The sequence below is a fragment of the Streptomyces sp. NPDC048671 genome, assembly GCF_055587045.1.
Window position 1 is genome coordinate 1 of record NZ_JBVJHB010000014.1, and the last position, 230,686, is coordinate 230,686.

General features: G+C 70.4%; 192 protein-coding genes, 5 tRNA genes and 4 pseudogenes (1 of these 201 cut by a window edge). 67 read left to right on the forward strand and 134 right to left on the reverse strand.

Translation table 11 applies throughout. The annotated features are described in order from the left end of the window. Positions 1-404: 404 nt before the first annotated feature. The 3 genes from ACZ6S6_RS26920 to thyX form a co-directional block, all read right to left on the reverse strand. Positions 405-2,090, reverse strand: a complete 1,686-nt coding sequence (locus ACZ6S6_RS26920) for a ribonuclease J (protein WP_362966277.1) — start codon at positions 2,088-2,090, stop codon at positions 405-407. 132 nt (positions 2,091-2,222) lie between these two features. Next, complete coding sequence (gene dapA / locus ACZ6S6_RS26925) at positions 2,223-3,122, reverse strand: 4-hydroxy-tetrahydrodipicolinate synthase (RefSeq protein ID WP_362966280.1); 900 nt, start codon at positions 3,120-3,122, stop codon at positions 2,223-2,225. Positions 3,123-3,274: 152 nt separating this feature from the next. Next, complete coding sequence (thyX, locus tag ACZ6S6_RS26930) at positions 3,275-4,012, reverse strand: FAD-dependent thymidylate synthase (protein WP_363077864.1); 738 nt, start codon at positions 4,010-4,012, stop codon at positions 3,275-3,277. A 186-nt stretch (positions 4,013-4,198) separates the two neighbouring features. Here thyX and ACZ6S6_RS26935 point away from each other — a divergent pair, with 186 nt between their 5' ends. Continuing rightward, positions 4,199-4,438 carry a hypothetical protein gene (locus ACZ6S6_RS26935; protein WP_469707153.1) on the forward strand — a complete coding sequence of 80 codons (240 nt, stop codon included), beginning with the start codon at positions 4,199-4,201 and terminating at the stop codon, positions 4,436-4,438. 94 nt (positions 4,439-4,532) lie between these two features. Then, a complete protein-coding gene (locus ACZ6S6_RS26940) occupies positions 4,533-5,084 on the forward strand; it encodes a hypothetical protein (protein WP_362966286.1) in 552 nt (183 codons plus the stop codon). Between the two features lie 96 nt (positions 5,085-5,180). On the opposite strand, the gene ACZ6S6_RS26945 is transcribed toward ACZ6S6_RS26940, so the two are convergent. The 6 genes from ACZ6S6_RS26945 to eccD form a co-directional block, all read right to left on the reverse strand. Continuing rightward, the gene (locus tag ACZ6S6_RS26945) at positions 5,181-5,657 is read right to left on the reverse strand and encodes a hypothetical protein (protein WP_362966288.1); all 477 of its coding nucleotides are present in this window, start codon (positions 5,655-5,657) and stop codon (positions 5,181-5,183) included. A gap of 14 nt (positions 5,658-5,671) precedes the next feature. Next, positions 5,672-6,424, reverse strand: a complete 753-nt coding sequence (gene dapB / locus ACZ6S6_RS26950; protein WP_469707154.1) for a 4-hydroxy-tetrahydrodipicolinate reductase — start codon at positions 6,422-6,424, stop codon at positions 5,672-5,674. A gap of 19 nt (positions 6,425-6,443) precedes the next feature. Then, on the reverse strand, positions 6,444-7,823 hold the full coding sequence (locus ACZ6S6_RS26955) for a M16 family metallopeptidase (protein ID WP_362966292.1): 1,380 nt from the start codon (positions 7,821-7,823) through the stop codon (positions 6,444-6,446). After that, positions 7,820-10,036, reverse strand: a complete 2,217-nt coding sequence (locus ACZ6S6_RS26960; protein WP_362966320.1) for a polyribonucleotide nucleotidyltransferase — start codon at positions 10,034-10,036, stop codon at positions 7,820-7,822. Before ACZ6S6_RS26960 ends, ACZ6S6_RS26955 begins: the two co-directional genes overlap by 4 nt. A 271-nt stretch (positions 10,037-10,307) precedes the next feature. Further along, positions 10,308-10,598 carry a 30S ribosomal protein S15 gene (rpsO, locus tag ACZ6S6_RS26965; RefSeq protein ID WP_018551846.1) on the reverse strand — a complete coding sequence of 97 codons (291 nt, stop codon included), beginning with the start codon at positions 10,596-10,598 and terminating at the stop codon, positions 10,308-10,310. Between the two features lie 176 nt (positions 10,599-10,774). Beyond that, on the reverse strand, positions 10,775-12,247 hold the full coding sequence (eccD, locus tag ACZ6S6_RS26970) for a type VII secretion integral membrane protein EccD (RefSeq protein WP_469707155.1): 1,473 nt from the start codon (positions 12,245-12,247) through the stop codon (positions 10,775-10,777). Between the two features lie 186 nt (positions 12,248-12,433). Between eccD and eccCa the strand changes: the two genes are divergently transcribed. Both eccCa and ACZ6S6_RS26980 read left to right on the forward strand, forming a co-directional pair. Beyond that, positions 12,434-16,384, forward strand: coding sequence for a type VII secretion protein EccCa (eccCa, locus tag ACZ6S6_RS26975; protein WP_469707156.1), 3,951 nt, complete (start codon positions 12,434-12,436; stop codon positions 16,382-16,384). A 140-nt stretch (positions 16,385-16,524) separates the two neighbouring features. Next, entirely contained in the window at positions 16,525-16,758 is a 234-nt protein-coding gene (locus ACZ6S6_RS26980; protein ID WP_123462661.1) for a DUF397 domain-containing protein, read from the forward strand. Between the two features lie 167 nt (positions 16,759-16,925). Here the strand turns inward: ACZ6S6_RS26980 and ACZ6S6_RS26985 are convergent, their stop codons facing one another. From ACZ6S6_RS26985 to eccB, 4 genes are all read right to left on the reverse strand, one after another. After that, positions 16,926-17,231, reverse strand: a complete 306-nt coding sequence (locus ACZ6S6_RS26985; RefSeq protein WP_362966298.1) for a WXG100 family type VII secretion target — start codon at positions 17,229-17,231, stop codon at positions 16,926-16,928. A gap of 47 nt (positions 17,232-17,278) precedes the next feature. Then, positions 17,279-17,629: a hypothetical protein gene (locus ACZ6S6_RS26990; RefSeq protein ID WP_362966300.1), complete on the reverse strand. Its 351-nt coding sequence runs from the start codon at positions 17,627-17,629 to the stop codon at positions 17,279-17,281. 171 nt (positions 17,630-17,800) lie between these two features. Continuing rightward, the gene (gene mycP, locus ACZ6S6_RS26995; protein ID WP_469707157.1) at positions 17,801-19,015 is read right to left on the reverse strand and encodes a type VII secretion-associated serine protease mycosin; all 1,215 of its coding nucleotides are present in this window, start codon (positions 19,013-19,015) and stop codon (positions 17,801-17,803) included. Between the two features lie 40 nt (positions 19,016-19,055). Then, entirely contained in the window at positions 19,056-20,606 is a 1,551-nt protein-coding gene (eccB, locus tag ACZ6S6_RS27000) for a type VII secretion protein EccB (protein WP_469707158.1), read from the reverse strand. Positions 20,607-20,823: 217 nt separating this feature from the next. Between eccB and eccE the strand changes: the two genes are divergently transcribed. From eccE to ACZ6S6_RS27040, 8 genes are all read left to right on the forward strand, one after another. Then, positions 20,824-22,155: a type VII secretion protein EccE gene (gene eccE / locus ACZ6S6_RS27005; protein WP_469707159.1), complete on the forward strand. Its 1,332-nt coding sequence runs from the start codon at positions 20,824-20,826 to the stop codon at positions 22,153-22,155. Continuing rightward, entirely contained in the window at positions 22,155-22,877 is a 723-nt protein-coding gene (locus ACZ6S6_RS27010) for a hypothetical protein (protein ID WP_469707160.1), read from the forward strand. The genes eccE and ACZ6S6_RS27010 overlap by 1 nt, the downstream gene beginning before the upstream one ends. Positions 22,878-23,194: 317 nt before the next feature. After that, complete coding sequence (locus ACZ6S6_RS27015) at positions 23,195-26,068, forward strand: SCO5717 family growth-regulating ATPase (RefSeq protein ID WP_469707161.1); 2,874 nt, start codon at positions 23,195-23,197, stop codon at positions 26,066-26,068. A 197-nt stretch (positions 26,069-26,265) separates the two neighbouring features. After that, the gene (locus ACZ6S6_RS27020; RefSeq protein WP_469707162.1) at positions 26,266-28,146 is read left to right on the forward strand and encodes an ABC transporter substrate-binding protein; all 1,881 of its coding nucleotides are present in this window, start codon (positions 26,266-26,268) and stop codon (positions 28,144-28,146) included. Between the two features lie 117 nt (positions 28,147-28,263). Continuing rightward, a complete protein-coding gene (locus ACZ6S6_RS27025; protein ID WP_469707163.1) occupies positions 28,264-29,346 on the forward strand; it encodes an ABC transporter permease in 1,083 nt (360 codons plus the stop codon). Then, complete coding sequence (locus tag ACZ6S6_RS27030; RefSeq protein WP_469707164.1) at positions 29,343-30,311, forward strand: ABC transporter permease; 969 nt, start codon at positions 29,343-29,345, stop codon at positions 30,309-30,311. Before ACZ6S6_RS27025 ends, ACZ6S6_RS27030 begins: the two co-directional genes overlap by 4 nt. Continuing rightward, positions 30,308-31,336, forward strand: coding sequence for an ABC transporter ATP-binding protein (locus ACZ6S6_RS27035; protein ID WP_362966316.1), 1,029 nt, complete (start codon positions 30,308-30,310; stop codon positions 31,334-31,336). Before ACZ6S6_RS27030 ends, ACZ6S6_RS27035 begins: the two co-directional genes overlap by 4 nt. Continuing rightward, positions 31,333-32,328, forward strand: a complete 996-nt coding sequence (locus tag ACZ6S6_RS27040; RefSeq protein ID WP_362966318.1) for an ABC transporter ATP-binding protein — start codon at positions 31,333-31,335, stop codon at positions 32,326-32,328. The genes ACZ6S6_RS27035 and ACZ6S6_RS27040 overlap by 4 nt, the downstream gene beginning before the upstream one ends. A 53-nt stretch (positions 32,329-32,381) precedes the next feature. Here ACZ6S6_RS27040 and ACZ6S6_RS27045 read toward each other — a convergent pair whose 3' ends face one another. Then, complete coding sequence (locus tag ACZ6S6_RS27045; RefSeq protein ID WP_469707165.1) at positions 32,382-33,491, reverse strand: XdhC family protein; 1,110 nt, start codon at positions 33,489-33,491, stop codon at positions 32,382-32,384. A 61-nt stretch (positions 33,492-33,552) separates the two neighbouring features. Then, positions 33,553-34,152: a MarR family winged helix-turn-helix transcriptional regulator gene (locus ACZ6S6_RS27050; protein ID WP_469707166.1), complete on the reverse strand. Its 600-nt coding sequence runs from the start codon at positions 34,150-34,152 to the stop codon at positions 33,553-33,555. Positions 34,153-34,366: 214 nt separating this feature from the next. Between ACZ6S6_RS27050 and ACZ6S6_RS27055 the strand changes: the two genes are divergently transcribed. From ACZ6S6_RS27055 to ACZ6S6_RS27065, 3 genes are read left to right on the forward strand one after another with little or no spacing between them, the layout of a single operon-like run. Further along, positions 34,367-35,188, forward strand: coding sequence for an FAD binding domain-containing protein (locus tag ACZ6S6_RS27055; protein WP_469707167.1), 822 nt, complete (start codon positions 34,367-34,369; stop codon positions 35,186-35,188). Beyond that, the gene (locus tag ACZ6S6_RS27060; RefSeq protein ID WP_469707168.1) at positions 35,185-35,718 is read left to right on the forward strand and encodes a (2Fe-2S)-binding protein; all 534 of its coding nucleotides are present in this window, start codon (positions 35,185-35,187) and stop codon (positions 35,716-35,718) included. The genes ACZ6S6_RS27055 and ACZ6S6_RS27060 overlap by 4 nt, the downstream gene beginning before the upstream one ends. After that, complete coding sequence (locus ACZ6S6_RS27065) at positions 35,715-38,000, forward strand: xanthine dehydrogenase family protein molybdopterin-binding subunit (RefSeq protein WP_469707169.1); 2,286 nt, start codon at positions 35,715-35,717, stop codon at positions 37,998-38,000. The genes ACZ6S6_RS27060 and ACZ6S6_RS27065 overlap by 4 nt, the downstream gene beginning before the upstream one ends. A 56-nt stretch (positions 38,001-38,056) precedes the next feature. Here ACZ6S6_RS27065 and ACZ6S6_RS27070 read toward each other — a convergent pair whose 3' ends face one another. The 9 genes from ACZ6S6_RS27070 to rimP form a co-directional block, all read right to left on the reverse strand. Next, positions 38,057-39,010, reverse strand: a complete 954-nt coding sequence (locus ACZ6S6_RS27070) for a bifunctional riboflavin kinase/FAD synthetase (protein WP_469707170.1) — start codon at positions 39,008-39,010, stop codon at positions 38,057-38,059. 43 nt (positions 39,011-39,053) lie between these two features. After that, positions 39,054-43,055, reverse strand: coding sequence for a trypsin-like peptidase domain-containing protein (locus tag ACZ6S6_RS27075; RefSeq protein ID WP_469707171.1), 4,002 nt, complete (start codon positions 43,053-43,055; stop codon positions 39,054-39,056). A gap of 207 nt (positions 43,056-43,262) precedes the next feature. Beyond that, the gene (gene truB, locus ACZ6S6_RS27080) at positions 43,263-44,162 is read right to left on the reverse strand and encodes a tRNA pseudouridine(55) synthase TruB (protein ID WP_469707172.1); all 900 of its coding nucleotides are present in this window, start codon (positions 44,160-44,162) and stop codon (positions 43,263-43,265) included. Further along, positions 44,159-44,611, reverse strand: coding sequence for a 30S ribosome-binding factor RbfA (gene rbfA / locus ACZ6S6_RS27085; protein WP_362966495.1), 453 nt, complete (start codon positions 44,609-44,611; stop codon positions 44,159-44,161). Before rbfA ends, truB begins: the two co-directional genes overlap by 4 nt. Positions 44,612-44,635: 24 nt before the next feature. Further along, positions 44,636-44,932, reverse strand: a complete 297-nt coding sequence (locus ACZ6S6_RS27090; RefSeq protein ID WP_362966493.1) for a DUF503 domain-containing protein — start codon at positions 44,930-44,932, stop codon at positions 44,636-44,638. A gap of 137 nt (positions 44,933-45,069) precedes the next feature. Further along, positions 45,070-48,222 carry a translation initiation factor IF-2 gene (infB, locus tag ACZ6S6_RS27095; protein WP_469707173.1) on the reverse strand — a complete coding sequence of 1,051 codons (3,153 nt, stop codon included), beginning with the start codon at positions 48,220-48,222 and terminating at the stop codon, positions 45,070-45,072. A gap of 160 nt (positions 48,223-48,382) precedes the next feature. Next, on the reverse strand, positions 48,383-48,661 hold the full coding sequence (locus ACZ6S6_RS27100) for a YlxR family protein (protein WP_362966489.1): 279 nt from the start codon (positions 48,659-48,661) through the stop codon (positions 48,383-48,385). 161 nt (positions 48,662-48,822) lie between these two features. Continuing rightward, positions 48,823-49,863, reverse strand: a complete 1,041-nt coding sequence (nusA, locus tag ACZ6S6_RS27105) for a transcription termination factor NusA (protein WP_123462619.1) — start codon at positions 49,861-49,863, stop codon at positions 48,823-48,825. 2 nt (positions 49,864-49,865) lie between these two features. Next, positions 49,866-50,363 (reverse strand): ribosome maturation factor RimP, encoded by a 498-nt coding sequence (gene rimP / locus ACZ6S6_RS27110; RefSeq protein WP_362966487.1) that lies wholly within the window; start codon positions 50,361-50,363, stop codon positions 49,866-49,868. Between the two features lie 177 nt (positions 50,364-50,540). On the opposite strand from rimP, the gene ACZ6S6_RS27115 reads away from it, so the two are divergent. The 3 genes from ACZ6S6_RS27115 to ACZ6S6_RS27125 are packed head-to-tail and all read left to right on the forward strand — an operon-like array spanning position 50,541 to position 52,581. Beyond that, a complete protein-coding gene (locus tag ACZ6S6_RS27115) occupies positions 50,541-51,083 on the forward strand; it encodes a hypothetical protein (protein ID WP_469707174.1) in 543 nt (180 codons plus the stop codon). Continuing rightward, the gene (locus tag ACZ6S6_RS27120) at positions 51,080-51,619 is read left to right on the forward strand and encodes a ferritin-like domain-containing protein (RefSeq protein WP_362966483.1); all 540 of its coding nucleotides are present in this window, start codon (positions 51,080-51,082) and stop codon (positions 51,617-51,619) included. The genes ACZ6S6_RS27115 and ACZ6S6_RS27120 overlap by 4 nt, the downstream gene beginning before the upstream one ends. Before the next feature lie 29 nt (positions 51,620-51,648). Continuing rightward, positions 51,649-52,581: an aminoglycoside phosphotransferase family protein gene (locus ACZ6S6_RS27125; protein ID WP_469707175.1), complete on the forward strand. Its 933-nt coding sequence runs from the start codon at positions 51,649-51,651 to the stop codon at positions 52,579-52,581. A 79-nt stretch (positions 52,582-52,660) separates the two neighbouring features. On the opposite strand, the gene ACZ6S6_RS27130 is transcribed toward ACZ6S6_RS27125, so the two are convergent. The 13 genes from ACZ6S6_RS27130 to ACZ6S6_RS27190 all read right to left on the reverse strand — a co-directional run bounded on the left by ACZ6S6_RS27130 (position 52,661) and on the right by ACZ6S6_RS27190 (position 70,294). After that, positions 52,661-54,361, reverse strand: a complete 1,701-nt coding sequence (locus tag ACZ6S6_RS27130) for a proline--tRNA ligase (protein ID WP_469707176.1) — start codon at positions 54,359-54,361, stop codon at positions 52,661-52,663. Positions 54,362-54,434: 73 nt separating this feature from the next. After that, positions 54,435-55,010, reverse strand: coding sequence for a GNAT family N-acetyltransferase (locus tag ACZ6S6_RS27135; protein ID WP_362966477.1), 576 nt, complete (start codon positions 55,008-55,010; stop codon positions 54,435-54,437). 74 nt (positions 55,011-55,084) lie between these two features. After that, positions 55,085-55,927 (reverse strand): GNAT family N-acetyltransferase, encoded by an 843-nt coding sequence (locus ACZ6S6_RS27140; RefSeq protein ID WP_469707297.1) that lies wholly within the window; start codon positions 55,925-55,927, stop codon positions 55,085-55,087. A 168-nt stretch (positions 55,928-56,095) separates the two neighbouring features. After that, positions 56,096-57,250, reverse strand: a complete 1,155-nt coding sequence (gene ispG / locus ACZ6S6_RS27145; RefSeq protein WP_362966474.1) for a flavodoxin-dependent (E)-4-hydroxy-3-methylbut-2-enyl-diphosphate synthase — start codon at positions 57,248-57,250, stop codon at positions 56,096-56,098. A 184-nt stretch (positions 57,251-57,434) separates the two neighbouring features. Then, positions 57,435-58,745, reverse strand: a complete 1,311-nt coding sequence (locus tag ACZ6S6_RS27150; RefSeq protein ID WP_469707177.1) for a M50 family metallopeptidase — start codon at positions 58,743-58,745, stop codon at positions 57,435-57,437. Continuing rightward, the gene (gene dxr / locus ACZ6S6_RS27155) at positions 58,742-59,995 is read right to left on the reverse strand and encodes a 1-deoxy-D-xylulose-5-phosphate reductoisomerase (RefSeq protein WP_362966470.1); all 1,254 of its coding nucleotides are present in this window, start codon (positions 59,993-59,995) and stop codon (positions 58,742-58,744) included. Before dxr ends, ACZ6S6_RS27150 begins: the two co-directional genes overlap by 4 nt. 82 nt (positions 59,996-60,077) lie before the next feature. Continuing rightward, a complete protein-coding gene (locus ACZ6S6_RS27160) occupies positions 60,078-60,362 on the reverse strand; it encodes a hypothetical protein (RefSeq protein ID WP_469707178.1) in 285 nt (94 codons plus the stop codon). 103 nt (positions 60,363-60,465) lie between these two features. Continuing rightward, positions 60,466-60,960: a nucleotidyltransferase domain-containing protein gene (locus ACZ6S6_RS27165; RefSeq protein WP_469707179.1), complete on the reverse strand. Its 495-nt coding sequence runs from the start codon at positions 60,958-60,960 to the stop codon at positions 60,466-60,468. A gap of 10 nt (positions 60,961-60,970) precedes the next feature. Continuing rightward, entirely contained in the window at positions 60,971-62,266 is a 1,296-nt protein-coding gene (gene aroA, locus ACZ6S6_RS27170) for a 3-phosphoshikimate 1-carboxyvinyltransferase (RefSeq protein WP_469707180.1), read from the reverse strand. 85 nt (positions 62,267-62,351) lie between these two features. Beyond that, complete coding sequence (locus tag ACZ6S6_RS27175; RefSeq protein ID WP_469707181.1) at positions 62,352-64,313, reverse strand: acyl-CoA dehydrogenase family protein; 1,962 nt, start codon at positions 64,311-64,313, stop codon at positions 62,352-62,354. A gap of 202 nt (positions 64,314-64,515) precedes the next feature. Further along, positions 64,516-65,961 (reverse strand): aldehyde dehydrogenase family protein, encoded by a 1,446-nt coding sequence (locus tag ACZ6S6_RS27180; RefSeq protein WP_469707182.1) that lies wholly within the window; start codon positions 65,959-65,961, stop codon positions 64,516-64,518. 136 nt (positions 65,962-66,097) lie between these two features. Beyond that, positions 66,098-67,660, reverse strand: a complete 1,563-nt coding sequence (locus tag ACZ6S6_RS27185) for a PucR family transcriptional regulator (RefSeq protein ID WP_469707183.1) — start codon at positions 67,658-67,660, stop codon at positions 66,098-66,100. Between the two features lie 132 nt (positions 67,661-67,792). Beyond that, on the reverse strand, positions 67,793-70,294 hold the full coding sequence (locus tag ACZ6S6_RS27190) for a type IV secretory system conjugative DNA transfer family protein (RefSeq protein WP_362966812.1): 2,502 nt from the start codon (positions 70,292-70,294) through the stop codon (positions 67,793-67,795). A 244-nt stretch (positions 70,295-70,538) separates the two neighbouring features. Here ACZ6S6_RS27190 and gabT point away from each other — a divergent pair, with 244 nt between their 5' ends. Beyond that, positions 70,539-71,879 (forward strand): 4-aminobutyrate--2-oxoglutarate transaminase, encoded by a 1,341-nt coding sequence (gabT, locus tag ACZ6S6_RS27195; protein WP_362966814.1) that lies wholly within the window; start codon positions 70,539-70,541, stop codon positions 71,877-71,879. A 148-nt stretch (positions 71,880-72,027) separates the two neighbouring features. Next, positions 72,028-72,843: a phosphatase PAP2 family protein gene (locus ACZ6S6_RS27200; protein WP_469707184.1), complete on the forward strand. Its 816-nt coding sequence runs from the start codon at positions 72,028-72,030 to the stop codon at positions 72,841-72,843. Here ACZ6S6_RS27200 and ACZ6S6_RS27205 read toward each other — a convergent pair. The 8 genes from ACZ6S6_RS27205 to ACZ6S6_RS27240 form a co-directional block, all read right to left on the reverse strand. Further along, complete coding sequence (locus ACZ6S6_RS27205) at positions 72,794-74,623, reverse strand: chitinase (RefSeq protein ID WP_469707185.1); 1,830 nt, start codon at positions 74,621-74,623, stop codon at positions 72,794-72,796. The genes ACZ6S6_RS27200 and ACZ6S6_RS27205 overlap by 50 nt on opposite strands. An 89-nt stretch (positions 74,624-74,712) precedes the next feature. After that, positions 74,713-75,171, reverse strand: a complete 459-nt coding sequence (locus ACZ6S6_RS27210) for a hypothetical protein (RefSeq protein ID WP_362966820.1) — start codon at positions 75,169-75,171, stop codon at positions 74,713-74,715. Between the two features lie 159 nt (positions 75,172-75,330). Beyond that, positions 75,331-76,746 (reverse strand): NAD(P)/FAD-dependent oxidoreductase, encoded by a 1,416-nt coding sequence (locus ACZ6S6_RS27215; RefSeq protein ID WP_469707186.1) that lies wholly within the window; start codon positions 76,744-76,746, stop codon positions 75,331-75,333. 23 nt (positions 76,747-76,769) lie between these two features. Then, the gene (locus ACZ6S6_RS27220) at positions 76,770-77,573 is read right to left on the reverse strand and encodes an ABC transporter permease (protein ID WP_362966824.1); all 804 of its coding nucleotides are present in this window, start codon (positions 77,571-77,573) and stop codon (positions 76,770-76,772) included. Beyond that, on the reverse strand, positions 77,573-78,499 hold the full coding sequence (locus ACZ6S6_RS27225) for an ABC transporter permease (RefSeq protein ID WP_362966826.1): 927 nt from the start codon (positions 78,497-78,499) through the stop codon (positions 77,573-77,575). The genes ACZ6S6_RS27220 and ACZ6S6_RS27225 overlap by 1 nt, the downstream gene beginning before the upstream one ends. Next, on the reverse strand, positions 78,496-79,644 hold the full coding sequence (locus tag ACZ6S6_RS27230) for an ABC transporter ATP-binding protein (RefSeq protein ID WP_362966828.1): 1,149 nt from the start codon (positions 79,642-79,644) through the stop codon (positions 78,496-78,498). The genes ACZ6S6_RS27225 and ACZ6S6_RS27230 overlap by 4 nt, the downstream gene beginning before the upstream one ends. Positions 79,645-79,697: 53 nt before the next feature. Continuing rightward, a complete protein-coding gene (locus ACZ6S6_RS27235; RefSeq protein ID WP_469707187.1) occupies positions 79,698-80,948 on the reverse strand; it encodes a polyamine ABC transporter substrate-binding protein in 1,251 nt (416 codons plus the stop codon). A gap of 72 nt (positions 80,949-81,020) precedes the next feature. After that, positions 81,021-82,535 (reverse strand): gamma-aminobutyraldehyde dehydrogenase, encoded by a 1,515-nt coding sequence (locus ACZ6S6_RS27240; RefSeq protein WP_469707188.1) that lies wholly within the window; start codon positions 82,533-82,535, stop codon positions 81,021-81,023. Positions 82,536-82,742: 207 nt separating this feature from the next. Here ACZ6S6_RS27240 and ACZ6S6_RS27245 point away from each other — a divergent pair, with 207 nt between their 5' ends. Beyond that, the gene (locus ACZ6S6_RS27245) at positions 82,743-83,336 is read left to right on the forward strand and encodes an NADAR family protein (protein ID WP_469707189.1); all 594 of its coding nucleotides are present in this window, start codon (positions 82,743-82,745) and stop codon (positions 83,334-83,336) included. A gap of 101 nt (positions 83,337-83,437) precedes the next feature. On the opposite strand, the gene ACZ6S6_RS27250 is transcribed toward ACZ6S6_RS27245, so the two are convergent. Continuing rightward, positions 83,438-84,271: a DUF4190 domain-containing protein gene (locus ACZ6S6_RS27250; protein ID WP_469707190.1), complete on the reverse strand. Its 834-nt coding sequence runs from the start codon at positions 84,269-84,271 to the stop codon at positions 83,438-83,440. Between the two features lie 126 nt (positions 84,272-84,397). On the opposite strand from ACZ6S6_RS27250, the gene ACZ6S6_RS27255 reads away from it, so the two are divergent. Genes ACZ6S6_RS27255 through ACZ6S6_RS27265 form a run of 3 tightly spaced genes read left to right on the forward strand, consistent with a single transcriptional unit; the run spans position 84,398 to position 87,029 of the window. Then, positions 84,398-85,432: an adenosine deaminase gene (locus ACZ6S6_RS27255; protein WP_362966838.1), complete on the forward strand. Its 1,035-nt coding sequence runs from the start codon at positions 84,398-84,400 to the stop codon at positions 85,430-85,432. Positions 85,433-85,456: 24 nt separating this feature from the next. Then, positions 85,457-86,161, forward strand: coding sequence for a glycerophosphodiester phosphodiesterase (locus ACZ6S6_RS27260; protein WP_362966840.1), 705 nt, complete (start codon positions 85,457-85,459; stop codon positions 86,159-86,161). 13 nt (positions 86,162-86,174) lie between these two features. Continuing rightward, positions 86,175-87,029 carry an SAM-dependent methyltransferase gene (locus tag ACZ6S6_RS27265; RefSeq protein WP_469707191.1) on the forward strand — a complete coding sequence of 285 codons (855 nt, stop codon included), beginning with the start codon at positions 86,175-86,177 and terminating at the stop codon, positions 87,027-87,029. Between the two features lie 84 nt (positions 87,030-87,113). On the opposite strand, the gene ACZ6S6_RS27270 is transcribed toward ACZ6S6_RS27265, so the two are convergent. From ACZ6S6_RS27270 to ACZ6S6_RS27285, 4 genes are all read right to left on the reverse strand, one after another. After that, complete coding sequence (locus tag ACZ6S6_RS27270; RefSeq protein ID WP_469707192.1) at positions 87,114-89,030, reverse strand: glycosyl hydrolase family 28-related protein; 1,917 nt, start codon at positions 89,028-89,030, stop codon at positions 87,114-87,116. 56 nt (positions 89,031-89,086) lie between these two features. After that, positions 89,087-90,853, reverse strand: a complete 1,767-nt coding sequence (locus ACZ6S6_RS27275) for a glycosyl hydrolase family 28-related protein (protein WP_362966876.1) — start codon at positions 90,851-90,853, stop codon at positions 89,087-89,089. A 292-nt stretch (positions 90,854-91,145) separates the two neighbouring features. Continuing rightward, positions 91,146-92,309 (reverse strand): polyamine ABC transporter substrate-binding protein, encoded by a 1,164-nt coding sequence (locus ACZ6S6_RS27280; protein ID WP_362966883.1) that lies wholly within the window; start codon positions 92,307-92,309, stop codon positions 91,146-91,148. A gap of 184 nt (positions 92,310-92,493) precedes the next feature. Next, entirely contained in the window at positions 92,494-93,933 is a 1,440-nt protein-coding gene (locus ACZ6S6_RS27285) for a gamma-aminobutyraldehyde dehydrogenase (protein WP_362966874.1), read from the reverse strand. A gap of 163 nt (positions 93,934-94,096) precedes the next feature. Between ACZ6S6_RS27285 and ACZ6S6_RS27290 the strand changes: the two genes are divergently transcribed. From ACZ6S6_RS27290 to ACZ6S6_RS27305, 4 genes are all read left to right on the forward strand, one after another. After that, positions 94,097-94,603: an Lrp/AsnC family transcriptional regulator gene (locus tag ACZ6S6_RS27290; RefSeq protein WP_362966872.1), complete on the forward strand. Its 507-nt coding sequence runs from the start codon at positions 94,097-94,099 to the stop codon at positions 94,601-94,603. Continuing rightward, entirely contained in the window at positions 94,588-95,967 is a 1,380-nt protein-coding gene (locus tag ACZ6S6_RS27295; protein ID WP_362966870.1) for an aspartate aminotransferase family protein, read from the forward strand. Before ACZ6S6_RS27290 ends, ACZ6S6_RS27295 begins: the two co-directional genes overlap by 16 nt. A gap of 255 nt (positions 95,968-96,222) precedes the next feature. Further along, positions 96,223-96,960 (forward strand): ABC transporter ATP-binding protein, encoded by a 738-nt coding sequence (locus ACZ6S6_RS27300; protein WP_362966868.1) that lies wholly within the window; start codon positions 96,223-96,225, stop codon positions 96,958-96,960. Next, positions 96,942-98,126: a hypothetical protein gene (locus tag ACZ6S6_RS27305; protein WP_362966866.1), complete on the forward strand. Its 1,185-nt coding sequence runs from the start codon at positions 96,942-96,944 to the stop codon at positions 98,124-98,126. Before ACZ6S6_RS27300 ends, ACZ6S6_RS27305 begins: the two co-directional genes overlap by 19 nt. Before the next feature lie 258 nt (positions 98,127-98,384). On the opposite strand, the gene ACZ6S6_RS27310 is transcribed toward ACZ6S6_RS27305, so the two are convergent. The 4 genes from ACZ6S6_RS27310 to rlmN all read right to left on the reverse strand — a co-directional run bounded on the left by ACZ6S6_RS27310 (position 98,385) and on the right by rlmN (position 103,612). After that, complete coding sequence (locus tag ACZ6S6_RS27310) at positions 98,385-99,410, reverse strand: ABC transporter ATP-binding protein (protein WP_469707193.1); 1,026 nt, start codon at positions 99,408-99,410, stop codon at positions 98,385-98,387. Between the two features lie 2 nt (positions 99,411-99,412). Then, positions 99,413-101,026 carry an ABC transporter permease gene (locus tag ACZ6S6_RS27315; protein ID WP_469707299.1) on the reverse strand — a complete coding sequence of 538 codons (1,614 nt, stop codon included), beginning with the start codon at positions 101,024-101,026 and terminating at the stop codon, positions 99,413-99,415. Positions 101,027-101,112: 86 nt separating this feature from the next. Then, on the reverse strand, positions 101,113-102,216 hold the full coding sequence (locus ACZ6S6_RS27320) for a thiamine ABC transporter substrate-binding protein (protein WP_469707194.1): 1,104 nt from the start codon (positions 102,214-102,216) through the stop codon (positions 101,113-101,115). Positions 102,217-102,505: 289 nt separating this feature from the next. Beyond that, a complete protein-coding gene (gene rlmN / locus ACZ6S6_RS27325; RefSeq protein WP_362966860.1) occupies positions 102,506-103,612 on the reverse strand; it encodes a dual-specificity RNA methyltransferase RlmN in 1,107 nt (368 codons plus the stop codon). A gap of 219 nt (positions 103,613-103,831) precedes the next feature. Between rlmN and ACZ6S6_RS27330 the strand changes: the two genes are divergently transcribed. The 5 genes and pseudogenes from ACZ6S6_RS27330 to ACZ6S6_RS27350 all read left to right on the forward strand — a co-directional run bounded on the left by ACZ6S6_RS27330 (position 103,832) and on the right by ACZ6S6_RS27350 (position 109,283). Beyond that, positions 103,832-104,173, forward strand: a complete 342-nt coding sequence (locus ACZ6S6_RS27330; protein WP_469707195.1) for a DUF6233 domain-containing protein — start codon at positions 103,832-103,834, stop codon at positions 104,171-104,173. A gap of 671 nt (positions 104,174-104,844) precedes the next feature. After that, entirely contained in the window at positions 104,845-106,623 is a 1,779-nt protein-coding gene (locus tag ACZ6S6_RS27335) for a hypothetical protein (protein WP_469707196.1), read from the forward strand. Next, the gene (locus tag ACZ6S6_RS27340) at positions 106,620-107,996 is read left to right on the forward strand and encodes a hypothetical protein (RefSeq protein WP_469707197.1); all 1,377 of its coding nucleotides are present in this window, start codon (positions 106,620-106,622) and stop codon (positions 107,994-107,996) included. The genes ACZ6S6_RS27335 and ACZ6S6_RS27340 overlap by 4 nt, the downstream gene beginning before the upstream one ends. A 260-nt stretch (positions 107,997-108,256) precedes the next feature. Continuing rightward, positions 108,257-108,702: pseudogene (locus tag ACZ6S6_RS27345) on the forward strand (GntR family transcriptional regulator). Positions 108,703-108,713: 11 nt separating this feature from the next. Next, positions 108,714-109,283 (forward strand): HD domain-containing protein, encoded by a 570-nt coding sequence (locus ACZ6S6_RS27350; protein WP_469707198.1) that lies wholly within the window; start codon positions 108,714-108,716, stop codon positions 109,281-109,283. Positions 109,284-109,491: 208 nt separating this feature from the next. On the opposite strand, the gene ACZ6S6_RS27355 is transcribed toward ACZ6S6_RS27350, so the two are convergent. The 5 genes from ACZ6S6_RS27355 to rpsB all read right to left on the reverse strand — a co-directional run bounded on the left by ACZ6S6_RS27355 (position 109,492) and on the right by rpsB (position 114,157). Further along, the gene (locus ACZ6S6_RS27355) at positions 109,492-110,577 is read right to left on the reverse strand and encodes a phosphatidate cytidylyltransferase (protein WP_362966858.1); all 1,086 of its coding nucleotides are present in this window, start codon (positions 110,575-110,577) and stop codon (positions 109,492-109,494) included. Beyond that, entirely contained in the window at positions 110,577-111,134 is a 558-nt protein-coding gene (gene frr / locus ACZ6S6_RS27360; RefSeq protein ID WP_362966856.1) for a ribosome recycling factor, read from the reverse strand. The genes ACZ6S6_RS27355 and frr overlap by 1 nt, the downstream gene beginning before the upstream one ends. Before the next feature lie 168 nt (positions 111,135-111,302). Beyond that, the gene (gene pyrH / locus ACZ6S6_RS27365) at positions 111,303-112,079 is read right to left on the reverse strand and encodes a UMP kinase (RefSeq protein WP_362966854.1); all 777 of its coding nucleotides are present in this window, start codon (positions 112,077-112,079) and stop codon (positions 111,303-111,305) included. Positions 112,080-112,237: 158 nt separating this feature from the next. After that, positions 112,238-113,092 carry a translation elongation factor Ts gene (gene tsf, locus ACZ6S6_RS27370; RefSeq protein ID WP_362966851.1) on the reverse strand — a complete coding sequence of 285 codons (855 nt, stop codon included), beginning with the start codon at positions 113,090-113,092 and terminating at the stop codon, positions 112,238-112,240. A gap of 99 nt (positions 113,093-113,191) precedes the next feature. Then, entirely contained in the window at positions 113,192-114,157 is a 966-nt protein-coding gene (rpsB, locus tag ACZ6S6_RS27375) for a 30S ribosomal protein S2 (protein WP_362966848.1), read from the reverse strand. A 396-nt stretch (positions 114,158-114,553) separates the two neighbouring features. On the opposite strand from rpsB, the pseudogene ACZ6S6_RS27380 reads away from it, so the two are divergent. Then, positions 114,554-114,949: pseudogene (locus ACZ6S6_RS27380) on the forward strand (peptidoglycan DD-metalloendopeptidase family protein); the annotation flags it as partial. A gap of 227 nt (positions 114,950-115,176) precedes the next feature. On the opposite strand, the gene ACZ6S6_RS27385 reads toward ACZ6S6_RS27380, so the two are convergent. The 18 genes from ACZ6S6_RS27385 to ACZ6S6_RS27470 form a co-directional block, all read right to left on the reverse strand. Beyond that, positions 115,177-115,752 carry a TetR/AcrR family transcriptional regulator gene (locus ACZ6S6_RS27385; protein WP_362966880.1) on the reverse strand — a complete coding sequence of 192 codons (576 nt, stop codon included), beginning with the start codon at positions 115,750-115,752 and terminating at the stop codon, positions 115,177-115,179. A 142-nt stretch (positions 115,753-115,894) separates the two neighbouring features. Continuing rightward, on the reverse strand, positions 115,895-116,731 hold the full coding sequence (gene whiG, locus ACZ6S6_RS27390) for an RNA polymerase sigma factor WhiG (RefSeq protein ID WP_362966846.1): 837 nt from the start codon (positions 116,729-116,731) through the stop codon (positions 115,895-115,897). A 290-nt stretch (positions 116,732-117,021) separates the two neighbouring features. Continuing rightward, on the reverse strand, positions 117,022-118,410 hold the full coding sequence (gene dprA, locus ACZ6S6_RS27395; RefSeq protein WP_469707199.1) for a DNA-processing protein DprA: 1,389 nt from the start codon (positions 118,408-118,410) through the stop codon (positions 117,022-117,024). After that, complete coding sequence (locus ACZ6S6_RS27400) at positions 118,407-120,032, reverse strand: YifB family Mg chelatase-like AAA ATPase (RefSeq protein ID WP_469707200.1); 1,626 nt, start codon at positions 120,030-120,032, stop codon at positions 118,407-118,409. The genes dprA and ACZ6S6_RS27400 overlap by 4 nt, the downstream gene beginning before the upstream one ends. Beyond that, positions 120,032-120,391 (reverse strand): YraN family protein, encoded by a 360-nt coding sequence (locus ACZ6S6_RS27405; RefSeq protein ID WP_362967553.1) that lies wholly within the window; start codon positions 120,389-120,391, stop codon positions 120,032-120,034. The genes ACZ6S6_RS27400 and ACZ6S6_RS27405 overlap by 1 nt, the downstream gene beginning before the upstream one ends. Before the next feature lie 84 nt (positions 120,392-120,475). Continuing rightward, positions 120,476-120,784 (reverse strand): DUF2469 domain-containing protein, encoded by a 309-nt coding sequence (locus ACZ6S6_RS27410; RefSeq protein ID WP_003965949.1) that lies wholly within the window; start codon positions 120,782-120,784, stop codon positions 120,476-120,478. A gap of 63 nt (positions 120,785-120,847) precedes the next feature. Then, positions 120,848-121,336, reverse strand: coding sequence for an NUDIX hydrolase (locus tag ACZ6S6_RS27415; protein ID WP_362963505.1), 489 nt, complete (start codon positions 121,334-121,336; stop codon positions 120,848-120,850). Beyond that, positions 121,326-122,066, reverse strand: coding sequence for a signal peptidase I (gene lepB / locus ACZ6S6_RS27420; RefSeq protein ID WP_469707201.1), 741 nt, complete (start codon positions 122,064-122,066; stop codon positions 121,326-121,328). Before lepB (ACZ6S6_RS27420) ends, ACZ6S6_RS27415 begins: the two co-directional genes overlap by 11 nt. Before the next feature lie 49 nt (positions 122,067-122,115). After that, positions 122,116-123,030, reverse strand: coding sequence for a signal peptidase I (lepB, locus tag ACZ6S6_RS27425; RefSeq protein ID WP_469707203.1), 915 nt, complete (start codon positions 123,028-123,030; stop codon positions 122,116-122,118). Positions 123,031-123,184: 154 nt separating this feature from the next. Then, positions 123,185-124,084 carry a signal peptidase I gene (lepB, locus tag ACZ6S6_RS27430; RefSeq protein WP_469707302.1) on the reverse strand — a complete coding sequence of 300 codons (900 nt, stop codon included), beginning with the start codon at positions 124,082-124,084 and terminating at the stop codon, positions 123,185-123,187. After that, positions 123,981-125,057 (reverse strand): signal peptidase I, encoded by a 1,077-nt coding sequence (gene lepB / locus ACZ6S6_RS27435; RefSeq protein WP_469707205.1) that lies wholly within the window; start codon positions 125,055-125,057, stop codon positions 123,981-123,983. The genes lepB (ACZ6S6_RS27430) and lepB (ACZ6S6_RS27435) overlap by 104 nt, the downstream gene beginning before the upstream one ends. Next, on the reverse strand, positions 125,050-125,820 hold the full coding sequence (gene lepB / locus ACZ6S6_RS27440; protein WP_469707207.1) for a signal peptidase I: 771 nt from the start codon (positions 125,818-125,820) through the stop codon (positions 125,050-125,052). Before lepB (ACZ6S6_RS27440) ends, lepB (ACZ6S6_RS27435) begins: the two co-directional genes overlap by 8 nt. 45 nt (positions 125,821-125,865) lie before the next feature. After that, positions 125,866-126,216, reverse strand: a complete 351-nt coding sequence (gene rplS, locus ACZ6S6_RS27445) for a 50S ribosomal protein L19 (protein WP_362963515.1) — start codon at positions 126,214-126,216, stop codon at positions 125,866-125,868. Between the two features lie 166 nt (positions 126,217-126,382). Continuing rightward, entirely contained in the window at positions 126,383-127,204 is an 822-nt protein-coding gene (gene trmD, locus ACZ6S6_RS27450; RefSeq protein ID WP_469707209.1) for a tRNA (guanosine(37)-N1)-methyltransferase TrmD, read from the reverse strand. Then, positions 127,204-127,857: a ribosome maturation factor RimM gene (gene rimM / locus ACZ6S6_RS27455; RefSeq protein WP_469707211.1), complete on the reverse strand. Its 654-nt coding sequence runs from the start codon at positions 127,855-127,857 to the stop codon at positions 127,204-127,206. Before rimM ends, trmD begins: the two co-directional genes overlap by 1 nt. Positions 127,858-127,936: 79 nt before the next feature. After that, positions 127,937-128,176 (reverse strand): RNA-binding protein, encoded by a 240-nt coding sequence (locus ACZ6S6_RS27460; RefSeq protein ID WP_145765829.1) that lies wholly within the window; start codon positions 128,174-128,176, stop codon positions 127,937-127,939. A gap of 2 nt (positions 128,177-128,178) precedes the next feature. After that, positions 128,179-128,622: a 30S ribosomal protein S16 gene (gene rpsP / locus ACZ6S6_RS27465; protein ID WP_362963521.1), complete on the reverse strand. Its 444-nt coding sequence runs from the start codon at positions 128,620-128,622 to the stop codon at positions 128,179-128,181. 157 nt (positions 128,623-128,779) lie between these two features. Beyond that, on the reverse strand, positions 128,780-129,373 hold the full coding sequence (locus ACZ6S6_RS27470) for a hypothetical protein (RefSeq protein ID WP_148021155.1): 594 nt from the start codon (positions 129,371-129,373) through the stop codon (positions 128,780-128,782). Between the two features lie 524 nt (positions 129,374-129,897). Here ACZ6S6_RS27470 and ACZ6S6_RS27475 point away from each other — a divergent pair. Continuing rightward, positions 129,898-130,752 carry a methyltransferase domain-containing protein gene (locus ACZ6S6_RS27475; protein WP_469707213.1) on the forward strand — a complete coding sequence of 285 codons (855 nt, stop codon included), beginning with the start codon at positions 129,898-129,900 and terminating at the stop codon, positions 130,750-130,752. A 28-nt stretch (positions 130,753-130,780) separates the two neighbouring features. On the opposite strand, the gene ftsH is transcribed toward ACZ6S6_RS27475, so the two are convergent. The 6 genes from ftsH to nsdA form a co-directional block, all read right to left on the reverse strand. After that, positions 130,781-132,700: an ATP-dependent zinc metalloprotease FtsH gene (ftsH, locus tag ACZ6S6_RS27480; RefSeq protein ID WP_362963525.1), complete on the reverse strand. Its 1,920-nt coding sequence runs from the start codon at positions 132,698-132,700 to the stop codon at positions 130,781-130,783. A gap of 170 nt (positions 132,701-132,870) precedes the next feature. Continuing rightward, entirely contained in the window at positions 132,871-134,421 is a 1,551-nt protein-coding gene (ffh, locus tag ACZ6S6_RS27485) for a signal recognition particle protein (protein WP_362963527.1), read from the reverse strand. A gap of 132 nt (positions 134,422-134,553) precedes the next feature. Then, a complete protein-coding gene (locus ACZ6S6_RS27490) occupies positions 134,554-137,007 on the reverse strand; it encodes a [protein-PII] uridylyltransferase (RefSeq protein ID WP_469707216.1) in 2,454 nt (817 codons plus the stop codon). 31 nt (positions 137,008-137,038) lie between these two features. Then, positions 137,039-137,377 (reverse strand): P-II family nitrogen regulator, encoded by a 339-nt coding sequence (locus tag ACZ6S6_RS27495; RefSeq protein WP_336322745.1) that lies wholly within the window; start codon positions 137,375-137,377, stop codon positions 137,039-137,041. Continuing rightward, positions 137,374-138,726 (reverse strand): ammonium transporter, encoded by a 1,353-nt coding sequence (locus ACZ6S6_RS27500; RefSeq protein ID WP_469707218.1) that lies wholly within the window; start codon positions 138,724-138,726, stop codon positions 137,374-137,376. The genes ACZ6S6_RS27495 and ACZ6S6_RS27500 overlap by 4 nt, the downstream gene beginning before the upstream one ends. A gap of 371 nt (positions 138,727-139,097) precedes the next feature. Next, a complete protein-coding gene (nsdA, locus tag ACZ6S6_RS27505) occupies positions 139,098-140,573 on the reverse strand; it encodes a transcriptional repressor NsdA (RefSeq protein WP_362963533.1) in 1,476 nt (491 codons plus the stop codon). A gap of 436 nt (positions 140,574-141,009) precedes the next feature. Here nsdA and ACZ6S6_RS27510 point away from each other — a divergent pair, with 436 nt between their 5' ends. Beyond that, positions 141,010-141,669, forward strand: coding sequence for a bifunctional DNA primase/polymerase (locus tag ACZ6S6_RS27510; protein WP_469707219.1), 660 nt, complete (start codon positions 141,010-141,012; stop codon positions 141,667-141,669). Between the two features lie 103 nt (positions 141,670-141,772). Here ACZ6S6_RS27510 and ftsY read toward each other — a convergent pair whose 3' ends face one another. After that, positions 141,773-142,969, reverse strand: a complete 1,197-nt coding sequence (ftsY, locus tag ACZ6S6_RS27515) for a signal recognition particle-docking protein FtsY (protein ID WP_469707221.1) — start codon at positions 142,967-142,969, stop codon at positions 141,773-141,775. Positions 142,970-143,246: 277 nt separating this feature from the next. Between ftsY and ACZ6S6_RS27520 the strand changes: the two genes are divergently transcribed. From ACZ6S6_RS27520 to ACZ6S6_RS27530, 3 genes are read left to right on the forward strand one after another with little or no spacing between them, the layout of a single operon-like run. Continuing rightward, positions 143,247-144,362: a tyrosine-type recombinase/integrase gene (locus ACZ6S6_RS27520; protein WP_469707223.1), complete on the forward strand. Its 1,116-nt coding sequence runs from the start codon at positions 143,247-143,249 to the stop codon at positions 144,360-144,362. Next, on the forward strand, positions 144,359-144,694 hold the full coding sequence (locus ACZ6S6_RS27525; RefSeq protein WP_469707225.1) for a helix-turn-helix domain-containing protein: 336 nt from the start codon (positions 144,359-144,361) through the stop codon (positions 144,692-144,694). Before ACZ6S6_RS27520 ends, ACZ6S6_RS27525 begins: the two co-directional genes overlap by 4 nt. A gap of 1 nt (position 144,695) precedes the next feature. Continuing rightward, positions 144,696-146,171 (forward strand): hypothetical protein, encoded by a 1,476-nt coding sequence (locus ACZ6S6_RS27530; protein WP_469707226.1) that lies wholly within the window; start codon positions 144,696-144,698, stop codon positions 146,169-146,171. Between the two features lie 22 nt (positions 146,172-146,193). Here the strand turns inward: ACZ6S6_RS27530 and ACZ6S6_RS27535 are convergent. Both ACZ6S6_RS27535 and ACZ6S6_RS27540 read right to left on the reverse strand, forming a co-directional pair. Then, positions 146,194-146,636: pseudogene (locus ACZ6S6_RS27535) on the reverse strand (transposase family protein); the annotation flags it as partial. A gap of 172 nt (positions 146,637-146,808) precedes the next feature. Then, positions 146,809-149,235 (reverse strand): hypothetical protein, encoded by a 2,427-nt coding sequence (locus ACZ6S6_RS27540; protein ID WP_469707228.1) that lies wholly within the window; start codon positions 149,233-149,235, stop codon positions 146,809-146,811. Positions 149,236-149,922: 687 nt separating this feature from the next. Here ACZ6S6_RS27540 and ACZ6S6_RS27545 point away from each other — a divergent pair. The 3 genes and pseudogenes from ACZ6S6_RS27545 to ACZ6S6_RS27555 all read left to right on the forward strand — a co-directional run bounded on the left by ACZ6S6_RS27545 (position 149,923) and on the right by ACZ6S6_RS27555 (position 154,394). Further along, complete coding sequence (locus ACZ6S6_RS27545; RefSeq protein ID WP_469707230.1) at positions 149,923-151,740, forward strand: pentapeptide repeat-containing protein; 1,818 nt, start codon at positions 149,923-149,925, stop codon at positions 151,738-151,740. Between the two features lie 274 nt (positions 151,741-152,014). Continuing rightward, a pseudogene (locus tag ACZ6S6_RS27550) lies at positions 152,015-153,371 on the forward strand (purine-cytosine permease family protein). Between the two features lie 57 nt (positions 153,372-153,428). Further along, on the forward strand, positions 153,429-154,394 hold the full coding sequence (locus tag ACZ6S6_RS27555) for an LLM class flavin-dependent oxidoreductase (RefSeq protein WP_469707232.1): 966 nt from the start codon (positions 153,429-153,431) through the stop codon (positions 154,392-154,394). 25 nt (positions 154,395-154,419) lie between these two features. On the opposite strand, the gene ACZ6S6_RS27560 is transcribed toward ACZ6S6_RS27555, so the two are convergent. From ACZ6S6_RS27560 to ACZ6S6_RS27575, 4 genes are all read right to left on the reverse strand, one after another. Further along, positions 154,420-155,838, reverse strand: a complete 1,419-nt coding sequence (locus ACZ6S6_RS27560) for a sugar porter family MFS transporter (protein ID WP_469707234.1) — start codon at positions 155,836-155,838, stop codon at positions 154,420-154,422. A 220-nt stretch (positions 155,839-156,058) separates the two neighbouring features. Next, a complete protein-coding gene (locus tag ACZ6S6_RS27565) occupies positions 156,059-159,784 on the reverse strand; it encodes an AAA family ATPase (protein ID WP_469707236.1) in 3,726 nt (1,241 codons plus the stop codon). Positions 159,785-160,143: 359 nt separating this feature from the next. Continuing rightward, the gene (locus ACZ6S6_RS27570; protein WP_024494492.1) at positions 160,144-160,356 is read right to left on the reverse strand and encodes a hypothetical protein; all 213 of its coding nucleotides are present in this window, start codon (positions 160,354-160,356) and stop codon (positions 160,144-160,146) included. Between the two features lie 438 nt (positions 160,357-160,794). Further along, positions 160,795-161,076: an acylphosphatase gene (locus ACZ6S6_RS27575; protein ID WP_026242487.1), complete on the reverse strand. Its 282-nt coding sequence runs from the start codon at positions 161,074-161,076 to the stop codon at positions 160,795-160,797. Between the two features lie 145 nt (positions 161,077-161,221). Here ACZ6S6_RS27575 and ACZ6S6_RS27580 point away from each other — a divergent pair, with 145 nt between their 5' ends. Next, positions 161,222-162,169 carry a CAP domain-containing protein gene (locus ACZ6S6_RS27580; protein ID WP_469707238.1) on the forward strand — a complete coding sequence of 316 codons (948 nt, stop codon included), beginning with the start codon at positions 161,222-161,224 and terminating at the stop codon, positions 162,167-162,169. A gap of 109 nt (positions 162,170-162,278) precedes the next feature. After that, on the forward strand, positions 162,279-162,710 hold the full coding sequence (locus ACZ6S6_RS27585) for a winged helix-turn-helix transcriptional regulator (RefSeq protein WP_362963547.1): 432 nt from the start codon (positions 162,279-162,281) through the stop codon (positions 162,708-162,710). A 6-nt stretch (positions 162,711-162,716) separates the two neighbouring features. Here the strand turns inward: ACZ6S6_RS27585 and mutM are convergent, their stop codons facing one another. The 8 genes from mutM to recG all read right to left on the reverse strand — a co-directional run bounded on the left by mutM (position 162,717) and on the right by recG (position 170,141). Next, positions 162,717-163,577: a bifunctional DNA-formamidopyrimidine glycosylase/DNA-(apurinic or apyrimidinic site) lyase gene (gene mutM, locus ACZ6S6_RS27590; protein ID WP_362963549.1), complete on the reverse strand. Its 861-nt coding sequence runs from the start codon at positions 163,575-163,577 to the stop codon at positions 162,717-162,719. 101 nt (positions 163,578-163,678) lie between these two features. Further along, positions 163,679-164,506 carry a ribonuclease III gene (rnc, locus tag ACZ6S6_RS27595; protein ID WP_362963551.1) on the reverse strand — a complete coding sequence of 276 codons (828 nt, stop codon included), beginning with the start codon at positions 164,504-164,506 and terminating at the stop codon, positions 163,679-163,681. 19 nt (positions 164,507-164,525) lie between these two features. Beyond that, positions 164,526-164,699, reverse strand: a complete 174-nt coding sequence (gene rpmF / locus ACZ6S6_RS27600) for a 50S ribosomal protein L32 (RefSeq protein WP_003965982.1) — start codon at positions 164,697-164,699, stop codon at positions 164,526-164,528. Positions 164,700-164,701: 2 nt separating this feature from the next. Beyond that, a complete protein-coding gene (locus tag ACZ6S6_RS27605) occupies positions 164,702-165,310 on the reverse strand; it encodes a YceD family protein (RefSeq protein WP_024494487.1) in 609 nt (202 codons plus the stop codon). Positions 165,311-165,530: 220 nt separating this feature from the next. Next, positions 165,531-166,616: an ATP synthase subunit B family protein gene (locus ACZ6S6_RS27610; RefSeq protein ID WP_362963553.1), complete on the reverse strand. Its 1,086-nt coding sequence runs from the start codon at positions 166,614-166,616 to the stop codon at positions 165,531-165,533. A gap of 98 nt (positions 166,617-166,714) precedes the next feature. Further along, the gene (coaD, locus tag ACZ6S6_RS27615; protein WP_362963604.1) at positions 166,715-167,194 is read right to left on the reverse strand and encodes a pantetheine-phosphate adenylyltransferase; all 480 of its coding nucleotides are present in this window, start codon (positions 167,192-167,194) and stop codon (positions 166,715-166,717) included. A gap of 26 nt (positions 167,195-167,220) precedes the next feature. Then, the gene (gene rsmD, locus ACZ6S6_RS27620; protein ID WP_362963555.1) at positions 167,221-167,805 is read right to left on the reverse strand and encodes a 16S rRNA (guanine(966)-N(2))-methyltransferase RsmD; all 585 of its coding nucleotides are present in this window, start codon (positions 167,803-167,805) and stop codon (positions 167,221-167,223) included. Between the two features lie 110 nt (positions 167,806-167,915). Next, positions 167,916-170,141: an ATP-dependent DNA helicase RecG gene (gene recG, locus ACZ6S6_RS27625; RefSeq protein WP_469707242.1), complete on the reverse strand. Its 2,226-nt coding sequence runs from the start codon at positions 170,139-170,141 to the stop codon at positions 167,916-167,918. Positions 170,142-170,361: 220 nt separating this feature from the next. Here recG and ACZ6S6_RS27630 point away from each other — a divergent pair, with 220 nt between their 5' ends. Both ACZ6S6_RS27630 and ACZ6S6_RS27635 read left to right on the forward strand, forming a co-directional pair. Then, positions 170,362-172,239 carry an HSP90 family protein gene (locus ACZ6S6_RS27630; RefSeq protein ID WP_469707244.1) on the forward strand — a complete coding sequence of 626 codons (1,878 nt, stop codon included), beginning with the start codon at positions 170,362-170,364 and terminating at the stop codon, positions 172,237-172,239. Next, entirely contained in the window at positions 172,236-175,163 is a 2,928-nt protein-coding gene (locus tag ACZ6S6_RS27635; RefSeq protein ID WP_469707246.1) for a tetratricopeptide repeat protein, read from the forward strand. The genes ACZ6S6_RS27630 and ACZ6S6_RS27635 overlap by 4 nt, the downstream gene beginning before the upstream one ends. Before the next feature lie 183 nt (positions 175,164-175,346). Here ACZ6S6_RS27635 and ACZ6S6_RS27640 read toward each other — a convergent pair whose 3' ends face one another. After that, positions 175,347-176,990, reverse strand: coding sequence for a DAK2 domain-containing protein (locus tag ACZ6S6_RS27640; protein WP_469707304.1), 1,644 nt, complete (start codon positions 176,988-176,990; stop codon positions 175,347-175,349). A gap of 258 nt (positions 176,991-177,248) precedes the next feature. Here ACZ6S6_RS27640 and rpmB point away from each other — a divergent pair, with 258 nt between their 5' ends. Beyond that, positions 177,249-177,434 (forward strand): 50S ribosomal protein L28, encoded by a 186-nt coding sequence (rpmB, locus tag ACZ6S6_RS27645; RefSeq protein ID WP_003965989.1) that lies wholly within the window; start codon positions 177,249-177,251, stop codon positions 177,432-177,434. 84 nt (positions 177,435-177,518) lie between these two features. Here the strand turns inward: rpmB and thiD are convergent, their stop codons facing one another. After that, complete coding sequence (thiD, locus tag ACZ6S6_RS27650; RefSeq protein WP_469707248.1) at positions 177,519-178,328, reverse strand: bifunctional hydroxymethylpyrimidine kinase/phosphomethylpyrimidine kinase; 810 nt, start codon at positions 178,326-178,328, stop codon at positions 177,519-177,521. A gap of 10 nt (positions 178,329-178,338) precedes the next feature. Beyond that, complete coding sequence (locus ACZ6S6_RS27655) at positions 178,339-179,310, reverse strand: thiamine-phosphate kinase (protein WP_362963566.1); 972 nt, start codon at positions 179,308-179,310, stop codon at positions 178,339-178,341. A 320-nt stretch (positions 179,311-179,630) separates the two neighbouring features. Here ACZ6S6_RS27655 and ACZ6S6_RS27660 point away from each other — a divergent pair, with 320 nt between their 5' ends. Together ACZ6S6_RS27660 and ACZ6S6_RS27665 are read left to right on the forward strand one after the other, a co-directional pair. Then, positions 179,631-179,864 (forward strand): Lrp/AsnC family transcriptional regulator, encoded by a 234-nt coding sequence (locus ACZ6S6_RS27660; protein ID WP_362963568.1) that lies wholly within the window; start codon positions 179,631-179,633, stop codon positions 179,862-179,864. A 20-nt stretch (positions 179,865-179,884) separates the two neighbouring features. After that, positions 179,885-180,370, forward strand: coding sequence for a DUF3515 domain-containing protein (locus ACZ6S6_RS27665; protein WP_362963570.1), 486 nt, complete (start codon positions 179,885-179,887; stop codon positions 180,368-180,370). Positions 180,371-180,409: 39 nt separating this feature from the next. Here ACZ6S6_RS27665 and ACZ6S6_RS27670 read toward each other — a convergent pair whose 3' ends face one another. The 3 genes from ACZ6S6_RS27670 to ACZ6S6_RS27680 form a co-directional block, all read right to left on the reverse strand. Further along, entirely contained in the window at positions 180,410-181,567 is a 1,158-nt protein-coding gene (locus ACZ6S6_RS27670) for a D-alanine--D-alanine ligase family protein (protein ID WP_362963572.1), read from the reverse strand. Between the two features lie 86 nt (positions 181,568-181,653). Then, complete coding sequence (locus ACZ6S6_RS27675) at positions 181,654-182,664, reverse strand: NAD(P)H-dependent glycerol-3-phosphate dehydrogenase (protein WP_362963574.1); 1,011 nt, start codon at positions 182,662-182,664, stop codon at positions 181,654-181,656. After that, positions 182,661-183,413 carry a lysophospholipid acyltransferase family protein gene (locus ACZ6S6_RS27680; RefSeq protein WP_362963576.1) on the reverse strand — a complete coding sequence of 251 codons (753 nt, stop codon included), beginning with the start codon at positions 183,411-183,413 and terminating at the stop codon, positions 182,661-182,663. Before ACZ6S6_RS27680 ends, ACZ6S6_RS27675 begins: the two co-directional genes overlap by 4 nt. A 159-nt stretch (positions 183,414-183,572) precedes the next feature. On the opposite strand from ACZ6S6_RS27680, the gene cofC reads away from it, so the two are divergent. Continuing rightward, positions 183,573-184,256 carry a 2-phospho-L-lactate guanylyltransferase gene (gene cofC / locus ACZ6S6_RS27685; RefSeq protein ID WP_469707251.1) on the forward strand — a complete coding sequence of 228 codons (684 nt, stop codon included), beginning with the start codon at positions 183,573-183,575 and terminating at the stop codon, positions 184,254-184,256. A gap of 10 nt (positions 184,257-184,266) precedes the next feature. After that, the gene (locus ACZ6S6_RS27690) at positions 184,267-184,470 is read left to right on the forward strand and encodes a hypothetical protein (RefSeq protein ID WP_362963580.1); all 204 of its coding nucleotides are present in this window, start codon (positions 184,267-184,269) and stop codon (positions 184,468-184,470) included. Between the two features lie 117 nt (positions 184,471-184,587). On the opposite strand, the gene ACZ6S6_RS27695 is transcribed toward ACZ6S6_RS27690, so the two are convergent. The 4 genes from ACZ6S6_RS27695 to leuC all read right to left on the reverse strand — a co-directional run bounded on the left by ACZ6S6_RS27695 (position 184,588) and on the right by leuC (position 187,800). Further along, a complete protein-coding gene (locus tag ACZ6S6_RS27695) occupies positions 184,588-185,262 on the reverse strand; it encodes an HU family DNA-binding protein (RefSeq protein WP_362963582.1) in 675 nt (224 codons plus the stop codon). A 143-nt stretch (positions 185,263-185,405) separates the two neighbouring features. Next, positions 185,406-185,633, reverse strand: a complete 228-nt coding sequence (locus tag ACZ6S6_RS27700) for an SCO5555 family protein (RefSeq protein ID WP_123461880.1) — start codon at positions 185,631-185,633, stop codon at positions 185,406-185,408. 104 nt (positions 185,634-185,737) lie between these two features. Beyond that, positions 185,738-186,331, reverse strand: coding sequence for a 3-isopropylmalate dehydratase small subunit (gene leuD, locus ACZ6S6_RS27705; RefSeq protein WP_362963585.1), 594 nt, complete (start codon positions 186,329-186,331; stop codon positions 185,738-185,740). Positions 186,332-186,336: 5 nt separating this feature from the next. Further along, complete coding sequence (gene leuC / locus ACZ6S6_RS27710) at positions 186,337-187,800, reverse strand: 3-isopropylmalate dehydratase large subunit (RefSeq protein WP_362963587.1); 1,464 nt, start codon at positions 187,798-187,800, stop codon at positions 186,337-186,339. Positions 187,801-187,974: 174 nt separating this feature from the next. Between leuC and ndgR the strand changes: the two genes are divergently transcribed. Then, the gene (gene ndgR / locus ACZ6S6_RS27715) at positions 187,975-188,691 is read left to right on the forward strand and encodes an IclR family transcriptional regulator NdgR (RefSeq protein WP_024490257.1); all 717 of its coding nucleotides are present in this window, start codon (positions 187,975-187,977) and stop codon (positions 188,689-188,691) included. Positions 188,692-188,896: 205 nt separating this feature from the next. On the opposite strand, the gene ACZ6S6_RS27720 is transcribed toward ndgR, so the two are convergent. The 10 genes from ACZ6S6_RS27720 to ACZ6S6_RS27765 all read right to left on the reverse strand — a co-directional run bounded on the left by ACZ6S6_RS27720 (position 188,897) and on the right by ACZ6S6_RS27765 (position 194,659). Next, positions 188,897-188,969: transfer RNA gene (locus tag ACZ6S6_RS27720), tRNA-Glu, on the reverse strand. 34 nt (positions 188,970-189,003) lie between these two features. Then, positions 189,004-189,075, reverse strand: a tRNA-Gln gene (locus tag ACZ6S6_RS27725). A 12-nt stretch (positions 189,076-189,087) separates the two neighbouring features. Continuing rightward, positions 189,088-189,160 (reverse strand) — tRNA-Glu (locus tag ACZ6S6_RS27730). 60 nt (positions 189,161-189,220) lie between these two features. Further along, positions 189,221-189,293 (reverse strand) — tRNA-Glu (locus ACZ6S6_RS27735). Between the two features lie 33 nt (positions 189,294-189,326). Beyond that, a tRNA-Gln gene (locus ACZ6S6_RS27740) sits at positions 189,327-189,398 on the reverse strand. 85 nt (positions 189,399-189,483) lie between these two features. After that, complete coding sequence (locus tag ACZ6S6_RS27745) at positions 189,484-190,203, reverse strand: HAD family hydrolase (protein WP_362963589.1); 720 nt, start codon at positions 190,201-190,203, stop codon at positions 189,484-189,486. A gap of 117 nt (positions 190,204-190,320) precedes the next feature. After that, positions 190,321-191,688, reverse strand: coding sequence for a magnesium transporter (gene mgtE / locus ACZ6S6_RS27750; protein ID WP_362963591.1), 1,368 nt, complete (start codon positions 191,686-191,688; stop codon positions 190,321-190,323). Positions 191,689-192,104: 416 nt separating this feature from the next. Continuing rightward, positions 192,105-193,616, reverse strand: a complete 1,512-nt coding sequence (gene gltX / locus ACZ6S6_RS27755) for a glutamate--tRNA ligase (protein WP_362963593.1) — start codon at positions 193,614-193,616, stop codon at positions 192,105-192,107. Further along, the gene (locus tag ACZ6S6_RS27760; RefSeq protein WP_362963595.1) at positions 193,609-194,385 is read right to left on the reverse strand and encodes a fumarylacetoacetate hydrolase family protein; all 777 of its coding nucleotides are present in this window, start codon (positions 194,383-194,385) and stop codon (positions 193,609-193,611) included. The genes gltX and ACZ6S6_RS27760 overlap by 8 nt, the downstream gene beginning before the upstream one ends. Before the next feature lie 82 nt (positions 194,386-194,467). After that, positions 194,468-194,659, reverse strand: coding sequence for a hypothetical protein (locus tag ACZ6S6_RS27765; protein WP_362963597.1), 192 nt, complete (start codon positions 194,657-194,659; stop codon positions 194,468-194,470). A gap of 585 nt (positions 194,660-195,244) precedes the next feature. Between ACZ6S6_RS27765 and ACZ6S6_RS27770 the strand changes: the two genes are divergently transcribed. The 8 genes from ACZ6S6_RS27770 (at position 195,245) to ACZ6S6_RS27805 (ending at position 205,929) form a co-directional block, all read left to right on the forward strand. Further along, positions 195,245-199,087 carry a nitrate- and nitrite sensing domain-containing protein gene (locus tag ACZ6S6_RS27770; protein WP_469707257.1) on the forward strand — a complete coding sequence of 1,281 codons (3,843 nt, stop codon included), beginning with the start codon at positions 195,245-195,247 and terminating at the stop codon, positions 199,085-199,087. A gap of 9 nt (positions 199,088-199,096) precedes the next feature. Then, on the forward strand, positions 199,097-199,510 hold the full coding sequence (locus ACZ6S6_RS27775) for a roadblock/LC7 domain-containing protein (protein WP_024495006.1): 414 nt from the start codon (positions 199,097-199,099) through the stop codon (positions 199,508-199,510). A gap of 133 nt (positions 199,511-199,643) precedes the next feature. Then, entirely contained in the window at positions 199,644-200,051 is a 408-nt protein-coding gene (locus ACZ6S6_RS27780; protein ID WP_073738726.1) for a DUF742 domain-containing protein, read from the forward strand. After that, entirely contained in the window at positions 200,032-200,613 is a 582-nt protein-coding gene (locus ACZ6S6_RS27785) for a GTP-binding protein (protein WP_073738725.1), read from the forward strand. Before ACZ6S6_RS27780 ends, ACZ6S6_RS27785 begins: the two co-directional genes overlap by 20 nt. A gap of 347 nt (positions 200,614-200,960) precedes the next feature. Then, a complete protein-coding gene (locus tag ACZ6S6_RS27790; RefSeq protein WP_469707260.1) occupies positions 200,961-204,164 on the forward strand; it encodes a sensor histidine kinase in 3,204 nt (1,067 codons plus the stop codon). A gap of 10 nt (positions 204,165-204,174) precedes the next feature. After that, a complete protein-coding gene (locus ACZ6S6_RS27795) occupies positions 204,175-204,588 on the forward strand; it encodes a roadblock/LC7 domain-containing protein (protein WP_037779127.1) in 414 nt (137 codons plus the stop codon). An 89-nt stretch (positions 204,589-204,677) separates the two neighbouring features. Continuing rightward, complete coding sequence (locus ACZ6S6_RS27800; RefSeq protein ID WP_362967471.1) at positions 204,678-205,367, forward strand: DUF742 domain-containing protein; 690 nt, start codon at positions 204,678-204,680, stop codon at positions 205,365-205,367. Next, on the forward strand, positions 205,348-205,929 hold the full coding sequence (locus ACZ6S6_RS27805; RefSeq protein WP_123461870.1) for a GTP-binding protein: 582 nt from the start codon (positions 205,348-205,350) through the stop codon (positions 205,927-205,929). Before ACZ6S6_RS27800 ends, ACZ6S6_RS27805 begins: the two co-directional genes overlap by 20 nt. Positions 205,930-206,014: 85 nt before the next feature. Here ACZ6S6_RS27805 and ACZ6S6_RS27810 read toward each other — a convergent pair whose 3' ends face one another. The 7 genes from ACZ6S6_RS27810 to ACZ6S6_RS27840 all read right to left on the reverse strand — a co-directional run bounded on the left by ACZ6S6_RS27810 (position 206,015) and on the right by ACZ6S6_RS27840 (position 218,388). Next, positions 206,015-206,218, reverse strand: coding sequence for an acyl-CoA carboxylase subunit epsilon (locus ACZ6S6_RS27810; protein WP_362965348.1), 204 nt, complete (start codon positions 206,216-206,218; stop codon positions 206,015-206,017). A gap of 65 nt (positions 206,219-206,283) precedes the next feature. Beyond that, complete coding sequence (locus ACZ6S6_RS27815; protein ID WP_362965350.1) at positions 206,284-207,867, reverse strand: acyl-CoA carboxylase subunit beta; 1,584 nt, start codon at positions 207,865-207,867, stop codon at positions 206,284-206,286. 153 nt (positions 207,868-208,020) lie between these two features. Further along, complete coding sequence (locus ACZ6S6_RS27820; protein ID WP_469707263.1) at positions 208,021-209,247, reverse strand: carbohydrate ABC transporter substrate-binding protein; 1,227 nt, start codon at positions 209,245-209,247, stop codon at positions 208,021-208,023. Continuing rightward, positions 209,244-210,266, reverse strand: a complete 1,023-nt coding sequence (locus ACZ6S6_RS27825) for a hypothetical protein (RefSeq protein ID WP_362965354.1) — start codon at positions 210,264-210,266, stop codon at positions 209,244-209,246. Before ACZ6S6_RS27825 ends, ACZ6S6_RS27820 begins: the two co-directional genes overlap by 4 nt. After that, entirely contained in the window at positions 210,266-211,696 is a 1,431-nt protein-coding gene (locus ACZ6S6_RS27830) for a vWA domain-containing protein (protein ID WP_362965356.1), read from the reverse strand. The genes ACZ6S6_RS27825 and ACZ6S6_RS27830 overlap by 1 nt, the downstream gene beginning before the upstream one ends. 41 nt (positions 211,697-211,737) lie before the next feature. Next, positions 211,738-214,038, reverse strand: coding sequence for a tetratricopeptide repeat protein (locus ACZ6S6_RS27835; RefSeq protein ID WP_469707265.1), 2,301 nt, complete (start codon positions 214,036-214,038; stop codon positions 211,738-211,740). Positions 214,039-214,518: 480 nt separating this feature from the next. Continuing rightward, positions 214,519-218,388 carry an endo-alpha-N-acetylgalactosaminidase family protein gene (locus ACZ6S6_RS27840; RefSeq protein ID WP_362965360.1) on the reverse strand — a complete coding sequence of 1,290 codons (3,870 nt, stop codon included), beginning with the start codon at positions 218,386-218,388 and terminating at the stop codon, positions 214,519-214,521. Positions 218,389-218,794: 406 nt separating this feature from the next. Here ACZ6S6_RS27840 and ACZ6S6_RS27845 point away from each other — a divergent pair, with 406 nt between their 5' ends. Next, complete coding sequence (locus ACZ6S6_RS27845; RefSeq protein ID WP_362965362.1) at positions 218,795-220,024, forward strand: glycoside hydrolase family 64 protein; 1,230 nt, start codon at positions 218,795-218,797, stop codon at positions 220,022-220,024. A gap of 425 nt (positions 220,025-220,449) precedes the next feature. Continuing rightward, positions 220,450-221,094: a peptidoglycan-binding domain-containing protein gene (locus tag ACZ6S6_RS27850; RefSeq protein ID WP_362965364.1), complete on the forward strand. Its 645-nt coding sequence runs from the start codon at positions 220,450-220,452 to the stop codon at positions 221,092-221,094. Positions 221,095-221,179: 85 nt separating this feature from the next. Here ACZ6S6_RS27850 and ACZ6S6_RS27855 read toward each other — a convergent pair whose 3' ends face one another. Beyond that, positions 221,180-221,701: a hypothetical protein gene (locus ACZ6S6_RS27855; protein WP_362965366.1), complete on the reverse strand. Its 522-nt coding sequence runs from the start codon at positions 221,699-221,701 to the stop codon at positions 221,180-221,182. 225 nt (positions 221,702-221,926) lie between these two features. Here ACZ6S6_RS27855 and ACZ6S6_RS27860 point away from each other — a divergent pair, with 225 nt between their 5' ends. From ACZ6S6_RS27860 to ACZ6S6_RS27870, 3 genes are all read left to right on the forward strand, one after another. Continuing rightward, complete coding sequence (locus tag ACZ6S6_RS27860) at positions 221,927-222,547, forward strand: YceI family protein (protein WP_362965368.1); 621 nt, start codon at positions 221,927-221,929, stop codon at positions 222,545-222,547. A 151-nt stretch (positions 222,548-222,698) separates the two neighbouring features. After that, a complete protein-coding gene (locus tag ACZ6S6_RS27865; protein WP_250967425.1) occupies positions 222,699-222,944 on the forward strand; it encodes a helix-turn-helix transcriptional regulator in 246 nt (81 codons plus the stop codon). Next, the gene (locus ACZ6S6_RS27870; protein ID WP_362965370.1) at positions 222,941-223,486 is read left to right on the forward strand and encodes a hypothetical protein; all 546 of its coding nucleotides are present in this window, start codon (positions 222,941-222,943) and stop codon (positions 223,484-223,486) included. The genes ACZ6S6_RS27865 and ACZ6S6_RS27870 overlap by 4 nt, the downstream gene beginning before the upstream one ends. Before the next feature lie 7 nt (positions 223,487-223,493). Here ACZ6S6_RS27870 and ACZ6S6_RS27875 read toward each other — a convergent pair whose 3' ends face one another. The 5 genes from ACZ6S6_RS27875 to ACZ6S6_RS27895 all read right to left on the reverse strand — a co-directional run bounded on the left by ACZ6S6_RS27875 (position 223,494) and on the right by ACZ6S6_RS27895 (position 226,687). After that, positions 223,494-223,670, reverse strand: coding sequence for a hypothetical protein (locus tag ACZ6S6_RS27875; protein WP_469707269.1), 177 nt, complete (start codon positions 223,668-223,670; stop codon positions 223,494-223,496). A 161-nt stretch (positions 223,671-223,831) separates the two neighbouring features. Next, positions 223,832-224,191, reverse strand: coding sequence for a hypothetical protein (locus ACZ6S6_RS27880; RefSeq protein ID WP_469707271.1), 360 nt, complete (start codon positions 224,189-224,191; stop codon positions 223,832-223,834). Positions 224,192-224,277: 86 nt separating this feature from the next. Continuing rightward, entirely contained in the window at positions 224,278-224,841 is a 564-nt protein-coding gene (locus ACZ6S6_RS27885; protein WP_362965376.1) for a DinB family protein, read from the reverse strand. Positions 224,842-225,023: 182 nt separating this feature from the next. Further along, a complete protein-coding gene (locus tag ACZ6S6_RS27890; protein WP_469707273.1) occupies positions 225,024-225,653 on the reverse strand; it encodes an SAM-dependent methyltransferase in 630 nt (209 codons plus the stop codon). Beyond that, entirely contained in the window at positions 225,650-226,687 is a 1,038-nt protein-coding gene (locus ACZ6S6_RS27895) for an NAD(P)/FAD-dependent oxidoreductase (protein ID WP_469707306.1), read from the reverse strand. Before ACZ6S6_RS27895 ends, ACZ6S6_RS27890 begins: the two co-directional genes overlap by 4 nt. 380 nt (positions 226,688-227,067) lie before the next feature. Between ACZ6S6_RS27895 and ACZ6S6_RS27900 the strand changes: the two genes are divergently transcribed. Beyond that, positions 227,068-227,799 carry an alpha/beta fold hydrolase gene (locus tag ACZ6S6_RS27900; protein ID WP_362965382.1) on the forward strand — a complete coding sequence of 244 codons (732 nt, stop codon included), beginning with the start codon at positions 227,068-227,070 and terminating at the stop codon, positions 227,797-227,799. 33 nt (positions 227,800-227,832) lie between these two features. Here ACZ6S6_RS27900 and ACZ6S6_RS27905 read toward each other — a convergent pair whose 3' ends face one another. Together ACZ6S6_RS27905 and eno are read right to left on the reverse strand one after the other, a co-directional pair. Next, positions 227,833-228,429 (reverse strand): dihydrofolate reductase family protein, encoded by a 597-nt coding sequence (locus ACZ6S6_RS27905; RefSeq protein ID WP_362965384.1) that lies wholly within the window; start codon positions 228,427-228,429, stop codon positions 227,833-227,835. Positions 228,430-228,612: 183 nt separating this feature from the next. Further along, a complete protein-coding gene (gene eno / locus ACZ6S6_RS27910) occupies positions 228,613-229,911 on the reverse strand; it encodes a phosphopyruvate hydratase (protein WP_469707276.1) in 1,299 nt (432 codons plus the stop codon). A gap of 158 nt (positions 229,912-230,069) precedes the next feature. Here eno and ACZ6S6_RS27915 point away from each other — a divergent pair, with 158 nt between their 5' ends. Continuing rightward, a complete protein-coding gene (locus tag ACZ6S6_RS27915; protein ID WP_469707278.1) occupies positions 230,070-230,516 on the forward strand; it encodes a MarR family winged helix-turn-helix transcriptional regulator in 447 nt (148 codons plus the stop codon). 52 nt (positions 230,517-230,568) lie between these two features. Here ACZ6S6_RS27915 and ACZ6S6_RS27920 read toward each other — a convergent pair whose 3' ends face one another. Beyond that, positions 230,569-230,686, reverse strand: partial view of a hypothetical protein gene (locus ACZ6S6_RS27920; RefSeq protein WP_469707280.1) — the end only. Its footprint extends 1,292 nt past the window's final position; the window shows 118 of its 1,410 coding nt (coding positions 1,293-1,410); its start codon lies off the right edge, out of view; its stop codon occupies positions 230,569-230,571.

Genomic DNA, 230,686 nt, shown 5'->3' on the forward strand with positions numbered 1-230,686 from the left:
AACATTTTCTGGGGCTTTCCTCCGGGCACTTCCCTTCGGTCTTGCGTTTCCGACTCTATCAGACTCTTTCGTGTCCGATTCCCGGTCGAAGCGGGCCTCGCAGTTTTCGCTTTCCAGTTCTTCGCTTTCGCGCTTTCCCTTTCCAGCGATTCCAACCCTACCAGACTCAATTTCGTTCCGTTTCCGGTTCGAATTTGATTTCCGGTGGCCGTTGAAGTGGCCTTGCCTTTCGGCGGATTCCGACTTTATCAGAACTTCTGAGTCGGAATTTCCATCCTCTGCCGGACGCTCGCTGCGCACGAGTGTGCGCGGCGCTTCCCGGTGAGGCGGAGACGTAAACGTACTGGAGCGGGGCTCCCCGATGCAAATCGGGGGCCCCGCTCCGGAGTTCGCGTCTGTCGGGGTCAGACCTCGACGACGACGGGAAGGATCATCGGACGCCGGCGGTAGGTGTCGGAGACCCACTTGCCCACCGTGCGGCGGACCAGCTGCTGGAGCTGGTGGGGCTCCATCACACCGTCCTGGGCCGACTTGTTGAGTGCGTCCTGGACCTTCGGTACGACCGCGCTGAACGCCGAGTCGTCGATACCGGAGCCCCGGGCCTGGATGTGGGGGCCGCCCACGATCTTGCCGGAGTTGCTGTCGACCACGATGAAGACGGAGATGATCCCCTCGTCGCCGAGGATCCGGCGGTCCTTGAGAGAGGTCTCGGTGACGTCGCCGACCGAGAGGCCGTCCACGTACACATAGCCCGCCTGGACCTTGCCGACGATCTTGGCCTTGCCGTCGATCAGGTCGACGACCACGCCGTCCTCGGCGATGACGATGTGGTCCTTCGGCACGCCGGTGAGGGCGCCCAGTTCGGCGTTGGCCCTGAGGTGGCGCCATTCACCGTGGACCGGCATCAGGTTCTTCGGCTTGCAGATGTTGTAGAAGTACAGCAGCTCGCCGGCCGAGGCATGGCCCGAGACGTGGACCTTGGCGTTGCCCTTGTGGATGACGTTGGCGCCCCAGCGGGTCAGACCGTTGATCACGCGGTAGACCGCGTTCTCGTTGCCGGGGATCAGCGACGACGCCAGGATGACCGTGTCGCCCTGGACGATACGGATCTGGTGGTCACGGTTGGCCATCCGGGACAGCGCCGCCATCGGCTCGCCCTGCGAACCCGTGCAGACCAGCACGACCTCGTCGTCCGGCAGGTCGTCGAGGGTCTTGACGTCGACGACCAGACCCGCGGGAACCTTCAGATATCCCAGGTCACGGGCGATGCCCATGTTCCGGACCATCGACCGTCCGACGAAGGCGACCCTGCGGCCGTACTCGTGGGCCGCGTCGAGGATCTGCTGGATGCGGTGCACGTGGCTGGCGAAGCTCGCCACGATGATCCGCTTCTGGGCATTGGCGAAGACCGTGCGCAGGACGTTCGAGATGTCCCGCTCGGGCGGTACGAAGCCGGGGACCTCCGCGTTGGTCGAGTCGGAGAGCAGCAGGTCGATGCCCTCCTCGCTCAGCCGCGCGAAGGCGTGCAGGTCGGTGAGGCGGCCGTCCAGCGGAAGCTGGTCCATCTTGAAGTCACCGGTGGCGACGGCCATGCCCGCAGGAGTGCGGATGGCGACCGCGAGGGCGTCCGGGATGGAGTGGTTGACCGCGATGAACTCGCAGTCGAAGACGCCGATGCGCTCGCGCTGGCCCTCCGTGACCTCAAGGGTGTACGGACGGATGCGGTGCTCCTGGAGCTTCGCCTCGATGAGCGCGAGGGTCAGCTTGGAGCCGATCAGCGGGATGTCCGGCTTCAGGCGCAGCAGATACGGGACACCACCGATGTGGTCCTCGTGGCCGTGCGTGAGGACGATGCCCTCGATGTCGTCGAGGCGGTCCCGGATCGTCGTGAAGTCCGGAAGGATCAGGTCGATTCCGGGCTGCTCCTCCTCGGGGAAGAGGACGCCGCAGTCGACGATGAGCAGGCGGCCGCCGTACTCGAAGACCGTCATGTTGCGGCCGATTTCGCCGAGGCCGCCGAGCGGGGTGACCCGCAGGCCGCCCTTCGGGAGCTTCGGCGGGGTGCCGAGTTCAGGATGCGGATGACTCAAAAGACTCTCCTTACCACACGCGCCACGTACCGCTTGGGCACGTGGCGCGCATGTCATTCGTGCACTTGCTGTTGTCTTGGGGTGTTGCCCTCTTGCGAGTGTTCTTCGCGTATTCAGTTGTGAAGTCTGTGGTTACAGCTCTACCCCACCGGCGGCGAGATCGATCTTGAGCTGCGCCGTTTCGTGTGCGGAGAGTTCCACCAGGGGAAGCCGCAGCGGGCCGGCGGGGAGACCCTGGAGGGTCAGCGCGGCCTTGGTGGTGATGACGCCCTGGGTGCGGAACATGCCGGTGAAGACGGGCAGCAGCTTCTGGTGGATCTCCGTGGCCTTCTGGACGTCTCCGCCGAGGAAGGCCTCCAGGAGGGCCCGCAGATCGGGGGTGACGACATGGCCGACGACGGAGACGAGGCCGACCGCGCCGACCGAGAGGAGCGGGAGGTTGAGCATGTCGTCGCCGGAGTACCAGGCCAGGCCCGACTGGGCGATGGCCCAGCTGGCTCGGCCGAGGTCGCCCTTGGCGTCCTTGTTGGCCACGATGCGCGGGTGCTCCGCGAGCCTCACGAGCGTCTCTGTGTCGATCGGCACACCGCTGCGGCCGGGAATGTCGTAGAGCATCACCGGCAGGCCGGTGGTGTCCGCGATCGCCGTGAAGTGCCGCAGCAGGCCCTCCTGCGGCGGCTTGTTGTAGTACGGCGTCACCGCGAGGAGGCCGTGGGCACCGCTTCGCTCGGCCGTGCGGGCGAGCTCGACGCTGTGGCGGGTGTCGTTGGTCCCGATGCCGGCGACGACGTGCGCCCGGTCTCCCACCGCTTCCAGCACAGCCCTTACGAGCTGGTCTTTCTCCGCGTCGCTGGTGGTCGGGGACTCGCCGGTGGTGCCGTTGATGATCAGGCCGTCGTTGCCTGCGTCCACCAGATGGGTGGCGAGCCGCTGGGCGCCGTCGAGGTCGAGTGCGCCGTCCGCCGTGAAGGGCGTGACCATAGCGGTGAGGACCCGCCCGAAGGGGGTCTGCGGAGTGGAGATCGGAGCCATGGGTAACACGCTACTCGTTGCTCGGCGCCGGGTGTCCCCTCGGGGGGACAAGCGATAGGAGCCCGGCACTGCCTGCTCGGGGGTTCAAGCAGTGCCGGGTCCGTTTGATCAGCCTAGATGAACTTCACGAAACGCCGCAATACGGACACCGCCTATGGGGCTACTCGTCCATTTTTGTTGAAGGCTGCATGGGTGAGCGGCATGAGCCCCGCCCAGTGCGCCTCCATCTGCTCGCCGACCATTTCGATCTCGCGCTGCGGGAAGGACGGAACCTTCGCCAGCTCGTGCTGGGTGCGCAGGCCGAGGAAGTGCATCAGCGAGCGGGCGTTGCACGTGGCGTACATCGAGGAGAACAGGCCGACGGGGAGGACCGCGCGGGCCACCTCACGGGCCACGCCCGCGGCGAGCATCTCCTGGTAGGCGTCGTACGCCTGGCGGTACGAGTCCTCCATGACGCGGCCGGTGAGCTCCTGCTGCGCCTCGGTGCCCTCGACGAACTCGTACTTGCCGGGGCGGCCCTGCTGGACGAGCTTGCGGGACTCCCCCGGTACGTAGAAGACCGGTTCCAGCTCCCTGTAGCGGCCCGATTCCTCGTTGTACGACCAGCCGACGCGGTGCCGCATGAACTCGCGGAAGACGAAGATCGGGGCGCTGATGAAGAAGGTCATCGAGTTGTGCTCGAACGGGCTTCCGTGCCGGTCCCGCATCAAGTAGTTGATGAGTCCCTTGGAGCGCTCAGGATCCTTGGTGACTTCCTCCAGGGACTGCTCACCGGCCGTGGAGACACGGGCGGCAAAGAGCACATCGGAGTCGCCTGCGGCATGTTTCACCAGGTCAACGGTGACATCGCTGCGGAAGCTGGGCTTTGCGGGCTCGGGGGTCTCGGTCACCGGCGGGGTCCTTCCAATGGCGTCGCTCGGGCGGCGCCCACTCTACGGGCCGCCACTGACAACGCGGTCGGCACCGGCCTTTCGAGGATTCTTTCGATCAATTCGGCGATTCGGGGCACCGATCGGGCTCGCCATACGTCTGACTTAATAGCACCACTCAAAACAGAGTTCAAGGAGAGTTACCTCATGTTCCGCCGGCGTGAAGCCGTCCCGTTCTCGTTCGTGGCCGAGGCCGACCGATTCCGCAGCAACGTCACACCGCCGCCCCGGGAGCGCACCAGCGTCTCCGAGCTGGCGGCCCGCAGCCTCGTCGGGTTCGCCGTGATCGCCGGACTCGCCGGATCACTGCTGCTGGGCCTTCCCGCCCTGGCACCCGATCAGTCGCCTTCGCACAGCCAGCAGGCTGAGGCAGCACCGGGGCACTGACTCGTACGGGCCCCCTGGGGTGGTAGCGGCGGTCACCCCCTCGGTAGCCTCACCGGGCACAGCAATCGAGCGTGCTTGTGAGTGAGGATCAGTCGTGCCCCTGCCCTTCCTGACGGCCGACCGCGCGTTTGACGCGAGCGCTGAGGATGTCGCGCTGCCGTTCGACGACCACGACAGCTGGCGGCGTCCCTACCGCCCCGGACCGTGGCGGGTCGCGGCCGCGGCCACCCTGCTGCTGCTCGCCTCGTTCATCCTGTTCGCGGGGATGATCATCGCGTTCGCCGGGGCCATGCCCGGGGCGGGGGCGTGTCTCGCGCTCGCCCTCGCGGTGATCCTCTGCGCCCTGCGGATGCTGAGGATCGGCGCGTGGGTGAGCCGGCACGGCGTACGCCGCGTCGGGTTCTTCCGGACGACGACCGTGCCGTGGAACCGCGCCACCGCGGTGCGTACGGTGCAGCAGCCGGTGAAGTGGCTCGGATTCCCCCGGACGGTTCAGGGTCAGGCCCTGATCGTCGTACGCAGGGGTGGCGACGCGGTGCCGCCGCTGCTCACGGACTCCAACGCGGACTTCCTGACGCGGAGCGAGGCGTTTGACCGGGCTGCCGACACGATTGAGGCGTGGGGGGACGAGTACCGGCAGCAGTAGGGCCTTGAGGCCTTGCCGTCCGGCGATTGGGGGTGCCCCTCAGTCGCCGGGCGGCTTTTTTGTGTCCTCAATCGCCGGACGGCTCAAAGACTGTCCTCAATCGCCGGACGGGCTTGAGATGCTTGAGGCGCCTGCTGGGCGGCTGTGCAGGGCGATGGCTCGTTGCATGGCCTTGCGGGCCCGTGGGGTGTCCCTGGCGTCCTGGTAGGCGACAGCCAGCCGGAACCAGCAGCGCCAGTCGTCCGGCGTGTCCTCCGTCTCCGCCTGCCGGCGGACGAACGCCGCGTCGGCGGAGTCGCGGTCGATGCGGCCGCTCGGGGTACGGGCCAGGTCGTCGACCGGCAGCCCGCCCTCCGCGTCGAGTTCGGCGGCCAGGGCGTTGGCCCGCCGGACGAACTGGGTGTTCTTCCAGAGGAACCAGATGCCGATCAGCGGCAGGATCAGCACCGCGATCCCGAAGGTCACCGTGAGCAGCGTGCCGTGCCGGATGAGCAGGACGCCACGGCTGCCGGCCAGGGCGAAGTAGAAGACCAGGACGGCGGCGGTGACGGTGTACGTGATCTTTGCGCGCATGGCGGTGGGCTCAGTCAGTTCAGGTCGAGGAAGTTTTCCAGGCCGAACGTGAGGCCCGGAGCTGTCGGCACGCGGCGTGCGCCGAGCAGGATGCCCGGCATGAAGCTGCTGTGGTGCAGCGAGTCGTGCCGGATGGTGAGGGTCTCGCCCTCGCTCCCGAGCAGCACCTCCTGGTGGGCCAGCAGGCCGCGCAGCCGGACCGAGTGGACCGGGATCCCGTCGACGTCCGCGCCGCGCGCCCCGTCCAGGGCCGTCGTGGTGGCGTCCGGCTGGGGTGCGCTGCCCGCCTCGCGGCGGGCAGCGGCGATGAGCTGGGCGGTGCGGGCGGCGGTGCCGGAGGGCGCGTCGGCCTTGTTCGGGTGGTGGAGCTCGATGACCTCGACCGACTCGAAGTAGCGTGCGGCCTGCTGGGCGAACCTCATGGTGAGGACCGCGCCGATGGAGAAGTTCGGTGCGATGAGCACACCGGTCTCCGGCGAGCCGGAGAGCCAGGTGTTCAGCTGCGCGAGCCGTTCGTCGGTCCAGCCGGTGGTGCCCACCACCGCGTGGATGCCGTGCCGGACGGAGAATTCGAGGTTCTCCAACACCGACGCCGGGGTGGTGAGCTCGACGATGACCTGGGCGCCGGTGTCCACGAGGGTCTCCAGCTTGTCGCCGCGGCCGAGTGCGGCCACCAGCTCCAGGTCGTCGGCGGCCTCGACGGCTCGTACCGCCTCGGAGCCGATACGGCCCCCGGCACCGAGAACGGCTACGCGCAGCTTGCTCATGCTTACTTCTTTCGGGTGACTAGGCCACTGATTCGTGGAGGCGGTCGGCCTGCTTGTCCTTGAGCGGGCCGATGACCGACAGCGAGGGGCGGTGTCCGAGGACCTCGCCCGCCACCGACCGGACGTCGTCCGGCGTGACCTGCGCGATACGGGCCAGCATGTCGTCGACCGACATCTGCTCGCCCCAGCACAGTTCGCTCTTGCCGATGCGGTTCATCAGCGCGCCGGTGTCCTCCAGCCCGAGGACCGTGGACCCGGCGAGCTGGCCGATGGCGCGGCTGATCTCCTCGTCGTCCAGTCCGTCCGACGCGACACGGTCGAGCTCGTCGCGGCAGATCTTGAGGACGTCGTGGACCTGGCTGGGCCGGCAGCCCGCGTACACGCCGAAGAGTCCGCAGTCCGCGAAGCCCGAGGTGTACGAGTAGACGCTGTAGGCGAGGCCGCGCTTCTCCCGTACCTCCTGGAAGAGGCGGGAGCTCATGCCGCCTCCGAGGGCGGTGTTGAGTACGCCGAGCGCCCAGCGGCGCTCGTCCGTGCGGGCCAGTCCCGGCATGCCGAGGACGACGTGGGCCTGCTCGGTCTTGCGGTTCAGGAGCTCGACCCGGCCCGCGGTGCGCAGTGTGCGGGAGCCCGCGCGGGGCGCCACCGGGGTGGCGTCGGTGCGGGAGAGCGCTCCGGCCTGCTCGAAGGCCTTGCGGACCTGGCGTACGACCGTGGCGTGGTCGACGTTGCCGGCGGCGGCGACGACGAGGTGCGTGGGGTCGTAGTGCTTCTTGTAGAAGCGGGCGATCTGGCCGCGGCTCAGTGCGTTGACCGTGTCGACCGTGCCGAGGACCGGGCGGCCCAGGGGGGTGTCGCCGAGCATCGTGTGCGCGAACAGGTCGTGCACGCAGTCGCCCGGGTCGTCCTCCGTCATCGCGATCTCCTCAAGGATGACGCCGCGTTCGGCGTCGATGTCCTCGGAGGCGATCAGTGAGCCGGTCAGCATGTCGCAGACGACATCGATGGCCAGCGGCAGGTCCGTGTCGAGGACCCGCGCGTAGTAGCAGGTGTACTCCTTCGCCGTGAAGGCGTTCATCTCGCCGCCGACCGCGTCGATGGCGGAGGAGATGTCCAGGGCGCTGCGCTTGTCGGTGCCCTTGAAGAGGAGGTGTTCGAGGTAGTGCGTCGCGCCGTTCAGGGCCGGGGTCTCGTCGCGTGATCCGACGTTGGCCCAGATACCGAAGGTGGCGGAGCGTACGGAGGGCAGGGTCTCGGTGACGATGCGCAGGCCGCCGGGGAGGACCGTGCGGCGGACCGTGCCGATGCCGTTGCTGCCCTTGAGAAGCGTTTGGGTACGGGCGACGGCCCGCGCCTCCGAGGAGGTGCGGGCCGTCGTCACGGAACTACGGGACGTCACTTGGCGGCGTCGTCCTTCTGCTCGTCGGCCTCTTCACCCTCGACGACCGGGATCAGCGAGAGCTTGCCGCGGGAGTCGATCTCGGCGATCTCGACCTGGACCTTGGCACCGACGCCGAGCACGTCCTCGACGTTCTCCACGCGCTTGCCACCGGCGAGCTTGCGGATCTGCGAGATGTGCAGCAGGCCGTCCTTGCCGGGCATCAGGGAGACGAACGCACCGAAGGTGGTGGTCTTGACGACCGTACCCAGGTAGCGCTCGCCGACCTCCGGCATGGTCGGGTTGGCGATCGCGTTGATCGTGGCGCGCGCGGCCTCGGCCTGCGAGCCCTGCTGGGCACCGATGTAGATGGTGCCGTCGTCCTCGATCGTGATGTCGGCGCCGGTGTCCTCCTGGATCTGGTTGATCATCTTGCCCTTGGGGCCGATGACCTCACCGATCTTGTCCACCGGGATCTTGACGGTGATGATCCGCGGGGCGTTGGGGGACATCTCGTCCGGGACGTCGATGGCCTCGTTCATCACATCGAGGATGTGGAGGCGGGCGTCACGGGCCTGCTTCAGCGCGGCGGCCAGGACCGAGGCGGGGATGCCGTCGAGCTTGGTGTCGAGCTGGAGCGCGGTCACGAACTGCTTCGTGCCGGCGACCTTGAAGTCCATGTCACCGAACGCGTCCTCGGCACCGAGGATGTCGGTGAGGGCGACGTAGTGGGTCTTGCCGTCGATCTCCTGCGAGATCAGACCCATGGCGATACCGGCGACGGCGGCCTTGAGGGGCACACCGGCGTTCAGCAGCGACATGGTGGAGGCGCAGACCGAGCCCATGGACGTCGAGCCGTTGGAGCCCAGCGCCTCGGAGACCTGGCGGATCGCGTAGGGGAACTCCTCGCGCGACGGCAGCACCGGCACGATGGCGCGCTCGGCGAGCGCACCGTGGCCGATCTCGCGGCGCTTGGGCGAGCCCACGCGGCCGGTCTCACCGACGGAGTACGGCGGGAAGTTGTAGTTGTGCATGTAGCGCTTGCGGGTCACCGGGGAGAGGGTGTCCAGCTGCTGCTCCATGCGGAGCATGTTGAGGGTGGTGACGCCCAGGATCTGGGTCTCGCCACGCTCGAAGAGCGCCGAGCCGTGCACGCGCGGGATGGCCTCGACCTCGGCGGCGAGCGTACGGATGTCCGTGACGCCGCGGCCGTCGATGCGGACCTTGTCCTTGATGACGCGCTCGCGGACCAGCTTCTTGGTCAGCGCGCGGTAGGCACCGGAGATCTCCTTCTCGCGGCCCTCGAAGGCCGGGAGGAGCTTCTCGCCCGCGATCTCCTTGATGCGGTCGAGCTCCGCCTCGCGCTCCTGCTTGCCGGCGATGGTGAGCGCCTTGGCGAGCTCGGTGCTGACGGCCTTGCTGAGCGCCTCCAGGACGTCGTCCTGGTAGTCGAGGAAGACCGGGAACTCGCCGGTGGGCTTGGCAGCCTTGGCGGCGAGGTCGGCCTGGGCCTTGCAGAGCGCCTTGATGAAGGGCTTCGCGGCTTCGAGACCGGCGGCGACGACCTCTTCGGTCGGGGCCTCCGCGCCGTCCTGGACGAGCTGGATGGTCTTCTCGGTGGCCTCGGCCTCGACCATCATGATCGCGACGTCGCCGTCCTCCAGGACGCGACCCGCGACGACCATGTCGAAGACGGCGTCCTCGAGCTCGGTGTGCGTCGGGAAGGCGACCCACTGGCCCTTGATCAGGGCGACGCGGGTGGCGCCGATCGGGCCGGAGAAGGGCAGGCCCGCCAGGATCGTGGAAGCGGAGGCGGCGTTGATCGCGACCACGTCGTACAGGTGGTCGGGGTTGAGCGCCATGATCGTCTCGACGATCTGGATCTCGTTGCGCAGGCCCTTCTTGAAGGAGGGGCGCAGCGGGCGGTCGATCAGGCGGCAGGTGAGGATCGCGTCCTCGGAGGGGCGGCCCTCCCGGCGGAAGAAGGAGCCGGGGATCTTGCCGGCGGCGTACTGCCGCTCCTCGACGTCCACCGTGAGGGGGAAGAAGTCGAGCTGGTCCTTGGGCCGCTTGGAAGCGGTGGTGGCCGACAGCACCATGGTGTCGTCGTCCAGGTACGCGACGGCGGAGCCGGCGGCCTGCTTGGCCAGGCGGCCCGTCTCGAAGCGGATGGTGCGGGTACCGAAGGTTCCGTTGTCGATAACGGCCTCGGCGTAGTGGGTCTCGTTCTCCACTAGTGTCTTCTCCATACTCGTCGTCTTTTTCGTCCTGTCGCCCGTGTGGCGCAGGACGGTGCGGAGAGGCGCACCGTGTGTGCGGGGCCGGTCTTCGATCGAAGCTCCCGGGCGTTGTCCCGGGGGCCACTACCGAGGACCGGCGGCGGCCGTGTGGCGCCTCTCCTCGTCTGGTGTTGTACGTCCAGGTTACTGAGCTTGACCCCAGTCCCGCACGTACGGCAAAGGGAGCGGCCCCTGGATGTGGGCACCGCTCCCTTTCACAGCGTCTTTACTTGGCGCCGCCGGCCGCGCCACGGCGGATGCCGAGGCGGTCGACGAGCGCACGGAAGCGCTGGATGTCCTTCTTGGCCAGGTACTGCAGAAGGCGGCGACGCTGGCCGACCAGGATCAGCAGACCACGACGGGAGTGGTGGTCGTGCTTGTGCGTCTTGAGGTGCTCGGTCAGGTCCGAGATGCGGCGGGAGAGCATGGCCACCTGAACCTCGGGGGAACCGGTGTCGCCCTCCTTCTGCGCGAACTCGGTCATGATCTGCTTCTTCGTAGCGGCGTCGAGCGGCACGCGGTACTCCTCTAGGTGTTCGATGCGCCCACGAGTGCCCCTGGTCTTGATCTCAGGGGAGCTTGAGTGACTCGGGAGCGAAGGTCCGATGAGCGCAGCTCCCAGAACGAACCGGGAACGCGTACACAAACGGCCACAGCCAGACTACCAGCCGTTCGGAGCGCTTCCGACGGGCCTCACCCGGTGAGGGCCCTGGCCCTGGCGAAGACGTCGAGAACCGCCAGGCAGAGCGGGACCAGGGAGAGCAGCAGCGCGCTCTCGGCCAGGTCCAGGAGCCGGCCCCAGAACGGGGAGAGGCCCTTGCGCGGTACGGCCAGGGCGACCGTCGTGAGCAGGGCGGCGCCTGCCGCGACGGCGGCGGAGAGCCACATCGTACGGAGGTCGAGGGAGCCGCGGTCGCCGTACCGGGTCAGCTCGTCCAGCAGATCGGCGGGCGGGTTCAGCGCGAGGCCGATGACCAGCAGGGCGACGGCGCCGATGCCCGCCGCGAGCAGGCAGACGACCTGCGAGGTGTAGCGGAAGAGCCGGGCGCGCAGCAGCAGCGCGAGTCCTGCCGCCAGGGCGAGCAGCCGGCCCCAGGCGCTGTCGGAGAAGCCGAGTACGGCGGCGGCCGCGACGACGACGGCCGCGCACCCGCCGACCAGGCCGAGCAGCAGCTCGTGGCCGCGGCGGGCCCGGTCCGCGATGCCCTCGGCGTCGACGGGCGGGCCCGGGGTGACCGGCCCGGCGTCCGGCGAGCAGGAGTGGCCGCCCGGGGCGGAGCGCGGCGCGGCGTATCCGATGGGCAGCCGGGCGAAGCGGGCGGAGAGGCCGGGCAGGAAGGCGACGAGTCCGAGGCCGGCCGGGGCGCAGACGGCGGCGGCCCTGGTGGCGGAGGTCTCGGTGAGTATCGCGACGAAGGCCGCCAGGGTGCCGGCGGTGGCGAGGAGGGTCGTCGCGACGAACGGGGCGTCGCCGCTCGGGATCAGGGCGACCAGGACGACGGAGGCGATCAGCACGGCGACACAGCCGAGCAGGAACTGCAGCCTGCCGGCGCCCTGGCCGGCGTCCGGCCCGATGATGCCGGAGCCCGCGACGAGGACGAGGGGCAGTGCGCCGAGGCCGGCGGCGACGGCGGCGCCGCGGTCCGCGTAGACCCGGGCGCGTGCCCCCGCGAAGGCGGTGAGCAGCACGCCCGCGGCGCCGGCGACGACGGCGGGCAGCCCGTGCGTGTCGTGGCGGACCGGGTCGGCGGACCAGAGGAGGAAGCCGAGCAGGACGGACAGTGTGACGGCGCCCGCCAGTCCGGCGCCGCGCAGCAGGTCGTCGCTCCAGAGGTGGCGGTCGCGGCCGACGGCCGAGGCGACGGCGTCGGAGACGTCGTCGAAGACGGCGGGCGGCAGGGAGTGCGCGAAGGGGCGCAGCAGCAGGAGTTCGCCGTCCAGGACGTGCTGCGCGGCGAGGGTCCGGGCGCCGTCGAGGACCGTGCCGTCACGGCGTACGAGGTGGTGTCCGGTGGGGGTGCCGGCCGCCTGGTTCCGGCCGGTGAGGCGGAGGATCTCCGGGTAGATGTCGGCGACGGCGATGTCCTGGGGCAGTGCGACGTCGATCCGGCTGTCGGGCGCCACGACAGTGACACGGCAGAAGCCGGTCGCCGCAGTCGTACTCACGTGTCTGGTCCCCCTGATTCGCGGTTGCGCACCGTGCGCGCGCCACCCTACCGGGAGGGGGAAAAGGCCCTCGGCACGTAGGATCGCCGTCGCGCGGAGGCCAGTCCGCGAGCAGAGGCAGCCACGGGGCGCCGGTGCGGATCCACCCGGCCCTTCGCCCGTCCGCACTGAGGGATTGATGTTCCGGTGAGCCAGATCGTCGTGAAGCGACCGCCGCGGTCCCTGCCGCCGGAAGTCCCCACGGACGAGTTGATGTTGACGGCCCCTCCCGAACTGCCGCGCGGTCGGCAGGAGGGTCTGTTGACGCAGCTTCTGCCAGTGCTGGGCATGGGCTCATCGGTGGTCTTCTTCTTCTCGCCGCAGGCTCCCCCGTTCATGCGGGTCATGGGTGTGCTGATGCTGGTGTCGACGGTCGGCCTGGCCGCCGCGCAGCTGGTGCGTCACCGGCGGGGCTCGCGGGGGCAGTCGGCGGATGTCCGGCGTGACTACTTCAAGTACCTGGCGCGGACGCGGCTCGTGGTGCGCGGGACGGCGCGGGCCCAGCGGGACGCGCGGTTGTATCTGCATCCCGCTCCCGAGCAGCTGTGGTCGGTGGTCGCCGGGGGCGGCCGGGTGTGGGAACGGCGGATCGGCGACGAGGACTTCGGCGAGGTGCGGCTCGGGCTCGGGAGGCAGCGGCTGGCGACGCCGCTGTCGGCGCCGGAGACCGCTGCGCCGGACGAGCTGGAGCCGCTGTGCGCGGACGCGATGCGGCGGTTCCTGGCGGTGCACGGCTGGCTGGACGGGCTGCCGGTGGCCGTCTCGTTGCGGGCGTACTTCCGTGTGACGGTCTGCGGCCCGCCGGAGTCGGCGCGGTCCGTGGCGCGGGCGGTGGTGGCGCAGCTGGTGACGCTGCACTCCCCCGAGGACCTGGTGGTCGCGGTGGTGGCGGGACCGGGTGCGGTGGCGCGCTGGGAGTGGACGAAGTGGCTGCCGCACGTGCAGGTGCCCGGTCAGGTCGACGGGGCCGGCTCGAAGCGGCTGTTCGGGACCGGCCCCGGTGAGGTCGAGCCGTTGCTGGCGCCCTGGCTGGAGGGGCGGCCGCGGTTCGGCCGGGAGGCCCGGCCGCTGCTGGACCGGCCGCACGTCGTGGTGGTCCTGGACGGCGTCACGGTGCCGCCGGACTCGCTGCTGGCCGCGGCCGGGGGTCTGCAGGGCGTGACGGTCCTCGATGTGGTGCCGGGCGGGCCCGGCGGGCCGCGCGACGGTCTGTCCGTGGTGGCGCGGCCCGGTCTGCTGCGGCTGGAGTCCGGTGCGGGGCCCGCGTACGAAGGAGTGCCGGACGGCATCTCGCTGCCGGCGGCCGAGGCGCTGGCCCGGCAGCTCGCGCCGCTCAGGATGGGCGGGGGCGACGACGACGAACCGCTGCTGGACGATCTGGACTTCACCGATCTGCTGGATCTGGGTGACGCGGGTTCGGTCGACGGGGCGCACGGCCGGCGGCCGCGCCCGGCCTCCGAGCGGCTGCGGGTGCCGATCGGGGTCGGCGAGGACGGTCTGCCGGTGGTGCTGGACCTCAAGGAGTCGGCGCAGGACGGCATGGGCCCGCACGGGCTCTGTGTCGGCGCGACGGGTTCCGGGAAGTCGGAGCTGCTGCGGACGCTGGTGCTGGGGCTCGCGGTCACGCACTCCTCCGAGACGCTGAACTTCGTGCTCGCGGACTTCAAGGGCGGTGCGACGTTCGCCGGTATGTCGCGCCTGCCGCATGTGGCCGCGGTCATCACCAACCTGGCCGACGACCTGACGCTGGTCGACCGGATGGGCGACGCGATCCGCGGTGAGCTGCGGCGGCGCCAGGAGCTGCTGCGCTCGGCGGGCAACTACGCGGGCGTCCACGCGTACGAGCGGGCGCGGGCGGCGGGTGCGGCGCTGGAGCCGCTGGCCTCGCTGGTCCTGGTCATCGACGAGTTCTCCGAACTGCTCACCGCGAAGCCCGACTTCATCGACATGTTCATCCAGATCGGCCGGATCGGGCGTTCGCTGGGGGTGCATCTGCTGCTGGCCTCGCAGCGGCTGGAGGAGGGAAGGCTGCGGGGTCTGGAGACGTACCTCTCGTACCGGATCGGGCTGCGGACGTTCTCGGCCGAGGAGTCGCGCACGGCGCTGGGTGTACCGGACGCCTGCCATCTGCCGTCCGTGCCCGGCTCCGGCTACCTCAGGACGGGTACGGAGGGGATGACGCGGTTCAAGGCGGCGTACGTGTCGGGGGCGTACCGCCCCGGTGGTCCCGCTCTGCCCTCGGGGCCGCTTCCGGCCGAGCGGCGGGCCGCGGTGTTCAGTGCGCTGCCGGTGCCGGTGGAGTACGCGGCGCCGGACCCGGCGCCCGCGCCGGCCGCCGCCGGGAGCGACGCGCTCGCCGACACCGTCCTCGATGTGATCGTGCGGCGGCTGGAGGGGCAGGGGCCGCCCGCCCACCAGGTGTGGCTGCCGCCCCTGGACCGGGCGCCGACGCTGGATCAGCTGCTGCCGGGTCTCGCGGCGGGCGGCGGGCGCGGGTTCACCGCCACGGAGTCCGGCCGGCCCGGCGCGCTGACCGTCCCCCTCGGCCTGGTCGACAAGCCGTTCGAGCAGCGGCGCGAGGTGCTGCGCCTGGACTTCTCCGGCGCCGCGGGGCACCTGATGGTGGTCGGCGGTCCGCGCTCCGGCAAGTCGACGCTGCTGCGTACGCTGATCGCGTCGTTCGCGCTCACCCACACCCCGGACGAAGTGCAGTTCTACGGAATCGACTTCGGTGGCGGCGGGCTCGCCTCGCTGGCGGATCTGCCGCATGTCGGGGCAATGGCCGCACGGCTGGACCCGGAGCGGGTACGGCGTACGGTCGCCGAGGTGGCGGGGGTGCTGGCCGGGCGCGAGGAGTTCTTCCGCACCCACTCGATCGACTCCGTCGCCACCTACCGGCGCAGGCGCGCACTCGGTGAGCTGCCCGGCGAGGCGTGGGGCGACGTCTTCCTGGTCATCGACGGCTGGAGCGGACTGCGCACCGAGCACGAGGAGCTGGAGCAGGTCGTCACCGACATCGCGGCGCGCGGCCTCGGCTACGGCGTCCATGTCGTCCTCTCCGCCGCCCGTTACCTGGAGGTGCGCGCCGCGCTCAAGGACCAGGTCCTCGGGCGGCTCGAACTGCGGCTCGGCGATGTCATGGACTCCGAGTTCGACCGCGGGGTCGCCGCCCGGGTTCCGGCCGGGGTGCCCGGCCGTGGTCAGGTGGCGGAGAAGCTGCACTTCATGGGTGCGCTGCCGCGTATCGACTCCGTGTCCGGCACGGCGGATCTGGCCGACGGCACGGCCGCGCTGACCGCGGCGGTGCGGGCGGGCTGGACGGGTGCGCCGGCCCCGGCCGTACGGCTGCTGCCGCGCAGGCTGCCGGCGGAGCAGCTGCCGAAGGGGTTCGAGTTCCCGGACCTGGGCATCGCGATCGGTGTCGGCGAGACGGATCTGGAGCCGGTGTTCGTCGACTTCGACACCGACCCCTTCTTCCTGGTGTTCGGCGAGAGCGAGTCGGGCAAGTCCAATCTGCTGCGCCTGATCGCGAAGCAGATCACGGAGCGCTACTCCCCCGACGAGGCCAGGTTCGTCGTCGGTGACTACCGGCGGTCGCTGCTGGGCGCGCTGCCGGAGAGCCATCTGCTGGAGTACGCGCCGACGGCGAGCGCGCTGCGGACGCACATGGAGGCGCTGGCCGGGGTGTTCGCGCGCAGGCAGCCCCCGGCGGATGTCGGTCCGCGGGAGTTGCGCGACCGCAGCTGGTGGACCGGTCCGCGGATCTTCGTCCTCGTCGACGACTACGACCTGGTGGCGACGGGCGCGGGCGGTCCGCTGGCGCCGCTGGCGGAGTATCTGCCCTTCGCCCGGGACACCGGGGTGCGTTTCGTCATCGCGCGCGGTTCGGCGGGGGCCTCGCGCTCCATGTACGAACCGTTCATGCAGCGGATCAAGGAGCTGGGCGCACAGGGGGTGGTGCTGTCCGGCGATCCGGCCGAGGGCGACCTGATCGGGGCGGTGCGCGGACGTCCGATGCCGCCGGGACGTGGGTACTTCGCCACCCGGCGCCGGGGGAACCCGCTGGTGCAGACCGGACGGCTGCCGGAGCGGAGCTGACGCGGTGCGGTGCGGTGCGGTGCGGTGCATGAGAGCACAGAAGCGTGTCGCGCGCTGCGGAATGGCTGACGGGATCCCTCGTCGGCACGGGCCCTGTACCGTTCCGTGCAGAGCCACCGTACGGAGAGGAACCCTTGACGATGGGCACGCAGGCGGAGAAGGACGAGCTGTACGCACTCGACATCTCGGGGGTGGAATGGCTGAGTGCGCCCGGCACGGAGGAGGCCGAGGAGCGCGTCGAGATCGCGCATCTGCCGGGCGGGGCAGTGGCGATGAGGTCCTCGCTGGATCCGGAGACCGTGCTGCGGTACACCGAGGCCGAATGGCGCGCCTTCGTACTGGGCGCACGGGACGGCGAGTTCGACCTCACGTAGCGGAGCGGAACGGAGCGAAACGGAGCGGAACGGTGGGCGCGGCGGTCGTGCGACGGCGCACTGAGGTCCCCGTCGCCGTCGCCGTACGCACAATGGGCACGTTCGGGTGAACGTGCCCATTGCTGTGTGTGCCTGTCGCGTCCGCGCGACCGGTGGTCGGTACGTGGTCAGTACGCCTCGGTGAACAGCCGGGAGGACTTGAGGTCCGTGAACCGGTAGTGGTCCTTGCCGGACTCGACGATCCTGGCCACCCGCTCCAGGCGGTTCTTCATGTCGTCGGCCCTGCCCCGGTACTTGTTCTGGAGCGTCACGTACTCGCTGTGCGCCTCACCGTCCCAGGTGTCGGTGACGACCTTGAGCGCGGCGTCCATCTCTTCGAGGTCGCGGCAGATGTTCCGGGACACCGCGCGGATGCGGTTGGCCATCTCCTGGACGCTCTCGTACCTGACCTTGGTGTGCGGGTCGTGGCCCATCCGACTTCTCCTCCGTGCTCGCTGTGGATGGTGTGGGGTGGCGCGGTTCAGACGCCGTTCAGGGCCGAGGTGCCGGCCGGAGCGGCCCGTTCCCTCACCGAGTCGAAGGCCGCGCGGACCTCCTCGTCGTTGGCGTTGCTGAGGTTCTTCGTGGTGCCCACGGCGTGGTGCAGCACGTTGAGGAGGCGGCGGATGCCGTCGTGGTCCTCGTTGATCACGAGCTGCGCGGAGGTGAACCCCGAGGCGCCGGCGCCGGTCCATCCCGCACCGGCCGTCGCGAGGATGTCGGCCAGTTCCCTGGACTGTCTGGACACCGCGTCGGCCGTGTTGATGATCTTGTTCTTGGCCTGGACGATCGGATCGTCGGCAAGTCCGAAACCGCCTGCGGGGCTGGTCATCCGGAGGTCCTGTCTCTCGGTTCGCAGACCTGTCCGCCGAGCGCGGCCAGGTGGCCGGTACGTGAAGTGCCGTATCGGCCCGGTCATTTCACCATCTCCGCCCGACCGCGGCTTCTGCGCGGAAACCCGTCTTGACGCGCCTTGACGTGCTCCGGCGCTTCTTGAGGTTCCTTACCGGGCGCGCGGACCCCGGCGCCGCCGGACCTCGCGCAGAACCGTCGCCGTGCCGGCCACCACGCCGACGAGTACGGCCGCGGCCGCCAGCGCGTAGGACGCGTACCGCCTGCTCCGCTCCTGCGGGGTCTGCGACATCGACAGGTGCGCGGGTTCGGGGGCCTGGGCCCTGGCGGGCGGCGGGTCCGGGTGGGGCGCGTCCTGCGGGGCGTCGTCGCCGGACAGCGCGCGCACCGGGTCGACGACACCCCAGCCGACGAAGTCGTCGTGCCCGTTGCCGGAGCGCTCGGCGGTCTGCTCGATCCGGGCGACGATCTGCGCCGCCGTCCAGGACGGGTACTTGGCGCGCATCAGGGCGGCGACCCCGGTGACGTAGGGCGCGGAGAAGCTGGTGCCGTTGTCGGTGCACTGGCCGTTGCCGGGGACGGTGGAGACGATGTCGACGCCGGGCGCGGCGACCCCGACGAACTCCCCGGCCTGGGAGAAGGGGGCGCGCTCGTTGTTGCGGTCGGACGCGGCGACGGCGAGGACACCGTCGAACGCGGCGGGGTAGGTGCGCTTCGGCCGGCCGTCCATGCCGTCGTTGCCCGCGGAGGCGACCACCACGATGTCCTTGCCGATCGCCCTGGCCACGGCCCGGCCCAGCACCGAGTCCTCCGTCAGCGGCCGGGTGGTGTCCTGGGAGATGTTGATGACCCCGGCCCCCTTCGCGATCGCGTGGTCGATCGCGGCGGCCATCGTGGTGTCCTCGCCGCTGTTCCTCTCGTCGTTCTGGCGGATCGGGATGATGGTGGCCTCGGGGGCCAGGCCGACGAATCCGGTGCCGGCGCGGGGGCGGGCGGCGATGATGCCGGCCACCTTGGTGCCGTGGCCGACCTGGTCGACGGTGCCGTCGGTGCCGCCGCCCCGCAGGAGGTCGGCGCCCGCGGCGGCGTCCACGGCCGAGGTGAGCTGCGGGTTGGTGTCGTCCACCCCGGTGTCGATGACGGCGACGCGCACGCCCTTGCCCCTGGTGTCCTGCCACAGCTCGTCCAGGAGTACGCGCTGGAGCGGCCAGGGGCGGCCCTCGAACTGCTTCCTCATCGGGAAGGCGCACACGCCGCCGCCGTCTATGCGCAACTCGCCGGCGCCCGGATCGGCGTACGCGGCCGGCGTCCCCGCGAGTGCTGCCGCGGCGACTGCCAGCAGGACCGTCTTCCGGTACGGCGTCATCTTCTCCCCGTGCACTTCCGTCGCCGCTCGCCCCGGACCGTCAGGAACCCTGCGGCCGGCGGGCGCTGTCGGTGTCGAGCCGGGGGCCCCTGGACAGGAAGTCCGACCACTCGACCGGGACGAGGGCGGGTGTCACCTTCCCGTATCCGAGCCGGATCTGCGCCTCACTCGGTTCGGGGCGGCCGTCCGGCCCGTCCGCCGCGCCGCCGGCGCCGATGCCGGAGCGCTCGGCGTCGCTGCCGCCGTTCGCCTGAACCGCGTACCGCAGTCCGGTGTCGGTCACCAGGAAGAGTGATCCGTCCGGGCCGGTCTGCCGGCCCCTGACCTGGGTGTAGAGCAGTCCGCTGCCCGGAGTGACGTACGTGCTCGTGCCGCCCGCTCCGACCGGGGCGGGGTACGAGGTGCCCGCCCAGGTGCTCAGCGTCGTCACGCCACTGCCGTCCGTCTTGCGCAGCACATTGCAGACGGTGTCGCGGCCGGAGCTTCCGGCGTCGGTGGCGTTGACCCGGTCGGCCCGGTGCGCCGGCCAGTGCGCGGCCTGACCGGTGAAGGGGGCGGGGTCGGGCACGAAGTCCTGGAGGCCGACGGCGCGCGCCTCGCCGGCCAGGTCGAGGGCGGCGGTCTGCGGGGAGTTGATCAGCAGCCAGGCGGTGAACTCGGAGACCGGCCGGACCTTCCCGCCGAGGACGACGTAGTACGCGGTGCCCTCTCCGTTCCGGGTCCGCAGCACCGTGCCGATCCGGTTCTCCCGCGCGGAGAGCCTTCCTTCGACGTGTGCCGGATCCCCGGCGGTGCCGGGGATCCGGGGGAAGGCGATCGGGCTGCCGTCGTGCAGGGTGGCCAGCCAGTCGTCGGTGACGGGCTGCGGCTGGGCGCTGCCGACGAGGGCGCTCGTCAGATGGCCGAGGTCGGCGGCGGTCTCGTCGACGCGGTACTTGGTGCCGCGGGCGTCGACGAGGTAGCGGGTCCGGTCCTGGCCCCTGACGTAGAGCATCTGACCGCCGGTGAGCCGGTTCGCGCCCTCCATCAGATCGTTGTCCCGTCCGGCGAGGACGAAGGCGGCCTTCTGCACGGTGTTGCCCTTGCCGCCCGGCTGCACGCACACGGCCCAGCGCTTCGCGGTACCCGCGTCCTCGGCCTCGGGCAGCCGGTCGGGGGCGTACGGAATGCCGAGGACCGGTCCGCGCGGGGGCTTTCCCGCGTCCAGGATGTCGTCGGCGACCTGTACGACGTCATAGCTCTGGGGGGTGAGCAGCAGCCTGGCCGACGCGAGGTTCAGCACGGGGTGCAGCAGGGTCTTGCCGGCCTCGCCCCGGCCGGTGGTGAGGACCACGTATCGGGTGGTCGACTTCTTGCCGACGATCACGTTGGTGCCGGGCCGGTCCCAGTCCGTGGGGGCGGTCGGCCTGAACATGCCGACGGCGCCGAAGCCCGCGAGGATCAGTGCCCCGGCGACCATGCTCGGCAGGACGGCGCGCAGCGGGCGCGGGGCGCCCTCGTCGGAGCCGGTCGGTGAGGGCCGCAGGAAGGCCGCCACCATGCGCCGCTTCGCGAATGTGTACGCGTTGAGCTCGTCCCGCCGCGATGTCATGAGTCCGTCCGTCCCCCGTGCTCTCCCCGCGTGGCGCCGTGAGCGGCCGCGTCCGACGCCCCGCACCGGGCCTCCGCCCCGCCTGACCGGCCCCCTACTATGCCTGTCGCCGGTGGGGGTCCGCGGGCCGGGTAGGGTGATCCAGCCGCCGGAGCGGTCGGCGGAAGAGGCGTGGCACGGGCCGAGTTGGGCCCGGACGGACGGGGGACTTGCCGCGATGACGGCTTCCGCGACGCGGACACCACGGGCCGGGAACGCACCGCCTCCCGAAGCCCCGCGGCCAGGCGTTCCCCGCGACGGTTCTGCCGGTGCTCCGGGTCGGCGCGGGCCGGGCGGCGCACGGCCGGGCGGACGAGCCGGACAGTTCGGGCCGTTCCGATTGCAACAGCTCGTGCTGATCGAGATCGCCGCCGCGCTGCTGCTGTGTGCCTGGGTCACCGGCCCCCTGCTGCTGGCCCCCGCCGTGGTGGTGGCCGCGGCGCTGGTGCTGCTGGCCGTCGTGCGCAGGCGCCGCCGTTCGCTTCCCGAGTGGCTGCGTACGGTTCTCGCGCTGCGCGCCCGTACCCGCAGGGCCGCGTCGACCCCGCTGCCCACGGGCACCGGGCCGGGGATCGCGCCGGCCGTCGAGTGCGAACCGGCGCTGCGCACCTGCTCCTTCAGCGACCGTGAGCGGCGGCCGGTCGGCATGGTCGGCGACGGTACGTATCTGACGGCCGTACTCCGGATCGAGCCGGACGCCACCGCGCTGCGCCCTGACCGCTCCGCACGTCCGCTGCCGCTGCTGCTCGTCAAGGACGCGCTCGACGTCGACGGCATCCGGCTGGAGTCGGCGCAGATCGTGCAGCACACCCAGCCGGCGCCCGCCCCGCATCTGCCGGAGCAGTCGGTCGCGGCACGCAACTACGCACCTCTCCAGGCGCTGACGGGTTCCCCGGCGGTCCGCATCACCTGGATCGCGCTGAAGCTGGACCCGGAGCTCTGCCCGGAGGCCGTACGGGCAAGGGGCGGCGGGCTCGTCGGTGCGCAGAAATGCCTGGTCCGCGCGGTCGACCAGTTGTCCAGCAGGCTGACGGGGGCGGGGTTCGGCGCGACGGTGCTCACCGAGCAGGAGCTCCACTCGGCGATCGCCACCTCCGCCTGCGCCGGCCCGTCGGCCGGGGCGCGGGCCGACCGGCCGGGAACGCCCGCCCGCCGCACCCTGGAGACCGCGCGCACCTGGCGTTGCGACGACCGGCAGCACACCACGTACTGGGTGCGCCGCTGGCCGCGGTTCGGCGCGGGCGGTGCGCCGATGCCGCAGCTCGTCGCGCTGCTCACCTCGGTCCCGGCGCTGGCCACGACCTTCAGCCTCACGCTGGGACGCGGCGACCGCCAGGAGGTCCCGATCGCCGGGCACATCCGGGTCACCGGCCGCAGCGAGAAGGAACTGCGCTCCGCCCGCCATGAGTTGGAGCGCATCGCACGCGGGGTGAAGACCTCGCTGGTGCGGCTCGACCGCGAACAGGTGCCCGGTGTCCTCGCCACACTTCCGCTCGGGGGTACCCGCTGATGTCCGTGATCGCACGCCGTCGCGGCCGGTTCGGCTTCGGGCCGGCCGGTCCGCGCCGGGTCCGGCACACCGTCCGCCTCGACCAACTGGCGTCACTGGCCCTGCCGGTCGGTGACGACGGCGTGGTGATCGGTGTGGATGGCGATGGGCGCCCCGCCGTGATCGGCATCAACCGGCCCACCCCGTACGACATCACGCTGATCGGCGGGCTGTGGACGGCGCAGGTGCTCGCGCTGCGGGCGGCGGCGACGGGTGCCCGGATCGTGGTCGAGACCGGGCGGGCCCAGGCCTGGACGAAGCTGGCGCGGGCCGCGGGCGGCGGTCCGCCGTGCATCTCGCCGCACGAGGTGGGGCGGGTGCCCGCACAGGAGGCCTCGGCCGGCTCGCCGGTCGTCCTGGTGCGGGACTGCGGCATGAGACCACCGCGGGGGCGGGTGGTGTCCGGTCCGTGGCAGTCGACGGTGACGCTGCTGCCGTACCTGAGCCCGGTGGCGCCCGGTTTGATGGAGAAGGCGTCACTGGTCGGCGTTCAGCGGGTGTCCCCCGACGAAGCCGAGCGGATCGGGCGCCTCATGTGTCTGCCTCCCGGCGAGACCCGGACCCTGTCCACGCTCAAGGACGGGGTCACCCTCTGGTGCACGCGCCGGGACCGGCGGTTCGTGATGACCGAAGCGACCGATGCCGAATCGGGACTGCTGGGCAGCGCACGCCGGGTGGACTGAGGACGCGGCGAGACGTGTGCGAAATGTTCAGGTTTCCCCGCGCGGATGTGCGTGTTTGACCGCTTTCCGCTTCATTCCCTGCCGTACTCAGCCCACTTGGGGGCAGTACGTGACGTACGGGACGGTGGCCGCGGTGCCGTACGGCCTGCCGTACCCGGCCCGATGGCGATTAGGGTGGGTCGGGACGCGGCAGAAGAACCGGCGGACAGGCAATGCGCGTCCCAGGGGGAGAGCCGGGCGGTTCGCACCAGGTTCTGTCCGGACGGTCGCCCCCACCCACCACGGCACAAGGGTGCTCGACCACACCAGGAGGCAAAGTGAACGGCGATCGGGACGAGATGCGCGGGAGCTGGGACAAGCCCGTCGACGAGTCGACCGACGCGGAGCCCGCCGAGATGACGGGTGAGTTCACGATCGACTACACCCCGCCCGCCTGGTACACGCAGAATACGCCGGGCGACTCCTCGGGCGGCGCCGGAACACACCTGGCCCCGCCCCCGCCGCCCAGCGGCGCTCCGGTGTCCGCCCCCGGCCTGCCGGCCGGCGGCGGTTTCGAACCCAGCTGGACTCCGGCCCCGCCCGCCCCTGCCCCGCCCGCTCCTCCCGTGCCGCCGGTCCAGCCGGCTGCCGCCGATCCGTTCGGGAGCGGCGATGTGGAGAGCGGCGCGACCATGCGGTTCTCGTCCGCCGCGCTGAAGCGGGAGATCGCCGATCGCGAGGCAGCCGCGGAGAGCGAGGCCGGGAGCGGAAGCGGGAGCAGTGGTGCCGACGACGACGCGTCGGCTGCCGGTACCGATGCCGATACCGTTGCCAATACGATCGATGCGGACGTTGACGCGGACGTGGACGCGGACGCGGCTGACGCCGGTACGGGCGCGGATGCCGGGCAGGATCTGACCACCGGGGAGAGCGACGGGGCCGACTCGACTCCGTCCCATTCGGTACAGTCCGATTCGGTTCCGTCCGATTCGGTCCAGTCGTCCGACGCCGCGTCGGCGGAGTCCGACGAGGTCGCCGGCGACGCCACGGCCGACGCGACGAGTGCTGCCGGCTCCGGCAGCACCCCGGAGGCCGAGGAGCCCGCCGACTCCGTGCCCTCGGACGCCATGACGGACGCGGCACCCCACGCGCCGTCCGCCCCCGCACCCTGGACACCGGCGCCGCCGCAGGGCGGACTGCCGCCGCTGCCGCCCGCCTTCCAGCCCGCCGCGCCCCAGCCGGCCACGCCCCAGCCGGCGTCGCAGTGGCCGGGACAGCCGCCGGCGAACGAGGCACCGGGCGGCGGCTACGGGTTCCCGCAGACCCCGGCAGCCGCGCCGGCCCCGGCGCCCCAGACTCCCCAGACCCCGCAGCCTCCCGCGTTCCCGCAGCAGCCCCAGCCGCCCGCGCCCGCGCCGCAGGCGGGCTACGGCTTCCCCCAGCAGCCCCCGGCGCCGCAGCAGGCCCTGCCCGGAGCCCCGCTCCCAGCGCAGCACCCGCAGCAGCCCGCCCCTCATACGCCTCAGCAGCCTCAGGCACCGCAGTGGCCCGCGCAGCAGCAGGGCGCGGCGCTGCCTCCGCCCGGAGCTCAGCCGCAGCAGCAGGGCGGTTACGGCTTCCCCCAGGGGGACCAGCCTTCGGCCGGGAGCACCCCGAACCTGCCCGCGCAGATCCCCCCGCACCAGCCGCAGCAGCAGTACCAGCCCCAGCAGCCGCAGCAGCAACTCCCGCCGCAGGGGCCGCCCGTCGACCCGCGCGCCGGAGCCGCCTGGCCCAACCCCGTCGCCCACGACCAGCGCGAGCGTTCGGTGCAGGGTGCCCCGCTGGGTTACACGGCCGCCGTGGAGCTCTCGTCCGACCGGCTGGTCCGGGGCAAGCAGAAGGCGAAGAGCAGCCGCGGGCCGTCCGCCGCCTCCCGCTTCAAGCTCGGCGGCAAGAAGGACGAGATCGAGCGACAGCGCAAGCTCGAACTGATCCGCACCCCGGTCCTCTCCTGCTACCGGATCGCGGTGATCAGCCTGAAGGGCGGCGTGGGCAAGACCACGACGACCACCGCGCTCGGCTCCACCCTGGCCACCGAGCGGCAGGACAAGATCCTCGCCATCGACGCCAACCCGGACGCCGGCACGCTGGGCCGCCGGGTCCGGCGCGAGACCGGGGCGACCATCCGCGACCTGGTCCACGCGATCCCGCACCTCAACTCGTACATGGACATCCGGCGGTTCACCTCGCAGGCGCCCTCCGGCCTGGAGATCATCGCCAACGACGTGGACCCGGCCGTCTCGACGACGTTCAACGACGAGGACTACCGGCGCGCGATCGAGGTGCTGGGCAAGCAGTACCCGATCATCCTCACCGACTCCGGCACCGGTCTCCTCTACAGCGCGATGCGCGGTGTGCTGGACCTCGCCGACCAGCTGATCATCATCTCCACACCCTCGGTCGACGGTGCGTCAAGCGCCTCCACCACGCTGGACTGGCTGTCGGCGCACGGCTACGCCGATCTGGTGCAGCGGTCCCTCACCGTGATCTCCGGGGTCCGCGAGACCGGAAAGATGATCAAGGTCGACGACATCGTGCAGCACTTCGAGACGCGCTGCCGGGGCGTGGTCGTCGTACCGTTCGACGAGCATCTGTCGGCCGGTGCCGAGGTCGACCTCGACATGATGCGTCCGAAGACGCGGGACGCGTACTTCCACCTCTCCGCCCTCGTCGCCGAGGACTTCGCACGCGCCCAGCAGCAGCAAGGGCTGTGGACGGCGGACGGCAGCAACCAGCCGCCGCAGTACGCCCCGCCGATGCCCGGACAGCAGCAGGCGCCGGGCCAGCCGATGCCCGGCCACCAGGTCCCGGGGCAGCAGCCCTACGCACCCCAGCAGCCGGGCCGGCCGTACCCGCCGCAGCAGCCGTACGGTGGCCAGCAGCCGTATGGTGGCCAGCCGCCGTACGGTGGTCAGCCGCAGCAGCCCTATCCCCCGCAGCCGGGCCCCGGCGCCGGGCAGGGCTGGCAGCAGTCGCCGCCCTCGCAGGCCCGGTCGGCCGCCGACCCGGCCGGCCCGCCGCCTCAGCAACAGCAGCCGCAACAGCAGCCGCAGTACGGCGGACAGCCTGGTCAGCCGGGGCAGCCCGCCCACCCCGAACTACAGGGCCCCATCCCGCCGGCCGGGTGGCAGCAGCAGCCTCCGCAGCCGCCGCCAGCGCCTCAGCAGTAAGGCGTCAGAGGTCTGAACCAATGAGGGTCCGCATCGCCTCCGCGATGCGGACCCTCTGCGCATTCCCGCAGCCCACACGCCGTTTCGATGACCGTTGACGCGACTCGACCACCGCTGATAAACCTTCGCTTCACCAGCTGGCGATCCACAGAGCAACCCGCCTTCTCCGTGCGAGTCCTGACGCGAGGTCCCTGACCATGGTCGAAAGAGTTCCACCACACTCCGCCCAGCCACGCTCACGTCTGCGTATCCTCCTGGCCTCCGGCGCCGCCGCCCTCGGGCTCGCGGCCGCGTCCGTCGTTCCGGGGGTGCCCCTCGGGGCCGCCGCGCCCCAGCAGGCGCAGGCCGCCGGCAGCGGCAAGTCGACCCTGACCGTCGCGGTCGCGCAGAGCGTCGACTCACTGAGCCCGTTCCTCGCCCAGAAGCTGATGAGTACGAGCCTGTCCCGGCTCATGTACGACTTCCTGACGAACTACGACGCCAAGGACAACCACGCGATCCCGGGGCTCGCCACCGAGTGGAAGCCCTCCTCGGACAAGCTGACGTGGACGTACACCATTCGGTCCGACTCCAAGTGGTCCGACGGTCAGCAGGCCACCGCCGAGGACGCGGCCTGGACGTTCAACAAGATCATGACCGACGAGGGCGCGGCCCAGGCCAACGGCAGCTTCGTCACCAACTTCAAGAAGGTGACGGCTCCCAGCCCCACGAAGCTGGTCATCGAGCTGAAGGAACCGCAGGCCACCATGGCCGCGCTCGATGTCCCGATCGTCCCCAAGCACGTCTGGGACAAGGTCGGGGACTTCTCGAAGTTCAACAACGACACGAAGTTCCCGGTCGTGGGCAACGGGCCCTTCGTCCTGACCGACTACAAGGTCGACCAGTATGTGAAGTTCAAGGCCAACAAGGACTTCTGGCGCGGTGCGCCCAAGTTCGACGAGGTGGTCTTCAAGACCTACAAGGACCAGGACGCAGCCGTCGCCGCGCTCCGCAAGGGTGAGGTCTCCTTCGTCGCCGGCTCGCCCGCGCTGACCCCCGCCCAGGCCGACTCGCTCAAGGGCGAGAAGAACGTCAAGGTCAACGAGGGTCCGGGCCGCCGGTTCTTCGCCCTGGCCACCAACCCCGGCGCGCAGACCAAGGACGGCAAGAAGTTCGGCAACGGCAACAAGGCCCTGCTCGATCTGAAGGTCCGCCAGGCGCTCTTCCTGTCCATCGACCGCGAGACGCTCATCGACAAGGTCTTCCAGGGCCATGCCGTCAACGGCGCGGGCTACATACCGCCGCGCTTCCCGGCGTACAAGTGGGAGCCGTCCGCGAGTCAGAGCCTGAGCTACGACCCGGCGAAGGCGGCCGAGCTGCTGGACCAGGCGGGCTACGAGCTCAAGGGCGACCAGCGAGTCGGCAAGGACGGCAAGCCGCTCGACCTGCGCATCCTCTGCCACGCCACGGACCCGAACGACAAGGCGATCGGCAAGTACCTCAAGGAGTGGTGGGGCAAGCTCGGCATCGGCCTCAAGGTCGACTGCCTCGACGACGTCTCCGTGCCCTGGTACGCCGGTGAGTACGACCTCGCCTTCGACGGCTGGTCCGTCAACCCCGACCCGGACTTCGTCCTCGGCATCCACACCTGCGCCGCCCTGCCGACCAAGGCCAAGGAAAGCGCGTCCACGGACAACTTCATCTGCGACAAGACGTACGACGAGCTGTACAAGAAGCAGCTCGCCGAGTACGACCCGGCCAAGCGGGCGGACATCGTCAACCAGATGCAGTCCTGGCTCTACGACTCCGGGTACATGAACGTCATCGCGTACCCGAACGCGGTCGAGGCCTACCGCACCGACCAGATCAAGTCGATCACGACCATGCCCGAGGCGGCCGGCAACATCTACGGCCAGGACGGGTACTGGAGCTGGTGGTCGGCCGAACCGGCGGGCAGCGGCGACGGCACGGACAGCGGCAGCGACTCCGGTTCCACCGTGGTCGGGGTGGTCGTCGGCATCATCGTCGTCGTGGTCCTTGCGGGTGGCGGTCTCCTCCTCATGAGGCGCCGTCGCACCACCGCGGACGACCGGGAGTAGTTCCATGGACCGCGGGTGATTTCCGCGGACGGGACGAGAGGGAGCGGCGGCGGGGCCCGAGCAGTCCGGCCCCGCCCCCGGTCCCTCTACGGGCAGCACGAGTAACGAGAGTTCCCCATGACAGCAGACAGCACTCCGGCGCTCGTGAAACAGGCGGATGCGGATGCGGACGGCCCGGCTCCGGCCGGTCCGCCGGCCGCCCGCGGCCCACGGGCGCGCAACACCAAGGCCTACCTCACGTACGTGGCAGCCAAGATCGGCGGCGCGGTCGTCTCGCTGTTCGCCGTTCTGGTCACCAGCTTCTTCCTCTTCCGGCTCATCCCCAGCGACCCGGTGAAGCAGATGACGGGCGGCCGCCGCGTCTCGGCCGAGCAGCTCCAGTCGCTGCGTCATCAGTTCGGCCTCGACCAGCCGATGTGGCAGCAGTTCACCAGCTACGTGGGCGACGCGCTCACCGGCGACTTCGGCACCTCGTACCAGTTCCACGCCCCGGTGATGGACAAGATCGTCGAGGCGCTTCCGGCGACGCTGCTGCTCACCGGCACGGCGTACGTCCTCTACAGCGCGCTCGGCATCTGGCTGGGCACCCGTACCGCCTGGCGCAACGGCTCAAAGAGCGACCGGTTCAACACCGCGCTCGCGCTCACGCTCTACTCGGTGCCGGCGTTCTGGCTCGGGCTGCTCCTGATCATCGTCTTCTCGGTGGGCGTCGGACCGATTCCCGGCATGTTCCCGACCGGCGGTCTGGAGTCGGGCAACGAGACCGGCTTCGCGTACGTCCTCGATGTCGCGCACCACATGGTGCTCCCGGTGATCACGCTGGTCGCGGTCGGCTACGCGCAGACGCTCCTGGTGATGCGCTCCTCGCTGCTCGACGAGATGGGCAGCGACTACCTGACGACGGCCCGTGCGAAGGGGCTGCGCGACGACGCGGTACGCCGCAAGCACGCCGTGCCCAACGCGATGCTGCCGACCTTCACGCTGATGTTCGTCAACCTGGGGCATGTGGTCGCCGGACAGATCCTGGTCGAGACCGTGTTCTCCTGGCCGGGTCTGGGCGGCCTCTTCTACCAGGGGCTCAGCGTCCCCGACCTGCCACTCGTCCAAGGGCTGTTCTTCGTCTTCGCCACCGCGGTGATCCTGGCGAACACCCTCGCCGATGTGCTGTATCCGCTGCTCGATCCCCGGGTGGGCCGATGACGACCGAATCCATGCCGGCCTCCACCCCCGAGGCCGAGAAGCCCACGCCCGAGGAGCCCTCGGCCGCGGCGGCCAAGAGCCCGCGCGCGCTGGCACGGGCCCGCAAGCGCCGTTCCATGGCCCGCTTCTGGCGCGAGTACCGCAGGCATCCGGGCGGCCTGTGGGGGCTGGCCGGGCTGATCCTGATCGGGCTGATCGCCCTGTTCGCGCCGGTCCTGGTCGGCGCCGACTCGCAGAGCGTCACCTCCGCCCCCGGTGGAGCGCTGGAGGCGCCGAGCGGTGATTTCCCGCTCGGCACGGACCAGTTCGGACGCAGCGTGCTCGCGCTGCTGGTGTGGGGCGCGCGCGTCTCGCTGACGGTGGGGCTGCTCGCCGCCTTCCTGTGCGTCGCCATCGGTACGGTCGTCGGCATCCTCGCGGGCCACTTCCGCGGCTGGTACTCGACGGTCCTGATGCGGGTCACCGACTGGTTCCTGGTGATGCCGACCCTGGTCCTGGCCATCGCGCTGGCCACCGTGATGGACCGCTCCCTGTGGACGGTCATCATCGCGATCGGCGTCACCACCTGGCCGACGACGGCCCGGCTGGTGCGGGCGCAGACGCTCGCCGTGGAGTCCCGCCCCTACATCGAACGGGCCCGTGCGCTGGGCGGCGGACACGGCCACATCATGACCCGGCACGTCCTGCCGAACGTGATGCCGCTGGTGCTCGCCCAGACCACGCTGGTGATCTCCAGCGCGATCCTGACCGAAGCCACCCTGGCCTTCCTCGGCCTCGGCGACCCGACCATCACCTCCTGGGGCGGCATGCTCCAGGACGCGCGCGAGGCCGGCGCCGTGAGCGCGGGCGACTGGTGGTACCTGGCGCCGCCCGGTATCGCCATCGCCCTGGTGGCGCTGGCGTTCACACTGTGCGGCCGCGCCATCGAGTCCGTCCTCAATCCCAAGCTGGGGGTGGCCCGTTGAACACGAGAGACGTCCACAAGACGCCGCTGCTCCAGGTACGCGATCTGACGGTGACGTACGCCGGCGGGGCCCAGGCGGTCCGCGGGGTGAATCTGGAGGTCGACGCGGGCCAGAAGCTCGGCATCGCCGGGGAGTCGGGCTGCGGGAAGTCGACGCTGGCGCTCGCCCTGCTGCGTCTGCTGCCGGCCGGCACGAAGGTCTCCGGCGAGATCCTGCTGAACGGTGAGGACGTCCTCACCATGAAGTGGGGCCAGGTCCGGGCGGTGCGCTGGGCCGGTGCCTCGATCGTCTTCCAGGGCGCGATGCACTCGCTCAACGCGGTGCACCGCGTCGGGGACCAGATCGCCGAGCCGATCGTGCTGCACCGCAGAACGTCCCAGGCCGCCGCGCGGAAGCGGGCCGGCGAGCTGCTGGAACAGGTGGGGCTGCCCGCCGCCCGTGCGGACGCCTATCCGCACGAGCTCTCCGGCGGACAGCGCCAGCGCGTGATGATCGCGATGGCGCTCGCCTGCGATCCGGGGCTGATCATCGCCGACGAGCCGACGACGGCCCTCGATGTGATGATCCAGGCCCAGATCCTGCGTCTGATCGAGCAGTTGGTCTCTGAGCAGGACCTCGGGCTGATCATGATCAGCCATGACCTGGCGGTGCTCTCGGACACCTGCGACCGGCTCGCGGTGATGTACGCGGGACGGGTCGTCGAGCAGGGCCCCGCGTCCGAGGTCTACGAGAGCGCGACCCACCCGTACAGCAAGGCCCTGTCGGGCGCCTTCCCGCGCATCGGGGACCCGGCCTCCCGGTTCGCCCCCCGCGGGCTGCCGGGCGATCCGCCCGACCCGTCGGCGCTGCCGGCCGGCTGCACGTTCCACCCGCGCTGTCCGGTGGCCCTGGACTCCTGCGCCACGCAGGACCAGGAGCTGCGGGACTCCGGGCCCGGACGGCAGGCCGCCTGTGTGCTGGTGGGCCCGGAAGGGGCGGCCGCCCCGGCCCTGCCGGGCGCCGAGGAAGCAAGGAGCACCACATGACCACCACCACGGATCTGCTCAGCGCGCAGGCGCTGCAAGTCACCTTTCCCGGCCGGCACGGCGCGGAGCCCGCGCGGGCCGTCGACGGGGTCGACCTGGACATCAGGCCGGGCGAGATCGTCGCCCTGGTCGGCGAGTCCGGGTGCGGCAAGACGACGCTGGCCCGTTCGCTGCTGGGCCTGGTCCCGCCGACCTCCGGCCGGATCACCTTCGGCGGCAAGCCGCTCGACTACGGCAGCCGTGCGCTGAAGGCGTACCGCAAGCGGGTCCAACTGGTGCTCCAGGACCCCAGCGGCTCGCTGAACCCACGCCACACGGTGTACGACGCGGTGGCCGAGGGCCTGCGGATCCACCGCTACGGCGGCGACGAGCGGGAGGCGGTGACCGACGCCCTGTCGCGGGCGGGGCTCCGGCCCCCGGAGCGGTTCTTCCTGCGCTACCCGCACGAGCTGTCGGGCGGCCAGCGCCAGCGCGTCGTGATCGCGGGCGCCCTGGTGCTGGAGCCGGAACTCATCGTGGCCGACGAGCCGGTGGCCTCGCTCGACGCCTCGGTGCGCGGCGAGATCCTGGCGCTGCTGCTGCGGCTGCGGGACGAGCTGGGCCTGTCCGCGCTGGTCGTCACGCACGATCTCGGTCTGGCGTGGAACATCGCGGACCGGGTGGCGGTGATGTACCTCGGCCGGATCGTGGAGACCGGTGACGTCGAGCAGATCCTCACGGCTCCGCGGCATCCGTACACCCGGGCGCTGTTGTCGGTGCTGCCGGACGCGGAGGGCGATCCGGTGGTGCTGACCGGTGAGCCGCCGGACCCGTCGAAGGTGCCGTCCGGCTGCCGCTTCCATGTGCGCTGCCAGGTTCTGGCCTCCGGCGAGGCGGAGCGCGCGGGCGTCGCGGACGCGTGCCGTACGAAGGATCTGCCGGTGCTGGCGGGGGGCGGCGAGACGCAGGTGGCGTGCCACTGGGCCAATGCCGTGGCGGAGACTCCGGCCTAGTTTTACGCCGAGCGGCGGCGGGCGGGGCCGGGCTCCGGACCCGCCCGCCGCCGCTACTCCTGCTGCTGGTGGTGGATCGCGCCTGTCAGTTCGCCGAGCGGCCGCCCCGTGCCGCCCCAGCGGTGCTGGATGATCTCGGCGGCGATCGAGACGGCCGTCTCCTCCGGGGTGCGGGCGCCGAGGTCGAGCCCGACGGGTGAGGCGAGCCGCGCGAGGGCCGCCTCGTCGACGCCTTCGGCCCGCAGCCGTGCGATGCGGTCGAGATGGGTGCGCCGGCTCCCCATCACACCGATGTACGCGGCCGGTGTGCGCAACGCGGCGACCAGCAGCGGGACATCGAACTTCGGATCGTGCGTCAGGACGCAGACGACCGTGCGCCCGTCGATCTCCGTGTCCGACAGATAGGTGTGCGGCCAGGCACAGACGACCTCGTCGGCGGTGGGAAAGCGCTCGCGGGTCGCGAAGGCCGGACGGGCGTCGCAGACGGTGACCCGGTACCCGAGGAACGAACCGATGCGCGCGGTCGCGGCGGCGTGGTCGATGGCGCCGAAGACGAGCATGCGGGGCGGTGGCGCGTACGTCTGGACGAAGACGGACACGTCCTGCATCCGGCGCTCCCCGCGCGCCCCGTACCACTGCCGGCCGGTCACCCCCTGGGCGAGCAGGCCCAGGGCGTCATCGGTGACGGCCGCGTCCAGCCCCTCGTTGCCGAGTGAGCCCTGTGCGCCGCCGGCCCGGACCACCAGCCGGGCACCGGCCACCGAGGCGCCCGGCAGGACGGTGGCCACGGCGACGGGTTCGCCGGCCGCGATCGAGTCCGTGACGCCCCGGAGCCATGCGCGGTCGGCCGCCGCGGCGAACGGCGCGACCAGGACGTCGATCGTGCCGCCGCAGGTCAGCCCGACGCCGAACGCCTCGTCGTCGCTGATCCCGTACGACTGGAGCTGCGGGCTGCCCGTGGCGAGCACCTCGCCGGCCACCTCGTACACCGCGCCCTCGACACAGCCGCCGGACACGCTTCCCGCCACCGTTCCGTCGGCGGTCACCGCCATCACCGCACCGGGGGCCCGCGGCGCGCTGCCCCGGACGGAGACGACCGTCGCCAGCGCGAAGGGGGTGCCGGCGTGGTCCCAGGCACGCAATTCCGTCAGCAGCTCTCGCATGGCAGCGATCTCCTCCGGCCCGGTCCGCCCTGCCCTGATGGGGCACACCTTAGACGAAGTCTCAGTGCTGAGATTCTGAGTGCTCAGTCTGGGGCGCCCGTGCGCGCGGCACGGACGCGCCGAGCGCGACCCGGTCCGGAGGTGTCTGTCCAGCCGTCTCCAGCGAGCGTTCCAGCTTGCCGAGCAGCCGGCCGAGCCGGCGCCGCTCCTCCTCGCTCAGTTCGGCGAGCATCCGTTCCTCGTTGGCGAAATGGGCGGCGGCGACCACCTCGGCGATCTCGACGCCTCGTGCGGTGAGCCGGGCGTACACGATTCTGCGGTCCCCGGCATCGCGCTCCCGGGTCAGCAGCCCGGCCTTCTCCAGCCGGTCGAGCCGCAGCGTGATGCCGCCCGTGGTGACCAGGGCGGTGTCCGCGAGCTGACCGGCGGTCTGCCGGTAGGGCGGTCCTGACCTGCGCAGAGCCGCCAGGACATCGAAGGAGGCCATGTTCAGGTCGAAGCATTCGAAGAGGTCGGACAGCAGCGCCTGGTAACGCAGGAAGCTGCGGTGGAGGCGGCCGAGCACCTCCATCGGTGAGGCGTCGAGCGTGGGCAGCTCCCGCTTCCACTGCTCCAGGACGAGGTCGACCGCGTCGGGGCGGCCGGAAGTTCTACGAGTCATGTGCGATGGGAGGACGGCGTGGCGCCGCGGCCCCGCGCCTCCTTCCGGGAACACCGCTCACGGCGCGGCGGTGAGGCAGTCACGATACAACCGATGCCTCTCCCGCGGCCCTTGTGGCGGCAATCCCTTAGCTGCTAGAAATCTGGGCATTAGCTATTTCAGCAATTAGATAACTCTCGGTGTTCGCACGGAGAGGCCGGGAGGCGCGGTCCGTATGCTCCTGCTCCCCACCGGGATGGTGGCGCCCACCCAGCGCACCCTGCCCGAGTTCACCCTGGAACGTCCGGTGTCGGCCGCCGACGCCGTGGCGGCCGGCGCCTCCCCGGGCGCGGTCTACGCACAGGGCTGCAGCGATCTCTTCGCCCAGTTCCGCGAGGGGCTGAGCTGCCGGACCCTGGTCTCCCTGGAGCGGGTGCCCGAGCTCCGCGCCGTCGAGTGGGACGGGACGACGCTGGAGATCGGCTCCGGGATCGACCATCACACCGGTGCCCGCGACCCCCGGGTGCGCGAGGCGCTGCCGGGACTGGCCGCCGGCTGGGGAAGCATCGCCACCGAGCGGATCAGGCGCCGGGCGACCCTCGGCGGGAACCTGATGGCCAGGCGGACCCGTTACGAGATGTCGGTGATGCTCTGCGCGCTCGGGGCGGAACTCGAATTCATGACGCCCGACGGCACGGCCCTGGTGTCCCCCGCGTCGCTGTGGGACCGCTCGGAGCCACCGGGCGGCCTGCTCCGGACGGTCAGGATCCGTGACGTCGCGCGGCTGTGGTTCGGCTACGAACGGTCCATGCGCCCCCTGCTGACCGTCGCCGCCGCCGTCCGGGAGGGCACGGTCACGATGGCCGTGGGCTCCGAGTACACCCGTCCGTACACGGTCGCCGGCCCCCTGGGCACCGACCCCGCCGAGCTCGCCGCGCGGCTTCCCGACGCCGTGGGGGACGCGGCCGGCACCGCCCGCTACCGGCGCCATGTCGCCGGCGTGCTGCTCGGGCGCCTGCTGGAGCGCCGTACCGCCGAGGAGGAGACATCCCGATGAGTACCGAGATACCGACCGGTCCCGCGGACGGCACGGTCACGGTCGGCTTCGCCGTCGACGGCCGGCCGCGCACCGAGCGGATCGCACCGAACACGGTCCTGCTCGATCTGCTGCGGGAGCGCTACGGCATGAGCGGCGTCAAGGCCTCGTGCGAGCGCGGTGTGTGCGGCGCCTGCACGACGCTGATCGACGGCACGCCCGCCGCCTCGTGCAGCGTCTTCGCCTTCAGCGTCGACGGCCGTGCCGTCGAGACCGTCGCCGGGCAAGCAGCGGACGGCGAACTGGGACCGGTCCAGCGCGCGTTCGCCGAGTGCGGCGGGTTCCAGTGCGGCTACTGCACACCGGGCATGATCATGCTCACCACGGCACTGCTCCGGGAGGACCCCGATCCCGGCGAGGAGACGATCCGCTCCTGGATCTCCTCCAACGTGTGCCGCTGCACCGGCTACCGGATGATCATCGAGTCGGTCCAGCGGGCCGCTCAGCTCATCCGTGAGACCGGCGCGACCGGCGAGGGGGCCGGGCGATGACCGTCTCCCGTATCGGCACCGGCGATCAGCGCACCGACGCCGTCCTCAAGCTCACCGGCGCCGCCCGGTACACCTGCGACATACGCCTCCCCGGCATGCTGCACGCCAAGGTGCTGCGGAGCCCGCACGCCCACGCCCGGCTGGTGTCGGTGAATGCCGCGAAGGCGCGTTCACTTCCGGGGGTGCACGCGGTGCTGACCCGGGACGAGCTCGGCGGGCTGGACCCGCACTACGGCTTCTTCATCAAGGACCAGCCGGTCGTCGCCCAGGACCTGGTGAGGTACGCGGGCGACGTGGTGGCGGCCGTCGCCGCCGACGACGAGGCGGTCGCGCTGCACGCCCTGGAGCTGATCGAGGTGGTGTACGAGCCGCTGCCCGCCGTCCCGGACATCGAGGCGGCACTCGCACCGGACGCCCCCGAGCTCTTCGAGGAGGCCCCGCGCGGGGTTCTTCCGCCGTACGGCACGGGCGCGTCCGCCTCGCTGCGGCCCCGGAAGAACGTCTGCTACGAATTCCGCTACGAGACCGGTCCGGACTCCGTCTGGGCGGACTGCGACCACGTCTTCGAGGACACGTTCGCCTTCTCCCGGATGAACCACTTCCATCTGGAGCCGTTCGTCACGGTCGCCGATGTGCGCGGCGAGGAGATCGAGATCTGGACCTCGACCCAGAATCCGTTCCCGCTGCGCAAGGAGCTGTCCCGGGTGCTGCGGACCCCGGAGAGCCGCATCCATGTCCATGTGCCGTTCGTCGGCGGCGGTTTCGGTGCGAAGCACAACTGCAAGACCGAGCCGGTCGCGATCCTGCTGTCACGGGCCGCGGGCCGCCCGGTGCGCTACTGCCTGACCACCGAGGAGGGCTTCCTCACCCTGAGCCAGCACGCCGCCGTCCTGAAACTGCGTACGGGGGTAATGGCCGACGGATCGTTCGTCGCGCGGGAGAGCGAGGTGCTGCTCGACGCGGGCGCGTACTCGGACGGAAGCCCACTGGTCGCCGAGAAGGCCGGCTACCGGATGCCGGGCCCCTACCGCTGGCAGCACATCCGTTCCTCCAGCTCATGCGTGATGACGACGACCACACCGGCCGGGCCGTTCCGGGGCTTCGGGGCGACACAGGCGACCTGGGCGAGCGAGAGCCAGGTGGACATGATCGCCGAGCGGCTCGGGCTGGATCCGTACGAGCTGCGGGTGAAGAACCTCAAGGGGCTCGGTGAGCCGTTCGTGCCCGGCGAGAGCGGGATCGACAGCGATCTCGTCGAGGGGCTGGACGCGGTCGTGGACTCGCTCGGCTACCGCGACCGTGAGCGCACCCCCAACCGGGGCATGGGGCTGGCCATCGGATTCAAGGACGGCGGCGGGGTGAACAAGCCCGCGCAGGCCCGGGTGAAGATCACCGCGACCGGTTCGGTGTTCGTGAGCGCGGGCACGGTCGAGATCGGACAGGGCGCCTCCACCGCGCTCTGCCAGGTCGCCGCCGAAGTACTCGGAGTACCGCTGGACCGGGTCCGCTACGCCCCGATCGACACCGATGTCACCCCCTACGACCAGGGCACCAACGCATCGTCCGGCATGACGGTGATGGGCAGCGCGGTACTCCGGGCGGCCGAGGAGGCGCGCGGCAAGGTCCTCGCGTTCGCGGCCGGGGAGCTCGGCTGCGAGCCCGGCGAACTGACGCTGGCCGACTGGACGGTACGCCGCGGCCAGGACCCCTCGGTCGCGCTGCCCGGCCTGGTGGCCGGGGTCTTCGGCGGCACGGGCTACGAGTTCCACGGCGAGGGGTTCTTCAAGGCCCTGCTGTCGCACGATGCCCCGCTGGAGTCACCCTGCCTGTTCTGGGAAGTCGGCTGGGCGGGCGCCGAGGTCGAGGTGGACCCGGAGACCGGGAAGGTGACGGTACTTCAGCTGGTCGCCAGCGGTGACGTCGGCCGCGCGGTCAACAAGCTGCTCTGCCGGGGCCAGGACGAGGGCGCCGCACTGATGGGTCTGGCACAGGCGCTGTTCGAGGAGATGAGGTACGAGGACGGGGTGCTGCTGAACGGCGAGGCCCTGGACTACCGGGTACCGATGGCCGAGGATCTGCCCGCCCGTTTCGTCTCGATCACACAGGAACAGGGGCACGGGCCGGGACCGTTCGGGGCGAAGGGGGCCGGCGAGGGCGCCATGGTCCCCGTGGCGGCGGCCGTCGCCAACGCGGTGCACGACGCGACGGGCGCCCGGGTGACCACCCTGCCGCTGACCCCGGAGCGGGTGTTCGACGCCTTGCGGGCGCGGCGATCGCGCTGATCCCCCGGAGAAACAGCGGCTGATCCCCGTGCCCCGGCACAGCCGGGGCGCGGGGATCAGCTCTGGTCGTACGCGGAGATCAGCTCGCTGCACCGCTTCACATCGGCGGCCATCGCCACGAGGAGCTCGTCGATCGAGTCGAACTTCAGCATCCCGCGTACGTAGGCGAGGAAGTCCACGGAGACGTGCAGCCCGTACAGATCGAGGCCGACCCGGTCGATCGCGTACGCCTCCACCGTCCGCTCGGTGGCGTCGAACTGCGGGTTCGTGCCGACCGAGATCGCGGCGGGCATCGCCTCGCCGTTCACGTTCAGCCAGCCCGCGTACACCCCGTCGGCGGGGATCGCGGTGTGCGGCAGGGTCTCCACGTTCGCGGTGGGGAAGCCGAGCTCGCGTCCGCGCTGCGCACCGCGGACGACGACGCCCTCGACGCGGTGCGGGCGGCCCAGGATCTCGGCGGCGCCGGCCATGTCGCCCTCGGCGACCAGGCGCCGGGTGAGGGTGGAGGAGAACGGCTCGCCGCCGCCCGCCTCGCCGCGCACCCGCAGATCGATGACCTCGACCCGGTAGTCGTACGTACCGCCGAACTCGGTGAGCAGGTCCACGTTCCCCGCGGCCTTGTGGCCGAAGCGGAAGTTGGGGCCCTCGATGACCAGCCGCGCGTGGAGCTTGTCGACGAGCACCTTGACGATGAAGTCGGCCGGGGCGAGCTTCGAGAACTCGGTGGTGAACGGCAGGATCAGCAGCGCGTCCACACCGAGGTCGGCCATCAGTTCGGCGCGGCGGTGGTGCGGGGCGAGCAGCGGCGGATGGCTGCCGGGCCGGACGACCTCGCTGGGGTGCGGGTCGAAGGTCACGACGACCGACGGCACTCCCAGCTCGCGGGCCCGCTCGACGGTCCGGCCGATGATCAGCTGGTGTCCGCGGTGCACCCCGTCGTAGGACCCGATGGTGACGACGCTGCGTCCCCAGTCCTGGGGGATGTCCTCCAAGCCACGCCAGCGCTGCACTCTCACCGCTCCTCGCCCGAACCTGTGTACGTGGGTCTGTCTCTTACGCAGGTCTAAGACTGCCATGCTCACGCCCCGCGGCCTGCATCGGCATGGGGATCGGGGCTCCCGGGACACCCCCGAGGGCCTCCACCGTCCGCCGCGCGCTGGGGCCGACCACCGCCGCCCACTCCTGTGGGGCGTCCGCCAGCCACCCGGTGACCAGGGCGGCGAATCCGGGCACGTCACGGGCCAGTTCGACCAGCCGGCGGTCGAACCGGGCGGCCCCTTCGGGGGTCCGGACGAGCAGCATCCCGGTGCGGTGGACCAGGGCCCTGGTGCGGGCGCCGCCGCGGCCCGCGCTGCCGTCCGCCGCGGCCCGCAGCAGCGCGTCGAGCACGATCGGGTCCCGGTGCGCGCCGCCCTGCTCGAAGTCCAGCAGCACCTCCAGCAGCTCGTCCCGCAGCGGCTGCGAGGCCGGGCTGCCGGGTGAGGCCAGCACCCCGGCGAGCGCACCGCGGACCGGCGCGGTCGCGGGCCGGTCCCGGAGCAGCCCGGTCAGCAGGGGAAGCAGCAGGGCACGGGCGGCCGGCCCGTGCTCCAGCCTGCGGTCGAGGTAGGCCGCCGCGTGCACCGTGTCCTCGGGGTGGCTGTCGACGTACGCCCGGACGAGCCCGGCGGCGTGCAGGGCGAGCGCGGGGGCGTCGATCCCGGCGAGGGCGCGCAGCACGTCGCCCGCGCCGTCCCCGGACCGCACCAGCCGGTCGCGGTAGGCGGTCAGCACCGGCTCGGGGTGCGTGGGCAGGGCGACGGCGAGCGCGGCCGGGGACAGCCGGGGGCCGCCCGCGGCGAAGGCGCGGAGCGCCTGCGGCAGATAGCGGTCCCTGGTCCGCGGATCGGCCACGAGCCGGGTCAGCGCCGGCCCGTGCAGATCGGTGTCCCCGGGGCGGGCCAGCAGGGCGAGGGCGGAGCGGCGCAGCAGGTCCCGGTCGGCGTCGCGGGTGAGGTTCGGTGCGACGACCGCTCCGTACGAGGCGGCCGCGATCCGCCGGGCTCGGCGGTCGTCGTCACGGGACCACCGCTCGACGGCCCGGCACAGCGCCGAGGGCTCGTCCTCAGCCAGCGCGGCGAGCAGTTCCCCGGCGCGGGGGTGGTCGGTCGACACGAGCGTGTCGGTCAGATCGTCCACGGCGAGATCGCGGCGGGCGTACAGGAGGGCCTGCGCGGCCGCCGCGACGGTCGGGCGCATCGCCACCGCCTCCTCGCCGGCGAGCGGCCGCTCATCGGTGAACCAGGCGCACAGGAGCGGCTGGAGGGTACGCGGATGGGCGGCGAGCCGCCGTGCCACCGCGTCCAGGAAGCGCCCGCCGTCGGCGTCGCCCTCGCCGCGCGGCGGTCCGTCTGCGGGCACGAGCCGCCGGAACAGGTCCATCCGGTCCGCCTCGGGCAGCCGCAGCCGCCGCCAGAACCACGGCCCGAACTCGGCGTACACCCCCTGCGCACCGGTCCCGCCCGCCTCGGCCGAGCTGCGGACGACGCGCCCGGCGAGCAGCCGGAGCACCCCGAGATGCGGTCGGGCGTCGGGCACCCGCAGCAGTGTCCCGGCGAGCAGATGCGCGGCCCACCAGCGGGCGTCGGGGGGCGGGCAGCCACTGGCGGCGGAGAGCGGCTCGACGGAGGCGGAGGCGGAGGCGGAGGCGGAGGCGGAGGCCGTACGCGAATCGGTGACGGCGACGGCGCCGGCGCCGGGGTCCGCACCCGGACCGGTGGTGCCGGTTCCGGAGGCGTCGCGCGGACCGGTGACAGTACCGGCGACAGTGCCGGAGGCCGTACCCGGACCGGTGGTGCCGGTTCCCGAGGCGTCGCGCGGACCGGTGACAGTACCGGCGACAGTGCCGGAGGCCGTACCCGGACCGGCAGCGGCTGCCCGCCCCGCCGGCAGCCGGTCCAGCGCCTCGATCAGGTCGGCCAGCCGGTGGGCCAGCGCGGCGGGGCCCTGGCGGCGGCCCAGGAGCAGCAGCGCCTGGATCACGGGGCCGATCCGGTGGCGCGGCACCGGGAGGGTGCGCGGCTCCACGCCCCCGGCTCCCCCGACGGCAGCGGAAGCGGGATCGGGCACGGAAGCGGGATCGGGCGCGGAAGCGGGCACGGGCGCGGGCACGGCAGCGGGCACCGGCACGGGCGCGCTGTCGGGCCCGTCGGCGGCAGCCGGGCGGCGGGGGTGCGGAACCCGCGCGCCGCTCTCCCCCGTGGCGGCACCCGGAGCATGCCAGCGGTGCACCAGGGCCCGCAGCGCGGCGTCCACGTCCAGATGCGCGCCCTGGATCCAGTCCCCCAGCTCCTCGTGCGCGAAGCGGTAGCCCGCTCCCGCCGGGACGAGCAGCCCCTCGGTGAGCACGGCCGACGCCCAGCCCGTGCGCCACGGGAAGACGTGCTCGAACGCGGCCCGGTCCAGCTCCCCCTGGCCCGGCCCCAGACAGCGCCGGGCCGCCTCGTGGACCTGCCCCGCCACCTGCGCCGCCAGCCGCCGTACCGCCGTACCCCTCGGTGCCGGGCGGCACTCGGCGGCGATCCGGACCGCGATGCGCAGGCACATCAGGTCCAGGTGCGCGCCGAAGACCTCCTCCGTACCGGGCCGCCCCGGCGTGTCCGGGGGCAGGGCCGCGCGTACCTCCGCCAGCAGCCGCAGGGTGAGCGGGTGCCGGTCGTGGCCGGCGGCGAGCGCGTCGGGCGGGAGCGCGTACCGCTGCCGGGCCAGCTCGGTCTGGCCCACCGTGAGGTCGTCGATGCGCAGGGCGGACGGCAGCCGCCTGGCGGGCGTGGCCGGGCGGTGCAGCGCGCCGGGCGGACAGAGCGCGCCGGCGGTCTCCCAGTGCTCGGGGCGGCAGGCGACGACGAGCCGCGCCCCGCTCGAACGCAGCCAGCCGACCGTGCCCGCGCTCCACCGGGCCAGCCGGTGCGCCAGGACGGGCGGCATCTCCTCCGGACCGTCCAGCAGGACGAGCAGTGGGCTGCCGGAGTCCGCTGCCAGCCGGGCCACCCGCTCCGGGGTGGCGGCCCCCATGTCGCCGAGGGCCCCGGCGGCGGTGACGATGCGTCCGGCCTGCCGGAGCGTGCGGGCGATCGCGTCGGCCACGGAGGTGTCGTCGGCCAGCAGATCGGCGCCGCGCAGCCACAGGGTGAGCGCGGGTACCGGGCCGCGGGCCCGGCGGGCGGCGAGCGCGGCGAGTTCGGTGGTGCGTCCGGTGCCCGGCTCGCCGACCAGGCCCAGGACCACCGCGCTCTCCCCGGCGGCCGTCGCCGGACCGGCAGCGGCGAAGGCGTTGAACTCCGCGGTGGCTTCGGGCCGCTCCACCGGATCGGGGCAGGTGCCAGGTCCGCCCGCCGAGCCGACGGACATGGCGGTCAGCTGGAGGGCCCCGGCGAGGTTCAGGTCCCGGCCGTAGCCGGGGACGCTCATGGCGTTGCGCAGCAGCAGGGCGCCCAGCGGTCCCCCGTCGCCCGCCCCGGCCAGCGGCACCGCGCATCCGGCGGCGGCGTGTCCGGCGCGCAGGGCGGTGCCGAGAACCGCGATGACCGCGCCGGTGTCCGGGTCCAGGACCGGTCCGCCCACCGCGGCGCCGCCGAGCAGGAGCGCGTCGCGGCCGTCCGTACCGAGGGCCAGTTCCAGCGCCCGGCCGATCCGGTGGGTGGCGCCGCCCGCGGTGTACGTCACCGGGGCCGGGCCCAGGACACGTGCCTCGCGCCAGCCGTGCGCCGCGATCGTCACATACGTACCGGCCTCGATCCGCTCCCGCTCCACGATCGGCAGCGGCTGCGCGCCCAGCGCGTCCGGTCCGCCGGTGGGCAGGAGCGCGAGATCCAGCTCGGGCAGTGCGGTGATGTCATCGGCCTCGACGCGGCAACTGCGTCCGTCCGCGCCGCGCAGCACGAGGTGGGTGACCCCGTCGACCGCCTCGTGACTGGTCACGACCGTGCCCCGGTCGTCCGCGACGAACCCGGTCCCCCTCGGCCGGCCGGCCGGATCGCACAGTTGTACCAGCGTCGCCCGGTCCCCGCATCCCATGATCCGACGTTAGGTCCGCCGTGATCGACACGGAGCGATCAGAGCGAAAGCGCCCCCGTTCGCACCCCTGATTCACTCCGAGCGCCTGCCCGTTGGGGTGAATCGGGGGCGTTCGCTGGACAGGAAGCGGCACACGAAGCGATGGGGATCGTGGAGTGGGCACCGGGCCCGGCCCGCTCCACGGTGCGATGCGGGCGTCCGAGGCGCTCAGCCGAAGACGGCGAGGCTCTTGGCCTTGCCCTTCTGCTCCTCGACGAGGACCAGGAACCGCTCGTCGGGTCCGAAGACCGCGACCGGCCCCGGCGGGTACGCGGGCATGTCCAGCCGCATCCCGTTGAGCAGCAGCCTGGCCCGCCTCTCGTCGACGTCCCAGCGCGGGAAGGCCGAGGCGGCGGCCTCGGCCACCGGCATCACGACCAGCTCTTCCTGGTGCTGGTCCAGGGTCCTGGCCCCGTCGAGGCCGTACGGGCCGACGCGGGTGCGCCGCAGCGCGGTGAGGTGCCCGCCCACGCCGAGTCCGGCGCCGAGGTCGCGGGCGATGGCCCGGATGTACGTACCGGAGGAGCAGACCACCGAGACGACCAGGTCGACCACCGGGGTGCCGTCCTCGGCGACGGCCTCGCGGACGTCGTAGACGTTGAAGGACGAGATGGTCACCGGCCGGGCCGGGATCTCGAACTCCTCGCCGCCGCGCACCCGCGCGTAGGACCGCTTGCCGTCGATCTTGATGGCGCTGACCTTGGACGGCACCTGCATGATGGCGCCGGTCAGTTCGGCGACCCCCGCGTCGATGCCCGCGCGTGACACTCCGGAGGCGTCGGTGGACGAGGTGATCTCGCCCTCGGCGTCGTCCGTGACGGTGTCCTGGCCGAGCCGGATCGTGCCGAGGTACTCCTTCTCGGTCAGCGCGAGATGGCCCAGGAGTTTGGTGGCCCGCTCCACGCCGAGCACGAGAACGCCCGTCGCCATCGGGTCCAGCGTGCCGGCATGACCGACGCGGCGGGTCCGGGCGATGCCGCGCATCTTGGCGACGACGTCGTGCGAAGTGAAGCCGGACGGCTTGTCGACAATGACAAGGCCGTCCGGCGTCTTGTTCTGCGCTGTCATTCGGAGGCGGTGTCCTCGTCGGTCTCGTCCTCCGGCTTGCGGTACGGGTCGGCGTCGCCGGCGTACGTGGCGCCCGAGGACGCCTCGCGCACCTTGGCGTCCGAGGCCCGTGCCCGGTCGAGGAGGGTCTCGATCGCCTTGGCGTTCTCGGGCAGCGCGTCCGCCATGAAGGCGAGCGTGGGGGTGAACTTCGTCCCCGCCGCCGCACCGACCGCCGAGCGCAGGATGCCCTTGGCGCTCTCCAGTCCGGCTGCCGCGCTCGCCCGGTCCTCGTCGTCGCCGTAGACCGTGTAGAAGACCGTGGCCTCCCGCAGGTCGCCGGTGACGCGGGTGTCCGTGATGGTCACGTGCGTACCCAGGCGCGGGTCCTTGATTCCGCGCTGCAGTTTCTCGGCGACCACCTCCTGGATGAGGTCCGCCAGCTTCTTAGCCCGCGCGTTGTCGGCCACTGGTCCGTCTCCTTCTCGCCTTGCTCAATCGTCTTCGTCGCTGTGCAGCCGCCGCCGTACGGACAGCAGCTCCACTTCCGGCCGGCCGGCGATCAGCCGCTCGCACCGGTCCAGCACGTCCGTGAGGTGCCCGGTGTCCCCGGAGACCACGGCGAGGCCGATCTCGGCCCTGCGATGGAGGTCCTGGCCGCCCGTCTCCGCCACGCTCACCCCGTACTTGCGCTGGAGCTCGGCGACGATCGGACGGACCACGGAACGCTTCTCCTTCAGCGACCGTACGTCGCCGAGAAGCAGATCGAAGGACAGTGTCCCCACATACATGTATGTCCGGATGTCCCGCCGGTTCGGGTTCGTGCCCTGCCAATGATTGGCAGGGACACAAGAACCGTACACGGAACGGCCGGGGCCGATCGACGGAAATACGACCCGTCGACCGGCCCCGACTGTTGAGGTACGGGTCAGCCTCGCGGCTTCTCGCGCATCTCGTACGTCGCGATGACGTCGTCGATCTTGATGTCGTTGAAGTTTCCGAGGTTGATACCGCCCTCGAAGCCTTCGCGGATCTCGGTGACGTCGTCCTTGAAGCGGCGCAGCCCGGAGATGTTGAGGTTCTCCGCGATGACCTTGCCGTCGCGGAGCAGGCGCGCCTTGGTGTTGCGCTTGACCTCGCCGGACCTGACCAGCACACCGGCGATGTTGCCCAGCTTGGACGAGCGGAAGATCTCGCGGATCTCCGCCGTACCGAGCTCGACCTCTTCGTACTCCGGCTTGAGCATGCCCTTGAGGGCCGCTTCGATCTCTTCGATCGCCTGGTAGATGACCGAGTAGTACCGGACGTCCACACCTTCGCGGTCGGCCATCTGCGCGGCACGCCCTGCGGCGCGCACGTTGAAGCCGATCACGATGGCGTCGGAGCCGGTCGCCAGGTTGATGTCCGACTCGGTGACCGCACCCACACCGCGGTGCAGGACCCGGATGTCGACCTCTTCACCGACGTCGAGCTGGAGCAGCGAGGACTCGAGAGCCTCCACCGAACCGGACGCGTCGCCCTTGATGATGAGGTTGAGCTCCTGGACCAGACCGGCCTTGAGCGCCTCGTCCAGGTTCTCCAGGGAGAACCGGACACCCTTGCGGGCGAAGTTGGCGTTGCGCTCACGAGCGGCACGCTTCTCGGCGATCTGACGGGCCGTACGGTCCTCGTCGACCACCAGGAAGTTGTCGCCGGCACCCGGGACGTTGGTGAGACCCAGCACGAGGACGGGGGTCGAGGGACCCGCTTCCTCGACGTTCTCGCCCTTGTCGTCGAGCATCGCGCGGACTCGGCCGTACGCGTCGCCGACAACCACCGTGTCGCCGATGCGCAGCGTGCCGCGCTGGACGAGGACGGTCGAGACGGCACCGCGGCCGCGGTCGAGGTGGGACTCGATCGCAATACCCTGAGCGTCCTGCTCCGGGTTGGCCCGCAGGTCGAGCGAGGCGTCGGCGGTGAGGACGACGGCCTCCAGAAGAGCCTCGATGTTGAGGCCCTGCTTGGCGGAGATGTCGACGAACATCGTGTCGCCGCCGTACTCCTCGGCCACCAGCCCGAACTCGGTGAGCTGGCCGCGCACCTTGACCGGGTCCGCGCCCTCGACGTCGATCTTGTTGACCGCGACCACGATCGGCACGTCGGCCGCCTTGGCGTGGTTCAACGCTTCGATCGTCTGGGGCATCACACCGTCGTTCGCCGCCACCACGAGGATCGCGATGTCGGTGGACTTCGCACCACGTGCACGCATGGCGGTGAACGCCTCGTGACCCGGGGTGTCGATGAAGGTGATCCTGCGGTCCTCGCCATTGACCTCGGCGCCGACCTGGTACGCACCGATGTGCTGCGTGATACCGCCGGCCTCGCCCGCGACGACGTTCGTCTTGCGGATCGCGTCCAGCAGCCGGGTCTTACCGTGGTCGACGTGACCCATGACGGTCACGACCGGCGGACGGGAGACCAGGGCCTCTTCGCCGCCCTCGTCCTCGCCGAACTCGATGTCGAAGGACTCGAGCAGCTCGCGGTCCTCCTCCTCGGGGCTGACGATCTCCAGGACGAAGTTCATCTCGTCCGCGAGCATCTTCAGCGTCTCGTCCGGGACGGACTGCGTGGCAGTGACCATCTCGCCGAGGTTCATCATCACGCCGACGAGCGACGCCGGGTTCGCGTTGATCTTCTCCGCGAAGTCCGTGAGCGAAGCACCGCGAGACAGCCGGACAGCCTGCCCGTTGCCGCGGGGCAGCATGACGCCGCCCACCGACGGGGCCTGCATCGACTCGTACTCCTGGCGCCTCTGCCGCTTCGACTTGCGGCCACGACGCGCGGGACCGCCGGGACGGCCGAAGGCACCCTGTGTGCCACCACGGGCACCGGGGCCACCGGGACGTCCGCCGAAGCCGGGACGACCGCCGAAGCCGCCGCCACCCGGACGACCGGGAGCGCCACCGCCGCCACCGGGACGACCGGCGAAACCGCCGCCACCGCCACCGGGACCGGCCGGACGGCCTGCGAAGCCGCCGCCACCGGGACGGCCTGCGCCGCCACCGCCGCCGGGACGACCGCCGCCGCCGGCACCGGGACCACGGCCACCGCCGGGGCCACCACCGGGACGCGGGCCGGCAGCGGGACGCTGCGGCATCATGCCCGGGTTGGGACGGTTACCACCTGCGGCGCCGGGGGCGCCGCCGGGGCGAGGAGCCTGCGGGCGCGGCATGCCGCCCGGAGACGGACGTGCGCCGCCCTGACCCTGCGGGCGCGGGGCGCCGCCGGGGCCGCCCTGCGGACGCGGGGCGCCGGGGCGCTCCGAGCCGCCACCGGGACGCGGGGCGCCACCGGGACGGGGCGACTGCGGACGGGCCATGCCCGTCGAGCCGCCGGAGGTGAACGGGTTGTTGCCCGGACGGGGACCCGCCGGACGTGCGCCGGGACGCGGGGCGCCCTGGCCTGCGGGACGCGCCGGACGGTCGCCGCCACGGGCGCCGTCGCGCTCGCCGCCACGGCCGCCTTCACGCTGACCGCCCTCGCGGCCACCGTCACGCTGACCGCCGGCCGGAGCCGGACGGGCAGGGTTACTGGCGGGACGCGGTCCCGGGGTGGCACCCGCGGGACGCGGGGCCTGCTGCTGCGGTGCGGCCGGCTGTGCCGGGGCCGGAGCCGAGAACTCGGCTGCGGGCACCGGGGTCACCGGGGCGGGCTTCACGGGTGCGGGCTTGGGGCCCGGACGCGGGCCCGCCGACGGCGCGGAGGCCGCAGCGGGGGCGCTGCTCTCCGGAGCCTCGGCAGCGGCCGGCTTGGCAGCCGGTACGCCGGGCTTCGGGGCAGCGGGACGTGCCGCAGCGGCCGGGGAGGGCGCTGCGGGCTTCACGGGGGCGGCCTTGCGGGGCGCGCCAGGCTTTGCAGCGGACTTGCCGGCGGCGTTGCCACCGGGACCCTGCAGTGCGTCAGTCAACTTGCGTACAACCGGCGCCTCGATCGTCGAGGACGCCGAACGTACGAATTCACCGAGTTCTTGGAGCTTGGCCATGACGACCTTGCTCTCAACCCCGAACTCCTTGGCGAGTTCGTATACCCGGACCTTAGCCACTTCGCTCCTTTTAGGTCCGGGTTACCGCCGGACCGTCGCTACTTCATGGGCGTACTCATCGCGTACTCATCGAGTGCTCATCGCAATCTCGACCTACTTCCAACTCGCGAGGTACCTGACCGCACGGGGACCCGTGCCGTTCAATTTCCTGTTCCTGTTCCTACGGTGTCACCCGTCCGACGAACCGCTGAACCGCAGCGGGGTCGAACGGCCCCTTGGCCTTGAAGGCCCGGGGGAATGCCCGGCGGCGAACCGCCAGGTCGAGACAGACAGATTCGGGGTGTACGTACGCACCCCGGCCGGGCAGCGTACCGCGAGGGTCGGGGACGCATGCGTCCCCATCCGCCACGATGCGCAGCAGCTCGCTCTTGGCCGCTCGCTCCCGGCATCCCACACAGGTTCGCTCAGGGCAAGCGCGGGCGTGCGTCCGGCCAGACACGTTTAAGTCTACCTCCCCGTATCGACCTCACCTGTTTGGGGCAACGATCGAACGGATGTTGTCGTGATCTCAGCGGCATACCGACGAGATCTATTCCTTGTGGGCCCGGTCCGGGCCGGGCCGCGGCGCGCTGTCGGATCCGCGCCCGGCCCGTCTCCGGATCAGCTCCGCTCGGCACGCTCCCGGGCCCGCTCGGCCCGCTCGCGGTCGGCCACATCGCGCTCGGCGTCGGTCTCGGTGTCCGGGCGGATGTCGATGCGCCAGCCCGTCAGACGGGCGGCGAGACGGGCGTTCTGCCCCTCCTTGCCGATCGCCAGCGACAGCTGGTAGTCCGGCACGGTGACCCGGGCGGAGCGCGCGCCGAGGTCCACGACCTCGACCTCGCTGACCCGGGCGGGCGACAGCGCGTTGGCGACCATCTCGGCCGGGTCGTCCGACCAGTCCACGATGTCGATCTTCTCACCGAGCAGCTCGGCCATGACATTGCGCACACGGCCGCCCATCGGGCCGATGCAGGCGCCCTTGGCGTTGAGACCGGAGCGGGTGGAGCGGACCGCGATCTTGGTGCGGTGGCCGGCCTCGCGGGCGATCGCGCAGATCTCGACGGAACCGTCGGCGATCTCCGGGACCTCCAGCGCGAAGAGCTTCTTCACCAGGTTGGGGTGGGTCCGCGACAGCGTCACCGACGGACCGCGCACGCCCTTGGCCACCCGTACGACGTAGGTACGCAGCCGCAGGCCGTGGGTGTACTCCTCGCCGGGCACCTGCTCCTGCACCGGCAGGATGGCCTCCAGCTTGCCGATGTCGACCAGGACGTTCTTGGGGTCCTTGCCCTGCTGGACGACGCCGGTGACGACATCGCCCTCGTGGCCCGCGTACTCGCCGAACGTCCGGTCGTCCTCGGCGTCGCGCAGCCGCTGGAGGATGACCTGCTTGGCGGTGGTCGCGGCGATCCGGCCGAAGCCCGACGGGGTGTCGTCGAACTCCTTGGGCTCCTGGCCCTCCTCCAGATCGGCCGGGTCCTCCTTGGCCCACACCGTCACGTGGCCACGCTCGTCCAGCTCCACGCGCGCCCGGCGGTGGCTGCCGTCCGTGCGGTGGTACGCGATGAGGAGGGCCGACTCGATCGCCTCGACGAGCACGTCGAACGGAATCTCCTTGTCCTGCGCCAAGCCCTTCAGAAGCTTCACATCGATGTCCACGGCTACGCCTCCTCTTCCTTCTTGTCCTTGCGGTTGAATTCCAGCTCCACGCGCGCCCTGTCGATCGCGTCGAAGGCGATCCGGCGGGACGTGGGCTTGCGGCCCTTGACGCCCGGCACCTCGAGATCGAGGCCCTCGTCGTCGACCGCGAGGATGCGGGCCACCAGCTCGCCGCCCTCGCGCAGCTGGAGCCTGGCCAGCCGGCCCGTGGCACGTACGTAGTGGCGGTGCTCCGTCAGCGGGCGGTCGGCACCGGGAGAGCTGACCTCCAGGACGTACTCGTCCTCGCCCATCACATCGGTCTCGTCGAGCTGCGCGGAGATCGCCCGGCTCAGTTCCGCGCAGGTGTCCAGCTCCACGCCCTCTTCGGAGTCCACGATGATCCGCAGCACCCGGCGGCGGCCGGCCCGGGACACTTCGATCTCTTCCAGATCCAGCTGCTCGGCGCTGACGAGCGGTTCTACCAGCCCGCGCAGCCTCTCGCTCTGGGTGGTGCTCATCCGGGTGACTCCTCGGCCGCGTGTGCTGTTGTGGGGATCGTCGCGTGTCTGGTCAAAGGGTATCCGGTCCCGAGGGGTGTTGCCGTCCGCCGGCCCCCCGAGCGCGGGTACGCTCGCCTGCGGTGATCACTTCCGGACACATCCGGTCAAGACAGGTCCAGGCCCGAAGGAGAACACGTGCGGCGCACGGGGACGACGCGCAGGGGCGCGCTCACCGCGACGGGAGCGATCGCCATGGGGGCGATACTGGCCGGCTGCGGAAGCGACGGCGATGACGAGGGCGGCGGCCGGAAGGGTTCCGCGCACACCGACGCCCGGACCGCGTCCGACAGTTCGTCGGCGGTGCGGTCGGAGACCTCGCTGCGGAAGAAGGCCGTCGGCGTGACGGCGTCCCTCCTCGGGCAGTACGAGCACGTGCTCGCCACCCATCCGGCGACCGCGGCCGGGCTCACCCCGCTGCGCGACGCCGTCCGCGCCCACGCCAAGGCCCTCGCCCCGGCCGGGGCGGCCTCGCTCGAACTCGTCCGGACGCGGCCCGCCGGCGGCCCCCTGGAGGCCGTCAAGGCACTGGCCGCCGCCGAGCGCCGCGCCGCGGCCTCGCACACGGCGGCCCTGCTGGAGGCGCCCCCGGAGCTGGCCCGGCTGCTCGCCTCGGTCGCGGCGGCCGCTTCGGCGCACTCCTACCTGCTGACCGAACTGGCCAAGGAGACGAAGGCGTGAGCGACCAGGACGGGCGCGACGGGGCGCTGAAGGCCGCACAGGCGGCGCTGGCCGCCGAACACGCCGCGGTGTACGGGTACGGGGTGGCGGGCGGCCGGGTCGCCGCGGGCCGCCGGGCCGAGGCCACCGCCGCCCACCACGCCCACCGGGCCCGCCGCGACGCGCTGGTGCGGACGGTGCGCGGGCTTGGCGGTGAGCCGGTGGCGTCGGACCCCGCGTACGCTCTGCCGTTCGCGGTGCCAGGACCGGCCGCGGCGGTGCGGCTCGCCGCCGTGCTGGAGGACCGGGTCGCGGACGTCTACTCCGACCTCGTACGGGCCGCCGAGGGCCCGCTGCGGCGGGAGGCCGCGGACGCGTTGCGGGAGGCCGCGGTGCGCGCGGTGCGCTGGCGGGGCAGCGGCGTACCCTTTCCCGGGCTCGCCGAGCGGGCCGCCGACGGGTCCCGCAAGGACGGTACCGGTGAGAAGGACGAGACGACGGGTGCCGGCGCGAGGATCGGTTCCGATGCGAAGGGCCGGACCGGCACGACGCACTGAAGCAGGCTCTGAAAGGGAACACGGCACGTATGGGTTTTGAACCGCCGCAGCGTCTGGTGCGAGCGCTCGGCGAGTCGTACGGGGATACGGCCGCCGGCGAATGGCTCGCGGGGCTTCCCGCACTGACCGGGCGAGCGCTGGCCGGGGCCGGACAGGAACTGTCCGTGGACCGGGTCGCGGCTCCGGGCGGGCGCAGCAGCCTGGTCCTCCTGGTGCGAGGCGGTGACGGCGCCCCGGCGGCGCTGAAGATCTCTCCGTCCGGGGCCGCGCCCGAGCTCGAAAGGGCGGCGCTGGCGCACTGGAACGGCTGGGGCGCGGTGCGGCTGATCGAGCCGGGCGAGGATCTGCTCCCCGGGCACCCCGCCGCCGGCGCCCTGCTGCTGGAGCGGCTGCACCCCGAGGTGTCGCTGCGTTCGCTGCCGGAGGCGAAGGCCCTGCTGGAGGCGGCTGGCACGGTACGGCGGCTGTGGGTCGAGCCGCCGGCCGGTCACGCCTTCGAGACGGTCGCCGAACGGACCGCGCGTCGGACCGGTCCCATGCGGGCCGCCGCCGAGGCCGATCCGGACCTCGAACCCCTGGTCTCGGCGGCCCTGGCCGCGCGCGAGGAACTGGTCGCCCACTCCCCCGAAACCCTGCTGCTGCACGGCAACTTCCGGCAGAGCAAGGTGCTCGCGGGCGAGCGCGCGCCCTGGCTGACGGTCGGGCCCGAGCCGCTGGTCGGCGAGCGGGCCTACGATCTGGCGCGGCTGGTGCGGGACCGGGTCGAGGATCTGATCGCCTCGCCGGGTGGCGCGGTGACGGCCCGGCGCAGGGTCAAGAAGCTCGCGGACGCGCTGGATGTGGACCGTGAGCGGCTGCACGGCTGGACGCTGTTCCGTGCGGTGGAGTCCGGTACCCGGGCGCTGGCCGCCGGCCGCGGCCAGGAGGGCGAAGTGACGCTGGAGTTCGCGGGCTGGCTGTAGGGCCTGTATTGGGTTGTCCCGCAGGCAGGAGGGCGCCGCACGGATGTCCGTGCGGCGCCCTCCTGCGTGTGGTGAGTGCTCAGCCCTGCTCGGTGAGGCGGGCGATCGCCTCGTCGACGGTGAGCTCCTCGCGCTCGCCGGTGCGGCGGTCCTTCAGCTCCAGGACGCCTTCGGCGGAGCGGCGGCCGGCGACCAGGATCTGCGGGACGCCGATGAGCTCGGAGTCGGTGAACTTGACGCCGGGCGAGACACCCGGGCGGTCGTCGACCAGGACGCGCAGCCCGGCCGCGCCCAGCTTCGCGGAGACGTCGAGGGCCAGTTCGGTCTGGAGCGCCTTGCCTGCGGCGACCACGTGCACATCGGCCGGGGCGATCTCGCGGGGCCAGCACAGGCCCTTGTCGTCGGCGGTCTGCTCGGCGAGGGCGGCCACCGCGCGGGAGACGCCGATGCCGTACGAGCCCATCGTGACGCGGACGGGCTTGCCCTGCTGGCCGAGGACGTCGAGGGAGAAGATGTCGGCGTACTTGCGGCCGAGCTGGAAGATGTGGCCGATCTCGATGGCACGGTCCACCTGGAGGCCGGTGCCGCAGTTGGGGCAGGGGTCGCCCGCCTCGACGACGACGACGTCGAGGTGGTCGTCGACCTCGAAGTCACGGCCCGCGACGACGTTCTTCGCGTGCGTGCCCTCCTTGTTGGCGCCCGTGATCCAGGCGGTGCCGGACGCGATGCGCGGGTCGGCGATGTAGCGGACCTTCTCCAGGCCCTGCGGGCCGACGTAGCCGCGTACCAGGTCGGGGCGGCCCACGAAGTCCTCGGCGGTGACGAGCTCGACGACGGCGGGGGCGAGGTGCTCCCCGAGCTTGCCGAGGTCGACCTCGCGGTCACCGGGCACGCCCACGGCCACGATCTCGCCGTCGACCTTGACCAGGAGGTTCTTCAGGGTGGCGGAGGCCGGGACGCCGAGGTGGGCGGCGAGGGTCTCGATGGTCGGGGTGTCGGGGGTGTCCAGCTCCTCGACGGCACCGGTGCCCGAGGCGTCGGCCGGGGTGGACTTGTAGGTCACGGCCTCGGTGTTGGCCGCGTAGTCGCAGCCGGGGCAGTCGACGAAGGTGTCCTCGCCGGCCGGGGCGGGCGCGAGGAACTCCTCGGACGCCGAGCCGCCCATGGCGCCGGAGACGGCGGAGACGATGCGGTGGTCGAGGCCGAGCCGCTCGAAGATCCGGATGTAGGCGCCGCGGTGCAGTTGGTACGCCTCGGCGAGACCCTCGTCGGTGGTGTCGAAGGAGTACGAGTCCTTCATCTGGAACTCGCGGCCGCGCAGCACTCCGGCGCGGGGGCGGGCCTCGTCGCGGTACTTGGTCTGGATCTGGTAGAGGATCACGGGCAGGTCCTTGTAGGACGAGCACATGTCCTTGACGACCTGGGTGAAGATCTCCTCGTGGGTGGGGCCCAGGAGGTAGTCGGCGCCCTTGCGGTCCTTGAGCCGGAACAGCAGGTCGCCGTACTCCTCGTACCGGCCGCTCGCCTCGTACGCCTCCTTGGGCAGCAGCGCGGGGAGCAGCACCTCCTGGCCGCCGATGGCGTCCATCTCCTCGCGGACGACGCGGCTGACGTTGTCCAGGACCTTCTTGCCGAGCGGCAGCCAGGACCAGATGCCGGCGGCGGTGCGACGTACGTATCCGGCCCGGACGAGCAGCTTGTGGTTGAGCGTCTCGGCGTCCGCCGGGTCGTCACGCAGTGTCTTGATCATCAATCGGGACATGCGCTGGACCTGGGCCATGGTGAACTCCTGCTCGGAAGGGTGATGTGCAGGAGGTTAGCCGGGCGGCGGGGGCGGGCGGAAATCGATTGGGTCACTCACGCGTCCGGCGGAGCAGCGGAAGCGGTGCTCCCATGACCGCGTACGGCTTGGGAGCGCTGGGGAAGAGCACCTGCCGGGCCAGGTCCTGATAGCCGAGGGAGCGGTACAGGCCGCGTGCCGGGCTCTCCGTGTCGATCGCGGAGAGGATGGAGCGTGGCTGGTCGACGGCGTCGGTGACAGTGGTGATCAGGGCGCGGCCGATCCCGCGGTTCTGGAACTCCGGGTGGACGTGCAGTTCGGTGATCACGAAGGAGTCGTCGAGCCAGCGCGTGGCGTCGGTGGCGCGCAGATAGGGCTCGACGACGGTGGACCACCAGTGACCCCGGTCGTTCGGCATTCCGTAGACGAAGCCGACGAGCCGGTCCTCCGGGGTCAGGGCGCCCAGCGCGCGGGCGCGGGGGTGGTCGAGGTGTCTGAGGACGATATGGCGGCGCACTTCGATCTCGCCGGGGCCGAGGCCGAACGCGACGGCCTGCACGGCGAGCGCCTCGTCCACGCGTGCGGCGAGATCGATCGGTCCGATCCGGACGCTGGGAGTGTGGGGGCCGCCCCCGGAAGCTGCTGCCATGGACAGACCCTACTGTCCGTGGCGGGGTACGGGGTACGGGTCGGCGCCGGGCGGGGGCGGCGCGAGCGGCCGGGTCAGAACAGGACGCTCATGAACGCGCCGACCTCGCGGAAGCCGATCCGGCTGTACGACCTGCGCGCGGGGGTGTTGTAGTCGTTGACGTACAGGCTGACGATCGGTGCGACCTCGGTCAGCGCGTGGCGCAGGACGGCCGCCATGCCGGTCTCGGAGTATCCGCGGCCGCGGAATTCCGGGGCGACCCAGACCCCCTGGATCTGGCAGGCCTGAGAGGTGGTGGCGCCGATCTCGGCCTTGAAGACGACCTTGCCGTCCTGGATCCGGGCGAAGGAGCGGCCGGCGGCGACGAGTTCGGCGACGCGGGCCTGGTAGAGGAGTCCGCCGTCGCCCGCGAGCGGGGAGATGCCGACCTCCTCGGTGAACATGGCCACGCAGGCCGGCATCAGGACGTCCATCTCGTCCCTGCGGACGCGGCGGACCTGCGGATCGGGCGCCACATCGGCGGCGGGGCTCTCGGCGACCATGAGCGGCTGGTTGGCCCGGACATCGCGGGCGGGGCCCCAGCCCGGTTCGAGCAGCCGCCACAGCTGTGCGGTCCGCTCGGCGGGGCCGACGATCGAGGAGCAGCGGCGGCCGGCCCTGCGGGCGCGGTCGGCGAAGGCCCTGACGGCTTCGGGGGTGGCGCAGATGGGGACGAGATTGGCCCCGGAGTAGCAGAGGGAGCGCAGCTGCCCGTCGGCGTACCAGCCCCACATCTCGCCGCCGAGGCGCCATGGGTCGAGGCCTGCGATCTGGACCCGGGAGGTCACGAAGGCGTTGGCTACGGGTTCGCTCTCCAGCACCGCGAGCGCGGCACCGAGGTCGCTGGGTTCGAGGACCCGGGTGGTGGTCTGCGTCAACACGAGGGGGCCTCACCATGCGGTCTGCTGATTTCCGCACTGTACCGAAAGAGGCCGGGGGCTGCCGCTCGTGGCCGTGAACAGCTTCTGCGCAAGACGGTGAGCCTGCTCACGGGCAACGCCCCGCGGGAGTTCTCCGGCGGGGCGCTGTCCTGGGATTCACGGGGTTCAGCTGATGGAGACCTCGGGCTCGCCGGAGGCGATGCCGTCCTTCTCCATCTGTTCGGCGATCTTCAGGGCTTCCTCGATGAGGGTCTCGACGATCTTCGACTCGGGCACCGTCTTGATGATCTCGCCCTTGACGAAGATCTGGCCCTTGCCGTTGCCGGACGCGACGCCGAGGTCGGCCTCGCGGGCCTCGCCGGGGCCGTTGACGACGCAGCCCATCACGGCGACGCGCAGCGGCACCTCCATGCCCTCCAGGCCGGCGGTGACCTGGTCCGCGAGCTTGTACACGTCCACCTGGGCGCGGCCGCACGAGGGGCAGGACACGATCTCCAGGCGGCGCTGCTTCAGGTTCAGCGACTCCAGGATCTGGAGCCCGACCTTGACCTCCTCGGCGGGCGGCGCGGACAGCGAGACGCGGATCGTGTCGCCGATGCCCTCGCTGAGCAGGGCGCCGAAGGCGACGGCCGACTTGATGGTCCCCTGGAACGCCGGTCCGGCCTCGGTCACGCCGAGGTGGAGCGGGTAGTCGCTCTGCGCGGCGAGCTGCCGGTAGGCGTTGACCATCACGACCGGGTCGTTGTGCTTGACCGAGATCTTGATGTCCCGGAAGCCGTGCTCCTCGAAGAGCGACGCCTCCCACAGGGCCGACTCCACCAGTGCCTCGGGGGTCGCCTTGCCGTACTTCTTCAGCAGTCGCGCGTCCAGCGAACCGGCGTTGACACCGATCCGGATCGGGGTCCCCGCGTCATTGGCGGCCCGCGCGATCTCCTTCACCTTGTCGTCGAACTGCTTGATGTTCCCGGGGTTCACCCGCACCGCCGCACAGCCCGCGTCGATCGCCGCGAAGACGTACTTCGGCTGGAAGTGAATATCCGCGATGACCGGGATCTGCGACTTCCGCGCGATCGTCGCGAGTGCGTCGGCGTCGTCCTGTGTCGGGCACGCCACCCGGACGATCTGGCACCCCGACGCCGTCAGCTCCGCGATCTGCTGCAGAGTCGCACCGATGTCGGACGTACGTGTCGTCGTCATCGACTGCACCGAAACCGGCGCGTCCCCGCCGACCGCCACCGACCCGACCTGGATCTTGCGGCTGACCCGCCGTACGGCGAGCTGGGTCGGAACGGTAGGCATTCCGAGAGAAATCGCAGTCATGCGCTGAGCATCCCCAAGGTGTGGATCAACGTCCCGAGATCGGCGGGCTCCGACCTTCGAGGTTACGGCACCGAGGACAACAAGAGGCACACGGCGTCCGGCTTCCGCACAAAATGTGGGCTACCGGACGCATCGTGCGCATCCGCGGTCTCTCGGGTTACATCAGGTGTGACCGGCTCACCGGTCAGGTGATCTTGACCGGATTGACGACGTCGGCCACCAGCACGAGCAGGGTGAAGCAGATGAAAGCTCCGGCGACCACATAGGCGACGGGCATCAGCTTGGCGACGTCGAAGGGGCCGGGGTCGGGGCGCTTGAAGACGCGCGCCGCGTTCCGCCGGATCGCCTCCCACAGCGCTCCCGCGATGTGACCGCCGTCGAGCGGCAGCAGCGGCAGCATGTTGAAGAGGAACAGCGAGAGGTTGAAGCCGGCCAGCAGGAACAGCATCATCGCGATCTGGTTCTGCGCCGGAACGTCCAGCGTCATCACCTCGCCGCCGATCCTGGCCGCACCGACGACACCCACCGGGGAGTCGGCCGCGCGCTCGCCGTCCGAGAAGGCCGCGTTCCAGAGGTCGGGGATCTTGGACGGCAGGGCGATGATCGAGTCGACGCCGTTCTCGAGCATGTCGCCCATGCGGACGACCGAGTCACCGAAGGAGAGCGGGATGATCTTCGTCTGCGCCGCGAATCCGAGGTAGCCGGCGGAGACGAACTTGCCGGGGACCACCTCGCCGTCGGAGTCCTTCTTCGCGACCGCGTTCTTCTTGAGCACGGCGTGCAGGGTCTGCTCCTGGCCGTCGCGCTGGACCGTGATGGTGGCGGGGCCGATGGTGTCGCGGATCCGGTCGGAGAGCGTGGACCACTCGTCGATCTTCTGGCCGTTGAAGGCGACGATCTTGTCGCCCTCCAGGAGTCCGGCCGCCTGGGCGGGCGAGACCGGGTCGGACGTCTTGCAGGTCTCCCGCTTCTCGCTCTGGGAGATCACGCACTTCTGGACGCCGGCGACCTCGGTCGTCTGGGTCTGGAACCCGAAGGTCATGGCCACGCCGAGGAAGATCGCGACGGCCAGGATCAGGTTCATGAACGGTCCGGCGAACATGACGATCATGCGCTTCCACGGCTTGCGCGTGTAGAAGAGGCGCTTCTCGTCGCCCGGTTCCAGCTCCTCGAAGGCGGCCGACCTGGCGTCCTCGATCATGCCGCGCCACGGGGAGGTGGAACGTGCCTCGATCCGGCCGTCGGGCCCCGGCGGGAACATCCCGATCATCCGGATGTAGCCGCCCGCCGGGATGGCCTTGAACCCGTACTCCGTGTCGCCCTTCTTGCGCGACCAGATCGTCGGGCCGAAGCCGACCATGTACTGGGGTACGCGGATGCCGAAGAGCTTCGCGGTCGAGAGGTGTCCCAGCTCGTGCCAGGCGATGGAGAAAAGCAGTCCGATGACGAAGACGGCGATACCCAGAACGGTCAACAGGACCGACGTCATACTCATGCGCGCGCCTCCGCTGCGGCCTTGGCCGAGAGTTCACGGGCCCGGGTCCGTGCCCAGGCCTCCGCTTCAAGGACGTCCGCGACGGTCAGTGAAGTTCCCGTCGGCGGCGTTCCGTGTTCGGCCACCACCGCCGTGACGGTGTCCATGATGGCGTTGAACGCCAGCCGTCCGGCGAGGAACGCCTCCACGCACTCCTCGTTGGCCGCGTTGAACACCGCCGGTGCGGTGCCGCCCAGCGTGCCCACGTGCCGGGCGAGTCCGACGGACGGGAACGCCTCGGTGTCCAGCGGGAAGAACTCCCAGGCCGAGGCCTTCGACCAGTCGAAGGCGGGGGCTGCGTCGGGGACGCGCTGCGGCCAGCCGAGGCCGATGGCGATCGGTCCGCTCATATCGGGCGGGGTGGCCTGGGCGAGGGTGGAGCCGTCGGTGAACTCCACCATGGAGTGGACGTACGACTGGGGGTGGACCACGACCTCGATGCGGTCGAAGGGGATGTCGTAGAGGAGGTGCGCCTCGATCACCTCGAGCCCCTTGTTGACCAGGGTCGCCGAGTTGATCGTGATGACCGGGCCCATGGCCCAGGTCGGGTGCGCGAGCGCCTGTTCCCTGGTGACGTCCGCGAGCTCGCTCCTGGTGCGTCCGCGGAACGGGCCGCCGGACGCGGTGACGACGAGCTTGCGCACGTCGGCGCGCTTGCCGGCCGCCAGTGCCTGGAAGAGGGCGGCGTGCTCGGAGTCGACCGGGATGATCTGGCCCGGCGCGGCCAGCGCCTTGACCAGCGGACCGCCGACGATCAGCGACTCCTTGTTGGCGAGTGCCAGGGTGCGGCCCGCCTTGAGCGCGGCCAGCGTGGGCGCGAGGCCGATCGAGCCGGTGATCCCGTTGAGCACGGTGTGGCAGTCGCCGGCGGCCAGTTCCGTGGCGGCGTCCGGCCCGGCGAGGATCTCGGGGAGCGGTTCCCCGGTTCCGTACTCCTGCCGCAGCGCCTCGCGCAGGGCGGGCACCGCTTCGGCAGCGGCGACCGCCACCGTGCGTACCCGCAGTCGGCGTGCCTGTTCGGCGAGGAGGGCGACCCGGCCGCCCGCCGCGCAGAGCGCGGTGACACGGAAGCGGTCGGGGTTACGCAGCACCAGGTCGATGGCCTGGGTGCCGATGGACCCGGTGGAGCCGAGGATGACGAGATCCCGGCGGCCTTCCACGGCGTCGAAGACGAGGTGCGGGTCTGCTAGGGGGGCAGGGCTGTCGCTCATGGCCCCCATTGTTGCCGCATCCGCCGTGTCCGTGGACAGGGCGCCCCCGGCACCGGCCCGTGACCGCTCGTTCATCGCGGCCTCAGCCCCTGGCCGCGCGGAACTTCGCCCACTGGGCGGCCATGATCTCGGACGGGACTCCGCCGATGTCCTCGGCGGAGGTGATCTCCGCGCGGAAGGCGAGGGTGGTGGAGCCGGAGCGGGCGACGGAGCGCTTGGCCGGGGCCTTGGCGCCCTTGTCCGCACCGGCGGAGCCGCCCTTGCCGTCGTCGTCGCTGCCGCAGGCGGATACGCCCAGGGCCGTCGCGGCCACGATCCCGGCGGCCACCCGGTGCCGCCGTCCCCGCGGATTCCTCGCCCCGTGCATACCTGTCCCCTGTTCGCTGGTTTCCTGGTGCCCGTCGCGCTCCCGGCCGACGCTCGATTGTGCTGCATCACGCCGGTCCGGGACACCGGCGGGCCGGTCGCCCTCAGAAATGCGTGGCGACGCCGAACTCCCCGCGGAGCAGGGCCATGTCGTGCAGGTCGGCCGGGCCGGGGTCGTAGCCCTGGTGGAACTCGACCTGCTGCCGCACCGAGATGCAGCGCACCGGCGTCCCGCCGATGGTGCCGGTGACGAAGCACTCCGTCGGGTAGCGGAACGGCTCCAGCGGGTCGAACGACGACTGGGTCGCCGACCCGTCGGGGGCGAACTCCAGTGGATGCAGGTCGATTTCGGACCCGGACGGATGGCTGAGGACGAACCGTACGGGCCGCCAGTCGACCGTCCGCGCGTAGCCGGCCGCCACCAGGGCGGCGACGAGGGCGGGTTCCTGTTCGCGGCGGTGCAGCAGGTCGAGGTCCTGGTGGGGGCGGGTCTCCTCGCCGAGCAGCGCGTCGATCCCCCAGCCACCGGCGATCACCACGTCCGTACCGGCCTCGCGCAGCAGGGAGAGCACGGAAAGGACATCGGAGGCGGACATCATGCCGCGGAGACTATCCCTGCCCCTCGGGCACCCGCCCAGGATTTCCCGGACCGGGCTCCGGCCGGGCCGGCAGCTGCGCGAACGCGGCGAAGGCCTCGTGGAACCGGGGGAAGGTCTTGCGTACGCAGCCGGGGTCGTCGTAGGTGAGGCCGGGGGTCCGCAGGCCTGCGACGGCGAACGACATGACGATGCGGTGGTCGCCGTGGGTGGTGATCTCCGCGGCCCGCGGGGTGCCCGGCTGGATCTCGATCCAGTCCGGGCCCGTCGCGACCGTGACGCCCATCCGCCGCAGGTTCCCGGCGCACGCCTCCAGCCGGTCGCACTCCTTCACGCGCGTGTTGCCGACGTCCTCGATGCGCACCGGCCCCGAGGCGTAGGGGGCGATCGCCGCCAGCGTCGGCATGGTGTCGGAGATGTCGCGCATGTTGACGGTGAGGCCGCGGAGCGTCCCGGTGGAGCGGACGGTGGTGGATTCGGCGGTCGTGCGCACCTCGGCGCCCATCCGGCGCAGTACGCCGACGAACCCCAGATCTCCCTGGAGGGCGTCCCTGCCGAGTCCGGGGACGGTGACCTCCCGGCCGGTGAGGGCCGCCGCCGCGAAGAAGTAGCTCGCGGTGGAGGCGTCCGGCTCGACGGCGTACGTGGTGGCCCGGTAGCCGCCGGGCGGCACCGTGAAGACGTTGTCGCCGGGGCCGCCTCGGGTGACCTCGACGCCGAAGCCACGCATCATCGCCAGGGTGATGTCGATGTAGGGCGCCGACACCAGTTCCGTGACGGTGATCCGGAGCCCCTGGGCCGTCAGCGGTCCGAGCATCAGGAGCGCGGTGAGGTACTGGCTGGACTGCCCGGCGTCCAGGGTGAGTTCGCCGCCCCTGATGCCCGCGGCGGTGATCCGCAGCGGGTGGTGGCCCTCGGCCGCCTCGTGGCGGAGGTCGACGCCGAGGGTCCGCAGCGCCTCGGTGAGCGGGGCGAGGGGGCGGCGGCGCATCTGCGCGGAGGCGTCGAAGCGGTAGGTGCCGTGCGCCCCGGCCGCGGCGAGCGTCGGCAGGAAGCGGGCCGTGGTCGCGCCGTCGCGGCAGTAGATGTCGGCTTCGGTGACGGCGGGCCCGGAGGGGCGGCCGGTGATCCGCCAGCGCTCCGCCTCCCGCACCACCTGGTAGCCGAGGCCGGTGAGCCCTTCGGCGAAGCCCTCGGTGTCGTCGGAGCTCAGCGGACGTACGAGCGTACTGGTGCCGTTCGCGGCGGCGGCCAGGAAGAGGGCGCGCGCGGTGACGGACTTGGAACCGGGGACGTGGATGACGGTCACGGGTCCCCATCCTGCCGTGCCACGCGCGCGGCGGCGGGGCGCGTCCAGCGAGTGGACGTGCCCCGCCCGGTCCGGCGTCGGGCGCTCAGCGGATGGGCCGGTGCACGTTGTCGCGGGTGGAGGGGCCGGGGGTGGCGTCGGCGATCCACGGGCCTTCGCCGCTCGGGTCGACGATGCCCTCCTCCAGCCAGGTGTACGTGCCCGACAGGACGCCGTCGACCACGCGCCGGTCCAGGTCGTCGGTGTTGGACCACAGCCGGGTGAAGAGTTCCTCGATCCGGACGCGGGACTGGTGACAGAAGGCGTCGGCCAGCTGGTACGCCTCGCGACCGTGGTCGTCGCCGGTGCGCAGGAGTTCGGCCCGGACGCAGGCCGCGCTCATCGCGAAGAGTTCCGCGCCGATGTCGACGATCCGGCCGAGGAAGCCCTGCTTGGTCTCCATCCGGCCCTGCCAGCGCGACATCGCGTAGAAGGTGGAGCGCGCCAGCTTGCGGGAGGAGCGCTCGACGTAGCGCAGATGGCCGGACAGATCGGCATGGCCCGCGGGGTGGAACTCCCCGTAGGTGCCCGGAAGCTGTCCGGGTCCGGCGACGAGCTTGGGCAGCCACCGGGCGTAGAAGCCGGCGGCGTTGGCGCCCGCCTTCGCCTTGGCGGAGAGCGGCTTGTCGGGGTCGATGATGTCCCCGGCGACCTTCAGGTGGGCGTCGACCGCCTCCCGGGCGATCAGCAGGTGCATGATCTCCGTCGAGCCCTCGAAGATCCGGTTGATGCGCATGTCCCGGAGCATCTGCTCGGCGGGGACGGCCCGTTCACCGCGGGCGGCGAGGGACTCCGCCGTCTCGAAGCCCCGGCCGCCGCGGATCTGGACGAGCTCGTCGGCCATCAGGCAGCCCATCTCGGAGCCCAGCAGCTTGGCGAGCGCGGCCTCGATCCGGATGTCGTTGCGGTTCTCGTCGGCCATCTGGGAGGCGAGGTCGACGACCGCTTCGAGGGCGAAGGTGGTCGCGGCGATGAAGGAGATCTTCGAGCCGACCGCCTCGTGCCGGGCGACCGGCCTGCCCCACTGCTCGCGGACCGCCGACCACTCGCGGGCGATCTTGAGACACCATTTCCCGGAGCCGACGCACATGGCGGGCAGCGAGAGCCGGCCGGTGTTGAGGGTGGTGAGCGCGATCTTGAGCCCGGCGCCTTCCGGTCCGATCCGGTTGGCCGCGGGGACGCGGACCTGGTGGAAGCGGGTGACGCCGTTCTCCAGGCCGCGCAGCCCCATGAAGGCGTTGCGGTGCTCCACGGTGATGCCGGGGGCGTCGGCCTCGACCACGAAGGCCGTGATGCCGCCCTTGTGGCCCTCCGACTTCGGGACCCGGGCCATGACGACGAGCAGATCGGCGACGACCCCGTTGGTCGTCCACAGCTTCACCCCGTCGAGCACGTAGTCGGAGCCGTCCGGGACGGCGGAGGTGGCCAGGCGTGCCGGGTCGGAGCCGACGTCCGGTTCGGTGAGGAGGAACGCCGAGATGTCGGTACGGGCGAGCCGGGGCAGGAAGGTGTCCTTCTGCTCCTGGCTGCCGAAGATCTTCAGCGGCTGGGGCACGCCGATGGACTGGTGGGCGGAGAGCAGGGCGCCGATCGCCGGGCTGGCGGAACCGACCAGGGCGAGGGCCTTGTTGTAGTACACCTGGGTCAGGCCCAGACCGCCGTACTTCACGTCGATCTTCATGCCCAGCGCGCCGAGTTCCTTGAGGCCGTTGACCACCTCGTCGGGGATCCTGGCCTCGCGCTCGATCAGGGCCCCGTCGATCGTGCTGTCGCAGAACTCGCGCAGCCGGGCGAGGAACTCCTCGCCGCGCCGGACGTCCTCGCCGGCCGGCAGCGGATGCGGATGGATCAGGTCCAGGCGGAAGCGGCCCAGGAAGAGTTCCTTGGCGAAACTGGGTTTGTGCCAGTCGCGCTCACGCGCGTCCTCGGCCACTTGGCGCGCTTCACGCTCGGAGACCTTGGGCGTGTGCTGGTGTGCGGACGGCCGTTGTGCGGATGGTGCGGACATGAGGAGCTCACCTCGCCGCTTCGTCGGGGGACTTCTACTTGTCCGTATGTACCCGATTCCTGCCGGTGCCACCATCCTCGGGGCGCCGATCGGGTCGGCCGCCACTCCACTGACCGGCCCGGCTCGCGGAATACGGAAACGGCCGGAGCCCCCGCACAGTGGGCTCCGGCCGCTCGACTGAGGCCCCTGCGGGCCGCGGGCGCTACAGGGCGAGGCCGGTGAGGACCAGGACCCGCTCGTAGGTGTAGTCGTCCATCGCGTACCGGACGCCCTCCCGGCCGGTGCCGGACTGCTTGGTGCCGCCGTACGGCATCTGGTCCGCGCGGTACGAGGGGACGTCGCCGATGATCACGCCGCCGACCTCCAGCGCGCGGTGGGCGCGGAAGGCGGTCTGCAGGTCGTGGGTGAACACGCCTGCCTGGAGCCCGTACTTGGAGGAGTTGACGGAGGCGAACGCCTCGGCCTCGCCGTCCACCCTCTGCACCGAGAGCACCGGTCCGAAGACCTCCTCGCAGGAGAGGCTGACGCCGTCGGGGAGGTCGGTGAGGACGGTCGGGGCGTAGGTCGCCCCGTCGCGCTTGCCGCCCGTGAGCAGCGTGCCGCCGGCCTGTACGGCCTCCTCGACCCAGGATTCGACGCGCTTGGCGGCGTCCTCGTTGACCAGTGGGCCGACGTCGGTGGCGGCGTCGGACGGGTCGCCGGTGACCTGGGCCTCGACGGCCGCGACGATCTTCGGGAGCAGCCGGTCGTAGACCGTGGCGTCCGCGATGACGCGCTGCACCGAGATGCAGGACTGGCCGCCCTGGTAGTTGGAGAAGATCGCGATACGGGTCGCGGCCCAGTCCAGGTCCGCCTCGGAGGCGTAGTCGCCGAGGACGACCGCCGCGCCGTTGCCGCCGAGCTCCAGGGTGCAGTGCTTGCGCGGCACCGAGTCCATGATCGAGTAGCCGACCGGGGCGGAGCCGGTGAACGAGATCACGGGCAGCCGCTCGTCCTGGACGAGGGCGGGCATCCGGTCGTTGGGGACCGTCAGCACGGACCAGGAGCCGGCCGGCAGGTCGGTCTCGGCCAGCAGCTCGCCCAGGATCAGCGACGAGATCGGGGTGGCCGGGGCGGGCTTCAGGATGATCGGGGCGCCGACGGCGATGGCCGGGGCGACCTTGTGGGCGCTGAGGTTCAGCGGGAAGTTGAACGGGGCGATGCCCAGGACCGTGCCGCGCGGGAAGCGCCGGGTCAGGCCGAGGCGGCCGGTGCCGCCGGGGTCGGTGTCCAGGCGCTGGGCGTCGCCGCCGTTGAAGCGGCGGGCCTCCTCGGAGGCGAACCGGAACACCGAGACGGCACGGCCGACCTCGCCGCGCGCCCACTTGACGGGCTTGCCGTTCTCGGCGGAGATCAGCCGGGCGATCTCCTCGGTGCGCTCCGTCAGGCGCCGGGCGACGTGGTCGAGCGCGGCGGCGCGGACGTGGGCCGGGGTCGCGGCGAACTCGTCGCGCACGGCGTGGGCGGCGGCGACCGCCTCCTCGACCTGGGCCTCGGTGGGCACGGCGACGGTGCCGACGAGCCGGCCGTCCCAGGGGTTGGTGACGTCGAAGCTTTCCTCGCCGGTGGCCTCGCGGCCGGCCAGCCAGAAGGCGTGGGTGGAGGTCATGGAGGTTCCGGCCCTTCGATGTCGTGGGGTGTTCCGCCCCCACCGTAGGGCCGTGCCGTCCGCGTGGCGTTTGTCCGGCATGGAGCAGAGGCGCTCCGGGGCACGCCGGTTTGTCGCAGGTGGGTCCCTGTTTCTTCTACGCAGCCGGGGGGCTGGTGACCTTGAGGGCGAGCCAGAGTTCCATCCGGCTGTCCGGATCGTCCAGCGAGCGGCCGAGGATCTCCTCCACCCTGCGCATCCGGTAGCGCAGGGTGTGCCGGTGCACTCCCAGGTCCGCGGCGGCGGCGTCCCACTGGCCGTGGTGGGAGAGCCAGGCCCGCAGGGAGGCGACCAGGTCGCCGCGGCCCTTGGTGTCGTGTTCGTACAGGGCGCGGAGCATGGCGTCCGCGAAGGCGCGCACCGCGTCGTCGGCGAGCAGCGGGAGCACCGAGCCGGTCGCCAGCTCCTCGTGCTCGACCAGCGCCCTGCCCCGCCTGCGGGCCACCGACAGGGCCTGTTCGGCCTGCTTGTACGCGGCCGAGACGGCGATCGGCCCCGCGGGGGCGGAGAGGCCGACGACCACTTCGGTGTCCTCCGCCGGTTCGTGCGCGGGCCGTTTCTCCTGGGCCTCCGCGTAGGCCGTGCAGGCGGCGACCGCGGCGCCCCCGTCGGCGGCCAGGACGACGAGGCGTTCGCCCTCGGGCACCATGAGCACGGTCTCGCCGGACCGGGAGGCCGCGTTCTCCATCGCCTCGGCCAGCTGCCCCGTGGTCGAGGGTTCGGTGGCCTCGGCGATGAGCAGCCGGAAGGGCGCGTCGAGCAGTCCGCCGTAGAGATCTCCGGCGACGGCGCGCGCGTGGTCGGGCTGGCCGGCGAGCAGCATCCGCAGCACCGCGGCGCCGAGCCGCTGTTCGGCGCCCTGGAGCGAGCTGGAGCGGGCGGTGATGAGGGTGAGCAGGGCGACCGCCGAGTGCACCGCGTACCGTTCCGCGGTGCCGAGCGCCGCCCCGGTGCCGACGGCGAGTGCGCCGCGGGCCCGGCGGCCGGTGCCCAGGGACTGGAGCTCGATCCGGTCGTCGGTGCCGCCGACGACCACGCTGGCGGGGGCCGGGCGGTCCCGCAGGCGTTCCACGTCGGGGGTGAGCCGGGCGGCGCGGCGGGCGGCCCAGTCCGGGGCGGCGGCCACGACCGCCCCGGAGGCGTCGTACAGCGCGGCCCAGCCGTCGACGTGCGCGGCGAGCCGGGTGAGGAGTTCGATGGGTCCGTCCCCGGTGAGCGCCGCCCTGGTGAGTTCGCGCTGCGCGTCGAAGCCGGCGGTGACGGCCCGGTACTGGTCGGCGGCGATCTCCGAGGAGACCGCCTTGGCGATGGCGATGAACGGGGTCCGGCGGGGCACTTCGAGGAGCGGCAGGCCCGCTTCCTCGGCGGCGTCGATCAGTGCCCTCGGTACGTCGTCGTAGTTCACGCCGACGGCGAAGCCCACCCCGACGACTCCGGACCCGGCCAGCCGTCGCACGTACCGCTGCATACCCTCCGGGCTCTCGGCGTCGAGATTGGTCGCGGTGACCAGCAGCAGCTCGCCGCCCTCCATGTAGCGGACGGGGTCGGTCAGCTCGCTGGCGTGCGCCCAGCGCACGGGCGTGTCGAGCCGGTCGGCCCCCGCCCGGACCGTGAGCTTGAGCGCCGAGTGCTGGACGAGCGAGGCGAGCGTGGGCGGCATGGGACGGGCGACCTTTGGGAGGGGGCGTCGATTGTGCCGTCCCGTATGAACGGCTGCCATCGATTCTGCCAGGGCGGCAGGGTTCCCGTAACCGCTCGCAGCCCTCCCGTACCGCTACTCCCGCGTAACCCGTCAGTCCCCCAGCCGCACCAGGAGCGGGGGTGCGTGCTCGCCGTCGACGGTGGTGAGGGAGAGGACCGCGTGACCGGCCGGCAGTTCATAGGCAAGACCCGAGGCGGACCAGCGTTCCCGCTCGACCCGGCGCACGGTCACGGCGTCCGTGGTCACGGCCTTGCCGGTGGCCAGCTTCCGCAGGGCGTGCAGGGCCCGGGTGAGCGGCTGGTCGGCGAAGACGCCGTGCTGGGCGACCTCCCGGACCTCCACCCATTCCTTGCCCCACGCCTCGGCGAAGCGTTTGCCGTCCCAGGTGGAGACGCCGGAGAAGGCCATGTTGCAGCCGACCGACCCGAGCAGGGCGGTGTGCAGCGCCTCGGGCACGTCGTCCAGGGTCCGGAGCGCGAGGACCGCCCCGGCGTTGACGGACCGCAGCCGCCGGATGCCCCGGACGGTTTCGGCGGTGACGCTGTGGGTGGCGTCGTCCAGGACCAGGCAGGCGAACAGCGAGCGGTCGGAGCGGGCCGCGGTGACCGCGTTGAACTGGGCCAGGACGAGGCGGGCCAGGACGTGGGACGCCTCGGCGTGGGCCCGTTCCGGCAGATCGATGCGGACCCGCAGCGGGTGCTGTTCCAGGGACCGCAGCGAGAACGGCCGGGCGTCGTCACCGGTGGAGAAGAATCCGGCGAACGCCGGCCGGTCGAGCACGGCGATCCGGTCGGCGAGCACGGCGGCCGGGTCTCCCGAGCCGCCCGCCTGCCGGGCTCGCGCGTCCAGCTCGCGCAGCATCGTGTGCCGGCCGTCCGCCTCCAGGGCCTGGCGCAGGGCGGTCAGCGCGGTAACGGAGCCCTCCAGGAGTTCGCGGAGTTCGGGGACGCCGGGGAATCTGCCGTGGACGGTGCGGTAGGGGCCCAGGAGCTGGCCGAGCACGGTGCCCGCACGCCTGCTGTCCAGGCCGGGGACGTCACCGACCAGCCCCTCCGCGAGGGTTGCCGCGGCCTCGTCGGGGTCGGTGGTGCCGCCGTAGAGGTCGAAGTCGTGCACGGACGCGGGGTCACCGATCCTGACGACGACGTCGTAGGCGTCGTCCGGTCCCAGCTGTGCGCCCGCCCCGCCGACGGCGAGGACCGCCGCCTGGCCGGTGAGCGCCCTGAGGGCGAGGGCTTCGATGACCGGCCGGACCACCCCGGCGGTCTTGCCCGAGCCGGGTGGCCCGACCGCCAGGAGCGAGGTTCCCAGCGACGCGGGCTCCAGGGCCATGCCCGAACCGCGGCGCGGATAGGGGTTGCGCGGGTCGTCCGCGCAGCCGCCGATCCGGACCTGGCCCGTGAGCGGGTCGTGCGGGGCGGTGCGCAGCGGCAGATCGCGGTGGCCCGAGGGGTGCAGATAGGCGGTCGCGCCCTTGCGCAGCACGGTTTCGGTGAAGGATTCGAGGCGGTCGGGGCGGGTCCGGGCGACGGCCCAGGCGTGGCGCAGCCGTACGCAGTCCACATCGTTCATCCGGCCGGTGTGCACGGCCGCCGTGAGCGCCTCCGCGGCGTCCACCCGGCCCGCGGCCCGCAGCTCGGGCCAGTCCGCCGGGGCCGGCCCTGTCCGTGCGGGAGGGGTTCCGGGCAGGCCGGGAGCGGTCCGGGGCCGCTGCGGCGGCTGCTTCCGCAGGCGGGCCAGGAGGGGGCCGAGCTCCACCGCCCACTGGCCGATCCTGGCGAAGGGCCACACGATCGCGGTGCCGATCAGCGCGTAGAGCACGATCGAGACGAAGAGCGCCGCGTACTGGTTGCCGCCCCCCTGCATCAGGCCGGTGGGCACCGCGGGCAGGATGACGTCCGCGAGCGGCACCCGCCGGGTCCATACGAGCCACAGGGTGAGCAGGGCGCCGGCCGCCGAGACGATGAACCTGGCGCGGTCCAGACGGGAGCCCGCGAAGTAGCGGAAGAGGTGGGCCCAGCCGCCGATCCGGGCGGCCCAGAAGCCCAGGGCGAGCACGAGGACCTGGTAGTAGAGCGTGGTGGAGTTGACCACCAGCGCGGGCGCGTCGTCCCGGAGGCCGCCGAACGTCCACCACTGGGGCCCGGTGATGATCTCGATCGGCTTGAACACGTAGGGGACGGCGCGCTCGGTGAGCAGCAGCCACAGCAGGAGCCACAGGGCCAGCGTCGCGGCCGGTCCCACCAGGGAGGGGCGCGGGGCCCGCTCGGCGGGCCGCGGCACGTAGGCGTAGCGCCACACGCCCGGATCGCCGGCGGGGCGCGGCGCGTTCAGCCAGTCGGCCGTCGGCGGTCCCGCACCGGCTGTCCGGTAGCGGCCGGGCGGCGTCGCGGGCCGGGCCGGCGCGGTCGCGGGCGGTGTCATGGCCCAGGACTCCACCGCAGGCGGCGGCACCGTCGGAGGGAACGCGGGCGGGGCGGCGGGCGGCGGGCCGGCCGGGTGCGGCACGGAGCTCCCGGGCCCGCCGGGGCGGCCGTCGGGCGGCTGCGCACCCCGCGTGCCCCAGGTGCCGTGCGTGCCTTCGTTGTCCATGAACCGTTGCCCCCTGACCAGCCAGGTCCGACCGCTGCACGGTCAATCTAGTGCGCGGACACGGGGAGTTCAGCAAGGCGCCCGGATAGTGACGGGGAAGCGGCCGGCCCGTCCCCGTACCGCCTTCTGTCCGTCGCGGACAAGGACACGCCCCTCATCACTCCCGATCGGAGCATGCCCGCGCCCCGTCCCCGCCCCTAGCCTGCAGAAACAGAAGCGTCCGAAACACCCCCAGGAGCCCCGCATGACCGCTATTCCGCAGGAGCGCCGCCTCGTCACCGCCATTCCCGGCCCGAAGTCGGTGGAGCTGCAGGCCCGCCGTCTCGCGACGGTCGCCGCCGGTGTGGGCTCCACGCTGCCGGTGTTCACCGCCCGTGCCGGTGGCGGGATCATCGAGGACGTGGACGGCAACCGGCTGATCGACTTCGGCTCCGGTATCGCCGTGACGTCGGTCGGCGCCTCCGCCGAGGCCGTGGTGCGGCGCGCGTCGGCGCAGCTCGCCGACTTCACCCACACCTGTTTCATGGTCACTCCGTACGAGGGGTACGTCGAGGTCTGCGAGCAGCTCGCCGAGCTGACGCCGGGCGACCACGCGAAGAAGTCCGCGCTGTTCAACTCGGGCGCCGAGGCCGTCGAGAACGCGGTGAAGATCGCCCGTGCGTACACCAAACGCACCGCAGTCGTCGTCTTCGACCACGGCTACCACGGCCGGACCAACCTCACGATGGCGCTGACGTCGAAGAACATGCCGTACAAGCAGGGCTTCGGCCCGTTCGCGCCCGAGGTCTACCGGGTGCCGGTGGCGTACGGCTACCGCTGGCCGACCGGTGCCGAGAACGCCGGTGCGGAGGCGTCCGCCCAGGCCATCGACCAGATCACCAAGCAGATCGGCGCGGACAACGTCGCCGCGATCATCATCGAGCCGGTGCTCGGTGAGGGCGGGTTCATCGAGCCGGCCAAGGGCTTCCTCCCGGCGATCGCGCGGTTCGCCCGGGACAACGGCATCGTCTTCGTCGCCGACGAGATCCAGTCCGGCTTCTGCCGCACCGGCCAGTGGTTCGCCTGCGAGGACGAGGGCATCGTCCCCGACCTGATCACCACCGCCAAGGGCATCGCGGGCGGCCTCCCGCTCTCCGCGGTCACCGGCCGCGCCGAGATCATGGACGCGGCGCACGCCGGCGGCCTCGGCGGTACGTACGGCGGGAACCCGGTCGCCTGCGCCGGGGCCCTCGGCGCCATCGAGACGATGCGCGAGCTGGACCTGAACGGGAAGGCGAAGCGCATCGAGGAGGTCATGAAGGGCCGGCTCACGCGGATGCGGGCGAAGCTGCCGAACGGCGACCTGATCGGTGACATCCGCGGCCGCGGCGCGATGATCGCGATCGAGCTGGTGAAGTCCGGCACCAAGGACCCGAACCCGGAGGCGGCCGCGCAGCTCGCCAAGGCCTGCCACGCCGAGGGTGTGCTGGTGCTCACCTGCGGCACGTACGGCAACGTCCTGCGCTTCCTGCCGCCGCTGGTGATCGGCGAGGACCTGCTGGACGAGGGCCTCGACGTCATCGAGCAGGCGTTCGCCACGATCTGAGGCCGCGGGTTCCGGAGGCGGCGCGCGGCGTTTCCTCCGGGGATGCCCGGCGCCCGGGTGAGGGCCTGTGAAGAAGGTGTGCGGGGGCGATGGCGGGATACCGTTCCCGCTGTCGGTCCCCCCATCGCCTGACGTACGGTTTCCGCAGATGAGAGAAACACCCCGCCCGCAGGGAACTGCGGGCGATACCGGGTCGGAGCTCCCCCAGCGCCGTCCTGGTTGTGCCTTCGCGCACACCACTGGAGCCTCGGGCTCCGGAACTCCTCACCGATCGGATGGCCGCCCGCCCCACACCCCCCGGGGCGCGCGGCACACCGGTCCGACCGTCCGCCCCGGAACAACCCCCCCTGTTCCGGGGCGGACGGCTCTTCTCGTTTCCGTGGTGTCGGGCCTGCTGGCCCTGTTCGCGCTCACCACCTGGCAGATCGCGGCCGGCGGCCCGCTGCGCGGCCTCGACGAGCGCACCGGCCGGGCCCTGGTCGGTCACGGTCCGGCCCGGCTCGCCGAATTCCTCGCCGATCTCGGCAACACCCAGGTCGCGCTGCCGGTGCTGGGCTGCGCGATCGTCTGGTCGCTGGTGCGCGGGGCGCGCCGTGAACCGTTCACCGCGGCGCTCACCATGGCCGCGGTGCCGCTGCTCGTCGTCCCGCTCAAGGACTGGATCGCCCGCCCGGGGCCGCTGACCGACGCCACCGGCTACTACCCGTCGGGCCATGCGGCGACCGCCGCGGTGGCGTACGGGGCGGCCGCGCTGCTGCTCGCCCCGTATGTGAGGCGCTCATGGATGATGCCCGTCGCCGCTGTCCTGCTGACGGCGGCGACGGGCATCGGTCTGGTGCTGCGCGGCTATCACTGGCCGCTGGACGTGCTGGGCAGCTGGTTCCTGTGCGGGCTGCTGCTCGTCCCGCTGGTGCTCAGCCGCCGAAGTAGGCGTCGAAGTTCTTCGAGAATTCCCAGTTGTTGAAGCGGTCCCAGTTGATCGACCAGGTCATCAGTCCGCGGAGTCCGGACCAGGTGCCGTGGGTGGCGTACGAGCCGCAGTCGGTCTTCTTCGTCAGGCAGTTCAGCGCCTTGGTGACCTCGGCGGGCGAGGTGTGGCCGTTGCCCGCCTGGGTGGAGGCCGGCAGGCCGATCGAGACCTGGTCGGGGCGGAGACCGGGGAAGATCTTGGTCTGGTCGCCCGCCACCGGGAAGCCGGTCAGCAGCATGTCGGTCATCGCGATGTGGAAGTCGGCGCCGCCCATCGAGTGGTACTGGTTGTCCAGACCCATGATGGAGCCCGAGTTGTAGTCCTGGACGTGCAGCAGGGTGAGGTCGTCGCGCAGGGCGTGGATCACCGGGAGGTAGGCGCCGGCGCGCGGGTCCTGGCCGCCCCAGGGGCCCGAGCCGTAGTACTGGTAGCCGAGCTGCACGAAGAAGGTCTCGGGGGCCATGGTGAGGACGAACTTGTCGCCGTACTTGGCCTTGAGGGTCTTCACCGCGGAGATCAGGTTGACGACGACCGGCGTGGTGGGGCTGCGGAAGTCGGTGTCGCCGGTGTTCAGCGAGAGCGAGTGGCCCTCGAAGTCGATGTCCAGTCCGTCCAGACCGTACTCGTCGATGATCTTGCTGACCGAGGAGACGAAGGTGTCACGGGCGGCGGTGGTGGCGAGCTGCACCTGTCCGTTCTGGCCGCCGATGGAGATCAGCACCTTCTTGCCCGCGGCCTGCTTGGCCTTGATGGCCGCCTTGAACTCGGCCGCGGACTCGACGTTCGGGCACTCGGCGACCGGGCAGAGCGAGAAGCGGATGTCGCCCGATGTGACGGAGGTCGGCTCGCCGAAGGCCAGGTCGATCACGTCCCAGGAGTCGGGCACGTCCGCCATCCGGGTGTAGCCGGAGCCGTTGGCGAAGCTGGAGTGCAGATAGCCGACGAGGGCGTGGGCCGGCAGGTCCGTGCTGCCGCCGCCCCCACTGCTGCCGGTCTTGGTGGTGGCGGGCACCGCGGCGGACTTGGCGGACTCGCCCGCCGCGTTGGTGGCGGTGACCTGGAAGCTGTACGCGGTCGAGGCCGCGAGGCCCGTCACGGTCGCCGAGGTGCCGGTGGCGGAGAGGACCTTCGTACCGCCCTGGTAGACGTTGTAGCCGGTGGCGCCCGCGGACGCCGTCCAGGACAGCGGGACCGAGGACGCGGTGGCCGTGCCGGCCTTGAGGCCCGCGGGCACCGCCGGGAGCGCGACCGGGTCGCCGCCGGGGCCGACGAGGGTGAGGTCGTCGGCGTAGTAGGCGGGGGTGCCGTACCAGCCGTGCGTGTAGACGCTCACCGAGGTGGTGGAGGCGCCCGTCTTGAACGTGGTGGTGAGCTGCTTCCAGCCGTCGGCGGACTGCGTCCAGGTGGACACGTCGGTCGTGCCGGTGCCGTCCGCGCCCAGGTAGACGTAGCTGCCCTGCACCCAGGCGCTCAGCGTGTACGTGGAGTCGGGCTTGACCCTCACGGTCTGGGAGCACTTGGCGTTGTCGCTGCCGGCCGGGGTCGCCTTCAGCGCCGAGGTGCCGCCGTGCACGGGGGTGCTGACGGCGGCTCCGCTGCCGCCCGTACAGCTCCAGCCGTCCAGGCCGGCCTCGAAGGTTCCGTTGCGCGCCAGATCGGCGTCGGCCGCAGCGGCGCTCGGCGCCGAGGCGGCCAGGCCGCCGGCGGCCAGCAGGGCCGCCGTGAAGGCGGCCAGAAGTCCGGTAATGCGGGCGGGGGGTCCCGTGCGTTCCACAACGGCCTCCGTGCAGGGGGGAATTGAGTGTGGCGCGCACAACATGGTCCAGACCAATCCGGTTGTCAAGACCTCTGGCATCCGGCCGCCTAATCGATGTCCCCCGCCGCGGCCCCTCCCGCGGCCTCGTGCATCGCGAGTTCCAGCAGTGTGGCGTCGGTGAGCGTGCCCGATCCGTCGGGCGGAATCAGCCAGCGCACCCCGCCGACGGCCCGCCCCGGATAGGGCACCACGATCCAGGTGCCCTGGCCCGCGCCGCGGATCCCCGTGCCGATCCAGCGGTCGGCGGTGCCCGGCGGCACGAAGAACCCGATGCGGGCGTCGCCGAAGTCGGCGAGGACCGGCCCCGGCCGGTCGATGAGCCGGGTGAGCACGTCGAGCGTCGGATAGCCCAGCTCCCCCGGCAGAATCAGCACATCCCAGCGCCGGCCGGCGGGAAGGAGCGCGATCCCCTGCGGATTACGCTCCCACTCCCACCGGCAGGCGCCGGGATCCGGTGCCACCGACACGAGCCACTCGACCGCTGCCTTGACCCCCGAGCCAGTCATGGCCCGCCTCCGTTCCGTTCCGCACCGGCAGGGATTTGCGGGTGCGTTCACGGGAGAGAGCGGGGCGGGACCGATCCATTACGCGGGTTCGGCTACCAACCAGTAGTGAACTGGGTCACGGTGCGCCCGGCCGGGCGGCGCCGCAGGTCGGACGGGGGTTCAGCTGTCGAAGCCGAGTCCCATCCGGTCCATCGTCCGCAGCCACAGATTGCGGTGGCCGCCGTTGTCGTCGGCCCTGGCCAGGGAGCGCTTCGTCAGCTCGATTCCGGCCCAGGCCAGCGGCTCCGGCGGAAACGGCATCGGCTTGCTGCGCACCATCTCCAGCGCGGTCCGCTCCGTCCGCTCGCCGGCGAGGAGGTCGAGCATCACATCGGCGCCGAACCGGGTGGCTCCGACGCCGAGTCCGGTGTATCCGGCGGCATAGGCGACCCGGCCCTGATGGGCCGTACCGAAGAACGCGGAGAATCGGGAACAGGTGTCGATCGCACCGCCCCAGGCATGAGTGAAACGCACTCCCGCCAATTGCGGGAAGCATTCGAAGAACTGCCCGGCGAGTTTCAGGAACGTTTCCGGCCGCTGGTCGAGACCGGCGCTGAGCCGGCCCCCGTACGGATAGATCGCGTCGTATCCGCCCCACAGGATCCGGTTGTCCGCGGAGAGCCGGAAGTAATGGAACTGGTTGGCGCTGTCTCCCAGCCCCTGCCGGTTCCGCCAACCGATGGCGGCGAGCTGTCCGGCGGTCAGCGGCTCCGTCATGAGCGCGTAGTCGTAGACCGGGACGGTGTACGGGCGCACCCGCTTCACGAGCGACGGGAAGATGTTCGTACCGAGGGCGACGCGGCGGGCGAAGACCCTTCCGTACGGGGTGCGGACCGCCATTCCGGTTCCGGTTCTGGCCAGCTCCAGGCCGCGGGTGTGCTCGTGGATCCGCACACCCAGGTCGAGACAGGCCTGCTTGAGGCCCCAGGCCAGCTTGGCGGGGTGCAGCATCGCGACCCCGCGGCGGTCCCAGAGGCCGCCCAGGAATGTCGGTGAGTCGACATGGGCGCGCAGCGCGTCGCGGTCGAGGAACTCGACGCCGCCGAAGCCGCGCCGCTCCATCTCCTGGTGCCATTCCCGCAGCTCTTCGAGCTGGTGGGGCTGGGTGGCGACATCGATTTCACCGGTGCGCTCGAACTCGCAGTCGATGCCGTAGCGGGCGACCGCCTCCTCGATGGCGTCGAGGTTGCGCGCGCCCAGCTCCTCCAGCTTCTCGATCTCCCCGGGCCAGCGCTCCAGCCCGTTGGGCAGGCCATGAGTGAGGGAGGCGGCGCAGAATCCGCCGTTGCGGCCCGAGGCGGCCCAGCCCGTCTCGTGCCCCTCGATGAGTACGACATCACGTTCCGGTTCGCGCTCCTTGGCGAGCAGCGCGGTCCACAGTCCGCTGTAGCCGGCGCCGATGACGAGGAGATCGCAGTGCTCGTCGCCGATGAGCGCGGGGAGCGCTTCGGGCCTGCCGGGGTCGTCCAGCCAGAACGAGACCGGCTTCGCGTCGGCGAGTGACTGGGCGGCGGTGCGCATGGCGACTGGGGCCATGGTTTCCAACTCCTTCGGGACTTTCAGGGTCGTGCGCTGTTCTTGCGCCGGTTCGCGATGAGCTGGCCGGCGAGAACCACCAGTACCGCAATGATGAACATCGCCGTACCGATGACGTTGATCTGCACGGGCGTGCCGCGCTGTGCCGAGCCCCAGACGAACATGGGGAAGGTCACGGTGGAGCCCGCGTTGAAATTGGTGATGATGAAATCGTCGAAGGAGAGCGCGAATGCGAGCAGCGCTCCCGCGGCGATTCCGGGGGCGGCGATCGGCAGGGTGACCCGTACGAAGGTCTGCACGGGCCCGGCGTACAGATCGCGCGCCGCCTCCTCAAGCCTGGGGTCCATCGACATGACCCGCGCCTTGACCGCCGTCGTGACGAAGCTGAGGCAGAACATGATGTGCGCGATGAGGATCGTCCAGAAGCCCAGCTGTGCGCCCATGTTGAGGAACAGGGTGAGCAGCGAGGCGGCCATGACGACCTCGGGCATCGCCATCGGCAGGAAGATCAGCGAGTTGATCGCGCCGCGCGCCCGGAAGCGGTAGCGGACCAGGGCGAACGCGATCATCGTGCCGAGCACGGTCGCGCCGACCGTGGCCCAGACGGCGATCTGGAGGGAGAGCGAGAGCGAGCCGCACATGTCGGCCACCCCGCAGGGGTCCTTCCAGGCGTCCAGCGAGAAGCGCTGCCAGGAGTAGTTGAACCTCCCGTTGGGCTTGTTGAAGGAGAACACCATCACGACGATGTTCGGCAGGATCATGTAGGCGAGGGTCAGCAGACCCGCGATGACGATGATGTGGCGTCGCAGCCAGCGCAGTACGGGCATCAGACCAGGTCCTCCGTCCCGGAGCGGCGGATGTAGAGGGTGACCGCGATCAGCACGACGGCCATGAGGATGAAGGAGAGCGCGGCCGCCGTCGGATAGTCGAGGACGCGCAGGAACTGGGTCTGGATGACGCTGCCGACCATCTTGGTGTCGGTGGAGCCCAGCAGTTCCGCGTTCACGTAGTCACCGCTGGCCGGGATGAAGGTCAGCAGGGTGCCGGAGACCACGCCCGGCATGGAGAGCGGGAACGTCACCTTGCGGAAGGTGGTGGCGGGGGTGGCGTACAGGTCCCCGGCGGCCTCGTGCAGCCGGCCGTCGATCCGTTCCAGCGAGGTGTAGAGCGGAAGGATCATGAACGGCAGGAAGTTGTACGTGAGACCGCAGACCACCGCCATCGGCGTGGCCAGCACCCGGTTGGACTCGGTCCAGCCGAGCCAGCTGGTGACGTCCAGGACGTGCAGGGTGTTCAGTACGTCGACGACCGCGCCGCCGTCCGCGAGGATCGTCTTCCAGGCGAGCGTGCGGATCAGGAAGCTGGTGAAGAACGGGGCGATGACCAGCACCAGCACCAGGTTGCGCCAGCGGCCGGCCTTGAACGCGATGAGGTAGGCGAGCGGGTAGCCGAGCAGCAGGCACAGGATCGTCGCGGTGCCCGCGTACAGCAGGGAGCGGATGAACTGCGGGTAGTAGTCGGTCAGCGCGTCCCAGTACGTCTGGAAGTGCCAGGTGACCTCGAAGCCCTTCTCCAGGGATCCGGTCTGTACGGAGGTCGACCCCTGGTAGATCAGCGGCAGCGCGAAGAAGACGACGAGCCACAGGATGCCGGGGAGCAGCAGCCAGTAGGGGACGAGGCGCTTGCGGGTGGAGGGCTTGCGCACCTTGAGCTCCTCGACGGGAGCGGGTGGCGCCTCCTGGGTGACGCTCACGCCGCGTCCTCCACCGTCTCCACACCTGCGTCGATGTCCTGGGTGGCGTCCAGGCCGAAGGTGTGGGCCGGGTTCCAGTGCAGGACGACCTCGCTGCCCGGGGTGAGTCCCGCGCGCCTCTCGACGTTCTGCTCGTACACATGGAGGGCCTTGCCGGCCGGGCTCTCCACCACGTACTGCGTGGAGACGCCGATGAAGCTGGAGTCGACGATCCGTCCGGTGACCCGGTTGCGGCCCTCCGATATCTCGTCCGCGTCGTCGCGGTGCGCGAGGGATATCTTCTCGGGGCGGATGCCCAGGAGCAGCTTGCCGCCCTTCGCGGTCGGCGCCGGACAGCGGCCGGCGGGCAGCCGGAGCTTCCCGCCGCCGGCCGATACGACGATCTCGGTGCCGGTGGAGAGGACTTCGCCCTCGATCAGGTTCGAGGTGCCGAGGAAGTTGGCGACGAACGTCGTCCCCGGATTCTCGTAGAGATCGGCGGGGTCGCCGAGCTGCTCGACCCGGCCCGCGTTCATCACCGCGACGGTGTCGGCCATGGTCATGGCCTCCTCCTGGTCGTGGGTGACATGGACGAACGTGATGCCGACCTCGGTCTGGATGCGCTTGAGTTCCAGCTGCATCTGGCGGCGCAGCTTGAGGTCGAGGGCGCCGAGCGGCTCGTCGAGGAGCAGCACCTGCGGGTGGTTGATCAGGGCGCGGGCGACGGCGACGCGCTGTTGCTGGCCGCCGGAGAGCTGGTGGGGTTTACGCCGGGCGAAGTCGCCGAGCTGGACGAGCTCCAGCATGTCGTCGACCTGCTTCTTGACCGACTTGATGCCGCGCCGGCGCAGTCCGAAGGCGACGTTCTCCGTGATGTCGAGGTGCGGGAAGAGCGCGTAGCTCTGGAAGACCGTGTTGACAGGCCGCTTGTACGGGGGGAGGTCGGTGATGTCCCGGCCGCCGAGCGAGACGGTGCCGGTGGTGGCCTCCTCCAGGCCCGCGATCATGCGCAGGGTGGTGGTCTTGCCGCAGCCGGACGCGCCGAGCAGCGCGAAGAAGGAGCCCTGCGGGACGGTCAGATCGAGCGGTTGGACGGCGGCGAAGGAGCCGTACGTCTTGCTGATCCCGGTGAGGCGGACATCGCCGCCTGTCTGCTGCTGTGTCATGGATCGCAGTCCCAGTGGTGTCAGGGGGAGATCGGGGGAGGAAGGGCGTGGCGTCAGGCGCCGATGAGCTTGGCGAACTTCTCCTCGTACGCCGTCTCTTCCTCGGCGGTCAGGGACCGGAAGGCGTGCGAGGCGGACGCCATCTTCTTGTCCGGGAGAATCAGCGGGTTGTCGGCCATCGAACGGTCGATCTTCGCGAGTTCCTCGCGGACCCCGTCGACCGGGCAGACGAAGTTGATGTACGCGGCGAGCTCGGCGGCGACCGGTGGCCGGTAGTAGTGGTCGATGAGCTTCTCGGCGTTGGTCTTGTGCCGTGCCTTCACCGGAACCAGCATGTTGTCGCTGGATATGACGTAGCCCGCGGCGGGTATCGCGTACTTGACGTCCGGGTTGCCGGCCTGGAGCTGGATGATGTCGCCGGCCCAGGCGACGCAGGCGGCGATGTCGCCCTTGTCGAGATCCGCGGTGTAGTCGTTGCCGGTGAAACGGCGGATCTGGTTGCGGTCGACGCCCTTCTGGAGCCGGCCGATCGCGGCGTCGTAGTCGGCGTCGGTGAAGGCGCCGGGGTCCTTGCCCATGTCGAGCAGGGTCATGCCGATGGAGTCGCGCATCTCCGAGAGGAAGCTGACCCGGCCCTTGAGCCGGGGGTCGTCGAGCAGCTGGCTGACGGAGTCGATCCGGCGGCCGCCGGTCGCCTTGGAGTTGTAGGCGATGACGGTGGGGATCCCGGCCCAGGGGTAGGAGTAGGCGCGGCCGGGGTCCCAGTCCGGGGAGCGGAACTGGGCCGAGAGGTTGGCGTAGGCGTGCGGCAGGTTCGAGGGGTCGAGCTTCTGCGCCCAGCCGAGGCGGACGATGCGGGCGGCCAGCCAGTCCGTGACACAGATGATGTCGCGGCCGGTGTCCTGGCCGGCCGCGAGCTGCGGCTTGATCTTGCCGAAGAACTCGACGTTGTCGTTGATGTCCTCGGTGTACTTGACCTTGATTCCGGTCCGCTCGGTGAACTGCTCCGCGGTGGGCCGGTGCTTGCCGTCGTCGGTGACGTCCATGTACTCGGTCCAGTTGGAGAAGTTGACCTGCTTCTCCTTGGCCGAGTGGTCGTCGGAGGCCGCCGCGGCGTCCCCCTCCCGCTTCGCGGGAGGGATCCCGCACGCGCTCAGCGCGCCCAGTCCGCCGAGTGTGAGCGCGCCGGTACCGGAGGCGCGCAGCAGCGATCGGCGGGTGAGTGCTCCCCTGCCACTGGTCAGAGTGCGACGCACCGCGGCCAGCTGGGCCGCGGAGAGACGCTCGGGCTCGTACTGCTCCATGGACGTTGCCCTTTCGGGAGGGTGTGCGGCCGGACCGGCCGGGGTGGACCGTCCGTCACATGGGGGGCGGTCCTATCGGTCCCCGAAGATCGTGCGGTGCCAGTCCTTGCGGGCGACCGCGGTGTTGTCGTACATGACGTGCTTGACCTGCGTGTACTCCTCGAAGGAGTACGACGACATGTCCTTGCCGAAGCCGCTGGCCTTGTACCCGCCGTGCGGCATCTCGCTGATGATCGGAATGTGGTCGTTCACCCAGACGCAGCCCGCCTTGATCTCGCGGGTGGCGCGATTGGCCCGGTACAGGTCGCGGGTCCAGGCGGAGGCGGCGAGCCCGTAGGGGGTGTCGTTGGCCAGCGAGATGCCTTCGTCGTCGGTGTCGAAGGGCAGCACGACCAGGACCGGGCCGAAGATCTCGGACTGGACGATCTCGCTGTCCTGGGCCGCTCCGGCGATCAGGGTCGGCCGGTAGTAGGCGCCGTCGGCCAGTTCACCGCCGGGGGCCTCGCCACCGGTGACGACGGTGGCGTACGCGCGGGCGCGCTCGACGAATCCGGCGACCCGGTCGCGCTGGGCGTGGCTGATCAGCGGGCCGAGGTCGGTCCCCGGGGCGAACGGGTCACCGACCCGGACGGTCGCCATCAGCTCGGCGACGCCCCGCACGAAGGCGTCGTACAGCGGGCGCTGGACGTAGGCGCGGGTGGCCGCCGTGCAGTCCTGGCCGGTGTTGATGAGGGAGCCGGCGACCGCCCCGTTGACCGCGGCCTCCAGGTCGGCGTCGTCGAAGACCAGGAAGGGGGCCTTGCCGCCGAGTTCGAGGTGGAGGCGCTTGACGGTCGAGGTGGCGATCTCCGCGACCCGCTTGCCGACTGCGGTGGAGCCGGTGAAGGAGGTCATCACGACGTCGGGGTGGCCGACGAGGTGTTCACCGGCCTCCTTTCCGGCGCCGCTGACGATGTTGATCACGCCGTCCGGGATGCCGGCCTCGGTGGCCGCCCGCGCGAACATCAACGAGGTCAGCGGGGTGATCTCGGCGGGCTTCAGCACGATGGTGTTGCCCGCGGCGATGGCAGGGAGGACCTTCCAGGCAGCCATCTGGAGCGGGTAGTTCCAGGGGGCGATGGAGCCGATGACACCGATCGCCTCCCGCCGTACGTACGAGGTGTGGTCGCCGTCGTACTCGGCGGCGGACTTGCCCTCCAGATGGCGGGCGGCGCCCGCGAAGAACGAGGTGTTGTCCACCGTTCCGGGCACGTCGAACTCGGTGGACAGCTTGACCGGCTTGCCGCACTGGAGGGACTCGGCGTACGCGAAGTCGTCCGCCTGCTCGGCGAGGACGGCGGCGAAGCGGTGCATCGCCTCGGACCGCTCGGCCGGGGTGGCCCCCGACCAGCCGGGGAAGGCGGCGCGTGCGGCGGCGACCGCCGCGTCGACATCGGCGGTGCCCGCCAGCTCGTACGTGTAGACGGTCTTGCCCGTGGCCGGGTTCACCACGTCGTGGCTGCGTCCCGATGTGCCGGGTCGCAGTCTTCCCCCGATGTACTGCGCGCCGTCCGCGAAGCGGTCCTGTACCTGGAAGCTGTTACCCATCACGCTCTCCTCCGCCGCTGTCCCCGCAGAGCGGGGGCGGCGTAGCTTCTGCTCGATTTGAGTGCCGATCCTGGCAGAGGGGACCCCGCCCAACAAGTGATTCCGTTGTTGCCTTTTGGTTACGCAACGGAATCTGTCGACCATGTGTCGCGTCAGTGCGGAATTCCCCGTACGTAGTGTCAGTGGCGGATGCCAGACTCCCGTGTCATGGAACACATCGATGGCCTCGTGGCGCGGACCGGCCGGGGCGAGAGGGTGAAATACCTGAGGTTCTGGGGGCACCGGCCGCGCCCTGACGGCACGATCGGCGCGAGTTGCCTCAGTCAGTGGTGGCCGTCACCGTTCACGGTCGACGGGGTGACGTACGCGTCGGCCGAGCACTGGATGATGGCCGGCAAGGCGCGGCTGTTCGGTGACGCCGGGGCGGCGGAAGCGGCGGTGGCCGCGAAGAGCCCGGCCCAGGCGAAGAAGGTGGGACGGCTGGTCCGCGGTTTCGACGAGGCCGTCTGGGAGCGCGAGCGGTACGGGCTCGTGGTGGAGGGCAGCCGCCACAAGTTCGGCCAGGACCCGGCGCTGCGGGAGTTCCTGCTGGGCACGGGCGACCGGGTGCTGGTCGAGGCGAGCCCGATAGACCGGGTTTGGGGTATCGGGCTGGCGGCGGATGATCCGCGTGCGGAGGACCCGGCGGCCTGGCGGGGGCTGAATCTGCTCGGGTTCGCGCTGATGGACGCGCGGACCGGGCTGCGTGCCGCGGCGGGGGCGGAGGCGGGAACCGCATCGGGGACCCGGACGCCCCTATGAGACGGCCCGTGGGGCGGCGGGACGAATTCCCACCGCCCCACGGGCCACGCGCGCGACCGGGTCCGACGGCCGCAGCACGGCCGTCACACCGGCGACCGGCGTTACCGCGTCACACCGACGGCCGGGGAATCGACGACCAGCGAGGCCGACATCGGCTCGTAACTCGAGCCGCTGTCCTCGTCGAAGCGGTCGCTGGTGGCGGCCCAGATGAACAGCCCCAGGAACACGGCACTGACGGCGATGCCGATCGAGCCGAGGATGATGCCGGCGAGGGCCACTCCGCCGTTGTCGGCCTCGCCCCGGCTGACCCGGCCCCGGCCTATCAGACCGAATATCAGCGCGAGGACGCCGAGGATGACGCCGAGGCCGTACATGCAGAAGACGGCCACCGAGATGATGCCGAGCACCATGGAGGCGATCCCGAGCCCGTTCGCGGGCTGGGGCCCGCCCCAGACGGTCTGGCCGTAGCCGGGGTATCCCGGATAGCCGCCGTACTGCGGGGCCTGCGGGGCCGGGTAGCCGTACTGGCCGGCGGGCTGCTGGGGCGGCGCCGCCGGGTATCCGTACTGGCCGGCGTACGGCGGGGCCTGCTGACCCGGACCGTTCGGGCCGACCGGCGGTGGCGGCACGGCCTCCGGGCCGTACCAGCCGCCGGGTCCGGACGGCTGCCCCTGCTCAGGTGGGGCGCCGAAGCCTGCCGCGGGTACGGGTCCGTGTCCGGCGCCCGGCTGACCGCCGGCACCCTGCTGCCCGCCCGCGTCCGGCGCGGGGCCCGGTGCGGTGGCCGGCGTCGAGTTGACGGTCTGCTGGTCGTGGACGGCCGGCGGGCGGGCGTCCTCGGGGTTCTTCTTGTCCAGCGGCACCCTGTTGTCCGGCGGAGCCCACGGATCGCGCGGCACGGCCCCGTCCGCGGGCTGCTCTGTGTTGTCTGACATGGGCCTCCCCCATCGTGATGCCCGTCATGCTACGGCCAGCCCCGTCCTACGATGACTTCCGTCCCCTGCCCGGTTCCCACTGGTGTCCGGGCCCCGCACCACCCCCTGCCCCCCCCGGAGGATCCGATGACCGATCTGCACCCCTTCATCGCGGGGCTGCCCAAGGCCGAGCTCCATGTGCACCACGTCGGTTCGGCCTCGCCCCGCATCGTCGCCGAACTGGCCGCGCACCACCCCGACTCCAAGGTCCCCACCGCCCCCGAGGCGCTGGCCGACTACTTCACCTTCACGGACTTCGGCCACTTCATCGACGTCTACCTCTCGGTCGTGGACCTGGTCCGCACCCCGCAGGACGTCCGGCTGCTGACCTTCGAGGTCGCCCGCGACATGGCGCGGCAGAACATCCGTTACGCGGAACTGACCGTCACCCCCTTCTCCTCGACCCGCCGCGGCATTCCGGAGCAGGGCTTCATGGAGGCCATAGAGGACGCCCGCAAGGCGGCCGAGGCCGAGCTCGGGGTGGTGCTGCGCTGGTGCTTCGACATCCCCGGCGAGGCCGGACTCGAAGCCGCCGAGGAGACCACCCGGCTCGCCGTGGACCTGCGGCCGGAGGGGCTCGTCTCGTTCGGCCTCGGCGGCCCGGAGATCGGGGTGGACCGCCCGCAGTTCAAGCCCTACTTCGACCGTGCCATCGCCGCGGGCCTGCACTCCGTACCGCACGCCGGCGAGACCACCGGACCGCAGACGGTCTGGGACGCGCTGACCGCGCTGCGCGCCGAGCGCATCGGCCACGGCACCAGCTCCGTCCGTGACCCGAAGCTGCTGGCGCACCTCGCCGAGCACCGCATCGCCCTGGAGGTCTGCCCCACGTCGAACATCGCGACCCGCGCGGTGGCGGACATCGAGCGGCACCCGCTCCGGGAGATGGTGGAGGCCGGTGTGCTGGTCACGATCAACAGCGACGACCCGCCCATGTTCGGCACCGACCTCAACAGCGAGTACGGGGTGGCGGCCCGCCTCCTCGGCCTCGACGAGCGGGGGCTCGCCGCGCTCGCGAAGAACGCCGTCGAGGCGTCCTTCCTCGACCCGGCCGGCAAGCGCACGCTGTCCGACGAGATCGACACGTACACGACGAACTGGCTGGAGCGCGCCGGCCGGTGATCCCACGGTGGTGACAATGGCCCCATGGCCACCCCTGTCACCGCTGTCGCCCATCGCGGCGATCCGTACCGTGTCCGCGAGAACACCCTGCCCTCGATCCGCTCCGCCCTCGAACGGGGGGCGGACGCGGTCGAGATCGACGTCCGGGTCACCCGCGACGGCGTGCCGGTCCTGCTGCACGACGCCACTCTGAAGCGGCTGTGGGGCCATGACCTGCGGCTGGACCGGCTCACCCGGCAGGAGCTGACCGAGCTGACGGCAGGTGGCGTGCCGACCCTGCGCGAGGCGCTGCTCGCCGTCGGGGCGCACCGCGTCATGGTCGATCTGCCGGGCTCCACGCAGGACTCGGTGCGCAGGACCGTCGAGACGGTCCGGGAGTGCGGGGCCGGTGAGCGGGCCTACTACTGCGCGGGCCCGGAGACGATGCTGCGGGTACGGGCCGCCGATCCGTCCGCCGAGATCGCGATGACGTGGACGACCCTCGCACCGCCGCGGGCGGCCCTGCTGGAGGCGGTGCGGCCGCGCTGGCTGAACTACCGGTTCGGCCTGGTGAGCCGGGAGCTGACGGACCGCAACCACCGGGACGGGCTGCTGGTCTCGGCCTGGACGGCGGACACCGGGCGCACCATGCGCCGGCTGCTCCGCCACGGCGTGGACTCCATCACCACCAACCGGATCGATGTGCTGCACACCTTGATCGCCGGCTCCGCGGGAGACGCCGCCCCTTGATCGGTCCGGCATCATGGACGCACCTCATCGTCCCGATGCCAGGCCCGGTGCCAGAGGAGCAGACGTGTCCGACCCCCGCAGCAACTCCTTGTCCGCCCGTGTACGTTCCGATGTCGCCCACAACGCCCGGGTCTGGAACTACTGGCTCGGCGGCCGGGACCACTTCCCGGTGGACCGGGCCGTCGGCGACCGGGTCACCGCCATGTATCCGAGCATCGGCGAAGTGGCGCGGGCCGACCGGGCGTTCCTGGGCCGGGCGGTGCGGTATCTCGCCGGTGACGCGGGCATCGGCCAGTTCCTGGACATCGGTACCGGCCTGCCGACCGCGGAGAACACCCATGAGGTCGCCCAGCACACCGCGCCCGACGCCCGTGTCGTGTACGTCGACAACGACCCGATCGTCCTGGCGCACGCCCGCTCGCTGCTCACCAGCTCGCCGGAGGGCGCGACCGAGTACATCGACGCGGACGCCCGCCACCCCGAGCAGATCCTGCGGGCGGCCCGGCCGACGCTCGACCTGGAGCGGCCGGTCGCGGTGATGCTCCTGGGCATCCTCAACTTCGTCCTGGACCCGGACGAGGCGCTGCGCATCGTGCGGCAGCTGATGGACGCGGTGCCGTCGGGCAGCTATCTGGTCCTCACCCATCCCACCCTGGAGCTGGGCGGCGAGGGCAACGAGGCGGCGATGCGGTTCTGGAACGAGAACGCCACGCCCCCGATCACCGCCCGCGGCCGCTTCGAGTTCGCCGCGTTCCTGAGCGGTATGGACCTGGTGGAGCCGGGGATCGTCTCGTGCGCGCGCTGGCGGCCCGCGCCCGGCGGCGGCGGCGAGGTGGCCCAGTTCGGCGCGGTGGCGCGGAAGCGCTGACGTCCCGGCCGGGGCGCACGCGATGCCGTCAGGCCGCCCGGATCCGTGTCCCGGATCCGGGCGGCCCGGCGAAGCGGCGGAGCGTTACCGCCCGTGCCCGCTGCCCCGCTCCTCAGTGGCGGCCTGCGCCGCACCTGTGTCGATCACGAACTGCGATCCGGGTTCGACCAGGACGTCTCCGTCGCGCGAGCCGCTGATCGTCACATCGGTGAGCGTCGCGCTGCCCCGTGCGCCGCCCATGGCGAGGATGCCGGAGCCGTTGGGCGACCCGGAGATCGTCACATTGCTGATCCTGGCGTCCTGGACCGCGCCGCCGCCGGTCTTGAACTGGATACCGTCGTACGTCGAGTCCTGGATGTCGGTGTCACGGATCGTGACGCCCGGGATGTCGGAGCCCTGCGCGAACAGGGTGATCGCCCCGAACTCCTGGTCCTCGTTCCAGAACGCTCCGCCGGTGCGGTAGAGCCCGTTGTTCGCGATCAGTGTCTGCCCGGAGAAGGGCACCGGGTCGTGGTCGGTGGCCAGCATGATGCCGGGGTAGTTCATGGTGTCGTACACCAGGTTGTTCTCGATCTTGTTGCCGTAGCCGCCGTACACCGCGATGCCATTGGCCCGCCAGGGCAGCTGCACGGTGTTGTTGCCGAAGACGTTGTCGTGGCCGACGTCCACCGCGGGATCCTTGACGTACTTGCTCGCCCACACCGCCAGCGCGTCGTCCCCGGTGTTGCGGAAGGACGAGTCGGTGACGGAGGAGTCGTGGGTGCCGTTGGTGAAGTTGATGCCGTCCGCGTAGGTGTTGCGGATTCGCATCCCGCTGAATTCGAGTCCGTCACCGGGCCCCCACAGCTCCGGGATGTTGCTGTAGTCGCGGCCGACCCAGGTGGCGACGTTGGCGTGCTCGATCCACACATTGGTGATCTTGGTGTTCTTGCCGAAGCGGCCGTTGAGACCGACGCCGCCCTCGGCGTTGCCGTCGCCGCCCCGGATGGTGCCGGAGCCGAAGATCGCGATGTCCGAGATCTGGGTGTTGTCGTCGATGTCGAAGCCGAAGTTCCCCTCGTGCGGGTGGTTGATGCCGCCCGCGTCCTGCGGCGGGGTCAGGGTGTACAGCTGGGAGTGCCACATGCCGGCGCCGCGGATCGTGACGTCTCGGATACCGACCTGGTTGTACTGTCCGCGGTCCTGCGGGTCGTCGGTGAGGATCTTCTGTTCCTGACGCCACTGCCCGGCCGGGATCCACACGCAGTCGATCTCACCGTTCTGGTTGGCGGTGACGGCCGCCTGGATCGCGTCCGTGTCGTCGGTCCCGTCGTCGGGGGCCGCGCCGTACTCGGTGATCGAGGTGCACTCGGCGGGCTTGCTCGCGGGCGGCGCCACCTGCTCCAGGTCGACCAGGTCGACGACGTAGTACGCGGCGTCGTCACCGGCGTCCCGCTGGAGCCGGAAGGTGGTTCCCTCGGGGTAGGTCGTGTCGAGCAGGGCGTGCGACTCGTCGAACAGGCGCCGCGCGTCACCGCCGGGGGTGTTCGTCAGGCCTTCCGGCTCGTCCGTGCTGCCGTACAGCCAGCTGTGCTTGGACGACAGGTCCAGCTTCTGTACGAACGTGCCGTCGGCGTAGAGGCTCAGCGTCTTCTCCTGGCCGCCTCCGCCCGGCGCGTCGGGTATGGAGTTGCGGACGACGATGGAATTGGTGGAGCCGGTCGAAGTGAACTCCACGTACTGGCCGGTGGAGTCGAGGCGTACCGACTCGCGCCCCGAGGACTCGGTGGCGAAGTTGGTGTGCCCGAAGGTGCGCGTGGCGTCGGTCTCCAGCAGGGTGCCGTCGTAGGTGCCGTCCTCCGCCTCGTACTCGTCGTACGGGGACGCCGCGCCCCGGGCGGCGGCGGACGGCTCGGGTGCCACCGGCGCCGCCTGCGCGGCGGTCGGCAGCAGCCAGGCGGCGGTCAGTGCGGCGCCGAGCGTGACGGCGATGCTCCGCCGGGTCCAGTCTCTCCTTGTCACAGCGTGCGTTCCTCTCGATGTGGGGGGATTGCCGAGAACGTCCGTACGGGCTGGCGCTAGTTGCCGCTGTCCGGTTCGGGCCAGGCCGAGCAGTCGTCCCAGGTGGTGTCCCAGCCGGAGTTGCCGCCGCCGTCGGTGAGCGTGAAGGTGCCCGAGCCCTCGGGGTAGGCGCAGTTGTAGACACCGGCCGCACCGACCCCGGTGGCCGTGACGTCCGACAGCGTCACCGCGCCGGGCGTCTCGGCCTGGACGACGACCGTGCCGACCCCGTCGACGGCCGACCCGTCGACGGTGACGTTCTCGACGGCCTGGCCGGTGCCGCCGCCCGAGACGAACTCGTAGGCGCTGTAGGGGCTGTCCTTGATGGTGGTGTCGGTGATGTTCACGTTCGCCCCGATGGCGCTGTCGTACGCGTCCACGCGCAGCGCACCCATCGGGTGACCCCAGTTGGGGTTGACGGCCCCGGTGCGTACGAGGGTGTTCCCGGAGACCGTGATGGTGCCGCCGAGGGGGAAGAACGGGTCGGCGAACTTCTGGTTGGAGATGGCGATACCGCTGCCGAGGGCATTGGTGTCGCTGATCAGGTTGTCCTTGACGCTGATGTCGCTGCCGCCGTAGATGGCGATGCCGTTCGCCAGGTTGGGCTGGGAGATGGTGTTGTTCGCGAAGGCGGAGTCGGTGTCGGCGGCGTTCAGCGACCACATCGCGAGCGAGTCGTCGCCCTGGTTGCGCAGGAAGTTGTTGCGCACCTGCACGCCGTGGGCGCTGCCGTTGAGGTTCAGGCCGTCCGCGGTGGTGTCGAGGATCCGGTTGTTCTCGACGACCAGGTTGTCGTTGTCGCCGGTCAGCCAGAGGCCGACCTTGAGGTGCTGCAGCCACATGCCGCTGACCCGGGAGTCCGGGCCGAGGGATCCGTTGACGAAGTTGTCCGGATTGCTGTCGACCCGCTCGGTGACCTCACCGATGACCGCGAAGTCCTTGATGGTGACCTTGCCGGCGGAGCCGCTCTGGTTGATGAACCGTGAGGCGTGCACGACCGAGTGCCAGCTCCCGGCGCCCTGGATCGTCACGTTCTCGACACCGCTCAGCTCGGAGTCCAGCTTGAAGTCGCCCGCCGGGATCCACACGGTGCCGCCGGCGGCCCTGGCCTCGGTGATCGCGTCGCGGAAGGCCTGCGTGGAGTCCTGCTGTCCGGTGGCGTCGGCGCCCTTGTCGACGACGGAGACCGCGCCCGACGGCTCGGTGGCGGGCTCGCCGACCTGCTCGAAGTCGGCGACGTCGACGGTGACCTCGGTGGAGGCGGCCTCCAGCTTCACCTTGTCGCCCGCCTGCACGTCGCGGCCGAGGAGGAGGCGGGCGTTGTCGAAGAGGTGATGGGTCTTGGCGCCGGCGATCCAGGGGGTGTCGACGTAGCTGTACTTGGAGGTGACGGCCAGGGACGCGTCGAGCTTGGTGCCATTGACGTAGACGGCGAGTGAACCGCTCTGCCCGTCGGGCACGTTGTAGGCGACGTTCACCGCGTTGGCCGCCCTGTCGAGGGTGAACTCCACGCTCTGCCCGCTGTCCAGGCGCACCGCCTGCCGGCCCGAGGCCTCGGAGGCAAGAGTGCCCTGGGTGTAATCGGGGCCGATCTTCTGACCGGTGGTGGAGGCGGACTCCGCCTCGGCGGAGCTGAAGGGAAGGGTGGCGCCTGCCGCGGCCGCCGCCCTGGGCACCGGGGCCTGCTGCGCGGAGGCCTGACCGGTGACGCCGATGACGGTGCCCACGAGGGCGACCGCGACGGCAAGGACGTACGAACTACGTGTGGGGGATGACGTGCTCATGACACTCCAGTTCTTCTGTGACTGCGCTTCCTGATGGGTGAGCTGGGGGGAGAGGGAAGCGCCTGACACTCAAGCATCACGGACACATGAACACAAGATGTCGCTCAGATATTGAAAATTTTTGACAGCACAGTGAAACAACCAACTGGTACGGAGGCGCAGGGTGGGGCGGGCCGGCGGAAAGAGCCGTGCCGGCCCACAACGAAACGGCACCACGCGCATTCCGCGTGGTGCCGTTAAACCTCGGCTGCGCCCAGAGAAAGCCCTCGTCACAGGCGACCGGGGCAGGACCTCACAGGCCGACTATGGAGTTCCACTTCTTGGCGAACTCGGTGCGCTCCTCGGACGTGATGTCGCGGGCGATGGCGAGCCGTTTGCGCATGGCGTCGTCGGGGAAGATCAGCGGGTCCTCGGCGAGCGCGGCGGTCTCCTCGTCCTTGGAGGAGGCCAGTACGTCGCGGGCGGCCGGGACCGGGCAGACGTAGTTGACCCAGGTCGCCAGTTCGGCGGCCACCTCGGGCTCGTAGTAGTAGTCGATGATCCTCTCGGCGTTGCGCTTGTGGTGGGCGAGGTTGGGGATCATGAGCGATTCCGCCCAGAGCTCGGCCCCCTCCTCGGGCACCACGAACTCGATCTCCGGGTTGTCCGCCTGGAGCTGGATGACATCGCCCGAGTAGGCCTGGCAGGCGAGCACATCGCCGGTGGAGAGGTCCTTGATGTAGTCGTTGCCGGTGAAGCGTCGGATGTGCTTCGTCTTCACCAGCTTCTCCACCTGGTCGCAGATGTCGTAGAAGTCGTCGCGCTTCCAGCGGGTGATGTCGACGCCGTTGCCCTGCATCAGCAGGGCGAAGGACTCATCGAGCCCGGAGAGCAGCGTCACCTTCCCGCGCAGGTCGTGCGCCCACAGGTCGCTCAGGTGCCGGATCTCGCGGCCGAGCCTCTTGCGGTTGTACGCGATACCGGTGATCCCGGACTGCCAGGGCACGCTGTGGGTGCGGCCCTTGTCGAAGGCGGGCGAGCGCAGCTGCGGATCGAGGTACTTCGCCACATTGGGCTGCTTGGCCCGGTCCATCTCCTGGACCCAGCCGAGCCGGACGAACCGGGCGGCCATCCAGTCGCTGATGACGATGAGGTCGCGCCCGGTCTGCTGGTGGTTCATCAGCGCGGGGCTGATCTTCCCGAAGAACTCGTCGTTGTCGTTGATCTCCTCGGTGTACGTGACGGAGATCCCGGTGCGTTTGCTGAAGGCGTCCAGGGTGGGCCGCTTCGACTGTTTCCTGTCATCGGTGTCGATGTAGAGCGGCCAGTTGGCGAAGTGCAGGGTGTGGTCGTCGGCGGAGGAGTCGCGTCCGGCACGGTCACCGGGCTTCACATAGGCGGCGGGCACTCCGCAGCCGGCCAGCGTGGCACCGGCTGCCCCCGCCCCGAGGGCGCGGAGCACGGACCGGCGGGACATGGGGTTCTTCGGGATTGCTCGCACCTGCGCAGGATGCCGGTCGGCGGGTGCCGCGGGCAATGGACCAACCGTCCAGCGGTGGCCGCCCACCGCGCACACCCTGTCGATGCCGGGAGGGTCCGGGAGCACGGATGCGGCCCCGGGCGGGAGCCCGGGGCCGCATCCGTACGGGTCGCCGCGGCGGTCAGCCGTCGAGCGAGGTCATCACGTGCTTGATCCGGGTGTAGTCCTCGAAGCCGTAGGCGGAGAGGTCCTTGCCGTAGCCGGACTTCTTGAATCCGCCGTGCGGCATCTCGGCGACGAGCGGGATGTGGGTGTTGATCCACACACAGCCGAAGTCGAGGTTCTTGGACATCCGCATGGCGCGGCCGTGGTCCTTGGTCCACACCGAAGAGGCCAGGGCGTACTCGACGCCGTTCGCCCACTCCAGCGCCTGTGCCTCGTCCCTGAACGACTGAACGGTGATGACCGGGCCGAAGACCTCGTGCTGGATGATCTCGTCGTCCTGCTTGAGGCCGGAGACGACGGTGGGGGCGTAGAAGTAGCCCTTCTCGCCGACCCGGTGGCCGCCCGCCTCGACCTTGGCGTGGGCGGGGAGCCGCTCGATGAAGCCGCTGACCTGGGCGAGCTGGTTGGCGTTGTTGAGCGGGCCGTAGAGCACGTCCTCGTCGTCCGGCTGCCCGGTCTTCGTGTCGGCCGCCGCCTTGGCCAGCGCGGTGACGAACTCGTCGTGAATGGACTCGTGGACCAGGACGCGGGTCGCAGCCGTGCAGTCCTGCCCGGCGTTGAAGTAGCCGGCGACCGAGATGTCCTCGACGGCCTTGGCGATGTCGGTGTCCTCGAACACGACGACCGGCGCCTTGCCGCCGAGCTCCAGGTGGACCCGCTTGACGTCCTTGGCGGCGGACTCGGCGACCTGCATGCCGGCCCGTACCGAACCGGTGATGGAGGCCATCGCCGGGGTCTTGTGCTCCACCATCGCGCGGCCGGTGTCCCGGTCGCCGCAGATGACGTTGAAGACACCCTTGGGCACGATCTGCCCGATGATCTCGGCGATCAGCACGGTGGACGCCGGGGTGGTGTCGGACGGCTTGATGACGACGGTGTTGCCCGCGGCGAGCGCCGGGGCGAACTTCCAGACGGCCATCATCATCGGGTAGTTCCACGGCGCGACCTGGGCGCAGACACCGACCGGCTCGCGGCGGACGATGGAGGTGAGCCCCTCCATGTACTCCCCGGCCGAGCGGCCCTCCAGCAGCCGGGCGGCACCCGCGAAGAAGCGGATCTGGTCGACCATCGGCGGGATTTCCTCGGTACGGGTGAGCCCGACCGGCTTGCCGGTGTTCTCGGACTCGGCCGCGATGAGGTCCTCGGCGCGCTCCTCGAAGGCGTCCGCGATCTTCAGCAGGGCGCGCTGGCGTTCGGCGGGGGTGGCGTCCCGCCAGGCGGGGAAGGCCGCGGCGGCGGCTTCCATGGCGGCATCGACGTCGGCACCGCCGGAGAGCGGCGAGGTCGCGTAGACCTCTTCCGTCACCGGGTTGACCACGTCGATGGTCCGCCCGTCGGCGGCGTCACGGAACTCTCCGTTGATGTAGTTGCGCAGACGGCGCACCTCGGTGGTCACAGCCGGCCCTCCTGCTCTGAAGTCCAATGGGTGAGACGCCCAGCGTAGTCGCTCGGGTAACGCTTTCGACATACCCAACCGCCGCGAACTTCGGATTCAGTGATATTCAAGCCCCTCAACAACGAATTTCATCGATTGAGGGTTGCGAGACAGACGAGTCCCGGTGCACAGTGACTCCGTGGCCAGTCGCAGCGCAGACTCCAGGACCGGGAACGGATCGTCCTCAACGGTCGATGCCGTGTCCCTCGCGATCATCGAGCAGCTCCAGGAGGACGGGCGTCGTCCGTACGCCGCGATCGGCAAGGCCGTCGGCCTCTCCGAGGCGGCCGTGCGCCAGCGCGTCCAGAAGCTGCTCGACCAGGGCGTGATGCAGATCGTCGCCGTCACCGACCCGCTCACCGTGGGATTCAGACGGCAGGCGATGGTCGGGATCAACGTCGAGGGCGACCTCGATCCCGTCGCGGAGGCCCTGTCGGCCATGACCGAGTGCGAGTACGTGGTGATGACCGCGGGCTCCTTCGACCTGATGGTGGAGATCGTCTGCGAGGACGACGACCACCTGCTGGAGACGATCAGCAAACGCATCCGGGCCATTCCCGGTGTGCGCTCCACCGAGAGCTTCGTCTACCTCAAGCTCAAGAAGCAGACCTATATGTGGGGAACCCGATAGCCGTGAGCAAGGACCTCAGCCGGACCGCGTACGACCACCTGTGGATGCACTTCACCCGCATGTCGGACTACGAGAACGCGCCCGTTCCCACCATCGTGCGTGGCGAGGGCACCTACATCTTCGACGACCAGGGCAAGCGCTACCTCGACGGCCTGTCCGGCCTGTTCGTGGTGAACGCCGGTCACGGACGTCACGAGCTCGCCGAGGCCGCGTACAAGCAGGCGCAGGAGCTGGCCTTCTTCCCGGTGTGGTCCTACGCCCACCCGAAGGCCGTCGAGCTGGCCGAGCGCCTCGCCGACTACGCCCCGGGTGACCTCAACAAGGTCTTCTTCACCACCGGTGGCGGCGAGGCCGTCGAGACCGCGTGGAAGCTGGCGAAGCAGTACTTCAAGCTCACGGGCAAGCCGACCAAGTACAAGGTCATCTCGCGTGCGGTCGCCTACCACGGCACCCCGCAGGGCGCCCTGTCCATCACCGGTCTGCCGGCCCTCAAGGCCCCCTTCGAACCGCTGGTCCCCGGCGCGCACAAGGTGCCGAACACCAACATCTACCGCGCCCCGCTCTTCGGCGACGACCCGGTGGCCTTCGGCCGCTGGGCCGCCGACCAGATCGAGCAGGAGATCCTCTTCGAGGGCGCGGACACCGTCGCCGCCGTCTTCCTGGAGCCCGTGCAGAACGCGGGCGGCTGCTTCCCGCCCCCGCCCGGCTACTTCCAGCGCGTCCGCGAGATCTGCGACAAGTACGACGTGCTGCTCGTCTCCGACGAGGTCATCTGCGCCTTCGGCCGGCTCGGCACGATGTTCGCCTGCGACAAGTTCGACTACGTGCCGGACATGATCACCTGCGCCAAGGGCATGACCTCGGGCTACTCGCCGATCGGTGCCTGCATCATCTCGGACAGGCTCGCCCAGCCGTTCTACGAGGGTGACAACACCTTCCTGCACGGCTACACCTTCGGCGGCCACCCGGTCTCCGCGGCGGTCGGCCTCGCCAACCTCGACATCTTCGAGCGCGAGGGCCTCAACCAGCACGTCCTCGACAACGAGAACGCGTTCTTCACCACCCTGCAGAAGCTGCACGACCTGCCGATCGTCGGCGACGTCCGCGGCAACGGCTTCTTCTACGGCATCGAGCTGGTGAAGGACAAGGTCACCAAGGAGACGTTCACCGACGAGGAGACCGAGCGCGTCCTGTACGGCTTCCTCTCCAAGGCGCTGTACGACAACGGCCTGTACTGCCGGGCCGACGACCGCGGCGACCCGGTCGTCCAGCTCGCCCCGCCGCTGATCTCCGACCAGTCCACGTTCGACGAGATCGAGTCCATCCTGCGGTCCGTGCTGACGGAGGCCTGGACGAAGCTCTGACCGACGGCTCGGCCGGCTGATCGACCGAGCTCGGCTTGACCACCGCTTGACCGTCCCCCGACGGTCCTCCAGCGGTCATCTCATACGGTCCACGCGGCCCGGATGCGCCCAATCGAGTGGGAAGAGGCGCACCCGGGCCGCGTGCTGTGCGCACACCGCGGTCCGAATCCCTACGGTGCCGAGTGACCGATCGGCCCCCTCTTCGTTCCCCCGTACGGGGGAACGGGATATCTGATCTGAACCGAGGTGTACGCCATGGTGGCCCCGCCGGACAACGACGTGATCTGGGCGCGCTCCCTGCACCACTCCCACAACGGCTCACCCGCGCTCGGCGGGGTGTCCCTGGGGATCCGCGACGGCGAGATCCTCGCCGTGACGGGCCCGCGCGGCAGTGGCAAGACCACGCTGCTGCACTGCCTGTCCGGCCAACTGGTGCCCACCCAGGGGGAGGTGTGGTTCAACAGCGTCCCCGTCCACACCATGGGACCCCGGCTGCGCGAACGGCTGCGCCGCGACAAGTTCGGCTGGATCGCCCCCGAGCCCCAGCTCGTCCCGGAGCTGACCACCTGGGAGAACACCGCCCTCCCGCTGCTGCTGCGCGGCGTCTCGCACCGGGAGGCCAAGAAGTCCGCCATGGAGTGGCTGGAGCGCCTCGACATCGGCATGTGCGCCAGGAAGCGGCCGCACACCCTCCAGCAGAGCCAGCGGCAGCGGATCGCGGTGGCCCGCGCGCTGGCCACCGCCCCCGCGGTGATCTTCGCCGACGAGCCGACCGCGACCCTCCACCGCACCGACCGCACCCATGTGCTGCGCACCCTGACGAGCGCGGCCCGCTCGCACGGCATCACGGTGGTCCTCGCCACGCACGACGCGGAGATCGCCGCCCTCGCCGACCGTGCGGTGCCGCTGCTGGACGGGCGCCGGGTCGCCACGGTCGCCCTGCCGGCCGCAACCGACACGGAGGGCCGCGCGGCGTGCTCGCTCTCCGTCTAGCCCGCGGTTCCCATCCGCTGGTCCTGATGCGGCGGCTGCTGGTCGCGGCCGCCTCCGCCGGGGTCGGCTTCCTCCTGCTGTGCACCCTGGGCTACGCCTCCGGGCACCCGGCGCACTCCGCCGGTTCCGTGCTGCGCCTGCTGTGGTGCTTCGTACCGCTGGCCGCCGCCGTGCAGTTCGCGGTCGCGGTCGCCCGGACCGACCCGAGCACCCGCCCGCGCGCCGGGCTGTCCGCCGTGGGCCTCGGGCCGGTCCGGCTCAGTGTGCTGGCCGCCGTCTCCACCGCGGTCTCGTGCACCCTGGGCTCCGTGGTGGCGCTGCTCTTCTTCCTCCATCTGCGCGGTGATCTGTCGGGGCTGCCGTTCGACGGCGCGGCGGCCGGGCTGCTGGGCGCGGAGGCGTCGCTGCCGCTGGCCGCCGTCCTGGTCCTGCTGACCCTGGTGCCCGCGGCGGCGGCGACGGCGAGCGCGCTGGCGCTGCGCACCAGGCCGGCGCGGGCGGCGGGCGTGCAGGACGGTTCGCGGGACCTGCTGCCCGAGGAGCAGGTCCCGGCCCCGGCCGCCCCGCCGACCGGGCTGCCGTGGGGCGTGGCCCTGACGGCCGCCGGTCTCGCGGTCGAGGCGTACGCGAGCCGCGGTTCGTCGGGCAGCGCGTTCCCGCTCCCCGGAAAGCTCGACTCCACTCCGGTCTGGGTCCTGGTGGGGTGGACGCTGACGGCGGTCGGCCTCGCCACGGCCGGCCCCGGGCTGACCCATCTCGCCGGGCGGCTGCTCCAGGCGGTGCGCCCCGGGGCCGTACGGCTGCTGGCGGGGCGGGTGCTGATGGACGAGGCACGCCGGATCGGCCGGCCGCTGGGCGTCGTCTGCGCGGTGCTCTCGGCCGTCATCGCCGCGTTCGCGCTGTACGGGACGGGCCCCAGGCCCTTCGGACCGCTCACCGCGCTCGGCGCCGTGCTCGTCATCGGCTGCACGACGGCGACGCTGCTGACCTCGGCACTGGAGGCGAAGCAGGCCCGCACGGAAACGGCGCGTGCACTGCTGCGGCTCGGCGCCCCGGCCTCGGCGCTGCGGGCCGCGACGGCGCTGCGCGCGGCCGTGCTGCTCCTCGTCTTCGCCCCACTGACCTGGGCGATCGCCGAGCTGGCCGCTCTCCCGCTGACCCCCTGAGCGGCTGAACGGATGAGCGGCCGCCATCGGGGCGCCCGCCCCGCCGGTCCGTGGCATGAGGCCGTGGAGAACCCGGACGAGAGCAGGGTGGTCGGCGTGATGGGCGGCCACGCGACGGCCCGCGGCAGCGCCGCCTGCACGGCCGCGGCCCGCCTCGGCCGGACCGGCAGCACCGCCGGCCGCTCGTACGCCCGTGGGCGGTGGCCACGATCCGCCGCACCCCGGCGTCCCGGCGCAGCCGGCGACCCGCGGAGCCCCTCACCGCACGGCGGGCAGTACGACGCTCTCCGACGCGTCGAAGGTGACGCCGACCCGTGCGCCCTCCTCCGGTGTGGCGCGCAGGGCGCACTCGGCGTCCAGGGCCGGGCCGTGCTCCGGCCTCAGTGTCACGGCGACGTGGTTGCCGCGGAAGGTGCGGGCGCCGACGGTGCAGCGCAGGCCGTCCTCCGGGGCGCCGATCAGGACTCCGGCCGGGCGCACCAGCAGATCGCAGGCCCCCTGCGGCGATCCCGCGGGCACCGGCACCTTGCCCCAGTCCGTATCGGCGGCCTCGCCGGTGACCGTCGCCTCCACCACGTTGTCGAAGCCGAGGAAGCGGGCGACGAAGGCCGATGCGGGACGCTGCCAGACCTCCAGGGGGGTTCCCACCTGGGCGATGCGTCCGTCGCGCATCACGACGACGCGGTCGGCCAGTGCGAAGGCCTCACCCTGGTCGTGGGTGACGGCGAGCACGGTCGTGCCCAGCCGGCCGAACAGCGTGCGCAGTTCGACGACGAGGCGTTCGCGCAGGCTGCGGTCCAGCTGACCGAGGGGTTCGTCCAGCATCAGCAGCTTGGGCCGGGGGGCGAGCGCCCGTGCGAGGGCGACGCGCTGCTGCTCGCCGCCGGAGAGCGCGGCGACGGCCCGCCGTTCGGCGCCGGGCAGCCCCACCAGATCGAGGAGTTCGGCGACCTTGCGGTCCTGCTCGCTCCGGCTTACGCCGTGCATCCGCAGCCCGAAGGCGACGTTGGCACCGACGTCGCGGTGCGGGAAGAGCTGGTGGTCCTGGAACATCAGGCCGAGCCCGCGCCGGTGCACGGGCACCCCGGCCTGGTCCGCCCCGTCGAGCAGTACCCGCCCGCCGTCCGGATGCTGGAGTCCGGCGACCACCCGCAGCAAGGTCGACTTCCCGCTGCCGCTCGGCCCCAGCACACAGACGATCTCGTGCTCGGCGACCTCCAGGTCCACCGCGTCCAGCGCCGCCCGGTCACCGAAGCGCACGGTGGCCGATTCGAGTGTCAGCATCCCTAGAACTCCCCGGATCGATCGGTGCGGATACGTTCGAGCAGCAGCAGCGACACCGCGCACACGAGCATCAGAATGGTGCTGAGGGCCATCGCCTGGCCGTAGTTGAGATCCCCGGACCGCCCCAGCAGCCGTGCCACGGCGACCGGGAGCGTCGGGTTGTCGGGCCGCGCGATGAACACCGTGGCGCCGAACTCGCCGAGCGAAACGGCGAACGCGAAGCCCGCCGCGACCAGCAGCGCCCGGCGCACCAGCGGCAGATCCACCTCGCGCCAGGCCCGCAGCGGCGAGGCGCCGAGCACCGCGGCCGCCTCGCGCAGCCGCCCGTCCACCGCGCGCAGGACCGGCAGCATGGTCCGTACGACGAACGGCACCCCGACCAGTGCCTGGGCGAGCGGCACCAGGATCCAGGAGGTCCGCAGATCGAGCGGCGGCTTGTCCAGGGTGATCAGGAATCCGAAGCCGACGGTGACGGCGGAGACCCCGAGTGGCAGCATCAGAAGGGCGTCGAAACCCCTGACCAGCCGGCCGGCCCGTCTGGTCAGAGCCGCCGCGGCCAGTCCCCCGACGACCAGCGCGATGACGGTCGCGACCAGCGCGTAGCGCAGCGAGTTCCCGATCGCTTCGATAGGGGCGACCAGGAACGTACCGCTGTTCGCATCCGCCGATCCCAGCGCCCGGTAGTAGTCGAGGCCGTGGCCGCCGGACACGTCGAGCGAGCGCTCCACCAGTACGCCGAGCGGCAGCAGGATCAGTACCAGCACGGTCAGCAGGACGCCCCCGAGCAGCGCCCACTGGCCCGCGCCGCGCGGCCTGCGGGCGGTCTGCGCCGGGTCGACGAGCTTCAGCGCGGTCTCCCTGCGCCGTACGGTCCAGGCGTGCAGGGCGAGGATGGCGCCGACCGCGGCGAACTGCACAAGCGTCAGCACGGCCGCCGTGGGCAGGGCGAGCAGCTGCGCGGTCTGGCGGTAGATCTCCACCTCCAGCGTGGAGAATCCGGGGCCGCCGAGGATCTGGACGACGCCGAAGGAGGTGAAGGTGAAGAGGAAGACCATCAGCGCCGCGGCGGCCACGGCGGGGCCGAGCGCCGGAAGGGTGACCCGCCGCCAGGCGGCGAACCGTCCGGCGCCGAGGACGCGGGCGGCCTCCTCCTGCCGCGGGTCGAGCTGCGACCACAGTCCGCCGACGGTGCGCACGACGACCGCGTAGTTGAAGAAGACATGGGCCAGCAGGATCGCCCACACGGTGGTGTCGAGCCGTACGCCCCACAGCCCGTCGAGGAAGCCGCCGCGCCCCAGCAACGCGAGGAACGCGGTGCCCACGACGACGGTCGGCAGGACGAAGGGCACCGTGACGATCGCCCGCAGCAGTTGCTTGCCCGGGAAGTCGAACCGGGCGAACACATAGGCGCCCGGCAGTGCGATCAGCAGGGTCAGCGCGGTCGAGGCGAGCGCCTGCCAGAGGGTGAACCAGAGGACGTCCAGGATGTCGGGCCGGCTCAGCACCTCGCCGAACCGGCCGAACTGCCAGACACCGTCGGCCTTGAGCCCCCGCCCGACGATCGCGGCGACGGGGTAGGCGAAGAACACCGCGAAGAAGGCGACGGGCACGGCCATCAGACCGAGCCGCACCGCGCTCCCGCGCCGTGACCGGGTACGTGCGGCCTTCCCGCGCGCGCCCTGTCCGCGTACGGGAGTCCTCGCTACTTCACTACGAGCGAGGACCATGACTGGACCCACTGCTCACGGTTCTTGGCGATGGTGTCGGGGGCGACGGTCGCCGGCTTGTCCGAGGTGGCCCCGAACTTCGTGAAGAGTTCCGGCACCTTCGCGCCCTTGGTGACCGGGCTGACGAACATGTTGAGCGGCATGTCCTCCTGGAACTTCTTCCCGATCAGGAAGTCCAGCAAGGCCTTGCCGCCCGCCTCGTTCTTCGCGCCGTCGAGCAGACCGGCGAACTCGATCTGCCGGAAGCACGTCCCGGTGGCGACCCCGGTCGGGGCCGACTTGGGCTGCGGGTCCGCGTACAGGACCTCGACGGGCGGGCTGGAGGCGTAACTGACGACGAGCGGACGGTCGGCCTTGGCCTTCCTGCCGCCCGCGGAGCCGGAGAACTCCTCGTTGTACGCCTGCTCCCAGCCGTCGACGACCTTGACGCCGTTGCTCTTCAGCTTCTTCCAGTAGTCCTGGTAGCCGTCCTCGCCGTAGGTGGCGACGGTGCCGAGGAGGAAGCCGAGGCCGGGCGATGAGGTCGCGGCGTTCTCGGTGACGAGGAGGTTCTTGTACGCGGGCTTCGCCAGGTCGTCGAAGGACTTCGGCGGCGCGAGCTTCTTGTCGGCGAAGTACTTCTTGTCGTAGTTGACGCAGATGTCGCCGGTGTCGACCGGGGTGACCCGGTGCTTTCCGGCGTCCAGCTGGACGTCGGACGCCACCTGGTCGAGGCCCTTGGCCGCGTACGGCGTGAAGAGACCGTTGTCGAGGGCCCGCGACAGCAGGGTGTTGTCGACGCCGAAGAACACGTCACCGCGCGGCGATCCCTTGGTCAGGATCTCCTGGTTGAGGGCGGCGCCCGCGTCCCCGCTCTTCAGCACCTTGACCGTGTAACCGGACTCCCGGGTGAACTCCTTCAGCACGCCCTTGGACGCGTTGAAGGAGTCGTGGCTGACGAGGGTGACGGTCTTGGAGCCGGTGCCCTTGGTGCCGGCGGAGCCGGACGACGAGTCGTCGGAGCTGCCGCAGCCGGCGAGCGCGGTGGCGCCGATCGCAGCGGCGACGGCCGACACCGCGATCTTCTTGGTGGTGCTCATGTGATTCCTCCTGGGGGTGACCAGGAAGAGACGCGGCCCCGCCCGCGCCGGATGGGAACCGGAAGCGGGCAGGGCGCAACAGCTTGAGTAAGGTCCGAACTTCCTACCCGGAATGACCCGGGCGAGGTTCAGAGGGTCTGCGGCCAACCAGTTTCTGGCTGCCGCACTCTCAGCGCTGTGGCGCTCCCCTGTCGGAATATGAAGTTGAATTCACGCCCAGGCTACACGGCCGGTTTCGGCCGCAGAGCCCGCCCCGGAGTCCGGCCGGCGGGGCCTCGCGGACGCCGCCTCAGCGCTCGGATGCCGCCAGCTGCCCGCAGGCGCCGTCGATCTCCTGGCCCCGGGTGTCGCGGACGGTCACCGGTACCCCGTGGGCGGCGATGGCCTCGACGAACGCCTTCTCGTCCTCGGGCCGCGAGGCGGTCCACTTCGAGCCGGGCGTCGGGTTCAGCGGGATCAGGTTGACGTGTACCCGCTTACCCTTGAGGAGCCGGCCCAGCCGGTCGCCCCGCCAGGCCTGGTCGTTGATGTCACGGATCAGCGCGTACTCGATGGAGATACGGCGACCGGACTTCTCCGCGTACTCCCAGGCCGCGTCCAGCACCTCGCGCACCTTCCACCGGGTGTTCACCGGTACGAGGGTGTCGCGCAGCTCGTCGTCCGGGGCGTGCAGCGAGACGGCGAGACGGCACTTGAAGCCCTCGTCGGCGAAGCGCAGCATCGCCGGCACCAGGCCGACGGTCGAGACGGTGATCCCGCGCTGCGACAGTCCCAGCCCGTCGGGCTCGGGGTCGGTCAGCCGGCGGATGGACCCGACCACCCGCTTGTAGTTGGCGAGCGGCTCGCCCATGCCCATGAAGACGATGTTGGAGAGCCGCGCCGGGCCCCCCGGGACCTCGCCGTCGCGCAGGGCCCGCATGCCGTCCACGATCTGGTGGACGATCTCCGCCGTGGAGAGGTTGCGGTCGAGACCGGCTTGCCCGGTGGCGCAGAACGGGCAGTTCATCCCGCATCCCGCCTGCGAGGAGATGCACATGGTGACCCGCTCGGGGTAGCGCATCAGGACGGACTCGACCAGCGTCCCGTCGTGCAGCTTCCACAGCGTCTTGCGGGTGGTGTCGTCGTCGCAGCTGATGTGCCGGACCACGGACATCAGGTCGGGGAACAGCGCCTCGGCTAGCTTTTCCCGCGACGCGGCCGGAATGTTGTTCCACTCCGACGGGTCGTGCGCGTACCGCGCGAAGTAGTGCTGCGAGAGCTGCTGGGCGCGGAAGGGCTTCTCGCCGGTCGCGGCGACGGCCTCCTTGCGCTCGGCGGGCGTGAGGTCGGCGAGGTGCCGCGGCGGCCTCTTGGCTCCGCGGGGCGCGACGAAAGTGAGTTCTCCGGGCTTAGGCATGGTTCCTCCAGTGTTACAGACAGGCCGTGGTCATAGAGACATCTGCCAGCTCAGAGGCAGTGAGGGGGTGGCGGTCCCGGTTGTCGTTAGTCGTCATCAGTCGATGTCGGCGGCCCTTTGACGGCCCACAGACGGCCCAGAGCGCCGTTGGGATCGTGACCGATCGCACGACGAACAGGAGGTGCTCGCGGCCGCCCACAGCGGCCTAGAATCGAATGCGTGTCCGATAACTTCTCTCGTCTGGAACGCCTGCGCATCGTGCGCGAGTGGCAGGCGTTCCAGCTAGGGCGAACCGATCGCACCATCGCCGAGCTGGAAGAACGCGATGCTGCGGCCGCCAGAGCTGCGCGCGTGCTGCCACCGCCAGCACCTAGATGGAAGCTCTCCGTACTGCGCGCCAGCGGTGGCGCCCAGGCCGACGCAGTTCGTACGGGCGACTGCGGCATGAGCGGCAAGAGGACACAGGCGATGACCCGAGAGCAGGCCCTGCGCGCGCTGACGGAGGACGGCATCACGGCCTGCCCGTATTGCCGGCCAGACAGAGAACTCGGAGTGCTTTGAACCACTACCCATCGGAGCCTGGTGACCCTGACCGGACCCACCGATCGTCGTCCATCGCGCGTGGCCGGTGGTTGACGAGTGCACACCCAGCCTGAGGTGGCAGGTCTCGCTCGCGGCGACGACGTAGTCGAGTTCCTACGCCAAGCGTCTTCGCCTACCGCCTCTTACGGATCTTGCGCTTCTTCGCCTTAGCCTCCTTCTCCTTGCGCTGCGCGACTCCGTAGGCCGACCACGGGCCTTGATGCTTAGCGCAACGGGAGGTACCGACCACGGCCAGGTTCCGGCACGCAGAGCCAGCCTTGGTGCGCGCGCCGCGCCTGGACTGAGACGCCATTCCGTACCCCCTACCGGTACCAACAGGCCAGGCAGCTTCCGACGGTGGGCAGCCTTGCATGGCCGCTCTCGTTGCAGGGAGGCGTATGCAGGGAGCACTGGAGCACACCACGCCTGGTCACACCCGGCGCCAGCTCGCAGGCAGCCGGGCCGCTAGGTCGGGAGGACTGGAGTCAGGGACCGTTCTTCGCACCAAAGACGTCACGATCACCAGATATCACTGCACACCCATACAGCATGCTGGATAATCCCTAAGCATCCGCCCCATGGTACCCAAGGGCGGAAACTGGCATGTCTACGGGAGGTGCTCCTTGTCCGCATGGTGCTTGATGCGAGCGGTGGCAAAGAGACCGGATACGAGTGAAACTCACGGATTCCATTACATCCGAGAGATCACGCCCGAAGAGAAGCTATTGATTGACGAATCCATAGCCCTCCTGAGGTCTTTTTCCGCTAACTGGGATTGGACCAGGGCGACCAACTCGCTTGCTCGCGTTCGGGAAGTGGTCGCAGATTGCACCGAAAGCACCCAGAAGGCCAACGGAAATTTCAGTGACAATGACCGAACAATCCTCAGCCGGACCGTACGAGAGTCTGCCGAAGCGATCTCGTCATGGCCTGAGAAAATCTTGCGTGCCCAAGGCCGCCATCTGGGCACAGACAGCACAAGTCGAGAGCGAATTGCTGAGGCGGCCAGGAATGCACTGAACCCTAATCAGGTAGTTTCTGTACTACGAAAAATCTCCCTGCACGCAAACGATTCCTTGGTTTCCCTTTCTCAGGCCCCAGCGGCAACCGGTGGAGGATACGTCGCCCACTTCGAAAGGGAAGCCCTTGAGGCAGTCGGCATTGAAAACCCGGGCAATTGGATTGTCGATGAAGTAATCACTTTGGGCCTTGCGCAGGTACAGTTGCTCGCAGCCGCAATCTTGACCTCCTACAGAAAGGATATCGAGAAAGCCGGCAGAGTAATCGTGGGCCTGCATGGGGAAGTTCTCTATGGCCAACCCGCTCTCATTCCGAAGGGTGATTTGGAGGCTGGCGGAAGAAATCTCTCATTCACTCCTGTCGAGAATCCCAACCTAGAAGGAATCCTGCGAGCGGCCGATTCTGCTGCGTCTGTGCTGAGTCAGAATCAGGATTCACGACGCCAAGTGCACAACCCTGTCAACGAGGTTCCGGCGCCTGCACCCCCAGATGGCACCTCAAGCGGTTCGTCTGCCACTCCAGAACCCATTGCATCGGACCTCGGAAGCCTTCTTCATCATGTCGGAAAGCTAAACACAGAAGTAGAAAAGGCGTGGTCCTCGGCGCTAGATGGGGGGCGCCATGAATTCCATGGAAGCATGCTGGCCAAATGGTTCTCTTTTATCGAAACCATTAAGAATTACATTGCCCAACAGCATGAAACGGCAGGGGAGGGTAGCGAGGGAAACGCAATGGCAATGTTTCCTGTATCTTCTCAGTATTTCGATGCTATCCCTGCAACATTGTCAGACGCACTTGGCGATTCCAGCATCGCGGAAGTCTATTCAGTGCGAAATCTGTTGAATGTTTTGCGTGGTCTCCAGGGCCCCACCACTAGGGAGATCAATTTGATTACTGGAGAGGAGGTCACATGGTGGGAGTCGGGGGCATTTTCGCAAGTACGCAAGGCTGCAGATTTGGCCATTCGTATTGTCCACAGAAGGGACGCTCTGGTTGCAGCGAAAGTCGCGGTAAACAACAGACCTGACGAGATCGGGATACCTGCATCAGAAGAGAGCGCCTTCACATTTGCACAGTTGTGCCGGTCCTCAATCCATCAAGGGCTACCAGAGGCGACAGTTGTGTATGCCGCCATGGCTCTGCGCGGCATTGCAGCCACCCTAGGGTGTACCACTACTGACGCTGAAGGCGTCGTTGAGGCAGTTGAGAGGGTTGATATCCGATGGAAGGCTCCGACAGAGGTGACGCTCGATCTCGTTAGGGATATAGGAAATGGTCGCCCTCCATCTCTGGAACGCGTTATCAATCTCGGGAACTTCTGGGCAGACGAAATCGGAACACTATGCCAGGCTGTAATTGATCAGCGGGTGCACACGCAGCAACAACATGCTAGCGAAGGGGACGAATGACTACCATTGGCGGAGATGAATTCAAGAATCTGTTTCCCCTGGGTAGCGAGACACGGCACGAAATCACGAAATTCGGAACCGTGGATGTCAGCTCTGCAGTCCTTTCGATCACTGTCAAATCCAAGCTGAACTCAATTTCGGAGGCCAGGCTAATTATTGATGGCAAATCATCCGTGATTAGTCGATTGGACTTTGCGAGCCAGATCACTGTGGAGCAGGTGATAGGTGATTATTCTAGGCTCATGTTTACCGGATTCGTAGTGGAAGCGAAAGTTGCAGGTACCCAGATCGAAGCATTGTGTACTGCCATCCCCGAATTTTCAGAGCGGAGACTTGCCCCCATGGCTACCGTCGAAGTTCCTGGGGCAGAGATGTTCTATACGCTAGCGAAGGAGGGTGGCCTTCACGATGAACAGCTCAAAATTCAGGGGATTGAATCTCTGCCGCTCGAAGTATTCGAAATCATTGCCCCTCTCGAAGGTGTACAGATTGACAAGGTCGTGAGGGTGGGTGCGGTGACTATCACAGATAGAGAATATTTGAACCTTGAGGGCTTTCCGGAATCTAGTTCCTCAACTGAATTTAAAGACTTCCAATCGTATGCGGTAGCGTACGCGACAAGCAACTTGCTTTTGTCTGCAGAGAGCCTGGCACTGCAGGAAATCGATCTATCCCTTGCCTGGCTGACTGTTCGGTCTCGCTATTCGATCGCACCTTTGCCGGGTGGAAGGATAGGCGGTTGGGAGCGGGCGAGCATGTTCGTTGCCCCACGGCGAGGGCCGTTGGTGTACGTTCGCGGGCTCCGCACCAAGAGGAGATGGCTTCGCGTTCCCGAGCAAGAGGTCCAGTTGACCAAGCTTGAGCCCACGAGTAAGCACCTTGACCTGACTCATCCGTCATTGAGTAGCAGTATTCCGCTAAATATCAGGCAGGCGCTTTTCGCGACCGCTAGAGCCGGCAGAGAGAAAGACAGTATTGCCAGAGTAACGGCACTATGGGAAGCGATCGAATTTTACGTGGGGAAAACGACAGTTCCTAACCTCTTCTCGAAATCTGACAAAAGGGCCATCCGTAGGGCATTGCCGGATTTTAGTGATCCGCACAAATCCAGACGCCTCGAGATGCTGCTTGGAGATCTAAATAATCCGCCACTGTTTGTTAAGTTCAGGCGACGTATATCTCTTGACGGAGCCCCAGTTAGCCAGTCTGACATCGATCTTTTGTCGAAGCTAAGGAAGGTGCGCAACGACGTTGTTCATGGTCGGTCACCGGATGAGCCGGAGGTACACGAAGTGAATCAGGGGGTGGCGATCGTATCGCGAATCCTAGTGTTCACAGTGGGTAAGCTAGGGCTTTCCAGGGAAGATACCTAAAATCTTGCGGAGCCGACGGCCGCCCGAGGTTGGGGAACGCATGCGCCTCGCACAGGCGACGGCTTTCAAGGCCGTTCGAAATTCAGCTTTCATGTCCGGAATCAACCGCGCGCTTATCGCAGCCAGGCCGCCGTGTCCGACCTACGGCCACGCATGGTCCATGGGCCTGTGTGTAGCCCTCTCGGCTGCTCATCCAGCGTCCGGCCTCACGCGGTCGCGTGCGACCCTGTCATCAACCGAAGCTCGTGGAAGGAGGTGCCGTGCCGGAGGTCAGTCCGCGTGGAACCTATCTGCTCATTGCTGACGGGCTGCGGAGGGAGATCGAGCAGGGAGAGCTCGAGGGCAGCGCCCTGCCGTCAGAGGCCGCCTTGATGAAGGAACACGATGTTTCCCGCAACGCCATCCGTCGCGCGCTCAAGACTCTGGAGTCCGAGAGGCTGATCACGTCCGTGCCGGGGGCCGGCTGGCGCGTGTCTAGGGCTCCCATCCCGCCTCTTGTTGAGCGTTTGGTCGCCGTCATCGCGGAGGACTCGCTCGCAGTCGGCGACAGGTACCCGTCAGAGGCGAGTCTCTGCGAGCGCTTCGGAGTGTCACGGACCGCCGTACGCCACGCTCTTGCGCAGATGGGCGGCACCGGCCTGCTCGCCACTGTGCGTGGCAAGGGCGGACGGTGCGCGCCCTTCCAGCGGCCCAGAAGGAGTCATAGCCTCGCCTCCCATGGGGCTTACTGAGTGGGCATACTCGCTCTCCGAATCAATGCTGGCCGAACCACTGCCGCGTCGCTGGGTGCACTCCCTCGGGGTAGCCAAGCGGGCGCGTTCCCTCAGCCCGATCCTCGGTCGCGACGCCGAGTTGCTGGAAGCTGCCGCCGTTCTGCACGACGTCGGCTACTCCCCATCCATTGCCACCACCGGGTTTCACCCGCTCGACGGGGCCCGGTTCCTCCGAGACCAGGAGGGTGCCGACGAGCGGGTCGTCCGGCTCGTGGCGCACCACTCCTGTGCGCTCCTGGAGGCTGAGGAGCGGGGACTGCGGCATGATCTGGAGACCGAGTTTGAGCTGGAGCGGCCGGAGCTGGTCGATGCGCTCATCGTGTCGGACATGACCACTACCCCGGACGGCGGGCACACGACGCCAGCGGCCCGACTGGAAGAGATCGTGCAACGGTACGGGCCGGACACGATCGTTGGTCGCTTCATCCAGCGAGCGGCGCCGGAGATCCACGCTGCCACGGAGCGGGTGGAAGGCCGGTTGGCCCTGGTCTCGGCCGACACTCAGCCGATGTAGGGCTCATTGCGTGACTCGTCCAGGGCGTGCTGGATCCGCAGCCGCATGGATGGGTGGATGTTGAGTTCAGCAATGTCCGTCAAAGCGGATCAAGCCCAAGGCATGGTTCATCCAGTGTCGCAGACAGAACAGTGAGGGCCCGCCGCCCTGTGGACAACGGACCCTCACTCGTGAAGACGCAGGTCAGAAGGGGTGCGCTGGCAGTGGCTCAGCCCGAGCCGACGAAAATCACCATCAGCAGCCAGACCACCGGCGCGGTCGGCAGCAGGGAGTCCAGCCGGTCCATGATGCCGCCGTGTCCGGGGAGCAGCGTGCCCATGTCCTTGATCCCGAGATCCCGCTTGATCATGGACTCGCCCAGGTCACCGAGGGTGGCGCTGGCGGCGACGGCGAGGCCGAGCAGCAGGCCCTGCCACCAGGAGCCGCCGTCGATCAGGAACTCCATGCACAGCGCACCGGCCACCATCGCGAAGGCCACGGCTCCGAAGAGGCCCTCGCGGGTCTTCCCGGGGCTGATCCGCGGTGCGAGCTTGTGCTTGCCGAACCGCCAGCCGACGGCGTACGCGCCGGTATCGCTGACCACGGTCAGCAGCAGGAAGGTCAGCACCCGCTGCGGCCCGTCGGACGCGGTCAGGAGCATGGCGACGAAGGTGGCCAGGAACGGTACGTAGAACGCGGCGAAAACGCCGGCCGTGACGTCCTTGAGGTAGCCCTCCGGCGGTTCGGTCATCCGCCAGACGAGCACCGCGAGGGCGGTCAGCGCCATGGCGGCCCAGGCTCCCTCGGCGCCTCGCGCGTAACCGGCCACGACCATGGCCGCGCCACCGACCGCGAGAGGAACGAGCGGCGCCTTGATGCCCTTGCGCTCCTCCAGCCGGGAGGTGAGCTCCCAGAGGCCCACGACGACGGCGACCACGACCACACCGACGAAAACGGCCTTGACGATGAAGAGCGAGGCGGCGACGACGGCCCCCAGCCCCACGCCGACCCCTATGGCGGCTCCGAGATCACGGCCCGCACGTTTCTTCTGCGGGGGTGGCGGCGCGGTGGACATGGGCTCCTGCGGCTTCTCGTCGCGGAACAAGGGGCCGCCGCTCAGGCGTGCGGCCCCCTGGTCCCGGTCATCACGGTCGTCAGCGTCTCTACCTGCGTCGGGAACGTCCGGCACGATGGGCATGGGCCGAGTGTGCTGGGCGTTATGCACATCGTATGCAGGACCCGCCGGAGCGGCCCGCATCTCGGGAGCGGCCCCGTGGCCGGCGCCCTGCGGGGCGCCCCGGGAAGAGTCGTTCATCAGACTTCGAGCAGCTCGGCTTCCTTGTGCTTCAGCAGCTCGTCCACCTGCGCGACGTACTTCGCGGTGGTGTCGTCGAGCTCCTTCTCGGCGCGACGTACCTCGTCCTCGCCGGACTCCTTGTCCTTGACCAGCTTGTCGAGGATCTCCTTGGCCTTGCGGCGGACCGCGCGGATCGAGATCTTGGAGTCCTCGGCCTTGGTCTTCGCGACCTTGATGTAGTCGCGACGGCGCTCTTCGGTGAGGTCGGGGAAGTTCACCCGGATGATATTGCCGTCGTTGCTCGGGTTGACGCCGAGGTCGGAGTCGCGGATGGCCTGCTCGATGTTGCGCAGCGCCGTCTTGTCGAACGGCGTCACGACGGCCATACGGGGCTCGGGCACCGAGAACGAGGCCAGCTGGTTGATCGGGGTCAGCGCGCCGTAGTAGTCGGCGACGATCTTGTTGAACATCGCCGGGTGCGCACGGCCGGTGCGGATCGCGGCGAAGTCCTCTTTCGCGACCACGACGGCCTTCTCCATCTTCTCCTCGGCCTCGAGGAGGGTTTCTTCGATCACCACGTGCTCCTGCGTGTCTTGAGTGGGCCCGGCGTGCTCGGGCCCGGCGGGTCCTGCGTCGCGTCCTCACCTGCACGGTGTCCGACCGGCAGGCCGTTGTCCATCCTTCGGGCCCCTACCGCGGGCCCCGGGAACTCACCGGGTCTCCCCGGTTCGGTCCCCCGGTTCTCAGGCCCGGGTGCCCTGGTCACTCACGAGCGAACCGATCTTCTCACCCTTGACGGCGCGGGCGATATTGCCCGCCGTCGTCAGCTCGAAGACGAGGATCGGCAGCTGGTTGTCGCGGCAGAGCGTGATGGCGGTGGCGTCGGCGACCTTGAGGTCGCGGGCGAGCACCTCGCTGTACTCCAGCGCGTCGAACTTCACCGCTGCGGGGTTGGTCTTCGGATCGGAGTCGTAGACCCCGTCCACACCGTTCTTGCCCATCAGCAGCGCCTCGGCGTCGATCTCCAGGGCGCGCTGGGCCGCGGTGGTGTCGGTGGAGAAGTACGGCATGCCCATGCCGGCGCCGAAGATGACGACGCGGCCCTTCTCCAGGTGCCGTACGGCGCGCAGCGGGATGTACGGCTCCGCGACCTGGCCCATGGTGATGGCGGTCTGGACGCGGGAGTCGATGCCCTCCTTCTCCAGGAAGTCCTGGAGCGCGAGGCAGTTCATGACGGTGCCGAGCATGCCCATGTAGTCGGACCGGGCCCGGTCCATGCCGCGCTGCTGGAGCTCGGCGCCGCGGAAGAAGTTGCCGCCGCCGATGACGATCGCGATTTCCGCGCCGTCCCGGACGACCGCCGCGATCTCGCGTGCGATGGCATGCACGACGTCGGGGTCGACGCCGAGACCTCCGCCACCGGCGAACGCCTCTCCGGACAGCTTCAGCATGAAGCGTCCGGCCACCTTGCCGTCGTCGCGCCTGTGGTCACCTGTAGCGGCGTCCGCGCCCTTGTTCATGGAGATTCTCCTCGTGCACATACGAAGAAGGCCATTGCCGGTGGGTCCGATGTCCCTCAGCGGCAATGGCCTCCTCGTCAGATCTGCGGTCGTACGGCGGTGTGCGGCCGTCGACTGCACCAGACCCTATCGGGGTCCACCGTTTTTCGCGGACGGACTCAGATGCCGACCTTGATGCGCGAGAAGCGCTTCAGGCTGACACCGGCCTCGTCCAGGACCTTCTGGACGGACTTCTTGCTGTCCTTGGCGAAGGCCTGCTCGACGACGACGACGTCCTTGAAGAAGCCGTTGACGCGACCCTCGACGATCTTCGGGAGGGCGGCCTCGGGCTTGCCCTCCTCACGCGAGGTGGCCTCGGCGACGCGGCGCTCGTTCTCGACCGTCTCGGCCGGGACCTCGTCGCGGCTGAGGTACTTCGGGGCGAAGGCAGCGATGTGCTGCGCGACGTCCTTGGCAACCACTGCGGCTGCCTCGTCCGAGGCGGTCCCCTTGTCGAGATCGACGAGCACGCCGACCTGCGGCGGGAGGTCGGGCATCGTGCGGTGCATGTACGCAGCCACGTAACCGCCGGTGAACTGCGCGAAGCGGTCCAGGACGATCTTCTCGCCGAGGGTGGCGTTGGCCTCGTCGACGTACGCCTGAACCGTCTTGCCGGCCTCGATCTCGGAGGCGAGCAGCGTGGCCAGGTCGGCCGGGGAGGTGGCGGCGACGTGCGCGGCCAGCGCGTTGGCGACGGCCTGGAACTTCTCGCCCTTGGCGACGAAGTCCGTCTCGCACTTCAGCTCGAGCAGGACGCCGGAGGTCTTGTCCTCGGAGATGAGGGAGACGACGGCGCCGTTCTCGGCGGAACGGCCCTCGCGCTTGGCGACGCCCTTCTGGCCCTTGATACGAAGGGCCTCGACGGCGCCGTCGACGCTGCCATCGGCCTCGTCGAGCGCCTTCTTGCAGTCCATCATGCCGGCGCCGGTGAGCTCACGGAGCTTCTTGACGTCAGCGGCGGTGTAGTTCGCCATGAGTCTGTATTTCTCTCTCGAAGTCTGAAAGATCTACGGGTGAACGGCGGGGGCGGTGCCTGTGGCACCGGCCCCCGCCGTCTTCAGCCGTGACGGGTGTCAGGCCTGCTCGCCGTCCGCGGCCGGAGCCTCGGCGGCGGGGGCCTCGACGGCCGGCGTCTCGGTGACGGGCGCCTCGGCGGCGGGAGCCTCGGCGGCGACCTCGGCCTCAGCCTCGGCCGGCGTCTCGGCGGCGTCCGCGACCTTCTCGGTCTCGGCGGAGGTCTGGACCTCGGCGTCGGCCTTCTTGTCGCCCTCGAGCAGGTCGCGCTCCCACTCGGCGAGGGGCTCGCCGGCGGCCTTCTCGCCCGGCTTCGAGTCGCCGGTCGCAGCGCCGGAGCGGGCGATGAGGCCCTCGGCGACGGCGTCGGCGATCACGCGGGTGAGCAGGGTGACGGAGCGGATCGCGTCGTCGTTGCCCGGAATCTTGTAGTCGACCTCGTCGGGGTCGCAGTTGGTGTCCAGGATCGCGACGACCGGGATGTGGAGCTTGCGCGCCTCACCGACGGCGATGTGCTCCTTCTTGGTGTCGACGATCCAGACGGCGCTCGGCACCTTCTGCATCTCGCGGATACCACCGAGGGTCTTCTCCAGCTTGGCCTTCTCGCGGGAGAGAACCAGGAGCTCCTTCTTGGTGAGGCCGGAGGCGGCCACGTCCTCGAAGTCGATGACCTCAAGCTCCTTCAGACGCTGAAGGCGCTTGTAGACGGTGGAGAAGTTGGTGAGCATGCCACCGAGCCAACGCTGGTTGACGTACGGCATGCCGACGCGCGTCGCCTGCTCGGCGATGGCCTCCTGGGCCTGCTTCTTCGTACCCACGAACATGATGGAGCCGCCGTGGGCGACGGTCTCCTTGACGAACTCGTAGGCGCGGTCGATGTACGACAGCGACTGGAGCAGGTCGATGATGTAAATGCCGTTGCGCTCGGTGAAGATGAAGCGCTTCATCTTCGGGTTCCAACGACGGGTCTGGTGACCGAAGTGGACGCCGCTTTCCAGCAGCTCCCGCATCGTGACGACGGCCATGGCCGTACTCCTTGAGGTGCTCGGTTATCGCGACCGCAGGTTTGCTGTCGCGCCTGACGCCCCGACGCGCCGTGCCACGAGGGACCGAGGGGCGCGGCCATCTCCGTTGAGAAGGAGATGGCGGGGCGTGCGAAGTCGACCCGGTGACCCGGATCGCCACAAGAAGTGTACGGGACCCGTCGAGTGCCGGGTGACGGCGCTGTCCACAACCGGCCGGTACTCCACAGATCCGGTCCGTGATCCCCGCGAACCGGCCCGCCGGGGGACGGTTGTGCCATGCGAAACACATCTGACCGGGACGGATCCCGGGTCCGGTCCGGGGGCCGCGGCGCACCGGACGGCGCGGCCGGGCGTCTGGTGCGCTCGGCGTCGGCGGCAGCCGCAGCGCTTCTCGCGATGGGGTGCTGCGGGACGGCCGCGCCGGCCGCGGGACAGCCGACCGCGCCCGTGACGGCGCCGGTCCCGGTGGATCCGCCGGACCGAGGAGGGGTCTGGCCGCTGGCGGGGCGGCCCTCGGTCGTACGGGGGTGGGAGCCGCCCGCCACGGACTACGGGAGGGGGCACCGCGGGGTGGACCTCGGCGCCGGACCGGGAAGGGAGGTGCTCGCGGCCGCTTCGGGCCGGGTCTCGTTCGCGGGCAACGTCGCGGGACGAGGGGTGCTGGCGATCGAGCTCGCGGGGACGGGCGATCCGCCGCTGCGGACCACGTACGAGCCGGTGTCCCCCTTGGTCGCAAAGGGGGACGAGGTCACCGCGGGGCAGGTGGTGGCGGTCATCGCGCCGGGGCCGTCGCACTGCGCGTCCGGCTGTCTGCACTGGGGGCTGCGCCGCGCGGCGGCGTATCTGGACCCGCTGTCCCTGCTGCCGCCCTCGCTGCTGCGGCGCGGACCGTCCCGGCTGCTGCCGGTGACCGGCGTGCCCGAACCCGCGCCGACGCCCGCCGGGGACCCGGTGGCGGCGACGGACAGCGGGCAGGCCGCCCCCGCACCGCTGACGGGCGCGGCATCGATGCGCCGGTGTCAGCCCTGCCCGCCGGGGGCGCCCCGGACACCGCAGAGGATCATGGCGACGGCGGTGTCCGCGATCACGTCCGGCTCCTCCGCCACGCTGAGTTCGATACGCCGCACCGCGGCGTCCACGGAGCCCTGCAGCAGCATGGCCGCCAGCCGGGGCTGCTCGTGGCCGAGGTCGCCGAGCGCCTCGACGATCATGGCGATCAGCCCGCCGTGGGCGGCACGGATCTTCTCCCGGGCGCCCGCGTCCAGCTCGCTCGCGGAGATCGCGACGACGGCACGGTGGCGCCGGTCCCCCACGAGGTCGAGCTGCCGTCGCACGTACGCCTCGATCTTCTCCTCCGGCGTCTGCGCCCGCTCCATCGCGTTCTCCACCTCGGCCGCCCAGACGGGGAAGTCGACGGTGCAGAGTTCCTCCACGACAGCCGCGCGGGAGCGGAAGTACTCGTAGACGGAGGACCGGGCGAGGCCCGTGCGCTCGGCGAGGGCGGGGAAGGTCAATGCCTCCGTGCCTCCCTCGGACAGCAGGGAACGCGCTGCGTCCAGGAGGGCGCCGCGCTGCATGGTCCGGTGCTCGGCCACAGAGGCCGCTCGAATCCTGGGCACGCGTCCACTCTACGGCGACCGGTGCCCTGGAGGGGGCGGGCGGCCCCGATCGGTGGCCGGAGCAGACCCCGCCGGGCGCCCCCGGAGGTGTTCTCCGGCGGTGTTCCCGGTGGTTTCCTCAGCGCCCGGCGTCGGCCAGTTTCACGCGCAGCTGCAGCACCGACTTGGTGTGGATCTGGCTGACCCGGCTCTCGGTGACCCCGAGGACGTTGCCGATCTCGGCGAGGGTGAGCCCCTCGTAGTAGTAGAGCGTGACGACCGTCTTCTCACGGTCCGGGAGGGTGTTGATCGCTCGGGCGAGCAGCCTCCTGAGCTCACGGCCCTCGGCCACTTCCACCGGATTGTCGGCGGCGGTGTCCTCAAGCGTGTCCATCAGGCTCAGCCGGTCGCCGCCCTCGCCGCCCACATGGAGCAACTCCTCCAGGGCGACCACATTGGCCAGCGACAACTGGCTGAAAACAGCGTGCAGTTCCTCCAGCGCGATCTCCATCTCCGCCGCGACCTCCGCCTCCGACGGGGTACGCCGCAGCCGCGCCTCCAGCGTCGCGTAGGCGCGTTCCACCGCCCGCGCCTTCTGGCGCACGGAGCGGGGGATCCAGTCCAGCGCCCGGAGTTCGTCGATCATCGCGCCCCGGATGCGGGTGATCGCGTACGTCTCGAACTTGATCGCACGCTCGATGTCGAACTTCTCGATCGCGTCGATCAGCCCGAAGACCCCCGAGGAGACGAAGTCCGCCTGCTCGACGTTGGACGGCAGGCCGACGCTCACCCGGCCGGCGACGTACTTCACCAGGGGCGAGTAGTGCAGGATCAGCTGCTCCCGCAGCCGCTCGTCGCCCGTGGTCTTGTACGAACGCCACAACTCGTCGAGCGAGGAGGGGGCGGGAGGGCGCACAGTGCCACGCGCAGCCGGTGGTACTGCCGCTCGGTCAGACCCGGAGGTGTGCTGGGGCATGTGGTGCCTTGAGCCGTTCTGCTGTGAAGTGCTGGGAGATTTACGTCTGGCGCGGGATTCTTGTGAGCGTAGCGTGACTGAAGTGTCGCGGTGCGCGCAGGATATGGGATCGGCGCTGGGCGCTTCCGGGAGAACGGACACGACACCGGACGCGGCGACGGACATGACCGCGCATGCGGACGAGGACATGGCCGGCCTCCGGGGCCGACGCGTCGCGCGCCGGCCCCGGAGGCGTTGCCGAACGATCCACCGAGGTCATCGGCATCACCTTTTCACCCGAATGCCCCAGGTCAAGTACCGCCTCGCCGCGCGTCGTCATTGCAAATCGGCCGTCGCGTCAACTGCCATCCATCGCCACGACGTTCGACGAACCCCAGTGAGTGCAGTTCGTACAGCTTGGCGAGCGCCTCGTCGGCGCCCGTTCCGGCGGTGCGGGCCACCTCACGCGCGTCGGCGGCGTGGCGGGCCGGCAGCGCGTCCAGGACCCGGGTGCAGCCGGCGTCCAGAAGGTCCCGTGGCAGCACCGGACCGCGCCGGGGCGGGGCGAGCTCCCCCATGTCACCCACCAGTTCGGCGACTTCCGCCGCATCGGTCACCAGCGCCGCCTCTCCCCGCAGGAGTTCGTGGACGCCTGCCGACAGACCGCTGGTGGCGGGCCCCGGAACGCCCATGGTGAAGCGGCCGAGCCGCTGGGCGCAACGCGCCGTGACCAGAGATCCGCTGCGGTATTCCGCCTCGACCACGACGGTTCCCCGCGTCAACGCGGCGATCACCCTGTTCCGGAGGATGAACCGGCTGCGGGTGGGGTGTTCGGCCGGCGGCAGTTCACCGATGACGAGCCCCTGCCCGGCCACGCGTCCGATCAGTTCGGCATGTCCGCGGGGGTACACGACGTCCACCCCGCAGGCCAGCACCGCCGCCGTCGCCCCACCGGCGGCGAGGGCGCCCCGGTGAGCGGCCCCGTCCACCCCGAACGCCGCGCCCGAGACGACCACCCACCCCAGCTCCGCGAGTCCGGCGCCGAGCGTCGTCGCCATGTGCGCCCCGTACGGAGTGCAGGCACGGGCGCCGACCACCGCGACCGAACGCAGCGCCCAGAGCCGCAGATCGGGCCTCCCCCGCACCCAGAGCCCGGTCGGCCGGGTGTCGCCCAGGTCGTCCAGCTGGCTCGGCCACTCGCGGTCGCCCGGACAGACGAAGCGCCCGCCGACCGCCGCCACTGCCGCCAGGTCCCGCCCGGGGTCGGCCGCCTCCGCCCGCAGCCGATAGCCGGCCAGACGCCTCGCCGTCATGCCGCTCAGCTGCTCGGCCGATCCGTCCCGAGCCGTGATCCGCCGCAGCAGTTCCCCGGCGCCGCACTCCCGCAGCCAGCGGCCGCCCCGTTCGTCCCCCGGCTCCAGGACCCGCGTCAGCGCGACCCGCGCCAGCCGCTCCCCGTCACTCACCCCACCGGTGGCCCACCCCGGCGGCTCACCCTCGCCCAACCCACCGGTGGCCCGCCCCGGCGGCTCACCCTCGCCCAGCCCCAGCCCCAGCCGCTCACCCTCGCCCACGCCACCGGAAGCCCGCCCCTGCCGCTCCCCGTCGCCCGTTTCCGGCACCCACGTCGGCCCCTCGGCCGGCGGGCCGCACCCGGCGCCCGGCTCCCGGCCGCTCCCCCCGGCCGCCTGCCCCGTCATGCCGCACCCGCCGTCATCGGGGCCCCTCGCGGAATCCCGGTCCGCAGCTCCAGCGCCACCGCGATGTCCGAGGCGTCCGGCCGGCCGGCGCCCCGCAGATCCGCGACGGTCCACGCCACCCGCAGGACCCGGTCCAGGCCGCGCGCGGTGAGCAGGCCCCGCTCCATGTCCCGCTCGGCCGCCACCAGCGCCCCAGGCGCCGCGACCAGCCGGGTCCTCAGTTCGTGTCCGGGCACCTCGCTGTTGGTGGTCCAGGGGGTACCCGCCAGCCGCTCCGCCGCCCGCACCCGCGCCTCCCGCACGCGGGCGGCGACCGTCGCGGTCGACTCGCCCCGGCCGCCCTGCCCCATCAGGTCCGCGCGCTTGACGGGGTCGACGGCCACCCGCAGATCCACCCGGTCGAGCAACGGACCGGAGAGCCGGGCCTGGTAGCGCCGGACCGACGCGGGAGGGCATTCGCAGCCGGCCCCGCTCAGGGTGTGCCGCCCGCACGGGCACGGGTTGGCGGCCAGCACCATCAGGAAGCGGGCGGGCAGCCGCACCACCCCGGCGCTGCGGGCCACCACCACGTGCCCCGACTCCAGCGGCTGTCGCAGCGCGTCCAGTGCCCGTACGGAGAATTCCGGCGCCTCGTCCAGGAAGAGGATGCCGCGATGGGCCAGCGACACCGCGCCGGGCCTCGGCAGCCCGTTGCCCCCGCCGACCAGCGACTGCATGGTCGCCGAGTGGTGCGGTGCGCAGTACGGCGCCCGGGAGACCAGGGGTTCGCCCGGCGGCAGGATGCCCGCCACCGAGTGGACCGCGGTCACCTCAAGGGATTCCTGCCTGGTCAGGGGCGGCAGGATCGCGGGCAGCCGTTCGGCGAGCATGGTCTTGCCCGCGCCCGGCGGTCCGGACAGCAGGAGGTGGTGGCCGCCCGCCGCCGCGACTTCCAGGGCCTTGCGCGGCCGCGCCTGTCCCGCGACGTCCGCCAGGTCCGGCCGGTGTCCCCCGCCCTGCGCCGAGCCCCTGGCGATACCGGTGCCCATACCGGCGCCGGGCACCATGAGACCGGCCAGCATGGTATCGGGTCGGCCCTGGTCGTGGGGCTCCTGTTCCTCGGGCACCGGTTCGTCGCAGAGCACGGCGATCAACTGCCGCAGGCTCCGCACCCCGAGCACCGAGACCCCGGGTACCAGTGCCGCCTCGCCCGCCGTCTGTTCGGGGACGACCACCTGCCGGTACCCGGCCTCCGCCGCGGCCAGCACGGCGGGCAGTACCCCGCGCACCGGCCGCACCCGGCCGTCGAGCCCCAGCTCCCCGATCATCACGACGTCGGCGATCGAAGCGGGGTCGATCCGCTCGTCCGCGCCGAGCACCGCACACGCCACAGCGAGATCGAAACCCGAACCGCCCTTGGGGACCGAGGCCGGGGAAAGACCCACCGTGAGCTTCTTCTGCGGCCACTGGGCGCCGGAGTTGACCACGGCCGCCCTGACCCGGTCGCGGCTCTCCACCAGGCTCTTGTCCGGCAGCCCCACCAGGGTGAAGGCCGCCACTCCCGCCTCCAGGTCCGCCTGGACCTCCACCACCACGCCCTCGACGCCGACCAGGGCCACCGAGCAGGCCCGCGCGAACCCCATCAGGCCACCCCCCGCGCATGCTCGGCCAGCGGCGCGCCGCGCCTGGGCAGCACCACGCCGACCAGGTCGATCCGCACCCCGCCCGGCGGCGGGCCGCCGTGCCGGTCCAGCCAGAGTTCGGCCAGCCGGCGCAGGCGGTCCGCCTTGGCCGGTGTGACCGCGGCCATCGGATGCTCGAAGTCACCCGCCCTGCGCGTCTTCACCTCACAGATGACGAGCGCGTCGCCGTCCAGCGCGACGATGTCGATCTCGCCGGTGCGACAGCGCCAGTTCCGCTCCAGTACGGACATGCCGGCATCGGTCAGCAGCCGCGCCGCCAGATCCTCGCCGTACCGCCCGAGTGCCCCCCGTGCGTTCATATCGGCACCACCTCCGGCACCGACTCTGACGCGTTCGCCCGCCGCTAGTGGATCTTGGTGGACAAGCCGGCGGATGTGGACAACTCAGCCACCCGGAAGTTCGAGATCGCTCTTGTTGAGCTCCTCGATGTTGACGTCCTTGAACGTCAGCACCCGGACCTGCTTGACGAACCGTGCGGGCCGGTACATGTCCCAGACCCAGGCGTCCGCCATGGACACCTCGAAAAACACCTCGCCCTGGACCGAGTGCACCTGCATCTCGTAGTCGTTGGTGAGGTAGAAGCGCCGTTCGGTCTCGATCACATATTTGAACAGACCGACGACATCGCGGTACTCCCGGTAGAGCTTCAGCTCCATCTCGGTCTCGTACTTCTCGAGGTCCTCGGCGCTCATTGACATGTTCCCCTTCAGCCGTGCGTTCCCCCATTGTGCGCCAGGCCCCGGCGCCCCGGACGCTCAGGCGATTTCGGGAGCAAGAACCAACGGCGTACGCGGGGGACCCTCGTCGAGCAGCGTGCGCAGCAGCCCGGCGAGTCTGGTCGGGTACACCGTCTCACGCGTCGCCGACAGTTCGGCGGAGGTCCACCACCTCAGACCCGCGACACTGCGCCGTTCCAGCCCGGTCTGCCCGCTGCTGTCCGTCAGGGTCTGCGTCGTACGGGCGAGGAAGTACCACTCGTCCTGCTCCCAGCGCCGGCCGTCGAAGGGGAAGGAGCACAGCCGCTTCCAGAGGAGCGGGCCCAGCTCGACGTCCCGGATCCCGGTCTCCTCGGCCAGTTCGCGCAGCGCTGCCTGCTCCCGGGTCTCGTCACCCTCCAGCCCTCCGCCGGGGGTGAACCACCAGGTGCTCGCCGGATCCTCCGGTTCGAACCCGTGCATCAGCAGAACGCGGTCGTCCGGATCGAGGAGTACCAGGCGGGAGACCTTGCGCTTCTCAGTGGACACCGGCAGCCGCCTTCCCCCGCTTGTTCCGCTTCGACCGGGCGGCGACCGGGCCGTACACGGCACCGGCCAGGATCAGTACCACGCCGCCGGTCATGGCCCCGAGCTGAAGCTTGAGCGGTCCCGCCGACGACACCCCGCCCGGCAGCGCGGCGAAGGCCCGCGGCCGTCCGATCATGCTGCCCAGCGGCCAGGCGACGGCGTCCACCCGGGCCGTCACGGCGCTGCGGGGCACCGAGCCCTGTCCGCCGTCCTCCAGATGGACCCGGGAGTCCAGCGAGACCTGGCGGTCGTCGCCCAGGAGAAAGAGCTGGCCCTTGGGCACCTCGGCCGTGAAGTCGTTCCCCGAGGCGGGGTCCGCCGTCAGCAGATACGGTTCCTCAACGGGTATTCCGTTGACCGTGAGCCGGCCGTCCTTCTCGCAGCAGGCGACCTTGTCGCCGCCGATCCCGACGACCCGCTTCACCATCGGCATATCGCCCCACGCCGGATCGGTGAACACCACCACATCGCCGCGGCGCACCTCGCTGCCGTCCACCCGTTGCGCGAGAACCCGGTCGCCCGCGTTCACCGTCGGGGTCATCGACCCGGTCGGCACCGTGTACGGCCGGTACTCCACGGCTGCCCAGGCGAACCCGCCGAGGAAGAGCACACAGCCGACGGCCACCGCCAGCCCCGACAGCATGCTGCCGAGCCGGCCGCGGCCGTCATCCGTACGTCCTGTTCCACTCATCCCAGCGTCCCCCATCGGAGATCGACAATCGCTGATCCGAGTCGGCACCCTACCCGGCGGTACGCTCGCCGGTCAGCCTCCGCCTGCGCCGGATCACGATCGGCAGGGCACCGGCGATACCGAGCGCGCCGGGTGCCAGCGCGGCCGAGGCGCTCATGCCCGGCTGGTCGAAGGTGTCCGGGACGGACAGGGCCGCCCAGCGGTTGAGCGGCCAGGCCACCACCACGGCCCGGCCCACCACGTCGTCCACCGGCACGAAGCCCTTGTTCACGTCGCTGGTGTGATAGCGGGAGTCCGAGGAGTCCTGCCGGTGGTCGCCCATCACCCAGATCTTGCCGTCGGGCACCTTGAACGGCCCGAAGGGCATGTCGTCGCACGGTGTCCCACCGGGGAAGATGTACGGCTCGTCGAGCGCCTTCCCGTTGACCTCGACGGGGCCGCCCTTCTTGCAGGACACGGTGTCACCGCCGACCGCGATCGTGCGCTTGATCAGGTCCTTCTCCTGCGAGGACGGCATCAGCCCGATGAAGCTGAGGAACGTCTGCACCGCGTTCGGCTCAGGGGTCGGCTCCCCGTCCAGCCAGCCACTCGGATCGTGGAAGACGACGACCTCGCCGCGCTCCGGCTCCGAGCCGAACCACGGGGTCAGCTTGTCGACCAGCACCCGGTCACCCCGCTGAAGGGTGTTCTGCATCGAATCCGACGGAATGGAGAACGCCTGCACCAGAAACGTCTTGATCAGCAGCGCCAGAACCAGCGCGATACCGATGAGGAGGGGCAGTTCCTTCCAGAGAGGACGGGGCTTCTTGACCCGCTTTCCTCGCCGGTCCGAGGTGGGCGCGCTCTCCGGCTCCTGCGGACCCCCTGTCTCTCCCACAGGGTCGAAGGCGGAGTCGGCGGGCTGCGAGAGCCTCTCCGTGGACTGTCCGTGTCCAGCTCGTGCTTCGCCTGCCACGTCGCTCACATTCATTCCTCACTCTGCGCCAACGACTGCCCACCGGGCCTGCCGATCACAAACCCGCCCCCTGTACAACGAGCGGGGGTTCCCCCGGGCTACTGCCCTCTCCCGGCCGGTGGAGGCGGAGGGGACGGGCAGCCGGGCGGGCGACTCCGTACTCCTACCCCTGCCGCGCCGGCACGGCCTTGCGCCGCCTGCGCCAGAGCACGATGGGCACGGCACCCGCGATGCCGATCGCACCGGGCGCCATCGCGGCCGCGGCGTTCAGACCCGGCTGGTCGAAGGTCTTCGGGATGGGCAGGGTGGCCCAGCGGTTGATCGGCCACGCGACCACGATGGCCCGGCCCACCACCTCGTCCGTGGAGACGGTGCCGCCGCCCCGCAGCTCCTGGTGGTAGCGGGAGTCGAGGGAGTTCTGACGGTGGTCGCCCATCACCCAGATACGGCCCTTGGGCACCTTGATCGGGCCGAACGGCTCGTCGTTGCAGGCAGTGTTCCCCTTGAAGATGAAGGACTTGTCGTCCAGCGCCTTGCCGTTGACCGTGACCGGGCCGTTCGTCTTGCACTCCACCGTGTCACCGCCGATCGCGATGACCCGCTTGATCAGGTCCTTCTCCTCGGCCGACGGCATCAGCCCGATGAAGCTCAGGAACTTCTGCACCGCGTTCGGGTCGGGCGCCGGGGTGTTCTCCAGCCAGCCGCCCGGATCGTGGAAGACGACGACCTCGCCGCGCTCCGGCTCCGAACCGAACCACGGGGTCAGCTTGTCGACCAGCACCCGGTCACCCCGCTGAAGGGTGTTCTGCATCGAATCCGACGGAATGGAGAACGCCTGCACGAGAAACGTCTTGATCAGCAGCGCCAGAACCAGCGCGATACCGATGAGGAGGGGCAGCTCCTTCCAGAAGGAGCGGGGCTTCTTCCGGGCCGTACCGCCGCCGCTCGGGGAGTCGCCGTCACTCTCCGGCCGGTCCGCCGTCGTCCCGTCCGACTCGGTATTCTCCGGAGTGTCCGGCCGGTCCTCGGGTCCGTCGTGTCCGGATCGTGCGCCCACCGCCAAATCCCCCACATCTGCTCCTTATTCCGTGCCACCGCCTGCGCCCTAGCCGGTGCAGGCCAACCACTCCCATAACGAGCGGGAGTTCCGCAGGGGTCGGGAGCCGGATCATTCCGTTGGGATCCTCGGACACACTATTCGACGGTCCGGGGGCAGCCGCCGTCCCGGCGCGCGCGTCCGGTACCGAGGAGAACACCGAACGCTGCTCCAGCTTCCCCCAGTGCCCGAAGGGCCAGGCGATCACCACGGCCCGTCCCACTACGGCATCCTCGGAAACCGTCCCGTCGGCCGTCTTGTCCAGATGGAAACGTGAATCGGCGGAATTGGAGCGATGGTCGCCCATCACGAAGATTCGTCCGGCTGGAACCTTTACCTCGAATTTGATCGTGGAGGGGGGATTGCCGGGAAAGAGATAGGGCTCGTCGACCGCCTGGCCGTTGACCATGAGCCGGCCGCCCTTGTCGCAGCACTTCACCGTGTCGCCACCGACGGCGACCACCCGCTTGATCAGGTCCTGCTCGTCGTCGGACGGCAGCAGGCCGATATAGGTCAGCACCTGCTTCACCTGTTTGATGACGACAGGTGGCTCCTCGGCCGTCACCGGATTCGGCGGCGGCCAGTCGGAGGGGTTCTTGAACACGACCACGTCGCCGCGCTGCGGCCGGGACCCGAACCACGGCGTCAGTTTGTCCACGAGGACCCGGTCGCCGATCCGGATGGTCTGCTCCATGGATCCGGACGGGATCACGAATGCCTGCACCAGGAACGTCTTGAGGACCAGCGCGATCACCAGCGCGACGGTGATGAGGAGGGGTATCTCCTTCACGGCCGATCTGCGCCGCTTCCGCTTCACCTTGCGGGCCAGTCTGCGCCGCTCCGCGCGGGTGGGCAGTGAGCGGGCGGCCCTCGGCCCGCCGCCGGTGGGCGCCGGCACCCCGGGACCGGCGGCGTCGTGCGCCCGCCCGTGGTTACCCATGCGTCGCGCCCGGGGCGGCTACCCCGCCGAAGGCCGCGGTCCCCGGAAGGGAGCCCAGCCGCGCCGGCGGCCAGCCGATCCAGTCGACCCTGCCGATCACCCTGTCGACGGGCACCATGCCGCCCCCCGGTTCGCCCAGGTGGTCACGGGAGTCCCGGGAACGGCTGCGGTGATCGCCCATCATCCAGAGCGTGCCGTCCGGCACGACGATGTCGAACGGGGCGCGGGACGCCGCGTCACCCGCGAACAGGTAGTCCTCGTCCAACGGCCGGCCGTTCACCTCGGCCCTCCCCCGCTTGTCGCAGCAGACCACCCGGTCGCCTCCCACACCCACCACCCGCTTCACGAAGTCGGTCTCGGCGGGCTCCGCGAGCCCCAGGGAAGCCGCCGCGCCGTGCAGCAGTCCGGTGACGGGGTTCTGCCGCGGCGCCTCCTGCACGAAGGAGCCGGTGCCGTCGAAGACCACCACGTCCCCGCGCCGCGGTGCGGAGCCGAAACGGTACGCCAGCTTGTTGACCAGCACCCGGTCCCCGACCTGCAGCGTGGACTCCATCGAACTGCTGGGGATCAGGAAGGGCTGCACCACGAAAGCGCTGAAGAGCAGTACGAAGACCGAGCAGACAGCACCGAGCGCGAGGGTGCGCCGCCATGACATCGAGGCGGCGAAACGGTGCGGGATACGCGAAAAGCGCGACCTCTCCCCCGGCCCCGTAGGGGCTGCGGAGGAGCGGTCGCGCTCCGTGGTTCTTGCTTCCGTGTCCATCGGGGCCAGAGCTTATCCGGCCGTGCTGTGGACCTGGGAGCCAGCTCAGCGGTCGCGCTTCTCCTTGATCTTCGCGGCCTTGCCGCGCAGCTCACGGAGGAAGTACAGCTTGGCGCGGCGGACGTCACCGCGGGTGACGAGCTCGATCTTCTCGAAGATCGGGCTGTGCACCGGGAAGGTGCGCTCGACGCCGACGCTGAAGGAGACCTTGCGGACCGTGAAGGTCTCGCCGACGCCCGCGCCCTGGCGGCGGATGACGATGCCCTTGAACTGCTGGATACGGGAGCGGTTGCCCTCGATCACGCGCACGTGAACGTTGACGGTGTCACCGGGGCGGAACGCCGGGACGTCGGTGCGCAGCGAGGCGGCATTGACGCCATCGAGCAGGGAAGCCATGTTGTCTGCTTTCTTCGCCCATGCCACAGGTCATCGGCGGGAGAGTGATGAGTTCGGAGTGCTGATCGCGTCGGGCGGGCGTCGGGACCATCCCCACTCGCGCGGGGACCACTAACGGCCGCTTTCCCCCTGTGGCAGGGGCGCACGTCGGACGTACAGCAGCGGCCTATTCTTCCACGGCGTCGGGCCTACGCCAAAATCGGCCACCGGGATCGGGTGACCAGCCCAGGATCGAGAGCATCTCGCGGTCCTTCTTGTCGAAGCCCGCAGCCTCGCAACGCTCGATCAGATCGGGCCTGTTGAGCGCGGTACGGCGGAAGGCCTCGTCCCGGCGCCAGCGCGCGATCCGGCCGTGGTGGCCGCTCAGCAGCACGTCCGGGATTCCCCGGCCGCGCCACTCGGGCGGCTTGGTGTAGACGGGTCCCTCCAGCAGATCGGCCATCGCGCCGGGGGCGAAGGAGTCGTCCCGGTGCGATTCGGCGTTGCCGAGCACTCCGGGCAGCAGCCGGGCCACCGCCTCCGTGATCACCAGCACCGCGGCCTCCCCGCCTGCCAGCACGTAGTCGCCGATGGACACCTCGACGACCGGCATCCGGGTTGCGTACTCCTCGGCCACCCGCCGGTCGATGCCCTCGTAGCGGGCCGGAGCGAAGATCAGCCAGGGCCGCTCGGAGAGCTGGACGGCGAGTTCCTGGGTGAACGGCCGGCCGCTGGGTGTCGGCACCACGAGCACCGGGGAGTGGGCACCGGTCTCGTAGCCTTCGGCCAGGGTCTCGTCCAGGGCGTCGCCCCACGGCTCGGTCTTCATGACCATGCCGGGACCGCCGCCGTAGGGGGTGTCGTCGACCGTGTTGTGACGGTCGTACGTCCACTCCCGCAGATCGCGCACGTGCACGTCGAGGCGTCCGCGGGCGCGGGCCTTGCCGACGAGCGAGACGTTCAGCGGTTCGAGGTACTCGGGGAAGATCGTGACGACGTCGAGGCGCATCAGTCGTCTTCCCCTGGCCGGGCGGAACCGGGCTCAGCAGGACCGGACCCGTCGGCTCCGGACCCGTCGGCACCGGGCCGGGCGGCGGGCTCCGCACCGGCGGCCGCGGACTCCTCGTCGCGCGTGGAGACCACGACGGCCTCGTTCTCGTCGATCAGGCCCGGCGGCGGTGTGATCACCGCGCGCTGCTCCTCCAGGTCGATCTCGGAGACGATCTCCTCGACGAACGGGATCATCACCTCGGTGCCGTCGGGACGCTCCACGATGAAGAGGTCCTGGGACGGCAGGTGCGTGATCTCGGTGATCCGGCCGATCTCGGTGCCGTCGGCGAGAACCACGTCCAGGTCCATCAGCTGATGGTCGTAGAACTCCTCGGGGTCCTCCGGGAGCTCCTCCGGGTCGACGTCGGCGATCAGCAGCGTATTGCGCAGCGCCTCGGCGCCCGTACGGTCCCGTACGCCCTCGAAACGCAGCAGCAGCCGGCCGCTGTGCACCCGGCCGGTCTCGATCGTCAGCGGTCCTGTCGAGGCCGGCTCGGTGGCCAGTACCGCACCGGGTCCGAGCCGGATCTCCGGCTCGTCCGTGCGCACCTCGACGGTGACCTCGCCCTTGATGCCGTGGGCGCGACCGATCCGCGCGACTACCAACTGCACCTTGTGTCTCTCCTGTCGTACGACGACGGGCCGGGGCGGGCGCTTGGCCCTCCCCGGCCCGTGCCGGTGTTCAACTCTGTCAGCGAACCTGATCCACATCGACGAGGTCGACGCGGATACCACGGCCGCCGATGGCGCCGACGACGGTACGCAACGCGCGTGCGGTGCGGCCGTTGCGGCCGATCACCTTGCCGAGGTCATCGGGGTGGACCCGGACCTCAAGCACACGGCCGCGACGCAGGTCGCGCGAGGCCACCTGCACGTCCTCGGGGTTGTCGACGATGCCTTTCACGAGGTGCTCGAGAGCCTCCTCGAGCATGCTCAGGCCTCGGTCGACTCGGCGGGCGCGGCTGCGTCAGCAGCCTCGTCCGCCTTCTTGTCGGCCTTCTTCGCCTTCTGCGTGATGGCCTCGCCCTTGGACTCCTCGGCGGTGTCCTTGGTCAGGGCCTCGAACAGTGCGCGCTTGTCAGCCTTGGGCTCCGGCTGCAGAAGCGGCGGGGGGGCCGGGAGACCCTTGTGGGCCTGCCAGTCACCGGTGAGCTTCAGGATCGCGAGAACCGGCTCGGTCGGCTGGGCGCCGACGGACAGCCAGTACTGCGCGCGCTCTGCGTTGACCTCGATGCGCGAGGGGTTCCGTACCGGGTGGTACAGGCCGATCTCCTCGATGGCCCGGCCATCACGGCGGGTACGGGAGTCGGCGACGACGATGCGGTAGTGAGGCGAACGGATCTTGCCCAGACGCTTCAGCTTGATCTTGACTGCCACGGAAGTGGTGTCTCCTGGTCTATGACGTGGTTGGGCACAACGAAGATGCCACGTGGGGTTGCGGTACTCGAGTGCCCGATGGACGCGTCAGCCGGAGGAGAGAGGGGTCCTATGCGACTGTCGAGTACAGCTAGCCATTGTGCCACACCACATCGGCTCACCCCACCGCGACCACTGCCTCCGGGATCCGGAACGGCTTTCCGCAGCCGCCGCAGACGATCGGGGCCTGTGCGAGGACCGAGGGGACGACGCGCACGTTGCGACCGCAGTCGCAGACGGCCTTGACCCGCACGCCCCCTCCGGAGGAGCCGTGCCGGGCGGCCGGGCCGCGGAAGGAGCGCTTGGTGTCGGCGGCGGTGGCCACGGTGTGCGCCTTGAGGGCGCGCTGCAGCCGTTCGGTCGTCGGCCGGTACCGGCGCTTGGCCTCGGGGTTGAGCGTGACCAGCGAGAAGCCACTGCTGGGATGGGGCTCCTCGGCATGGTCGAGGCCCAGCTCCTCGGCGATCGCGAGGAATCGACGGTTGTGGTATCGGCCGGCGCGAGAGGTGTCGCGGACACCTCGGGCGGCGGCGATGCCATGGACTGCCTCATGGAGCAGCCGTTCGAAGGAGAGCTCGGCGCCACAGGCGGACGAGGACTCTCCGATCAGGGACTCGGGCGCGGCAAGATCGGGCAGCTCGGGGTGGTACCGCTGAATGTCGGCCCACGCCTGTGCCAGCTCTGCGGCAAGTACAGGTGGTGTCGTGCTCACGTCGTGACAACGAGCGCGGGTGCCCCGGTGTTCCGATTCCGGGCCATCCCAAATAATTTGCACGTACCAGTCAGTTGCCCTTGTTGCGTCCTGACGAGGGCGGGTGCGCTGATCTGCGGAGAAGTCTCACAGCTCACACCAAGGTGGTACGTAGCGACGTGTACGCCCGAGCGCGCGGACCGCGCGTACGCCCCCTGGAGCCCGCACCACCCCGGCGCCCGGAAGATCAACGGGCGCGGACACCGGGAACCGACAGTACCGGGAGACCGCCCGCCCCGTCCGCTCCTCCCCGGACGCCGCCGCCGCCGGCCCCGAGCCCTCGACATGCCCGGTCCCGCGTGCCGGGTGAGACTGGACCGGCGAACGGCAGCAAAGGCAACCATGGCCCGTAGACCCCTGGACGCGACGGCGGATGCGCAGTTCTCCGGCATACGGGGGAAGCGCGGCCGCAGGCACGGGGAAACCGTCCACTCGGACATGACCGACCGGCATCACCGGCATCTCGGCGGATTGGGGCGCATTCCATGACACCAACGCTCGTCCGGCACCATGCGTACACGGAGTCGTCCGCCTCGGTGGACACCGGATCCCGCGCCCGTGACTGGGCCGAGATCCAGGAGCGGATGCTCGCGCCGCTGTACGAGGCGGTCTACCGGCGGCTGGAAGTGGGGGCCGCCACCCGGATGCTCTCGCTCGGCTGCGGCTCCGGGCTCGCGGTGCTGATCGCGGCCGGCCGCGGAGCACGCGTCACCGGCGTCGACGCCGACACCGAACGGCTCGCGCTCGCCCGGACCCGGCTGCTGTCGGACCCCGGGGGCGACGCCGGGGCCCTGGCCGCCGGGCCGCGGCTCCTGGACGGCGTCCCGGCCGCGGCGGCCGGCCACGAGCCGTACGACCTGATCACCGCGTTCACGCCGATCGGCTGCACGGCCGACGACGCGGAGGAGCTGGTGGGCACGCTCGGTTCGGCGGTGCCGCTGGCGGAGCGGGGCAGCACGGTCGTACTGACCGGCTGGGGCCCGCCCGAGCGGTGCGCCACGGCGGCGGTACTGCGGGTGGCGGCCCGGCTCGCGGAGGGGACGCGTTCCCCCGGAGCGGGCGGCCGGCCGGGCGCGCAGCGCGACGATCTGGAGGACGTGGCCTTCCGGGCCGGGCTGAAGCCCGACGGCTCCGGGCGGGTGGCGTGCCCGTTCGGCTACGCGGACATGGAGAGCGCGGTCCGGGGCCTGCTGTCGACACGGCTCTTCGACGCGGCGGTACGGGCGACGGACCGGTCCCAGGTGGAGAAGGAGGTGGCTCAGGCCCTGGACCCGCACCGGCACCGGGACGGCACCGTCTGGATGCCCAACGTGTTCCGCTACCTCGTCTGCACGACGTAGGTGGCCGGGCCCCGGCCACCGGGCCCCGTCACGGCTTGGCCAGCCGGGTGATCCCCGCGGCCCGGTACGCGGCCACCTCGTCCAGCGTCTCGTTCTCCAGCAGCGCGCCGGCCAGCGAGTCCAGCCGGTCCCGGTTGTTGCCCAGCAGCCGGCACGCCTCCTCGTAGCACTCGTCGACGATGCGCCGCATCTCCCCGTCCACCGCGTCCAGCGTCGCGGGCGCGGCCGAGAGGCCGTACGCCTGCTGGGTATCGGCCGGGATCGCCGTCAGCCGGCCGACCTTGTGGCTCATGCCCCAGCGGCCCACCATGCCGCGGGCCAGTCCGGTGACCTGCTCCAGATCGCTCTCCGCGCCCGTGGTGACGACGCCGAACACCACCTGCTCGGCCGCCATCCCGCCGAGCGCGCCGATGATCCGGCCGCGCAGATACTCCTCGGTGTACGCGTACTTGTCGGCGTCCGGCGTCGAGAGCGTGACTCCGAGCGCCCGGCCGCGCGGCACGATGGTGACCTTGCGGACCGGGTCGGCGCCGGGATGGAGCATCCCCAGCAGCGCGTGTCCGCTCTCGTGGTACGCGGTCCTGCGGCGTTCCTCGTCCGACATGACGAGCGAGCGTTCCGCGCCGAGCTGGACCTTCTCCAGGGCGTCCGAGAGATCCGCCCCGTTGACCTCCGACTGCCTCCGCTTGACGGCGAGCAGCGCGGCCTCGTTGGCGAGGTTGGCCAGATCGGCGCCGGTCATTCCGGGGGTCGTACGGGCCACCTGGCCCAGGTCCACGTCGTCGGCCATCGGGATCTGCCGGGTGTGGATCTCCAGGATCGCCTCCCGGCCCTTCTTGTCCGGCGGGCTGACCTGGACGATCCGGTCGAAGCGGCCGGGCCGGGTGAGCGCCGGGTCGAGGACGTCGGCGCGGTTGGTGGCGGCGAGCACGACCACGCCCTCCGATCCGGAGAAGCCGTCCATCTCGGTGAGGATCTGGTTGAGCGTCTGCTCGCGCTCGTCGTGCCCGCCCATGCCCGAACCGCCGCCGCGGACCCGTCCGATGGTGTCGATCTCGTCGATGAAGACGATGGCGGGGGCGACCTTGCGCGCCTCGGCGAAGAGCTCCCGGACCCGGCCGGCGCCGACGCCGACGATCATCTCGATGAACTCGGAGGCCGAGGCCGAGAAGAACGGCACCCCCGCCTCCCCCGCGACGGCCCGCGCCAGCAGCGTCTTGCCGGTGCCGGGAGGACCGGCCAGCAGGACGCCCCCGGGCATCCTGGCGCCCATCTTCCGGTAGGCGTCCGGGTTCTTCAGGAAGTCCACGACGTCGTTGAGCTCGCCCTCGACCTCGTCGATGCCGGCCACGTCCTCGAAGGTGGTGCGCCGGCTCCCCTCCAGCTCGACCGGCTTGGGCGGGGCCTTGCGGCCGAGGCCGCCCATCCCGCCGCCCATGCCGCCACGCGACATCCGCCGGGCGATGAACACCCAGAGCAGGACGAGCAGCAGCATCGGCGCCAGCGAGATCAGCAGGTTGGCGAGGAAGCTGCGCTCCTTGACGACCGGTTCGGCCGTGACCGTGACGTCGTCCTTGACCAGTTCGCCCCAGAGGTTGTCGTCGGCGAAGGCGGGCCGCTGGGTGACGAACTTGGTGTACTTGTCGTCCTTGCCAGGGACCTTCGCCTCCTTCTTGAGCTGCCCCTCGATGGCGTCGCCCTTGGAGTAGATCTTGGAGACGTTGCCCGCGGTGACCTGCTTGCTGAACTCCGTGTACGCGATCGTCCGCTCTTCCTCGCCGTTGAAGAAGGAGAGCAGCAGGTTGGCGATCAGATAGACGACCAGCGCGCCCAGCAGCAGTCCGCGCCAGCCCCCCGGCATCTTCCGGCGGGGCGGCGGGGGCGGTGGCGCGCCCTCGGAGCGCCAGGGCTGGTCGGTGCGGTCGCGGGGAGGTACCGGACTGGTCACGCGCGCTCCTCTGCCGACAGCCGTTGAGCCGACATTAAGGGAGAAACGCGGACGAAGCCCTCGGAGCGGCACCCCGCTGGGCCCATGGAGGGAACCGGCTCCCCCGCACACGCCCGAGGGGGCGCCCGCCGTGAAGCGGGCGCCCCCTCGGGGACGTGACACGGGCCTGCTCAGCCCATGAACTTCTTGAACTCGTCCGGCAGCTCGAAGTTCTTGTCCTCCTGGCCGGCCGGCAGACCGAGCGCGCCGCCCTGCGCCGCCTGCTCGCGACGGGCGGCCTCGGCCTGCTCCTCGGCCTTGCGCTTCATCGGGTTACCGCTCTTGCGCTTGCCCTTGGCCTGCTTGACCTGCTTCTTCTGCCGGCCGGGGCCGCCGCCCATGCCCGGCATCCCGGGCATCCCCGGCATGCCGCCGCCCTGCGCCATCTTCGACATCATCTTGCGTGCGTCGAAGAACCGCTCGACCAGGCCCTTCACCGCACTGACCTCGACACCGGCGCCCTTGGCGATACGGGCCCGGCGCGAGCCGTTGATGACCGTCGGCTCGGCGCGCTCCTTCGGAGTCATCGACTTGATGATCGCGGCCATGCGGTCCACGTCGCGCTCGTCGATGTTGTTGATCTGGTCCTTGATCTGCCCCATGCCGGGCAGCATCCCGAGCAGCTTGGAGATGGAGCCCATCTTCCGGACCTGCTCCATCTGGGCGAGGAAGTCGTCGAGCGTGAAGTCCTTGCCCTTGCTGGACGCCAGCTTGGAGGCCATTTTGGCGGCCTCTTCCTGGCTGAAGGTCTTCTCCGCCTGCTCGATCAGGGTGAGCAGGTCACCCATGTCGAGAATGCGCGAGGCCATCCGGTCCGGGTGGAAGGCGTCGAAGTCCTCGAGCTTCTCGCCGTTCGACGCGAAGATGATCTGCTTGCCCGTGACGTGGGCGATCGACAGGGCCGCACCACCGCGGGCGTCGCCGTCGAGCTTGGAGAGCACCACACCGTCGAAGCCGACGCCGTCGCGGAAGGCCTCGGCGGTGTTGACCGCGTCCTGGCCGATCATCGCGTCGACGACGAAGAGGATCTCGTCGGGGCTGACGGCGTCGCGGATGTCCGCGGCCTGCCGCATCAGTTCCTGGTCGATACCGAGGCGGCCGGCGGTGTCCACGACGACCACGTCGTACTGCTTTGACCTGGCGTACTCGATCGAGTCCTTGGCGACCTGGACCGGGTCACCGACGCCGTTGCCCGGCTCGGGGGCGTACACCGCGACACCGGCCCGGTCGGCGACGACGCTCAGCTGGTTGACGGCGTTGGGGCGCTGGAGGTCACAGGCGACGAGCAGCGGGGAGTGGCCCTGGGCCTTGAGCCAGAGACCGAGCTTTCCGGCGAGGGTCGTCTTACCGGCACCCTGGAGACCCGCGAGCATGATCACGGTGGGCGCGGTCTTGGCGAAGCGCAGGCGCCGGGTCTCGCCACCGAGGATGGAGACGAGCTCCTCGTTGACGATCTTGATCATCTGCTGGGCGGGGTTCAGCGCCTGGGAGACCTCGACGCCGCGCGCCCGCTCCTTGACATTGGCGATGAAGGACCGGACGACGGGCAGGGCGACATCGGCCTCGAGCAGGGCGATACGGATCTCGCGAGCCGTGGCGTCGATGTCCGCCTCGGACAAGCGGCCCTTGCCCCTGAGGTTCTTGAAAGTCGCGGCAAGGCGGTCGGAGAGAGTATCGAACACGGCGCTCGTCGGTCCTCAGGGTCGGGGGCGGAGTCGGGTAAGTCGTTCCCCAGGGTATCCGGACGCCGGGGAACGCATAGCCCTCGCCCGGTTCTCGTGACGCGCGGGGGCGACTTCACGTGGTGCCGGGGCTCAGCGGAGCGCCTTCTCGACCTCCTGGGCCAGTTCCGCGGCGCGGGCGGCGGGCAGCGGCCGGCCGTCGGGATCCGTGACGTAGAAGGCGTCCACCGCGTTGGCCCCCAGCGTCGACACATGCGCGCTGCGCACCCGTACCGCGCTTCGTTCCAGCGCCCGGCCGATCCGGTGCAGCAGCCCCGGAGCGTCCTGGGCGCGCACCTCGATCACCGTGGCCAGCTGCGAGCCGGCCGGCGCGACGGTCACCCTCGGCGGCGGGGCCTTCACCCCGCGGCGGCGCGGGTAGGCCGCCTCGCGCTCGGCCAGCCGGGACGGGATGTCCAGCGATCCGTCCAGGGCGCGTACGAGATCGGCGCGCAGCCGGGTGGCCTGGGGCAGCGCCCCGTACTCGGCGGCGACCCGCCAGCTGAGCAGCAGTACGTCGGCGGAGTCGCCCAGTTCGGTGGGGAGCTCGACGGCCCGCAGGTCCGCGGCGCGGACGGTGAGGCGGTGCAGGGCCAGGACCCCGGCGGCGGCCGGCAGGACCCCGGGCCGGTCCGGGAGCGCGATGAGGAGTTCGACGCCTACGGGTTCGGGGGCGCCGTCCTCGTGCGGGGTCTCGGTCTGGGCGTGCAGGGCGAGGACCGGCTCGCCGGTGCGCAGGGCTTCGATGGCGAGGCGTTCCTGTTCGACGCCGGGGGCGGCGGGCTCCGGCTCCTCGGGTTCCTCGCCGGCGAGGACGGCCGCGACGCGTTTGACCAGGTCGGTGACGAGACAGGCGCGCCAGGTGGACCAGGCGGCGGGCCCGGTCGCGAGCGCGTCGGCCTCGGTGAGCGCGTGCAGGAGCTCCAGCGTGGAGGCGGTGCCGATGGCGGTGGCGACGGAGCGGACGGTCGCCGGGTCGTCGAGGTCGCGGCGGGTGGCGGTCTCGATGAGCAGCAGATGGTGGCGTACGAGGGTGGCGATGACGCCCACGTCGTGCGGGTCGAAGCCGATCCGGGCGGCCATGTCACGGGCGATGACCTCACCGGCGACGGAGTGGTCGCCGGGCCAGCCCTTGCCGATGTCGTGCAGCAGCGCGGCGACGAGCAGCAGGTCGGGGCGGCCGACGCGGCGGGTGAGGGAGGAGGCGCGGACGGCCGCTTCGACGAGGTGGCGGTCGACGGTCCAGGTGTGGACGGGGTTGCGCTGGGGCCGGCAGTGCACCCGTTCCCAGTCGGGCAGGAGGCGGGTGATCAGTCCCTCCGCTTCGAGGGCGTCCCAGACGGGGACGGTCGCCTCGCCCGCGCCGAGCAGGGTGACGAGCTCCTCCCGGGCCTCGGCGGGCCACGGCACGGGCAGCGGCTCGGCGGCGGTGGCGAGGTGGCGTACGACGTGGCGGGAGAGCGGCAGTTCGGACTGGGCGGCCGCGGCGGCGGCGCGCAGGACGAGCACCGGGTCGCGTTCGGGGCGGGCGGTGCGGGCCAGGACGACCTCGCCGTCGGCCTCGACGACGCCGTCGGCGAGCGGGCTGCGGTCGACGGCCGCGGCCCTGCCGCCGCCCAGCATGGCGCGCAGCCGGGGGCGGACCGAGCGGGCGCGCAGCACCCGGTTGACCTCGCGCCAGGTGACGTCGGTGGCGTAGGAGACGGTGCGGGCGGCCTCGTACACCTGGCGCAGCAGGGCGTCGGCGTCGAGGAGGCCGAGGGCGGCGGCTACCTGGTCCTGTTCCTGGAGGGCGAGGCGGTCGGTGGCGCGGCCGGTCGTGAGGTGCAGGGCGTCGCGGGCGTCCAGCAGGACGCGGCGGGCCTCGGCGAGGCCCTCGCGGGGTGCGTCGGCGACCCAGGAGGCGGCGACGGCGCGCAGGGCGGTGGCGTCGCGCAGTCCGCCGCGGGCCTCCTTGAGGTCCGGTTCCAGGAGGAACTGGAGCTCGCCCTGCCGTTCGGCCCGTTCGCGGCAGAGTTCGTCGAGCGCGGGCAGCCGCTTGGGGGCCTGGTTGCGCCAGTCGGCGAGGATCGCGGTGCGCAGCGAGGCGACGAGGCCGAGGTCCCCGGCGACGGGCCGGGCGTCGAGGAGGCCGAGCTGGACCTTGAGGTCCTCGCCCGCCGTCCTGCGGGCTTCGGCGGGGGTGCGCACGGAGTGGTCGAGGGCGAGGCCGAGGTCCCAGACCGGGTACCAGATGCGGTCAGCGAGGGCGGCGACGGCTGCGGCGTCGGCGCTGCCGTCGTGCAGGAGCAGCAGGTCGAGATCGCTGCGCGGGGAGAGTTCGCCGCGGCCGTAGCCGCCGACGGCCACGAGGGCGGCGCCGCGGACGCCGGCGTGTTCGGCCGCGGCGGCGAAGAGGGCGGTCAGCCAGTCGTCGGTGAGGGAGGCGAGGGCCGCACGGCGCGGCGGCCCGGACCGCGCCTTCTCCTGGAGGAGGCGCAGCCGGGCCGCCGCATAGCCGCTGGGTCCCGAGTCCTCGGATTCGGTGGTCACTTCGGTGCTCGTCACCCAGTTGCCTTTCCGTGTGCGCGGACGTCGGTCAGAGTGCGTCCGGGCCGCGTTCGCCGGTACGGACCCGGACCGCGGTCTCGACCGGGACGCTCCAGACCTTGCCGTCACCGATCTTGCCGGTCCGGGCGGCCTTGACGACGACGTCGATGAGCTGTTCGGCGTCCTCGTCCTCGACGAGGACCTCGACGCGGATCTTCGGGACGAGGTCGACGGTGTACTCGGCGCCCCGGTAGACCTCGGTGTGGCCGCGCTGACGCCCGTAGCCGCTGGCTTCCGTGACGGTGAGGCCCTGGACGCCGAAGGCCTGGAGGGCCTCCTTGATCTCATCGAGCCGGTGGGGCTTCACGACCGCGGTGATGAGCTTCATGCGTCCACCTTCTTGTTCTTCGGGGCCGCCGTGGTGCCGGGGGCGGGAGGCGTGGGGCGCGAGGACAGACCGCCGCCGGCGCCGCTGAAGTCGTACGCGGTCTCGGCGTGCTCGACCTGGTCGATGCCGGAGACCTCGTCGTCCTCCTCGACCCGCATCCCGATCGTCCGGTCGAGGACGAGGGCGAGGACGGCGGAGACGACCAGAGAGTACGCGAGGACCGCGAAGACGCCGATGGCCTGCTTGCCGAGCTGTTCGAGTCCGCCTCCGTAGAAGAGGCCCTTGGCGTCGGACTGGACTCCGCCGGTGGCGAAGAGGCCGACGAGCAGGGAGCCGACGATGCCGCCGACGAGGTGGACCCCGACGACGTCCAGGGAGTCGTCGTAGCCGAACCTGTACTTCAGGCCGACGGCCATGGCGCACAGGACACCGGCGACGGCACCGACCGCGATGGCGCCGAGCGGGCTGACGGCACCACCGGAAGGGGTGATGGCGACGAGGCCCGCGACGGCGCCGGAGGCGGCGCCGAGGGTGGTGAAGGAGCCGTGGCGGAGCTTCTCGTAGCCGAGCCAGGCGAGCATCGCGGCGGCGGTGGCGACCTGTGTGTTGACGAACATGACCGCGCCGACGCCGTCGTCGTTGCCGAGCCACGAGCCGGCGTTGAACCCGAACCAGCCGAACCAGAGCAGTGCGGCGCCGAGCATGACGAGCGGCAGGCTGTGCGGCCGCATCGGGTCCTTCTTGAAGCCGACCCGCTTGCCGATGACGAGGATCACGCCGAGGGCCGCGGCACCGGCGTTGATGTGGACGGCGGTACCGCCGGCGAAGTCGATGACACCGAGCTCGTACAGCCAGCCGCCCGCGCCCCAGACCCAGTGCGCGACCGGGAAGTAGACGACGGTGACCCAGAGGGTGATGAAGAGCGCCCAGGAGGTGAACTTGACCCGGTCGGCGAGAGCACCGCTTATCAGGGCCGGGGTGAGGACCGCGAACATCAGCTGGAAGACGGCGAAGACATACACCGGGATGGTGTAGCCGTCCCAGAGCTGGGTGACGCCGATCCCGCTGAGGCCGGCGAAGTCCGAGCTCCAGCCGATGAAGGACCCGATGTCGGTGCCGAAGGCGAGGCTGAATCCGTACAGCACCCACAGGATCGTGACGATCCCGAGGCTGATGAAGCTCATCATCAGCATGTTGAGGGTGCTCTTGACGCGGACCATGCCTCCGTAGAAGAAGGCCAGGGCCGGAGTCATGACCATCACGAGGGCCGAGCAGATGAGCATGAATCCGGTATTGGCGGCAGACAGCGTCGGGGCGTCTGCTGCGAACGTCGTGATGCCTGGGGGCATCGGCGTCTCCTCGTCGTCGGTGCGGCCGCGTGCGGGCGGTGGGGGCACAACCACGTGCGGGACCACTGGGGAAAAGGTGCCGGTCGGTCCTTATGCGCCATGAGATTCGCCCAGCGCCGTTTCCGCCGATGCCGCACGGTGTTTCGCCGCAGTGACGAAGAAGACCGACGTGTTACGTCCCCATGAACCGCCCGTGCCGCATCCGCGCTCGGGCCTACTCTGCGGCCGTGGCCGCATACGGTGCGGTTACGACGCTCCGGTACGGGAACGACCACACGAACCGGCCACGGCGACCACCCACTGACCTGGCAATCGGGGGAGCCGAAGTCGGTCTGTGCGGGGTGGTCGTCGTGGCCGGGGCAGGGGTGCCGTCAGACCGCTTCGGCGGTCTCGGGCAGTTGTTCGGTGAGGAGATCGGTGAGCCGGGCGACCTCGGGAATGTCCCCGAAGTCCCTGGCCGCGGTGTCGACCGTCTTGCGCAGCCGGGTGTTGACGCGCTCGGAGCGGACCTTCTTGGCGACGCGCAGCGCCTTCTCGGCCAGCACGGTGGACTCCTCGGGCTCGCGCTTGAGGAGATGGACCGTGGCGAGACCGATCAGGTTGAGTGCGTACGACCGCTGGTGCTCGTCGTCCTCGCCGAAGAGCTGGACCGCCTTGCGCATGACGGGTTCGGCGAGCGAGGCGTACGTGGGGCTGCGGCCGGCCACATAGGCCAGGTCGCGGTAGGAGTGGGAGTTCTCGCCGCTGAGCTCGGCGTCGGAGAAGAACCGGATCCAGTCGGGTTCGGGCTCGCCGTCGATGCCCGCGTCGAGGAAGGTGTCCTCGGCCATCCGGACGGCCCGTTTGCACTTGCTGGGCTGGCCCATGTTGGCGTAGGCGCGGGCCTCCATCGCGTACAGCATGGCCTGGGTCCGCGCGGTGGCGCAGTCGCGGCTGCCGTACTGCGCGAGGTGGATCAGTTCGAGGGCGTCGTCGGGCCGGCCGAGGTGGATCATCTGGCGGCTCATGCTGGAGAGCACGTACGAGCCGAGCGGCTTGTCGCCGGCCTCCTTGGAGGCGTGCAGGGCGAGGACGAAGTACTTCTGGGCGGTGGGCTGGAGGCCCACGTCGTAGCTCATCCAGCCCGCGAGCTCGGACAGTTCGGCGGCGCAGCGGAACAGGCGTTTGGCGGTGGCGGCCGGCTGCGGCTCCTGGAGCAGGTCGGTGACCTCGTGGAGCTGGCCGACGACGGCCTTGCGGCGCAGTCCGCCGCCGCACTGCGCGTCCCACTGGCGGAACATCGCGGTGGTGGATTCCAGCAGGTCGAGCTCGGGGCCGGAGAGCCGGGAGGGGCGGCGGGCGGCGGCGGCCGGGTCCGGCTCCGCGACCGCGGCGGAGGCGACGGGCACCAGCCAGCGCTGCATGGGTTCGATGAGGGCGGGGCCGGCGGCGAGGGCGAGGGAGCTGCCGAGGAAGCCCCGGCGGGCGAGCATCAGGTCGCTGCGGGAGAACTCGCTGAGCAGGGCGACGGTCTGCGGTCCGGCCCAGGGCAGATCGACGCCGGCCACCGACGGGGCCTGATGCGCGGCGCGTAACCCCAGGTCCTCGACGGCGACGACTGCACCGAAGCGTTCCGAGAACAGCTCGGACAGGATGCGCGGGATCGGTTCGCGCGGCTGCTCGCCGTCGAGCCAGCGCCGCACCCGGGAGGTGTCGGTGCTGATGTGGTGGGCACCCATCTGGCGTGCCCTGCGGTTCACCTGCCGGGCCAGCTCGCCCTTCGACCAGCCGCTGCGCACGAACCATGATCCCAATTGCCCGTTCGGACGCTTACCGGCATTCGAATCGCCTGCGCCGCTGCCACTCACTGGAACGCCCCCATCCCGCCGAATACTGTCCGCCGCGAACCACTGTCAGAATGCCGTGAACCGATGCTGTCCGTACGGAGGTTGCACACCATCGAACAGAAAATCGGGTTGCCTCCGGCATACCCATGGGAGCACATACTTCCATGGTTCGTGTACCGACGGTAATCCTACGATCACCCCCTCAGCGAGGGTGATTGCGGAAACGCCACCATTCGCCACCCCTTCGGATGAACGCCACTACGGCCGGGCGCGATTCACTTGACAGAGAGCGATCAGCGGTGGGCGCAAAGGCGCATTCAGGGGCGTGCGGACCGACTCGGACACTCCGGTGCGCGCCCCACGTCCAGCCGGATCGGCAGAAACAACAGGAACGGCGGAGTGTCACAAGAGAGCTCCGGTCCGTAACCACCGGCGAGTTGGACCCGTTGGAGGGGGCATGGGCTTCACGATCGGCGGCATCCGCGAACTGCGATCCGGCTCACGGCGCCGCGGCCGTGCGGCCGAGGGCACCGCGGTGGCCGAGTACACGGGGCTGTGGGGCTGGGCCGTCACACCGGGTGCGCGGGCCGCGGACGGCAACTGCTCCTGCGGGGAAGCCGATTGCCCCTCCCCCGGCGCGCATCCGCTGGACTTCGCGCGGGAGGTCCCCGCCGGGGCGACGCTGGAGACGGCGGCGCGCGCCTGGGCCGAGGTGCCGGGCGCCTCGATGCTGCTGCCGGTGGGCCGCGGCTTCGACGTCCTCGATGTCGCCGAACAGTCCGGGCGCCGGGCGCTGGTACGGATGGAGCGGATGGGGCTGCCGCTGGGCCCGGTGACGGTGACGCCGGACGGCCGGGCGCAGTTCTTCGTGGCTCCGGGCGCCGCGGCCGGACTCCCCCAGCTGCTGTACCGGATGGGCTGGGACGACGCGGGGCTGGATCTGCGGGCGCTGGGCCTCGGCTCCCACATCACCGCACCGCCGTCGGACCAGGGCGGCCTCGGACCGGTCCGCTGGCTGCGGTCACCGGCCCTGGACACCGCGGCGGCGCCGCCGGAGGCACGGCTGCTGCTGGGCACGCTGGCGTACATCTGCCACCGCTGGGCGGCCTGCGGCTGAGCCACAGGCCTGCGACTGAGCCGCCCAGGGGGCGGTCCGTCCCAGCTCAGCGAGAGCCCGGCCGCACGGGTCATGCGGCCGGGCTTCTTTCCGCCTGCGGGTCTCAGTCCCCGATCAGGGCGTCCACGAACGCCTCCGGGTCGAACGGGGCCAGGTCGTCCGGCCCCTCGCCGAGCCCGATCAGCTTCACCGGTACGCCCAGCTCGCGCTGGACGGCGATGACGATGCCGCCCTTCGCGGTGCCGTCGAGCTTGGTGAGGACGATGCCGGTGATGTCGACGACCTCGGCGAAGACGCGGGCCTGCACCAGGCCGTTCTGCCCGGTGGTGGCGTCCAGGACGAGCAGGATCTCGTCGAGCGGTCCGTGCTTCTCGACCACCCGCTTGACCTTGCCGAGCTCGTCCATCAGGCCGGTCTTGGTGTGCAGCCGGCCCGCCGTGTCGATCAGTACGACGTCGGCGCCCTCGGCGATGCCTTCCTTCACCGCGTCGAAGGCGATCGACGCCGGGTCGCCGCCCTCGGGCCCGCGCACGGTGCGGGCACCGACGCGCTCGCCCCAGGTCTGGAGCTGATCGGCGGCGGCCGCCCGGAAGGTGTCGGCCGCGCCGAGCACGACGCTGCGGCCGTCGGCCACGAGCACCCGGGCGAGCTTTCCGGTGGTGGTGGTCTTGCCGGTGCCGTTGACACCGACGACCATCACGACGCCCGGGGTGTCGACGCCGCCCTCCGTCCTGACCGCACGGTCGAAGTCGGTGCCGAGCAGGGTGAGGAGCTCCTCGCGCAGGAGCGAGCGCAGCCCCTCGGGGGTACGTGTGCCGAGGATCCGGACGCGCTCCCGGAGCCGTTCCACGAGCTCCTGGGTGGGGGCGACGCCGACGTCGGCGGTGAGGAGGGTGTCCTCGATCTCCTCCCAGGTGTCCTCATCGAGGTTGTCCCGGGACAGGAGCGTGAGCAGCCCCTTGCCGAGGGAGTTCTGCGAGCGGGCGAGGCGGGCCCGCAGCCGTACGAGACGGCCGGCCGTGGGCTCGGGAACGTCGAGCGCGGGGGCCGCGACGACCTCCGGAGCCTGCTCGTCGGCGGTCTCGGCGGGCGGGAGCCCGACCTCCTCGATGGTGCGGCGCGATTCGTCGCGCGGCGTCTCGGCCTCCTCGCCGACATGGGGCTCGGCGGGAGGAGTGATGGTCGGCGTGCTCGACGGTGCCGGGGGCAGCTGCTTCTTCTTGCGGCTGCTGACCACGAGCCCGCTGATCACGCCGACCGCGACCAGGGCGATGACTACAGCAAGGATGACGAATTCCATAACCCACCCAGTATCAGTCACGAAAGGTGGGGAATCGCAGAAGGTGCGAACCCGTGACGGTGCGCGTACGAGCAATCACGGCCCACCGGAGTCCGTCCAGCAGAACACCTCTGAGCTGCGTGTCTGGTGCAGTCGAGAGTGTTTATACATGTCAGCACAGGGCTACAGCCGCTCCTTCGGTCTCCACCCACACAATGTGATGACCGCGCGTGTCCTTGCTCTGACCAGCGTCGTTCGCAGAACATGCGAATTTTTCGCGATCCATGCGAGGCGGCCCATGGCGCCCATTGACGGATCGGCTCACCTGTATCTGGCGGCCGGTGTGCCCCTACTGCGCCCGGAGGACCAGGTCTTCCAGGCAATGCTGGACGGCTGGCGCAACCAGCAGCTGGCCCGCAATCTCAGCTTCGGTACGGTCGAGCAACGAGAAGCGCTCATCCGGCGCTTCCGAGCCTTCACCGACGCCGACCCGTGGCTATGGACGGCCGCGCACGTGGACGAGTTCACCACCGAGGCGCGAGGAGTCCGGCGGAACAGCCGCTCGACGGTGCTCGGCTATCAGACTGGGATCAGGCTCTTCATGGGCTATCTCACCGATCCTGCCTACGGCTGGTCGACCGAGTGTGAGACACGGTTCGGCACCCATCCCGTGCAGGTCTGCCATGAGTGGAACACTGCCCGCCACACCCAGGAAGCCCAGGCAGGGCCCGGCAAGCGAGCCCTCACTCACAACGAACTGCAGGCGCTGTTCGACCACGCCGACGAGCGCGCCGTGGCCGCGCAGTCCTCCGGCCGCAAGGGGTGGCTCACCGCCTTCCGCGATGCCACGTTGCTGAAGGTCGCATACAGCTGGGGCCTGCGCCGCAACGAGGTCCGACGCCTCGAACTGTGCGATCTGGGCAGCAATCCCAAGGCTCCGGAGTTCGGCAGCTACGGCATCGTCCACGTCCGCTTCGGGAAGGCCATGCGCGGTTCACCGCCCAAACGGCGGGCCGTGCTCACGGTCCCATTGTTCGACTGGGCAACGGACGCCCTTGGGCAGTGGGTCGAGGAGGTCCGCCCGTTGCTCGCAGAGGCCGACTCCCCCGTTCTTTGGCCCTCGGAGCGAGGATCGCTCCTGTGTCTCTCCTCCGTGACGTCCCTGTTCACGCGCTGCCGGCACGAGCTGGGGCTAGCGGAAGGACTGGACTTCCACTCGCTGCGGAGGTCGTACGTTTCCCACCTCATCGAGGCCGGCTACGACTCTCTGTTCGTGCAGCAGCAGGTCGGCCACGAACATGCGTCGACCACCACGATCTACACGCATGTTTCCCCCGATTACCGGGCCCGCACCGTGCGGGCTGCCCTGGATCGCATCGGGCACCGAGTGACTGTGGGGGAGGTCGCTCCATGAACCGTTCGGTGACGTACTCCTGGCGTTTGCGGGAGATCATGGCAGCACGCGGCCTCAACAACATCTCCGACTTGATTCCGCTTCTCAAGGATCGGAGCATCGACCTGTCAGCCTCACAGATCTACCGCTTGGTTGGCCAACGTCCGGAACGCCTGTCACTGGCCTTGCTCGGCGCCCTCTGTGACGCGCTGGAGTGCAGCGTCGAGGACCTCTGCCGATTCGAAGTACAGACCACTCAGCAGCCCCGTCGAGCGGCCTCCGGCGGGCCCACGGTCATCGACCTGAACAGCACCATCCGCCCGCGACGGGCACGAGTACGACGGACTGATTGATATGCCCCGCTGCAAGAAGCCCTGCGCACGCTGCGGCGTCGTCAACGGCCGCTACGGCGTCGCCAAATGGCCCGAGGGATTCGTCTGTGGCCGCTGCTACTACCGTGCCATGCAGTGCCGCGGCGCCTGCCCAGCCTGCGGCGTCGAACGGCTCCTGCCCGGCCTCGACGCAGACCGTGTCCCCATCTGCCGCGATTGCGCGGGCATCCCCCGTGACTTCCACTGCACACGTTGTGGGGAAGAAGCCGACCGCGGCCGTCGAGGCCTCTGCCATCGCTGCTGCCTCCAGGACGACCTGGCAACCCTTCTCGATGACGGCACAGGCCAGATCGCGCCGCCGCTGCGTCCGCTCGTCGATGCTTTGGTCACCCAGGATCGACCGGTCAGCGCCCGGCTGTGGGCCCGATTCCCACACGTCAAGACGCTCCTGCGCGGACTCGCAGACGGCAGTCTGCCCCTCGACCACGAGACCTTTGACAACTTCACCCCACGGCAGGCCGCAGAGCACACACGCGAACTTCTCGTCACTACCGGGATCCTGGCAGAACGTAACCGGGCCGAGGTGGAATTTTTACGCTGGCTGGAGTGGAAGACGCCGCAAATCGCCAACCCCGAGGATCAGCAGCTAGTTCGCCGCTTCGCCACCTGGCACCATCTACGGCGTCTGCGTGAGCTCGATGCCCGCGGGGCTGTCGCACCGACGACCGTGGCCCGGGCCCGCGCCGACGTCCGTGCCGGAGCGGACTTCCTGGCCTGGCTGCGGGAGCGCGGCCGCACCCCTATGACCTGTACACAAGGGCACGTGGACGAATGGCTCGCCACCGGCACAGGTACCCGCCGCAGCGCGGCAACCTTCGTGCACTGGGCCGTTCGCACCCGCGTCATGGCCCCGGTCGACTTCCCCTGGATCCGCTCGGCCAAGCTCGATTCCATCGGCCAGATCGAGCGACTGCACTTCCTCCGACGCATCGCCGAAGACAGCTCTATCCGTCTCGAAACCCGAGTACTCGGGCTACTCGTCCTTCTCTTCGCTCAGCCAGTGACACGGATCTCACGCATGAGCATCGACGACATCGAGATCACCGACGAGGAGGTCATCGTTCACCTCACCGGTGGGGAACCCGTCCCTGTTCCCCACCCCTTTGACCAGCTCTTTCGCGACTACCTGCCGCAACGACGCCACACGACAACTGCCCGCAACAACCGCACCCGCTGGCTCTTCCCTGGCGCGGTCCCAGGGCAGCCCTTGGCAATCGCAACCCTCCACAAAGGCCTGTGGGACGGCGGTATCCCCATCCGTCGCGGGCGGAACTCAGCCCTGCGCGATCTTGTCCTGGAGATGCCGCCGGCACTGGTAGCCAAGGCCCTCGGCTACAGCCCCCTAGCCACCGAACTACACGCCGCACGAGCAGGACGCCCATGGGCGGGTTACGCATCCATCCGGCGCTACCACGGCAAGCAGCTCCAGATCTTCTGAGGGCACTGAGCTTTCCCCAACCTCATGTTGATGCGTCGTGAAGGACGAGGACGGCCTTCACAGCGTCGGTGATTCGATTGGTGCTGCAGCGGAGTTCCCGCAGAAGGCGCAATCCTTCAGGGCAGACGTGGCCTGCTCACCGAGACAGCGGGTCTTTGCGTGGATGGTGTTGGGGCGGCGTTTCCGCCGCTTGAGGCGCCAGCCCCGAAACGGTACCCGGACGGGTCCGCCGGCGCCTTGAAACGCCTTGTCCGCCCAACATTTAGGTCCTGCTTCGGTAAAGGACCGATGATCCCGTGCTGCCGCGCGGCAGTCAGGTCGTGAGCCGAGCCGGGCAGAGTCGGCAAGGCCCAGAGCAACCGTCCGAACGGATCGATGAGAATCTGCACGTTCATGCCGTGCGGGCCTATGCTTCCCGGAGTAGGGGGTGTCGACTCGGTTGATCGGCAACAGGGTGTTGTCCAGTCAGGAACTCGCAAGGTGCGGTTGGCCAGATCAATTGAGGACAGATAGAAGAGCGGGCGAAGCTCCTGCCAGTGTGCGGGTGGACTTGGTCGAGAACCCGTCTGCCAGGAGCTTCATCGGTCCAGCTCGCGGTCAGCACCGCCAGTTGGATAAGGCTCACTACAACTTGCAGTTAGTCATCATACAGATCGCCGCGAACCATTAGCTCCGCGTTGGGCACTTGGCTCATCCGATTTTTGAATTCTTCCGAGACAGGCTTCGTCGTCGCGAAAATGACCCTAGCGGGATTTTTGATCGGCATCTGCGCAATCTGATCGAACTTTACAACGTCCCTCAGCTTTAGCGTCTCCGTCTTGCACTCCCCAAAGATGATTTGACCGTCGAGAATACAAGCAACGTCCATCTCGCGACTCTCACCCGGACCGGAGAAATCGATCAGATCAATCTCGGGAGCATAGTGAAACGCCGCATTTGACTGCGACTTAAGTTTATAGAGCACCTGAGCTGTAAGGTGCGAGTTCTTCTCATAGAACTGGTAGACGGTCTCAGCGAGCTTGTAGCACCACCGAGGCTCCACCATGCCGTTCTTCCAATGCTTCTGCGTAAACTTTTGCTGGAAAGAACAACGATTACACGTGAAGGTAGAAGATAGGGCGTCCATGCTGTACCAAGAGGAAAGGCTGCACCTCTCACACTTGAGGATGTATCCCCGGTAAATAATCTCCTTGGTAAGCATGTCATCTATGAGATCCGCTGCCGCCTGCGGGCTGCCCATGCATTCCGAAAACGCATCAAGGTCTAGATAAGAGCGCTGGTCGGTTCGGACGTAAAAGACACCGCTCTCGGCATTCTTATTGGTCTGCATAAACTTATCTAGAATGGATCGGGTCATCTTGGCCTTGATGAACTCACCCAACGCATTGAGGCCACCGAAACGACAGATCGCGTCATTGAAGTACTTGCCCTTATCCGAGTACCTTGCCGTGATGCCAACATTCGCGAAATAGAAGTTGATGAGACTCAACGCGTCTGGCATCTCAATCTTCGGCCGAACCATGATGGCATCAAGGTCAGTGCCGAAAATCATAGAGTTCGGACACAGGTAAGCGATTCCGTCGTTAGCCACTCGCGACTCAGTGGTCGAGTTGTGAAGATTAGCAAGCTTCGGCCCCAGCGTCGGTAGCGACGGCGCTTGGTATCCTTCGATTTGAAGAGATGTCAGCCAATAGTGGTCGGGGAGCCTGATTGAGCTAAAACTCTTGGGCTTCGGTGTATCAAAGGGACTGACGCTCTTCCCATCAACGAACACCATACTGCGATGGTTGACGTAGTTGTCGATCTCGTAGACTCGAAGCACGCAAGAGGTAGATATGCTGTCAATGGGCACACAATCAATCTTGGACACAAACTTGTCAGGCTCAAAGTACGCGAGCCTTCCAATCTGGGTGCGATAGGCAACGAGTTGCCGCTGACTAAGACTCATGCTGCACAACTGCACATGCTTGGCGCTATGACCGTAACGAATTAGGGAGGAAACAACAGCGACAAGCTCGCGTGCGCCTTGCTGCTCTAGCGTGAATTTTTCTACTTCCAGTCCCTGCTCATGACGTTTCCTGGCCGCATTCCGCGCCTTAGTAGAAGAACGCAGCCAGGCCTGTGGAATCCACCGAATTCCGTCATGCATACGGGACAACGAGTAATAGAAGCAAAAGTCCTCTACAGTGTCGCCAAGCACTACCACCACTGGTTCTTTATCTGACCGGTGATTGCCGGCCCTGTAATATTGCCCCAGGTGCAACATACTTAGACCGAATGGAGTGTTTGACATAAACTCTTCATCTAGGTGCGGTTCTTCATGCTCACCCAGGAAAGGACGTTGCGGTCCTTGCACATGAGTCAAAACGTTTGTCAGTTTATACGTGTCTGGCACTCGCCTCGCGGTGAACCCAGCTTCGCTAATATCGTCGACATACTCGCTACTCCCCACTCCCGTCTCAGAATGGACGAGTAGCTGAAAAGTTGGGTCACTAATTACCGGCGGGAGCCTCACGAATCCAATGTGTCTGGTTGTCGCCGAGATAATCTTTGCGATCTTCGTGAAAGGGTACCCGAAGCCTGACGTACTGGTCAGATACTGGTCGACCGCATCACTGTGATGAAACGGACTCAGTCGGTAGATGAGCTCCTTACTTAGGCTTTCACTGATGATCAGCTCATCCACTTGCGACTGCGCAGCGCTACTCGTAAACCAATCCTCGAACTCTGCGTCGGTCCAATCCCTAGTTTGTTGGCCATTTTTATGAAAATGCTTGATCTCCGCATATTTTTCTGGGCTGGCTTCTTCGAAGTCAGTGAATGTTAGATTGCAGACTGCGAGATAATCCGGACTGTAGGCCTCAAGCAACTCCCAAAACTTGTCTTCAATCACTTCCCCATCTGTGGGCACGATCAGAAAATAGCGGCCGCCCCACACTTGAGATGCTTGGGTGATGGCAACATTGGCCACTTTCCTCCAATATTCAAGATTTTTGTTAATGAAAATGGCGCACCGAGGCGGCCGCACTGTTGCGGTAATGTTTTGGTAAGTCGACTCGCTCACGATGCGTCTCCTTGAAGTACCGCACAGCATTAATTGAAGATCGCCAAAGCGAAACGATGTCCAGTGAAACCCTGAGAACGGCCCCCACCACCAATCGTCTGACCATGTATCACTGGTGACATCGGAACACGTACGACGCTAATTCTGGCAGGTTGCCACGCGTCCACTATTGCGACCAAAAATAGGCTGCGCCAACAGTTGATTTCTTGCTCGTTGCGCCGGAGTTGGATCCGAATTCGTCTCAGCTCCCATTCTCCCCTTCGACTCCTGTTGATCAATACCCTTCGCCTCTACTCACCGTGTCCTCGTTTCGGGCCGGACCATCGGCTCTCCAGCTGGGCACTGGAGTCGGAACCGACAGGCTCGACGTACGGCACACACCGCACGCAAATCATACCCATACCGCTACTCTCCGTAACTTTCTGCCGTGTTCGTGCGAACTTCTGCCGTGAACCCGTGAATCCCTACCGTTATCTCGGGTGTCGAGCGGGCGACAGGCAACAGGCATGTGAGGCATGTGTGCCTCAATGCTCCGTGCCTGACGGATATCTACGGGTTCTTCAGGCAAGTACGGCATCTTCGCGGCGTGGGAGCCTCCCCCGACGCTGCTTGTCAGCGTCGAGCCTGAACCGTTCCCGTCCGCAGGGCGTCCATATGGGCACCCTGACACCGTGGAGCCGCCGCACCATGAGCACATCCGAACCGCCGCCTTGGTCGCACTGCGCACACGGTGCAGATCCTGCTGCCGACCCCGTTGGTTGCCGCGGCATCCACCTCCCCGGCCACACCGTATGCCTCGCCCACCTCGCCGACGACGAACGCGACGCCTACCTGGCCGTCCTGACTCCCGGCACCAGCATCGACCACCGGGGCACCAACTTCACCGAACCTCTTCTCAACGCCCTCCTCAACGGCCTCCGCGACCCCGAAACCGGGCATCCCCGGTTCGGCCATGCCAAGTTCGAATTGGCCACCTTCGAGGGCACCGCCTTGTTCGAGTCGGCGATCTTCGAGTGCGACGCCTTGTTCGAGTCGGCGACATTCAAGGGCAGCGCCAACTTCGCATCGGCGGCTTTCAAGGGCCAAGCCGGGTTCAGCCAGGCGACCTTCGAGATGGGGAGCGCGGGGTTCGGCTCGGCAACCTTCGAGGCGGCGACCTTCGAGAGCCGCGCCGAGTTCGGCCTGACGACCTTCGAGGTCATCGCCCAGTTCGATTCGGCGACCTTCAAGGGCGACGCCGGGTTCCTCATGGCAATCTTCAAGGACATCGCCAGGTTCATCTCGGCCACCTTCCAGGGCGACGCCCTGTTCATGGATGCGACCTTCAAGGGCAAAACCTGGTTCGATTCAGCGACCTTCGAGGGCGACGCCGGGTTCGAGTCGACGACCTTCGTAGCAGCTGACCAGTTCGGACCTTTGGCGTGTGCTGGACGGGTTGTGCTGTCCGGTGCGGCGTTCGGTGGCCCGGTGACCCTCTCGTTCGCTGCGCGCCGTTTGGAGTGCCTTCGTACTCGCTGGTCATCGACAGCGGAGATCCGCCTGCGTTACGCCACGGTGGACTTCGCTCATGCGGTGTTCGAGTACCCCCTCACGATCGCCGCCGAGCCGGATCCGTTCGTGCTCACCAACGGCCGACAGCTCGCCGAAGATCCCTTTCCGATCCTGCCGATCCCCTGCGACCCCAGGGTGCGGGTGGCGTCGCTGCGTGGGGTGGACGCCGCCCATCTGGTCCTCTTAGACCTCGATCTTTCGGGGTGCCTGTTCGTCGGCACCGTGCACCTGGACCAACTCCGTCTGGAGGGGGCCTGCACTTTCGACACCGCCCCGCCCGCCGCGTGGTGGCGCTGGCCGCCCGTGCGGTTCACCGAGCGCCGCGTCCTGGCCGAGGAACACCACTGGCGTGCCAGCCAGCCGGGAGCAGTGCAGGGCTGGAACGTGGCAGTCCTCGGCGCTGGACGCGCCGGGCCGTTGCAGCTGGCCCCGGTGTACCGGGCTCTGCGCAAGGCTTTCGAGGACGGCAAGCACGAGCCGGGGGCCGCGGACTTCTACTACGGGGAGATGGAGATGCGCCGCCACGCCGACGACATCCCCCGCAGTGAACGAGGGCTGTTGACCGCGTACTGGGCGTTGTCCGGCTACGGCTTGCGCGCCTCCCGGGCCCTGGCCTGGCTCGGCGCCGCCATGCTCCTCACCATCGTCTTACTGATGGCTGTCGGCCTCGCCCAGGACACCCCGAAGCAGACCGCGACCGGCACCGTCCCGGCCGGCGGGGGCAAGGTCACCTTCGAGATCGACAAGGACGATCCGCAGAACCCCACCGTCAATCGGTTCACCGGCGAGCGCTTCGAGAACGCCCTGAACGTCACCCTCAACTCGGTGGTGTTCCGCACCTCCGGACAGGAGCTGACCACCGCCGGCACCTACATCGAGATGACCTCCCGCCTGACCGAACCCGTCCTTCTCGGCCTGGCCGTCCTCGCTATCCGCAACCGCGTCAAACGCTGACGGCCCAGCCCCAGGCTGGCGAAGCCCTGTGACCGGTTCGGCCGAACCGTTCCCGGCTACGTGCCCTACTTGCCTGCGCCACCGCCTTCTTCGAGCTTCTGACACCTTGCACCCCTTGCCCTCCGGGCGGGAACTCGCGACGTCTCAATATCCGACGTCGTCAGTCTGCGGCGACAAACGAGGAATGGCCGTCCCGCCGGGCGGCGGACGGGCGGCGCCTCCGAATTCACCTGAGCGATATGAGCCGTATGCCGGGAAAGGTGCGATTCCGCGCGTGGAGACCCGTGGCCTGGAACCCGTGCCGGACGGCGAGCGCACCGGCCGGGTCCGGAGCCCTCTTCCCTACCTGGGTCGCGGCCAATATGACCGTGCTGCTGCTCACCCTGGGCGCGGGCCTCATCGTCTTCGACGCGCTGAGCCTCTGGCAGGTGCTGATCGTCGCGGCGGCGGCCCCCGTCCTCTCGTACGGGATGGCCGGACTGGTCTCCGTCGCGGGGAAGCGCGGCGGCGCACCCGGCATGGCGCTCTCCCGGGCCGTCTTCGGGCAGCGCGGCAACCTGGCGCCCGGCGCGCTGATCCGGGTCGCACGCTGGGGCTGGGAGACGGTGAACACGGTCACCGGCGCGTACGCCGTGCCGGCCGTGCTCGATCCGCTCTTCGGGGTCCGGAGCACCCCGGCCCTGACCATGGTGACCCTGACGGCCTTCATGGCGGCCGGCTTCCTGCTCTCGGGGCTGGGGGCGCGGGCGCTGCGGGTGTGCTCCACCTGGTCCGCGTGCCTCTTCGGCGGGTTCAGCGTCCTCGTGCTGGTCCATCTGGCCGGTACGACGCCGTGGCGGGCCGTCCTGGACCAGCCGGCCGGGCCGACGCCGATGATGGTCGCGGGCATCGGCACCGGCCGCCGACGGCATCAGCTGGGCCCCCACGGGTCCCGACTTCACCCGCTATCCGCCGCGCACCGCGTCCGGCCGGGCGATGGTCGCGGTGACCGTGGGCGGCGCGGGAATCGTGTTTCTGCCGTTGGTGCTGATGGGAGCGGTGATGGCGGTCGGCACGCCGGAACTGGCCGTCACCCGGGAGCCGGTCTCCTTCATCGGCGCGTTACTGCCGGACTGGATCTCGGTGCCGTATCCGCTCGTCGCCGTGCTCGGCATGGTGCTGATCAATGCCATGTCGATGTATTCGGCGGGTTTCACCGCGCAGACGCTGGGATTCCGCGTCCCGCGCACCTGAGCGGTCGCGGTGAATGCCGCGATCAGCCTGTTCCTGGGTGCGCTGCTGATGATGGCGGCGAACAGTTTCATCGATTCGTTCGTCTCCTTTCTGAACCTGCTCGCGGTGACGTTCTCGGCCTGGATCGGGGTCTTCGGCGTGGACCAGCTGCGGGGGCGCGCATACGATCCGGCGGCGCTCATGGACACCACCGCCACCAGCGCCTACTGGCACACGGGCGGCTTCGCGTGGCCGGGCTGCTCCTCACCCGCGTGGAATGGTTCAGCGGTCCGCCCGCCACCACATGGGCCGGGCGCGACGGACTGGGCTGGGCCGTCACCATCGCCGTCTCCGGCGGTCCGTACGCGGCGCTGCCGCGCCCCGGCGTACGGCAGCGCGGCACACCCCTACACTTCTGACGCTGCGTCAGCTACTGTCCGGCCTCGCCCAGCCCGCCCGGCGAAGGGGAGAGTGTCATGGCCTTCACAGTCGTCCGGTTCAACCTCGTCGATCCAGCCGCCACGCCCGCCTCGCTCTCGGCCCGCTACCGCGCGGCCCTGGACATGGCCGCGTACGCCGACGAGCACAGCGTCGACACCGTGCAGGCCGAGGAGCACCACGGGGCCGCCAACTCCTGGCTGCCCTCCCCCTTCGTCCTCGCCGGTGCCGTGTTCGGCGCCACCGGCCGGATCGCGGTCACGGTCTCCGCGGTCATCGGGCCGCTGCACGACCCGCTGCGGCTGGCGGAGGACATCGCGGTGCTCGACCTGCTGAGCGCGGGCCGGCTCGTCACGGTCGCGGGGATCGGCTACCGGCCCGAGGAGTACGAGCGGGCGGGCGTCGAATGGGGCAGGCGCGGACGGCTCCAGGACGAGCTGCTGGAGACGCTGCTGCTGGCGTGGACCGGGGAGCCGTTCGAGTTCCGCGGCCGCACGGTCACGGTCACCCCGCGTCCTTTCACCCGGCCGCACCCGCTGCTGCTGGTGGGCGGCAGCTCGCGGGCGGCGGCGCGGCGGGCGGCCAGGCTGGGGCTGCCGCTGTTCCCGAGCGCGCATCTGCCCGAGCTGGAGGCGTACTACCACGAGCAGCGCGCGGAGCACGGCACGGAGGGCTTCTGCATGATGCCCGCGGCCGAGACGCCGTTGCTCCATGTGTCCGAGGACCCGGACCGGACGTGGGCCGAGTACGGGGAGCACTTCCTGCACGAGGCGCGTACGTACGCCTCCTGGCAGTCCAAGGACATCCGCTCGGCCGTCCGTTCGGTGGCGACGACGGTGGCGGAGCTGCGCGCCGAGGGCGTCTACCGGATCGTCACCCCTCAGGCGTGCGCGGAGCTGGGCCGGGAGCTGGACAGCCTGGTGCTGCATCCGCTGTGCGGCGGGATGCCGGTCGAGGAGGGGTGGCGCAGCCTGCGGCTGTTCTGCGAGGCGACCGGCGGCTGAATGGAGCCGGGAACGGGGGTGCGGATCAGCCCATCTCCTCCAGCGCCTTGCCCTTGGTCTCCTTGACGAACTTGATGACGAAGGGGATCGAGAGCGTGGCGAAGCAGGCGTAGATGATGTACGTGCCCGACAGGTTCCAGTCGGCGAGGCTCGGGAAGCTCGCGGTGATGGCCCAGTTGGCGATCCACTGTGCGGACGCGGCGACGCCGAGCGCCGCGGCGCGGATCCGGTTCGGGAACATCTCGCCGAGGAAGACCCAGACGATGACACCCCACGACAGGGCGAAGAAGAGCACGAACACATGGGCCGCGACGAGCGCGACCACGCCCTGGGTGTTGGGGAGTTTGCCGTCGACCAGGTTGGCGGAGAAGGCCCATGCCTCGAAGGCGAGGGCGACGGCCATACCGCAGGAGCCGACGAGGGCCAGCGGGCGGCGTCCCACCCGGTCCACCAGGACCATCGCGATCACGGTGCCGATGATGTTGATGATCGAGGTGGTGAACGAGTAGAAGAACGAGTCGGTCGGGTCGATGCCGACGGACTGCCACAGCGTCGCCGAGTAGTAGAACGCCACGTTGATGCCGACGAGCTGCTGGAAGACCGACAGGCCGATACCGACCCAGACGATGGGCAGGAAGCCGAAGCGGCTGCCCAGCAGATCCTTGAAGGTCGACTTGTGCTCGCGGTGCATCGCGGTCTCGATCTCGGTCACCCGGGCGTCGAGGTCGACCCCGTTGCCCTCGACCTCCGACAGGATCTGACGGGCCCGGTCCTTCTTGCCGACCGAGATCAGGAACCGCGGCGACTCGGGGATCGCGAAGGACAGCAGCCCGTACAGGACAGCGGGCACGACCATCACGCCGAGCATCCACTGCCAGGCTTCGAGGCCGGCGATCTTGCCGCGCTGGTCGCCGTCGGCGATCTGCAGGATGCCGTAGTTGACCAGCTGGGAGATGGCGATGCCGATGACGATCGCCGCCTGCTGGAAGGAGCCGAGACGGCCGCGGTAGGCGGGCGGCGAGACCTCGGCGATGTACGCGGGGCCGATCACCGAGGCCATGCCGATGGCGAAGCCGCCGATGACGCGCCAGATCGCCAGGTCCCAGAGCGCGAAGGGGAGCGCGGAACCGACGGCGCTGATGGTGAAGAGGACCGAGGCGATCTGCATGCAGCGGATGCGGCCGATGCGGTCGGCGATACGGCCCGCGGTGGCCGCGCCGATCGCACAGCCGATCAGGGCGATGGCGATGACCTGGGCGAGCGTGCCGGAGCCGATGTCGTACCGGCTGCGGATCGCCTCGACGGCGCCGTTGATGACGGAGCTGTCGTAACCGAAGAGGAAGCCGCCCATCGCAGCGGCTGCCGTGATGAAGATGACATGGCCGAGGTGGTCCGGGTGGGCCGCTCTGGCTCCGGACTCCGGTCCCTGCGATGTGCTGGTCACATGAACTCCTGGTACCTGGCCGCGAGCGCAGGCGTGGGGGGCGAGCTGTTCCCAGTGGCGCATAGGTTCACCACTGCCACCACTTGAAGACGAAAGCGGCGACAACGGGGGTTATGTCTTTGATTCCCGAAGCCGATATCGCACTTCTTGCGGGCATTCACCCCAGGAGCATCGAGCGGACTCGTTGAAGTCCTGAATGTCGGGCTGGGCCGGAATGGGCTCAGCGCAGCCGCTGGCTGATGACCTTGGAGACCCCGTCGCCCTGCATCGAGACGCCGTAGAGCGCGTCGGCGACCTCCATCGTCCGCTTCTGGTGCGTGATCACGATGAGCTGGGAGCTCTCCTGGAGTTCCGCCATGATCCGGATCAGCCGCTGGAGGTTGGTGTCGTCGAGCGCCGCCTCGACCTCGTCCATCACATAGAACGGGCTCGGCCTGGCCTTGAAGATCGCGACGAGCAACGCCACTGCTGTCAGCGACCGTTCACCGCCGGACAGCAAGGACAGCCGCTTCACCTTCTTGCCCGGCGGGCGGGCCTCGACGTCCACACCGGTCGTGAGCATGTTGTCCGGGTCGGTCAGGACGAGCCGCCCCTCACCACCCGGGAAGAGGCGCGAGAAGACGCCCTCGAACTCACGGGCGGTGTCCCGGTACGCCTCGGTGAAGACCTGCTCGACGCGCTCGTCGACCTCCTTGATGACCTGCATCAGATCGGCCCGGGTCTTCTTCAGGTCCTCAAGCTGCTCGGAGAGGAACTTGTGCCGCTCCTCCAGCGCGGAGAACTCTTCGAGAGCGAGCGGATTCACCTTCCCGAGTTGCTGGTACGCCCGTTCGGCCGACTTCAGCCGCTTCTCCTGCTCGGCCCTGACGAACGGCTTCGGCTGGTTGCGCGGATGCTCCGGATCCTCCGGCAGCTCCTCGCCCTCCGCGGCCGGGGACGGCGGCACGAGCTGATCGGGCCCGTACTCGGCGGCCAGACCGGCCGGTTCCACGCCCAGCTCCTCCAGCGCCTTCGCCTCCAGCTGCTCTATCCGCAGCCGTTTCTCGGCGCCGAGCACCTCTCCCCGGTGGACCGAGTCCGTCAGCTTGTCGAGCTCGCCCTTGAGCTCGCGGCCCTGGAGGCGCTCGGCCGCCAGCTCCTGTTCCCGTTCGGCCTTCGAGGCCTCAGCGGCGGCCCGTTCCCGCTCCGCCCGTACGACGGACACCTCGACGTGGGCCAGCAGCTGACGGGCGCCGGACGCCACGGCTGAGGCCACCGCGGCCTCGTGACGCAGCCGGGCCCTGCGCTGCTCGACGCGGGCCCTGGCCTCCCGTTCGGCGCGGGCGCCGCGGTCGAGGGAGTCGGCGCGGCCGGCCAGCGCCTTGACGCGTTCCTCGTGGGTACGGACCTGGAGGCGGGCCTCCATCTCGGTCTGGCGGGCGTTGGCACCGTCGGCGGCGAGCCGGTCGCGCACGGCGGTGTCCGGTTCCTCGTCCGCGCCGTCCTGCGAAGCCTCCTCGGCGACGAGCAGCCGTTCGGCGAGCTCCTCCGCGTCCTGGGTCGCGCGCTCCAGCGCCTCCTGGGCGCGGGCCGCGGAGGCGGCCATCCGGTCCGCCTCACCGGCCGCGCCCCGCGCCTGGCCGGCCAGCCGCCCGAGCTGCTGGGCCACCCCGGACTTCTCCCGCTCGGCGGCCCGCCGCCGCTCCCCCAGCTCCTCGACGAGCGCCGCCCCGGTGCCGCGCCGCTGCGCCGCGAGCCGCTGCGCCTCGGCCAGCTCCGTGCACCGCACCGCCAGTTCGGCCAGCTCGGCGGCCGCCTCGTCCACGGACGCCTGGACTTCGAGGAGACTGGGCGCCCCGGCGGAACCACCGTGCGCGAAGTGCACCGAGAGCACATCGCCCTCGCCGGTCACCGCCGTCAGCTCCGGGCGGGCGGCCACCAGATCCTCGGCGTCCTCCAGCGTCCCTACGACCACCATGTCCCGCACCAGCCCGCGCACCGCGGCCATCAGTTCGACGGGACCGCTGACGAGATCGGCGACGGCGGGGGTTTCCCGGCCGTCGAGAGCCACGGCCACCGGCCTGTCGGCGGCTGCCGCCCCGGTCCCGGCGGGCCCCTGCGGCACCGGCAGGGCCGAGCCCTCCTGCGCGGGGACATGGGCGACCCCGCCGCGGGGCGCGATGTCCGCCTCCGCACCCTGACCGGGCACCTGCCCCACCGCGTCCAGCGCACCGGGGAGGGCGCCTGGTCCGCCTCCGAGCAGCAACGCGGCCCGGCCCGCGTCCAGTTTCCGCAGCAGCCGGATCGCCTCCGCCGCGGTGGCCGGGTCCGTCACCGCCACCGCGTCCGCCGCCGCACCCAGTGCGGCGGCCACCGCGACCTCGTGTCCCGGGGCCACCGTGAGCAGTTCCGCGGCCGGCCCGAGCAGTCCGGCCAGCCGGTCCCGGGCACCGAGCAGCACCCCGGTGCCGTCCTTGCGGCGCAGCCCGAGGGCCAGGGCGTCATGGCGGGCCGCGACCGCGGCGCGCTCGCGTTCGGCGGCGGTGGCGGCCTCGCGGGCGGCGGAGAGCGCGGCCTCCGCCTCCCTCAGCTCGCTCCTGGCGGCCTCGTGCCGCTCGCCGAGCTCGGCGTCACCGGCGTCCAGGCCGTCGACCTCGGCCTTGAGCTCCTCGTACTCCTCCTGTGCGGCGACCGCCCGCTCCCGCGCCTCGTCGCGCGATGCGGCCAGCCGGTCGATCTCCGACTGCGCCGAACCGGCACGGCTGCGGGCCGCGTTGACCTGGCCGCTCAGCCGGGCGAGCCCTTCGCGCCGGTCCGCGAGGGCGCGGGCCGCGTCCTTCAGCCTGCGCTCCTCGGCCGCCAACTCCCTTTCCAGCTCGGAGCGGTGGGACGCGGTGTCCTCCAGGGCGTGTTCGGCCGCTTCCAGCGCCGCGGTCAGCTCCGCCTCCTGCTCGCGGATCCGGCCGGCCTCGCGCTCCATGTCTTCCGGGTCGCGGCCGCGCCGCTCCTCATCCGGCGGGGCGGTGGCGCTCTTCACCCGGGCGTCGGCCAGCGAGATGGTGCCGCGCACCCGTTCGGCCAGCTGCGACAGCTCGTACCAGGTCTGCTGGGCGCGCTGGAGCCGCGGCGTCAGCCGCCGCACCTCGTCCTCCAGTTCCGCCTCGCGCCCCAGCGCCGCCTTGAGCTCCGCCTCGGCCGTCTCCCGGCGCTGCTTCAGCGCCGCCTCGTCGGCGATCTCACCGCGCAGCGCGGTGTGCAGCCGGCCCAGGTCGTCGGCGAGCAGCCGCAGCCTGGCGTCGCGCAGATCGGCCTGGATGACGGCGGCCCGGCGCGCGACCGCGGCCTGCCGGCCGAGCGGCTTCAGCTGTCGCCGCAGTTCGTCGGTGAGGTCCTGGACCCTGGCCAGGTTCGCGCCCATCGCGTCCAGCTTCCGCAGCGCCTTCTCCTTGCGCTTGCGGTGCTTCAGTACGCCGGCGGCCTCCTCGATGAACGCGCGGCGCCCCATCGGGTCGGCGTGGAGCACGGAGTCCAGCTGGCCCTGGCCGACGATGACATGCATCTCCCGGCCGATTCCGGAGTCCGAGAGGAGTTCCTGGATGTCGAGCAGCCGGCAGGTGTCGCCATTGATCTGGTATTCGCTGCCGCCATTGCGGAACATGATCCGAGTGATCGTCACTTCGGCGTACTCGATGGGCAGTACGCCGTCGGAATTGTCGATGGTCAGTGACACCTCCGCCCTCCCGAGCGGAGGCCGCCCGGTGGTACCGGCGAAGATCACGTCCTCCATCTTGCCGCCGCGCAGGGATTTGGCACCCTGCTCCCCCATGACCCAGGAGAGCGCGTCCACGACATTGGACTTGCCCGATCCATTGGGGCCGACCACACAGGTGATCCCGGGTTCGAACCGCAGGGTCGTGGCGGAGGCGAACGATTTGAAACCACGCAGGGTCAGGGACTTGAGGTGCACGCCGCCGGACTCTACCTTTCGCTCTCGGTTTCGCTGATGAAGGTGCAGGGCACATCAGACGGTAAGGGAAGGGGTGTACGTCCGGGGCGGGACGGGCGCGGTTCGGAGGGGAAAAGAAAGAAGGGACGCCGAAGCGTCCCCTACAAATCTTGTGCATTACTGTCTCACGCATTGCCGTGCCAACGGATGCGACGCCTCCGTGGAGGCGCGCGCCCCGGATCAATGACAGGCAGATGAAGACGCGGATCACACGCAGTCGGTGATCAAGCGCAATCGATCTTCAATGATCCGGTGGCGATCCGACGATGATGATTCCGTGCGGCTGACGCGTGCAGCCCGACCGGCCCTGGGGCCATCGGTCAGGTCAGCGCCGGCTCCGCCTGAGGTACGTCGATGTCGATGCTGTCGAGCAGCGACTCTTGGTGCTGAGCGGCGGCGTTGAGCGCGTCGTTCTCGTCCTGAATCCGTACGATCTCGGATTCAAGATCCTGGACGCGCTGCTGAAGCCGTCGCATCTCGGCGAGGAGTCGCGGGTCGGAACCGCCGACGTAACCGAGAAGCGCCTTTGCCATGAGGATGGTCCTCCACACTGAGTGACCGACCGATGCGGTGTGGGTCGTGAGGGAATCGCACCCGCGGTGCTCGGCAGTGCTCTGTGTTCACTGCTGTTCTGCTGCCAAACAGCTCTGCCGAACAGCTAAGGTGCGCGGGGTTTTCAGCGTCTCACCAAAAAGTTTGACGGTCAACACGATCACACACTGTAGAGACGGGCGTCCCGGGGGCGCGCGGCTTGACGATCATGCGGCGCGACTCTCCTGCGGGGCCCTCAGTGGTACGGAGATCATCCCTCTCGCCGCAGCCTCGCACGGCAACCGAATCTTGGCAACCACCGGATCATTCCGCAGGTCATTTCATGTGTACGCACAATGGCGCCCCTCGTCGTCACCCCACGCCGCGTCTCGAACACAGCCCGAACACGAGACTTCTCCCGACCCTGTACGGGCACCGGATCAGCGGATCGCGAACCCCTCGTATCCGCCCCGCGGGGTGTCCCAGATCTCAGTGACTCCGTCAACGCGGCCGGGTGTGTCGTCCGAGCGCAGCCAATCCAGCAGACGGTGGCAATTCTCACGCCGCCCCTCGGCGACCACCTGAACCCTGCCGTCGTCGAGATTGAGGGCGAATCCGGTGAGGCCGCCGATCTCCAAAGCGTTTGCCCTGGTGAACCAGCGGAACCCTACTTGCTGTACTCGGCCGCGTACCCAGGCGGTGAGCCGTACATCTTCGTTCATGCCCGAACGCTAACCGGCCAATTGCTCCCGGAGCACTTCTCGCCGAAAGGCCATGGCGTACAGTCCCCTCGCAAATGCTTCACTCGATCGGGTGAGCCATGGTGACGCCGAAAACGGCGTCCAGGTCGTCAGAAGGGCACAGCAGATGGGACGCCACCGACGCTCCGCCGCAGCTCCCGCCGCTGAAGAGACCGCGGAATGGGACACGGGCCAGAGCCGGGGAGCCCGCCGCGGGAAGCGGTCCGGGACGCCGGTGCGTACGGGACTGCTCGGTGTCTCCGCGGCCATGGCCGTCGGGGCCGTCGCCGTGGCCTCCGGCCTGCTGCCCGGCGGCGACAACTACCCGGGCGGCGGTTCGGCCGCCGACCAGGTGCGCTCCCAGGGCGCCCCGGACCTGCTGACGCAGGGCGGCTCCACGACCCCGCCGGCCGACCGCACCACCGCGTCCGACACGGCCAGTCGGGGCACCGGCCGCACCGACGGGCCCACGAAGTCGAACCCCTCCGCCGACGGCAAGCCCTCCTCCTCCCCCTCCAGGACGTCCGGGCCGACGAAGGAGGCCGAGAAGAAGGAGCCGTCCAGGACGGCTTCCGCCTCGAAGACTCCCGCGGCCAGGGCAACGAAGAGCGCGGTCGCAGCCGCGAGCTCGGCGCCGGCGGCACCGGCCCCCTCGACCTCGGCCCCGGCTCCCCGCCGGGCCACGACGCCGCCCGCCGACACCTCGGCCCAGGCCGCCGTGCTCTCCCTGGTCAACCAGGAGCGCGCCAAGGTCGGCTGCAGCCCGGTCACCGCGAGCAGCTCGCTGGCCTCGCTCGCCCAGAACTTCAGCGACGACATGGCCGCCCGCGGCTTCTTCGACCACACCGACCCCGACGGCAACACCCCCTGGGACCGCGCCGCGAAGGCCGGCGTGGACGGACTCGGCGGCGAGAACATCGCCCGCGGCCAAGCCGACGCGCAGGCGGTGATGGACGCCTGGATGAACAGCGAAGGCCACCGCGCGAACATTCTCAACTGCGACTACAAGACGCTCGGCGTCGGTGTCCACTTCGGTTCCGGCGGCCCCTGGTGGACCCAGGACTTCGGCTTCTGAGCCCTGCCCGCCCCGCACCACCACCCCCTGCGACCTCGTACGCCCCACCCGCTCACCCACGGATTGCGCAACCCCTTGGAGAGCGCTGTGCGGGCGTACGCTGGTTTTCATGGACGAGAACGGCGGCAGTGGGACGGACGACTGTCCGGGCGACGAGTGGCTCTTCGACGTGTTCTCCAAGCGGTGCCCCTCGCGCGGCACCCTGGAACATGTCACCGGCCGCTGGGGAAGCCTGACGCTCGGCGCCCTGTACGAGGGCACCCTCCGCTTCAACGCGCTGCGCCGCCGGGTCGACGGGGTGAGCGAGAAGATGCTCTCCCAGACACTGCACGCGCTGGAACGTGACGGGCTGGTGCACCGCGAGGCACAGCCGGTCAACCCGCCCCGCGTCGACTACGAGCTCACACCCCTGGGGCGGCAGGTCGCCGAGCAGCTGCTCGGGCTGATCCAGCTCGTCGAGGGCCGGATGACCGAGGTCATGGCCGCTCGTGAACGCTACGACGCGGCCCACACGGCACCGGGAGAGCCAGACCGTGGCTGAGAGGTCTCAGCCGGCGTCGCGCGGCGGGCGCTGGCAGCGCGGGCAGAAGTAGCTGGACCGGTTCATCCAGGCGCGGCGCCGCATCGGCGTACCGCAGCGGTGACAGGGCTCGTCCTCGCGCCCGTAGGCGTCCAGCGACCGGTCGAAGTAGCCCGACTCGCCGTTCACATTGACGTAGAGGCTGTCGAAACTCGTGCCGCCCTGCTCCAGCGCCGCGTTCATCACATCGCGGACATGGCCGAGCAGCTCGGCCGACTTGGGGCGGGTCAGGGTCGCGGTCGGCCGGTCGTAGTGCAGCTTGGCGCGCCACAGCGCCTCGTCCGCGTAGATGTTGCCGACACCGCTGATCAGCGACTGATCGAGCAGCGCGCGCTTGACCGTGGTGCGGCGCAGTCGCAGTGCGGTGAAGAACGCGGCGTCGTCGAATTCCGGGTCCAGCGGATCGCGGGCGATGTGCGCGATGGTGTCGGGCACTCCGTCGGGGGTGTTGTCGTGGAGCGAGAGGCCGCCGAAGGTGCGCTGGTCGACGAAGCGCAGTTCGGTGCCGACGGAGTCGTCGAACCGGATCCTGACCCGCAGATGCTTCTCGTCGGCGGCGTCCTGCGGCTGCACGAGCAGCTGACCGCTCATGCCGAGGTGGCCCAGGAGCGAGCTGGACGTGTCGTCCAGCGGCACCCAGAGGTACTTGCCGCGGCGCATCGCCGGCCCGAAACGGATACCGGCGAGCCGGGCCGCGAAGTCCACGCCCCCCGCGAGATGGCGCCGGACCGCCCTCGGATGCAGGACCTCGACCTCGTCGACCGTGCGCCCGGTCACCCAGCGCTGGAGACCGCGTCGTACGACTTCGACCTCGGGCAGCTCGGGCACGGTGTCGCTCCTGTATCGGAATCGGAATCGGGTTCGGGTTCTGGTTCTGGTTCTGGGCAGGGAAAACCCCCCGGTGCACAGGGCACCGAGGGGTTCTCGGGTCAGGCCGGAGCGACGTCCGTGGACGGCGGCGGGTCGGCAGGGGTGTCGGCGGCCCCTCCGTCGGCTGTGGCCTCCTCAGCCACAGCCGCCCGCGCCTCCGCGGCGGCACTGATCTCGCGCCAGGCGGATTCTGCCGCCTGTTGCTCCGCTTCCTTCTTGCTACGGCCGGTGCCGGTGCCGTACGAGACACCACCGACGCGAGCAGCAGCAGTAAAGGTCTTCTCGTGGTCCGGGCCGGTCTCCGTGACGAGGTACTCGGGAACTCCGAGGCTCTCGCTCGCGGTGAGCTCCTGGAGACTGGTCTTCCAGTCCAGGCCGGCACCGAGGTTGGAGGACCTGTCGATCAGCGGGTCGAAGAGCCGGTGGACCAGCTCCGAGGCCGCGCCGAGGCCCTGATCGAGATAGACCGCGCCGAGCACCGCTTCCAGGGTGTCGGCGAGGATGGACGCCTTGTCCCGGCCACCCGTGCCCTCTTCACCGCGGCCGAGCCGGATGAAGGAGCCGAGTTCGAGGCCGCGGCCCACTTCCGCAAGCGCACGCGAGTTGACTACCGCGGCCCGCAATTTGGCCAGCTGGCCTTCAGGCAGGTCGGGGTGAGTGCGGTACAGCGTGTCCGTGACCACCAGGCCGAGCACCGAATCCCCGAGGAATTCGAGCCGCTCGTTGGTGGGCAGACCGCCGTTCTCGTACGCGTACGAACGATGGGTCAGCGCACGCACCAGAAGGGCGGACTCGAGGTGGTACCCGAGCCGCCCTTCCAGAAGCGTGTGGGACGAGGCTGTGTTGACGTTGTCTGCCTGCTTCTTGGCTTGGGACAACTCAGACATCGGGCCTCTCACCAGCCGCTCAGACCTCGAGGACCTGGCGCTTGTTGTACGTGCCGCAGCTGGGGCACGCGATGTGCTGCAGCTTCGGCTCCTGGCAACGCTCGCACGAAACCAGGGTGGGGACCGCAGCCTTCCACTGCGACCGGCGGTGGCGCGTGTTGCTGCGCGACATCTTCCGCTTCGGAACAGCCACGGCTACTTCTCCTGCTTCTCGTCGACGCCAGGTTCGGCGCCGCCCATGTTGTCCTTCTCGCCGTCCTGAACGGTCTCGGCGAGTCCTTGCAATGCCGCCCAACGGATGTCGAGGGCTTCGTGGTGGTGACCGGGGTTCTCGTCCAGCCTGACTCCGCATTCGGAGCACAGACCGGCGCAGGTCTCCCGGCACACCGGCTGCATCGGCAGTGCGAGCACCACCGCATCACGCAGCACAGACTCGAGGTCGAACAAGCCGTCCTCAAGGAAGAACCTGTCCTCGTCGTCCTCGGCGTCGTCGACCGGGTCCGCCGTCTTGCTGCGGTTCCGGTCATCGGCGTCAGGGTACGAGAACATCTCCTGGAAGTCCGCCTCGACCTCAAGGCTCAGCGGCTCCAGACACCTTACGCACTCCCCCTCGGCCGATGCACGGGCGGTGCCTGTGACGAGCACACCTTCCATGACCGATTCGAGGCGGACGTCCAGCTCCACGGGTGCGCCTTCCGGCACACCGACGACTCCGTCGATACCGAAGTCCTTGGGGGCGTCCACCGAGCGGGTCAGCCGCTTCATGGCACCTGGACGCCGACCCAGCTCGTGCGTATCGAACACGAGAGGGTTTCGGTGGTCGAGATGGCCGTTCAGGGCTTTTCCTGCTTTCGAATCATGCGCATCACGCGTGGTGGGGGCCGACCGGCTCCGGAACCGAAGCGGGCAGCTTGGATCGCGGACATACGCGCGACCGAAGAGCCAGGATACTTGACGCGCCGCCCAGCTCCCAATCCGGTCCTGATCCGCCCCCTGAGCAGCGCCCCGGCCGGCCCCCGGCCGGTCAGTGCTCCTGTTCGTACCTGCGGAGCTGGTCCAGGTCGATCATGCTGGTGTCGAACAGACTGGTCTCGTCCAGGGCGCCCTCGCCGTGCTGCTGGAGGGGCTGCTGCGGCTGGACGGGCTGCTGCTGCCAGGCGTCGTAGCCCTGCGCGGGCGGCGGGACCTGGTTCTGGTCGTAGCCCTGCTGCTGGTAGCCCGCGTAGGGGTCCGGCTGCTGCTGGTAGCCGTACACGTCCTGCTGCGGCTGGTCCTGGTACTCGTACGTCTGCGCGTACTGCGGCTCGGCCTGCGCGGGGAAGTGCGGATCGGCCTGCGGAAGCGGCTGCTGGGGCATCTGCTGGGGTTGCGGGGCGGCCGTCTCGGCCAGTCCCGCCCAGTGGTCCTCGTCGCTGGTGTGGCCCTGGCTGCCCGCGGCGTCCTGGGCGGCCATGTGCGCGCCGAGGTCGTCGGTGGCGACCCGGCCGTGCAGCTTCTGCCGGCCCCGGCCCACCGCCTCCAGGGTCTTGGCGAGCACCGCTTCGAAGGCGCCGAGCTTGGTGTCCACGTACTCGTCGGCCCGGCGCTGGAGCGTGGCCGGGTCGGCGCTGCGCTCGGGGGCCTCGGTGAAGTCGGGGTCCTCGTAGCCCTGCTCGTCGAAGCCCTGACCGCGGCCGAGGAGCTTCTCGCGGCCCCGGTCGACGGAGCCGATGGTCTTGGTGAGGACGACCTCGAAGTTGGCGAGCTTGCTGTCGACGTACTCGTCGGCCTCGCCGCGGATCTCCTCGGCGTCCTTGCGGGCCTCACCGAGGATCCGGTCCGCCTCGGTCTGGGAGCGCCGGGCGATCTCGGTGCCGGAGATCAGCGAGCCCCGCTCGGCGTGGGCGGTCTCGATGATCCGCCCTGCCTCCTGACGGGCCTGCTCGACGAGCTGTTCCCGGCCGCCGATGAGCTCCTGCGCGTGCGCGAGGGAGCCGGGCAGGGCCTCGCGCACCTCTTCGAGCATCGCGAGCAGTTGGGCGCGGTTGACCACGCAGGACGCCGACATGGGCATCGACCGGGCGCTCCCGACCGCTTCGACGATCTCGTCGAGCTTCTTCTGCACGTCCACCGTGTGCTCGCCACTCTCTACTGCCGATTGGAGACGGACGGGACGACTGTACGGCCAGTCGGCGCCCGCCCGACACCTGGTGACGGGACGTCAGTGCCTCAACTCTGGGCGAGGCGCTCCGTCAGGGCCTCCTGGACCAGTGGCGGCAGCAGGTGCGAGACGTCGCCGCCCCAGGTCGCCACCTCCTTGACCAGGGAGGACGACAGGAAACTGTAGGTCGGATTGGTCGGCACGAAGAGCGTTTCGACACCCGAGAGCCCGTTGTTCATCTGGGCCATCTGGAGTTCGTAGTCGAAGTCGCTGACGGCCCGCAGGCCCTTCACGATCGCCGGGATGTCGCGCTGCTTGCAGAAGTCGACCAGCAGCCCGTGGAAGGCCTCGACCTGGACGTTGCCGAAGTCCGCGGTGACCTGGCGGATCATCTCGATCCGCTCGTCGATCGTGAACAGACCCTTCTTGGACTGGTTGATCATCACCGCGACGTGTACGACGTCGTACAGCTTCGAGGCGCGGCCGATGATGTCGAGATGTCCATTGGTGATGGGGTCGAACGACCCCGGGCAGACGGCGCGGCGCAACTTGATTCCCTCGCTCTCCGGTCCGGTCATCGTGCGTCTTCGCACGTAGCGGCGGCGCGACCGTACCAAAGCGTTCCCTCGCCGTAGCGACGGGCCCGCAATGGCTCGAAACCCTTGGGCCAGCTGAATTCTCCGCCTCTGGTGCTGCGCTCCACGGTGACGAGCGCATCGGCCGAGAGCCACCCCTGGGCACGGAGTGTGAGCAGGATCTCGCCAAGATCGTCGTCGGTGACGGCGTACGGCGGGTCCAGGAACACCACGTCGTACGGCTCCGAGGGCGCCGGTCCTGTCACGATCTGTTCGGCTTTGCCTGCCCGGACCTCGGCGCCGGGCAGGCCCAGGGTGCGGGCGTTGTCCCGGACGGTGCGGACGGCCTTGGCGTCGGCCTCGACGAGCAGGGCGTGGACCGCCCCCCGGGAGAGCGCTTCGAGGCCGACGGCGCCGGAGCCCGCGTACAGATCGGCGATCCGGATGCCGTCGAGGGTGCCGAGGAGCGCCTGCCAGGTGGAGAACAGGCCCTCGCGCGCGCGGTCGGAAGTGGGGCGGGTGCCGGTACCGGGCGGGACGGCCAGGCGGCGTCCGCCGGCCGAGCCGGCGATCACGCGGGTCATGGGTGTCTGATCCTCGGGTCGGGGCGGCGCGCAGGGTGCTGCGGGCGCCGTGCCACCCACGATATGGCGTCGCGGGGACCGGGGCGCCCGCAGTACCCGCGCCCCGGGCGTCACCCCTTGTCGAGGTACTCCTCGCGCTCCTTGTCGAGCAGCGCGTCCAGTACGAGGCGCAGCTCGGGCAGATGCTCCAGGTCCGGGTCGGCGGCGACGACGGTGACGGCCTCCTCGCGGGCGGCGGCGATGACCTCCTCGTCGTCGATGACGCTGAGCACCCGCAGCGAGGAGCGGACCCCGGACTGGGCCTGGCCGAGGACGTCGCCCTCGCGGCGCTCCTCCAGGTCGATCCGGGACAGCTCGAACCCGTCGAGGGTGGAGGCGACGGCGGAGAGCCGGGCGCGGGAGGGGCTCGCCTCGTGGGCCTCGCTGACCAGTAGGCAGAGTCCGGGGGCCGAGCCGCGGCCGACCCGGCCGCGCAGCTGGTGCAGCTGGGAGACGCCGAACCGGTCGGCGTCCATGATCACCATCGCGGTGGCGTTGGGGACGTTGACCCCGACCTCGATGACCGTGGTGGCGACCAGGACGTCGGCCTGGCCGGCGGCGAAGCGGCGCATCACGTCGTCCTTGTCGTCGGGGTGCATCCTGCCGTGCAGCACCTCGACGCGCAGACCGCTCAGCGGCCCCTTGGCGAGCTGTTCGGCGATGTCCAGGACGGCGAGCGGCGGGCGCTTGTCCGCCTCCTCCCCGGCGTCCTTCTTCCCCTTCTTCTTGGCCGCCTCGTCCTCGTCGTCACCGATGCGGGGGCAGACCACGTAGGCCTGGTGCCCGTTCTCCACCTCCTCGCGGACCCGTTCCCAGGCGCGGCTGAGAAAGTGCGGTTTGTCCTTGGCGGGGACGACATGGCTGGCGATCGGCGAGCGGCCGGCCGGCAGCTGGTCCAGGACGGAGGTCTCCAGGTCACCGAAGACGGTCATGGCGACCGTACGGGGGATGGGGGTGGCGGTCATGACGAGCAGATGCGGCGACCTCCTTTCCCCCTGGGAGTGCGCCTTGGATCGAAGGGCGTCGCGCTGCTCGACCCCGAAGCGGTGCTGCTCGTCGACGACGACAAGACCCAGCTCGTGGAACTTCACCTTGTCCTCGATCAGCGCATGGGTGCCGATCACGATCCCGGCCTCGCCGGTGACCAGGTCGAGCAGTGCCTGCCGGCGGGCGGCCATGCCCATGGAGCCGGTGAGCAGGACCACCTTGGTGCCGCGCTCGGACCCGCCCAGCATGCCGCCCTCGGCCAGCTCCCCCATCATCTCGGTGATGGAGCGGTGGTGCTGCTGGGCGAGCACCTCGGTGGGCGCGAGCATCGCGGCCTGCCCGCCGGCGTCGACGGTGGTGAGCATGGCGCGCAGCGCGACCATGGTCTTGCCGGAACCGACCTCGCCCTGGAGCAGCCGGTGCATCGGGTGCTCGGCCGCCAGATCGTCGAAGATCTCCTTGGAGACCTTGAGCTGGCCGTCGGTGAGGGTGAAGGGCAGTTTGGCGTCGAAGGCGTCGAGCAGCCCGCCGGGGACGGGCCGGCGGGCGACGGCGGGCAGCTGGGTGTCCGCGTACCTGCGGCGGGCCAGCGCGACCTGGAGGACGAAGGCCTCGTCCCACTTGAGCCGGTCCCTGGCCGCCGCGACGTCGGCCTTGGTCTGCGGCCGGTGGATCTTCAGCAGCGCCTCGGGCAGTGCGGTGAACCCGCGGCCCTCGCGCAGCGCGGGCGGCAGTGGGTCGACGGCCTCCTGGGCGCTCGGCAGCACCGCGTCGACCGCCTTGGCGATCCGCCAGGAGTCGAGCTGTTTGCAGGCCGGGTAGATCGGCAGCAGCTTGCCGGCGAAGGCGTCCACGGCCTCGGTCGCCCCGGCCTCGTCGGTGGACTCCGCGTCGAGCAGTTGGTACGTGGGGTGGGCGAGCTGCATCTTCCGGTTGAAGACGGAGACCTTGCCGGCGAACATGGCGCGCCGGCCCGGCAGCAGCTCCTTGTGCGGCTTGTGGACGCCGTGGCCGAAGAAGACCAGCTGGAGCCGGCCGTGGCCGTCGGTGACGGTCACTTCGAGGCGCTTGCCCCGGCCGTTGTTGAACGCCATGACGCGGGCGTCGGCGACCTGGGCGACGACCGTCACATGCTCGTCCAGCGGGAGGTCGGTCAGCGCGGTGAGCCGGCCGCGCTCCTCGTACCGCCGCGGGTAGTGATGCAGCAGATCGCCGACCGTGTGCAGGTCGAGGTGCTCGGCCATCACCTTCGCGGTGGCGCCACCGAGCAGCTTCTTCAGGGGTTCGTCGAACGCAGACACGCGATCCATTGCACACCACACCACTGACAGTTGTCCGCCGGGCCGCGCCACGTACTGGTCGCGATCACCGCACCGGGACGCGATAAGCCCTGGTCAGAATCGTGCCCGCAACCCTAGGATCGCCTCCCACGCTTCTCGTTCGCGATCACCTGCCAAGGGATCGCCCGACCCGCGCTGTCGCAAGTGCCTCGTCCGGTGAGGCACGGGTCCCCCCACCTGCGCTGCGACGATGACATCTGAGACCTCAGCGAATTCCGCTTCCCCCGAGTCCACCACCCAATCACCGCACACCTTCCAGGTGGATCTGCGCGGGCTGGTCGACCTCCTCTCCCATCACCTCTACTCCTCTCCCCGCGTCTACCTGCGTGAACTGCTGCAGAACGCGGTGGACGCCATCACCGCCCGCCGCGCCGAGCAGCCGGACGCGCCCACGCGGGTACGGCTGTACGCCGAGGACGGCCGGCTGCGGATCGAGGACAGCGGCATCGGTCTGACCGAGGCCGATGTGCACAGCCTGCTCGCGACGATCGGCCGCAGTTCCAAACGGGACGGTGCGCAGGGGCTCGCCTCGGCGCGGGCCGACTTCCTCGGCCAGTTCGGCATCGGGCTGCTGGCCTGCTTCGTCGTCGCTGCCGAGATCCGGGTGGTGAGCCGCTCCGCGCGCACGCCCGGCGCGCCGCCGGTGGAGTGGCGCGCCCGTGACGACGGTTCGTACACCGTGCGGACGCTCCCCGACAGTGCCCGGCCGGAGCCCGGCACCACCGTGCATCTGACCGCCCGCCCCGGCAGCGCGGAGTGGCTGACCGAGGAGCGGGTGCTCGCGCTCGCCCGCGATTTCGGCTCGCTGCTGCCCTACGACGTACGGGTCGGGGACGCGGCCGTCACCGATCTGCCGGCGCCGTGGGACCGCGCGTACCCGAGTCCCGCGGGGCGTCGGGTGGCGCTCGCCCGCCACTGCCACGAGCAGTTCGGCTTCTCACCGCTCGACACGATCGACCTCGATCTGCCGCTCGCCGGGATCCGCGGGGTCGCCCATGTGCTGCCGTCGGCGGTCAGTCCGGCGCAGCGCGCGGGCCACCGGGTGCATCTGAAGGGCATGCTGCTGACGGACCGGGCGGACGAGCTGCTGCCCGACTGGGCGTTCTTCGTGCGGTGCGTCATCGACACGGACAGCCTGCGGCCGACCGCCTCGCGCGAGGCGCTGTACGCGGACGAGACCCTGGCCGCGGTACGGGACGCGCTCGGCGAGCGGATCAGGGACTGGCTGACCGGCCTCGCCGCGGGTGATCCGGAGCGGCTGGCCCAGTTCCTCTCGGTGCACCACCTGGGGGTGAAGTCGCTGGCCCGGCACGACGACGCCATGCTGCGCACGATGCTGCCGTGGCTGCCGTTCGAGACGACGGACGGCCGGCTCTCGCTGGAGGAGTTCGCCGGGCGCCATCCGGTGGTGCACTTCACCCGGACCGTCGAGGAGTTCCGGCAGGTCGCGCCGATCGCCTCCGCGCAGGGGATCGGGGTGGTCAACGGCGGCTACACGTACGACACCGAGCTGGTCGAGCGGCTGCCCGTGGCACGGCCCGGAACGGTGGTCGCGGAGCTGGACGCCGACACGGTCACCGCGCATCTGGACTCCGTGGACCCCCAGGAGGAACTGGCGCTCGGCCCGTTCCTCGCGGCGGCCCGCGCCGGGCTGGACCCGCTGGGGTGCGATGTGGTGCTGCGCGCCTTCCACCCGCTGACCGTGCCCGCGCTGCATCTGGACGACCGGTCAGCCCGCCACGAGCAGGCACGTGCCGAGGCCGAGGAGCAGGCGGACGACCTGTGGGCGGGCATCCTGGGGTCTCTGCGCGGGAGTGCGCCGCGGGCCCGGCTCGTACTGAACCATCTCAATCCGCTGATCCGCCGGATCAGTTCGCTGGACACCCCGGAGCTGGCGGTGACCGCGACGGAGGCCCTGTACGGGCAGGCGCTGCTGATGGCGCAGCGGCCGCTGCGGCCGGCCGACTCGGCGCTGCTGAACCGGGCGTTCCTCGGCCTGCTGGAGTGGGCCACGCATCCCGCCGCACCGGGGCACTCCCCCGCGAACCCCCAGGAGGACGGCCGATGAGCGCCGATGCCGCGAAGGTCCGACAGGCCCTGCGGGACAACCAGGAGGAGCCGGAGGGGCCCGCGCGCAACGCCCGTGCGGAGCGGTTGCTGGCCGAGGCCGAGCAGAGCGGGGACGCGGCGCTGCTGGTCGAGGCGCTCGTCCATCAGCTGCAGGTCTACAACTACAGCTCCGAGAAGGACAAGATGTTCGTCCCGTTCGCCCGGCTGCTGCGGGTGTGGGACGAACGGCCGGGTGATTTCGACCCGGTCATGACCCACCATCTGTTCTGGATGTTCAAGTGGGTCTCCAGCTCCATGGTCGGCCAGCCGCACATCCCGCTCGCCTCCATCGAGAAGTGGCAGGGCGAGATGGCGCACCGCTACCGGCTGGCCGGCCACTCCGAACGGGCGGTGCGGCAGGGCGAGCTGGAGATCGCGCGGCATCTGGGCGACGTGGAGCGGGCCGGGCGGGCGTACACCGCCTGGCAGGCGGCGGACCGGGACCGGATGGCCAACTGCCACGCCTGCGAACTCCACGAACAGGGCGGCTGGCAGGTTCAGCGCGGTCAGGACGAGGAGGCGCTGAACAGCTGGACGCCGGTGCTGGAGGGGGAGCACGTCTGCGCGCACGAACCGCATGCGGTGCTGGCCGCCTCGCTCCTCCCGCTGTTGCGGACGGGGCGCCCGGAGCAGGCCCGCGCGCACCATCTGCGCGGGTACCGGATGGTCCGGCCGATGGAGAGCATGCGGTACTCCGTCGCACTGCACACCGAGTTCTGTGCCCTGACGGGCAACGAGGCCCGTGGGCTGGAGATCCTCGCGGAGCGGCCGGCGTACTTCACGGACAGCGGGAACCCCTCCAGCCTGATGGACTTCATGGCCGTCACCGCCGTGCTGATGGACCGGCTGACCGCGCTGGGGCACGGCGGGCAGTCCGTGCCGGGCCCGGCGGGGGCGGACTGGACGGCCGCGTCGCTGGCCGTGCACGCCCGTAGCCGGGCCCTGGCGCTCGCGGACCGCTTCGACGGGCGCAACGGCAACACGTACGTGGGTGAGCAGGTACGGGAGCGGCTGGCGCGCCGGCCGCTGCTGGACCGGCTGCCGCTCGGGGTGCGGGCCGTGCGGCTCGCCGCGCCGCCGGTGGCACCGGCCGCCGTGCCGTCCTGCGCCGCGGAGCCGGTGCGGGACCTGGCCGCTCTGCTGGCCGAGGCGCGGCGGCTGTCCGACGCCCAGCACCCGGACGCCGGGGACGCCTGGCGGGCCGTCGCCGAGCGGGCCGGGGACGCGGACGTACTGACCGCCCACGACCGGGCGAACGTGGCGGACCACCGCGCGATGGATCCTTCGCTGCCGCCCGCCGAGGCGGCGGAGGCGTTCCGGACGGCCGCCTCGCTGTACGAGGAGGCCGGCGACCGGGGCGAGGCCGTCGCGGCGAGCGCCAGACGCGCCTTCCTCCGCTCGATGGCGGACGGCGGCGCCGACGCGGCGGCGGCGGAGATCGCGCCTCTCGTGGATCTGGCCCTCGCCCTGTACGCGCAGGGCGCGGCCACGGGGCGGCAGACGGGCGGGGTGCTGGTGTGCCGGGCCCGGATCGTCCAGCAGCGGATGTTCCGGGCGGCGGACGAGGAGTCCACGGACGCGGCGGTCGACGCCCTCGAAGAGGCGGCCCGCGAGGTGCTCGCGTTCGCCGAACCCCTGCGTGCGGACGAGAAGGTGGCCACCCGGATCTCCGAGGCGCTGGGCTTCCTCGCGGACGTCGCGGCGTACCGCGGCGACGGTCCGGCGGCCGCGGAGCTGTACGCGCGAGCGGCCTCCGTGGTCAACGAGGCGGAACTGCCCTGGTACGCCACCGAGTACGAGGCCAGGACGGCACAGATCGCCGCGCGGCTCGACGACCACGCGACGGCGGAGCGGGCCGCGCGCGCGGCGCTGGAGCACGGCGGCACGTCGCTGTCCGGGCCGGGGCGGGCCCGGCTGCATCTGCTGCTCGCCGAAGCGCTCGGCGCCACCGGGCAGTTCGCCGAGGCGGTGGAGCACACGCTCGACGCGGCCCACTGGGCTGACGAGTCGGACGAGAGCGGCACGCTGGGCGTCCATGCCAGGCACCAGCTCGGCGGCCTGCTGCTCCGGCTGGAGCGGGCGGCCGAGGCGGCGGCGGTACTGGAGGCCGTACTGCCCGACATCACGTCCGAGGACCACGGGGAGGGCATGGTCGTCCAGACGCTGTGGTGGCTGGGCGACGCGCTGTCGACGCTCGGTGAACCGCGGGCCGCGGCGGAGCACTGGCTGCGGGCGGCGGACATCGCGCGCGGCTGGCCCGAGCGGCACGACCACGCGATGCTCGCCAACCTCGCGGCGCAGGCCCTGTACCGGGCCGAGCTGAACCCCGAGGCGGAGCGGGCGTACGAGCGGGCCGGGGAGCTGTGGCGGGCCCTGGACGACGTTCCCTCGCTGGTACGGACGCTGCGGGTGCGGGCCTGGATCGCGCTCCGGGAGGGGCAGCCCGGCCTCGGGGCGGCGCGGGCGTTCATGGCCGCGGCGGAGCGGGAGTGCGAGGCGGCGGGTCCGGAGCTGCTGCCGGAGCTCGCGGACACCTTCCGCCAGACCGCCGAGCTGATCGCCAACGCGTGCGAGGGCGAGCCGGGCGAGGAGGCGGACGATCCGGCGCGCAGGGCGTACGAGGAGGCGCTGGGGTACGTCGAGCGGGCGTCGGCGGCCTTCGCCGGGGCCGGCCCCGGCCACCTCGCCGCGCGCACGGCCTGCTGGCTGATGGCCGCCTGGCTGGAAGCGGACCTGGGCCGCGCGGACGCGGCACTGTCCCGGGCGGCGGAGGTCGTCGCGGCCTACGAGGAGGTGCCGGCGGGCACGGACGAGACGGCGGACGCGCGACGGGCGGAGGCGGCGTCGGTGCGGGCGTACGTGGCTCAGGGGGCGGGGGCGTAGGGCGCCGGGGCCGTCCGGCGCACCGTCTCGTCCTCAAGCGCCGGACGGGCCTGATGGTGCCGCCCCCGTCCCGGTCGCGCGGCCGGGCGCCGGACGGCTTGACGGTGCCGCCCCCGTCCCGGTCGCGCGGCCGGGCGCCGGACGGCCTGATGGTGCCGCCCCCGTTCCGGTCGCGCGGCCGGGCTACTCCACGCCGATCAGCAGCGGGGCGCACTGGTGGCCGCCGCGGTAGACCACCGTGTCCACCGCCAGGTAGCCCTCCCGGACGTGTTCCTCCAGCGTGTCCGCCAGCGCGTCCGGGACGTCCTCGCCCAGGACCAGCGTGACCAGTTCGCCGCCGGCCGCCAGCATCCGGTCCAGCACGCTGCGGGCCGTCTCCGGGACGTTCTCACCGATGACGGCCACGTCTCCGTCGATCAGGCCCAGGATGTCACCGGCCTGGCAGATGCCCGCCATGGTCCAGGACTGCCGTTCGGCGACGGCCAGTTCGGCGTACCGGGTGGCGCCGGCCGCCGCGGTCATCGCGACCACGTCCTCGTCGAAGCTGCGGTCCGGTTCGTGGACGGCCAGGGCCGCGATGCCCTGGACCGCGGCCCTGGTCGGGATGAGGGCGACCCGGATGCCCTCGGCGCGGGCCTGCTCGGCGGCGGCCGCGGCCGTGTGGCGCAGGTCCCCGTCGTTGGGCAGGAGCACCACCTCGCGGGCGTGGGCGCGGCGGATCGCGTCGACCAGTTCGCCGCTGGCGGGCGGTTCTCCGGGGCGGGCGAGCACCGTCGTCGCCCCGGCCTCCGCGCACAGGCCGCCGAGCCCGTCGCCCGGGACGACCACGACGACCGCGCGCTGGGCGGGTTCGGGGCGGGTGTGCACCCGGTCCGCGGCGAAGTGGGTGATCCGGATGCGGTAGGGCCGCCCGGCCTCGACCCCGGCCTCCACCGCCGCACCCGCGTCGTCGACGTGCACATGGACGTTCCAGAGCCCGTCGCCCCCCACCACCACGAGGGAGTCGCCCAGGGCGTCGAGCCGGGTCCGCAGCCGCTGAACGGCCCCGTCCCCGGCCTCCAGCAGGTAGATGACCTCGAAAGCCGGTCCGCCCGGCGGATCGTCCGCCGCGGGGCACTCCCCGGCGGCGGCGAACGGGGCGGGAGCGGCCGGCGCCTCGTACGGCCGCTCCGGCGCCCGTCCGGAGACCGCCTCGACGAGCGCCCCGAGGACCGCCACCAGCCCCCGCCCGCCGGCGTCCACGACGCCTGCCCTGCCGAGTACGGCGAGTTGTCCGGGCGTCGCCTCCAGGGCGGTGCGCGCCCCCTCGTACGCCGCCTGCGCCACCACGCCCGCACCGGCACCGCCCGGCGCGCGCCCCGCGGCTTCGGCCGCCGCGGTGGCCACCGTCAGGACCGTGCCCTCGACGGGGTGGGCGACGGCCTCGCGCGCCGAGACCGCGGCCCGGGTCAGTGCGAGGCGAAGCCGGTCCGGACCGGACCGCTCACCGGACTCATCGGCCAGCACCCCGGCCATGCCGCGCAGCAACTGCGCCAGGATCGTGCCGGAGTTGCCGCGGGCGCCGATCAGCGCCCCGTGCGCCATGGCCCGTACCGCGTCGGCGGTGGAGGGTACCGAGGTGCCGGTCTCGTGGGCGGCGAACACCGCCTCGACGGCCGCCGCCGCGGATTCCGCGGTCAGATAGAGGTTGGTGCCGGTGTCCCCGTCGGCGACGGGGTACACGTTGATCGCATCGATCGCCTCGCGCTCCCGGCCGAGTGCGTCCAGCGCCAGTGAGCACCAGGTACGCACCGCGACGGCGTCCAGGTCGTCGGCGGTCTGCGGCACCTGATGGTCCTCCTCGGAACGGGGCCTGGGGGCGGCGGGCTGCACCGCAGGGTAGCCCCGGCCGGCGGGCCGGACGGGGTCAGGGGCGGGGCGGGCAGCTGTGGAAGCCATGGTAGTTTCGTATCTCCGACGCAGGCGTTGTATGCTGCTTCGGTTGCCCGACGAGAGTCGGGACATTCCCCCGGTACCGCCACTTCAGTCAATGAATCCGGCGTGCCGGAATTCACTGTAAGTGCATCTGAAGTTTTGGAGTGACCCGTGGCTGCCAACTGCGACGTTTGCGGCAAGGGGCCGAGCTTCGGCAACAGCATTTCGCACTCGCACCGCCGTACGTCCCGTCGCTGGAATCCCAACATCCAGCGCGTGCGTGCCGTGGTCGGGCGGACGCCGAAGCGGCTCAACGTCTGCACCTCGTGCATCAAGGCCGGCAAGGTCGCGCGCTGACGTTCCCGTCGTAGCGCAGCCTTACCGGTTGCCCAAAAAGCCGGTCCACCTCGGTGGACCGGCTTTTTGCTGTACTCAGGCCCCTCAGCGGGCGTTCCGCAGCTGCCACCCGTGGTCGACCGGGCCGATCCCGGCGCCCAGCGCGAAGCCCGCCGCGATGGCCCCGGTGACATAGGACTTCGCGGCCCGTACCGCCGTGGGCACGTCCTGGCCCCGGGCCAGTCCGCAGGCGATCGCGGAGGCGAGGGTGCAGCCCGTGCCGTGCGTGTGGCGGTTGTCGTGGCGGGGGGCGCGCAGCCAGTGCTCATCGGAGCCGTCCGTGAGCAGGTCGACGGGGTCGCCGGGCAGATGTCCGCCCTTGATGACCACCCAGCGGGGCCCGTGGCCGAGCAGCTCCGCCGCGGCCCGCCGCATCCCGGCCTCGTCGGTGACCTTCATGCCCGTGAGCTGCGCCACTTCGTCGAGATTCGGGGTCACCACGGTCGCGACGGGCAGCAGCTTCGTGCGTACCGAGTCGAGCGCCTCGGCGGCGAGCAGCGGATCGCCGTGCTTGGAGACGCCCACCGGGTCCACGACGGCCGGGGCATCCGTCCCGGCGATGAGTGCGGCGACGGTCTCGACTAGGGCGGCGGAGGAGAGCATGCCGGTCTTGACGGCGCTCACGCCGATGTCGTCCACCACGCTGCGGTACTGGGCGCGTACGGCCTCCGCAGGCAGTTCCCAGGCGCCCTGCACACCCAGGGAGTTCTGGGCGGTGACGGCGGTCAGCACGCTCATGCCGTGCACGCCGAGCGCCAGCATCGTCTTCAGGTCTGCCTGGATGCCGGCACCGCCGCCGGAGTCGGATCCGGCGACGGTGAGCACACGGGGAGGTACGGCGGAGGCTATGGGCATACGCCGCAATCTACTGGGCGTCCTCGATGTCCCCGAAGTGGTCCCAGCCGCTCTTGCTGGTCCAGGGCGCCCCGTCGACCGTCACCTGGGGCAGCGCCGAGGGGTTGAGGACCTCACCGATCACCTTCCAGCGGGCCGGCAGCTTCACGTCCGGCGGGAACGTCGCGACGATCGCGTGGTCCTCTCCCCCGGTCAGCACCCACTGGAGGGGGTCCACGCCGACGGCCTGCCCGATGTCGGACATCTGGGACGGGATGTCGATGCGCCCGGAGCGCAGGTCGATCCGGACCTTGCTCGCCTCGGCGATGTGCCCGAGGTCGGCGACGAGTCCGTCGCTGACGTCGGTCATCGCGGTGGCGCCGAGCCCGGCGGCCGCGGGACCGGCGTGGTACGGCGGTTCGGGCCGCCGGTGGGCCTCGACGAAGGCGCGCGGCGAGCGGAAGCCCCGGGAGAGCACGGCGTATCCGGCGGCGGACCAGCCGAGCCACCCCGTGACGGCGACGACGTCGCCGGGCTGGGCGCCCGACCTGGTGACGGGTTCGTGGTTGCGCAGATCACCGAGCGCGGTGATCGCGACGGTGATGGTGTCGCCGCGCACCACATCGCCGCCGACCACGGCCGCTCCGGCGACCTGGCACTCGTCGCGGATGCCGTCCATCAGCTCCCCGGCCCAGGTCACCGGGAGTTCGGCGGGGACGACAAGACCGAGGAGCAGCGCGGTGGGCACGGCTCCCATGGCGGCGATGTCGGCGAGGTTCTGTGCGGCGGCCTTGCGGCCGACGTCGTACGCCGTCGACCAGTCACGCCGGAAGTGCCGCCCCTCCAGCAGGATGTCGGTACTGGCCACGACCCTGCGGTCGGGGGCGGTCACGACCGCGGCGTCGTCGCCGGGGCCGAGCCGTACCGCCGGAGTGGTGGTGAGCCGGGACGTCAGCTCTCTGATGAGCCCGAACTCCCCCAACTCGCCCACGGTTCCCTTCACCGAGTCTCACCCCTCATCTGTCGCGCCGGACGGGCGTCCGGCCTGTTTCAGCGGCCTGCCGGTGCCCGGACCGTGAACCGGCCCCCGGGGGCGGTCCGTCCTGGTGGTCACGGGCATGCGCGTCCCCCGTCCGCACCGCTGAGCTTGCGGTCGCGGGCCGTCACTGCTGTCGGTACTGTCAAGAGATACGTCAACTTGTGTGTTCTGTACGCCACGCTGTGGGTGTCATCCGGCCCGCAGGTCTCCCCGCGGCCCGCGGCAACGCGATACCGTGGCGTCCCTTTCCCCCACATGATCCTCGTGGCCGCCCTGGAGGTTCCGTGGTACAGGCGTACATCCTTATTCAGACCGAGGTGGGCAAGGCGTCGACAGTCGCCGTGACCATCGCGAAAATCCCGGGAGTGATCCAGGCAGAGGACGTCACCGGCCCCTACGACGTGATCGTGCGCGCCCAGGCCGACACGGTCGATGAACTCGGACGCATCGTGGTTGCCAAGGTCCAGCAAGTGGACGGCATCACCAGAACCCTGACCTGCCCGGTCGTGCACCTGTAACCCCCGTCTAGGCTGGGCCGGTGACGTCTTCCCGCCGCCGGCTCTCCCGCCCCGTGTTCCTCGGTCCGTCCGCTGCCCTGGTGCTCATGGCCGCGGCGGGCTGCTCATCCAGCGACGCCTCGGCATCGGTCACGGTTCCCACCCCGTCGTCGGAAGCCGCAGCCTACTGCCGTGCGTTGCACAAGGAGCTGCCGAGTACCGTCGCCGGTCAGGAGCGCAGTGATCCCGGCTCCGGCTCGGACCTGACCGCCGGGTGGGGGGACGGGGAGATCGTACTGCGCTGCGGTGTCCCGCGCCCCGCGGCGATGGGCGACGCCCAGGCGAAGGCGGTCGAGGCGAACGGCGTCAACTGGATGCTGGAACAGCAGGAGGACGGCGGGCCGCGTTTCACGACCACCTTGCGCAAGGCGTACGTCGAGGTGACGTTGTCGGCGGCGTACGCGCATGACGCGAGCCCGCTGGCGGCCTTCGCCCCGGCGGTCAGGAAGACGGTTCCCAGCCTGTAGGGCGTGTGCTCCGGTGCGGAGCACACGCCCTGCGTCAAGTCAGCGCAGTCCGGTCGGCCGGTTCAGGGCCGCCTGGATGAGCCGGTCCACCAGCTGCGGGTAGTCGACGCCGCTCTCCTGCCACATGCGCGGGTACATGGAGATCGGGGTGAACCCCGGCAGGGTGTTGATCTCGTTGATGACGAAGCCGCCGTCCTCGGTGAGGAAGAAGTCGGCACGCACCAGGCCCTCGCAGGACACCGACTCGTAGGCCTCGACGGCGAGCCGCTGGACCTCGGCGGTCTGGTCCTCGGTGAGCGGGGCCGGCACGATGCCGGACGCCGCGTCGATGTACTTGGCCTCGAAGTCGTAGAAGTCGTGCGAGGTGACCGGCGGGATCTCGGCCGGCACGCTGGCGCGCGGCCCGTCCTCGAACTCCAGCACCCCGCACTCGATCTCGCGGCCCCGCAGCAGCGACTCGACGAGGAACTTGGGGTCGTGGCGGCGGGCCTCCTCGATCGCCCCGTCGAGGCCGGAGAGGTCGTCGACCTTGGTGATGCCGATCGACGAGCCGGCCCGTGCGGGCTTCACGAAGAGCGGCCAGCCGTGGTCGCCGGCGAACTCCACGATGCGCTTGCGCACGGCCTGGGGGTCCTGGTCCCACTCGCGGGGGCGTACGACGACGTACGGCCCGACGGGCAGCCCGAAGGAGGTGAAGACGCGCTTCATGTACTCCTTGTCCTGGCCGACCGCCGAGGCGAGGACTCCGGCGCCGACGTACGGCACTCCGGAGAGCTCCAGGAGGCCCTGGAGCGTGCCGTCCTCACCGTAGGGACCGTGCAGAACGGGGAAGACGACGTCGACCTCGCCGAGCGCCTTGGGGACCGCGCCGGGTTCGCTGTAGACCACTTCACGGCTGCCGGGATCGACGGAGAGCACCACGCCGCCCTCGTCCGACTCGGCCAGCTGGGCCACGTCCGGCATCTTCCGGTCCGTGATGGCCATGCGTTCGGGTTCGTCGGCGGTGAGCGCCCAGCGGCCGTCCGTCGTGATGCCGATCGGCAGGACGTCGTACTTCGTCCGGTCGATGGCGTTCAGGACGGCACCGGCCGTGACCACCGAAATACCGTGTTCGGAGCTGCGGCCGCCGAACACGACGGCCACACGCGGCTTGCGGAGCTGCTGCTCCGTGCTCTGGGGGAGGTTCTCGCTGCTCATATCGCGATGAGCGTACCTGCTGGTACGGGTCGCGTCAGCGCCGCCGGTGCCGTCCGGCGGGTGAACCCGTTCGCAGCGGGCGGCTCTCAGTGCCGCTCGGCCTTGGCGCTGCGCGACATCAGCTCCTTGAGCGCGACCATCGGGGGCTTGCCCTCGTGGACGATGCCGACGACCGTTTCGGTGAGGGGCATCTCCACCCCGTGCCGGCGTGCCAGATCGAGCACCGATTCGCAGGACTTGACGCCCTCCGCGGTCTGCCTGGTGACGGCGATGGTCTCCTGGAGGGTCATGCCGCGGCCGAGGTTGGTACCGAAGGTGTGGTTGCGCGAGAGCGGCGACGAGCAGGTCGCCACCAGGTCCCCGAGCCCGGCGAGTCCGGAGAAGGTCAGCGGATCGGCGCCCATGGCGTGGCCGAGCCGGGTGGTCTCGGCGAGGCCGCGGGTGATGAGCGAGCCCTTGGCGTTGTCACCGAGCCCCATGCCGTCGGCGATGCCGACGGCCAGCCCGATGACGTTCTTGACGGCGCCGCCGAGCTCGCAGCCGACCACGTCTGTGTTGGTGTACGGGCGGAAGTACGGGGTGTGGCAGGCGGCCTGGAGGCGGCGCGCCACCGACTCGTCCCGGCAGGCGACGACGGCCGCGGCGGGCCGGCGTTCGGCGATCTCCTTGGCGAGGTTGGGCCCGGTGATGACGGCGATGCGGTCGTCGGAGACACCGGTGACGTCCGCGATGACCTCGCTCATCCGCTTCGCGGTGCCCAGCTCGACGCCCTTCATCATGGAGACCAGCACCGTCTTCGACTCCAGGTGCGGGGCCCAGTCGGCGAGGTTGGCGCGCAGCGTCTGGGAGGGCACGACGAGCACGGCGAAGTCGGCGCCGCGCAGCGCCTCGGCGGCGTCCGTGGTGGCCCGGACCGAGGCAGGGAGTTCGATGCCCGGCAGGTAGTCGGGGTTGGTACGGGTCGTGTTGACGGCCTCGGCGACCTCGGCACGGCGGCCCCAGAGGGTGACCTCGCAGCCGGCGTCGGCCAGGACCATGCCGAAGGCCGTACCCCATGAGCCGGTTCCGAAGACGGCTGCTTTTACGGGGTGCGTCACTTGAGTCCCTCTCCTTCGGACTTGCGCCGCTGTTCCGCGCGGGCCTTGCGGTGGTCGTAGAGCTCGGTGGGGGCCTGCTGTCCGCGTACGACCGCCAGCTGCTCGGTGATCGCGAGCATGATGACCTCGGTCGCCTCGCGCAGGACTTCGGGCGTCGGCTCCTTGTCGTAGAACCGGGAGAGGTCGACGGGCGGACCGGCCTGGACCTTGAGGGTCTTACGGGGGAAGAGCCGCAGCTTCTTGTCCGTGGCGTAGGGCGGCATCGCCAGGTTGGCGCCCCACTGGGCGACGGGGATGACCGGGGCCCTGGTCATCAACGCGACGCGGGCGGCGCCGGTCTTGCCTCCCATGGGCCACATCTCGGGGTCGCGGGTGAGGGTGCCCTCCGGGTAGAAGGCGACGCACTCACCGCGCTCGATGGCGGCGACGGCGGCCCTGAAGGCGTCCAGCGCGTTGGTGGTCTCGCGGTACACGGGAATCTGGCCGGTGCCACGCAGCATCATTCCGACAAAGGGGGTCTTGAAGAGCCCCGCCTTGGCGAGGAGCCGCGGCACCCGGCCGGTGTTGTACTGGAAGTGCCCGTACGAAAGAGGGTCCAGATACGAGTTGTGATTGACCGCAGTTATAAATCCGCCGTCGGCCGGAATGTGTTCCATCCCCCGCCAGTCGCGCTTGAACAGAACCACCAGCGGCGGTTTTGCAATGACCGCTGCCAAGCGGTACCAGAAGCCGATTCTACGGCGGGACACCCGGACACCTTTCTCTATGGACCTGACTGTGGAGCTTTGCTGCCTGACTACCGACGGTCAAGTCTCGCCCCTGGCCCCTGCTCTGTCGAGAACACCGTACGCCCCACCTTCGGAACCGATCCTCCGGGTTGTCGCACCGGCAGGCGAGAATGGGCGGCCATGCGCATCGAGGGGGAGACCGCCACGAACACCGACCCGACCGGCCACTGGTCCCTGGTCGTCCCGTTGAAACCCCTGGCGCGGGCCAAGAGCAGGCTGGTGCCCTCGTCCGGCGCCCTGTTGCGGCCCCGGCTGGCCCTGGCGTTCGCCCAGGACACCGTGTACGCCGCGCTTGCCTGCCGGGCCGTCGCCGATGTGGTGGTAGTCACGGACGACGCGACGGCCGGCGCCGCGCTGGCGGCCCTCGGCGCCCGCATCGTGGCCGACTCCCCCGCCGCCGGGCTCAACGCGGCCCTCGCGCACGGTGAGCGTGCGGTGCGGGCGGCCCGGCCCGGAGCGGCCGTCGCCGCGCTCAACGCGGATCTGCCCGCACTGCGCCACACGGAATTGGCGCGGGTGCTCGATTCATCGGCCTCTTTTTCCCGGGCATTCGTGACCGATGCGGCGGGAATCGGAACAACATTTCTGGCCGCTGGGCCGGGAGTGGAATTGTGCCCGGCTTTCGGCGGCCCGTCCCGGGCCCGGCATCTCGCGTCGGGCGCCGCGGAAATCACGCTCCGCGGCATCGATTCGGTCCGCCAGGACGTGGACACCGGCGACGATCTGCGGGCGGCGCTCGCCCTGGGCGTGGGCCCCTACACGGCGGGGCGCTGGGCCGCGGGGGCCCCCACGATGGACCGATAGGCTGCCGTTCATGCAGGCGACCTCGTACACGTACGACCCCGAGACCCGCACTGGCAGCGTGCTGCTCGACGACGGCACCCCGGTGGATTTCGACGCCCCGGCCTTCGACGCCGGCGGTCTGCGGCTGCTGCGGCCGGGCCAACGGGTGCGGATCGAGGGCAGCGGCGAGGGCGCCGGACTGCGGATCACCCTGGTGACGCTCCAGACCTTCTGAGCCCTGTGGCGGCGCCGGCCCGCTGAGCCCTGTGACCCTGCCCCGAACAGCCCGCGGGCCGGGCTCCCCGAGGGGAGCCCGGCCCGGCGCGTGTGAGGAGCCCTGTGCTGCTCGGTCTCACTTCTTCCGTGCGGTGGCCTTCTTGGCCGTGGTCTTGCGCGCCGTGGTCTTCTTCGCGGGCGCCTTCTTCGCCGTGGTCTTCTTGGCGGGCGCGGTCTTGCTGGCGACGGCCTTCTTCGCGGTCGTCGTCTTCTTCGCCGCTGCGGGGGCCGCCTTCTTCGCGACCGCCGTGGTCTTCTTCGCCGCCGCGGACGTCTTCTTCGCGGTGGTCTTCTTGGCGGTGGCCGTGGTCTTCTTCGCCGCTGCCACGGTCTTCTTGGCGGTGGCCTTCTTCGCCACGGCCTTCTTCGCGGTCGCCTTCTTGGCGGCCGCCTTGGCCGTCGTACGGGTGGAAGAACCGCCCGAGAGGCTGCCCTTGGGAGCCTTCTTCACGGCCACATCGTTCTTGGGGAGCTTCTTCGAGCCGCTCACCAGGTCCTTGAAGCCCTGTCCCGCACGGAAACGGGGCACGGACGTCTTCTTGACCCGTACGCGCTCACCCGTCTGCGGGTTGCGGGCGTAGCGGGCGGGGCGGTCGACCTTCTCGAACGAGCCGAAGCCGGTGACCGAAACGCGGTCACCTGCGACAACCGCACGAACGATCGCGTCGAGTACCGCATCGACGGCGTCCGCGGCCTGCTGACGGCCGCCGACCTTGTCGGCAATCGCTTCTACGAGCTGCGCCTTGTTCACGTCTTCCCCTTCGGAGACATAGCCAGAACGAAAGTGTTCAAGCTTTTTCGCACGTTAGGCAGATATATACCGCAAATCAAACACGAAACGGGCTAATCACCCTAGTGCCGCAACGAAGTCGACCGCTGCGCAGTTCCGCAGAGTCAGTCACCTTCGGGGAATCGGCCCTCATCGAGGTCCTTCATCAACCGGTCCAGACGCCTTGCTGCATCTGGGAGATCGTGCTTCGCCGCGGCCGTGACGACCAGCAGCTTCCGGGACAGCGCCATCCGTACGCCCTCCGGGACTTGCAGTGCACGCACTCGTGAGTGCGCTTCCTTCAATTGGTCGGCGACTTGGCCGTAAAGCTTGAGTTGGCTGTCGCGTTCCATGCACCGATTGTGCCATCTGGGGCGAGTTGTCGCCCGACGGGGTCTCAACAAGCGACTGCGCCCCCTACCAGAAGGCAGGGGGCGCAGTACGGGAAAGGTGCTGCTCAGGCGTTAATTGTACGTGGCTTGTGGGCCGGCCTGGTCGCCTCGTAGGCCGCGATGTCCGGTTCGTTCTGCAGGGTGAGGCTGATGTCGTCCAGCCCGTTCAGCAGCCGCCAGCGGGCGTTCTCGTCGAGCTCGAAGTCGGCGGTGATGCCCTCGGCGCGGACCTGCCGGGCCTCCAGGTCGACCGTGATCTCGGCCTTCGGGTCGGCCTCCGTCAGCTCCCACAGGGCCTCGACGACCTGCTGGTCCAGGACCACGGTCAACAGCCCGTTCTTCAGCGAGTTGCCGCGGAAGATATCGGCGAACCGGGAGGAGATGACCGTCTTGAAACCGAAGTTCTGCAGGGCCCAGACGGCGTGCTCGCGGGAGGAGCCGGTGCCGAAGTCGGAGCCGGCCACCAGGACCGAGGCGCCCTTGCGCTCCGGGCGGTTGAGGACGAAGTTCCCGTCCTTGCGCCAGGCCTCGAAGAGCCCGTCCTCGAAGCCGTCCCGGGTGACCTTCTTCAGCCAGTGGGCGGGAATGATCTGGTCGGTGTCGACGTTGCTGCGGCGCAGCGGGACGGCCCGGCCGGTGTGTGCGGTGAAAGCTTCCATGGTTCTCAGACTCCGGCGGGCGTGCGGTCGTCGGACAGGTCGGCCGGCGAGGCCAGATGGCCCAGCACGGCGGTGGCGGCGGCGACCTGCGGGGAGACCAGGTGCGTACGGCCGCCCTTGCCCTGCCGGCCCTCGAAGTTACGGTTCGAGGTGGAGGCGGAGCGCTCGCCGGGGGCCAGCTGGTCGGGGTTCATACCGAGACACATCGAGCAACCCGCGTGCCGCCATTCGGCGCCGGCGGCCTTGAAGACCTTGTCCAGGCCCTCCTCGACGGCCTGCAGCGCGACCCGCACGGAGCCGGGGACGACCAGCATCCGCACCCCGTCGGCGACTTTGCGGCCGTCCATGACCGCGGCCGCGTTACGCAGGTCCTCGATCCGGCCGTTGGTGCAGGAACCTACGAAGACGGTGTCCACGTTGATCTCGCGCAGCGACTGCCCGGCGGTCAACCCCATGTACTCCAGGGCCTTTTCGGCGGCGTTGCGCTCCGAGGCGTCCTCGTACGAAGCGGGGTCGGGGACGTTGGCCGACAGCGGCGCGCCCTGGCCGGGGTTGGTGCCCCAGGTGACGAACGGCGCCAGTTCGGCTGCCTCGATGACCACCTCGGCGTCGAAGACCGCGTCGTCGTCGGTGCGCAGCGTCTTCCAGTACGCCACGGCGGCGTCCCAGTCCTCACCCTGCGGGGCGTGGTCGCGGCCCTGAAGGTAGTCGAAGGTGGTCAGGTCGGGGGCGATCATGCCCGCCCGCGCTCCGGCCTCGATCGACATGTTGCAGATGGTCATCCGGGCTTCCATCGAGAGCTTCTCGATGGCGGAGCCGCGGTATTCGAGGATGTAGCCCTGACCGCCGCCGGTGCCGATCCGCGCGATGATCGCGAGGATCAGGTCCTTGGCGGTGACGCTGTCGGGCAGTTCGCCCTCGATGGTGATCGCCATCGTCTTCGGGCGGGCCAGCGGCAGCGTCTGGGTGGCCAGCACGTGCTCGACCTGGCTGGTGCCGATGCCGAACGCCAGCGCGCCGAAGGCGCCGTGCGTGGAGGTGTGGGAGTCGCCGCAGACGACGGTGGTGCCGGGCTGGGTCAGCCCCAGCTGCGGGCCGACCACGTGCACGACGCCCTGCTCGACGTCGCCCAGCGGGTGCAGCCGGACGCCGAAGTCCGCGCAGTTCTTGCGCAGGGTCTCCAGCTGCGCGCGGGAGACCGGGTCGGCGATCGGCTTGTCGATGTCGAGGGTCGGGGTGTTGTGGTCCTCGGTGGCGATGGTGAGGTCGAGGCGCCGCACCGGGCGTCCGGCCTGCCGCAGACCGTCGAAGGCCTGCGGGCTGGTCACCTCGTGCAGCAGGTGCAGATCGATGAAGAGGAGGTCGGGCTCGCCTTCGGCGCGCCAGTGGGGACTCCCCTGGTCGAGCGGAGCCGAGACCTTGGGGATGACGTGGTCGTCCCAAACCTTCTCCGCGAGTGTCCTACCCATCGCTTTCCCTCCGGCCGGCGTCGTCGCCGGCCCAACTAGAGATTCAGTGCGCCCCCGTCCGGACCCCCGTGCGGGGCGGTGGCTACGGGCCGTTGTGGGGCCGCCCGTACAGGTTCGCAACTTCCCTGGAAAATTGAACTTGCGTTTCACAGAGTGAGACGCGAGTATCGTCGTATGGACAACTCTAGCGGCGTCGGCGTTCTCGACAAGGCAGCTCTGGTATTGAGCGCCCTGGAGTCCGGTCCGGCCACCCTCGCCGGGCTGGTCGCGGCGACCGGGCTCGCACGACCCACGGCCCACCGGCTGGCCGTGGCACTGGAACACCACCGCATGGTGGCGAGGGACATGCAGGGCCGCTTCATCCTCGGCCCCCGGCTGTCGGAACTCGCGGCGGCGGCGGGCGAGGACCGGCTGCTCGCCACGGCGGGACCGGTGCTCACCCACCTTCGCGACATCACCGGCGAGAGCGCTCAGCTCTACCGCCGGCAGGGCGACATGCGGATCTGCGTGGCGGCGGCGGAGCGGCTGTCCGGTCTGCGGGACACCGTGCCGGTCGGCTCCACGCTCACCATGAAGGCGGGATCGTCCGCCCAGATCCTGATGGCCTGGGAGGAGCCGGAGCGCCTGCACCGCGGCCTCCAGGGCGCCCGCTTCACCGCGACGGCACTCTCGGGCGTACGGCGCCGGGGCTGGGCCCAGTCGATCGGCGAGCGGGAACCGGGCGTCGCCTCGGTCTCCGCACCGGTGCGCGGCCCCTCGAACCGGGTGGTCGCGGCGGTCTCGGTCTCCGGGCCGATCGAGCGGCTGACCCGTCACCCGGGCCGGATGCACGCCCAGGCCATCATCGACTCGGCCGCCCGGCTGAGCGAGGCCCTGCGCCGCACCGGCTGATCCCGCCCCCTTCTCCGCGTATCGCGAGAGGCCGCCCCAGCGTTGTGGCGGCCCCCTCAACACCCGTGAGCCACACCGGAGTCGACCGGACCCCAACCGGTCGGAGCGGAACCACCGCAACAGGCCGCCCCGGCCCCAACAGGCCTGCGGACACAAGCAGAAGGCCCCTCACCGAAGTGAAGGGCCGCTGTCTGGTGCTCTGTTGTACCCCCGACCGGATTCGAACCGGCGCTACTGCCGTGAGAGGGCAGCGTGCTAGGCCGCTACACAACGGGGGCTTGATTACTGCGACTTGCTACTTACTGTCTTGCGCTGGGCTACCAGGACTCGAACCTAGAATGACGGTACCAGAAACCGTAGTGTTGCCAATTACACCATAGCCCATGGTGTTACAAGTACCCCCGACCGGATTCGAACCGGCGCTACTGCCGTGAGAGGGCAGCGTGCTAGGCCGCTACACAACGGGGGCCCTAGCGATCCTGCATCGAGAGCGTGGGTGCGACCCAGATGTTCTCGCGGGAAGGATCTGTACCCCCGACCGGATTCGAACCGGCGCTACTGCCGTGAGAGGGCAGCGTGCTAGGCCGCTACACAACGGGGGCTTGCACTTACTACGTGCTACTTACTGTCTTGCGCTGGGCTACCAGGACTCGAACCTAGAATGACGGTACCAGAAACCGTAGTGTTGCCAATTACACCATAGCCCAATGAAACGCAACCCTTGAGGGTTGTATTTCTCACTGCGTCTCCCGCTCGGATTTTTTGTCCCGCTCGGGTGACGCAGGAAGAACATTACCTGAAGGTGTCCGGCGCTCCAAAACGGGTATCGCCCGCCAGCAGGCCGGGAAGCTGGTCCAGGGCCGTGATCCTGACGAGTTCGGGGCGGCCGCCACGGTCGCCGCGGTCCAGCCAGATCCCGGTCAGCCCGGCGGCCACCGCACCGCCCGCGTCGATATCGGGCTCGTTGCCGACGTACGCCACCTCGTGCGGGTCGAGGGCCAGGGCCTCGCAGGCGGCGTGGAAAGCCGCCGCGTGGGGCTTGGCGACCCCGATCTCGACGGCGCACACCACCGCCTCGAAGCGGTCCCGCACGCCGAGCGTCCGTAGCTTGCGGTCCTGGTGGTGGATGGTGGAGTTCGACAGGATCGCGTGCCGGAAGCTCCCGGCCAGCCGGTCCAGGGCCGGAACGGCGTCCGGGAAGAGCGCCCACGCGGCCTCGTAGTGCGCGACGTGCCGGCCGAACCACTCGTCGGCCTCGGCGTCGCTCAGCACCCGTCCCAGAAAGGCGCGTACGCGCTCGCGCCGCTGCCCCTGGAAGTCGAGCTCCCCGGCGGCGAAGCGTGCCCACTGCACGTCCGTGACGGCTTTCCATACGCCGAGGGCGTGTTCGACGGAGTCGTACCCCTCCGGCAGGCCCTCGCGCTCCAGATGCTCGCGCATGCCGGCCCGGTCGGCTCCCGAGTAGTCGAAAATCGTGTCGTCGATGTCCCAGAGAACCGCTCGAATCGGCATGCCCACCAGCGTATGTGCCCGGGTGGCGAGCAGGTCGTCGATCCGCTCAAGCGAGAACAGGCCGTCCGTACCGGCGTCGGCGTGCCGTCGCGGTGTCCGACTCCGTCGTGGGCGTGGTCAGACGCCCAGGACGGCTTTCGCCGTCAGGAAGTAGATGACCAGGCCGGTGGCGTCGACGAGAGTGGTGACCATGGGGGCGGAGACGACCGCCGGGTCGATCCGCAGCCGCTTGGCCAGCAGCGGCATGGCGCCGCCGATCGTTGCCGCCCACCCGCAGATGATGACCAGGGTGATGCCGACGACCAGGGCGATCTTCGCGCTGACGAACACGGTGCCCACCACCAGGCCGAGCAGGGCGAGCAGCGAGCCCAGGACCAGGCCCACCCGGCACTCACGCCAGATCACCTTCATCAGGTCCGAGCTGCGGACCTCGCCGACCGCGAGAGCGCGTACGCAGGCGGTGGCGGCCTGGGCGCCGGCGTTGCCACCCGCGCCGATGAGCATGGGGATGAACAGGGCGAGGGCGGCGACCTGCTCCAGGGTGGCCTCGAACGCCTGGGTCACGCCGACCGTGAGAGTCGCCGCGACCAGCAACAGACTCAGCCACAGCGCCCGGTAGCGGGCGAGCTGCCACACGGAGGCGGCCATGTAGTGACCGGCCCACGGGGCGGCACCGGCCTGCCGGGCGACGTCCTCGGTGTCGGCGGCCTCGATGACCTCCACGGCGTCGTCGATGGTGAACAGTCCGACGAGCCGGTCCTCGCTGTCGACGACGGGCAGGTTCAGGTCGTTGGTCTCCCGCATCAGACGGGCCGCGGACTCGGCGGAGTCCGTGGCGTACGCGGAGGCCGGTTCGGTCACGACCAGTCTGGAGATCATCGTGTCCGGCGCGTCGAGCACCAGCTCGCGCAGTTCCACGATGCCGGTCAGCCGCCGCCCGGAGTCCACCACGGGCAACGTGTACACCGTCTCCACGTCCGCGCCCTTCGCGCGTACGGTCCGCAGCGCCTGCTCGACGGTCAGGTCCTGCGGCAGCGCGATCACCTGGGGAGTCATGTAGCGGCCGACGGAGCCCTCCGGGTAGCCGAGCAGGGCCGAGGTCATCCTGCGTTCGTTGGGGCTCAGCCCGCCCAGCACCCGCTTGACGACCTTCGCGGGGGCCTCTCCCAGCATCCTGGCCCGGTCGTCCGGTTCCATGCCCTCGATGAGATCCAGGAAGGAACGGTCCCGCAGCCCTTCCAGGATCGGCTGCTGGTCGACCGGCTCCAGCTCCTCGAAGACCTCCAGCGCCCGGTCCTTGGACAGCAGGCGGAACGCCAGCCCGGCGTCGACCGCGTCCATACGCGCCAGCTCGTCGGCGATCACATGCGGCGGATTCCTCTCCAGCCACTCCTGGGCGGCGCCCAGCCGCTGGTCCTTCACGAGGTCCCGCAACGGCTCGGCCGACTCCGCGCTCGGCTCTTGGGGCAGGTTCGAGTGCGGCATGGCAGGTCCTTAGGCACAGCGGTGGATCAGAACATCGACACGAACCGCACCAGCACCAACCGATATCCCGCTCGGGATGGCTGCACTACGCGGCGTACGGACTTGGAGGCTCGCTGCTCATCGCAGCACCACCCCCCGCTTCTCGTAACCATTGCCGGTACACCGCGCCACCCTGACAGACGCGATCGCACAGTATCGCGCGCGACCCGTCGGGCATGACACCACCCTCCGTGCGCCGGGAGCCGGTTCGTGCGCCACGCGTCGGACACGGTGGTCCTGGCGGTGCCCTGCGGGCCGATGAAGACGATCTCCGGATCCCCCGGACCGGACGCCTCGGCTGCGAAAGGACCACTCGGCGAACGGCGGAGGCCGGGGCTCCCGCGTGGGAGCCCCGGCCTCGCGCGTACGTACGGTCGCTACGCGGCGAGCTTCGCCAGTGCCGCGTCCACCCGGGCCAGGGTCTTCTCGCGGCCCAGGATCTCCAGGGACTCGAAGAGCGGCAGGCCGATCGTGCGGCCGGTGACGGCGACGCGGACCGGGGCCTGGGCCTTGCCGAGCTTCAGGCCGTGCTCCTCACCGGCGGCGAGGATCGCGGCCTTCAGGGCGTCCGCGTTCCACTCGGCGTCGGCCAGCTTGGCGCGGGCCGTCACGAGCAGGGCATCGGAGCCCTCCTTCATCGCCTTGGCCCAGGACGCCTCGTCGGTCGCGGGCTCGTCGAGGAAGAGGAAGTCGACGTTGGCCGTGATCTCCGAGAGGACCGTGACGCGGGTCTGGGCGTGCGGGGCGATCGCCGCGAACAGGTCCGCGTCGAAGGCCTCCGGGGCCCAGGGGGCGAACGGGGCGCGCAGCCAGGGGCCGCAGGCCTCGGTGAAGGTCTTCACATCGAGCCGGCGCACGTGCTCGGCGTTGACGTGCTCGCACTTCTTGAGGTCGAAGCGGGCCGGGTTGGCGTTGACGTCCTCGATGTCGAACGCGGCGACCATCTCGTCGATGTCGAAGATGTCGCGGTCCTCGGCGATCGACCAGCCGAGCAGCGAGAGGTAGTTGAGCAGCCCCTCGGGCAGGAAGCCGCGCTCGCGGTAGAGGTTGAGCGAGGCCTGCGGGTCGCGCTTGGAGAGCTTCTTGTTGCCCTCGCCCATGACGTACGGCAGGTGGCCGAACTCGGGGGTCTGCTTGGCGACGCCCAGCTCGATGAGCGCCCGGTACAGCGCGATCTGGCGCGGGGTGGAGGAGAGCAGGTCCTCGCCGCGCAGGACGTGGGTGATCTCCATCAGCGCGTCGTCGACCGGGTTGACCAGTGTGTAGAGCGGGGCGCCGTTGGCACGGACGATGCCGTAGTCCGGCACGTTCTCCGGCTGGACGGTGATGTCGCCGCGGACCAGGTCGGTGAAGGTGATCGCCTCGTCGGGCATCCGGAAGCGGACGATCGAGGTACGGCCCTCGGCCTCGTACGCCGCCTTCTGCCCGTCGCTCAGCTCGCGGCAGTGGCCGTCGTAGCCGGACGGCTTGCCGGCGGCGCGGGCGGCGTCGCGGCGGGCGTCGAGCTCCTCGGTCGTGCAGTAGCAGTGGTACGCGTGGCCGGCGGCAAGGAGCTTGCCGGCGACGTCCTTGTAGATGTCCATGCGCTGCGACTGCCGGTACGGGGCGTGCGGGCCGCCGACCTCGGGGCCCTCGTCCCAGTCGAGACCGAGCCAGCGCATCGAGTCGAGGAGCTGGTCGTACGACTCCTCGGAGTCGCGCGCCGCGTCGGTGTCCTCGATGCGGAAGACCAGGGTGCCCTGGTGGTGCCGGGCGAAGGCCCAGTTGAAGAGTGCCGTCCTGACCAGGCCCACATGGGGGTTGCCCGTCGGGGAGGGACAGAAACGTACGCGATGGGGCCTCCCCTGTTCGAGCGGAGCCGAGAGCTTGGGGAAAGGTCCGTTAACCACGCTTGATCACCTTGTTGGTGAGAGTGCCGATGCCTTCGATGGTGACGGCGACCTCGTCGCCGACGTGCAGGGGTCCGACCCCCGCGGGGGTGCCGGTGAGGATCACGTCGCCCGGGAGCAGTGTCATCGCTTCCGTGATGTGGACGATCAGGTCCTCGATGGAGCGGATCATCTCGCTCGTCCGGCCCAGCTGGCGTTGCTCGCCGTTGACCGTGGCCTGGATGGTGAGGTCGCCGGGGTCGAGGTCGGTCTCCACCCAGGGGCCGAGCGGGCAGGAGGTGTCGAAGCCCTTGGCCCTGGCCCACTGCTTCTCGCGCTTCTGGGCGTCACGCGCGGTGACGTCATTGGCGCAGGTGTAGCCGAAGATGACGTCCTTGACCCGCTCGCGCGGCACTTCGCGGCACATCCGGCCGATGACCACGGCCAGCTCGGCCTCGTGGTGCAGGTCGTCGGAGAACGAGGGGTACTCGATGGCGTCGCCGGAGCCGATCACCGAGGTGGTGGGCTTGAAGAAGGCGACGGGGACGTCGGGGACCTCGTTGCCGAGTTCCGCGGCGTGCTCCGCGTAGTTGCGGCCGAAGGCCACGACCTTGTTGGGGAGCACGGGCGGCAGCAGCCGGACCTTGTTCAGCGGGACCTTGGTCCCGGAGAGCTCGAACTCGGCGTACGGGATGCCCTTGATGATGTCGAGGACGAGACCATCGGGCCCGTCGCCCTCGACGGCGCCGAAGGCGACATTGCCGTCGATGGAGAACCTGGCGATGCGCACGGGAAGCTGTGGCCCCTCACTTGCTGGCTGACTGAAGACTGACACTCCAGGCTAGCGCGGGTGAGGGGGGACGCCGTGCGTATTACTCCGCGGCGGCCGAGGCGGCCTCGGGGGCGACCATGAGGATCGTGCGACGGGGGTTGGCCGTCTGCGTCGGCAGGTCGAGCGCGTGCTCCGGCCTCTCCGGCGTCTGCAGCGCTTCGGCGTCCTCGAGGTGCGCCAGCGTCGTGCGCCGGGGGTTGGCAATGTTGCGGAACATCATCGTCGTCTTCATCTGCCGTTCGGACCCTGTCGGTAGGGGCGCCGCCCGCAGGGGCGCCGGTTGTCGGTTCTGCCATCCCTGTAAAGCGTCAGGCTAAACATCTGATTCCCGCCGGGAGCCCCCAGAAGACGACGATCATCATGTGAGTTTGCTCACCAGGGCCCCGACAATTCCCCCAATACGGGCGGCCGGTTCGACCGGAAGAAACGGACATTGCACCACTGAATCAACCATTCCGCTCCTGATCATGTCGTCTGGGACACCCGTCAATCCGACCTGATTCACCCGCAATGGTCCGTTATGACAGTGAACCGGCTCCACGGCTTGTTACGCCCCCATCACAACGTGTCACGCAGGTCACAGCCCGGTACCTGGCCCTTGTTGGAGATCCTGCACTGTGCTGGAATTCCACGCACCGCCGCAGGTTTCAGGCCAGCGCGCAGGGGGCGCAACGCAGCGCCGAGCCGAGTGGCGGCGGGAAGGGGAAGAACGCCGGTCACTCAAGACCACCATGGGGCGGTACAACGCCCCACGACGCCGACACCGTTCCATCCGTCCATGACGGGGGGAACGCCTGGTCCAGAGGTTGCGACGCTAGTGCAGGGACGTTTCAAGAGGGATGGCAGCGCGGCGGCCGAACAGGAGCCGCGCGGCGGGACCGACCGCGGCTCCTCGCCCCAGCACGCCCAGAACCCCGGGCCGGCCGCGGCCGGCGACAACAGCGACCGTGCCAAGCGCTCCGGCGCCGCGGCGAACGGCGGCTCCGATCCGATCACCTCTCTCAAGCCACAGGGCCCGGTCAACACCGGATCGCGAATGGCTCTGCGTAACTGGCGCATCAGTACGCGCCTGGTCTCCCTGCTCGCCCTCCCGGTGGTCGCGGCGACCAGCCTGGGCGCCCTCCGCATCAACGACTCCATGAACGACATCCAGCAGCTGGAGCACATGCAGCTGCTGACCAGGATGACCAAGCAGGCGACCTCGCTGGCCCAGGCGCTCCAGGAGGAGCGCGACCGGTCCGCGGGCCCGCTGTCCAACGGAGTGCCTGCCACCGACTTCAAGGTCACCGAGCCGCGGAAGAAGACCGACCGCGCGAAGAAGGCGTTCCTCAACGCGACGAACGACATCGGTGACACCGAGGGCGACGAGGCCCTGGAGAGCATCCACTCCAGCGTCCAGCAGATCACCTCGCAGCTGGGCGGCATCCGCGACATCCGCAAGCAGGCGTTCGCCAAGGGCACCCCGAGCCTGCAGACCGTCGACGCCTACAGCCAGCTGGTCACCTCGCTGCTGAGCCTCTCGCAGGACATGGCGCAGGCGACCAGCAGCCCCGAGATGATCAAGCGGACCCGTGCCCTGGCGGCCTTCTCCTCCGCCAAGGAGTACGCCTCGGTCCAGCGCGCGATCATCGCCGCGGCGCTGCCGGGCGGCAACGACAAGCAGGCGAACCTCGAATCGAACGACCGGCAGTTCGGCCTGGCGGCGCTGCGCAAGGAAGACCTGGCGCGTCGCTCGTTCGGGTCGATCTACACGACCACCGGCAACAACGCGGACGAGCTGACCGCGACGCTGGACGAGGGCAACCCTGAGATCAAGGCCGCCGACACCTACGCCAAGAAGGTGCTCGACAGCCCGACCAGCATGACCGGGACGGCCCGGCGTTCGTACCTCGACTGGTACGACCAGGACTCCAACAAGATCCAGGCCATGAAGCAGATCGAGGAGACGCTCCTCAGCGACATGGAGGGCAAGGCGCGCGAACTGCGCGACGAGTCCCAGCGCGAAGCGATCATCAGCGGTGCGCTCATCCTGCTGGTGCTCGGCGTATCGCTGATCGGCGCCTTCGTCGTCGCCCGGTCCATGATCCGCTCGCTGCGCCAGCTCCAGGACACCGCGACGCGCGTCGCCCAGGACCGGCTGCCGGAACTCGTCAAGCAGCTCTCCGAGACCGACCCGCAGGACGTCGACACCTCGGTCGAGTCGGTCGGTGTGCACTCCCGGGACGAGATCGGCAAGGTCGCCGCGGCCTTCGACGACGTGCACCGCGAGGCCGTCCGGCTCGCCGCCGAGCAGGCCCTCCTCCGGGGCAACGTCAACGCGATGTTCACCAACCTCTCGCGTCGTTCCCAGGGCCTCATCCAGCGTCAGCTCTCGCTCATCTCCGAGCTGGAGTCGCGCGAGGCCGACCCGGACCAGCTGTCCTCGCTCTTCAAGCTCGACCACCTCGCGACCCGTATGCGCCGTAACGGTGAGAACCTCCTCGTCCTCGCGGGCGAGGAGCCGGGCCGCCGGTGGACCCGTCCGGTGCCGCTGGTCGACGTGCTCCGTGCCGCCGCCTCCGAGGTGGAGCAGTACGAGCGCATCGAACTGGCCGCGGTGCCCGCCACCGAGGTCGCGGGACGCGTCGTCAACGACCTCGTGCACCTCCTCGCCGAGCTGCTGGAGAACGCCACGTCGTTCTCCTCGCCGCAGACGAAGGTCCGGGTCACCGGTCACGCGCTGCCCGACGGCCGGGTGCTCGTCGAGATCCACGACACGGGTATCGGGCTCTCCCCCGAGGACCTCGCGGCGATCAACGAGCGGCTCGCCTCGCCGCCCACCGTGGATGTCTCGGTCTCCCGCCGCATGGGTCTGTTCGTGGTCGGCCGGCTGTCCCTGCGTCACGGCATCCGTATCCAGCTGCGGCCCTCCGACTCCGGTGGTACGACCGCGCTGGTCATGCTCCCCGTCGATGTCGCGCACGGCGGCAAGATGCCGGTTCCGAAGCAGGCCCAGGGCCCGCAGTCCGCTCCTGGCGGCCTGCTCGCCGGCGGCGCGCCCTCCGGTGGACTGCTCGCGGGCGGCAACGCTCCCCGCCCCGGTCTCGACAGCGCTCCCTCGGCCCCGGGCGGCCGGCTCCCGGCCGGTCCGGGTGCCAACCGCGGCCAGGTCGGCGCGGGCTCCGGTCCGCGGGCCGCACTGCCCGCCCGGGACACCACCGGCCGGTCCCAGAACCAGCCGGGACAGCCCGGCCAGCCCGGTCAGAACAGCCAGCCCGGTCAGAACAGCCAGCCCGGCCAGAACGGCCAGCAGAACTCCGGCTTCCAGAGCGCCGGGCTGTCCGGCACCGGTCCGCAGGGCCGGCAGCCGCAGGACGGCCCGCGTCAGGGGCCGCCGCGTCAGGGCGGCGGACTCTCCGGCGCCTTCGGCGGCGGCGCCCGGCTGGGCGCCCGCGGCCAGGGCGACGGCGCCGGACGTGGCGACTCGGGCCAGCCCGGCGGGCTGTTCGCCCAGCGGCGGCCGGAGCAGAACAGCCAGGGTGCGGGCAACGGCCCCGGCCGGCAGGCTCCGCAGGGCCGGCAGAACCCGGCCGACCAGGGCGGCTTCCAGCAGCCCGGCGGTCCGGGCGAGAACGGCCGTCAGCTGCCCCCCGTGGGCGGTCCGCGTGCCGAACTGCCCGGTGGCAGCCCGTCCCCGAGCTCTCCGGGCCAGGGATACCCCGGTCCGCAGCGCCCGCAGACCACCAGCTGGGGCTCCGAGGAGCAGTCCGCACCCCAGCAGCGCTCCCCGCTCGACGCCCCCCGCGGTCACGAGGAGCCCGAGTCCACCAGCCAGTTCCAGCGGCCGAACCTGCCGCCGCTCGGCCCGCGTCCGCCGATGGACGACCGGCAGAGCCCCGGCTCCACCTCGGAGTTCGCCCGCCCGGACTTCTCGGCGCCCGCTCCGGGCCCGCAGTACGGGGCCGGTGCGCCGCAGACGCCGGACCCGGCGAGCACGGCGCAGTTCGCCCGCCCCGACTTCGGCCGTCCGCAGGACCAGGGACAGGGCCAGGGGCAGCCCGCGCCCGTCCGGCGGGACCGCGGCGACGAGGACTTCGGTGCTCCGCGTCCGCCCGCCGCGCCGGAGCCGCAGTACCGGCAGCCCGAGGCGCTGCCGCCGGCCTCCGGGCCCGGCGACGGCCGTACGCCGCTGTACGACACGCTGGAGACGAACTGGTTCCACGGTCCGCAGCAGAACGGGCAGCAGCAGAACGGTCCGCAGCACAGCGGCCAGCAGCCGCCCGCGGCACCGCAGGCACCGGACTTCCCCCAGCGGTCCGCCGACGAGCCTCCGGCTCCGCCCGCACCGCAGCGCGGTACGGGCGACACCAACGGCGTCACGAGCTCCTGGCGCGCCTCGCCGAACGACGAACTCGTCCGGCAGGCGGAGCGGGTGAAGAAGCCCGCAGCGGGCGGAATCACCACTTCCGGTCTGCCCCGCCGGGTACCGCGTGCCAATCTGGTGCCGGGCACCGCCCAGCAGCAGAACCATCAGTCCGGTCCCCAGGTGTCGCGTGCGCCCGATGATGTGCGTGGGCGGCTTACCAATCTCCGCCGGGGCATCCAGCAGGGGCGTCAGGCCAACAACGGCCAGTCGACCGGCAGTTTCCCACTCGGCCCCACTCACCAGCAGGAGCGTTAGTTGAGCCCGATGAGTCAGGCCGCGCAGAATCTGAACTGGTTGATCACCAACTTCGTGGACAACACCCCCGGGGTGTCGCACACGGTGGTGGTCTCCGCAGACGGCCTGCTGCTGGCGATGTCCGAAGGTTTCCCGCGCGACCGCGCCGACCAGCTGGCGGCTGTCGCCTCCGGTCTGACCTCGCTGACCGCGGGTGCCTCCCGGATCTTCGAAGGCGGCGCCGTCAGCCAGACCGTGGTGGAGATGGAACGCGGATTCCTCTTCCTGATGTCCGTCTCGGACGGTTCCTCACTTGCCGTACTGGCCCATCCGGACGCCGATATCGGTCTGGTCGGGTACGAAATGGCTCTGCTGGTGGACCGGGCGGGCACTGTCCTGACCCCGGACCTCCGTGCCGAGCTCCAGGGCAGCCTGCTCCACTAGGCGGCCGTGAATCGGTGACACAGACGACTACCCCAGGTACCGCAATCAACCCTCGCCCGTCCGGCCGCTTAGATCCCCCCACCGGCCCCTTCAGACGGCACGCCGACACCCTGCTGTCACGCCCGGAGGATTCATGACCCCGCCACCCGCCTCACCCGATCCGTACGGCGCGCTGAACCACGCGTCGTACGAAGGTGAAGGCGACCAGCCGCTGGTTCGTCCGTACGCCATGACCGGCGGCCGGACCCGACCGCGCTACCAACTAGCGATAGAGGCGCTGGTCAGCACCACGGCCGACCCCGCGCACCTGGGAACGCTGCTCCCCGAGCACCAGCGGATCTGCCACCTGTGCCGTGAGGTCAAGTCGGTGGCCGAGGTGTCGGCCCTGCTGTCGATGCCGCTCGGTGTGGCCCGGATCCTCGTGGCGGACCTGGCGGAAGCCGGCATGGTGGCCATCCACCAGCCGGGCAACGGAGAGGCCGGCGGCGCGCCGGATGTGACACTGCTCGAAAGGGTTCTCAGTGGACTTCGCAAGCTCTAGCGGCGGTGCGGCCCGTGCCACCACCTCGGCGAAGATCGTGGTGGCGGGCGGGTTCGGCGTGGGTAAGACCACGTTTGTCGGTGCCGTCTCGGAGATCAATCCGCTGCGCACCGAGGCCGTGATGACGTCCGCGTCCGCGGGCATCGACGACCTGACACACACCGGAGGCAAGACCACCACGACGGTGGCCATGGACTTCGGACGTATCACCCTGGACCAGGACCTGATCCTGTACCTCTTCGGTACCCCCGGACAGGACCGCTTCTGGTTCATGTGGGACGACCTCGTACGCGGCGCCATCGGCGCCGTCGTGCTGGTGGACACCCGCCGCCTCGCCGACTGCTTCCCCGCCGTCGACTACTTCGAGAACAGCGGACTCCCCTTCGTCATCGCCCTCAACGGCTTCGACGGACACCAGCCCTACACCCCCGACGAGGTGCGCGAAGCGCTCCAGATCGGACCGGACACCCCGATCATCACGACCGACGCCCGGCACCGCGGTGATGCCAAGAGCGGTCTGATCACGCTGGTGGAGCACGCGTTGATGGCGCGGCTCAAGTAGGCACAAGTCGGTATTGCCGTACGGCAGTTAAAGTAGTCACACGGGGGTGGACTGTGTCCTTGGACACGATCCACCCCTGTGTTCATAACGTTTCGAAAGAGAATTACCTCACGGCCGATACCCGATGCGCACGAGCGGTACCACTGTGCTCACATGAGCCCCGCCATTTGGCGGGGCTCGTTCTTTATGCCCGTTATATCTGAGGCCTGTACCACTCGGAATGGCCTGTTCCGAGTGTTTGGAACGCGACCGTTCCCCGTGCTGCAATTCGACGAACCCCCGAGTAGTACGGCCCTGAACAAAACACGGCACAGCGTAGGTGCCGACGCCGAGAGGTTGTTGGTCGAGTGAGGCGTAACAACGAGGGCTCCACAGCGCTGCCGGAGCGGGGCAACTTCACCCCGCCGCGCGCCGCGGCGTCGTCCGCCGACGTGTCCGGAGGGGCGCCGGCCGGCAGCACCAGCCGGATGTCCCCGCGCAACTGGCGGGTGCCCACCCGGCTGAACGCGATCCTCCTGATCCCCGTACTGGTCGGCCTGGTCATGGGCGGCTTCCAGGTCAAGGGTTCGATCGACACCTGGCAGGAGGCCCGGGACGCCGAGAAGACCGCGCTGATCGTGCGCGCGGCCTCCGAGTACGGCCAGGCGCTGCTGAACGAGCGCGACCTCTCCGCCCAGCCCCTGCTGTCCAACAAGCGCGACGCGGCGGTCGTCACCCAGGTACGGGCCACCACCGACGCGGCCGCGGAGAAGTTCGACACCGCCGTGAAGGACATGCCCGCCAAGCAGGGCCTGGAGCGGCGCCTCAAGCTGTTCAGGCTGGAGGAGCCCACCCTTCCCGACCTGCGCAAGGCCGCCTACGCCGAGGCCATGGACCCGGTGAAGACCGAAGAGGGCTACGTCCAGGTGCAGCACTCCCTCATGGAGTTCTGCAACGAGCTCGGCCTCGGCACCGGCAACATCACCAGTTACGGCCGTACCGTCTACGCGATCGAGCTGGCCAAGGCTGCAGAATCGCTTCAGCGCTCCATCGGCATGCACTTGCTGGTGCGCCCCAGCCAGGTGGCCGGCAAGTTCAACGACCAGGTCAAGGCCTTCGGCTCGTACAACTACCTGGAGCAGATCGCCCTCGGTGAATTCGTCTCCGGCGGTACGGAGGCGGACGCGGTCCGGCTGAAGAAGGTCATGGCCGACAAGGCGGACGAGGGCGCGGCCAAGGTCAGGACCGCCAAGGAGCAGGCGGACGCGGCGGGTGTGCCGTTCGTGGCGCCGCCCTCCGTCGACGGCTCGGTCTACGACGGGATGGTCCAGCAGCTCGCACTGGGCAGGAACCCCGCCCAGCTCAAGGCCAAGGGGATCACCCCCGAGACCTGGATGGCCGCGGCCACCGCGAAGTTCGACGGGTACACCACGGTCGAGGAAGAGCTCGTCGACAAGGCCGTGACCGAGGCCGCGGGCATCTCGTCCGGCGCCAGGACCGACGCCGTCGTCAACGCCGCCATCGTGCTCGTCGCCCTGCTGGCCGCCTTCGTCCTGGCCGGCCTCATGGCCCGCCAGATGAGCCGCTCGATGCTCCGGCTGCGCAACGCCGCCTTCGGCATCGCCGAGCAGCAGCTGCCCTCGCTGGTCGACCAGCTGTCCCGGGCCGACCCCGGCCGGGTGGACACCCGCGTCCAGCCGATCCCGATCAACAGCCAGGACGAGATCGGCGAGGTCGCCCGCGCCTTCGACCAGGTGCACCGCGAGGCGGTGCGGCTGGCGGCCGAGCAGGCCATGCTGCGGGGCAACGTCAACGCGATCTTCACCAACCTGTCGCGCCGCAACCAGTCTCTCATCGAGGGCCAGCTGACCCTCATCACCGACCTGGAGAACAACGAGGCCGACCCGGACCAGCTGGAGAGCCTCTTCCGGCTCGACCACCTCGCGACCCGGATGCGCCGCAACGGCGAGAACCTCCTGGTGCTCGCCGGTGAGGAGCCCGGCCGCCGCTGGAACCAGCCGGTGCCACTGGTGGACGTGCTCAGGGCCGCCTCCTCCGAGGTGGAGTCCTATGAGCGCATCGAGCTCTCGGGTGTGCCGGAGACGGAGATCCACGGCCAGTCCGTCACCGACCTCGTGCACCTGCTGGCCGAACTCCTTGAGAACGCCACGACGTTCTCCTCGCCGCAGACCAAGGTGCGGGTCACCGCGACCCGGCTGCCCGACAGCCGCGTGATGATCGAGATCCACGACAAGGGCATCGGCCTCACCGCCGAGGACTTCGCCGACATCAACCACAAGCTGGCCAACCCGCCGACGGTGGACGCCGCGGTCTCCCAGCGCATGGGCCTGTTCGTGGTCGGCCGGCTCTCCGACCGGCACGGCATCCGGGTCCAGCTGCGCCCCTCGGGCGAGCAGGCCGGAACCACCTCGCTGGTCATGCTGCCGGACGCGATCACCCACGGTGGCGGCGGCGAAGGCGCCCCCGCGCAGGACGACTTCACGGTCTCCTCGATCATTCCGCAGCAGCAGCAGGCCTTCGACGCGACGCTGCCGCCGACGCAGCCGCCGATGCTCACCGCGGCGGAGCTCGGCTTCGACGACTCGCGCTACGGGGAGCCGTCGCAGGAGTCCGCGCAGATCGACCCGGTGGGCCGTTCGCTGATGCGGGGGGAGCGCCGTGCGGCGCTGGAGACGCAGCCCGGCGACGAGAACCCGCCGTTCCCGCGGCAGGAGTCGCAGGAGCAGTACGCGCAGGCCCCGTTCGGCGAGGCCCCCTACGCCGCGGACCAGTACGCCCAGGAACCGCAGCAGGACGGGCAGCGGGAGCCGCAGTACGGACAGGCCGCGTACGAGGGCGGCTACGACCCGTTCCGCGGTGACACCGGCTACGCCCAGCAGCCGGACCCCAACGGGCAGAACGGCTATCCGGAGTCGGCTTACGCGGCCCCCGAGACACCTCAGCAAACCTACGACGGGACGTACACCGCCCAGCCCCAGCAGGAGGAGTGGCCAGCTCAGAGCGCCTACCAGGGTGGGTACGAACCCTTGGCGCAGGCCGAGCCGGAATCTGCTGGGAGCGCGCCCGCCGCGCCGCAGGAGCGCGTAGGCTTCGAGAGTTCGGGCCCCGTCCCGAACTCCGGTCACGAGACCACCGAGGCCGGTCTGCCGCGCCGGGGCGGCCAGCAGCACTGGCAGCCCACCGGACGCGGGAACGGCCGGCCCGCCGCCGCGCAGGAGCAGCCGCAGCAGCAGGAACCGCAGCCGCAGCCGCCCGCGCAGCAGGAAGCGGACGGAACGGACGACTGGCGCTCGGCGAACGACGAGCGCTGGGAGCGGGCCGAGAAGCTCCGGGACCCGAAGGCGGGCGGGGTCACCCCGTCCGGTCTTCCCCGGCGCGTACCCAAGGCCAATCTGGTCGAGGGCACGGCCGAGCAGACCCAGCAGGGCGGCCCCCAGGTCTCCCGCGCTCCGGAGGACATCCGTGGCAGGTTGAGCAACCTGCGGCGGGGCGTCCTGCGGGGACGTAACGCGGGTTCGGACAGCAGTAATACCTACAACCAGGAGCGTTAGTGTGAGCCCGATGAGCCAGGCGGCGCAGAATCTGAACTGGTTGATCACCAACTTCGTGGACAACACCCCCGGGGTGTCGCACACGGTGGTGGTCTCCGCAGACGGCCTGCTGCTGGCGATGTCCGAGGGATTTCCGCGCGACCGCGCCGACCAGCTGGCGGCTGTCGCCTCCGGCCTTACCTCGCTGACCGCGGGTGCCTCCCGGATCTTCGAGGGCGGCGCCGTGAATCAGACAGTTGTGGAGATGGAGCGAGGATTCCTCTTCATCATGTCCGTCTCCGACGGATCATCTCTGGCCGTTCTTGCGCACCCGGATGCCGATATCGGTCTGGTTGGGTACGAAATGGCACTTCTGGTCGATCGCGCCGGCGGCGTCCTCACTCCGGACCTCCGCGCCGAACTTCAGGGAAGTCTTCTTAACTAGTAGACAGACAGTGCGTTTCACGTCACCGCGCCATAAGGTGCGGTGGCGCGGGCCCACTGGGACCGGGACCGGCAGGCGGAGGAGGAATCGTGGGTACACCCCCAGGCGGACACCAGTTCAACGGTGGTCAGCAGGTACCGGGTGAGCACAGGGGCGATGGCTTCGACTTCCCCTCCTCGTCCGGCAGACAGGACGGGCAGCAGCCTTTCCAGCCGTTCCGGCAGGCCCGGCGTGCTCAGGGCTCGGACGACTGGCCGCAGCAGGACACGCGGGGCTCGGACGACTGGCCGCAGAACACGCAGGGTTCGCGGTGGCCGCAGCAGCCGCAGCAGCCCGAGCGGCCGCAGCGCCCGCACCGGTACGACTCCCCGCAGCCGCCGCCCCGTATTCAGCCGGTGGAACCGCGGTGGGCCCCCGAGCCGGCCGCTCCCACCGCGCACAATCCGCTGGTTCGTCCGTACGCCATGACAGGTGGACGGACCCGACCGCGCTACCAACTCGCCATTGAGGCGTTGGTCAGTACTACGGCTGATCCGTCCCGGCTGCAAGGGCAGTTGCCCGAGCACCAGCGGATCTGCCGGCTGTGCATCGAGATCAAGTCGGTGGCCGAGATCTCGGCCCTGCTCTCGATCCCTCTCGGCGTTGCCCGGATCCTCGTAGCCGACCTGGCAGAGGCCGGACTCGTCGCTATCCACCAGCCCGGCGGCGAAGAGTCCGCCGGCGGCCAGCCAGATGTGACACTGCTCGAAAGGGTGCTCAGTGGACTTCGCAAGCTCTAGCGGCGGAGCGGCCCGCTCCACTACCTCGGCGAAGATCGTGGTGGCAGGGGGCTTCGGCGTGGGTAAGACCACGTTTGTCGGTGCCGTTTCGGAGATCAATCCGCTGCGCACCGAAGCCGTGATGACGTCCGCGTCCGCGGGCATCGACGACCTGACACACACCGGGGACAAGACCACCACGACGGTGGCCATGGACTTCGGACGTATCACCCTGGACCAGGACCTGATCCTGTACCTCTTCGGTACCCCCGGACAGGACCGCTTCTGGTTCATGTGGGACGACCTCGTACGCGGCGCCATCGGCGCCGTCGTGCTGGTGGACACCCGCCGCCTCGCCGACTGCTTCCCCGCCGTTGACTACTTCGAGAACAGCGGACTCCCCTTCGTCATCGCCCTCAACGGCTTCGACGGACACCAGCCCTACACCCCCGACGAGGTGCGCGAAGCGCTCCAGATCGGACCGGACACGCCCATTCTGGTCACGGACGCGCGGCATCGGGCAGATGCGAAGAGCGCCTTGATCACTTTGGTGGAGCACGCGTTGATGGCGCGCCTGCGGTAGGGGCGCCCCGGATGTACGTGAGGCCCCGCACTCCTTGGGGAGTGCGGGGCCTTTCGGCGTGCGGGCCCTGGGGGCCGGGGAGGGGTCAGCCCTGCCAGCTGTGGGGGGCCCGGAAGCCGGGGGTGCGCTCCAGGCGGCGCCAGCCGGCTGTGTTGCGGCCTCGGTGGGTGGGGGCGGCTGCGGGCTGGGCGGCGGCGCGGGCGAGCAGGACCGCGGTTATGGCGGCCAGCTCCTCGGGGTCGGCAAGACCCTTCTCGACGCGCAGCACGGACTCGGCGGCAGTGCTCATGAATGTCTCTCCGTCTTCTCGGCAGGTCTTCGCGGGGCCTTGCAGGGGTACTGCGGGGCCACTGACTACTGCGGCGGGTTGCCGTGCTTGCGGGACGGCAGGTCGGCGTGCTTGGACCGGAGCATGGCGAGCGAGGCGATGAGCACCTCGCGGGTCTCGGCGGGGTCGATGACGTCGTCGACCAGGCCGCGCTCGGCGGCGTAGTACGGATGCATCAGTTCGGCCTTGTACTCCTTGACCATGCGGGTCCGCATGGCCTCCGGGTCCTCGGCGTCGGCGATCTGGCGGCGGAAGATGACGTTGGCGGCGCCCTCGGCGCCCATTACCGCGATCTCGTTGGTGGGCCAGGCATAGGTGAGGTCGGCGCCGATGGACTGGCTGTCCATGACGATGTACGCACCGCCGTAGGCCTTGCGCAGGATCAGCGAGATCCTCGGCACCGTGGCGTTGCAGTAGGCGTAGAGCAGCTTCGCCCCGTGCCGGATGATTCCACCGTGCTCCTGATCCACACCCGGCAGGAAGCCGGGTACGTCCAAAAGAGTGACGATGGGGATGTTGAACGCATCACACATCTGGACGAACCTGGCGGCCTTCTCGCTCGCCTCGATGTCCAGGACACCGGCCAGGGCCTGCGGCTGGTTGGCGACGATGCCGACGACCTGGCCGTCGAGGCGGGCCAGGGCGCAGATGATGTTGCGGGCCCAGCGCTCGTGGATCTCCAGGTAGTCGCCGTCGTCGACGAGCTCCTCGATGACCTTGTGCATGTCGTACGGGCGGTTGCCGTCGGCGGGCACCAGGTCCAGCAGGACGTCGCCGCGCCGGTCGGCCGGGTCATCGCTCGCGACCGTGGGCGGGTTCTCACGGTTGTTCGAGGGCAGCATCCCGATCAGGTAGCGGACCTCGGCGATGCAGGTCTCCTCGTCGTCGTACGCGAAGTGCGCGACGCCCGAGGTCTCGGCGTGCACATCGGCGCCGCCGAGGCCGTTCTGGGTGATCTCCTCGCCGGTGACCGCCTTCACGACGTCCGGTCCGGTGATGAACATCTGCGAGGTCTCGCGGACCATGAAGACGAAGTCGGTGAGGGCCGGGCTGTAGGCCGCGCCGCCCGCGCACGGGCCCAGCATCACGCTGATCTGCGGGATGACACCGGAGGCCCGGGTGTTGCGCTGGAAGATGCCGCCGTACCCGGCGAGCGCCGAGACGCCCTCCTGGATACGGGCGCCGGCGCCGTCGTTCAGCGAGACCAGCGGGGCACCGGCCGAGATGGCCATGTCCATGATCTTGTGGATCTTGGTGGCGTGGGCCTCGCCCAGCGCGCCGCCGAAGATCCGGAAGTCGTGCGCGTAGACGAAGACCGTCCGGCCCTCGACCGTGCCCCAGCCGGTGATGACACCGTCGGTGTACGGCTTCTTCGCCTCCAGGCCGAAGCCGGTCGCCCGGTGCCGGCGCAGCTGTTCGACCTCCCTGAACGAGTCCGGGTCCACGAGCAGCTCGATGCGCTCACGCGCCGTCAGCTTGCCCTTGGCGTGCTGCGCCTCGGTCGCCCGGTCACTCGGTCCGCGCCGGGCCTGCTCGCGCAGTGCCAGGAGTTCGGCCACCCGGCCACGGGTGTCGCTCGGCTCGCCCGGGGTTTCGTCCACAACGGTCATGTATCGACCCTACGAAGCCCAACAAGAAAATCCTGCCGTCGACTCCGTACAGTCTCCCGCCCGGTTTCCTGGTGGAGCCGGACAGAAGGCTTGCGCCATGCAGGCGAAGTGCCAGACCGCACCCCTCGCTGTTTGTGGGAATCCCACAGGGGATCACCGTGGCCTGCCGCACACCCCGGTCAGCCGGGGGATGTCGGACGGCTGGGCGTCCTGGACCTTCTGGATGCCGTTCAGCCGCTCCAGTACCGGTTTCTCCGGATGCGCGACGGTCAGCAGCACCGCCTCGTAGAACGCGTCCCGCACGGCGGCCGGCATGACGTCGGAGGCGTCCAGGCAGAGCGGCAGCCGATCGGTGAAGCGGCTGCTGATCTTCTTCTCGACCGCGCCCTCCTTGGCCGGGACCGCGGCGTTCGGTGAGAACACCCCGCCCCTGCGCCCCCACTCCTCCTGCCCGTCCCGGGAGGCGAGCCGCCTGATCATGTCACGGGCCCGGCCGCTCCGGCCGAACAGCGCGGCGAAGTCGCCCGACACCTCGTGGGCCCTCACCTTGTCCGAGCCGTCCGGCAGCAGTGCCGCCGAGTCCACGAAGTCGGCCTGCTCCTTCCGGTCCCCGTAGAAGGCGCGGGCGAAGGAGCCCTGGTGCTCCAGGGCGCAGCCACCGCCGAAGAGCAGTCCGTGGCCCCCGACCGGACCGCGGTGGTCGTTCATCAGCGCTCTGCGGGCCGCCTTCGAGTCCTGGGCCAGCAGTCCGGCCCAGGCGGTCCAGGCCCTGACCACGGGTCCTTCGGTCCATTCCAGTTCGCCGGTCGCCCACCGCTCGTAGACCGCCGGGCCCTCACGCTGGAGGATGAGGTCCTCGATCCAGTCGCTGCCGGGCCAGCCGGAGGAGCCGTCGTCGCCCATGCCGATGCACCAGGCGTCCAGCGGTGCGGGATGCTCGTCCGGGGCGGCTCCGCGGTACCAGACGATCGACTTGAGATCGGCCTTGAGCGGTACCCACAGCTCGCCGGGGATGCCCTGCGCCTTGGGCTGCCAGGGGCTCCCGTACTCCTTGGCCTCGTACAGCCCGCTCAGCGACTGCAGCTGGTCGGCGTACTCGACGAGCTCGCCGACGCCCGGCAGGATCGTGATGTCGGGCGGGTTGCCGGCCTGCACCTCGGCGAGCAGCACCTCGCGGGTGGCGGCGGTCCCCTGGTAGGTGTACGGGATGCCGAAGCCGTCCAGCACCTCCTTGAAGTGCCGCGCCTGGTCGTCGGTCCACGGGCCGAGGATCGTCACCTTCGGCTCCTCGTCGCTGCCGCCGGGCGCCGAGAGCCCGCAGCCCGCGGCGGTCAGGAGCAGGGCGAGGACGAGCAGCAGGGCACGGGTGCGCCGGGTCATCCGGCCCTCCAGTAGTCGGCGTTGAGCCGGCGGCAGATACCGACGGCCGGCAGCAGGACGATCAGCGCGCCGCCCCCCAATGCCCCGTAGTACGTCCAGCTCTGCCAGCGCTGGGCGGCCAGCCCGCCGCGCACGGTGGTGGAGTTGGCGGTGACGTACTGCTGGGACCTGGCCAGCTCGTGGCTGTCGTTGTGATGGGCGCGCTGCTCGATCGCGGCCAGCCGGCCGCGGGCGGTGTCCAGCCGTTCCTGGGTGGCGGTGGTCGCCCAGAGCGGGAAGACGGCCAGCGCGACGGCCGCCAGCAGCGACAGCAGCAGCCAGGGGTCGTGGCTGCGCCCGCAGCGGCGGCGCAGCACCAACAGCGCGGAGAGCGCGGTCAGGGCCAGGACGAGCAGGCCCAGTTCGGCGACGGCCCAGCCGGTCTGCTGGAGCCCGCCCATGGAGCTGATCCTGTCGACCCGCTGCATCTGGTGCTTCTGCAGGACGTCCAGGCGCGGCACCACTCCGGTGCCCTCCCGCCTGAGGATGCGTTCGGCCTCTTCGAACTTCTCCTGCTGCATCCAGTCGTCGTCCACGTACTTGACCGCGCCGGGCGTCATGGAGCTGCTGTACGAGGGCAGCAGGCCGTTGACCGTTTCGAGCACGCCCCGGCCGCGTTCACCGTCGATCTGTACGTCGGAGAGCCGGGACAGGCCCTGGTCGGCGGCGGACAGCTGGCTCTCGTACCGCGCCCCGGCGCCGATCACCTCGTCGATCTCGTTCTCGACGGAGTCCCGTGCCTCCTGTTGGGCGCGGAGCAGCGCGAGCTGGGTGGCGGAGACTCCCTGGACGGCCGGTGCGCCGTGGGTGCGCATCTCGACCGCGGCGTTCTCCACCTCGCGGTAGGAGACGAGCAGGACGGTCATCGAGGCGAGTGCGGTCACCACCAGTACGGCCAGGTGCAGTTCGAGCAGCCGCCTGGTGCGGGAGCCACCCCCGCGGGTCCGCGAGGCGCGCGTCCACCGGGTCGGCCAGGGCATCACAGCCGCCTTCCGCAGGAGATGCAGTACGTGGCGCGGGGCCCGGCGAGGTGATCGCAGTCCGGGCATTTCACCGGCTTCCCGGTAAAGTGTTCGGGCAGTTCCAGCCGATGGCCGGAGGCGATGCTCAGCCGGCCCCGGCGCACGGTGCCCCGGTCCACGGCCTGGCCGACCCGGACCACGCCCCTTGAGCCGTCCAGGATCTCGACCACCTCGGCGGCCTGGTCCAGGACCCAGCCGGTGCGGAACTTGTGGGCCAGCCTGACCGCGAGGCCGAGCTGCCGCTCGGCCTCGCCCCGGTTCAGCGGGTCCAGGGCGAGGTATCCGCGGTCGAGGGCGATCCGCATCTGGGTGTCGACGTTCATCGCCTGGAGGGAGGCGCCCCCGCCGTCGGCCGCCTCCGCTCCCGCCGCGGCTCCGGGCGGCAGCCACTGGACCAGGAGGGGCGCGGTGGAGTCGCCGATGGAGACGGTGGCCAGTTGCAGCAGCACGCCCAGTGGGTCGGTGCTCGCGTCGGCGCGCAGGGTGAGGAGGTAGTCGCGGGTGCCCGGCTCCCACTGGTGGGTGGGGAAGTCGAACCGGCGCGGCTCGTCCGCCCGGTGCACCGCTTCGAGCACCTGCCGGCGGGGGGCGGTCTGGGTCAGTGTCACCTCGCGCACCGCCGGGCGCACGTTCACCGAGACGGGCAGTTCGGGGCTGCGGACCCGGCGGATCCGCTGTACGGCCTCGGTGACCGCGGGGCCGAACCGGTCCGGCGCGAGGACGGGGCTGCCGTGCAGCCGGTCGGTGACGGAGATCAGCGGCGCGGGGTCCCAGTCGCCGCCGACCGCCAGCACGTCCGCGGTGAACGTCCCGGCGCAGCGGTCCAGTTCGCTCCGCAGCGCGCTGTCGTCCGGGTCGGTGCCGTCCGTCCCGTCGTGGCTGCTGCCGTCGGTGATCAGGAGCAGGTGCCGTACCGGCAGCGGGCGCTCGGCGAACAGCTCGCGGGCTGCGGCGAGCCAGACCGCGTATCCGGCGGCCGGCCGGCCGGCGGCGGCCGGGGCGATCCGGCCCACGCTGAACGCGGCCCGGCGCTTCTCCGCCGTCCCTGCCAGCGCCCACCCGCCGCGCAGCGGATAGCAGCCGGTCGGCGCGCCGCTCGCGTCGGCGCCGCCCAGGACGGTGAAGGAGAGGCCGTCGGGCAGGGCGCGCAGGGCGGCGGCCAGCGCGGCGACCGCGGCCTCCCGGCGCTCCGCGGCGACGTCCAGCGCGAGGACGACGGCGAGTTCCACGGCGGGCGCCTCGTCGCTCGGCCCCACCGCGACCGCCTTGACCCGCACATGGGCGTCGATCCGTGCGTCGTGGTGCGGCTGCTGATCGCGCCGGAGGTCTACGGACACCTTCAGGCCGACGGGCAGCCGGCGGGCGGGCGAGGGTTCGGTAGCTCCCAAGGGACTGCCTCCAGTGGAGGTCGTTGCGGGCCGGACAGGTCTCAGAACCAGGTCTGGGGGCGGACGGCGTGCGAGAGGTCGATCAGCCGCTCGTACTCGGCCGGCGCCTGTCGCTGCCGGGCCAGCCAGCGGTAGCACTGCTCCAGCTCCAGCCGGACGGCCCGCTCCCCGGGCGCGGCCGGGGGCGGCAGGCCCGTCCGCAGCCACCTGCCGCGCGGCCGCGGCCCGCCGGCCGCCGCGAGCAGCGCGTCGAGCTTCCACTCGTGCAGCTCGGTCCGGAGCAGCCAGGCGGGTTCGTCGCCCGCGACCACCGGTGAGTGCGCATCCGGTGCCGGGGCGAGCAGGGCGAGGCAGGCGTCGATCTCCGCCTCACCGGGCAGCGGCCGCTCCCCCGTCGCGAGCCGGGCCGCCCGGATACGGAACGCGGCGATCCGCGCGACGTTGTGGTCGCGCGACTCGTCGGGCACCAGGTCGAGGACCTCGGTCGCCGCGGCCCGGTCGCCGCGTGCCAGGGCGAGCCTGGCCAGCCCCAGCGCGGCGCCGACGTGCGAGGGGTTGCGGGCGTGCACGGCCCGGAAGAGTTCGTAGGCCGAGGGCACCGCCGCGGCCGCCGGCCTGTCCTCGCCGAGCTGTTCCGCGCCGTATGCCAGCGCCAGCTTGGCCGCGTACTCGCCGGGCAGCGCCCGGTACACGGCGGAGAACTGCTCCAGGGCCTCTTCGAGCATCTGCTCCCGGTCGTCCAGCACATCGGCGCCGCGCAGCGCGACGAGCCCCCGGTGCCAGCTGAGCCGCCACTCCCGGACCGGCCCCGGGCCCGGTATGGCGGCCGCCGCCTCGACCTGTTCCCGGGCCGCCGCGAGTGCTTCGTCGCCCTCCTGGCCGAGCAGCAGCCGGGCGTTGTGCAGGCAGATCTCCACCGAGTGCTCACCGTGGGCGGGCTGGGTCAGCGGCTGTCCGGGGTCGTAGCTGCTGACCCCGAACCGGGCCGCCTGCGGGTCGCCCGGATAGGGGCGCGGGACCGGCAGCCGGCGGGCGATCTCGGTCGGGGTGGGCAGCCCGGAGTCGAGCGCGGGTGACTCGGGCGTCTCCCGGCGGCCGTACGGCGGGCGGCTCAGCCAGTGCGCGTAGTCGGGCACCGAACCCAGCCGGGCGCCCAGCAGTTCGGTGGACGGGGTGAAGTACTCGGAGGGTTCGGGCTGGTCGCGCTTGCCGCGCAGCGCCCTGATCTCGCGCAGCACACCGCGCAGTTGCCCCGCCATATCGTCGGCGGAGCCGAACCGGCGCTCCGGGTCGTGCGCGGTGGCCCGCTCCACCACCAGCCGGAACGAGCTGATGCCGAGTCCGGGCACGTCGTCGCCGACCGCCCAGCCGGCCAGTTCGGCCAGGGTGACGCCGACCGTGTGCAGGTCGTGCGCGACGGTCAGCGGTCCGCCGGTGCGCATCTCGGGGGCGGCGAACCAGGAGCTGATCACCAGGGGCAGATCGGTGGCACCGGCCTTGCGGACCCCGCCGAGGTCGATGACCTTGATGCCGTCGCGGTGGTGGATGACGTTGGACGGCTTCATGTCGCCGTACAGGAAGTCCATGCCGTGCAGATGGGCGAGGGCCTCCAGGATCTGGCAGCCGTAGGTGATGACGTGCTCGATGTCGAGGACGAAGTCGCCCTGCCGGGTCGATTCGACGACGGCCGACAGTGTCTGGTCGCCGACGTCCTCCATCACGATGTAGCCGCCGGATACCGCGCCGTCGGCGTTGCGGGTGCTGACGAAGTCGCGGATCTGGACGATGCGTTCGTGCCGGATGGCGACGAGGCTCCGGCGTTCCTCGCCGGCCTGGGCCGCGCCGCGTTCCGCGTAGCGGTTGAGGAGTCCCTTGACCGCGACGAGGTCCTCCAGGTGGGTGTCCTCCGCCAGGTAGACCCAGCCCTGGGCGCCGTGGGCTATGGGGCCCAGGATCCGGTACTGGTCCTGGAGCGGGGGCCCCTCCTTCGTCAGTTCGGGGCGGTAGGAGTACGTGGTGCCGCAGCGGGGGCAGTATCCCTCGTCCGGTGGCGGGGCCGCGGTGTACGGCGGGACGAACGCCACCCCGCAGGCCTTGGCCGAGCACGTCATCACGATGCGCACCGGCTCCTCGCCGGCGCTGAGCCGGCCGGCCGGGCTGCCCGGTTCCCGCAGCGGGAGTTCGAGGAGTCCGGCGGGGCCGTGCTCCTCAGGGGTGCCGGGCAGCGACGGCAGTCCGGGGTCCTCCTCGCCACGGCCGCAGGTGTCGCAGTGGCCGGTGGGCTGAACGGCCCCGTTGCAGGGGGCTCCGGTGAAGCGGCGGTGCGGGCACGGAATCCTCATGGGCGTCCTGCCGGACCCGGGCCGGTGGGCTGCCACGGCAGGTCCGGACGCCCGGACCGGGGCGGCTCGACGACGTCGCCGCGTAACTCGCGTAACTCATGTAACTCATGTAACTCATGTAATTCGCGTAACAGCAGTTTCCGGGCACAGGTCACCACCCGGTCCCGTGTGAGCAGCACCCCGGCTCCGCGCACCGGGCCGTCCGCACCGCCACTGCGCGCCCGGAGCCGCCAGTGCGCTCTCGGTTCCCCCAACTCCCCCATAACGTAAGAGAGTACGCGTGTAACGGCCATCCGTCCCGGACTCCCGCAGACTCCGCCCTCCGGACCGACCCGAGGGGCTACCGGAGGTTACATCTCGGCGTGGCCCGGACCTCGATGTGGTCCGGACCGTGGCGGTCGTCGGTCCACCCGGCGGCCCGGGAGCGCAAGAAGGGGGCGGGGCCGCCGACGGCCCCGCCCCCTTCAGTCGTGCCGCCGATCAGGCGCCGCAGTGGAAGCGGGCGTTCCCCCAGTCGGCGTGGTCGTTGCCGTTGCCGTCGCCGCCGTCGCCGACGACCAGCTCGACGTACTTGGCGCCGGTGACGTCCGCCGTCAGCGACCAGGCGGTGTCGGCGGCCTTGAGGACCGGCGACTTCACCTTCTCCGTGCCGTCCGCCGTCACGGAGAACCGCACGCTGCCGGCGCTCTTCTGCACGTCGTCCACGCCCACCTCGGCGGTGAACGAGGTGCATTTCCCGCCCAGGTAGTAGCGGACCTTCGCGGGTGCGTGGCTGCCGAGGCCCTTGGTGTAGACCGTGCCGCCGATGGTCAGCGGGGTGCCGTCGCCGGTTGCGGTCTCACCGTTGGAGAGGTCGCGCTCGACCGGTCCCCAGCCGTTCTCGGAGGCCGTCCAGTCCAGGTCACTGGCCCAGCTGTCCGTGGTGGGCGGCGGCGGCAGGGTCCTCACCGAGGTCTGCGCGCCGAGGGTGCGCCGGGCGCCGCCCACGGTGTAGGCGGCCTCGGAACTCAGCCGGTACGTCTGGTAGTCGGCGTCCACCGGCGGGGTGACCTGCCAGCTTCCGGTGACCTTCGCGCCGGCCGCGACCGAGTCGAAGGTGACGGCGCCCGCGGGCTCGGCCTTCCAGCCCTCGGGGACGGTCAGGTCCACCGAGACCCCGGTGACCTCGGTGGCCTCGTAGTTGGTGAAGCTCGCCTTCACGGTGTTGGCGGTGCCCGGCTCCAGAGTCTCGGCGGCCGGCTGGACGGTGAGCGTGCCGCAGGCGGCCTGCTCTCCGGCGGGGGCCTTGCCGAGGTCGGTCACGGTGAAGCCGTCGAGGACGAAGTCGGCGCCCTCGGGTGCGTCGTCGCGCTTGCGCAGCCCGGTCCAGGTGTCGCCGCAGCCCGCCGTGACGGTCTCGGTGAAGTGGCCGGTGGTGTGCTGGGCGCCGATCGCGGTGGTCCGGGTGGTCACCGAGCCGGGCTTGCCGTCCGCGGTGATCCGGTCGTAGCCGTCGACCCACTCGTAGGCGCCGGCGTGGCTGGACTGGTAGTCGTACTCGACCTTGTAGCGGTGGCCGTCGGCCATCGGCACGGTCCAGGGGGCGGTCCGGTAGACGATTCCGGCGTTCTCCTCGTGGGCCTTGAGGGACTCCTTGCCGCCGAGCACGTCATCGACGAGCTTTCCGTTCCAGCCGGCCTGGGTGTACGGGGCGTGCAGCTGGGAGATGCTGGTGCGGGGGTCGGTGGAGCCGCCCGCGTCGCCCTTGAGGAAGGGGCCCCAGCCCTGGTCGACGTCCTCGAAGTCCTCGTACACGACGGTGTTCTTCCTGGTCGCCGGGGCGTTGGCGACGACGCGTACGTCATCGGCGCGGACGGTCGCCGCGCTGCCCTTGGCGGCTTCGACGCGCAGCGTGGTGCGCCCGTTGGCGGGAGCGGTGAAGTTCACCTTGGCCCGCTGGAAGTACGTGCCGTGCCAGTCCGACGCGGCGACCTGGTCCTTGGCGGTGGAGCGGTCCACGCTCACGGACTTCCCGCCGGCCGACAGGGTGGTGCGGCGGGTCTTGCCGGGCTGGACCTCGATGAGGGCGGAGGCGGTGTAGCGCTTGCCGGGCTTCAGTCCGTCGATGCGCTGGGAGAGCGCGGCCTTGCCGGTGCCGGACAGCTCGGCGCTGTTGCGGCCCTGGCCGTCGGTGTCGCGGACGACGGTGCCGGTCTTGGACCAGGCGGTCAGCCCGTTGCCGTTGAAGCCGGGGTCGTCGACCGGGGTGCCCTGGCCCCACTTGGCGTCGGCGGCCTTCGGCGCCTTGTCCGGGTAGAGCACGTACGGCTGTCCGGCCTCGGCCTTCAGCGTGATCTTCCCGTCCACGGGCCGGACCGTGCCGGTCTTGACCCGGCCGTTGTCGGTGAGCTCGTAGACGGTGTACGTGCCCTTGGAGGGCACCGCCCAGCTGCTCGTACCGCCGGACTCGCTGTAGTGGTAGAGCTTCTTGCCGCCGTCCCACGGGAGCAGGTAGTCGGTGCCGCTGAGCACCTTGCGGCCGTGGTCGTAGAAGGTCCGCTTCCCGTCCTCGACGGTGCCGCTGACCCCGCCGGTGAAGGCGATGTCGTTGCCGTCCCAGCGGGTGATCTTCTGCTGCTGGAGGTATTTGGCGGGCAGGTTGCGCTGCCAGATGTTGTCGTAGAAGGCGTTCCAGTCGGTTTCGCCGGTCCAGCCCTCGAACTCGTCGATGGCGCTCTGGCCGAGGACCGGGTCGTTGTTCCAGACGTCCTTCTCGTCGTTGCGGATGAACCGGATGATCTGCGAGTTGAGGCCCTTGTTGGTGGCGCCGCCGTAGTCGAGGTCATTGGCCCAGTGCGACCAGAGCGAGCCGCGCTCGAATTTGTCGGCCCATTCGCTGGAGACGTTCCAGCCCTGCTTCTGGATGGACTGGAGGGTCTTGTCGGCGATCCAGCCGTGCGTGTAGTAGACGTCGATGTACAGCATGCTGAGGTTGCTGTCGGTCTCGTTCCGCAGCTGCTGGAAGCGCTTGGCCAGGTCACCGCTGTTGATGTCGCGGCGCTGGTCGATGTAGTAGCTCTGGTTCAGCCAGTTCCAGCCGGGGCTGGACTTGTCGACGAGCTTCTCGTCGAAGGCCTTCGCCTCCGGGTAGGCCTCGGTGGCGTTGACGTGGACGCCGAAGGTGGCGCCCCACTTCTTGCCGTCCTTCAGCAGCTCGTTGAGGTCTTTCAGGCCGCCGGCGCGCTTGTTGTAGTTGCCGCCGTAGTCGGGGTGGGCGGAGTCGTGGCCCTCGGAGGCGTACCCCTTGAGCAGCGCGAGCTGCCCGAGTCCGTCGGTGGCCAGCGAGATCCGCTTGACGTCGTCGAGGGTGCGCAGGAAGGGGTGGGTGGCCTGGCTGGCGAAGTTGAACGGGATGTGGGTGATGACCCGGTCCGCGGTGTCCTTGCTGCCCGGCGCGACCACGCCGATGGAGCGGAAGGCGACCGCGCCGTCCTGCCAGTCGACGGTCTTGTCGCCGTTGGCGTCGGGCGTGACGACGACCTTCGCCCAGGGCAGGTTGTCGCCGCTCTCGGGCTTGGGGGCGCCGTCGCCGCGGTAGGTCCACTGGCCGGACCAGACGCCGACCCGGGTGGAGCCGTCGTCGGTCTTGCGGGCCTGGTGCCAGAAGCGGGCGTCGTCGCCGCCGGTAGCGCCGGCGGGCTTGTCGTACGAGGAGTTGGACTCGACGGCGGCGGCCAGCGATCCGGTGTTGACGATCGCGTAGGTGGCGCCGACCGGTGCGGCGTCGGCCTTGGTGGCGTCGGTGACCTTCGCGAAGACGTCCGCGGTCTTCGTCGAGTCGGGGTCCAGCCGGGTGAAGGCGGTCGCGGCTCCGGTGTCCGTGCCGGCGACGGAGACCAGGTCGTGGCCGGGGATGTCGATCGTGCCGACCCGGAACGCCGCGGTGTCGCGGACGGCGGTCACCTTGAAGGTGGTGGCGCGTCCGGAGACCGAGAGCGAGGCGTCGATCTCGACGCCGGGCAGACCGGCGAAGGCCAGCGTGTAGCGGGCGGCCGACTTGGTGATCCTGGGGGCGCCCTTGAGCTTCACGTCGTGCGCGGTGCCGTTGAGGGTGACGGCGGTGACCGGCCGGGTACTGCCGGACAGCTGGTTCCCGGAGGCCCGGTCGGTGTACGTCAGGACGCGTGGGAAGTCGTCCGCGACGGCGACGGCGAGCTGCGCGGATCCGATGACGGCGCCTGCCGGGACGGCCGATTCGGCCGCGGCTGGCGCGGGGGCGGCGGCTGAGGCGGGGAGGGCGGTCCCCACCAGAGCCAGGACGGCGGCTGAGGCGGCGGCAGCAGCGCCCGCCGTAGTGAATCTTGGCGACATGTGCTCTGAGTAGTCGCCGTGTCCGGACACCGTCAACGACCTACGGCTCCGAGGGCCTCTCCAGTCCAACAACCGCTCTGCGTAAGTCCAAGTAAGTCCATGTGGGGAGCGCGGGAATCGGTACCGAATGCGTGTTCAGATGTTGATCACGGTGGCCGGATGCGGGTTGGACGGATACGCCAAGTAGCGGCTCGGGTCGTCGAGTTGTGAAGACCTTCGGTTTTTGAGAGCGCTCTCAGTCACAAGTCTTGACGGTCGGCGCAGCCCTCGCGAGAGTGGTGCGCACCGCGGACGCGCTGGTTCCACCTCCCCGCCCCTCCCGTACCGTCCCGCCGTCCGCGACCCTCCTGTCCCCCACCGTTCCCCACCCCCCACATCCCCACCCCCACGCCTCAGGAGTCCCCTCGTGATTTCGCGCAGACTGTTCCTGACGGGCGGCGTCGCCGCCTCCGCGACCGCACTCACCTACCCCGTCTGGGGAAGCGCGCTGAGCCCCCGTGCGTCGGCGGCCGCGGCGACCTGCGAACTGGCCCTGGAGAACAAGTCCCTGCCCGGCCGGGTCAACGCGTACGTCACCGGCCATGAGCAGGGCACCGACCGCTGGGTGCTGCTGCGGGCCGACGGCAGCGTCTACCACCCCGACTCCCCCGCGGCCCCGCAGACCCCGCTGCCGGTCGACTGCGCCATCCCGCTGAACGCGGCGGGCGGCGCGCCGGTGGTGGTGACCCTTCCCCAGATGTACGGGGCCCGGGTCTACTTCGTGCGCGACGACACCCTGGACTTCTACCTCAACCCGGGCCCCGCCCTGGTCGAGCCGGCCTTCGCCACGTCCACGGACTCGAACTACGGGCGCACCTGGTCGTTCTGCGAGTTCACCTTCAATCCGCAGCAGCTGTACGCGAACATCAGCTACGTCGACCTGGTGACCGCCCTGCCGATCGGCCTGACCCTGGAGGGCGACACCAACCACAGCGTGGCCCCGCTCCCGGACGGCGCCGTCCAGAGGATCGCCGACGGCCTCACCGCCCAGGCCGCCGCCGACGGGCAGCCCTGGGACCAGCTGGTGACGCGCGGGGCGGACGGCGGCGTGCTGCGGGTCATCTCGCCGCAGAACCTGATGGCACCGTTCTTCGACCGTCCGGACGAGATGCCGTTCCGGGACCTGTTCACCGCGCAGATCGACGAGGTCTGGGAGAAGTACCGCTCGACCGACCTGCGGATCGACCTCCAGGGCGGGCGCGGCGTCTTCACCGGGCGGGTCAGCGGCGACACCCTGACCTTCAACGGCGGGCACACCTTCACCAAGCCCGTCTCCAAGGACATCTTCACCTGCAACCACGGGCCGTTCACCAACAACCCGGCGGACTCCGACGACAAGAAGGGCCTGCTGGCCCGGCTGGCGGCCGGCTTCAACCGCTCGATCATGCTCAGCCACCCCGACCAGCCGAACGGCACCTCGGTGGCGGACTACTACCAGGGCGCGGTGACCAACCACTGGTCGCGGATCGTCCACGCCAACAGCCCGATCGGCTACGCCTTCCCGTACGACGACGTACGCCCCGACGGTGAGCCGGACGTCTCGGGCGCCGCGAACGACGGCAACCCGCGGCGCTTCACGGTGAGCGTCGGTTCCTGACCTCCCCCCACGGAGACCGGCAGGGCCCCCGTCCGGGCGGGACGGGGGCCCTGCCATGTACGGGCACGTGCGGACACGGGCTGGCGCTGTCCGTGGTGCAGCCGGACAGGAGGGCGGCGCATCCGGCGCAGACCAGTGCCGCCCAACGGGTGATGGGATTCATCACGCCATTCTCACCGGCTCACGAACGGCCGTCTCGCAAACAGGCGTTCACATCAAGCACTTACGACAACGGGCAACAAATGGGAATTGCTCCATTGGTCGAACCGGTGACGGCGCACACTCACCGGCCGCGAATTCCGCTCCATTCCCCTGCGCGGCCGACTCTCTTACCTGGGACGACAGCCAATTCCCGGCAGCCCTTCAACTCCCGTACGCAGCAGGGCCCTTGACGCCATATTCCGGTCCGCGACACGGTGCCTGTCATGCGACAGAAGAGAATGGTTCAGCTCATAGCCGCCGCGGCCACCGCCGGGATACTCCTTTCCGTTCCGGCGACCGCCCAGGCGGCACCCACCCCCCACGGTCTGCGTTCCTTCCAGGCGGCCCACGGCCTCCGGCCCACCGGCTCGGTCGACGCGGCGACCGCCAGGTCACTGCAGGCGGCTCCGGACAGCGAACTGCGGACGGTCTTCACGGTCGCCGCCGACCTCGGCCCGGTCGAGCTCGCCAACGCCCGGACCGTCATCGGCGTCGGCAAGGGCGCGCAGATCCCCGACCAGGGGCAGGTCATCGCCCTGATGACGGCCATGCAGGAATCCAAGTTCGTCAACTACCTGACCCCGGTCGACCACGACTCGCTCGGCATCTTCCAGCAGCGGCCGAGCACCGGCTGGGGCACCCCGGAACAGATCACGGACGTCCCCACGTCGTCCAAGTCGTTCTACGGGGTGGCCCCGTTCGGCAGCAACCCCGGCCTGATCCAGATCGCCGACTGGCAGAACAGGCCGCCGGGCGAGGTGTGCCAGGCGGTGCAGGTGTCGGCCTTCCCCGACGCCTACGCGCAGTGGGAGCAGTTCGCCCGCGACCTGCTGGCCCAGGAGGGCCCCACCGTCGACCCGATCTACTGAGACAGCCGTCACCCGCAGTCGCTACCCCCACACACAGGCGCCCCCGCCCTTGGGCGGGGGCGCCGTCGTGCGCGGGGCCGGAGTGTCAGCAGCCGCCGCAGTTGTAGTACGTCACGTCCCAGTGGTTGCCCTCGTCCGCGTAGACGTTGCCGGAGCCGGACTGGTACTGGGGTGCACCGTCACCGCGCAGGCCGATGTAGCTGAACACGCCGTGGATGTAGTTGGTGAGACAGGTGGTCTTGCCGAAGTCGAGCTTGTAGCCGTTCCAGTGCGAGTACGTGCCACTGGCGTGCCCGGTCTCGGTGCCGCCGGTGATGTTGAGCGCGCAGCCCGTGGCGCTCTTGAGGGTCTGGGCGCCCTGGGCGGTCGGCAGGTTGACCTGGTCGAAGGAGGTGCAGGTGGCGACATTGCGGTTGGAGCAGCCGCCGGAGGACGACCAGGTGACGCCGGACGAACTGAATCTGGCGGTCGCCTGGCTGTGGGTGAGCTTGCTGACGGCGAAGGCGTCCGTCGCACCGGAGACGACACCGACTCCGGGGGCGAAGAGGACTCCGAGGACGAGGGCGAGAGCGGTCAGGACGGGGCGCAGCGTCATACGGGACACCATGGGGACTCCTCCTGTGCATGACAATGTGGGGGCAGGGAGATAGTGCCCGAGCTCTACGCGCGTCCGCCAGAGGGCGTGGGGTGACGGTCGCGTGAATGCATGGCGGCGCGGGTAACGGTCCGGACCTTGATGTTGAACTTTGAACTAGATAGGTCTACAGTGAATCTCGTTGAAGGTTAAACAACTACTTCGAGCCCCGCTCGATCACGTCCCCGAGGAGGAGCCATGGCTCTGTTCAACCGCAAGAACAACGACGCCCAGACCGCCACCACCACCGCGACCGTCGACCCGGCCCTGGCCGCCCTCACCGGCGACTACACGATCGACCCGTCCCACAGCAGCATCGGCTTCACCGTGCGCCACGCGATGGTCACCAACGTGCGCGGCTCCTTCGGTGAGCACGAGGGCAGCCTGAAGCTGGACGGCGCCAACCCGGCCGGCTCCGCCGTGTCGATCGACGTCAAGATCGCCAGCGTGGACACCGGTATCGCGGACCGCGACGGCCACCTGGTCAGCGGCGACTTCTTCGACGCCGAGAAGTTCCCCCTCATGACGTTCCGCTCGACCTCCGCCGAGCAGCTCGGCGGCGACAAGTACCGCGTCACCGGCGACCTCACCATCAAGGACGTCACCCGCCCGCTCGCCATCGACCTGGAGTTCAACGGCTCCGCGACCGATGTGTACGGCAACGAGCGCGTCGGCTTCGAGGGCGGCACGGACATCCTGCGCTCCGACTGGGGCCTGACCTGGAACGCGGCACTGGAGACCGGTGGCGTGATGGTCAGCGACAAGGTGAAGCTGAACTTCGACATCTCCGCGATCAAGGCCGCCGCACCGCAGGCCTGACGCCGAGGGAACACCCGGCCCGAGCGCGCCCGCCTTCCGCCCCCTCATGGGGAGGACGGCGGGCGCTCGGCGTCGTGGGGTCCGTCGGCCCCACCCCTCCGACCCACCCACTCTGTTGCGCACCTACCCCTGAATGTAGTACTTCTTATACATGAGCGAGCAGGTTCACAACAGGTTGGCGATGGTGCGCGCGGAACGCAAGGTGTCGCGGCAGGCGCTGGCCGAAGCGGTCGGCGCCCACTACCAGACCATCGGATACATCGAGCGCGGGCAGTACAACCCGAGCCTCGATCTTGCGCTGCGCGTCGCCGAGTTCTTCGATCTGCCGGTGGAGGCCCTGTTCTCCCTCCGGCCGTTCCGCCCGCTCACGGACGAGGTCTACGGGAGGAAGCAATGACCACCACCGGCGCAACCCGGCACACCCGCTACGACCGGCGCATGTTCGCCGTGATGAACAACCCCCGGGCGGACGCGCTGCACGCGACGGCCGCACGCCGACGCACGGCCGTCGGCGCCCATGTGGTGCTCACGGCGGCGGGCGTGGCCGCGGGCATCGGCTCGTACGCGAACGACCGGCCCTGGCTCGCCGTCGCCGTGCTCGTCCTGCTCCTCCCCTGGTGCCTGGCAACCGGCGTGCTCAACGGCGCCACCCGGGGGCTGCTCGAACTGCGCACGCACGTCCTGGACGAACGCCAGCTCGCGGAGCGGGACAGGGTACGGGCGCGGGCGCACCGCGTGACCACGTATCTGCTGGCGTGCGCGGTCCTCGGTGTCGCCGCGGCCGACTGGGGCGGTCAGGTACGGGCCGGGACCCTGCTCGTCCCCGTCCTGGCCGCGGTCTTCGTCACGCACTGGCTGATGCCGCTGTGGGTGGCCGGCCTCACGGCGCGGGACGAGCCGGCGGGCGACGCGGAGCAGGGGCCAGGTTCGCTGATGTAGCCGGCCGTCAGAGCCGCTCGTGGTTGGCCCAGACGGCCTTGTACGGGCGCCGGGCCTGCCGGCGCCGGATGAGTTCCCCGGCTCCGGGGGCCACGAACGAGGCGTTGAGCGCGTCGAGGCCGGCCGGCCGGCCGCACGCGACGAGCTGCGGATGGCCGGCCTGGAGGGCGGGACGCCGCCGCACTGAAAGGGTGTACCGGCAGCGGGAGCGGGCCGGAGATCATGGACGCGGCGGTGTCCGCGGCCAGGACGCGGCAGGACCCGGCGACACACCGGGGTGCGAGCCCTGTCGGGTGACGTCGCCGGGTCCGGTGCTCGCGTCCCGCTACGGCAGGGGCCGCGGCTTCAGCACTCGCGAAGGCCGGGCGCCGGGTCCTGGCCGGTCCTCACGGAGACGGCGGGGACGTTGCCCCACTGGCCGTTGTCGAGCTGGGTCCAGTACCAGATGTCGTTCTGGCCCTCGTGGGGGTCGCCGTGGCCCCAGCAGGCGAACCAGTTGAACCCGGTGGTGAGCGTGCCGCGGGTCGCCGAACGGTAGGAGCGGTCCGCGTATCCCTTCGCGCCGACGGCGTTGCCGCAGTACAGCCGGCCGTCGGAGCGGACACCGCACTCGGCGGCATGGGCGGTCGTGGCGGGCACGGAGAGTGCCAGCAGGGCGGTGGCGGCGAGGGTGCCCACCGCGGTGGTCAGGCGTCGAGTATTCATGATCGACTCAACGGCTGAGCCGGAGCGGTGGTAACGGCCACCGCCCCTGGCCTCGGGCGTAGGGGCGCGCGGACCACCCCTCCGGGTCAGCCCATGGTCTTGGCGCCGTCCAGCGACTCGCGGATGATGTCGGCGTGCCCGGCGTGCTGAGCGGTCTCCGCGACGACGTGCACCAGTACCCGGCGGGCCGACCACCGCGCGTCGGCCTCGTTCCAGGGAGCCTTGGGCAGCGCATGGGTGACACCCAGGTCGGGCAGGGTGGCGAGCAGTTCGTCGGTCCGGCGGGCCACCTCGGCGTAGTCGGCCAGCACACCCGCCAGCGTCTCTCCGGGCAGCATCCGGAATCCATCGGTCCGCCGGGCGAAGTCGGCCTCGGTCATGGCGGTGAAGTCCGGCATCGCCACGGGCCCGTGCACGATGAAGTCCGCCCAGCTCCGTTCGACCTCGGTGACGTGCTTGACGAGACCGCCCAGGCACAGCTCGCTCGCGGTGGTCCGCAGCCCGGCCTGCTCGTCGGTGAGGTCATGGGTGGTGAAGCGCAGGAAGTGACGCTGCTTGGTCAGCGCCTCCAGCAGGTCGGCGCGCTCGCCGGTGAGGGCCGGGGCGGCGGCCGCCTCACGGGTGTCCGCGTTATTGACGTTCACGTTCATGATCTCTGCCTTCGGTCGTTCCTGTTCCGCCGGTCGAGGACCACATTAGAAGCCATATAGGTCAGATCCTGGCCTCAATGGCCTCAGCGGCTCAACGACCTCAATGACGGTTGGATGCCGGCGTGCCGGCCGCCATGGCGGCCGGCACGCCGGCATCCTCGCCCCGCGCCCGTGGACCGCCGTCAGCGGCGGCGGACCTTCAGCGCGTTGTCGGTACGGGTGGTGGGGTTCCCGTCCGGGTCGTTCTGCACGCGCTCGTGCTCCTCGCTGAGCAGCACCTCCCACTCCCCCGCCGGGAGTTCGAGGGAGGCGAGCACCTCGTCGGTGGTGGGGAGTTCCATGTCCGCGTGGTCGTGCTCCCACGCCGGGAAGCCCGCGTGCCCGACGACCAGGAGCACTCCGCCGGGCGCGACCGCCGAGGCGGCCCGCCGCAGGATCTCCTCGCGCGGCAGGTCGCCCATCGAGTGCAGGAACGAGGCGGAGACAAGGTCGTACTCCCCCTCGGGGAAGGAGACGCCGAGGTCGTGGAACTGCCAGTCGATCCGGTCGGCGACCCCGGCATCGGCGGCGTGTTCGGCGGCCCGGCCGAGAGCGACGCGCGAGATGTCCGTGGCGGTGACCTGCCAGCCCCAACGAGCGAGCCAGACCGCGTCCGCCCCCTCGCCGCACCCGAGGTCGAGGGCGCGCCCCGGTGTCAGACCCTCCACTTCACGGACGAGCGCGGTGTTGGGGTTCCCGCTCCAGATCCGGCTGCTCTCGCGGTAGCGCTCGTCCCAGAGTTCCGCGTCGGACGGCGTGCTGTCGGTTGTCATCGTGTCTCCTGCAGTCCGTGACGGCGGCTTCCGAGCGTCTTCTCGCAGACCTGGCGCTCGGCCTCCGCCGAGAAGGGCGCGCGGCGGGCCTCGACCGCGCGGCGGGTGTCTTCGCCCATCAGGTCGGCGTTGATGGCGGAGGCCGCCTTCAGCCCTGCCGCGGCGGCGCCGATGACCTGTTCCATCAGGTTGGCGACGTTACCGGCGACCCAGACACCGGGCACCTCGGTCGCACCGGACGGATCGGACGCGATGTACGTACCGACGGTGTTGCCGCCCGCCTCCAGCGCGGTGGCGTGCAGTCCGAGGCCGTCCAGGACCCCGGACCGCGCGGTGAACCGCGGCTGCACCACCACGGCCTCGCGCGGCACGACCCGCCCGCCGGCCAGCCGCACCCCGGTCAGGCGGTCCCCGCTCACCTCAAGCCCGGTCACCTCCCCGTCCACCACGGCGATGCCGCGCGCGGCGAGCTGCTCGTACTCCTCGTCGCCCGGCTCGGGCGCGTTGTGCAGGAAGAGGGTGACGTCGTCGCTCCACTGCCGCCAGAGCAGCGCCTGGTGCACGGCCATCGGGCTCCGGGCCACGATGCCGACCGGCATGTCCCGCACCTCCCACCCATGGCAGTACGGGCAGTGCAGCACGTCCCGCCCCCACCGCTCGGCCAGGCCGGGGATCGGCGGCAGTTCGTCGACGAGCCCGGTGGTGACGAGGAGACGGCGCGCGGTGACGGCGGTCCCGTCCGCCCGTACGACCCGGAACCCGGCCCCGCCCGGCAGCCTCTCGGCGGTCACGGCCTCACCCTCGACGATCTCGGCCCCGTACCCGGAAGCCTCTTCCCGGCCGGTGGCCAGCAGCTCGGTGGGCGGGACACCCTCGCGCCCCAGGTAGTTGTGCGCGTGGGACGCGGGTGCGTTGCGCGGGCTGCCCGCGTCGATCACCAGCACCGAACGCCGGGCCCTGGACAGCACCAGGGCCCCGCTCAGCCCGGCGGGCCCGCCACCGATCACCACTACGTCGTACGTCTGCGTCGTCATGTCGCTCATGCGAAACACCTCCATCTACGGAGATGGTGGACGCCCCCGCCGCCCACGGCAAACATCCTTGCCGAAGCGGCAAACTCGTGTCGGCCGGGCTGGGCGGCCTCACGCCCGCCGGCGTCCTGCGCGCCCACGGCATCCCGGCCACCGTCTGTGAGGCGGAGGTCTCACCGAGGCGTGAGCCAAGGAGGCCGCCGACGCAGGGGGCCGCGAACGCGAGACCGTACCGCCAGGGTGTGGACACCTGCGCTCCGGGCGGCCCCGCCGCTCCGACGCCGGGACCTGGACACCGCCGTGGACACCAGCAGGGGCATAGTGGCCGGGACCATCGTGTGGCCGGGTCGCCGGCCCGCGGCGAGCGCTGATCCGGAGGACTCATGACAGCGTCCGACGCACCGCCCATCGTCTTCGTGCACGGGACCCGGTTCAGCGCGGGGCAGTGGAGCACGCAGCTGGCATCGCTCGGGGTGGAGTTCCGGGCCGCCGCTGTCGATCTGCCGGGCCACGGCGCCCGCTCCGCCGAGCCGTGGAGTCTGGACGCGGCGACGGAGATCATCGGCTCCGCGGTGGACTCGCTCGGCCACGGGCCGGCCCTGGTCGTCGGGCACTCGCTCGGCGGGTACGCCTCGCTGGAGTTCGCACGGCGCCGCCCGAAGCTGCTGCGGGGGCTGGTCCTCGCGGGGGCCAGCGCCTCGACCCGGGGTGCGTGGGCCTTGCCGTACCGCTGGGCCGCCGGGCTCGTGCCCCGTCTGCCGGCGGACAGACTGACCCGGTGGAACGACCGGCTGCTGCGCCAGCTCTACCCGCCCGAGGTGGTGGCGGCGACCATCGGCTCCGGCTACGCCTTCCACACCCTGCCGGCGGCCTGGGGCGACGTACTGGGCCGCTTCGACGCGGGCGCGATGCGTCATGTGGATGCCCCGGTACTCATCCTGAACGGCGAGAAGGACACCGTATTCCGGTCCGGCGAGAGGGAGTTCGCCCGTGCGCACCCGGACGCCCGCGTCGAACTGATCCCGCGGGCGAGGCACCTCGCCAACTTCGATGATCCGGACGCCTTCACCGATGCCGTCCGCCGCTTCGCCCGGCAGCTTCCCGCCCGCAGCTGAGCACGCCGGGGCCGGGAGCCCCGAGGGCAGCCGCTATCCCTTGGCCACCGGACGGTAGGTGCACACCTGAACGCCCGCACCGCTGGTGACGGCCGAGACCAGTTCGAGCGTGCGCAGTCCGCCGTCCGCGGGGAAGATCGACTTTCCGCCGCCCAGCAGCACCGGCATGATCACGAGCCGGAGCTCGTCGACCAGGCCCTCGCTCAGCAGGCCGCGCACGAGCGTGGGGCTTCCCATGACCAGCAGGTCACCGTCGCCCTTCTCCCGCAGTTCCTGGACGCGGGCGGTGAACTTCTCGCCGGGAATGCGCTCGGTGTTGTTCCACGTCAGGTCACCGTCGCCCAGGGTGCCGGTGACGACGTACTTCGGGAGGGCGTTCATCCGGTCGGCGAACGGGTCGCCCGCGCGCTCGGGCCATGCCGCGGCCATCGTCTGCCAGGTGCGGCGGCCGAACAGCAGGGCCCCGGCCGCGCCCACCGATTCGCTGAAGGAGGCACCCACCACTTCCGCGTCGAAGAACGGGTGCGACCAGCCGCCGTGCGCGAAGCCGCCGTCCCTGTCCTCCTCGGCGCCGCCCGGCGCCTGCACGACGCCGTCCAGGCTGATGAACTCGCTGATGACAACGCGCATAGCGCTCACTCCTCGGCACATCGGGTCAGGTGTACGGCAACAGAGACTGCCACGGCGTCCGGAACTCATCGCTGTTCTCCGGTCCGGCGGCGACCCGCGCGTCGGCCGCGTTCGATGAGCGGTGCCACCCGTTCACGTTGCGCCACAAGCCGGGGACGGCTGCCGTCCCCGCCGTTTCGCGCCTCAGCCGGCGGACGCGGCGGCGCGTCCGTACACCGCGGACTCCCCCAGCTCCTCCTCGATCCGGATCAGTTGGTTGTACTTGGCCGTGCGGTCCGACCGGGACAAGGACCCGGTCTTGATCTGCCCGCACCCCGTGGCGACGGCCAGATCCGCGATGGTCGTGTCCTCCGTCTCGCCGGAGCGGTGGGACATGACCACCGCCCATCCGGCCCGCCGCGCGGCGTCCACCGTCCCGAGCGCCTCGGTCAGCGTCCCGATCTGGTTGACCTTGACCAGGACCGCGTTCCCCACCCCCGTACGGATGCCTTCCCGCACCAGCGCCTCGTTGGTGCAGAACACGTCGTCCCCGGTCAGCTGGCACCTGCTCCCGACCCGCGCCGTCAGCTCGCGCCAGCCGTCGAGGTCGTCCTCGGCCATCGGGTCCTCCACCGAGACGATCGGGTACGTGTCGATCAGCTCGGCGAGGTAGTCGACCTGTTCGGCGGACGTACGCCGGACGCCCTCTCCCGTGTACGCGTACACACCGTCCCGGTAGAACTCCGACGACGCCGGGTCCATGACGAGGCCGATGTCCGCGCCGGGCCGGTACCCGGCCCGCTCGACGGCGGCCATGACGAAGTCGAGCGCCTCCTCGGCCGTGCGCAGCGCGGGCGCGAAACCGCCCTCGTCGCCGACGCCGGTGGAGTGACCCGCGGCCAGCAGGTCGCGGCGGAGGGTGTGGAAGACCTCGGAGCCCATCCGGACGGCCTCCGCGAAGGATTCCGCGCCCACCGGCGAGATCATGAACTCCTGGAAGTCCAGCGGGTTGTCGGCGTGGGCGCCGCCGTTGACGATGTTCATCATCGGCACCGGGAGCACACCGGCGCCGGCCCCGCCGAGGTAGCGGTACAGCGGCTGCCGGTGCGAGACGGCGGCGGCCTTCGCGGTGGCGAGGGAGACCCCGAGCAGGGCGTTGGCGCCGAGCCGCGCCTTGGTGGGCGTGCCGTCGAGCGCGACGAGCGCGGCGTCGAGGCCGGCCTGGTCGTCGGCGTCCCGTCCGGTGACGGCGTCCGCGATCTCGCCCCTCACATGGGCCACGGCCCGGTCGACGCCCTTGCCGTGCCAACGGCGAGGGTCGCCGTCGCGCAGCTCCACCGCCTCGCGGGCGCCGGTGGAGGCGCCGGAGGGGACGGCGGCGCGGCCCAGGGATCCGTCGGCGAGGACGACGTCGACCTCGACGGTGGGGTTGCCGCGGCTGTCGAGGACGGCGCGGGCGGTGACGGCGCGGACTGCGGTCGAATCAACTGTGTGTGCGGGCATGGGAGTTCCTTCCCGTTGTCGCCTGCCGGGCCCTGGCTGCGACGACGCTGGCGCTCGGCCCGACATGACGAAACTGTACAGCATTGCTGTTCAGTCATGCTGTTCAGTTCCGCTGTTCAGTTATGCCGCGCGACGGCGTTTCCGGGTTAAAGTGCCCTGTGCCCACCCCGGAAGCCGCCACCGTCGCCGCCGAACTGCGTACCGCCATGGGCAAGCTCAGCCGGCGCGTGAAGAGCGAGGACCTGATCCCGGTCGGGCAGGTCGCCGTGCTCGGTGTTCTGGACCGCGACGGCGCCATGACCACCAGCGATCTCGCGACCGATCAGCGCGTGCGCCCGCAGTCGATGGCCCGCGCGGTCGGCCTCCTCCTTGAGCAGGGCCTCGTCACCCGCAGGGCCCATCCCACGGACGGGCGCAAGTCCCTGCTTGAGCTGTCGGACTCCGGCCGGGCCGCGCTGGAAGCGGAGCGCGGCCGCAGGGCCGGCTGGCTGGCTCTGGCCATCGAAGCGGAACTGACCGAGAAGGAGCGGGAGTTGCTCGCGCACAGCGCGGCCCTGATGGAGCGGCTGGCCGCGCGCGAGGGCCTCTTCCGAAGTCCCGCCTGACCCGCGGCGGGCGGCAGGAAGCCGGGGGCGGGGCGGGCGTTCACCACACGCCTCAGAACCCGCCGCCCCCGAAGTCACCGCCGCCGCCGAAGCCGCCACCGTCACCGAAACCGCCGCCGCCGCCGTCGCCGAAGCCGCCGCCTCCGAAGCCCGAGGAGTCGAAGTCGGAG

Bases quoted from the DNA above. Each gene is read 5' to 3' on its own strand.
- dapA (WP_362966280.1), bottom strand. From the start codon at position 3,122: ATGGCTCCGATCTCCACTCCGCAGACCCCCTTCGGGCGGGTCCTCACC.
- ACZ6S6_RS26935 (WP_469707153.1), top strand. From the start codon at position 4,199: ATGTTCCGCCGGCGTGAAGCCGTCCCGTTCTCGTTCGTGGCCGAGGCC.
- ACZ6S6_RS26945 (WP_362966288.1), bottom strand. From the start codon at position 5,657: ATGCGCGCAAAGATCACGTACACCGTCACCGCCGCCGTCCTGGTCTTC.
- dapB (WP_469707154.1), bottom strand. From the start codon at position 6,424: ATGAGCAAGCTGCGCGTAGCCGTTCTCGGTGCCGGGGGCCGTATCGGC.
- ACZ6S6_RS26980 (WP_123462661.1), top strand. From the start codon at position 16,525: ATGGGCACGCAGGCGGAGAAGGACGAGCTGTACGCACTCGACATCTCG.
- ACZ6S6_RS26985 (WP_362966298.1), bottom strand. From the start codon at position 17,231: ATGGGCCACGACCCGCACACCAAGGTCAGGTACGAGAGCGTCCAGGAG.
- ACZ6S6_RS26990 (WP_362966300.1), bottom strand. From the start codon at position 17,629: ATGACCAGCCCCGCAGGCGGTTTCGGACTTGCCGACGATCCGATCGTC.
- mycP (WP_469707157.1), bottom strand. From the start codon at position 19,015: ATGACGCCGTACCGGAAGACGGTCCTGCTGGCAGTCGCCGCGGCAGCA.
- eccB (WP_469707158.1), bottom strand. From the start codon at position 20,606: ATGACATCGCGGCGGGACGAGCTCAACGCGTACACATTCGCGAAGCGG.
- eccE (WP_469707159.1), top strand. From the start codon at position 20,824: ATGACGGCTTCCGCGACGCGGACACCACGGGCCGGGAACGCACCGCCT.
- ACZ6S6_RS27010 (WP_469707160.1), top strand. From the start codon at position 22,155: ATGTCCGTGATCGCACGCCGTCGCGGCCGGTTCGGCTTCGGGCCGGCC.
- ACZ6S6_RS27020 (WP_469707162.1), top strand. From the start codon at position 26,266: ATGGTCGAAAGAGTTCCACCACACTCCGCCCAGCCACGCTCACGTCTG.
- ACZ6S6_RS27025 (WP_469707163.1), top strand. From the start codon at position 28,264: ATGACAGCAGACAGCACTCCGGCGCTCGTGAAACAGGCGGATGCGGAT.
- ACZ6S6_RS27030 (WP_469707164.1), top strand. From the start codon at position 29,343: ATGACGACCGAATCCATGCCGGCCTCCACCCCCGAGGCCGAGAAGCCC.
- ACZ6S6_RS27040 (WP_362966318.1), top strand. From the start codon at position 31,333: ATGACCACCACCACGGATCTGCTCAGCGCGCAGGCGCTGCAAGTCACC.
- ACZ6S6_RS27045 (WP_469707165.1), bottom strand. From the start codon at position 33,491: ATGCGAGAGCTGCTGACGGAATTGCGTGCCTGGGACCACGCCGGCACC.
- ACZ6S6_RS27050 (WP_469707166.1), bottom strand. From the start codon at position 34,152: ATGACTCGTAGAACTTCCGGCCGCCCCGACGCGGTCGACCTCGTCCTG.
- ACZ6S6_RS27055 (WP_469707167.1), top strand. From the start codon at position 34,367: ATGCTCCTGCTCCCCACCGGGATGGTGGCGCCCACCCAGCGCACCCTG.
- ACZ6S6_RS27060 (WP_469707168.1), top strand. From the start codon at position 35,185: ATGAGTACCGAGATACCGACCGGTCCCGCGGACGGCACGGTCACGGTC.
- ACZ6S6_RS27065 (WP_469707169.1), top strand. From the start codon at position 35,715: ATGACCGTCTCCCGTATCGGCACCGGCGATCAGCGCACCGACGCCGTC.
- ACZ6S6_RS27075 (WP_469707171.1), bottom strand. From the start codon at position 43,055: ATGGGATGCGGGGACCGGGCGACGCTGGTACAACTGTGCGATCCGGCC.
- truB (WP_469707172.1), bottom strand. From the start codon at position 44,162: ATGACAGCGCAGAACAAGACGCCGGACGGCCTTGTCATTGTCGACAAG.
- ACZ6S6_RS27090 (WP_362966493.1), bottom strand. From the start codon at position 44,932: ATGTATGTGGGGACACTGTCCTTCGATCTGCTTCTCGGCGACGTACGG.
- rimP (WP_362966487.1), bottom strand. From the start codon at position 50,363: ATGAGCACCACCCAGAGCGAGAGGCTGCGCGGGCTGGTAGAACCGCTC.
- ACZ6S6_RS27125 (WP_469707175.1), top strand. From the start codon at position 51,649: ATGGGTTTTGAACCGCCGCAGCGTCTGGTGCGAGCGCTCGGCGAGTCG.
- ACZ6S6_RS27130 (WP_469707176.1), bottom strand. From the start codon at position 54,361: ATGGCCCAGGTCCAGCGCATGTCCCGATTGATGATCAAGACACTGCGT.
- ACZ6S6_RS27135 (WP_362966477.1), bottom strand. From the start codon at position 55,010: ATGGCAGCAGCTTCCGGGGGCGGCCCCCACACTCCCAGCGTCCGGATC.
- ispG (WP_362966474.1), bottom strand. From the start codon at position 57,250: ATGACTGCGATTTCTCTCGGAATGCCTACCGTTCCGACCCAGCTCGCC.
- ACZ6S6_RS27150 (WP_469707177.1), bottom strand. From the start codon at position 58,745: ATGAGTATGACGTCGGTCCTGTTGACCGTTCTGGGTATCGCCGTCTTC.
- dxr (WP_362966470.1), bottom strand. From the start codon at position 59,995: ATGAGCGACAGCCCTGCCCCCCTAGCAGACCCGCACCTCGTCTTCGAC.
- ACZ6S6_RS27160 (WP_469707178.1), bottom strand. From the start codon at position 60,362: ATGCACGGGGCGAGGAATCCGCGGGGACGGCGGCACCGGGTGGCCGCC.
- ACZ6S6_RS27165 (WP_469707179.1), bottom strand. From the start codon at position 60,960: ATGATGTCCGCCTCCGATGTCCTTTCCGTGCTCTCCCTGCTGCGCGAG.
- ACZ6S6_RS27175 (WP_469707181.1), bottom strand. From the start codon at position 64,313: ATGTCCGCACCATCCGCACAACGGCCGTCCGCACACCAGCACACGCCC.
- ACZ6S6_RS27180 (WP_469707182.1), bottom strand. From the start codon at position 65,961: ATGACCTCCACCCACGCCTTCTGGCTGGCCGGCCGCGAGGCCACCGGC.
- ACZ6S6_RS27185 (WP_469707183.1), bottom strand. From the start codon at position 67,660: ATGCCGCCCACGCTCGCCTCGCTCGTCCAGCACTCGGCGCTCAAGCTC.
- ACZ6S6_RS27190 (WP_362966812.1), bottom strand. From the start codon at position 70,294: ATGGACAACGAAGGCACGCACGGCACCTGGGGCACGCGGGGTGCGCAG.
- gabT (WP_362966814.1), top strand. From the start codon at position 70,539: ATGACCGCTATTCCGCAGGAGCGCCGCCTCGTCACCGCCATTCCCGGC.
- ACZ6S6_RS27200 (WP_469707184.1), top strand. From the start codon at position 72,028: ATGAGAGAAACACCCCGCCCGCAGGGAACTGCGGGCGATACCGGGTCG.
- ACZ6S6_RS27210 (WP_362966820.1), bottom strand. From the start codon at position 75,171: ATGACTGGCTCGGGGGTCAAGGCAGCGGTCGAGTGGCTCGTGTCGGTG.
- ACZ6S6_RS27215 (WP_469707186.1), bottom strand. From the start codon at position 76,746: ATGGCCCCAGTCGCCATGCGCACCGCCGCCCAGTCACTCGCCGACGCG.
- ACZ6S6_RS27220 (WP_362966824.1), bottom strand. From the start codon at position 77,573: ATGCCCGTACTGCGCTGGCTGCGACGCCACATCATCGTCATCGCGGGT.
- ACZ6S6_RS27230 (WP_362966828.1), bottom strand. From the start codon at position 79,644: ATGACACAGCAGCAGACAGGCGGCGATGTCCGCCTCACCGGGATCAGC.
- ACZ6S6_RS27235 (WP_469707187.1), bottom strand. From the start codon at position 80,948: ATGGAGCAGTACGAGCCCGAGCGTCTCTCCGCGGCCCAGCTGGCCGCG.
- ACZ6S6_RS27240 (WP_469707188.1), bottom strand. From the start codon at position 82,535: ATGGGTAACAGCTTCCAGGTACAGGACCGCTTCGCGGACGGCGCGCAG.
- ACZ6S6_RS27245 (WP_469707189.1), top strand. From the start codon at position 82,743: ATGGAACACATCGATGGCCTCGTGGCGCGGACCGGCCGGGGCGAGAGG.
- ACZ6S6_RS27250 (WP_469707190.1), bottom strand. From the start codon at position 84,271: ATGTCAGACAACACAGAGCAGCCCGCGGACGGGGCCGTGCCGCGCGAT.
- ACZ6S6_RS27255 (WP_362966838.1), top strand. From the start codon at position 84,398: ATGACCGATCTGCACCCCTTCATCGCGGGGCTGCCCAAGGCCGAGCTC.
- ACZ6S6_RS27260 (WP_362966840.1), top strand. From the start codon at position 85,457: ATGGCCACCCCTGTCACCGCTGTCGCCCATCGCGGCGATCCGTACCGT.
- ACZ6S6_RS27265 (WP_469707191.1), top strand. From the start codon at position 86,175: ATGGACGCACCTCATCGTCCCGATGCCAGGCCCGGTGCCAGAGGAGCA.
- ACZ6S6_RS27275 (WP_362966876.1), bottom strand. From the start codon at position 90,853: ATGAGCACGTCATCCCCCACACGTAGTTCGTACGTCCTTGCCGTCGCG.
- ACZ6S6_RS27280 (WP_362966883.1), bottom strand. From the start codon at position 92,309: ATGTCCCGCCGGTCCGTGCTCCGCGCCCTCGGGGCGGGGGCAGCCGGT.
- ACZ6S6_RS27300 (WP_362966868.1), top strand. From the start codon at position 96,223: ATGGTGGCCCCGCCGGACAACGACGTGATCTGGGCGCGCTCCCTGCAC.
- ACZ6S6_RS27310 (WP_469707193.1), bottom strand. From the start codon at position 99,410: ATGCTGACACTCGAATCGGCCACCGTGCGCTTCGGTGACCGGGCGGCG.
- ACZ6S6_RS27315 (WP_469707299.1), bottom strand. From the start codon at position 101,026: ATGGCCGTGCCCGTCGCCTTCTTCGCGGTGTTCTTCGCCTACCCCGTC.
- ACZ6S6_RS27320 (WP_469707194.1), bottom strand. From the start codon at position 102,216: ATGAGCACCACCAAGAAGATCGCGGTGTCGGCCGTCGCCGCTGCGATC.
- rlmN (WP_362966860.1), bottom strand. From the start codon at position 103,612: ATGCCTAAGCCCGGAGAACTCACTTTCGTCGCGCCCCGCGGAGCCAAG.
- ACZ6S6_RS27340 (WP_469707197.1), top strand. From the start codon at position 106,620: ATGACTACCATTGGCGGAGATGAATTCAAGAATCTGTTTCCCCTGGGT.
- ACZ6S6_RS27350 (WP_469707198.1), top strand. From the start codon at position 108,714: ATGGGGCTTACTGAGTGGGCATACTCGCTCTCCGAATCAATGCTGGCC.
- ACZ6S6_RS27355 (WP_362966858.1), bottom strand. From the start codon at position 110,577: ATGAACGACTCTTCCCGGGGCGCCCCGCAGGGCGCCGGCCACGGGGCC.
- pyrH (WP_362966854.1), bottom strand. From the start codon at position 112,079: ATGAACAAGGGCGCGGACGCCGCTACAGGTGACCACAGGCGCGACGAC.
- tsf (WP_362966851.1), bottom strand. From the start codon at position 113,092: ATGGCGAACTACACCGCCGCTGACGTCAAGAAGCTCCGTGAGCTCACC.
- rpsB (WP_362966848.1), bottom strand. From the start codon at position 114,157: ATGGCCGTCGTCACGATGCGGGAGCTGCTGGAAAGCGGCGTCCACTTC.
- whiG (WP_362966846.1), bottom strand. From the start codon at position 116,731: ATGCCCCAGCACACCTCCGGGTCTGACCGAGCGGCAGTACCACCGGCT.
- dprA (WP_469707199.1), bottom strand. From the start codon at position 118,410: ATGACGGGGCAGGCGGCCGGGGGGAGCGGCCGGGAGCCGGGCGCCGGG.
- ACZ6S6_RS27400 (WP_469707200.1), bottom strand. From the start codon at position 120,032: ATGGGGTTCGCGCGGGCCTGCTCGGTGGCCCTGGTCGGCGTCGAGGGC.
- ACZ6S6_RS27405 (WP_362967553.1), bottom strand. From the start codon at position 120,391: ATGAACGCACGGGGGGCACTCGGGCGGTACGGCGAGGATCTGGCGGCG.
- ACZ6S6_RS27410 (WP_003965949.1), bottom strand. From the start codon at position 120,784: ATGAGCGCCGAGGACCTCGAGAAGTACGAGACCGAGATGGAGCTGAAG.
- lepB (WP_469707201.1), bottom strand. From the start codon at position 122,066: ATGAGTGGAACAGGACGTACGGATGACGGCCGCGGCCGGCTCGGCAGC.
- lepB (WP_469707205.1), bottom strand. From the start codon at position 125,057: ATGGGTAACCACGGGCGGGCGCACGACGCCGCCGGTCCCGGGGTGCCG.
- lepB (WP_469707207.1), bottom strand. From the start codon at position 125,820: ATGGACACGGAAGCAAGAACCACGGAGCGCGACCGCTCCTCCGCAGCC.
- rplS (WP_362963515.1), bottom strand. From the start codon at position 126,216: ATGGCTTCCCTGCTCGATGGCGTCAATGCCGCCTCGCTGCGCACCGAC.
- trmD (WP_469707209.1), bottom strand. From the start codon at position 127,204: ATGCGCCTCGACGTCGTCACGATCTTCCCCGAGTACCTCGAACCGCTG.
- ACZ6S6_RS27460 (WP_145765829.1), bottom strand. From the start codon at position 128,176: ATGCTCGAGGAGGCTCTCGAGCACCTCGTGAAAGGCATCGTCGACAAC.
- ACZ6S6_RS27475 (WP_469707213.1), top strand. From the start codon at position 129,898: ATGACACCAACGCTCGTCCGGCACCATGCGTACACGGAGTCGTCCGCC.
- ACZ6S6_RS27495 (WP_336322745.1), bottom strand. From the start codon at position 137,377: ATGAAGCTCATCACCGCGGTCGTGAAGCCCCACCGGCTCGATGAGATC.
- ACZ6S6_RS27500 (WP_469707218.1), bottom strand. From the start codon at position 138,726: ATGCCCCCAGGCATCACGACGTTCGCAGCAGACGCCCCGACGCTGTCT.
- ACZ6S6_RS27510 (WP_469707219.1), top strand. From the start codon at position 141,010: ATGGGCTTCACGATCGGCGGCATCCGCGAACTGCGATCCGGCTCACGG.
- ftsY (WP_469707221.1), bottom strand. From the start codon at position 142,969: ATGGAATTCGTCATCCTTGCTGTAGTCATCGCCCTGGTCGCGGTCGGC.
- ACZ6S6_RS27520 (WP_469707223.1), top strand. From the start codon at position 143,247: ATGGCGCCCATTGACGGATCGGCTCACCTGTATCTGGCGGCCGGTGTG.
- ACZ6S6_RS27525 (WP_469707225.1), top strand. From the start codon at position 144,359: ATGAACCGTTCGGTGACGTACTCCTGGCGTTTGCGGGAGATCATGGCA.
- ACZ6S6_RS27530 (WP_469707226.1), top strand. From the start codon at position 144,696: ATGCCCCGCTGCAAGAAGCCCTGCGCACGCTGCGGCGTCGTCAACGGC.
- ACZ6S6_RS27545 (WP_469707230.1), top strand. From the start codon at position 149,923: ATGAGCACATCCGAACCGCCGCCTTGGTCGCACTGCGCACACGGTGCA.
- ACZ6S6_RS27555 (WP_469707232.1), top strand. From the start codon at position 153,429: ATGGCCTTCACAGTCGTCCGGTTCAACCTCGTCGATCCAGCCGCCACG.
- ACZ6S6_RS27570 (WP_024494492.1), bottom strand. From the start codon at position 160,356: ATGGCAAAGGCGCTTCTCGGTTACGTCGGCGGTTCCGACCCGCGACTC.
- ACZ6S6_RS27575 (WP_026242487.1), bottom strand. From the start codon at position 161,076: ATGAACGAAGATGTACGGCTCACCGCCTGGGTACGCGGCCGAGTACAG.
- ACZ6S6_RS27580 (WP_469707238.1), top strand. From the start codon at position 161,222: ATGGGACGCCACCGACGCTCCGCCGCAGCTCCCGCCGCTGAAGAGACC.
- ACZ6S6_RS27585 (WP_362963547.1), top strand. From the start codon at position 162,279: ATGGACGAGAACGGCGGCAGTGGGACGGACGACTGTCCGGGCGACGAG.
- rnc (WP_362963551.1), bottom strand. From the start codon at position 164,506: ATGTCTGAGTTGTCCCAAGCCAAGAAGCAGGCAGACAACGTCAACACA.
- rsmD (WP_362963555.1), bottom strand. From the start codon at position 167,805: ATGACCCGCGTGATCGCCGGCTCGGCCGGCGGACGCCGCCTGGCCGTC.
- recG (WP_469707242.1), bottom strand. From the start codon at position 170,141: ATGGATCGCGTGTCTGCGTTCGACGAACCCCTGAAGAAGCTGCTCGGT.
- ACZ6S6_RS27630 (WP_469707244.1), top strand. From the start codon at position 170,362: ATGACATCTGAGACCTCAGCGAATTCCGCTTCCCCCGAGTCCACCACC.
- ACZ6S6_RS27635 (WP_469707246.1), top strand. From the start codon at position 172,236: ATGAGCGCCGATGCCGCGAAGGTCCGACAGGCCCTGCGGGACAACCAG.
- thiD (WP_469707248.1), bottom strand. From the start codon at position 178,328: ATGCCCATAGCCTCCGCCGTACCTCCCCGTGTGCTCACCGTCGCCGGA.
- ACZ6S6_RS27670 (WP_362963572.1), bottom strand. From the start codon at position 181,567: ATGAGCAGCGAGAACCTCCCCCAGAGCACGGAGCAGCAGCTCCGCAAG.
- cofC (WP_469707251.1), top strand. From the start codon at position 183,573: ATGCGCATCGAGGGGGAGACCGCCACGAACACCGACCCGACCGGCCAC.
- ACZ6S6_RS27690 (WP_362963580.1), top strand. From the start codon at position 184,267: ATGCAGGCGACCTCGTACACGTACGACCCCGAGACCCGCACTGGCAGC.
- ACZ6S6_RS27700 (WP_123461880.1), bottom strand. From the start codon at position 185,633: ATGGAACGCGACAGCCAACTCAAGCTTTACGGCCAAGTCGCCGACCAA.
- leuD (WP_362963585.1), bottom strand. From the start codon at position 186,331: ATGGAAGCTTTCACCGCACACACCGGCCGGGCCGTCCCGCTGCGCCGC.
- leuC (WP_362963587.1), bottom strand. From the start codon at position 187,800: ATGGGTAGGACACTCGCGGAGAAGGTTTGGGACGACCACGTCATCCCC.
- ndgR (WP_024490257.1), top strand. From the start codon at position 187,975: ATGGACAACTCTAGCGGCGTCGGCGTTCTCGACAAGGCAGCTCTGGTA.
- ACZ6S6_RS27745 (WP_362963589.1), bottom strand. From the start codon at position 190,203: ATGCCGATTCGAGCGGTTCTCTGGGACATCGACGACACGATTTTCGAC.
- mgtE (WP_362963591.1), bottom strand. From the start codon at position 191,688: ATGCCGCACTCGAACCTGCCCCAAGAGCCGAGCGCGGAGTCGGCCGAG.
- ACZ6S6_RS27765 (WP_362963597.1), bottom strand. From the start codon at position 194,659: ATGAAGACGACGATGATGTTCCGCAACATTGCCAACCCCCGGCGCACG.
- ACZ6S6_RS27775 (WP_024495006.1), top strand. From the start codon at position 199,097: ATGAGTCAGGCCGCGCAGAATCTGAACTGGTTGATCACCAACTTCGTG.
- ACZ6S6_RS27780 (WP_073738726.1), top strand. From the start codon at position 199,644: ATGACCCCGCCACCCGCCTCACCCGATCCGTACGGCGCGCTGAACCAC.
- ACZ6S6_RS27795 (WP_037779127.1), top strand. From the start codon at position 204,175: ATGAGCCAGGCGGCGCAGAATCTGAACTGGTTGATCACCAACTTCGTG.
- ACZ6S6_RS27810 (WP_362965348.1), bottom strand. From the start codon at position 206,218: ATGAGCACTGCCGCCGAGTCCGTGCTGCGCGTCGAGAAGGGTCTTGCC.
- ACZ6S6_RS27815 (WP_362965350.1), bottom strand. From the start codon at position 207,867: ATGACCGTTGTGGACGAAACCCCGGGCGAGCCGAGCGACACCCGTGGC.
- ACZ6S6_RS27820 (WP_469707263.1), bottom strand. From the start codon at position 209,247: ATGACCCGGCGCACCCGTGCCCTGCTGCTCGTCCTCGCCCTGCTCCTG.
- ACZ6S6_RS27825 (WP_362965354.1), bottom strand. From the start codon at position 210,266: ATGCCCTGGCCGACCCGGTGGACGCGCGCCTCGCGGACCCGCGGGGGT.
- ACZ6S6_RS27835 (WP_469707265.1), bottom strand. From the start codon at position 214,038: ATGAGGATTCCGTGCCCGCACCGCCGCTTCACCGGAGCCCCCTGCAAC.
- ACZ6S6_RS27840 (WP_362965360.1), bottom strand. From the start codon at position 218,388: ATGTCGCCAAGATTCACTACGGCGGGCGCTGCTGCCGCCGCCTCAGCC.
- ACZ6S6_RS27850 (WP_362965364.1), top strand. From the start codon at position 220,450: ATGCGACAGAAGAGAATGGTTCAGCTCATAGCCGCCGCGGCCACCGCC.
- ACZ6S6_RS27855 (WP_362965366.1), bottom strand. From the start codon at position 221,701: ATGGTGTCCCGTATGACGCTGCGCCCCGTCCTGACCGCTCTCGCCCTC.
- ACZ6S6_RS27860 (WP_362965368.1), top strand. From the start codon at position 221,927: ATGGCTCTGTTCAACCGCAAGAACAACGACGCCCAGACCGCCACCACC.
- ACZ6S6_RS27865 (WP_250967425.1), top strand. From the start codon at position 222,699: ATGAGCGAGCAGGTTCACAACAGGTTGGCGATGGTGCGCGCGGAACGC.
- ACZ6S6_RS27870 (WP_362965370.1), top strand. From the start codon at position 222,941: ATGACCACCACCGGCGCAACCCGGCACACCCGCTACGACCGGCGCATG.
- ACZ6S6_RS27880 (WP_469707271.1), bottom strand. From the start codon at position 224,191: ATGAATACTCGACGCCTGACCACCGCGGTGGGCACCCTCGCCGCCACC.
- ACZ6S6_RS27885 (WP_362965376.1), bottom strand. From the start codon at position 224,841: ATGAACGTGAACGTCAATAACGCGGACACCCGTGAGGCGGCCGCCGCC.
- ACZ6S6_RS27890 (WP_469707273.1), bottom strand. From the start codon at position 225,653: ATGACAACCGACAGCACGCCGTCCGACGCGGAACTCTGGGACGAGCGC.
- ACZ6S6_RS27895 (WP_469707306.1), bottom strand. From the start codon at position 226,687: ATGACGACGCAGACGTACGACGTAGTGGTGATCGGTGGCGGGCCCGCC.
- ACZ6S6_RS27900 (WP_362965382.1), top strand. From the start codon at position 227,068: ATGACAGCGTCCGACGCACCGCCCATCGTCTTCGTGCACGGGACCCGG.
- ACZ6S6_RS27905 (WP_362965384.1), bottom strand. From the start codon at position 228,429: ATGCGCGTTGTCATCAGCGAGTTCATCAGCCTGGACGGCGTCGTGCAG.
- eno (WP_469707276.1), bottom strand. From the start codon at position 229,911: ATGCCCGCACACACAGTTGATTCGACCGCAGTCCGCGCCGTCACCGCC.